Here is a 224,270-nt window from a genome sequence, read left to right on the forward strand (position 1 = left end):
AACGGCTTTGCGAACTACGGCGACTACAACGACGTCGTCGAAAACATCATGCTGGTGCTGGGTGGCTTCGATCCGCAGACCAAGAAATATGTCGGCCCCGAAGTGGTGTTCAAGCAGCAGATCGCGGCCGTGCAGGCCGACAAGAAGATGCCGGCCAAGGACAAGAAGGCCGCGCTCGCCGATCTCAACGCCGCGCTCAAATCGCCGCCGCCAGCAGTCGAGAACAAGGGCAATATCGATCTCGTCGGCAAATATTACGACAAGCTGGCCGCAGCGATGCAGAACGACGAGTAAGTCCTTCATTGCCATCGCACGGCCTGGACTTCTGAAGATCGGGGCCGCGGTACGGTCCCGATTGTCGTTGGAGGCAGGGCCAACGCTACGAAATAACGCCTTGGCGTGCTCCGAATTGTTGTCTAAGCCCTCGTTATTCCGGCTTTTACGAGCCTTTCACTGACGCGGGAGACCGACATGTCGAATCCGAAAGAAGTTCCCGCCCTCCCGCTAAAGGGCTACAGCCTGTTGGACTTCCAGCCCGATCCGACCGTGGTCGGTATCTCCTTCGACACCGAGGCGGGTGTGTTCATGTTCGTGGCTACCAAGGAAATCCTCGACATGCTTGGCCAGGCTTTCATCCACAAGGCCGCCACAATGCCGTCGCGCGAGCAGAGCTGAGACAAAGCTGTTTGCCGCTCCGGAATCGGGTGGCGAATGACTGAAGATCGTCGCAAACTCCGGACCTCACCACATCGGATGCTGATGCGATCGATGGAGGCTCATATGACCGACGTTCAGTTCACTCTCTTCGACACCGCCATCGGGCGTTGCGGCATCGCATGGGCCGATCGCGGCGTTGTCGCTGTGCAATTGCCGCAGCCAGACGAAAAACAGACCCGCGTGCGCATCAAGCAGCGCCATGCGGATATCGTTGAAGCCGCACCGCCGCCGGCGGTGCAGGCAGCCATCGACGGTATCGTCGAACTGATGACCGGCAAGCCGACTGATCTTTCGGAGATCAATCTCGATCTCACCGACGTTCCCGAATTCAACCGCAATGTCTATGCGATTGCCCGCCAGATCCCGCCGGGCGCAACGCTGACCTATGGCGATATCGCCAAAAAGCTTGGCGGCGTCGAACTGTCACGCAATGTCGGGCAGGCGATGGGGCAGAATCCGTGTCCGGTGATCGTGCCGTGTCACCGGGTGCTGGCTGCCGGCGGCAAGCCAGGCGGATTTTCGGCCAATGGCGGCGTCGAGACCAAGCTCAAGATGCTCGCCATCGAGGGCGCGTATGTGAATCACACGCCCTCGCTGTTCGATTGAGTTTGCCGCAGGCCTGACGCAGGATTTTCGCAAGCTGACGTGAAATCGCGTCAGGCCGCTTTTCGACCCTAACCCTTTGGCGGGACGGAGATCTTGACCGATTCCCGCTGCAGCATCTTGTTGTGGAAAGCGTCGAGTTTCGGAAACGCCTTGTGCCATCCGCAATCCGGGAAGCGGAAGTCGGCATAACCGAGCACACAGACGAGCGCGATCTGCGCCGCATCCATCGGACGGGTCAGGATGTCGGGATGATTTTCGAAACGCGTGAGGCCCTCCCATGCACGATCCCACTGATCGTCATACCAGGCCTGCCACAACAGTTCCTTCGGACGCACACCGACTTCGTAGCGGCACAGCAGCATCGCATCCGTCATGCCCTGCAGCATCGAATGTTCGCTCTTCACCTTCCAGCGCGCCGGACCCGAGGCCGGGATCAGCTTGTTGTCGCCGGCGAGCTCGTCGAGATATTCGGTGATGACATAGGAGTCGACGATGACATTGCCATCGTCGAGGATCAGCGCAGGCAGCTTCCTGACCGGGCTGATGTCATGCGAATAGGCTTCGTTTTTCTGGGTGGGGGCGACAGCGGCAGGCGTGAGTTCGATCTTGTCGATCAGCCCGAGTTCGATCGCGGCAATGCGAACCTTGCGTGCGAAAGGCGAACCCGGAGAAAACGTCAGCTTCATGTTCGATGTCTTTCATGAATGTAAAAAACGCGGACACGCCTTGCATGTCCGCGCGAAATGAAGGGCGCTTAAGCCGCAACCACTTTCTGCTTCTGCTCGCCGAGTTTCTCGATGCCGAGCGTCATGACGTCGCCGACTTCGAGGAATTTCGGCGGCTTCATGCCAAGGCCGACGCCGGGCGGCGTGCCTGTAGTGATGATGTCGCCGGGCATCAGCGTCATCATGCCGGACAGATAGGAGACGATCTGCGGCACATTGAAGATCATGGTCGCGGTCGAGCCGGTCTGGCAGCGCTTGCCGTTGACGTCGAGATACATGCTGAGCTTGTGCACGTCGCCGACTTCATCTGATGTGACCAGCCACGGGCCAAGCGGGCCGAAGGTGTCGTGCGACTTGCCCTTGGTCCACTGGCCGCCACGTTCGATCTGGAAGAAGCGTTCGGAGACGTCGTTGCAGACGCTGTAGCCGGCGACGTGCTTCAGCGCATCGCCTTCGGTCACATATTTGGCCCTGGTGCCGATGATGATGGCGAGCTCGACTTCCCAGTCGAGCTTGGTCGAGCCGCGGGGCTTTTCCACATCGTCATTGGGGCCGCACAGGCTGTTGAGCGCCTTCATGAAGACGATGGGCTCCGATGGAATCGGCATGCCGGATTCTGCAGCGTGGTCGGCATAGTTCAGGCCAATGGCGATGAATTTCGGCTTGCCGCCAACGGGCGAGCCGATGCGCGGCGAGCCGCTCACGGCAGGCAGCGACGCCGGGTCGAGCGCAGCGAGCTTGGCGAGATTGGCGGGAGCGAATGCGTCGTCAGCCAGATCCTTCACCTGGCCGGAGAGGTCGCGCAGCTTGCCGTCCTTGTCGATCAGTCCCGGCTTTTCGCTGCCGAACGCGCCGTATCTTACGAGCTTCATTGTCGTCTCCCTTGGGCTTTCCCGAAAGGTTGTGGAACAGGGCGCGGGGAAATTCAACCGCGGTCCTGAAAGGTCAGAGCCGCAAAACTAGTGCTGCAGCGCGGCAAATCTGAAAGCGTCACCCTCGCGCATGATGCGGCCGGCGCCGAAGTGACCGCCGATCACCAGCGTCGGTGTATCCGCGAAACGCGAGAACAATGCGCGCCGCGATACGGCGGATTGCAGGGGATCTGCATCCGCCGTGGACGACCAGTCCAGATGCGCCATCTGCACCGGATGATGCGCGGCGTCGCCGGTCAGCAGCGCTTCCTCGCCTGCGGATTTGATGTGCACGCTCATATGGCCGGGGCTGTGGCCCGGCGTCGGGATCAGCGTGACCTCGTCCGAGAGTTGCGTATCGCTGGCAACGAGATCCATCAGCCCAGCATCGGCGATCGGCTTTACGGAGTCGTTGAACACGGCGAGATGCGACGCCGTATCACCATGCGCCGCCCAGTAGTTGTATTCGTGCTGCCCGAACACATAGCGTGCATTCGCGAATGTCGGCACCCATCGGCCATCGACCAGTTTTGTATTCCAGCCGACATGATCGACATGCAGATGGGTGCACAGCACCGTGTCGATACCGTCCGGCGCGAAGCCTGCCGCCATCATGTTCTCGAGGAACGGCGTGTGCAGATTATTCCAGGTCGGGACCGAACGGCCCTGCTTGTCGTTGCCGAGACAGGTATCGACGATGATCCTTTGCGTCGGCGTTTCCACCACCAGCGCGTGGATCGACATTTTCAGCCGGCCTTCAGGAGTTGAAAATTTCGGCATCAGCCAGGGCAGCGCATGGACCTCATCGGGGCCGACCTGCGGGAGAATGAAGCGTGTGCTGCCAATCGTCTCGCCTTCGATGATCTGCGTGATCCTGACCTTACCGACCGTCCATTGCATCAGGCGTTCACCCCATTGTTCTTTTCAGGCTTGGAAAGATGCGGGTTTCCGGCGTGGCGCGCAATGGATCATCTCGCGGGGGTGCGCGTTGTCTGAGTGGAACACCAGGCCCTGCAGCGAGGAGCGTGCGATGCCAGAACTAGCGATTTCATCCGAGAAAGTGGGCTTTCTGATCGAGAAGGCGCGGCAGTTCGATGCCAAGGATATCGCTTCGGATCCCGATTCCGGCTCCAATGGCGCGGACGACGACATGATCGATGTGTTGGAGGACAATGGCGAGAATCCCGTGGCGCGGGAAATCGCGGGCTTCATCAGCGCACTCACCGAGGACGAGCAGATCGATCTCGTCGCCCTGATGCGGCTGGGACGCGGCGACGCCACCATCGACGAATGGAATGACTTGCGCCGCGAAGCCGCAGAAGGGCGCAACGGGCGCACAGCGCGCTATCTGCTCGGCGAACCGTTGCTCGGCGATCTCCTGGCCGAAGGCCTGGAAGAATTCGGCGTTGATTGGTCCAGCGAACGCACCACGCCTGTTCACTGATTGCGTAATCAAACCGCGTAACTCAAAAAGAAAAGGCGATCGGCCTGCCAGCCGATCGCCTTTTCGCGTCTTGAGATATCGCCGCTTACATCGTGCCGGGGAAAGCGCCGCCGTCGAGCACGATATTCTGGCCGGTGATGAAGCCGGACTTCGCGCTGCACAGCCAGGCGCAGGCCTGACCGAATTCATCGGCATCGCCGAAACGTCCCGCCGGATTTTCGGCCGCGCGCTTGGCCAGGATCTCGTCGACCGAAAGACCGGTCGCCTTGACCTGGCCGGCGGCAACGCCCTTCAGGCGATCGGTGTTGAACGGGCCGGGCAGCAGGCCGTTGATGGTAACATTCGCACGCACGGTCTTGCGCGACAGGCCGGCGATGAAGCCGGTGAGGCCGCTGCGTGCACCGTTGGAGAGACCGAGCACGTCGATCGGCGCCTTCACGGCGGCCGAGGTGATGTTGACGATGCGGCCGAACTTGCGCTCCATCATGCCGTCCACCGTCGCCTTGATCAGTTCGATCGGGGTCAGCATGTTGGCGTCGATGGCCTTGATCCAGTCGTCGCGAGTCCAGTTGCGGAAATCGCCGGGCGGCGGGCCGCCGGCATTGTTAATGAGGATGTCGATCTGGCCGGCTGCCTTCAGCGCAGCTTCGCGGCCTTCGACCGTGGTGATGTCACCGACGACTTCGGTGACCTCGACGCCCGGATAGGCCTTGCGGATATCGGCAGCGGCTGCCGCCAGCACGTCGCCGCCGCGTGCAGTCATTGTGACATGCACGCCTTCTGCGGCCAGCGCTTCGGCGCAGCCCCGGCCGAGGCCCTTGCTGGATGCGCAGACAAGCGCGCGGCGGCCTTTGATTCCAAGATCCACGATATCACTCCTGAAGTTCGATAATCCGAGGGCCGCGTTATAGCGGTTCCGGCGGGGTCTGATAAGGGCGCCGACGTCAGAGCCGGTGCGCGCGTTTCCATTGTTCGATGGTGGCAGTCACGTCCGCCGGCAGCGATTTGATGCCCTTCTGCCCGGCCAGCCACAGCAGGGGCCGCAGATGCGACCCGGTCATATAGGCCGGCTGCATATTGGCCGGCACCAGCTGGTCGAAGATCAGCACCAGCGTCACCGCGATCAGGCCGACGCGAATGGCGCCGAGCAAAGCGCCGCCGAGCCGGTCGCCGATGCCGATTTCGTGGCCGATCATGTCGTTGACCGCCATGCGCAGCAGCGAGCCGAGCACGATGCCTGACACGAGGAAGATCGCGAAGAACAGCAGTGAATTCTGCGTGGTCGAAGCGGCGGCGCTGCCGGACAGCTGTGGCGCGATCAGCCCGGTGATCCAGACGGAGATCGGCATGGCCAGCAGATAGCCCAGGATGGTCACGGCGCTACGCAAGAGGCCGGCGCGGAAGCCGATGACCATGGCGACGATCAGGCCGACATAAACGACGACATCGAAACTGTTCATCGCGGCTTCGTCCCCATGCGGCAATTCCGCGTCAAAGAAATCGGCGGAGCGCGGCGGTTTGCGATCGCGGCAAGGCCGGGTATCACTAGGGCAAAATCAAAGGGAAATGCCATGTCCGGGATATTCGACGTCAGTAAAGAAATCATCCTCATTACCGGAGCCTCGCAGGGCCTTGGCCGGCAATTTGCGCGCGTGTTGGCCGCGCATGGCGCCGCCGTGGCGCTGGCCGCGCGGCAGACCGACAAGCTGAAGAGCCTGCAGGACGAGATCACCGGCAAAGGCGGCCGCGCCGTCGCCGTGCAGATGGACGTCACCGACATGGCGTCGATCAGTGGGGCGTTCGACGCCGCGGAGGAAGCGCTCGGGCCGATCAGCGTGCTCATCAACAATGCCGGCATCGCCGTCGAGAAACTCGCCGTCGATCAGACCGAAGCCGATTGGGATTCCGTGATCGGTGCCAACCTCAAGGGCGCTTATTTTGCCGCAACCGAAATTGCCCGGCGCATGATCGCCAGGAAGGAGGAGGGCAATATTGTCAACATTGCCTCGGTGCTGGGTTTCGGGCTGACCAAGGCGGTGTCGCCCTATGCGATCTCGAAAGCCGGCATCGTGCAGGCGACCAAGGCACTGGCGCTGGAACTCGCCGGTCACCGTATCCGCGTCAATGCGCTGGCGCCGGGCTATATCGACACCGACATCAACCACGCCGTCTGGGACACGCCGGTCGGTGAGAAACTGATCAAGCGTATTCCGCAACGCCGGGTCGGCCATGAATCTGACCTTGACGGTGCCATCCTGCTGCTGGCCTCGCAGGCCTCGCGCTACATGACCGGCAGCACCGTGACCGTGGATGGTGGCTTTCTACTGAACTAGGCCGCCAGAGGGCGTCCAGCGGGTCTTTGAAGGCTGTTTGGCTCCGTGCGGTCCGTCACTGGGCCGGACTGTGCCGAAACAAGGCAGATTGGCGCGTTCCCGGACCGTCATAAAAGCGCAAAAAGATCGCCGCTGCCCCTTTCCAAAGCAGGCTGGCATTGGTACATACCCCTCGCACCGAGGGCTTTGCCCCGGTTGCCTTCTCAGGAAGCCTCCGGACTGGGATCGATCGGCGCCTTGGCGTTGGCCGACTTCGTTTCGTCTCTGGTTTTCCGAAAGGTTTGGCGCGGGGTGGAGCAGCCCGGTAGCTCGTCAGGCTCATAACCTGAAGGTCATAGGTTCAAATCCTATCCCCGCAACCAAACCATCAAACAAAGCCCAGCAATCTTAAAGGATTGCTGGGCTTTGTTTTTTGATGCTGGAATCGACACCAGTAACATCAATAATTTAGCCTGTGGGCTCAGGTCACCTCGCAACCAATTGCGGAATGCAAAGACGCAACGGCGATGATGGCGTAGTCCTGCGTGTCAGGGAGGCGGGCTCGAGAAATGCTTGGCCTTATGGATCGTTGACGCGCAATCCGATCATCCCTGGCGTCGAACAACAGAGGGTGGCCACCCTCTGCTGATTATCCTATGCGACTTGAATATGGTCCTATGACTTCGTCTTCCCCAACGGTAGCAATCGTGAAGGTCGGCAAGCAGCTAGATTTTGTGATCCCAGCGGTCGAGCTCCTCTATGTCGATGTCGGGCGGGCGGCCCATAATCGGAAAGTCGAAATTGTCGCTGCTGAGCGCGTCGCCGATTTCCTGCTGGTTGCTGGTTGCTGGTTGACAGCGTGACGCCGACGTTCGGGTTTCGCTTCGAAAATCCGGAGATCATGAACGGCACAAAATATTTCGACGCGTTGATGGCGCCGATCGAGGCCGGCCAGCGATCTTGCCCATCATCATTTTCAGCGAGGTTTCGCAGTCGCGATCCCGCTACTCTCGGAGAGCGACCAGCACCTCGCGCCCGGCTTCGGTCAGGAGCATGCCGTCGCTGCTGCGCTGAATCTGCGGCCCGCCAGTGTCTGCAGATTGCGAATCTGCAGCGTGACTACGGGCTGTCTCAGATGCGTTTTTTTGGCCGTAGCCGTGACCGAGCGATCTCGGTGAACGGCGGTCAGCGCGCACTGGCGAAGGGACAATTCCCGCAGAAACCGGCTCACCAGCGTCGCCGCCTCCATAAGGAAAACTTTGTCCCGGCCAAAGATAAGAATATTTTACTAGTTCTGCGAACTGGGGTGTTGTTGGTGCGCGGACGGCCGAACGGCACGACGCTGAAAATGCCCCCGCAGAGGGCAGCAATGAGGGAACGGCTATGGATGAACGCGTGACATTGCGTTCGCATCTCGATCGCGCGGGGGCGAAGACGCCGAACCGGCTTGCGATCGCCGCCGTGATCGAGGGAATCGCTGCCGCGTCCATCGACCTTGCCGATCTCATTGCCGACGGTCCGCTGGCCGGCATTACCGGTCGTCTCAGCGGCGTAAATTCCGACGGCGATGCGCAGAAGGACATCGATCTTGTCGCGGACAGGATGATGCGCCGCGCGCTGCTCGTGACCCCCGTCGCAGCCATTCTGTCCGAAGAGGCAGAATTGCCAGAAATCCTCGACGTCGCTGCGCCGCTCTGTGTCGCGATCGATCCGCTGGATGGCTCCGCCAATCTTGAGAACAACATTTCTGTTGGGACCATTTTCTCGATCCGTCCGCGCGGCAACGACGTGGTTTCCACCTTCTTCGAGCCCGGCACGGCCCAATGCGCTGCGGGCTTCGTGGTCTACGGTCCCCAGACCACGCTGGTACTGGCGCATAACGGGCGTGTCGATATCTTTATTCTTGACCGTCGCGCGCGTGAATTCCTGCTCGTCGCACAGGGCGTCAGGATTGCGCCCAGTACGCCGGAATTCGCCATCAACGCGTCGAACCGGCGGCACTGGCACGGTCCGGTGCGGGCCTATATCGACGAATGCCTGGCTGGCATGGGTGGCGACGGCGGTGCCGATTTCAACATGCGCTGGATCGGCTCGCTGGTCGCCGAGTCACTTCGCATTCTCGTCCGCGGCGGCGTGTTCCTTTATCCGGCCGACGCGCGCCCCGGATACCGCGAAGGGCGCCTACGCCTTTTATACGAAGCACACCCGATGGCGTTGGTTATGGAGTGGGCCGGAGGCTCCGCAACCACCGGCCGTCGCCGCATCCTCGAAGTCTCGGCGCGAACGCCGCACCAGCGCGTGCCGCTGATCATGGGCTCGATGCGCGGCGTTCGCGACGTCGCCGCCATTCACGAGGGGATCGAACCGATGTTCGACAATAGCGACGCGCCGCTGTTTGCGCGGCGCGGCCTGTTTCGCTGAGCCGGGGACAGAGCAAATGTCACGCAGCTATCCCATCATATCGATCACGGGTTCGTCGGGCGCCGGCACCACCTCGGTGAAAAGGACGTTCGAGAACATTTTCCGTCGCGAGAAGGTCGCCGCCGCCTACATCGAGGGCGATGCGTTTCATCGCTACAACCGCGTCGAGATGCGCACGAAGATCCTGGAGGAGGGCGAGAAGGGCAACAAGCACTTCAGCCACTTCAGCCCGGAAACTAACCTGTTCGAGGAGCTGGAGAAAGTCTTCCGCGACTACGGCGAGTCCGGCACCGGCACCGTCCGTCATTACGTGCATGACGAGGACGAAGCCAAATTATACGGGGCGGCACCGGGGACCTTTACCGAATGGAGCCCGCTGCCGGAAAAGTCCGACCTGCTATTTTACGAAGGCCTGCATGGCGCCGTGGTGACCGACAAAGTCAATATCGCCCAGCATGCCGACCTCAAGATCGGCGTCGTTCCCGTCATCAATCTGGAGTGGATCCAGAAGCTTCATCGCGACCGCAAGGATCGCGGTTACAGCCAGGAAGCCGTCACCGACACCATCCTGCGGCGGATGCCGGACTATGTGAACTACATCTGCCCGCAATTCACCGAGACTGACATCAACTTCCAGCGTGTGCCGACGGTCGATACCTCGAACCCTTTCATCGCGCGGTGGATCCCGACGCCGGATGAATCAATGGTGGTGATCCGGTTGAAGAATCCGCGCGGCATCGATTTCCCCTATCTGCTGTCGATGATCCCCAACAGCTTCATGTCGCGCGCCAACTCGATCGTGATCCACGGCTCGAAGCTGGATCTGGCGATGCAGCTCATCCTCACCCCGCTGATCCTGCAATTGATGGAACGCAAAAGGCGCACGGTATGAATATTCAGAGTCCCGCTCCCCAGATGGATCAAGCGACCGTTCCGCACGCGGATATGGCGAATGCGATTCGCTTTCTGGCGATCGACGCGGTGGAAAAGGCGAAGTCGGGCCATCCCGGCATGCCGATGGGTATGGCCGATGCGGCGACAGTGCTGTTCTCACGCTTCCTCAAATTCGATGCCGCCGATCCGTCTTGGCCAGACCGCGACCGCTTCATCTTGTCCGCCGGCCACGGCTCGATGCTGCTCTATGCGCTGCTGCATCTGACCGGATCGGCGGAGGTGACGCTCGATCAGTTGCAGTCGTTCCGGCAATGGGGCTCGAAGACACCCGGCCATCCGGAATACGGCCACACCGCCGGCGTCGAGACGACCACCGGCCCGCTCGGCCAGGGGATCGCCACGGCGGTCGGCATGGCCTTGGCCGAACGCCTGATGAATGCCCGCTTCGGGGACAGTCTCGTCGATCACTACACTTACGTGATCGCCGGCGACGGCTGCTTGATGGAGGGCCTCAGCCACGAGGCGATCTCGCTGGCAGGACATCTGCGGCTCAATCGTCTGATCGTGCTGTTCGACGATAACCAGATCTCGATTGACGGCGCGACCTCGCTGTCGTGTTCGGATGATCAGCTTGCGCGATTCACCGCATCGGGATGGTCGGCCTGCCGCGTCAACGGCCATGATCCCGAGGCCGTAGCCGCGGCCATTGCGCAGGCGCGCGACAACGACCGCCCGTCGCTGATCGCGTGCCGCACGGTGATCGGCTTCGGCGCGCCGAATCGGCAAGGCAGCGAGAAGGCGCATGGCGCGCCGCTGGGCCCGGACGAGATTGCGAAGACCCGAGACGCGCTGCACTGGCCGCATGCACCTTTCCACGTTCCCGATGCGGTGGCGCGACAATGGCGCGCGGTCGGCACGCGCGGACAGACGGCGCATGCGGAATGGGCCGGGCGCGTTGCGCGTCTCGATGGCGCTGTGCGGGACTACTTTCAGGCCGCGCTGGAGGGCCAGCTTTCCGGCGGATACGACGATGCGTTGGCCAAGATTCGCGCCCATTTCTTGAAGGACCGGCCGAAGATCGCTACCCGGCAGGCCTCGCAACTCGTCATCGATGTCATTGCCGGTGTCCTGCCGAATCTGCTCGGCGGATCGGCTGACCTCACCCATTCGAACCTCACGCGCGCCAGGATGCAGGCGCCGATCCAGCACGATGCCTTCGACGGCAGCTACGTCCATTATGGTGTGCGCGAGCACGCCATGGCGGCGGCGATGAACGGCGTCGCTTTGCATGGCGGCTTCATTCCCTATGGCGGCACCTTCCTGTGCTTTGCCGATTACAGCCGTCCCGCGATCCGGCTGGCCGCGTTGATGGGCATCCGCGTCATTCACGTGATGACGCATGACTCGATCGGGCTTGGTGAGGACGGCCCGACCCATCAGCCGGTCGAGCATCTGGCCTCCCTGCGCGCGATTCCAAATTTGCTGGTGTTCCGCCCCGGCGACGCCGTCGAGACCGCCGAGGCATGGGATTGCGCGCTGCGGACGCCGCATTCGCCGTCGGTGCTTTGCCTGTCGCGTCAGGCGCTGCCTGTGTTCCGCGATGGCATCGATTCCACCAACCGGGTCGCGCGCGGTGCCTATGTCGTCATCGAGCCGGAGGGCGCGCGCGACGTCACCTTGGTCGCAACCGGCTCTGAAGTGTCGATCGTGATTGTTGCGGCCAAGCTGCTCGCCGACGACGGCATTCGCGCCGCGGTGGTGTCGGCGCCGTGCTTCGATCTGTTCCGGCAGCAGACCAGCGAGTATCGGGCCGCAATTCTCGGCAGCGCTCCGCGCGTCGGTGTGGAGGCCGCGATCGAAGGCGATTGGGCGCGCTGGCTCGGCGATGGCGGTGAGTTCGTGGGCATGATCGGATTCGGGGCCTCGGCGCCTGCGGACGATCTGTATCGCGAATTCGGTATCACCGCCGCCGCGGTTGCAACGGCCGCGATGCGCTGCATCGCCCGCTCGCGCATCGCCGCCGTCGAATGAGCTGTTCGGGACAAGACAACGAAATGGAGGACCTATGGCACGCATTACACTGAGGCAACTGCTCGATCACGCCGCCGAACATGGCTACGGCGTGCCGGCCTTCAACATCAACAACATGGAGCAGGGCCTGGCGATCATGGAGGCCGCCGCCGAGGTTGACGCGCCGGTCATCATCCAGGCCTCGCGCGGCGCACGCTCCTACGCCAACGACATCATGCTGGCGAGGATGATCGACGCGCTGGAGGAGATGTATCCGCAGATACCGCTATGCCTGCACCAGGACCACGGCAACGAAGAGTCCACCTGCGCCACCGCGCTACAGCACGGCTTTACCTCGGTCATGATGGACGGCTCGCTGAAGGCCGACGCCAAGACTGCCGCTGACTACGATTACAATGTCGACATCACGCGCCGCGTGGTCGATATCGCGCACTGGATCGGCGCCTCCGTCGAAGGCGAACTCGGTGTGCTCGGTTCATTGGAGCATGGCGGCGGCGAGCAGGAGGACGGCCACGGTGTCGAGGGCCAGGTCAGCCACGATCAGTTGCTGACCGATCCGGATCAGGCCGTCGATTTCGTCCGCGCCACCAAGGTCGATGCGCTGGCGATCGCGATGGGAACTTCGCACGGCGCCTACAAATTCTCGCGCAAGCCGGACGGCGACATTCTCGCCATGACGGTCGTCGAAGAAATTCACCGCCGGCTCCCGCATACGCATCTGGTGATGCACGGATCGTCATCGGTGCCGCAGCCTCTGCAGGACATCTTCAATCAATTTGGTGGCGAGATGCCACAGACCTGGGGCGTGCCGGTCGAGGAAATCGTGCGCGGCATCAAACACGGCGTCCGCAAGGTCAATATCGACACCGACTGCCGCCTCGCGATGACCTCCGCCCTCCGGAAGGTTGCCGCGCAAACCAGAGGCGAATTCGACCCGCGAAAATTCCTGAGACCGGCGATGGACGCGATGCGCGACCTCTGTCGCGAACGCTTCGAACAATTCGGCACCGCGGGTCACGCCGCAAGGATCAAGGTGATTCCGCTGGCCGAAATGGCGAAGCGCTATCGCAGTGGCGCGCTCGACCCGAAGATCGGCAACATCGCGCAAGCTGCCGAGTGAACAGACCTTATTCCATCCGGTGACGCCGGATCCAAACGAGGAGGCCACCATGAATGAACATGCTTCGATCACGATCCGCGGCAAGGACCGCTACAAGTCCGGCGTCATGGAATACAAGAAGATGGGCTATTGGGAGCCCGATTATGTACCCAAGGACACCGACATCATCGCATTGTTCCGGGTGACGCCGCAGGATGGCGTCGATCCGATCGAGGCTTCTGCAGCAGTTGCCGGCGAATCCTCGACCGCGACCTGGACCGTGGTGTGGACCGACCGCCTCACGGCCGCTGAAAAATACCGCGCCAAGTGTTTTCGAGTCGATCCGGTGCCGAATTCGCCCGGCCAGTACTTTGCCTATATCGCCTACGATCTCGACCTGTTCGAGAACGGCTCGATCGCCAATCTTTCGGCTTCGATCATCGGCAACGTGTTCGGCTTCAAGCCGCTGAAGGCTTTGCGGCTGGAAGATATGCGGCTTCCGGTCGCTTATGTGAAGACGTTCCAGGGCCCGGCCACCGGTATCGTGGTCGAGCGAGAGCGGATGGACAAGTTCGGCCGCCCCCTGCTTGGCGCGACGGTGAAGCCGAAGTTGGGGCTGTCCGGTCGTAACTACGGCCGGGTCGTCTACGAGGCGCTGAAAGGCGGGCTCGACTTCACCAAGGACGACGAAAACATCAACTCACAGCCCTTCATGCATTGGCGCGAGCGCTTTCTCTATTGCATGGAGGCGGTCAACAAGGCGCAGGCGGCGTCCGGCGAGATCAAGGGCACCTACCTCAACGTCACCGCCGGTACCATGGAGGACATGTACGAACGCGCCGAATTCGCCAAGCAGCTTGGCTCCGTCATCATCATGATCGACCTCGTGATCGGCTACACTGCGATCCAGTCGATGGCGAAATGGGCACGCAAGAACGACATGATCCTGCATCTGCACCGCGCGGGACACTCGACCTATACGCGGCAGCGCAATCACGGCGTCTCGTTCCGCGTCATCGCCAAATGGATGCGGCTCGCCGGCGTCGATCACATCCATGCCGGGACAGTCGTCGGCAAGCTCGAAGGCGATCCCGCGACCACGCGCGGCTATTACGACATCTGCCGCGAAGACTACAATCCGGTGCAGCTCGAACACGGTGTGTTCTTCGAGCAGAACTGGGCCAGCCTCAACAAGATGATGCCGGTCGCATCGGGCGGCATCCATGCCGGCCAGATGCATCAGTTGCTCGATCACCTTGGCGAAGACGTCATCCTGCAGTTCGGCGGTGGCACCATCGGCCATCCGATGGGCATCCAGGCCGGCGCCACCGCCAACCGCGTTGCGTTGGAAGCGATGATCCTCGCTCGCAACGAGGGCCGCGACTACCTGCATGAGGGCGAGGAGATTCTTGCCAAGGCGGCGATGACCTGCACGCCGCTGAAGGCGGCGCTGGAGACGTGGAAGAACGTCACCTTCAACTACGAATCCACTGACATGCCCGACTACGCCCCCACCGCCAGCGTCTCGCTGTAAGGAGCACGATCATGCGCATTACCCAGGGCTGCTTCTCGTTCCTGCCCGATCTCACTGATGAACAGATTTCAAAACAGGTTCAGTATTGCCTCGCCAATGGCTGGGCCGTGAACATCGAATTCACTGACGATCCGCATCCCCGCAACAATTTCTGGGAAATGTGGGGGCTGCCGATGTTCGATCTGCGCGATGCCGCCGGCGTGCTGATGGAACTGACCGAATGCCGCAAGGTCTACGGCGACCGATACATCCGGCTGTCAGCTTTCGACTCCAGTCACGGCTGGGAATCGGTGCGGCTGTCGTTCATCGTCAACAGGCCGAAGGAAGAACCCGGCTTCCGGCTCGAGCGGCATGAGGTGGAAGGCCGCAACATCCGCTATACGACAAAATCCTATGCCGTCGATCGTCCCGAGGGCCAGCGCTATGGTGGATCATGAGTACGCTGACGGTGGTCGATAGCGCTGGCGACGCGTTGCCGGCGACGCAGGTCGATCTGCGCCGCGAGTTCGACGAGGTCGGCATCGGCGAGGTGCTCGATCAGCTCGATCGTGAATTGATCGGGCTGAAGCCGGTGAAAACGCGGATTCGCGAGATCGCTTCGCTACTGCTGATCGAGCGTATTCGCAAGCGCATGGACCTGGCGTCCGGCAACCCGACGCTGCACATGTCGTTCACCGGAAATCCCGGCACCGGTAAGACGACGGTGGCGCTGCGCATCGCCAGCATCCTTCATAAACTGGGTTTCGTGCGGCGAGGGCAGGTGGTGTCGGTGACGCGCGACGAACTGGTCGGGCAATATATCGGCCATACCGCGCCGAAGACGAAGGAGATCTTGAAGAAGGCGATGGGCGGCGTATTGTTCATCGACGAGGCCTACTACCTGCATCGGCCCGATAACGAGCGCGATTACGGCCAGGAGGCGATCGAGATCCTGCTGCAGGTGATGGAGTCGCAGCGGGAGGATTTGGTGGTGATCCTCGCCGGCTACGGCGACCGCATGGACAAGTTCTTCGGAAGCAATCCCGGTTTCCGTTCGCGCATCGCCCACCACATCGATTTCCCCGACTATGCCGACGACGAATTGCTCGCCATTTCCGAATTGATGCTTGGGGATATGAACTACAAATTCAGCGCCGATGCGCGTGTGGCGTTCGTCCGCTATATCGCACTGCGCAAGACCCAGCCGCTGTTCTCCAACGCTCGTTCGATCCGTAACGCGCTCGACCGCATGCGGCTGCGTCAGGCCAATCGGCTGGTCGCCAATCTCGACCGCGTGCTGAGCGTCGATGATATCATGTCACTGGAGGCTTCGGATGTGCTCGCGAGCCGGGTGTTCTCGAGCGGTCCTGGCGGGTAATGGTGCCCGACCGACACGCTGCCGATTGGTCGATGTCTATTTTTGTGAATCTCGGTCTTCCTAGAAGCGCGGCTCAAACGAAAACACCAACAGATTGCTGCGCTAATATCTTCCGCGTGGCACGGATCTGTCCCTGCATAGCCAGACTAAGCTCAGCGCAATAGCAACGCAGCTCATGAAACGCCGCGAAAGAGACATCGCTCTATCAAACCCAGCTGAGAAGTTTGCAGAATGTGTTGCAGCGATTTTCGAGGAAGGCAAATCGACCTTCCTAAGGGAGAGCCGGCGACATTCTGAGCGACACGGTGGTGGCATCGAGCATCTCGCTTCGTGAGACCAGATCGGGAGGGGCTTTCGCGCCCCACAATGCGCCGACGCGCAGTTGGTGATTACTGCGGTATGCTCGAATTCAATACGGCGACTGGCACGATCCTCACAATGATGACGGATAACGTCGTGGCCGCATCAACTATTCTCCTGCCCATGTCGGCAGGACTAATCGCACCGAAAATGCTTTTCGACGGGGCAGTCAGCATGTTGCTCAAGGAGAGAAGCGGCTGGTGATTACTGGCGCGATATCAACCGGATACTCATGTTGGCAGAGCGCTTTAGTGACGGATTCGGGCGTAAAGCGGACGCTTCGGTCATCGATGCATAATTTGTTTGAGGAATGCACGGGCTCGATCCTGTTTCGGATCCGAGAAGAAATCGGTCGGCGCGCCTTCCTCGATGATCCGGCCCGCGTCCATGAACACCACGCGGTCGGCGACCGTGCGTGCGAATCCCATCTCGTGGGTGACGCAGACCATGGTCATCCCTTCGCGGGCGAGGCCGACCATGACGTCCAGCACCTCCTGGATCATTTCCGGATCAAGCGCCGAGGTGGGTTCGTCGAATAGCATGACCTGTGGCTTCATGCACAGCGCACGCGCGATGGCGACGCGCTGCTGCTGGCCGCCGGAGAGCTGGTTCGGATATTTATCGGCCTGTTCGGAGATCCGTACGCGCTCAAGAAAATAGCGCGCGATCTCGTCGGCCTCCTGCCTCGTTGCACCGCGGATCTTGCGTGGCGCGATGGTGAGGTTCTGCAGCACGGTCAGATGCGGAAACAGGTTGAACTGCTGGAATACCATGCCGACATCGCGGCGGACCACGTCGACATTGCGCGTCGAGTGATCGAGCTCAACGCCATTCACCACGATGCGGCCGTCGCGATGTTCTTCCAGCCGATTAATACAACGGATCATCGTCGACTTGCCGGACCCCGAAGGCCCGCAGATCACGACGCGCTCGCCGCGCGCCACCGTGAAGTCGATGCCCTTGAGCACTTGGACGTCGCCATACCATTTGGTGACGCCGGACATCTGAATGATCGGCGCGGACGTCTCTGCAGGCGCTTGCACCATGGTGCTCTCCGAAACGTTGTTCATGACGCCATCCAGCCGCCATCGACGAGGATGTTTTCGCCCGTCATGAAAGTTGCCTCGTCGGAGGCCAGAAACAGCGCCGCATTGGCGACGTCGTCGGGACGGCCCAGCCGTGGCATCGGCGTGCGACTGCTAGAGTAATCCATCCAACGCGGCTCCGCGGCGCGGCCCGGTTTGCCGGTGACGATCTTGCCGGGCGCAACCGCGTTGCAGATGATGTGATCCTTCGCGTAGTCCGCCGCGATCTGCCGCGTCATGTAGACGACCCCGGATTTGGAGGTGCCATAGGCGATGTCTTCCGGGCAGGCGATCATGCCGTGTTGCGAGGAGATGTTGACGAGGCGGCCGCGGGCCTCGTTGCGGATATCCTGCGTCAGCATCTGGTTGACGGCGGCGCGCGACATCAGGAATACGCCGGTGAGATTGACCGCCAGCGTCCTGTCCCATTCGGCGAGGCTGGTATCGGTCAGACGTTTGCCGGTGCCGATGGCGGCGTCGTTGACGAGCACGTCGAGGCGGCCGTAGCGCGCAACGGTCTGTTGGACGGCGCGGACGGTGTCGTCCTCCGAGGCGACGTCAATCTGGATGAAATCGACCTCATAACCGTCGGCACGCAGCAGCTCCAATGTCGGAGTGCCGCCCTCGCGCACGTCCATGGTGAGATCCGCGAGCATGAGCCTCGCGTCCTCGGCAGCAAATCGGCGGGCGATGGCGCGGCCGATGCCCGAGGAGGCGCCGGTGATCAGAACGGACTTTCCAGCCAGACGCTTGCTCATGCGGGTTCTCCTGCCTGCGACAACCAGCCGAGATAGTCGCGCGCCGCGTCTTCCAGATGAAATTGAGGCTTGAAGCCGGCATCCGCGGCCAGTCGCGCAATGCTCAGCGGCGCACGGTCCTTCGGCAGGCCATAGATTACGTTGCCTTCCGCTTCGATCTCCGCCATCCGCCAGCGGAAGCCGGGCATGTGCGTCGCGATGATCTCGCACCATCGTGGCAGATCGGACAACACACCGCCGCTGACGTGATAGGTGCGGTGCTTCAGCGCGTCGGAGGCGCTCACCCTCGCGATGCCGAAGGCAGCGTCACGGGAATAGATCCAATCGCCGGCCATGCTGCGCGGGAGAATCGCTTCACGGCCGTCGAAGGCCATGCGGAGCACCTGATAGTGTGGGCTGAGCGCATCGCGGACACTGGTCTGCAATTCCCATGGGCCAAAGACCGGCCCGAGCCTAATCACGCGCACATCGAGCTTGTGAAGGTCGGCGATCCGCAGCGCCGCCTGTTCCGATGCGAGCTTTGTGATGCCATAGAGCGCGGCTGGCGCCGGCGGCGACAAATCCTCCTCGAACAGGCCCGACGTGGCCGGTTGCGAGAAGCCGTACACTGCGACCGAACTGAGCACGGTGACGCGTTTGATGGCGGGCCGCAATGTTACGCGTTCGAGCAGATTGACGGTGCCGCCGATATTGACGTCGACGATCTGGCGGGCAGCGTCATGCTCGCGCTGCGCATTCGGCGTCATCGCGGCGGTATGGATGACGCGGTCGATGCCGGCCGTGCTCAACGCGCGGTCAACGTCGTCGGCGCTTGTGACATCGCCGGTGACCAGCGTAGCGCCGGCGAGCTCGGCGCGCACCAGCATGTCGTAGCCGGGAGCTGAGAGGTCGAAAAGGATGACGGTCTCGCCGTCGGCGATCAGGCGTTCGGCGAGCGCGAGACCGATGAAACCGCTGCCGCCGGTGATCAGTGTGGCCATATCAGCGTGCTTTCAGTGCTTGCCGCTCCAGCCGCGCCACCCAGCGCGCGAACGGATACAGGATGACGAAGAAGATCACGGCGGCTGCCATCAACGGCGTCGGGTTGTAGGTCTGCTCCTGGGCGACGCGAGCTGAGCGTAGCAGTTCAGGCAGCGCGACCAAGGCGGCAATTGGTGTCGCCTTGACGAGTTCCAGCGAATTGCTGGCGAGCGGCGCCAGCACGTTGCGGATCGCCTGCGGCAGCACGATGGAGAACACCACATGCAGCGGCTTGAAACCGAGCGCCCGGGCAGCCTCGGTCTGGCCGTGGGGCACGGACAGGATACCGGCGCGGAAGATCTCGCCATAGTAGCCGGAATTGTTGAGCACGATGGCCAGCACGGCTGCGGCGAAGCTGCCGAGCGTCAGGCCCAGAAACGGCATGCCGTAGAAGATCAGGATCAGCAGCACCACCACGGGAAACGACCTGAACAGGTCGATATAAATCAGCAGCGCGATATTCACCCAGCGGTTCTTGAAGCTGTACAGCACGGCGATGGCGAGGCCGGCGAGAATGCCGAGCGGCAGCGCCACCACCGCGAGCCAGATGGTATAGATCAGCCCCTGCAGCAGCAGCGGATAGACCCGCAACAGCGACTCCCAGTTGGCGAAATTGTCCAGGAAATCCTGCATGCGATCCGCTCAACGCCCCGTGCTGTAGCGATATTCGACCCACCGGCTGGCGATCACCAGCGGCAGGAAGAAGGTGAGGTAGAACGCCGCGGCGAGCGTCAGTGGCGAGGGATTGGCAACCAGCGCCATCACGCTCTGCGCCTGTCCCAGCGTTTCCGGGAGCGACACGGCGGTGCCGAGCGCCGTGCCCTTGCTGATGGAGATGGCGCGGTTGGTCAGAAGCGGGATCGCGAGGCGAATGGCCTGCGGCAGGATGATGGTGACTAGCGTCCGCAGCCGGCTGAAACCGAGTGCGCTGGCGGCGTCCCATTGTCCGCGCGGCAGCGCCATGATTGCGGACCAGAAGATCTCGGTGGAAAAGGCCGACAGCACCATGCCGAGCGCCAGCACGGTGGTCGCGAAGGGGGACAGCGCCGGGCCCATATAAGGCAGGCCGAAATAGATGAAGACGATCACGACGAGCTGCGGCAGCGTGCGCAGCACGTCGACATAGGCGGTGATGATGAAATTGACCGGGCGCAGGCTGGCGCAGCGTAGCAGCGCCAGCGACAGGCCGAACAGTGTGCCGCAGACAATAATCAAAAGCGATACGATGACCGTCGTGCGAAAGCCCGCGAGCACCTGAGGGAAGGCGCCCGCGATGACTTCTGCATTGAAGTAGTATTCGACGATCCGGTCCATGGGGTGTCCGCCAACCGCAGTCGGACCGGCTCGGGCCGGTCCGGTGTTCACAGCTATCTTGTCAGAGCCAGCGTGCTACTTGCACGCCGGAACGTGCGAAGTGGGCTCGAAACCCTTGAAGCCGGGAGGGCCATAGCCGAAATACACAGTGTCGATGGCCGAGCCGGCATCGGGCGCTGCGCCATACCATTTCTCGTGCAGCTTGCGCAGGCGGCCGTCCAACTTCATGCATTCGATGACCGCCTCGACCTTGTTGCGATACTCAGTATCTTCCAGGCGGAATGCATAGGCGAAGTTGCGGCCGTTGAAGTCCTTGAAGCCGACCTTGATCGCCTTGTTCTGGCTGGCGGCATAGACGGTCGTCGGGATCTCATTTAGCGCTGTGAAGACGCGGCGCGTCAGCACGGCCTGCACCGTGTCGGGGAATACATCGTAGCGCTGCACTTCGAAGCCGTATTTCTCGGCATTGGCGGTGGCCCAGGTATCCGAGATGGTGCCGCGGTTGACGGCGACGGCCTTGCCCTTGAGATCCTCGAAGCTCTTCATCTCGTCGGCGGCGCGGACGATGAAGCCGTTGCCGGTGGAGAATAGCGGCTCGGTATAGAGCATGCGCTCGGAGCGTTCGGCGGTGAGGTTGAGCGGGTTGACGAGGAATTCGGCGCGCTTGGCGAACAGCGCCGCGAACAGGCCGGAGAAATTGATGTCGACGATCTCGACCTTCGGGCGGCCAAGATCTTTACCGATCTCGTTGATCAGATCCGCGCCGAAACCCTCGGGACCATTGGGGCCGCGCACCATCCACGGCGCGACGCCGAAATCGGACGCGACCACCATCGGCTTGTCGGACGGATGATCGGCTTCCTGCGCGCTGGCGGCGCCGGCGACTGCCGCAGTCGACAGCATCAGCGCGAACAGCCAATCCGTGGGTTTCAGTCTCATGGGGACGTCCTTTCGGGTGCGGGTGTGGTGGAGATCAGGGCGTGGGGGGATGAGTGGCCTGCCAGTGACGGGCGATGTCACCGCGCCGGCAGACCCAGGCGTTGTCGTGCTTGGCGACGTGATCGAGGAAGCGCTGCAGGCCGGCGGCGCGGCCGGGATGGCCGATCAGGCGGGTGTGCAGTCCGACCGACATCATCTTCGGCGCGGTGGCGCCTTCCGCGTAGAGCATGTCAAAGGCGTCGCGCAGATAGACGAAGAAATCATCTGCCGTTGCCATCGCGCCGCGGCTGAACTTGGCGTCGTTGTTGGCAAGACCGTAAGGCACCACGAGATGCGGCTTGCCGAGCACACGTGTCCAGTACGGCAATTCGTCGTTATAGGCGTCGGAGTCGTAGAGGAAGCCGCCTTCCTCGACCACGAGGCGCCGCGTGTTCACGCTCGGCCCATAGCGGCAATACCAGCCGAGCGGACGCTCGCCGGTGGTGCGCTTGAGGCTCTCGACGGTCTTGCGAATGCGCTCGCGTTCGTCGATCTCGGACAGCAACGGATGTCGCTCCCAGCGCCAGCCATGGGCGCAGACGTCGTAGCCATATTCCTGAATGGCAGCGCAGGCCTCGTCGTTGCGTTCCAGCGCCAGCGCGCAGCCCATGACGGTGGCGATCATGCCGCGCTCGGACAGAAGGCGCAGCACGCGCCAGAAACCTATGCGGCTGCCATATTCGAACATCGACTCGGCGGCGAGGTCGCGGCCCACGAAGCCGCCGCCGCCACCTTCGGTCAGGGCTGCTTCGGTGATGCCGTCGCCATCGGCGTAGGACGGCTCGGAGCCTTCTTCATAGTTGATGCAGAAGTTGAGTGCGATTCTTGCTGCGCCCGGCCATTGTGGATGCGGCGGGGTGCGGCCGTAGCCGACGAAGTCGCGGGTGAGGTGATCATCATGCGGCATCGTTGCGATCCCTATGCGCTATGCGGCATCACGGCACGAACGTCGCCAGCGATATCGACGAACACGTCGTCGTCCTGCCGGCCGGTAATGCCCATGGCGACGGCGAATTCCATGGCCGCGCCGAGAACGGTCATGGGATGATGCCAGATATTGCGGGCGAAGGTGATGCTTTGATGCGCTCCGGCGATGAAGCACCGCAGGGTGGCCACATCAGGCAGGCCATCCGGGCCGGCATTGCACACGATCGCGAGGTATTGGCTGCTGCCGAGCGGGATGAAAGTCTGGGCGGAGAACGGATGACGCTCCAGCGTCGTGATTGGCAGGGGCAGACTGCCGAGCCGAGCGGCGCTGCTGATCCAGAAGGAAAAGGTGGCGGCGTCCTCGGTGCGATCGTCCGATGTCGGAAGATACCGCCGGCGCACGTCGATCGGTCGCTCGGCTACATCGCCGAAGGCGGCAAAGGCGGCCGGGGACAGCGATTCGGCCGCGACGGTGTGGGAAGCAATGTGGTTTGGCGTCATTCAGGCGGGACATCTGGTTGGTCGGCGTTGCGGAGCGGCTTGATATTCCACTGGTATACCAGTGAACCGCCCATGCTGATTTCAGTCAAGCTGCGAAGCCCGGGAAGCTGCGTCAAATTTGGACGGAGTCCGACAAAATTGCGGGCAGCTGCAGAATTTTCGGACATGCACCCGCAGGGATTCTGCCTGATCTCGACCTAGCCGTGAGGCTCGGGCAGGAAGATCCCGAACCGTTCGAGCAATCCCTGCCGCACATTAGTGAGATGCAGGATCATCGCCTGACGGGCTGCGGCGGCATCACGATCGATGATGGCATCGATAATCGCCAGATGCTCGCGGGTGGCGGGCAGCAGCCGGCCTGGCTGGCGCTCTACATTGCACATCCGGATCTTCTGCCGGATTTCTCCAATCAGCTTCTCAAGCGAGCGATTGCCGCAATGCCGCGCGATCTGGTCATGGATTTCATCGTCGAGGGTCCAGTGAACCGTCCCGGACACTGTCGACGCAGCAATGATCTTCTCCAGCGCAGCCCTGATCGGTGCAAGGATATCCAGCGCGATGCGGGTCGCCGCAATGAACGTCGCTTCGCTCTCCAACACCATGCGGAGATGGATCAGTTCGAGCAATTCCGCCATCTCGATTGTGCGGACCACCACAGTGCCGTTGGACAATTGCTCGAGCCTGCCTTCGCCCAGCAACCGGCTGATGCCAGCCCGCAGCGGTGTCCGCGAAACTTTCAGCCGCAGTGCAAGCCGGCGCTCTTCAATCACCTCGCCGGGCTGCAGCTGTCGCGACTCGATCAGGTTGTGCAGCTTCAAATAGGTTGCGTCTGTTATGCTGCCATTGGTCCGTGCCGGGCGTTTGCTGGTTGATTTCTTTGCTTTGTGGACAGAAGGCACGGACGTTGCTTTCGACGATTGGATAGAAATGCCGCCATATCGGTAGACGTACGTTATGTTCTCACCGCTGGCCAAGCCGAAGCTCTGGATGAGCCATCCATTCTCAATTGGTGTCGCCTTTTATGCAAGACCTCGCGAAATTCCGCTGTCTTTGGATCTCCACATGACCGCCTCTGGCGCAAATCGGACGTCCGATTGCCGCTGCAATGTCTCACAGAGATGCAAAATCCGGAGGGGCGATCTCGTTGATCCGGTGGCACGCGACGAAGTGCTTGTCATGAGCCAGTCCTCATGGAGCCCGACGATCAGGTCGCGCATACGCGGCGACCGCGCACTGATGCGACCGTTGGCGCCGTAGGGCGCATTGTCGGATATCTGCTCCCGGATCGCGGCCATCACGGCGTCGATGCGGCGCCGGCTGGCCTCGATCGCTGCGCGCAGGCGAGTTACATTCTCGTCCATCGCGACGCTGAGCTGTTCGAGCCGGGTGAGTACCCGCCCCCTGCAACTGGCGATCGAAAATGCCGAGCAGCATGTTCTTGCGACCGACGGTGTTCCAGATATTTTGCAGGGAAAGAATGTGAGGCTTCCGCGAGAGGTGCGGGCCTGACTAGTGCCGCCACTAGCGCCTCGCCAGCAATACGATGACAGCTATAGCGAGCAGCAACGACAGGCCCTTCCAGACCATGTTCGGATTACGTTCCAGGAGCGGCACGGTCGGCGAATTGAGAAACTCCGCCTTCGGATTGCGCAGGTCGTAAATATACTCGGAGAGTTCCTCGTAGCGCTTCGCCGGGTCAGGGTGCACGGCCTTGCGCAACACACCGTCGATCCATTCAGGGATGTCGCTGGCGTCGTTGAGCAGCGATCGATAACGCAGTCTGCGGTGCTGCGCGGCGGTTGTCGCCTTCGCGACCTCAGCTCCGTAAGGCAGTGTCCCGGACAGCATCTGATAGGTGAGGGTCCCAAGCGCATAGAGGTCGGATTGCGATGTGGCGCGCTTGCCGAAAAACAACTCGGGTGCGGTGTATTGCGGCGTGCCGAGAATGTCGCTGTGCTTGCCGGGTGAATCAGCTTCGACGACGCCGTTGACACGGGTGGAGCCGAAATCGATGATCTTCACCGTGCCCGTCTTGTCGATCATGATGTTGTCTGGCCGGATGTCCTGATGGATCATTTCCATCCGATGAAATGCCTGCAAGCCGCGCGCGATCTGCTCGGTGATGCCGCGCACGGTTTCCAGACCCGGCTTCGGATTGTCGAGCATCCACTGCTTCAGCGTCTGGCCTTCGATGAATTCGGCGACGATGTAGAGGTGGTTGCGCTTGCGCGACTGTCGGCATGGTTTCAGCACATGCGCACTGTCGATACGCCGCGCCACCCATTCCTCGATCATGAACCGCTTGAGATAGACCGGGTCGTCGCGCAGATCGATTGATGGAATTTTGATGACGACCTGTTCGTCACTTTCGACATCGACCGCGAGATAGATGTGGCTACGGCTGCTGCCGTGCAGTTCACGTATGATCCTGTAGCCGTCGAACGCCATGCGCGCTTCGAGCAATGGCGGCAGCGGCAATTGCGACATCAGAATGTCGCTGGCCTCGCCGTCCGGCACCGCGTCGATTCGCACGATCTGCACGGTGAGGTTGTCCGGGCTGTTCTGCGCATAGGCCTCATCGACGATCAACTTCGCGGCGGTGTCGAGATCGCCGGCATGGTCGGCAATCGCCGAAGTAATGAAGCGCGCGCCGACGAAATCATAGACTCCGTCGGTGGCGAGGACGTAGACGTCGCCGGCGTCGATCTGCAGGGCTTGATAGTCGATCTCGATTTGCGGGTTCACGCCAAGCGCGCGGGCGAGGTAGCTCTGCTCGGATGAGATCACGACGCGGTGGTCGGTGGTGAGCTGCTCGAGCGCGCGGTCCGATACGCGATAGATGCGGGAATCGCCGACATGAAAGATATGCGCTGCGCGTGCGCGTATCACCATTGCACTCAGGGTGCAGACATAGCCGCGATCCTTGTCGTAATGGTAGCGGCCGCGCTGGGTCTGGGATTGCAGCCACGAATTGGTTGCAGCGATGACGCGTTGCGCCGACGTCTTCACGGACCAGGATTCGGATGTGCAGTAATAGTCGGTGAGAAACGATTTGACCGCAGATTCGCTGGCTTCGCCGCTGACAGCGCTGCTGCTGATGCCGTCGGCGATGACGACGGCAATGCCTTTGAGGCTCAACAGCGGCTGGGTCGGAATCAGGGCGCCGTGGAAATCCTGATTGGTGTCCTTGCGGCCCCTGTCCGAATACTGGCCGATCGAAATCGTCAATTCATGCGGCATGGGTCACGCTAATAAATGACGCCCCAGCTGGAGAACCGGGGCGTCGTGTTGCGAGGATTACGGATCGGCCTAGCGGGCGAGACTAGCAACGCGCTTCGGGCCTGTCTTGATGTGTGTGGCATACAGCGTCAGGCCGGTGAAGGTAAGACCGCCAATGAGGTTGCCAAGCACGGTCGGAATCTCGTTCCAGATGATGTAGTCCATGATCGTGAACTTGCCGCCGAGCATCAGGCCGGCAGGGAACAGGAACATGTTGACGATCGAATGCTCGAACGTCATCGCGAAGAAGACCATGACCGGCATCCACATCGCGATGACTTTGCCGCTGACGGTCGTTGAGATCATCGCGCCGACCACGCCGGTTGAGACCATCCAGTTGCAGAGCATGCCGCGGATGAACAGCGTCAGCATGCCGGCTGCGCCATACTGCGCATAGCCAAGCGTGCGGCCTTCGCCGATATGGCCGATCACCTGACCCACCTTGTCCGGGGGCGTCGAGAAACCGAAGGTGAACACGATTGACATCATGATGGCGACGATGATCGCGCCCATGAAATTGCCGACGAAGACGAGCCCCCAATTGCGCAGCACGCCGCCGACAGTGACGCCGGGGCGCTTGTCAAGCAATGCCAGGGGCGTCAGCACGAAGACGCCGGTGAGCAGGTCGAAGCCGAGCAGATAGAGCATGCAGAAACCGACCGGGAAGAGGATCGCGCCGATGATCGGATAGCCTGTTTGCACCGTAACGGTGACGGCGAACACCGCGGCGAGTGCCAGGATAGCGCCGGCCATGAAGGCGCGGATGATGGTGTCGCGCGTGGACATGAAGATCTTGGATTCGCCGGCATCCACCATCTTGGTCACGAATTCCGAAGGGACGAGATAGGCCATTACTTGAAAACTTTCTTTGCAGCGGGGTTGGTTGATGGGGCGTGCGCCTATGGGGCGGCGGCGACGCTCATGTTGAGATAGATGCGGCCGTTCTCGAGCTTGACCGGGAAGCTGCGCGCGCAGCCTTTGTCAGCGCCTGAGGCTTCGCCGTCATCGAGATTGATGATCCAGTTATGCAGCGGGCAGGCAACCTTGCGACCGTGCACGATGCCTTCACTAAGTGGACCGCCCTTGTGCGGGCAGCGATTTTCCAGCGCGAACACCTCGTCGCTGGCGGTGCGGAATACCGCGATCTCGCGCCGCGGAGTCTTCACCGTGCGCGCGCCGCGTTGCGGGATTGCGCGCAGCGGGCCGACGTCGAACCAGAAGTCGTTGGATGGAACCATTGTCATGTTCATTCTGCCGGGACGGCTATAATCGAGTTGAGTGTTGCGAGCGGCGTAAATTCATGCTGTTCGCGGCCGGCGGCGCGCTCTGCCCAGGGATCCCTGCGGACCGCGCGCTGTGATTTCTCGAAGCGCGCCAGCAGCGCGCGACGGTTGTCGGCATCATCCATGATCGCCGCGCGTACCTTGTCGAGGCCGGCATTTTCGACCCACTTCCAGACGCGTTCGAGATAGCCCGCTTCCTCACGGTACATCTGCATGAAGGCCGCGATGTATTCGATCGCCTCATCCTCCGTATCGACATGGCCAAGCAGATCGGTCTGGCGGACATGCAGGCCCGCCGCACCGGCGATGTGGATGTCGTAGCCGGACTCGACGCAGATCACGCCGATATCCTTCACCGTGGATTCCGCGCAGTTGCGCGGGCAGCCGGAGACGCCGAGCTTCACCTTCGCAGGTGCCCAGGAGCCGCACATGAAACGCTCGAGCTTGACGCCGAGACCGGTCGAATCCTGCGTGCCGAAGCGGCACCATTCGGAGCCGACGCAGGTCTTCACCGTGCGCAGGCCCTTGGCATAGGCCGCGCCGGAGACGAGGCCCGCACTGTTGAGCTGCGCCCACACCGCGGGCAGGTCTTCCTTGCGCACACCCAGCAGATCGATGCGTTGGCCGCCGGTGACTTTCACCGTCGGAATCTTGAAGCGGTCGGCGACGTCGGCGATGGCGCGCAATTCGTCAGGGGTGGTCAGGCCGCCCCACATGCGCGGCACAACGGAGAAGGTGCCGTCCTTCTGGATGTTGGCATGGACGCGCTCGTTGATGTAGCGCGACTGTGCATCGTCGGCATATTCGCCCGGCCACGCGCAGAGCAGGTAATAATTCAGCGCCGGGCGGCAGGACGGGCAGCCGCAGGAGGTCTTCCACGCCAGTTCCTGCATCACGGCAGGAACGGACTTCAGCTCCTTGGAGAGAATGAAGCCACGGACTTCGCTATGGGTGAGGTCAGTGCATTTGCACATCGGCTTGCGGCCGGCGGCGGAGTAGTTATCGCCGAGCGTGGCTGCGAGCAGCGATTCCACCTTCGCCGTGCACTGGCCGCAGGAGGCTGATGCCTTGGTGCGGGCGCGCACATCGTCGAGGGTGGTGAGGCCGTGCGCGGTGATCGCCTGCGTGATCGCGCCCTTGCACACGCCGTTGCAGCCGCAGATTTCGGCATCGTCGGACAGCGCTGCGACAGCAGCGATCGGATCGAGTGCAACGCCGCCCTGATAGGCCTGGCCGAGGATCAGCGCGTTGCGCATGGTGCCGATATCGACGTTCTTTTTAAGGAGGTCGAAATACCACGAGCCGTCGGCCGTATCGCCATAGAGCACCGCGCCGATGATGCGGTCGTCGCGCAGGACGACACGCTTGTAGATGCCGCGGGCAGGATCGCGAAGCACGATCTCATCCTTGACATCGCCTTCAGCGAAATCGCCAGCGGAGAACAGATCTACGCCGGTGACTTTCAGCTTGGTCGAGGTGGTCGAACCGATATAGCCGTCCACGCTCTCGCCGGCGAGGGTCGCCGCGAGGGTCTTCGCCATGTCATACAGGGGCGCGACAAGGCCGTAGCACTGGCCGCGATGCTCGACGCACTCGCCGACCGCATAGATGTTGTCGTCGCTGGTTCGCAGATGATCGTCCACGACGATGCCGCGCTTGACGTTGAGGTCGGCGAGCTTGGCGAGTGCGGTGTTCGGGCGGATGCCGACCGCCATCACGACGAGATCGGCCGGCAGGGTCCGACCATCGTCGAGCCGGACTGACTCGACGCATGTATCACCGAGGATCGCTGCTGTGTTGGCTCCGGTCAGCACCTCGATGCCGCGCGCCTCGACCGCCTTTTGCAACAGATAGGCGGCGTTGGGATCGAGTTGGCGCTCCATTAGTGTTGGCATCAGATGGACAACGGTTGTTGTCATGCCGCGCATGGCCAGGCCGGCTGCGGCCTCAAGGCCAAGCAAACCACCGCCGATGACGACAGCGTGGCCGCCCTTGCGGGCTGCATCGAGCATCAGGTTAACGTCGTCGAGATCGCGATAGGTGACGACGCCGGGCAGCTCTGCGCCGGGTACCGGAATGAGAATCGGCTTCGAGCCGGTTGCGATAATCAGCGTGTCATAAGCTTCGACCGCGCCGGATTGCGTGGTGACGGTTTTCGCAGCGCGATCGATCGCGACGACGAGTTCGCCGCGCCTGAGATCAACCTTGTTGGTCGCGTACCACTCATCGGTGTGGATCAGAATGTCGTCATATGCCTTCTCGCCGGAGAGCACCGGCGACAGCATAATGCGGTCGTAATTAACACGCGGCTCCGCGCCGAACACCACGACGTCGTAGCGGTCTGGTGCGCGCGCGAACAGCTCGTCCATGACGCGGCCGGCGGCCATGCCGTTGCCGAGGATGACGAGCTTCTGCTTCTTTGCGTTCGGTTGATCGAGCATGTGCAAACCTGTTTGGACCGCTGCCGATCGGAAACAGGGACTCGCTCACCAAGCCCGGTAGGGATGGAGTCACGATGACCGCTTCGCACCTGACAATCAGGAAGCGAGCTGTGTCCCTGCGCTTGAAACCAGCAGCGGTTTCAGTATCCGGCGGACGGCGGTCATCATTGACGTAGATATTATTAGCAAATGGCGTGCCAACGTATCTGTCGTCTAACGTTCTGATTTTTCGACTATTTCTAAATGAGCTCTGCTGCCGCAGATCAGTCGTGCCACTAAAACGAGCGGCATTACTGATTTCCTAGGCAGATGATTAAATCTTGTGCGGTGCGCTGCAGGTTCGAGATGGCTCCCGATCTGTGCAGACCACAGGCTCGACGGCCGACGCGCGCTTGGCGAAGATCTCGTCAATTTATCGGCGAATAGTTGCAATGGTGAGTTGGCCATCCTCGGTGCTCGGCCGGCCACGGCGACGCAGTACGTAAAGCGTGCCGAGGGCAGGGCGCCCTGCTTCGAGGCGCAGCTCGGAATTCTCCTTGCATACGATTTCGAAGTCCTTCGCGGCGCAGGTTTCGAAATATGTCTCGCTATGAGCGAACCTGCCTGACGAGAGCAACGTGAAGTCGCCGTGACCCGCGGCCTCGATGCTCGCTGCGAAGAGGCCGCCTGCAGGGAGCACGCGCGCAATCAGGCCGATGAGTTCTTCCAGCCGGCCAAGATAGATCAGAAGATCGGCAGCGAAGACGAGATCGAAGCTGCGCGGGCTGTCCGCGAGATAGCTCATGACATCGGCCTTGACGAGGTCGTCGTAGGCGTTCCGTCGGGCCGCGACGGCGAGCATCTTCTCCGACAGGTCGATGCCGGTCAGTCGTGCGCCGAACCGCCCGAGCGGCCCTGCAGCAAGACCCGTTCCGCAGCCGAGATCGAGGATGGTCGCCAGTGTCGGTCGGCGGGACGCAACCATGTCGGCGAGTTGCTGCGGCACCTTGTAGCCGAGAATGTCCACAAGCTTGCTGTCGAAGCCCTCGGCGAATTCGTCGAAATGCGCCTCGACATAGGCTGCCGGCGCGCGGTCGTGTGTCTGTCCACCGACGGCATCCAGCAAGTAGCGCTGCACGGGATCGTCCGGCTGGCCTTGCAGTCGCAGACGTCCAACCGCGGCAGCGGCTTCGCGCATGCCATAGGCGCTGAACAGCGCGAATGCGGTACGCAAGACCTCGTCCAGTGGTTCGGTCTCTTGGCCCGCAAGTGTCGGGTAGCGGGCGATGGCGCCGTGAATGTCGCCGTCCAGCATCGAAGCGAAGGTGCGCGCACGGGCGTAGAGACGCAGGGTCACGCTTTCCAGTGGCACAAAGCCGTTTGCGATTGCCAAGGCATCGGCGCTCTCGCCAAACCGGCCGGCCATATAAAAGGCCTGTCCGAGGCAAAGTTGCGTGACCGCGTCGATGCCGCCCCAGGATAGTGCGCGTTGCAGATGCACGATCGCTTGCTCGGGACGGCGGGAGCCGAGATACAGTACGCCCAGGCCGAGATGAGCGTCGCCAAGCGAGGCATCGCCCGACAGAGCGCGCAGATAGGCCGCTTCCGCATCGTCGATACGCTGCAGCCGGTAGGCGAGGCTCGCATATTGCAGCCATGTCGTCGCGTGGTCCGGGTCGATGGCGAGCGCCTGTCGCGCACATGCTTCAGCCAGTTCGTCGCGTCCGCTCAACTGGTAGTCCGAAGCAAGCGCGCGCCACGCGGCAACATCCGTCGGCATCAACGCAAGTGCAGTACGAAGCGCGTCGATAGCCGTATCGCTCTGACCACGATTGCGGCTGATCGATGCAAACTGCCACAGCGCCGAGCTTGCACCGTCGGCCTGTTCGATGAGCAGCGCAAAAGCGGCGTGCTCGCGCGTCCAGCGATCGATCTGATCGGCGACGTGTCGGGCGTCCGGAAGTGCGAGCGTAGTGGAATCCATCGAGTCAGTCAGGAAAGTCGAATCCGAAGTTGTGCACTATGCTGCTTCTGCCCAATGCGCGCCACGAAGGCAACGTATCGATAGTTCCGTAGAGGTTGTGTCGTGATCGAGAGGTTGTGTGCGAGTACTCGTCTAAGGTCGGATGATCTGATCTGTTGCCGCAGGTTTCAATCCGTATAAGCTGGCTGAAAAGAAACCGATCACTGGGTGGAAATGGAGAAGGCGCGGTGAAATCACCCGTCGTGAAACGATCGATCGTCGTCGCCGGACACAAGACGAGCGTCAGTCTTGAAGAGGCGTTCTGGACGGCGCTGAAGGAGATCGCCGGCATGCGCCGGATCACGATGTCGCAGCTCGTCGGCGAGATCGACAAGAATCGACAGCAGAACAACCTGTCCTCGGCGATCAGGCTTTACGCGCTGGCCCATTACCAGGCCCTCGTCCCGCAGCCCGCGGCGTCGTAGGCGTCCGGTAAGTCCTGCGGCGGACCGGCTGGCGGCAAGGCGCATCTGCGCCTACATTCGGTCCAGCCACTTCCACATCAGTCAGGGCCTCTGCATGACCGTTCACCAGCGCAATTTGTCCACCCCCATCGATCCCGTGAAGCTCGACCGTCTGGCCGAAGTCGCCGTGAAAGTTGGGCTGCAACTGGCGCCGGGGCAGGATCTGCTGCTGACCGGCCCCGCCGCGGCGCTGCCGCTGGTGCGCAAGATCGCTGAACATGCCTACAAGGCCGGCGCAGGCCTGGTGACACCGTTTTTCTCCGATGAAGAGATGACGTTGGCGCGCTATCGCTACGGTCACGATGTGAGCTTCGATCGCGCCGCCGGCTGGCTCTATGAGGGCATGGCCAAGGCGCTCGGCAGCAACACCGCGCGCCTCGCCATCGTCGGCGACAATCCGATGCTGCTGTCCAATGAAGATCCGGCCAAGGTGTCGCGCGCCAGCAAGGCGAATTCCATCGCCTATCAGCCAGCGCTGCAGAAGATCGCAGGCTTCGACATCAACTGGAACATCATTGCTTATCCGACGCTCTCATGGGCCAAGCAGGTGTTTCCCGGCGACGAGGACGACGTTGCCGTGCAAAAGCTTGCGGATGCGATCTTCGCGGCGTCGCGTGTCGATGGTGCCGATCCGATCGCGGCATGGGCCAAGCACAATGCTGCGTTGCGTAGCCGCACCGAATGGCTGAACGCGCAGCGCTTCCACGCGTTGCATTTCACCGGGCCGGGTACCGATCTCGTGGTGGGTCTTGCCGATGGCCATGAATGGGAAGGCGGCGCATCGACGGCCAAGAACGGCATCATCTGCAACGCCAATATCCCCACCGAGGAAGTCTTCACCACACCGCATGCCGCGCGTGTCAACGGCCATGTCCGCTCGACCAAGCCGCTATCCTATCAGGGCACGCTGATCGACGACATCGCAGTGCGCTTCGAGGGCGGCAAGATCGTCGAGGCCAAGGCCTCACGCGGCGAGGAAGTACTCAACAAGGTGCTCGACACCGACGAAGGCTCGCGTCGGCTCGGCGAAGTCGCGCTGGTGCCGCATTCGTCGCCGATCTCGGCCAGCGGGCTGTTGTTCTACAACACGCTGTTCGACGAGAATGCCGCCTGTCACATCGCGCTCGGCCAGTGCTATTCGAAGTGCTTCGTCAATGGCGGCGATCTCACGCCCGAACAGATCGCAGCGCAGGGCGGCAACAAGAGCTTCATCCATATCGACTGGATGATCGGCTCTGGCGAAGTCGATATCGATGGTGTCCACACCGACGGCCGCCGCGTGCCGGTGTTCCGTAAGGGCGAATGGGCGTAACGCCGCGACGTTCATGATCTGAACGGGCGCGGAAACTGAGTCTTCAAATCTATGGCCCAGCCCCACCGCGTCGGCTTTCTCCTGATCGACGGCTTCGCGCTCATGTCCTTCGCCTCGGCGATCGAACCGCTGCGCGCTGCCAATGTCCTGGCCGGCAAGAACCTGTATCAGTGGCTACAGATCTCGACCGGAGCCGACGCGATCCTGGCGTCGAACGGATTGTCGGTGGCGTCCGATCACACCATTGCCGACAGCGTGCGCTACGACACGGTGCTGGTTTGCGCCGGTGGCAATCCCGCTGGTTTCGATGATGCCAAGGCGCTGGCGTGGCTGCGCCGCCTCGCACGCTCGGGCTGCGCCATCGGCGGCGTCTCCGGCGGGCCGTTCATTCTGGCCAAGGCCGGCATCCTCGATGGCGTTCGCTGCACGATCCATTGGGAGCATCTCGATGCGTTCATCGAAGCCTTTCCCGAGATCGAGCCGACGCGTACGCTGTTCGAGATCGATGGCAATCGGCTCACCTGCGCCGGCGGTGTCGCCGCGCTCGACATGATGCATGCCATCATCCGCCGAGATCACGGCCAGGCACTTGCAGCGAAAGTCAGTGACTGGTTTCTGCAAACTGCCGTGCGCCTCGGCGACGACAGCCAGCGCATTTCATTGCGCGAGCGCCTCGGTACCAGCAATCGCGCCGTGCTCTCGGCGATCACCGTGATGGAACGGCGTCTGGCCAGCCCCGCGCCGCGCGACGAGCTGGCAAAAACGGCCGGCGTGTCCGTGCGTCAGCTCGAGCGGTTGTTCACCGCACATCTCGGCGTAACCATCGAGCAGCATTACCTGACCCTGCGTCTCGCCAAGGCCCGCGCGCTGTTGCAGCAGACCAGCATGCCGGTGGTCGAGGTCTCGGCCGAATGCGGCTTCGCCAGCGCCAGCCATTTCGCACGGATGTATCGGCGGGCCTTCGATGTGGCACCGTCGCAGGACCGGATGCCGGGGAAGAGCAAAGCGAAGTGAGGCCTAGCTCCGCCGCGGATAAATAATCACAGACAGATACGTCATCGGCGCCTTCACCAGTTCTTCCGGGCCGTGCCGCGCGGCTGCGTCGAAGAACAGCGTGTCGCCGGGCTCCATCAGATAGGTCTGATCGGCGTGGCGATAGCGCACCTTGCCTGATAGCATGAAGATCATCTCGACCCCGGCATGGCGGAAGTTGCTATAGGCCTCGGCATCCTCGTTCAGCGTGATCAGATAAGGCTCGACGCCGAGCTCGCCGTGAATCGACTGACCGAGCAGTTGATAGTGATGGCCGGACTTGGTGCCGCGTCGTTCGATCTTCACGCCGGCGCCCGCTTTCACAAAGGAGCAGTCGCGCTCCTCCTCGGTCTCGCGGAAGAAACGACTGATCGGCACGTTCAGTGCTTTCGATAGTGCATTGAGCGTGCCCAGCGACGCCGAGATGCTGCCGGTCTCGATCTTCGACAACATGCCGGTCGAGATGCCCGCCGATGTGCTGAGCTCGGCCACCGTCAGCTCCAGCTCCTTGCGGAGCTGCCGCACTTCATTGCCGATCTTGGATTCCAGCGAGCCGCCGACTTCCAGCGGCGCGTTCGAACCGGTGCGCAGCTCCTCCAGCTTTGAGCGCGCGGGCGATGATTTCGTTTTCTTCGGTTTCGCTTTCACGATGGCGTTTCCTACAGTGTTGATTTCCCGACAATAGCGATATTTCCTGTCAGGAAAACTATTTTCTCCCAGGTTGACACAGCGGTTTTGTTTCGGGCAAGGTCCACGGGCATTCAACGAGCGAGACGCGAGCCATGTGCGGCATTGCCGGTCTGTTTCTGAAAGATCAAAAGCTGGCCCCCGAATTAGGCGGGTTGCTCTCCGGCATGCTGGAAGCGCTGAGCGATCGCGGCCCCGACTCTGCAGGCTTTGCTGTTTATGGCGACGGCGATGCCGGACAGATCAAGCTGACGCTGCGTGCCGCGCCGTCGTTTGATTTCGCTGCATTGGTGGCGTCGCTCGGCAAGGTCGCCGGTGCGCCGATAGCGTATCAGGTGCATGATACTCACGCGGTCATCAGCATCCCCACCGATCGCGAGGCCGCTGTCGCATCTGCGCTCCTCGGCATGAAAGACGTAGACATGGTTGCACGGGGGCGGCGCATGGCCGTTTTCAAGGAAGTCGGTCAGCCCGCTGACGTGGCGAAGCGTTTCGGCCTGAACGCAATGACCGGCACCCATGCCGTCGGTCATACGCGCATGGCGACGGAGTCCGCCGTGACGACTAACGGCGCGCATCCCTTTACTACGGGCACGGACCAGTGCCTGGTGCATAACGGTTCACTGTCGAACCACAATGACGTGCGCCGCGAGCTGATTCGCCAGGGCATGACGTTCCGCACCGAAAACGATTCCGAAGTCGCCGCCGGCTATATCTCATCGCAAATGGCCGCCGGTGCTTCGTTGCAGGATGCGATGACGTCGTCGCTCGCCGCGCTCGACGGCTTTTACACATTCGTCATCGGCACCGAGACCGGCTTCGGCGTGCTGCGCGATCCCATTGCCTGCAAGCCAGCCGTGATGGCCGAGACCGATCGCTGGGTCGCCTTCGGCACCGAATATCGTGCGCTGGTCGATCTGCCGGGCATCGACGTCGCCAGGGTCTGGGAGCCCGAACCCGCCAAAGTCTATTTGTGGGAGCGTCACTGATGCCCACGGTCGATCTCGCTTTGTCACCGTTGCGCGAACTTAACGGCGCTCTGCACAGGCTAACTCCCAGCACCAACGAGACGCACTGGACCATCACCAATCCGCGCGGCCAGCACAATATCGCGGTCGGTCTCGATTTCCCGGTCGAGATCGAGATCGACGGACACGTCGGCTATTACTGCGCCGGTATGAACAAGCAAGCGCGCGTCACCGTGCGCGGTAATGCCGGGCAGGGCGTGGCCGAGAACATGATGTCGGGGCGCGTCCATGTCACCGGCGACGCTTCGCAGGCGGCCGGGGCCAGCGGCAATGGCGGGCTGCTGGTGATCGACGGTAATGCCTCGGCGCGCTGCGGCATTTCCATGAAGGGTATCGACATCGTCGTGAAAGGCTCGGTCGGCCATCTCTCCGCCTTCATGGCGCAGGCCGGCAAGCTCGTGGTGCTCGGCGACGCCGGCGAGGCCCTCGGCGATTCCATCTATGAGGCGCAGCTCTTCGTGCGCGGAACGGTCACGAGCCTCGGCGCCGATTGCATCGAGAAGCCGTTGAATGACGAACACAAAGTCGAGCTGAAGAAGCTGCTCGATGAGGCCGGCGTCGAAGGCGTCAGCCCGGACGAGTTCAAACGCTACGGCTCCGCGCGAAAACTCTATCACTTCCACATCGACAACGTCGGGTCCTACTGATGAGTGCGCAAGACCGCTGGATCCACACGCCGCCGCGCAAGTCGGCCACGTTCGATGACGCAGCCATCGCGGAAATCCGCCGTGCCGCCGCGACCGGCATCTATGACATTCGCGGTGCCGGCGCCAAGCGCAAGCTGCCGCATTTTGATGACCTGCTGTTTCTCGGCGCTTCCATCAGCCGCTATCCCCTCGAAGGCTACCGGGAGAAATGCGCCACCGATGTCGTCATCGGCGCGCGCTTCGCCAAGAAGCCGATCCATCTGAAGATTCCAATCACCATCGCCGGCATGAGCTTTGGTGCGCTGTCCGGCCCCGCCAAGGAAGCGCTCGGTCGCGGAGCGTCGGCGGTCGGCACATCCACCACCACAGGCGATGGCGGCATGACGCCGGAGGAGCGTGGTCATTCCGATCTGCTGGTCTATCAGGTGCTGCCGTCGCGCTATGGTATGAACCCGGACGATTTGCGCAAGGCCGACGCGATTGAAGTCGTGGTCGGGCAGGGCGCCAAGCCCGGTGGCGGCGGCATGCTGCTCGGCCAGAAGATCACCGAGCGCGTTGCCGGTATGCGCCGCTTGCCTGTGGGCATCGATCAGCGCTCGGCTTGTCGGCATCCGGACTGGACCGGGCCTGACGATCTTGAAATCAAGATACAGGAACTGCGTGAGATCACCGACTGGAACACGCCAATCTACGTGAAGGTCGGCGCGTCCCGCCCATATTACGACATCGCGCTCGCGGTGAAGTCCGGCGCCGATGCCATCGTGCTCGATGGCATGCAGGGCGGCACGGCTGCGACGCAGGACGTCTTCATCGAGAATGTCGGCCTGCCCACGATGTGCGCGATCCCGCCGGCGGTGAAGGCGCTGCAGGATCTCGGCATGCATCGCAAGGTGCAGCTGATCGTCTCCGGCGGCATCCGCAATGGCGCTGACGTCGCCAAGTGTCTCGCGCTTGGCGCGGACGCGGTGGCGATCGGCACGGCTGCATTGATCGCGCTCGGCGATAATGATCCCGCGCTGGAAGCTGAATATCAGAAGCTCGGCACCACGGCCGGCGCCTATGACGATTGGCATGAGGGCCGCGATCCCGCGGGCATCACTACGCAGGATCCGCTGCTGGCCGCGCGTCTCGATCCCGTCGTCGCTGGCCGCAAGCTCGCGAACTACCTGTCGGTGATGACGCTTGAGGCGCAGACCATCGCGCGCGCCTGCGGTAAGAGCCACGTCCACAATCTCGAACCGGAAGATCTGGTGGCGCTGACAATGGAGTCGGCAGCGATGGCGAGGGTCCCTCTCGCCGGTACGAACTGGATTCCCGGCAGCAATATCTAACAGGCCGTAACGGCTGGTTTACTTTCGGAGATGTCAATGACGACCTGGACCGAACTAGCCAAACAACACGACCTCAAATATTTTCTCATCGCCTTCGTCGATCTGTTCGGCGGCATGCGCGCCAAGCTGGTGCCGACCACTGCGATGGACAGCGTCGCCAAATCCGGCGCGGGCTTTGCTGGTTTCGCGGCATGGTTCGACATGACGCCAGCCGACCCCGATGTCCTCGTGATGCCGGACATGGATACGCTCACATTGCTGCCATGGAAGCCCGGCGTCGCCTGGGTCACCGGGGATCTCTATATGGGCGGGAAGCCCGTGGCCCAGAATCCGCGTCAGGTGCTGAAAGGCCTCATCGCCAAGGCTGCGGAGCAGGGCGTCGAGCTCAAGACCGGCGTCGAATGCGAATACTTCCTGATCTCGCCGGACGGTACCGCGATTTCCGATCCCGCCGATCAGCAGAGCAAACCGTGCTACGACCAGCAGGCGCTGATGCGGCGCTACGAGATCGTTGCCGAAATCTGCGATGCGATGATTGCGCTCGGCTGGAAGCCGTATCAAAACGACCATGAAGACGCCAACGGCCAGTTCGAGATGAACTGGGAGTTCGATACGGCGCTGAAGACTGCCGATCGCCATGCCTTCTTCAAGTTCATGGTAAAGTCGATTGCCGAGAAGCACGGGTTCAAGGCGACCTTCATGCCGAAGCCGTTTGTCAATCTTACTGGCAATGGCTGCCACGTCCATGCGTCGTTGTGGTCGACCAAAGACGGTTCGAACGTGTTCGAGGACGAAAGCGGTGAACTCGGTCTGTCGAAGACCGCCTATCACTTCATCGGCGGACTCGTGCATTCGGCCGAAGCGGTCTGCGCGATCACCAATCCCACGGTGAATTCCTACAAGCGCATCAATGCGCCGCGCACGCTCTCCGGCGCGACATGGTCGCCGAACACGGTGACCTACGGCGGCAACAATCGCACGCATATGATCCGCATTCCCGATGCGGGCCGGTTCGAATTCCGTTTGCCCGATGGCGCGGTGAATCCCTATCTGCTGCCGGCTACCTTGCTTGCCGCCGGCCTCGACGGCATGGCCAACAGCCGCGATCCCGGCCCGCGCCTCGACATCAACATGTATACCGAACGCGACTCGACCACGAAGGCAAAGCAGCTCCCGTTGAACCTGCTCGATGCATTGCGCGCGCTCGAAGCATCCGACGTGTTGAAGGCGCAGCTCGGCGAGGCCGTGGTCGGGTCGTACCTCAAGCTCAAACACAGCGATTGGAATGAGCACTGCCGTCAGCTCACTGAATGGGAGCGGCAGACGACTTTGGATTGCTGATACCGCACGTTCGTCGAAATTGCGTGCTATGAATCCTGACTCGGGGGCGTCATTGGGTTGACGCAACGTTGCCGCAGGATCATTTCGTATCATGACGACCGGCGTCAGCGCTTTTTACGACGGCATTTCAATATTTTACGGCTTCGACCGGGTGATGGACCCGGCGTTGTACAAGCCGCTGCCGGATGACTGGATCATCGGCGTCGCCGATATCGTCGAATCCACCAAGGCCATCGCCGAACAGCGCTACAAGGCCGTCAACATGGCCGGCGCTGCCGTCATCGCGGCCGTGACCAATGCGCTGGACGGCCGCGAATTCCCGTTCGTGTTCGGCGGCGATGGTGCAAGCTTCGCAGTCTCGCCGGACGATCTGGATCGCGCCCGCGGGGCATTGGCGGCGACGGCGACCTGGGTGAAGAGCGATCTCGATCTCGTGATGCGCGTGGCCCTGGTGCCGATCAAGGACATCCGCGCGCAGGGGCTGGATGTGCGCGTGGCGCGCTTCGGCCCGTCGAAGAACGTGTCCTATGCGATGTTTTCCGGTGGCGGATTGGGCTGGGCAGAGGCCGCGATGAAGCGCGGCGAATTCGCGGTGACGCCGGCACCTGTCGGGATCTATCCCGATCTCTCCGGGCTCTCATGTCGCTTCGAGGAAATTCCATCGGCACATGGTTTGATTCTGTCGGTGTTGGTGACGGCTGCAGCGGGAGCCGACCCATCCGCATTTCGTCGCGTTATCGAAGACATTATCGCGCTGGTCGAACGCAGTCCAAATGCGGGCCGTCCCGTACCCGCAGGCGGTCCCGCGATGACGTGGCCGCCCGCGGGTCTCGGCTACGAAATCCGGGCTGGCCGCGGCGCGAAATCGCTGTCGCGCTTTCGTATCTGGGTGATGGCGCGGACGCTGTTCGTTTTTGTGTTGATGCGTTTTGGTATCAGCGTCGGCGGCTTCGTGCCGAAGACCTACGTGCAGCAGCTGGTCGAGAACTCGGATTTCCGCAAGTATGACGATAGCTTGCGCATGATCCTGGATTGCACGCCAGATCTCGAATGCGCGCTGGAGCAGCGTCTTGTTGCGGCAGCCGCGGAAGGAACGGCGCGCTATGGCCTGCATCGGCAGGATGCGGCGATGATGACGTGCTTCACGCCGTCAGCCATCCGCAGCGATCACGTACATTTCATCGATGGAGCGCGCGGTGGCTACGCCTCGGCGGCCACCGCGTTGAAGGCCATGTCAGTCTGAAAGAAGCGAGCCGAGTTACCGGCCGACGCGGGTCCAGTTCTCGCCACCGCAGAATGCGCCGACGCAGCCCTCGACCTTCAGCGTGTTAGGGCCGACCAGTGCCACGTTGCTGGTATAGATCTTCCCGTCATCAGCATTGTAGATTCGGCCCGACCACGTGTTCGCTCCGGTTGGGCGCATATCGTAGAACAGGTGAATGCCGATCATCGAGCGCTTGGCCAGCGCGGGATCGGGATTCTTGTCGTCGATCGGCGGCTTGCCGGTCTGCGGATCGATCTTGTCGCGCAGCGAGACGACGGTGCCGCACAGAATGGTCCCGCATTTGCTGACCCGCACCTGTGCATCGCCGGCCTGGGTCTGCCAGACACCCGTTGCTTCGCCGCCCGATTGGGCTTGCGCAGCGGAGCCTGCGAACACTGCACCCAGCAATGCGATCATAACAGTGAATCTGGCGGCCATGCGTGTCTCCTCGGATCAGGCGGTCTGCATAACAAGAAATTGGATTTGTGCAATGCCGCGGCGATGCGTTTGAGACTACTCAGCGTCTCAAATGATCATGATCGATTCAATTTGACGCAGCTTGCTCAGGTCAACCGGTGGCGGTCACCACGGCAGCCCGCACAGGTCCATCTCGCCTTCATGCGGCGCTCGCTTCAGGTAGGACACCAGCGGGGTCATGACATCGAAGCGTACCCGCTCGCCATGCTGTTCGGCATAGACCTCGCCGATGAACGGCTTCCAGTTGCGGCGGGTGTAGAAATCCAGATTGTGCGGTTCACAGAATAGCAGCGCAAAATCGGTGGCGCGTTCGTCTTTCAGCGTATGGAGTGCGGCGGTGAGCGCCAGACTGGCCAGACCGCGACGACGATAGTCGGGATGCGTCACAACGCCGCCGATGCCGCCAATCCGCGTCTTGCGATCCTCCCATATGCCTTCGCGCCGATACAGGCCGACATGGCAGACCGGCTGTCCGTCGTCCTCCACGATGACCCGCAATTCGGGATAGGCGAAGACCACGTGTCCCCAGGGCAGTTTCTCGACCGCCTCGCGCGGCCAAACCAGGTCGAACAGCGGTTTGACGCTCGGCCATGAGGCATCGCCGGTCACAATCTCGATTTCGATGCTCATTTCGGTCGCCACCTCTGCGCTTTGTGCAGCCCTTATAGGTCGGTCCGAGGGTAGTAACCTGTCGAATCCAGTGCTTATCTGAGAATAATATTCTAGGGATCAAGGAAACGTTGGAATGACCGAGGCGGAGCTCTCCAAGTACCAGCGCTGGGCGATTTTGGCCGGCGCGGCGACGCTGCTCAGCCTGGCCATGGGCATGCGCCAGAGCTTCGGCCTGTTTCAACCCTCGATTCTGCGCGACACCGCAATCACCACGGCCGATTTCTCGCTGGCCACCGCTTTGCAGAACGTGATCTGGGGCATCTCGCAGCCCTTCGTCGGTGCCATCGCCGATCGTTTCGGTACCCGTCACGTGATGATCATCGGCGTTTTGATTTATGCGGCCGGCCTCGTCTTCATGATGGTCGCGACCACGCCGCTGGTTTTCACCCTGGGCGCCGGCCTGTGTGTCGGCCTCGCACTGTCTTGCACGGCGTCGAGCATGACCATGACGGTAGCTTCGCGCAGCGTCTCCGCCGCCAAGCGCAGCGTCACCATGGGCGCGGTGTCGGCTGCAGGTTCGCTCGGTCTCGTCATCGCGTCGCCGCTGGCGCAGACGCTGATCTCGACGGCGGGCTGGCAAGTGGCGCTGATCGGCTTTCTCGGCCTCGCTGCAGTGATGCTCCCCGCTGCGCTGTTTGCTGGCCAGTCCGACAAGATCGAACGTGCACCGGCGGATGAGCTGCAGCAATCTTTGGGAGAAGTGGTGCAGTCCGCACTCGGTCATTCCGGTTATATCGTGCTGGCGTTGTCGTTCTTTGTCTGCGGCCTGCAGCTCGTATTCATCACCACGCATCTGCCGAATTATCTGGCGATCTGCGGCCTCGACGCGTCGCTTGGCGCCACCGCGCTGGCAATAGTCGGTCTGTTCAATGTGTTTGGCTCCTATGCCTTTGGCTGGCTTGGCGGCCGTTATCCGAAGCAGATTTTGCTCGGCGGAATTTACATCGTTCGCTCGTTGGCGCTCGCCACTTATTTCTATTTTCCGGCGACGCCGACCACGACCATGGTCTTCGCAGCCGTGCTGGGATCGCTGTGGCTCGGCGTGGTCCCGCTGGTGAACGGCCTCGTCGCGCAGCTGTTCGGGTTGCGCTTCATGGCGACACTCACCGGCATCGCCTTCCTCAGCCATCAGGCAGGATCTTTCCTCGGCGCCTGGGGCGGTGGCATGATCTTCTCGCATCTCGGCAATTATGATCGCGCCTGGCAATTCGCCGTCGTGATCGGGATGATAGCCGGATGCTTCCAGATGCTGATGAATGTGAAGCCGCCAGTGCGGCGCGATGCCGTCTCCGCCGCAATGCCGAGCGCGGCCTGATCGCGAAGCGATCGGGATCGCAAAGATGGGAGTGTCGGAGCCGGGCGGAACCTTCTATAAGGGTTCCCGTTAAGCCAACTCTCCCATTATTGCGGATCTTGACCCATGACCTTCACGCTTCCCAATCTGCCTTACGCCTATGACGCGCTCGCGCCGCATATGTCGAAGGAAACGCTGGAATTCCATCACGATAAGCACCATCAGGCTTACGTGACCAACGGCAATAACCTGCTGAAGGGCACCGAATTCGAAGGCAAATCGCTTGAAGAAATCGTGAAGGGCTCGTTCGGCAAGAATGCCGCGCTCTTCAACAATGCCGGCCAGCACTACAACCATCTCCACTTCTGGAACTGGATGAAGCCGAACGGCGGTGGCGACAAGCTGCCTGGCCGTCTGGAGAAGAAGATCACCGAGGACCTCGGTGGTCTCGAGAAGTTCAAGACCGACTTCGCCGCCGCAGGCGTCGGCCAGTTCGGCTCCGGCTGGGCCTGGCTCTCGGTCAAGAACGGCAAGCTGGAAATCTCCAAGACCGCGAACGGCGAAAGCCCGTTGGTCCATGGTGCGACCCCGATCCTCGGCGTCGACGTCTGGGAGCACTCCTACTACATCGACTACCGCAACCGTCGTCCCGACTATCTCAAGGCGTTCGTCGATCATCTCGTGAACTGGGAATATGTCGACGAGCAGTTCGGCAAGGCGGTCTGATCGCTTTCGATTTGCGTTTAATGACGCGCGGGAAGGGCGGTGGCGCAAGCTGCCGCCCTTTTTCGTTGTCGTGACGTTTTCGTGTCTTGGTTGGCCTGCTGCGACTTGCCGCCGCAGGCACGCTGCGGCAGAACGGAACGATGCAAGCCACCAAGCGCAGCGGGTGTTCGATGAATTATATTTTGGTTTTCGTCGGCGGCGGGCTTGGCGCCACCTTGCGGTATGTCATCAACATGACATGCGCCCGCTGCATGGGGACGGCGTTCCCGTGGGGCACCTTCATCATCAATGTCACCGGCTCCGCGGTGATGGGCCTGATTGCCGGCTATCTCGCTTTCAAGGGTGAGGCCTCGCAGCCATGGCGCCTGTTCCTGATGACCGGCATCCTTGGCGGCTACACGACCTTTTCGGCCTTTTCACTGGATACGGCAGTGCTCTATGAGCGCGGCGAATTGGGCCTCGCCCTGGCCTATGTGCTGGGCTCGGTGGTGCTGTCGATTGCCGGGCTCTTTGCCGGCCTGGCGCTGGTCCGCCACTTCGCTTGAGCCCTCTCGGGCTTGCGGTATGTTATATTATAACATAAATGAGGGTCAGGCGCCTTGGCGCCGGATATTCATTGGCCAGGCCCGATTTCATGGCGCATTCCCATTCCCACGGTCATGACCATTCCGATGGTCACGCGCGCGGCCACGGTCATACCCACAGCCACGGCCCGGCAAGCCCGCATCCGGCCCAGCCAGCGCACTGGTCGATCCTGCGCATGACGTTGCCGGCACGCCTCGGGGCGGCACTGGTGGTCTCCTCAGCGCTCTGGGCGGTGGTTCTGCTGGCGATGAGGCCATCATGACGGCACAGCTCGCTTTCCAGAATGTCACACTGGGCTATGACCGGCATCCGGCGGTGCATCACCTCAATGGCGAGATCGCAGCTGGCAGTTTGCTCGCGGTGGTCGGGCCGAACGGCGCCGGCAAATCCACGCTGTTTCGCGGCATCGTCGGCATCCTGAAGCCGCTGACGGGCGCGATCACGCTTGGCGGACTGAAGGCACGCGACATCGCTTACCTGCCGCAGAGCGTCGATATCGACCGCACATTCCCTATCTCGGTGTTCGACTTCGTTGGCACCGGCCTGTGGCGCGCGACGGGCATATTCGGCGGCCTTGGCAAGACCGCGCGCGCGCAAATAGGACAGGCGCTCGCCTCCGTCGGCCTCAATGGATTCGAGAACCGCAATATCGGCACGCTGTCAGGCGGCCAGATGCAGCGGATGCTGTTTGCGCGGGTGTTGTTGCAGGACGCACGCGTCATCGTGCTCGATGAGCCGTTCAATGCCATCGACGCGAAGACTTCGGCCGACCTGATCGCGCTGGTGCGCCACTGGCACGCCGAAAAGCGCACGGTGCTGGCGGCGCTGCACGATATGGAGATGGTGCGCGCGCATTTCCCGGAGACGCTGCTGCTGGCGCGTGGCTCTGTCGCCTGGGGGCCAACCCAACAAGTGCTGACGGCGGATAACCTGCTCGAGGCGCGGCGCATGTGTGAAGCCTTCGATGACGGCGCGGGTACCTGCGTCGTCGATCCCGCACATTCACGCGCGGCCTGATCGACATGCTTTACGATGCGCTGATCGCGCCTTTCCTCGAATTTGAATTCATGCGTCGTGCATTGGCCGGCGTCATCGCGCTCGCGCTCGGCGGCGCGCCGATCGGCGTGTTCCTGATGCTGCGGCGGATGAGCCTCGTCGGCGACGCGATGGCACATGCGATCCTGCCAGGGGCGGCAATCGGCTTCCTGTTTTCGGGGCTCAACCTGTTTGCGATGACGTTTGGCGGCCTGATTGCAGGCTTTTCCGTCGCGCTGCTCGCGGGTCTCGTCTCGCGCGTGACCGTGATCAAGGAAGACGCATCGCTTGCGGCCTTCTATCTCGTATCACTGGCGGTCGGCGTCACCATCGTTTCGATGCGTGGCACCAATATCGATCTGCTGCATGTGCTGTTCGGCAACATTCTCGCGCTCGACGATCAGACGCTGTTGGTGATCGCCTTCAACGCGACGATCACGCTGTTGGTGATGGCGGTGATCTATCGCCCGCTGGTGATCGAATGCGTCGATCCGGTGTTTCTGCGCACGGTCTCGCGCGCCGGTGCACCCGCGCATCTGGCGTTTCTCGCGCTGGTCGTGGTCAATCTCGTCAACGGTTTTCACGCGCTCGGCACACTGCTCGCGGTGGGGCTGATGATCCTGCCGGCGGGCATCGCCCGGTTCTGGTCGCGCGATATCACGGGGATGATGATGATCTCCGTCGCGAGCGCGATGATCTCCGGTTACTTCGGTCTGGTGCTGTCGTTCCAGACCAAGGTGCCGTCCGGTCCTGCGATCATTCTGGTCGCCGCGGTGCTCTACGTGTTTTCGGTTTTGTTCGGCAATGTCAGTGGCTTGGTGAGGCAGTTGTTTCCCGGCCGGCATCTTGAGGCATAGGTGTGTCAGTCATGCGGAAGTCCAGCGTATTCGTCCTTTGTGCTGTCCTGTCGCTGGTCACCGCAATCCTTCCAGCTCGTGCGCAGAACAGGATCGACGTTGTCGCCAGCTTCTCCATCCTGGGTGACTTCGTGCGCAATGTCGGTGGCGAGCGGATAGCTGTTACGACCCTGGTCGGCCCGAATGGCGATGCGCATGTCTACACACCGACGCCGCGTGACGCGAAAAAGATCGCCGATGCGAAGCTCGTTGTCGTCAATGGTCTCGGCTTCGAGGGCTGGTTGCCGCGGCTGGTGAAATCATCCGGCGGCAAGGCTGTCATCGTCACTGCGACACAGGGCATTGCACCGCGCAAGCTCGACTCGCACGAGGATCCGCATGCCTGGCAATCGGTGGCCAATGCCAGGATCTACGTCGCAAACATTCGTGATGCGCTGGCCAAGGCCGATCCGGCCGGTGCGGACACCTACAAGGCGAATGCCGAGGCCTACCTTGCGAAACTGGCTGCCCTCGACAATGACGTGAAGGCGGCCATCGCCACCATTCCTGCGGTACACCGCAAGGTGATCTCGACCCATGACGCCTTCGGCTATTTCGCGGCGGCCTATGGCATCGAATTTATTGCGCCGCAGGGCGTTTCGACAGATTCCGAGCCTAGCGCCAAGGATATCGCGGTCATCATCACCCAGCTCAAGATCTCGAAAATTCCGGCGGTTTTTCTGGAAAATATCGCCGATCCCCGGCTGATGCGCCGGATTGCCGCCGAGACCGGGGCAAAAATCGGCGGAACGCTGTATTCCGATAGCCTGACGCCCGAAAACGGCGATGCACCCACTTACATTGATATGGTCAGGCACAATATAAAGGCGCTGACGAGCGCGCTGACCAGTTAGCGCAGGGGCACCCCTGCTGCCGGCGCTGCCCCTGAAAAGACCCGCCGGAGAAATCATGTCTGAAGCGACTGCCAACAAAATTCCCGTGACCGTGCTGACCGGCTATCTCGGCGCCGGCAAGACCACGCTGCTGAACCGCATCCTGTCGGAAAATCACGGCAAGAAATATGCTGTGATCGTCAACGAATTCGGCGAGATCGGCATCGACAACGACCTCATCATCGGCGCGGACGAAGAAGTGTTCGAGATGAACAACGGCTGTGTCTGCTGCACCGTGCGCGGCGACCTCGTGCGCATTCTCGACGGCCTGATGAAGCGCAAGGGCAAGTTCGACGCGATCATCGTCGAGACCACGGGTCTCGCCGATCCCGCGCCGGTCGCGCAGACCTTCTTCGTCGACGAGGATGTGCAGGCCCATGCGCGGCTCGATGCCGTCGTGACCGTAGCCGATGCCAAATGGCTGAGCGACCGCCTCAAGGACGCGCCGGAAGCCAAGAATCAGATCGCCTTTGCCGACGTCATCGTGCTGAACAAGATCGATCTGGTCTCGAAGGCTGAGCTCGCCGAAGTCGAAGCGCGCATCCGCGCGATCAATCCCTATGCCAAGCTGCACAAGACCGAACGCGCGCAGGTGAAGCTGTCCGACGTGCTGGAGCGCGGCGCGTTCGATCTCGATCGTATTCTGGAGATTGAACCGGAATTCCTCAACGCGGACGACGGTCACGATCATCATGACCACGATCACGGCCATCATCACCACGATCACGGTCATGGCGGGCTGAAGCACTATCACGACGAGGACATGCACTCGATGTCGCTGCGCACCGACAAGGCGCTCGATGCCTCGACCTTCATGCCGTGGCTGCAGGACCTGATGGCCAAGGAGGGCGGCAAGATTCTGCGCTCCAAGGGCATCCTGTCGTTCTCCGGCGACGATGACCGCTACGTGTTTCAGGGCGTGCACATGATGCTGGAAGGGGATCATCAGCGGCCGTGGAAGGACGGCGAGAAGCGCGAAAGCCGCCTCGTCTTTATCGGTCGCGATCTGCCCGAGCAGCTAATCCGCGACGGCTTCGAACGCTGCATCCCCGCCTGATGATGTCCGATTTCAATCCGCTGCAGGAGCAGGAATCCATCGTTTCAGTCACCGACCGCGTGTTGCCGGTGGCCATCGGTGCGTCGGTCACATCAGTGCATTTTCTCGGCGACAAGGCAGCCTTTGTCGGCGCCGAAGAGAAAGTTACGCTGGTCGATCCGGCAGGCGCGATGTCGCCGGTCGAGGTCGCCTTTGGAGGCATCCTGTGCTCGACCTCCGACGGCAAGCGGATCGTGATGGGCTGTGACGACGGCAAGGTCGCCGTGCTCGACCGCGACGGCGCAGTCTCGACCTTTGCGACCGACGCCAAGCGGCGCTGGATCGACAGCGTTGCGCTGCATCCTGACGGCGCAGTGGCGTGGTCGGCGGGCAAGACGGCCTTCGTGCAGGCGCCGAAGGGAGAGGTGAAATTCTTCGAGGTGCCATCGACCGTTGGCGGCCTTGCATTCGCGCCCAAAGGGCTACGGCTCGCGATAGCCCACTACAACGGCGTGACGCTGTGGTTTCCCAACATGGCCGGCAATGCCGAAGTGCTGGAGTGGGCCGGCTCGCATCTCGGTGTGACCTTCAGCCCGGACAACAAGTTTCTGGTCACCGCGATGCACGAGCCCGCGCTGCACGGCTGGCGTCTCGTCGACGGCAAGCATATGCGCATGACCGGCTATCCCGCACGCGTGCGCTCCATTGCCTGGAGCGCCGGCGGCAAGGGTCTCGCGACCTCGGGCGCCGATACGGTCATCATCTGGCCGTTCGGCAGCAAGGACGGCCCGATGGGCAAGGAGCCGGCGATGCTGGCGCCGCTCAAGGCCAAGGTCACCATGGTGGCCTGTCATCCCAAGCAGGACATCCTGGCCGCCGGTTACAGTGACGGCACCATCCTGATGGTCCGCATGACCGATGGCGCGGAAATTCTGGTGCGGGCCAACAAGGGGCAGCCCGTTAGCGCGCTGGCCTGGAATGCCAAGGGTACGCTGCTGGCTTTTGCCGATCAGGACGGCGACGCCGGGTTGCTGGAGCTGTAGCTCTTTCACCTCCCCTGTGGGGAGAGGGAGTTCACGACGGTTGGTGCGGGGCGGCATTGTCATCCGCCCGTCACTTCCTGTACGCATGCAGGCATCATGCGATTTTTGGCGACATTCCAGACTTACGACTTCCTCGATACGCTGCTCAGCCTGGCCACGGCCTTTGTGCTGGGCACGCTGATCGGTGCGGAGCGACAATATCGCCAGCGCACCGCGGGCCTGCGCACCAATGTGTTGGTGGCGCTCGGGGCGGCCGCTTTCGTCGATCTCGCAATGCAGCTGCACGGTGCCGATGGCGCGGTGCGCGTGATCGCCTATGTCGTCTCCGGCATCGGCTTTCTCGGCGCAGGCGTCATCATGAAGGAAGGCACCAATGTGCGTGGGCTCAACACAGCGGCCACGCTGTGGAGTTCGGCCGCGGTCGGCTCCTGCGCCGGCGCAGACATGATCGCACAGGCTATCGCGCTTACGTTTTTCGTGCTGGCCGGCAATACGCTGCTGCGGCCGCTGGTCAATGCGATCAACCGGGCGCCGCTGGACGCGAAGTCGTCGGAAGTGACCTACTACGTGCGGCTCACGGTCTCGCCCGAGGTGGTACCCGAGATGCGCGAGCGCCTGCAGGAGGCGCTGGAAGCCGCAAAATATCCGGTCGGGGATGTCGATGTGATCGAGCAGAGCGACACCCAGCAGGAGATCGTCGCCACGCTGGTCTCGACGGCCGTCGATCCCAAGGAGCTGGATGCTGTGGCCGCCCGGCTCGAGGCGTATGCCGGCGTACGCAACGCCACATGGGACGTCAGCACCAAGGACTAGTCGTCCGGAGAATGTCCAAGGCGCCATAGGCGATCTGCGACTTTCCGGCTCGGGAACTTTGGCGGCCGGCTCCCGTTGTCACCGCACATTAACTGCGGTGGATGCCATGATCCCGACGACCCAGACGCGCGTGTTCCGGACGTATTTCACGATCGCGATCTTGGCGACCGCAGCAGGATTGGGCGCATCGACGTCGGCAATGGCGCGGCTCACGCTGACGCCACCATCCGCGCGACTGGCGCAGGCGACGCCGCCGTTGCAGTCGACGCCGGGTGCCGAGAGCAAGCCGTCGGCCCCCGCAGAACCCGCGGCCACTGGCCAGCGCCCGCAGGAAACGCCGCCGCAGCCGGCGCGTCCGGATGCAGAAGCACGCGATGCCGGCGCCAAGCCGGCGTTGCCGCCGGCGCCTGCGGAGAAAACGGCGCCGCCGATCACGGCGAAGTAGTCATACGCTGAGCGAGCGATGCGTTCAGTCGGTGTTGGGATCCAGAAGCGCCAGCGTGATCCAGTACGCTTCTAAAGCCGGTTTGGTCACACCTTCCACTTCGATAACCGCATCCCAGGCCGATTGCAGCGAAACCACGCGTTCGGTCAGCTTGACCAAGCGAAACTTGCCGCGCACCCGCGTGCCGGATTTGACCGGACTGTTGAACCGCACGCGCTCGAAGCCATGGTTGACGCCCATCCGCGTTCGCTCGACGCCCGGCATCGCATCGAAAGCCAGCGTCGACAGCAATGACAACGTTAGAAATCCATGGGCGATCGTACCGCCAAACGGCGTCTCAGCCTTGGCGCGCTCGGGATCGGTGTGGATGAACTGATGATCGCGGGTGGCGTCTGCAAACGTATCGATCATCGTCTGATCGACCATCAGCCATTCCGACACGAGTTCGGGTCCGTTGAGTAGCTTGCGATATTGTTCCAGCGGAATCAGCTTGGCGCGGATCGCTTCCATTTCGGCTGCACGTCTCTCGTCTGACACTCCGGCTTCCCAATATTTGCGCCCGTCATGGACGGCGTTTCAAACGGCACTTTTTAAGCTCATATGTCATCGTGGTCTCGTGTTTTCACGTGTCCACGGCGGCTGGCTGGGTCAGATGCCCGCAATCTAGTCTCGCCAGCTTCACCGGTCGCCTCCATACTCCCTGCGCACGAGATCACAGGGGGGCTTCATGAAAATCGACGACGTCCGACGCAACGCCTATTCGATGCCGCTGACCAATCCGTCGTTTCCGCCCGGGCCCTACAAATTCTACGACCGCGAATATTTTATCATCAGCTATCGCACCGACATGGAAGCGCTGCAGGCCGTGGTGCCGGAGCCACTCGAAATCGTCGATAATATCGTGAAATACGAATTCATCCGCATGCCGGATTCCACCGGCTTCGGCGACTACACCGAAACCGGGCAGGCGATTCCGGTGCGCCTCAATGGCGTCGAGGGTGTCTATATCCACTCGATGTATCTCGACGACGATGCGCCGATTGCGGGCGGCCGCGAGCTTTGGGGCTTCCCGAAGAAGCGCGCGACGCCAAAGATCGCCGTGGAAAGCGACGTGCTGGTCGGCACGCTGCATTACGGTTCGGTGCTCTGTGCGTCCGGCACCATGGGCTACAAACATCGCCCGGTGGATCATGACACGGTGATGCATGCGCTGACGGTGCCGAACTTTATTCTCAAGATCATCCCGCATGTCGACGGCACACCGCGCATCTGCGAGCTGGTGCGCTATCACCTGGAAGAGATCAATCTGAAGGAAGCCTGGACCGGACCCGCGGCACTCGGGCTGTTCCCGCATGCGCTGGCGGATGTGGCGCGTTTGCCGGTGAAAGAGGTCGTGTCGGCGTTGCACTTCAAGTGCGACCTGACGTTGGGATTGGGCGAAGTGGCGTTTGATTATCTAGCGAAATAGGGAGCGGGCGCCTCTGTCCGACCCTCATGGTGAGGAGGCGCTTCTTCAGCGCTGTCTCGAACCATGAGGGCACGGAGCCCGCGGCCATCCTTCGAGACGCAAATGGCGGCTGCGAGATGCAGCCGCCATTTGCTCCTCAGGATGAGGGCGGAGTGTTCGCTAACGCACCAGCACGTTCTTGAACTGCCAGGGATCACTCGTGTCGATATCTTCCGGGAACAGGCCCGGGCGACCTTCGAGCGGCGTCCAGTCGGTGTAATAGCCCTTCACCGGGCCGAGATAGGGCGTCTGGATCTCCAGCAGACGCTCGAAGTCGATCTCGTCGGCCTCGACGATGCCTTCGTTCGGGTGCTCCAGCGCCCAGACCATGCCGCCGAGCACGGCCGAGGTCACCTGCAGGCCGGTGGCGTTCTGATAGGGCGCGAGTTCACGCGTCTCCTCGATGGAGAGCTGCGAGCCGAACCAGTAGGCATTGTTGCCGTGGCCGTAGAGCAGCACACCGAGTTCGTCGATGCCGTGGACGATTTCGTTTTCGTCGAGGATGTGGTGCTTCGTCTGCATCTTGCCGGAGCCGAACATCTCGTGCAGCGACAGCACGGCATCGTCCGCCGGATGATAGGCATAGTGGCAGGTAGGCCGGAAGACCGCGGTGCCCGAAGCGTCACGCACCGTGAAATAATCGGAGATCGAGATCGACTCGTTGTGGGTGACGAGGAAGCCGTATTGCGCGCCGCGCGTCGGGCACCAGGTGCGCACGCGCGTATTGGCTCCGGGCTGCATCAGGTAGATCGCAGCGCCGCAGCCGGCCTCATGCGTGTGTGCATTCTCCGGCATCCACTTTTCATGGGTGCCCCAGCCGAGTTCGGACGGCTGTACGCCTTCCGAGAGGAAGCCTTCGACCGACCAGGTGTTGACGAAGACCTCTGGCGGCTTCGGCGACTTGGAGCGTTGCGTGTCGCGCTCAGCGATGTGGACGCCCTTGATGCCGGCCTGCCGCATCAGGTCCGCCCATTCGGCCTTGGTCTTCGGCTGCGGGGCATTGAGCTTCAGGTCGGAAGCAACGTTCAGCAGCGCCTGCTTGACGAAAAAGGAGACCATGCCGGGGTTGGCGCCGCAGCAGGAGACGGCTGTGGTCGAGCCGGGCTTACGTGCCTTCTTGGCGGCCAGCGTCGTTTCGCGCAACGCGTAGTTGGAGCGCGCTTCGGCGCCCTTCGAGGCGTCGAAATAGAAGCCGAGCCAAGGCTCGTTGACCGTGTCGATGTAGAGCGCGCCAAGCTCGTTGCAGAGCTCCATGATATCGACCGAGCCGGTATCGACCGACAGGTTCACGCAGAAGCCCTGGCCGCCGCCTTCGGTGAGCAGCGGCGTTAGCAGTTCGCGATAATTCTCCCGGGTCAGCCCCTGCTGGATGAAGCGCAGGCCATGCTTGTCGCACAGCGCCTTGCGGCCCTCATCCTTGGGGTCGAGCACGGTGATGCGCGACTTGTCGTAGTCGAGATGCCGCTCAATCATTGGCACCATGCCTTTGCCGATCGAGCCGAAGCCGACGATCACGATGGGGCCAGTGATCTTCGCGTAGATCGGCGAGGCGGGGGATGAGGACATCAGCTTCTAACTCCAGACAGGATCAAGATGAACGCGCTGCGTCTTGCGCGGTTGGGAAAGGACAGTGACGATGTGACATCAGAATGAAATTTCGGGAATGAAATCTCGATGCCAGTATTAAATGCAGCTCAGCGCCGTGTGCCGACCGAGAGAACGGTCAGCGAACGTGGTTCCCCCGAGGGCGTCTCGAATGTAATGGACTGCCCCGCAGAAAGGCCGATAAGCGCGGCTCCGATCGGGGTCAATACCGAAATTCGCCCGGCGTCCACGTCGGCGGAGGTCGGATAGACCAGTGTGACGTGCTTTTCCTGCCCGCTGATATCGTCGCGGAACGTCACATCGGACTCCATGCCGACGATCCCGGGCAATGGATGAGCGTCAGGCACGATCGTCGCGCGCTCAACTTCGCCGGCCAGAAAGTCGGCGGTCACAGGGTATTTCTCTGCAGCGGCGTCAGCTAGCACGCCGAGACGCTCACGGTCGCTACGGCGGAGTGTGATGGGCGGCAGCTCAGTGCGAAGGGTATGGATCATGGGTTTCACAGCCAAATGACGCCCGGCGCGCAAAGCGCCCGAGCATGCCAAGAATGATGAGGATGCTGAAATCGAACAAGCCCGGACGGCACGCGCGCGTGCGCCCGGGTCACATTCCTGCTTGAAGGTGACCGGCGCGGAGCAGTAAGCGGTTGCGAGGCAGGTTCGTCATGATGGCCGAAACCTATGTATCCTGCACTGAAAGTCAACCGGCGATGGCGCCGTTGATAGTAGCGACGTCCAACGGGTGTGTCTGACGCGCGGTTGACGATCAGCTGTGGCGCTTGGCGGTGACTTCGATTTCGACTTTCATCTCGGGCTTGTAGAGTCCGGAGACCACGAGAAGCGTAGCAGCGGGCCTGATCTCGCCGAGATGGGCACCGGTCACCGCGAACACCTTGTCGGCGTCGCTGGCGTCGGTGATGTAGTAGATCGCGCGCACGATATCGGCCATGGCAAAGCCGGCCTCCTTCAGCGCGGCTTCAATGGTCTTGAAGCAGTTCTGTGTCTGTGCCGTGACATCGAACGGCAAGATCATGGTGGTGTAATCGTAGCCGGTGGTTCCGGACACGAAGCAGAAATCGCCGTCGACCACCGCACGGCTGTAGCCAGCGGTCTTTTCGAATGGCGATCCGGTGGAAATCAGTTTGCGCGTCATTACCGGGCTCTCCTGCGGAGGTGAGCTCCGCAATGCCGTTTCCTGGTGGTCAAATCAAGCTGCGTGGGCCAGATCGGCAGTCTCAGCAGCCTTGCGGACCCATTTACCGCTTCCGAAGATGATGCCGCGGGCGCCATCCAGCGCTCCGGGCTTCAGCTCGAGGCCGAGCAGGCGATCGCGCTCGAACGGCCCGGGCAGCGCCAGATCGGTCATTTTCTGGGGCATGAAGCCGAAGCGGGCGTAATAAGGCGCATCGCCGAGCAGCACGATGGCGCCATTGCCGCGCGCCGAGGCCTCGGCGATCGCGTGATTCATCAACGCGGCGCCAAGGCCAAGGTCGCGGGCACCCGGATCGACCGCTAGGGGGCCGAGCATCAACGCAGCTCGGCCCCCGGCGTCGACATGCCAAAGCCTGATCGTGCCGACCAGCCTGCCTTGCACCACCGCCGAGAAGGCCAGGCCTTCGGCGGGCAGTCGTCCGTCACGCAGTCGCTGGCAGGTGCGGGCATGGCGCGAAGCGCCGAAGCACACATCCAGCAGAGATTCACGGGCGGCGACGTCGGAGCCACGTTCCGCACGGATCTCGTACGAAGGGGCTGCGATGGGCAGGGCAACAGTGTTGTTAGTGGCGGTCTCGTGCAGATCGGTCATGGCATGTCGGTCCCCACTCCGTTTTTCACACGGAGTGTTGTCATCCAGAATTGGAAGGTGACGGGATGAGAGCCGGCGGGCCGGCTCTCCGATTAGTCATATCCGGGGTGGATGCCGGATATAGTGAGCGACGTCAGATTTGCAACGCTCAGATATGGTCAGATATGGAAGGTGCGCAGCGGCGGAAAGCCGTTGAACGCCACTGCCGAATAGGTCGACGTATAGGCGCCGGTGCCTTCGATCAGCAGCTTGTCGCCGATCTCGAGCGTCACGGGCAGTGGATACGGCAGCTTCTCATACATCACGTCGGCCGAATCGCAGGTCGGGCCGGCGAGCACGCAGGGTGTCATCTCGGCGCCGTCATGCGGCGTCTTGATGGCGTAGCGGATCGACTCGTCCATGGTCTCGGCGAGACCGCCGAACTTGCCGATGTCCAGATACACCCAGCGCACATCGTCCTCGTCGCTCTTCTTCGAGATCAGAACGACTTCGGCTTCGATGATGCCGGCATTGCCGACCATGCCGCGACCCGGCTCGATGATGGTCTCCGGAATCGCGTTGCCGAAGTGCTTGCGCAGCGCACGGAAGATCGAACGGCCGTACTGCACGACCGCCGGGACTTCCTTGAGGTACTTGGTCGGGAAGCCGCCACCCATATTGACCATGGACAGGTTGATCCCGCGCTCGGCGCAGTCACGGAACACCGACGAGGCCATCGCCAGCGCGCGGTCCCATGCCTTCACCTTGCGCTGCTGCGAGCCGACATGGAACGAAATGCCATAGGGCTCCAGGCCAAGACGCTTGGCGAGGTCCAGCACGTCGACAGCCATTTCCGGATCGCAGCCGAACTTGCGCGACAGCGGCCACTCGGCGCCGGCGCAATCGTAGAGGATGCGGCAGAACACGCGGGCGCCGGGAGCGGCGCGCGCGATCTTCTCAACTTCAGCGGCGCAGTCGACCGAGAATAGGCCGATGCCGAGCGCATGGGCGCGCGCGATGTCGCGTTCCTTCTTGATGGTGTTGCCGAAAGAGATGCGGTCCGGCGTGGCGCCAGCGTCGAGCGCCATCTGGATTTCCTGCACCGACGCGCAGTCGAAGCACGAGCCCATCGAGGCCAGCAGCGACAGCACTTCCGGCGCCGGGTTTGCCTTCACCGCGTAGAACACGCGGCTGTCGGGCAAAGCCTTCGCAAAGCTCTGGAAGTTGTCGCGCACGACTTCGAGGTCGACGACGAGGCACGGCTCGACATCGGTGCCCTCGTTGCGGCGGGCGCGGAGGAATTCCTGAATACGTTCGGTCATAGCACTCTCCCAAACGGCCCTGCGAAAGGGTCACGTTCAAAAAATGATGACGGTTCAGCGCTTTCGGACCCAGGCACGCGATGGAGGCGTGACAAAGCCAAAAGTACAGACCGTAAGTGCTGCCGTGGATTGGTTGGGGGTGACCCTACCGCACACCTGGCAATGAAGGACAAGCCTCTTCGGTATTCGCGCTGGCTGTTGGAAAGCCAGCAGAGACCAAAAAAGCCCGCTCCGTCGTTGCTTTAAGTCGCGTCCCCCGTTGAGAACGAGGTGCGCCGGTTCGCCTCCGGCTGCCAGTCACGGTTGCAAAGAACAAAGTCACCTTCAACGGCATCTCTGGAGAGAGATGCTGGCCTTTCGCAAAACTCCGCGAACGACCCTCGGCTTCTTCATCCCTTGGCGGCTGTCCGGCCTCTTGTCCGGATACCTACCGACTGACACACGACCACAGGCACGTGCGAAATTGGGCAAGACCGGAAATAGGTTCTTTGACCCTGCTACGCAACAATTTTTTTGGGCTGTGGGGCATTTTATTCAACGCCATCGCGCCGCGTTGCAAACGAGACGCACTCAGCGCGCTCAACATGAACGGATGTTAAGTTCGGTTAAGGAATTGGCGTAGTCTGAGGCTGGCGTGGAGTGCTGAACTACACCAGCGTCACGTTCCTGTAGTCGTCCTCTCGTGCGGCTGTGATCTCGCTCTCGGTGTCTTCCTCCGCAAGGGGGAGGATTCCGTAAACGCTACAGCCGGCGACGAATCACGAGCAGCCCGGGTGACTGGCGCTCGACTCAAGCACGCAATCGCGCGCCTGGCTGGGCAATGACGGTCGAGTGTGAGGAAGCCGGAGAGTGGAGCTGCGCGGGCGCGCAGCGATCAGCCGCGGCGGGTGAACGGCTCGATCCGCGCGGCGGTGCGCAGGAAGGCGACCATGATGGCGACGCCGCACAGGAACAGGCAGACTTGCAGGATGTGCTCGCCGGTGGTGGAGAGGCCGAACAGGATCGACAGCGCCCAGCCGCCCGCGAAGGCGGCGCCGAACACTTCCGCGCCGATCAGGATCGCCGCCGAGATGACGGTGATGACGCTGGGCCAGTAGATGCGGCGGGGGGCGGTGGAGGTGGTCATAATCTCAAGGTCCTGTTTCGGGCCGCAATCTCTCCGAAAAAGCCTGCTGCGGCAAGCACTAAAGGGCCCAAAAAAGCCCCATCGCGTGGTATAGATCGACGCATTCTCTGGGCTTCAAAGCAGGATTTCTTATGTCAGAAACGTCGGTCTCGCCGGTTGCGTCGAAAGGTCACGAAAATCCGCTTCTGAAAGCCTGGCAGACCCCGTTCGAGACCCCGCCATTCGACGAGATCAGGCCCGAGCACTTCATGCCGGCCTTCGAACAGGCGTTTTTCGACCATTCGGCCGAGATTGCCGCGATCGTGAACGATCCGGCCGCGCCTGACTTTGCCAATACGATCACGGCGCTGGAGCGCTCCGGCAAGTTGCTCAGCCGCGTGGCGTCGGTGTTCTACGATCTGGTGTCGGCGCATTCCAATCCGGCGATCCTGGAGATCGACAAGGACGTGTCGTCGCGGATGGCGCGGCACTGGAATCCGATCATGATGAATGCCGTGCTGTTCGGCCGCATCGTGGCGCTGCACGACAAGCGCGCCGAGCTCGGCCTCACCACAGAGCAGATGCGTCTCCTGGAGCGGACCTATACGCGCTTTCATCGTTCGGGCGCCGGCCTCGACGAGGCCGCCAAGGCGCGGATGGCCGAGATCAACGAGCGGCTGGCGCATCTCGGCACCAGCTTTAGCCATCATCTGCTGGGCGACGAGCAGGAGTGGTTCATGGAGCTCGGCGAAGGCGATCTCGATGGGCTCGCCGAGAGCTTCGTCGCCTCTGCCAGGGCCTCGGCCGACGAGCGCGGCATGACCGGCAAGGCGATCATCACCACGTCGCGCTCATCGATGGAGCCGTTCCTGAAGAGCTCAGCGCGGCGCGACCTGCGCGAGCGGGCCTACAAGGCCTTCATCCAGCGCGGCAACAACGGCAATGCCAACGACAACAACGACACCATCGTCGAAATCCTGAAGCTGCGCGAAGAGACCGCGAAGATCCTGGGCTTCCCGACCTTCGCCGCCTACCGCCTGGAAGACTCCATGGCAAAGACGCCGGAAGCCGTGCGCGGTCTGCTGGAGCGCGTCTGGAAGCCGGCCCGCGCCCGCGCACTGGCCGACCGCGATGCGCTGCAGGAGCTGATTGCGGAGGAGGGGGGCAACTTCAAGCTCGCCGCCTGGGATTGGCGCTATTACGCCGAAAAGCTGCGCCAGCGCCGCGCCAATTTCGATGATGCGGCGATCAAACCCTATCTCACGCTCGACCATATGATCGCGGCGCAATTCGACACCGCGACGCGCTTGTTCGGTATCACCTTCGCCGAGCGCAAGGACGTGCCGGTCTGGCATCCCGACGTTCGCGTCTGGGAGGTCAAAGATGCCAAGGGGGCGCTCAAGGCTATCTTCTATGGCGACTACTTCGCCCGGCCGTCGAAGCGCTCCGGCGCCTGGATGACCTCGCTGCGCGACCAGCAGAAGCTCGACGGCGACGTGGCGCCGCTGGTGCTGAACATCTGCAACTTCGCGAAGGGCACCGACGGCCAGCCATCGTTGCTGTCGCCGGACGATGCGCGCACGCTGTTCCATGAATTCGGCCATGGCCTGCACGGCATGCTGTCCAACGTCACCTATCCCTCGCTGTCGGGCACCTCGGTGTTCACCGACTTCGTCGAACTGCCGTCGCAGCTCTATGAACACTGGCAGGAGCAGCCGCAGGTGCTGCAGACCTTCGCCAAGCACTACCAGACCGGTGAGCCGCTGCCCGACGATCTGCTGAAGCGGTTCATCGCTGCCCGCAAGTTCAATCAGGGCTTTGCCACGGTGGAGTTCGTGTCATCCGCGCTGATCGATCTCGAATTCCACACCCAGCCGGCTTCGGCCTTCGCCGATGTCGCGGCCTTCGAGAAGAAGGAGCTGGAGAAAATCGGTATGCCCGAGGAAATCGCGCTGCGGCACCGCCCGACCCAGTTCGGACACATCTTCTCAGGCGATCATTATGCGTCTGGCTACTACAGCTACATGTGGTCCGAAGTGATGGATGCGGACGCCTTCGGCGCCTTCGAGGAAGCCGGCAATATCTTTGATCCCGTGGTGGCCAAGCGATTGCATGACGACATCTATTCGTCGGGCGGTTCTGTCGATCCGGAAGCGGCCTATATTGCATTCCGCGGTCGTGCCCCGGCACCGGATGCGCTGCTGCGGCGGCGTGGGTTGTTGGAAGAGCCTGAGGCGGCGTGAGGTGATGCTTCTGATGAACCGCTTTCTCGGTCTGATCGCGATCATGGCTGCGCTGGCCGGCGGCATCACCGCCGCCTCCGCCCACCCGCACGTCTTCGTCACGGCGTCGAGCGAACTGATCTACGCGCCGGACGGCACCATCACAGGTGTGCGTCATGCCTGGGTGTTCGACGACATGTTCTCGACCTATGCGCTGCAGGGCATCGAGAGCAAGACCAAGGGCGTCTATACCCGCGAGGAACTGGCGCCGCTGGCCCAGACCAATGTGGAGTCGCTGAAGGAATTCGCCTTCTTTACCTTCGCCAAGGTCGAGGGCAAGAAGCAGCGCTTCAACGATCCCGTCGACTATTATCTGGAGAAGCGCGACGCCGCGCTGGTGCTGCACTTCACGCTGCCGTTCAAGACGCCGTTCAAGGCCAAGAAGATGGAGCTGGAAATCTTCGATCCGAGCTTCTTCGTCGATTTCGGTCTGGAGAAGAAGGATCCGATCAAGCTGGCCGGTGCACCGGCCACCTGCACGATGGCGATCCAGCGCCCGTCGGACGGCGCCGCCAAGGCGCAGACCATGAATGAAGACACCTTCATGAATGGTGAGAACAGCAATTACGGCGCCATGTTCGCCAACAAGATCACGGTCGATTGCCCATGAGTGTAACTTCATCGACAGGTCTCTCCCCGCGTCATGCCCGGGCTTGTCCCGGGCATCCACGCCTAGACACCGGCATCCGGAAGACGTGGATGGCCGGGACAAGCCCGGCCACGACGAGCGGATGGAGTGTCGTTCTTGTTTGTGCGGCAGTGCTGGTCGTCGCCGCCATGACCGACGCTTCGCTGCATCACGCTCTCGCGCAAAATCCCTTCGGGGCGCCGAAAGGCGTGCCGGACTCACAGGTCGGCGGCATCATCGGCTGGCTGCTCACCAAGCAGTCCGAATTCTATCGCGCGATGTCGGCGACCATCCGTGCTGCGAAGTCCGACGGCAGCGCGGTGTGGACGCTGCTGGCGATCTCCTTTGCCTACGGCATCTTCCACGCCGCAGGCCCCGGCCACGGCAAGGCGGTGATCTCGTCCTATCTGGTCGCCAATGAAGAGACCGCCAGGCGCGGCATTGCGTTGTCCTTCGTCTCGGCGCTGATGCAGGCGCTGGTGGCGGTGCTGATTGTCGGCATTGGCGCGTGGCTGCTGAATGTCACCGCCAAGACCATGTGCAGCACCGAGCGCTGGGTGGAAATCGCCAGCTACGGCCTGATCGCGGCGTTCGGCGCGCGGCTGGTCTGGAGCAAGGGGCGCGGCTTTGTCCGTGCGTTGCGACCGTCGCTGCCGGCCGCCGGCCCGCAGCTCGCGATGGCGCATGCCAGCGCGTCCGCGCATACGCACGATCACGGCCATGACCACCATCACCACGAGCACGCTCATGGCCACGCGCATGCTCATGCGCACGCCCATACGGCGCATGCCGAGGCGACGGCTTCAGCACATGCGCACCATGACCACAGTCATCACGATCACGTTCATGACGAGCATTGCGGCCATTCCCACGGCCCGACGCCGGACCAGCTCGCAGGCCCCGGCGGCTGGGCGCGCGGACTGTCGGCCGTGTTCACGGTGGGCATCCGGCCGTGTTCCGGTGCGATCCTCGTGCTGGTCTTCGCGCTGGCGCAGGGCATGTTCTGGGCCGGCATCGCTGCTACTTTCGTGATGGGTCTGGGAACCGCGATTACCGTGGCGACCATTGCCGTCATCGCCGTCTCCGCCAAGGGCCTTGCCGGCCGTCTGGCCGGTGGCCGCGATGGCAGCGGCGCGCTGGTCATGCGGGGGATTGAGTTCGGCGCGGCGGCGCTCGTGATGCTGTTTGGCGTTGGCCTGCTGCTGGGCTATGTCGCGGCCGAACGCGTCACCTGTTTCTGATCGCTGTCCTGCCCTGATGGACAGTCCGTCGTCTTGACAAGGTCAAGCCAAAGCGCGAAGCCACCGGCATCATGACAAATGTCGTTTCCCTCGAGCAGCCACCGGCCTCCACCCTGGAGATACCGGAACGCGTCGGCGTCTTGCTGGTCAATCTCGGAACTCCCGACACCGCGGACACCCGCGGCGTACGCGTCTATCTCAGAGAGTTCCTGTCCGATCCGCGCGTGATCGAGAATCAGGGCCTGCTGTGGAAACTGATCCTCAACGGCATCATCCTGACCACGCGGCCGCGCCGCAAAGCCAAGGATTATCTGAAGATTTGGAACACGGAGAAGAACGAGTCTCCGCTGAAGACGATCACCCGTGCGCAGTCGGACAAGCTGGCTGCGTCGCTCGATAGTCATACCCATCTCGTGGTGGACTGGGCGATGCGCTACGGCAATCCATCGATCCGTTCCCGCATCGCTGAACTCACCGCAAAGGGCTGCAACCGCATTCTGGTGGTGCCGCTCTATCCGCAATATTCTGCCGCGACCTCTGCGACCGTCTGCGACGAAGTGTTCCGCGTGCTCGGTACCATGCGGGCGCAGCCGACGCTGCGGGTCACGCCGCCTTATTATGACGAGCCGGATTACATAGGCGCGCTGGCGACCTCAATCGAGAAGCATCTGGCGACGCTGTCCTTCGTGCCGGAAATGATCGTGGCGTCGTTCCACGGCATGCCGCAGAAATATATCGACAAGGGCGACCCCTATCAGGCGCAATGCGTGGCCACGACCGAAGCGCTGCGCAAGCGGCTCGGACCGGACGCGCCGAAGCTGCTGCTGACCTTCCAGTCGCGTTTTGGCTTTGACGAATGGTTGCAGCCCTATACTGACAAGACCATCGAGCAACTTGCCAAGGACGGTGTGCGTCGCATTGCCGTCGTAATGCCTGGCTTTTCGGCCGACTGTCTGGAAACGCTGGAAGAAATCGCGCAGGAGAATTGCGAGATCTTCATGCACAATGGCGGCGAGCAATTCTCCGCAATCCCCTGCCTCAACGACAGTGACGAGGGCATGGACACGATCCGCCAGCTCGTGCTGCGCGAGCTGCAGGGCTGGATCTAGAAGCCATCAAGCTCCGCGGTCCGCGGAGTTTCCTCGCGCAGACGTGACGGCGCTCGCTTTTCCCGGTCTCGAACCTTAAAATCCTCCACGCCGACAAAACAACGAGGCGCCATATGTTGCGCGTCCATTTTGCCGCAGGGAGACTTTGATGTCCGGTTACGACATTTTCGCCATCGCCGTTGTACTGCTGATCATCTTCACGCTGTTTGCCGGCGTGAAGACCGTGCCGCAGGGCTATGACTGGACCATCGAGCGCTTCGGAAAATTCACCCGCACGCTGTCGCCAGGTCTCAATCTCATCATCCCGTATTTCGACCGCGTCGGTCGCAAGATGAACATGATGGAGCAGGTGATCTCGATCCCCGAGCAGGAGGTGATCACCAAGGACAACGCCACGGTGACGGTGGACGGCGTCGCGTTCTTCCAGGTGTTCGATGCGGCCAAGGCAAGCTACGAAGTGTCCGACCTCAATCAGGCGATCATTGTGCTGACCATGACCAACATCCGTTCGGTGATGGGCTCGATGGATCTCGATCAGGTGCTGTCGCATCGCGACGAGATCAATGAGCGGCTGCTGCGCGTCGTCGATGCCGCGGTGTCGCCATGGGGCCTCAAGGTCAACCGTATCGAGATCAAGGACATCGTGCCGCCGGCCGATCTGGTCGAGGCGATGGGCCGCCAGATGAAGGCCGAGCGCGTCAAGCGCGCCGACATTCTGCAGGCCGAGGGTCAGCGCCAGTCGGAAATTCTCCGTGCCGAAGGCGCCAAGCAGGGCCAGATCCTTCAGGCGGAAGGGCGCCGCGAGGCTGCGTTCCGTGACGCCGAGGCACGCGAGCGGTCCGCAGAGGCCGAAGCCAACGCAACGCGGGTGGTGTCGGAGGCAATTTCGAAGGGCGACGTTGCGGCGCTGAACTACTTTATCGCCGATAAATACATCAAGGCGTTTGGCCAGCTTGCGGAATCGCCGAACCAGAAGGTCATCATGCTGCCGGTGGAAGCCATGAGCATGCTGGGCTCGCTGGCCGGTATCGGCGAGATCGCCAAGGCGACCTTCGGCGAGAACTCGACCTCGGCCCAGGCTGCCGCGCGCCGCAGCGGATCTGTGCCGCCGGCGGGTACAACGCCGCCGCGCAGCTAGGGATTTCGCAATGGCCGACATGTTCGTTACTTTGGGCACCTGGAACTGGCTGATCTTCGGCGTGCTGCTGATGGCGCTGGAGTTGCTGGCGCCCGGCGTCTTCATGTTCTGGCTCGGGCTATCTGCATTTCTCGTCGGCGTGCTGTCCTTCATCGTCACGCCGTCCTGGCAGGTGCAGATCCTGCTGTTTGGATTGTTCGCGCTCGCGGCCGTCCCGCTGTGGCGGCGCATCGCGCGTCAGAAGCCCGGCGCCAATCCCAACCCGTTCCTCAACAAGCGCTCCGATGCGCTGGTCGGCCGCGTCTGCACGCTTGATCGGCCGATCATTGACGGCGAGGGCATCGTGCGCATCGACGACACGGTCTGGCGCGTCAGCGGGCCCGATACGCCGGCGGGGACGAAGGTGAAGATCGTGAGGGCTGATGGGGCGAGTCTGACGGTAGACGTGGCCTGATCAGTCAGCCGCCAGCGATTTGCTCCACCGCTCTGCGAAACGGTGCAGCGGCAGAAACGTGCCCTGCAACTCTCGGCCCGTATCCGTCAGCCCATAGCCATCCGGCCGCAGCGCGATCAGACCCGCGTCCCTGAGATCGCTCAGGCGTGCTTGGAGAACGGTAGGGGACGCGTCGTCGCAGGCCTCGCGCAGCGCTCGTGAGGTCAGGGAGCGCTCACGCAACTCCCAAAGAATGCGCAGCGTCCAGCGCCGGCCTAGCAGGTCGAGCAGCGCCATGATCGGTCGGCCGGTCGTCGAGCCGCGCACAGCGCGTCTGGGCTGTTTGGAAACGGACTTTGCCATCACATTCTCTCTTGCAGGTCGCTACAGAATATGTAGCATATCGCTACGGTTATTGTAGCGCAGGAGTTGGCTATGTCACGCATCGCGCCGTTGCAGCCGCCCTATGATCCTGACATTCAGGCGCAATTCGACGCGATCATGCGCGGCGCGCCGCCGCTGATGCTGTTTCGCGTGATCGCCGGTCATCCGAGGGCATGGAGCAAATTTCGCGCAGCTGGCCTGCTTGATCGCGGACCGCTGTCGCTGCGGGAGCGCGAGATTGTCATAGATCGCACCTGCGCACTGACCGGTTGCGAATACGAATGGGGCGTCCATGTCGCGGCCTTCGCAGACGCAGCGAAATTGACGGATACGGAGGTGAGGGCGACCGTCGATGACGACGCACAGGCGACATGCTGGTCGTCAGCGGAACAAGCTCTGATTGCGGCAGTCGATGCGCTGCATCATCGCGCGACGCTCAGCGATGAGGAATTCAGGACGCTGGCCGCTCACTACGATGACGCGAAAATCTTCGAGATCATCCTGCTGTGCGGATTCTATCGCACGGTGTCGTACATCGCGAACGGCTTGGCATTGCCACTCGACGCAAATGCGGCAAGGTTCCCGCGAACTGCCAGCTGACGTGGCTTACGCCACGCCTGCCCGCAGCAGATCATGCAGATGCACGATGCCGACGGGCTTTCTGGCGTCCGTCACCAGCAGCGCGGTGATCTTCGACGAGTTGAGGATTTCCAGCGCCTCGCCGGCGAGCAGGTCGCGGCTGATGGTCTTGGGATTCTTGGTCATGACTTCATCGACCGAAACCGTCATCAGGTCGGCGCGCATGTGACGGCGGAGATCGCCGTCGGTGACGATGCCGACCACATGGCCGTTGCCGTCGGTGATGCCGACGCAGCCAAAGCCCTTCGAGGACATTTCCACCAGCGCATCGGACATCTTGGTGCCGAGCGGCTTGAGCGGCACGGCGTCGCCTGAATGCATGAGGTCGCGGGTGTATTTCAGCATTGCGCCGAGCTTGCCGCCGGGATGTAGCACGCTGAAATCCACCGACGTAAAGCCACGGCCTTCCAGCAGCGCGATCGCCAGCGCATCGCCCATCGCCAGCATCATCAGCGACGACGTCGTGGGCGCGAGATTATGCGGGCAGGCCTCGCGCGCCTTCGGCAGCGTCAGCGCGACATCGGCGGCCTCGGCCAGCGTCGAGGTGGCTTCGGAGGTGATCGCGACCACGCCGATCCTGAAACGCTTGGCATAGGTGATGAGGTTCTTCATCTCCGGCTGCTCGCCGGACCAGGACAGCGCCATGATGACGTCGTCGGGCGTGATCATGCCGAGATCGCCATGGCTGGCTTCGGCGGCGTGCACGAAAAAGGCGGGTGTACCGGTCGATGCGAAGGTCGCGGCGATCTTGCGGCCAATATGACCGGACTTGCCGAGGCCCGTGATGATCAGGCGGCCTTTGGCCTTGAGGATCAGGTCGGCGGCCGCGACGAAGGCCGGGCCGAGGTCGGATTGCAGCGCGGTTGCCAGCGCAGTGACGCCGCTGGCTTCGGCCTCCAGCGTACGCAGCGCCGAGTCAATCGCTTCAATGGCCTGATCGCTCATCGCTGCCGTCGTTTTCGTCGGAAGGCCGGGTGTCTTGGAGAGGGGCATCAATCGCATCCTGGGGCCGTAAATTGTCCGGCTGTGTCGCCCTCCTCTTAGCACGGCTGGGCCTGCCTGGCGAAACCCCGCCGATGCGATCTCAACGGGCCATTAACCATAAGCGTTTTAACTCCCTTAACCATGAGTTGTCGCGCGCGCCTCCGGCGTCGCTCTTGGTGGATTTTGTAAGCTTTTGATGGTGTTGGAGTTTTTCTGATCGTGAGGATGGGTCGAGTACGCGACCGCCGCAACCGCGCCTGGGCCAACGGCGCGGTTTCGGCATGTCTGTGTCTGAGCCTCCTCACGCCATCTCCGGCATTCTCGCAAGCATTGACGTCAGACCTGCTGGCGCCGGTCCCGGGCGGCTTCGTGTCGCCGCAGAACCTGCCGACGCGCCGGACGACGGATGCGCCGCTCCAGCCCACTGGAACGCTGCAGACCAGCCAGCTATCGCCGGATCGCCTGCCACAGTCGATCATCACACCGCCCATACCCGCTGCATCGGGCGCCGCCGGCACCGGCTTCGACGCGCTCAACCGCAAGCGCAAGCAAACCAAATATTATCCGGGCGCGAAGAAGCCGAAGCCGCCGGTGGGGCCTGGCAGTCCGCCGCCGCCGCTGGTGCCCGAAACCCGGCCGTCACCGCCATCGGCCAAGGCCGCCAAGCCTCCCGTTGCCCCATCGGTTGCCGGCACCGTGGTCGGTCAGCCGACGCGCAGGCGATTGCCGGTGGATCCAGATCCATATGCTCCAACCGGCGTTCGCGTCGGCAGCTTCCTCGTGAAGTCGGCCGTGGAAATCTATGGCGGTTACGACAACAACCCGGCGCGCTTTGTGCAGCCGAAGGGATCGTCGTTCTACAAGGTCGCGCCGGAATTGCTGGCCGCAACCGACTGGACGCGGCACTCGATCATCGTGGATCTGCGCGGATCCTTTACCGGTTACGAGAGGCGATTTCCCGCAGACTTCTCCCAGATTTCACCGTCGCCGGAGAATGTCGATCGCGCCGAACTCAACGGTAAGATCGCCGGTCGGCTCGATGTCGCACGCGACCTGCGGCTCAACAGCGAGGCGCGCATACGCGTGGGTTCTGACAACCCGGGCAGTCCAAACCTTCAGGCCGGGCTGAAGGATCTTCCGCTGTTCACCACCATCGGCGGTTCGTTGGGGGTCGAGAAAGACTTCAACCGTCTTCAGATCAAGGTCGATGGTCTCGTCGATCGCACCGTCTATCAGGATTCGAAACTGACCGACGGCACCCAGACCAACAACAACGACCGTAATTTCAATCAGTATGGCGGCGTCGGCCGCGCCACCTATGAAGTGCTGCCGGGTCTGAAGCCGTTCGCCGAAGTCCAGGGCGATGTCCGCGTGCACGACGATCGGGCGGATCGCTTTGGCTATCTCAGGGATTCCAGCGGCGGCTATATCAAGGCCGGCACCACCTTTGAATTCACGCGTCTGCTGACGGGCGAGGCCTCAATCGGTTATGCAGCGCGCAGCTATACGGATACGCGGCTGGAGGTTCTCAAGGGCCTGCTGACGTCAGCGTCGCTGATCTGGACGGCTACGCCGCTGACAACCGCGAAATTCGTCTCGACCACATCGATCGACGAGACCACCGTGCCCGGCGTTCCCGGCATTCTCACACGCACCTATACGGTTGAGGTCAATCACGACTTCCGGCGCTGGCTGACGGCCACGGGCAAATTCACTTACGTCACCCAGGATTATCAGGAAAACTTTCGCTTCGATAAGATCTACTCACTGCAGGGCGATCTCGTTTACAAGCTGAACCGTGAAATCCAGCTCAAGGCGCAGGTGCGCCGCGATATCCTGGATTCAAACATCCTTGGCGCGAGCACGGCCTCGACCGTGGTGATGCTGGGCGTGAGACTGCAGCGGTAGCCGTCAAAATCGCTGGGCGCCACGTCGCTCGTCCTAATTCCACTTCCGCATGAACTTGGCCGTCTTCCGGCGAAATTTCACACCGGAGCCATCGGGCAATCGGATGGCGATGAAGCCGGCTGCGATACAGGCCTCGCGCTGCGGCATGTGCTCATCGGGCGCGCGCTCGGTCTCCCACCACGAGGCCCGGTGCGACGCGCGCGGCAGCGCGTCGTCGATGATCTCCTCGATCGCATCCATGCTCAGCACGAATTCGTCCTTGGTCTGGCTGGCCAGGTAGGCGCGGAGCAGGTCGTAGTCAGGCACGGAATTGTCCTCGGTATAATCTCGCAAACGTCATACGCGCCCGCGCGATCAGGCGCTACAGCGCGATTTCGGTAAATCGACATCGGAAGTGCGTCATCCGAGCATTTTCCGCAACCGTTCGTTAACGCCGTGTGGAACCCAAAGCCGGTACTTAAGCGCTCGGCAAGCATTCGCGTGCGATCCGTGGGGTACGGAGCACATGATGAAGTCGGGGAACGCAAACACGGGAATTCGACGCTGGCCGTTATCGGCCAAGCTGTTGATTCTGTCGTCGCTGGTCACGATCATTGGCTTTTCGGCCGTTTGCGGCACTGTGATGCTCGATATGCGCCGCGGCGAGGAAGCGCTCGCGCGACAGACTGCCGAGAACCTCGCCACCTCCATCGATTCTGATATAGGTCGAACCGTTGAACAATACGATCTGTCGTTGCGCGCTGTCATTTCCGGCATCAATACGCCCGAGATCGACAAGCTCAGCAAGGAAATGCGCCAGCTGATCCTGTTCGACAATGCGGCATCAGCGCGCCAGTTTGCATCCATTCAGGTGTTCGATGCGCATGGCGATCTTATCATCGATGCGGCATCGCTCGATCCTGCCAAGCAGAGCAGTGCCGACGAAGAGTTCTTCAAGGTACACAAGTTCGACGGCGAGCGCGGGCTCTATGTCAGCAAACCGATGCTGCACCGGGGCGCGTATTCCGTCGTGCTGAGCCGCCGCATCACCGACGTCGATGGCAATTTTGCCGGCGTCGTCGCGGGTGCCATCCGGTTCGCCTACTTTCATGATCTGTTCGGCCGCTTGCGGCTGAACAAGGACGACAACATCACAGTGATCCGCCGCGACGGCGTCGTCATCATGCGTACGCCGTTCGATCTCGACGTGGTCGGCAGGGATCTGAGCAAGACCCCCGGCGTGATGCGGGCGCTGAGCCGGTCCAACGGGTCGTATTCGGGCGTCGGTGTCGTTGACCAGATCGAGCGCCTCTATGTGTGGCGCGACAGCGGTCGGCCGTTGCTCGTGATCGTCGGCCGGCCGTGGGCCGGCATCTACAGTCTGTGGTATCAGCAGGCGATCAAGATCGGCGGCATCATGCTGGCGCTGATTATCTTCATCACCGCGGTGGCACTGTTTCTAGCGCGCGAAATAGGCCGCCGCGCGCACGCAGAGCACAAGCTCGAAGAACTGGCCACGACCGATGGTCTCACTGGACTGCGCAATCGCCGCAAATTCGATGCGGCGATGGAGCTGGAATGGCGCCGTGCCATCAGGCATTCACGGCCGATGGCACTGCTGTTGATCGACGCCGACCATTTCAAGGTTTTCAACGACAGCTTCGGTCATCAATCCGGAGACACCGCCCTGATCGCGATCGCGAATTGCATCGCAGGAGCGGCGAAGCGCGCCGGCGACTGTGCCGCGCGCTATGGCGGGGAAGAGTTCGCCGTGCTGCTACCCGGTGCGACCGTGCAGGATGCCTATGAGGTTGCCGAAACCATTCGGCGCCGCGTCGAGCAGGTGCCGGCCGATCCTGCGATGCTCACGGTCAGTGTCGGCGTCGCCAGCGTGAAGCCGCTGGTGACGATGGAGTGGACGGGATTGGTGGAGGCCGCCGACAAGGCGCTCTATGCGGCGAAGGCCGCAGGCCGCAATCAGTGTGTCATCGCAGGCGATGCGCATCAGGCGATTGCGGCCTAGCGCTTACTCTCCGAGATAACGCAGCATTTCGGCACGCAGACCTTCGCGCAGATCAGGGCGTTGCAGGCCGAACGCGATATTGGCGCGCAGGAAGCCCGACTTCGAACCGCAATCATGCCGCTCGCCTTCGAATTCCACGCCGTAGAATGACTGGCTCTTGGCGAGGCCGATCATCGCATCGGTGAGCTGGATTTCGCCGCCCGCGCCGCGCTCCTGGGTCTCTAGGATTTTGAAGATTTCCGGCTGCAGGATGTAGCGGCCGGTAATCGACAGGTTGGACGGCGCGGTGCCCTTAGGGGGTTTCTCGACCATCCCGTCGATGGTGAAAGCGGCCTCGTGGGTTGGATGGCGCTCGCCGACACCGCAGATGCCGTATTGATGCGTCATGTCCAGCGGGACTTCCTCGACGGCAACAAGGTTGGATTTTTCGCCAAGTGCTCCCGCGATATCGACCATCTGCTTCAGGCAGCCCGGGGAATTCAGCACCAGCTCATCCGGCAGCACCACGGCGAAGGGCTCATTGCCAACGATATCGCGGGCACACCAGACAGCATGGCCAAGCCCCAGTGGGGCCTGCTGGCGCGTGAAGCTCATGGCGCCGGCAGCAGGCTGGGACAGCGCCAGCTGTTCGATCTCGGCAGACTTGTTGCGGCTTTTGAGTGTCTCGTCGAGCTCGAACATGCGGTCGAAGTGATCTTCGATGATGCCCTTGTTGCGGCCGGTAACGAAGATGAAATGTTCGATGCCGGCCTCGCGAGCTTCGTCGACTACATATTGGATCAACGGCCGATCGACGATGGTCAGCATTTCCTTCGGCATCGCCTTGGTGGCGGGAAGGACGCGGGTGCCGAGGCCGGCGACCGGGAAAACGGCTTTGCGAATTTTCATCAGGGGACTTTGCAATGACCTTGGAGGGGAGCGACGCAGGCAGGCCAACGAAGATTGCGCCTGCTGGTTCCGTTTGCAACCGGGAACAAAGGCGGATGTGTGGTGCCGGGCTACATGTCTGCAATTATCCTTTCTGCCGCGCGGCACGTTCGCCCAGCCGGGCAAAACTGGAATAGTGTTAAGCTGATGGAAACCCTCGCCGGGCCTCCTGTCATGCCACAGTCATGACCAAATTCCGGTCAGATTCCCAAGATGGATAGTGATGAAATCAGCGACGAAGATGGCGCGTAGCCTGACATGCGGTGTAGCTGCGCTCGGCGCAGTTTTGCTTGCGGCAGCCCTGCCCGTGGCGGCGCAGGCGCAGAGCAAGAGCGGCCCTTTCAGCTTGTTCGACAATATCTTTAGCGGATCGTCGCAGACCCAGGACCCGCCGCCGCAGGCGGCACTGCCCGGCGCGCCCGGAGCGCAGCCCTGGAGCGGCGAGGACGGCGCATCCGGCCATCCGCTGATGACCGCACAGGCGATCCGCGAGGCCGCTGGTAATTTCGACAATTGCATTGCCGGACTGTGGCCTGATGCCGCACGCCGCGGCATCTCGCAGGACAGCTATCAGCGTTTCACCGCCGGCCTGACGCCGGATCTGCGAATCATGGACCTAATGGATTCGCAGCCGGAATTCACCAAGGCGATCTGGGACTATCTCGACATCCTGGTCAACGACAACCGCATGGCCAAGGGCCGTGAGGTGCTGGCGCAGTACAAGACGATCTTTGACGCGGCCGAGAAGGCCTATGGTGTCGATCGCTACATTATCGCGTCGATCTGGGGCATCGAGTCGAACTACTCGACGATGATCGGCGATCGCAGCGTGCTGCGTTCGACGGCGACGCTGGCCTGCGTCGGCCGCCGTCAGGCCTATTTCAAGGATGAGTTTCTGGTTGCTCTGGAAATCCTGCATCGCGGCGATCTGAGGCCTGAACAGATGCGCGGCTCCTGGGCTGGCGCATTCGGTCCGACCCAGTTCATGCCGACCGCGTTCAAGCGCTTCGCGGTGGACGGTGATGGCGACGGCCGCCGCGACGTGGTGGACAATCCGACCGATCTGATCTTCTCGACGGCCAATAACCTGAAGAAGGATGGCTGGCAGAGCGGCCAGACCTGGGGCTACGAGGTCGTGGTACCGCAGGGCTTCAACTACATGCTGGCCGACAAGGCCAAGGCGATGACCCTGCCGCAATGGGAGCAGCTCGGCCTCAAGCGCGCCAACAACCAGCCGTTTCCGCGCATGACGGAAAAAGCCTATCTGCTCGCGCCCGCCGGTTCGCAGGGGCCGGGCTTCCTCATGATGACGAATTTTCGCGTCATCATGAAATACAATCCGGCTGAGGCCTATGCGATGGCCATCGGCCATTTCGCCGACCGGTTGCGCGGCGGTCCGCCCTTCGTGCAGCCATGGCCGCGTCAGGAGCGCGTGTTGTCCCGCGCCGAGCGGCTGGAGCTACAGCAGCTGCTGGCGCAGCGCGGCTTCTACAAGGGCACGCCGGACGGCCAATTCGGCGGTCAGACCCGTGAGGCTCTGCGCAACTACCAGGCCTCCATCGGCGCGCCTGCTGATGGGTTTGCATCATCGGAAATGCTGGACCGGCTCCGGGTGAGATAAGCGCTCTGCGCAGAGGCCCATAGCGCATAACATTATACCGCAGTGCAGCATGCGTGTTAGGCTGGTCTCCTTGATGTATTCTTGGGGACTAACGATGTTGAACAGGCGCGCGCTGCTGGCCGGATTGTCGGCAAGCCTTCTTCCATTTCAGGTCAAGGCGGCGTGGCCGGAACGGTCCATCACCCTGCTGCACGGTTTCGCACCGGGCGGCGGCACCGACGCAACCTCGCGTGTGCTTGCCGAAGGTCTGTCGAAAATCCTCGGCCAGACGGTGGTGGTCGAAACCAAGCCGGGCGCCGGCACGACGCTCGCCGGGGCGCAGCTCGCCCGCTCGGCGCCTGACGGCTACACGATCTCTCTGATCACGGCGACCTATGGTGCGTCGTCGGCCTTCTACAAGACCCTGCCTTACAAGCCGGTCGATGACCTCAAGGGCATCTGCCAGGTCTCCGAAGCGCCCTACATGTTCTCGTGCAATGCGGACGCGCCGTTCAGAAATCTCGCCGAGCTGATCGCTTCTGCCAAGAAACAGCCGGACAAGCCGCTGACTTACGGCACGCCCGGCGTCGGCTCCGGTCCGCATTTGATCGTCGAGCAGATAGGCCAGTTGGCCGGGGTTAAATTTCAGCACATTCCGTTCCGCGGCGGTGCGCAGGCCGTGGTCGAAGTGCTGGCCGGCCGCATCGATTTCATGGTCGACCCGCCGATCTCGATGATCGAGCAGATCAAGGCCGGCAAGTTCCGCGCACTGGCCGTGACGACGGCTGAACGCTTCCCGTCTTTCCCCGATATTCCCACCGTGGCCGAAGCGGGCTTTCCCGGCTACGCCGCGCCGGGCTGGTACAGCCTCGTTGGCCCGGTCGGCCTTCCCGACGACGTCGTGGCAAAACTGAACGCCGCGACGGTCACGCTGCTCAAGGATGAGAGCGTGAAAGAGCGCCTGCTGTCGCTCGGCAGTCAGGCGAAGGCCTCGCAGCCGAAGGAGGTCATTGACCTCCTGGCGTCCGATGTGAAGCGCTGGGGCGAGGTGCTGGAGAAGGCGAAGATCGAGCGCATCTAGCGGCTAGTGGCGCGCTGCATGGTGCGGCGCGCCTGTCTTTGAATGGCAGGTTATTCCGCCGCCTGCTGCGCCACCGTCGGCGCATTGCCGGCGACTGTGGCCCGGCGCATGTCGCGCGGCTGCGACTGGTCGTAGCGGCGGACGCGATGCATGGTCTGGCGATTGTCCCACATCACGAGGTCATGCAGCGTCCATTTGTGGACATAGACGAATTGCGGCTGCGTGGCGTGCTCGTTGAGATCGCGCAGCAGCACGCGGGCTTCAGGCACCGACATGCCCTGGATCGCACCGGCATGGGATGAGAGATAGAGTGATTTGCGGCCATGCACCGGGTGCGTACGCACAAGCCGCTGCAGTACCGGCTTGAACATTTCCTTCTCTTCGTCGGTGTAGTCGAGAAAGCCGAGCGCGCCGCGCGATGTCATCAGCGAATGTTCGCAGATCATGTCCTCGATCTCGATTTTGGTGTCGTTGTCGAGCGCATCATAGGCCGCGCGCATGTCGGCGAATTCGGTATTGCCGCCCTTCGGATTGACGACGCGCGCCGACAGCAGCGAGAATTTCGCCGGAATGGGCCGGAAGGAACTATCCGAGTGCCACAGGCAGTTGCCGAGATTGAACAGGTGCGCCCGGCTGTCTTTCGGCAGCGGTTTACCGTCCTTGCCGAGATTGGACACATCTGCAAGCCCCGATGTCAGCCGGTAATCTTCCTTCTTGGTGACGGAACCGCCTTTTCGATTTTCGCGCTCGCCGAAATTCTGTGCGAAAGCGAGTTGCTGTTCGTCGGTAATATCCTGCTTCGGGAATATTAAGACGGCGTAGTCATCCATGCCGCGCTCGATGGCAACGGCGTCATAAGGGCTGACCGGCTTGGTCAGATCGACGCCGGTCACTTCGCCGACGAACAAGGGATGCAGTTTGCGGATCGTCACGGGCATTGCAGATTTCCTCCGTGTGGAATGGTTGACCCATTCGATTGCGGCTTCCAGCGCTGCCGTGCCGCTTGAGAAAAATGCTACGCCCGCAAAGTGCGAAGTCAACCGGCGTGAATGCCGTCAGGCATTGCGTGCCATGAGGCCGCCGTCGACCGGGATCACCGCGCCTGTGATATAGGACGCGGCCGGCAGGCACAGGCTTAGCGTCATATGCGCGACTTCTTCCGGATCGCCGTAGCGGCGCAGCACGGTGCGGCGTTTGGCGAAGATCACTTTGTGTTCGTCGCTGATACGCTCGGTGATCCCGGTCGTGATCGGCCCGGGACAGATGCAATTCACCGTAATGCCGTCGCGGCCAAGCTCCACCGCGAGCGAGCGCGTGAGGCCGGTGACGCCGGCTTTCGCTGCGGAATAGGGACTGTGCAGTGCGGTGGCGCCGAGCGCTTCGGTGGACGCGATGTTGACGATCCGCGGCGAGGGTGATTTGCGCAGGTGCGGCAGCGCGGCGCGGATGATGCGCTGGTGCGAGGTCAGCATCACGGCGATGGCGCGATCCCACGCGGCGTCATAGCCGTCCTGATCAATCGCGGTGGAAACCGAGATGCCGGCATTGTTGACGATGATATCGAGACTGCCGAAATGTGCGGCGACGTCGCTCACCACCGTGCGGATACGATCGGGATCGGCGACATCGAGCGTCCAGGCGTGAGCGCTTCCACCGCCAGATGTGATCGCGTCAACGACGGCAGCAATGCCGTCTGCCGAAATATCCGTGACGGCGACATTGGCGCCTTCGTCGCCGAACACGCGTGCAGTCGCGCGGCCCATGCCGCTTGCGGCACCGGTGACGAGTACGGTGAGGCCGTGGACCGAGCGGCTGAGCTGTTTGAAATCCGACAAGGCTATCCTCCGAATTTGTACGCCTTCATGATGAGGCTTGATCGAAGGCTTGCACTGATCGACGACGCGGTCAAACATGCGCTGATAAAATCAAGAAGGACGATCAGGGATGAACGAACTCGATTTCAGCGGCCAGCAGGTGCTCATCGTCGGCGGATCAAGCGGTATCGGCAATGGTGTGGCGCAGGCATTTCGTGCGCGCGGCGCATGCGTGCATGTGTGCGGTACGCGCGCCAAGGCCAGCGACTATTCCATCGATGACGGCTCCAATCTCGACGGACTCGGCTACAGCCAGCTCGATGTGAGCAGCGCGTCGGCAATCGAGGCGTTCGATCCGAAGCTCGATCGGGTCGATGTGCTGATCCTCGCGCAGGGTGCGGTGATGTATCGCCGCGGCGAATTCGAGATGGATGGCTTCCGCAAGGTGATGGAAGTCAACCTGATGAGCCTGATGGGCTGCGCGACTAAGTTTCATGCACAGCTCAAGGCAAGCCAAGGGCGATTGATTATCGTCAGCTCTACCGCGGCCTATCATGCGACCAAAGGCAACCCGTCCTACAACGCGTCGAAGACCGGTGCGGTCGGTCTCACGCGCACATTGGCGCAGGCGTGGTCGGAAGACGGCATTCGCGTCAATGGTATTGCGCCGGGGCTCGTTGACACCAAGATGACAAAGGTCACGACAGCGAATCCGAAGCGGCTGGGAGGCGCGATTGCCAGGATCCCACTGCAGCGGCTCGGCACGCCTGCCGATATGGCCGGCGCCGCATTGTTCCTCGCGTCGCCGCTGTCATCCTATGTTTGCGGTCATACGCTGGTCGTCGATGGCGGTTTGATCCTTTAAATTCACGGCGCCCGCATCGCGACGGAACCAGTACTGGCCTCAGGCATTACACCGGCGAGAATTTCCTCACGGAGTAATGGACATGGACAAGGACCGTATTGCGGGCGCAGCCAAGGATGCGGCCGGCAAGGTTGAAGGTGTGATCGGCCGAGCCACGGGCGACGAGCGGACAGAAGCCTCGGGCCGCGCGCGCGAAGCGACGGGCACCGTGCAGAACCTGTACGGCCAGGCCAAGGATGCCGTGCGCGACGCGTCTGACGCGGCCACCAGCTATGCCAAGGATGCGCTCGACAGCGACGTCTATCGCGACGGCACGCAGGCGATCACCGACAAGGTCCGCGAGAATCCGCTGGGCTCGATGTTGATCGCAGGCGGGATTGGCTTTGCGCTGGCGATGTTGATGACGCGTCCGCCGCGCCGCCGTCCAAACCGTTTCGGTTATTGATAGCAGATCGCGGCTGACATAACGGACGCCGCAGAAGCGTCAGCAGCCGCATCTAAGAAAACGTCCAAGAAAATACCCAGAAGCAAAAATCCCTCAGCCTGCAAAGGCTGAGGGATTTTTTTGAATCTGAAATTTCGCGGCGGAATTTTTCGCGCGATTAGCGCGTGAAGAAACCAGAGGGGGCGGAGGCGGCGGGGCCGACATTGGCCGGCGGACGCGGGCCGGGTGCCTGGGCCGGGCGGGGGCGCTGGGGCGCCTGCTGGACGGGCGCGCGGCGCGGCGCGTCGTCGAAGCCAAAGAAACTACCAAAGGACGACGGCGCTTCGGTGGCGATGACGGGCTTCGGTTTTTTCTTCAGAGCCGCCGGCGGCGCCATCACGGGGACGATTCCATCCGGCCCTGTCGCTGCAGCGGTGCCGCTCGTGCCTGAGGTAGCAGGTGTGGCCGCAGCCACGGGAACGTCGCCCTTGGCTTGTTCGCGGCCGATCTCGCGGCGCGGCCAGGCGAAGTCGTCGGCGCGGCCGGCGGGCGCAGCGAGCGGCTCGCCCTTCACCAGCACGCGCGCCACCAATGCATCGACGCTCACCGGCTTCACGCCGGGGCCGCCGAGCAGTTGATCGGTGCCGACGGAGGAGGCGACCAATGGCACGATGGGGCCGGCAAGCGGACGCGGCGCCGGCGCGCCGGGCACGGCATTGAGGTCCGGCGTCGCAGGCTCGCTCGGCAGCGCGATCGGCGCGGAGCGGCCGGAGAGCAGGCGGGTGATCTCGCGCTCGACGTAATGCGCCATCTTGCGGGCGCCGGCCTTGGAGAAATAAACGCCGTCGGCCGAGCGCAGCCGGCGGATCTGGCCTTCGAAATCCGGGCCCTGCTGCAGGAAGCGGCCGGCCTCGTCGACGAAGCCGTCCCAGATATCGACATAGGTGATGCCGGCCTTGGTCGCGGCGTCGCGATAGAGATTGTCGAGATAGAGCATGTCGGCGGTCGCCTTGGTGCCGCGCACCGCCGGCAGGCCGACCCACAGCACGGGCACGCCCTTCGCCTTCACGACGTTGATCATCTCCTCGATCTTCTTCGAGTAGAGCTCGCCCCAGCGCTCGTCGCGGAAATAGACCATGCCGCCGGTGCGCGCACCGCGCTCGGTGACGATCGAACCGGGATCGGGAATATCCGCATCGTCGGCTTCGGGCTCGGCCGGCTTGTCGCCGGGCTTCACTTCCGCGGCGCTGTCTTTCTTCTCGTCCTTCTTGGCGCCCTTCTTTTCGGCCGCCTTGTCTGGTTCGCGGATCGCGACACGGTCATTGAGGCCGAGCATGATGACAATGGCATCGGGCTTCTCGGTGGCGAGAATGCCCTTGGCCGCCGCGGCCCAATCCGCGGGATCGCCCTTCGGCTGATAGCGCAGCAGGCCGGAGACGGTCTTGTGCTTGCGGATCACGCCCATGTCGGGCTGTTCGGCATAGGCGTCCTCGAGGCCGTAAGCGAGCCAGTCGGCCATGCTGTCGCCGAGCACCAGCACGTTGCGCTCGGCCGGGGCGTCGCGTTTTTCCGGCGATGGTGCGCGTGAATAGTCCTCGCGCGGAGCGGCCCGCTTCGGCGCCTGTTGTTGTTGGAACGGCGCGAAAAACGGACTGTCATTGCCGCCGCCGAACCAGCCGAAGCCGCCACCGCCGCCCTGCGGCACATTGCGCTGCGGACGCGGCGGAGGTTGCTGCGGACCGCCGAAACCGAAAAATTGCGCCGACGCGGGAGCCACGATGCCGATCAGCAGGCCCAATGCCACGGCAAGCACCATCAGCGTGCCCTTTTCGGCACGCCAGTGATCGATCCGCCATCTCGGCATATTGGGCTTCTGTGACATGCGCCTCGACCGCAATCGCAGGGTCCGCAGACCCGGGTTCCCGCTCGACATACTACCGGATTCGGGCCGCAAGCGGGCAGCCGCGATCCCGCCATCAAGCGCCGCCCGGCGTTAACGTCAAGCAAATCCCGGAACTTTTAGCGGCAGGGTGAACGGCGAGGCCTGGATTACTTCCAGAGCCCCAAAGACTGCCATTTGGCGGGCGGAATGACCGTTCCCGTCTTGTAGGTGAAATCCAGCACCGTCTTGTGGTCCGGCGTCGCCTTGCAGGTGAAGGCGACCTGCATCCATTTGCCGCCCGCACGATAGGCGCCGCCCTTGGCGATCAGCGTGTTGCCGAGATGCTGCGGCGGCACCAGCGCGTCGGATTTGGCGCGCTCGACGCGCGGGCCGCCCTTGCTGATCCGGCGCATCGCTTCGAAATCGCAGACCTGTTCCAGCCGGGTCTTTGGATCGAGCTTGCCGAGGGCAGCCATGAAGCGGGCATCGCTGGCATGCGCCTGTGTGACAAGCGCCACCAGGCCGAGCGGAATAAGCAGGAATTTCATGCGGGAAGGGACAACACGTTTGGAAGGACGAACCGGCGGGATGACATTCGCTTAGCGTGTCCGGAGGTTGCTGACTACCCACCCAGAGATGCGCCGCGCGCCCGGTCGCGCTGTGCGAGTCTTTGTACTGTTCTGGATGACGTCATGCTCCGGATGATGCGCGCACGCGCCGTCTGCCCCGCGCCGCCGCGCAAGTTGGCCTTTCGGTGGTCCCCCCTTTGATGTGAGGGGGATGAAGCGCCGAAAGGCGCAACTTTGTAGTCAGTGGCGCGTCCCGTCGGCTGCCTGCGACAGCGACCCTTGGTGGGCGCACGCCTTTCGGCGCTCCATCGCGGCTTTTCTGTTCCCGGGGCCGTGCTTCCGGGTACTGGGTACGGGCATCGTGCCCGTCATCCGGCCGACTTTCGCCAGCCTTCACCCGCACCCGTCCAGCCGCAAGCGGCAGAGCCCCGTAGTGGGCCCGGACGGCTACCCAGGACCTCCCGAGTCCGTGCTTGCGAGGCACGTCCGCGGGCGCCGCACCCTGTCCCACCTCCAAAGACGCCCTCGAGAAGCGCCCCTCGTTGGACAGGGTGAGGGGAATATAATCTTAGCCGATGAGGGAGTCAAGAAGGATTATGGGCTGGCAGCAATTAACGCGGCCTTCTTGAAGTCGACGAGCCGCTCGTCCTTTTGAAACGCCCGGGCTTCCTCTCCCTTCGATGAGGCAACAACAGAGAACAATACAAAGCCGCCCTTCTTTCGAGAGACAATGAAGTACTGAGACAATCGCACACCGTCAGAGTCTTCGCAGGATGAGAATCCCCGAAAAACGACTTCGCTGTCCACAAGTTCGCTAGTTCTTCCAGAAGCGAACTTTGCCTTACAATCCTTGGCGTCATTAGCAACGATGGTTGAGGCTACGTCCAATCCCCTGACGCCATCTTGTGCCGGTACGATTTTGACAAATCCTGCGGCCTCATCCGAACGCCAAGCTGCTCCATAGGAAGCCAATGAAACTGGTGTTTCTGACCTAGTAAGAACTTTTGGATTCCGGAGTGCGCTTTTCAATATGAAATTCGAGGCTAATTCTATGGCTTCGATCTGTATTTCTGGAGGTGTGCTTGTGCTCGTATCGACCCTCATACTTCCGCCTACTGACGGAGTTTGAGAAGTCGGCACAGAGGCTACTTTCGGGGGCAAGAAATCGATGGCTGCAGTAATGCCGCCTTTGTTGACTGTCGTTACGCAGTTTACGAGGGCAGGAAGTAAAGCCCCTGTCGATCTTAGATCAAATTGGAATAGCTGTCCCTGAGTGAACGCCGATAGTGTCTTAGACCTTCTGAATTGGGCGATTAGCGACGAGTTGTCCGGCATAGGCACAACAACAAGTGTGTCCGAGATTGCGGCGCCATTGACATTGAATGGCGAACGGCCGTCGAAGGTTAGGATGATAGGAAAAGCTTGTCCCGCGTTCAATCGCCACGAAGGGTGTATGAAAGCCAGATGCCAAGAAAACTTGGGATCCACCATAACGCCAAAGGTGATGCCACTCTTGTAAGGCGCGCTAGCTATGCAGCTACTAAATTGGCCAGTTTTGTCGTTAGTGAACGCCCCGCCGGTCCAGTTTCCAATCGAGATTGAACCATAGGGCCCACGCGCTTGTGCGGAGCTACAAACAAATGCTGCAAAGATGACAACCAATATCCGGAGCGAAGTGCTGTCTCCCTCAATAGGTCAAAGGTAGCGGTTTCCCTCGGGGTTGTCTTCCAAAAGCTACGCAACCTTGGAGGTAGCCGGGCACGCCCTTTGACTACTGTGCATGAGATGCAGCATTGGGGTGAGAAACACCGCTCCGTCTAATGTCAATTTAAATCCCGCAGTTCGAATGGGAGCACTCACATTGAAATGCGTCTTGATCGTCGGCTGTCCAGGCGCGGGAAAAAGCACGGCGGCTCGTGCGCTATCGGAGATCACAGGGCTGCCCGTGATCCATCTCGACCGCCACTACTGGCAGCCCGGTTGGCGCATGCCGGATGGCGATGTCTGGCGCGCGACGGTCGAGGCGTTGGCGGCTGAACCGCGCTGGATCATGGATGGCAACTACAGCGGCACACTCGTGTCGCGGCTGACGCAGGCGGACACGCTGATCCATCTGGATTATCCGACCGGGCTTTGCCTGTGGCGCGTTTTACGTCGGACGACGTTGGGATGGGGACGGGTGCGTGCGGATACGGGGCAGGGATGCCCGGAGCGTTTCAATGCAGAGTTTCTGCGTTTTGTCGTCAACTACAGACGTGACCAGCGGGCGCGTGACATGGCGCGGATGGCGGACTTTGCCGGCGAGGTGCATCGGTTTACAGGGCCGACAGAGTTGGCGGCGTTCATCGCGAGATGCCGGACTTTCACGGCAGCGAATGCGGCCGGTGAGTTTATTCTTGGGGCTGCTTGTTATGAGAAAATCGCTGCTGTCGAGGGCGTCGAACTGACGCTTGCGATGAAGCAGCGCTTCAGAGACGCAACGAAGACGAACGCTTCACCCGACGAGTACCGAAACACGATTATCGACGCTCATCGAAAGCCGTGATCTCGACCAATCCTGTGATCCTATTGTTGCGCTTGGTAAAATAAAAAGGGCTCCAACACTTACGTGCGGAGCCCCTATCATTCGATCTTGAGAGATCAATTACCTCGGCAGCGTCGTGGTCCCCATCAGCGCCTGATCGATCGCACGCGCGCACAAACGACCTTCGCGGATCGCCCAGACCACCAGTGACTGGCCGCGGCGCATGTCGCCGGCGGAGAACACCTTCGGCAGCGAGGTCGCGAAGTCCGTCGTTGCGGCGCGGACATTGCCGCGCTGGTCGAGATCGACGCCGAGGGTCTTCAGCATGCCTTCGTGGACGGGATGGACGAAGCCCATGGCCAGCAGCACGAGATCGGCCTGCAACGAAAATTCCGAGCCGGGGATCGGCTTGAACTTGTCGTCGACCTGCACGCAGTTCAGCTTGGTGACCTTGCCGTCCACACCTTCGAAGCTCTGGGTCAGCACGGCGAATTCGCGCTTGGCGCCTTCGGCCTGGCTCGATGAGGTCCGCATCTTCAGCGGCCAGTTCGGCCAGGTCAGGCCCTTGTTCTCATGCTCGGGCGGAGCCGGCATGATTTCGAGCTGGGTCACCGACAGCGCGCCTTGACGCAGGCTGGTGCCGATGCAGTCGGAACCGGTGTCGCCGCCGCCGATGACGACGACATGCTTGCCACCGGCCAGGATCTCCTTGACGTCGCCGAGCGGTTCGTTGCCGACGCGGCGATTCTGCTGCGGCAGGAAATCCATCGCAAAATGGATGCCGTCGAATTCGCGGCCGGGGATCGGCAGGTCGCGGCCGTGCTCGGCGCCGCCGGTCAGCGCGATGGCTTCATATTCCTTCAGGAGCTCGGCGGGGTCGATGGCGCCGGGCGACGTACCGCCAACAGCCTTGCCGTAATGGAAGGTGACACCTTCGCCTTCCATCTGCGCGACGCGGCGATCAATGATGTGCTTTTCCATCTTGAAGTCGGGAATGCCGTAACGCATCAAGCCGCCGGCCTTGGCGAACTTCTCATAGACATGGACGTCGTGTCCGGCGCGCGCGAGCTGCTGCGCGCAGGCCAGGCCGGCCGGGCCGGCACCGATCACGGCGACCTTGCGGCCGGTCTTCACGGCGGAGACCTGCGGCTTCAGCCAGCCATTGTCCCATGCCTTGTCGACGATGGCGCATTCGATGGTCTTGATGGTGACCGGGTTGTCATCGATGTTCAGCGTGCAGGACGCTTCGCACGGCGCCGGGCAGATGCGGCCGGTGAATTCCGGGAAGTTGTTGGTCGAGTGCAGGTTGCGCGAGGCTTCTTCCCAGTTGCCGGTGTAGACGAGGTCGTTCCAGTCCGGGATCTGGTTGTTGACCGGGCAGCCGGGCGTGCCGGGCTGAACCGAGCCGGTGCCGTGGCAATAGGGAATGCCGCAATTCATGCAGCGCGCGGCCTGATCGCGGGTGTCTTTCTCGCTGAGCGGAATGACGAACTCGTTATAGCCCTTCAGGCGCTCGGTAACCGGCGCGTACTTGCGGTCGTGACGATCGATTTCCAGAAAACCCGTGATCTTGCCCATTACAACTGACGCCTCTGCAGTCTGTCCCACCGTCATCCCGAGCGTTACGCATTGGCGCGCCTCGAAGGATGATTTGCTTGTTTCGATCTCAGTCCCGCCGCCTGATGAGGGCGGCGGTTCAGTCCGTGTCTTACGCGCCGATCGCTATCTGCGGTTCGGCCTCGGCGCTTTTTGCTTTCAACTCGCGCAGCGCGCGGCGGTACTCGACCGGCATCACCTTGCGGAATTTCGGCAGCCAGGTTTTCCAGTCCGCGAGGATCATCGCAGCCTTGGCCGAGCCGGCATATTTCGCGTGACGCGTGATCAGCACATGCAGGCGCTCGATATCGGAGTCGAGCAGATTGGCGAACACGTCAACCTTGCCATGGGCTTCGAGATCGCCGGAGTGGTGATAGGTGTTCTCGGCGATCATCTCTTCCGAGAGGACCGGTTCGAGTTCGACCATCGCCATGTTGCACAGCTTCGGGAAGTCGCCGGTTTCGTCGAGCACATAAGCCACGCCGCCGGACATGCCGGCTGCGAAGTTACGGCCGGTCTTGCCCAGCACCACGACGATGCCGCCGGTCATGTATTCGCAGCAATGATCGCCGGCGCCTTCGACGACGGCCACAGCGCCCGAGTTACGCACGGCGAAACGCTCGCCGGCGACGCCGCGGAAGTAGCACTCGCCCTCGATCGCGCCATACATCACGGTGTTGCCGACGATGATCGACTCTTCGGGCACGATGGCGGAGTGCGCCGGCGGACGGACGATGATCTTGCCACCCGAAAGGCCCTTGCCGACATAGTCGTTGCCTTCGCCTTCGAGATCGAAGGTGATGCCCTTGCACAGCCAGGCGCCGAAGGCCTGACCGGCGGTGCCCTTCAGCGACACCTTGATGGTGTCGTCGGGCAGGCCAGCATGGCCGTAGATCTTGGCTACCGAGCCCGCCAGCATGGCGCCGGCAGAACGGTTGGTGCTGTTGATCTTGGTGTCGATCTTCACCGGCGCGCCGCGGTCGAGCGCGGGCTGCGCCTGCTTGATCAACTCGCGATCAAGCACGGCTTCCAGGTGATGGTCCTGATCCTCGGTGTGATAGATCTTCTGGCCGGGCAGTTCGGGCTGGCGCACGAACAGCTTGGAGAAGTCGAGACCCTTGGCCTTCCAGTGCGACACGAGGGCCGACTGGTCGAGCATCTGCACCTGGCCGACCATCTCGTCGAAGTTGCGATAGCCGAGCTGGGCCATGATCTCGCGGACTTCCTCGGCGACGAAGAAGAAGTAGTTGATGACGTGCTCGGGCTGGCCGGTGAAGCGCTTGCGCAGCACCGGATCCTGGGTGGCGACGCCAACCGGGCAGGTGTTGAGATGGCACTTGCGCATCATGATGCAGCCGGCAGCAATCAAGGGCGCGGTGGCGAAGCCGAATTCGTCGGCGCCGAGGAGCGCGCCGATGACGACGTCGCGGCCGGTGCGGAAGCCGCCGTCAACCTGGACGATGATGCGGCTACGCAGCCGTTCACGCACGAGGGTCTGGTGGGTTTCGGCAAGACCGATTTCCCACGGCGAACCCGCATGCTTGATCGAGGTCAGCGGCGATGCGCCGGTGCCGCCTTCGAAGCCGGCGATGGTCACATGATCCGCGCGCGCCTTGGCGACGCCCGCGGCGACTGTACCGACGCCGATTTCCGACACCAGCTTGACCGAGACCTGGCCCGTCGGATTGACGTTCTTGAGGTCGTAGATCAGCTGCGCGATGTCTTCGATCGAATAGATGTCGTGATGCGGCGGCGGCGAAATGAGGCCGACGCCCGGGGTCGAGTGACGCACGGCAGCAATCGTCGCGTCGACCTTGTGGCCGGGCAGCTGACCGCCTTCGCCGGGCTTAGCGCCCTGCGCCATCTTGATCTGCATCATGTCGGAATTGACGAGATATTCCGTGGTGACGCCAAACCGTCCCGACGCGACCTGCTTGATCGCCGAACGCATGCTGTCGCCATTCGGCATCGGCTTGTAGCGATCCGACTCCTCGCCGCCTTCGCCGGTGTTCGACTTGCCGCCGATCCGGTTCATGGCAATGGCCAGCGTCGTATGCGCCTCGCGTGAGATCGAGCCGTAGGACATGGCGCCGGTGGCGAAGCGCTTGACGATGTCCGCGGCGGATTCGACTTCCTCGAGCGGCACAGGCTTGCGCTTCTCGTCTTCGGCCGTCTTGATCTTGAACAGGCCGCGCAGCGTCAGCAGACGCTCCGACTGTTCGTTGAGGATCTTGGCGAAGGCGCGATAACGCTCCTGCGAGTTGCCGCGCACGGCATGCTGCAGCAGCGATACCGACTCGGCGTTCCACGCATGATCTTCGCCGCGGCTGCGATAGGCGTATTCGCCGCCGACATCGAGCGCCGTCTTGTAGATCTCGATCTCGCCGAACGCCTCGTTATGGCGACGCACGGTCTCCTCGGCGATTTCGGCGAGGCCGACGCCTTCGATCTTGGTGTGGGTGCCCGTGAAGTACTTGGTGACGAATTCCTGACGCAGGCCGACGGCGTCGAAGATCTGCGCGCCGCAATAGGACTGGTAGGTCGAGATGCCCATCTTCGACATGACCTTGAGCAGGCCCTTGCCGATCGACTTGATGAAGCGCTTGACGATTTCGTAGTCGTCGAGCTGCACCGGCAGCCGGTCCTTCATGGCGATGATGGATTCGAACGCCAGGTACGGGTTGATCGCTTCGGCGCCATAACCGGCGAGGCAGGCGAAGTGATGCACTTCGCGCGGTTCGCCGGATTCGACGACCAGGCCGACCGAGGTGCGCAGGCCGGTACGGATCAGGTGGTGATGCACTGAGGCGCAAGCCAGCAGCGACGGGATCGGGATGCGATCCGAGCCGGCCATGCGGTCGGACAGGATGATGATGTTGACGCCTTCACGCACGGCGGCTTCGGCGCGGGCGCAGAGCTCATCCAGCACCTGCTCCATACCCGCCGCGCCGAAACCGGCATGGAAGGTGGTGTCGAGGGTGCGCGAGACAAAGTGCGACTCGGCGACATCGGTGATCGAGCGGATCTTCTCGAGGTCCTGGTCCGTCAGGATCGGCTGACGCACTTCGAGACGCTTGGTGGTGGCAACGCCCTGCAGGTCGAACAGGTTCGGCCGCGGTCCGATGATCGAGACGAGGCTCATGACGAGCTCTTCGCGGATCGGATCGATCGGCGGGTTGGTCACCTGCGCGAAGTTCTGCTTGAAATAGGTGAACAGCGGCTTCGGCTTGCTCGATAGCGCCGAGATCGGCGTGTCGGTGCCCATGGAGCCCGACGCTTCCTCGCCCTGCGACGCCATCGGCGTCAGCAGGATGGTGACGTCTTCCTGGGTGTAGCCAAAGGCCTGCTGGCGATCGAGCAGCGGCAGGTTGGAGCGCTGGCCCTTGGCCGCCGCGTCCGGGAGCTCTTCCAGAACGATCTGGGTGTGTTCGAGCCACTCGCTATAGGGATGACTTGCAGCCAGCGTCGCCTTGATCTCGTCGTCAGGGATCAGACGGCCCTGGACGAGGTCCACCAGCAGCATCTTGCCGGGCTGCAGGCGCCACTTGGTGATGATGTCTTCTTCCGGAATCGCCAGCACGCCCATTTCGGACGCCATCACGATGCGGTCGTCCTTGGTGACGAGATAACGTGCGGGGCGCAGACCGTTGCGGTCCAGCGTCGCGCCGATCTGGCGACCGTCGGTGAAAGCGAGCGCAGCAGGACCGTCCCACGGCTCCATCATCGCGGCGTGATATTCGTAGAAGGCGCGGCGCTGCTCATCCATCAAGGGATTGCCGGCCCAGGCTTCCGGAATCATCATCATCACGGCGTGGGGCAGCGAGTAGCCACCCTGCACCAGGAATTCGAGCGCGTTGTCGAAGCAGGCGGTGTCCGACTGACCTTCATAGGAGATCGGCCACAGACGGCTGATGTCCTTGCCATAGAGTTCGGACTCGATGGACGCCTGACGCGCCGCCATCCAGTTGACGTTGCCGCGCAGCGTGTTGATTTCGCCGTTATGCGCGACCATGCGGTACGGATGCGCCAGCGACCAGGTCGGGAAGGTGTTCGTCGAGAAGCGCTGATGCACCAGCGCCAGCGCGCTTTCGAAATCCTCTTCGTGCAGGTCGGCATAGTAGCTGCCGAGCTGATCGGCGAGGAACATGCCCTTGTAGATGATCGTGCGGCACGACATCGAGCAGGGGTAATAGCCGGCGAGGCCGCGCTCGCGGCGCTGATAGATCGCCTGCGAGATCGACTTGCGGAGAATGTAGAGCCGGCGCTCGAATTCGTCCTCGTCGGCGATCTTGGCTTTGCCGATGCCGATGAAGACCTGCATGTTGGCAGGCTCGGTCGGCTTCACGCTCTCACCGAGCGAGGCGTTGTCGGTGGGTACGTCGCGCCAGCCGAGCAGCTTCAGGCCTTCGGCCTTGATCTGGTCGCCGATGATGCCCTGAATGACTTTCCGCCACGCGGTATCACGCGGCATGAACAGCGCGCCGATGGCGTATTTGCCAGGCTCCGGCAGGCTGAAGCCGAGTTCCGCAGTCTTGCGGACGAAGAACTTGTGCGGGATCTGCACCAGAATACCGGCGCCGTCGCCAAAGCGTGGATCTGCGCCGGTGGCGCCGCGGTGCTCGAGGTTACAGAGGATGCTGATCGCGTCAGACACGATCTGATGCGACTTGCGGCCCTTGATGTTGGCAATGAAGCCGACGCCGCAGGCGTCCTTTTCCTGCGACGGGTCATAGAGACCCAGCGCCGGCGGACGGTAGGTATGGAGTTCCGGTTTGATGGCGGCGTCTTTCACGTGAGCCGATTTGATAGCCGGGGCCGCCGAATGCGTGCCGGTTTCGATCAATTGGCGCTCGTGCTCTGATCCGCTCATCTTCGTCCTCTCAACCCCCGTCGGGGTTCTGCCACCCTTGTCGGCGCACCTTTGACGCTCGCGGAACCCGTTCGGGCTACCGCTCGCGCGCCTTGCGAGCCTCGTTTTCAGAATTCAGACTGGTGGTGCCCATCGTCCCCGGCGGCCACCCCATGTCTTGCCTTAAAGGCATTTCGTCTCAGCAGGCGTGTTTTTTAGTCCCGACGCCTGCTTATGTTGCAAACCCTGTGCCGGATTTGCCACCAAAAATTGCGACAGTGATGCTGTCCTAACCAGGACTTTGCCAAATTTTTATCTAGCACACAAGCGCGCTTGAGTCCGTCGTCGCATAGCAACAACGCATGCCAAATTGTCCATGTCTCGAAGACACATTCAGCCCGGAGGTGCCGCGTTCCGGCCAAAGGCTGGCCCAAGGGCTGCCGGATTCAGCGGTGAGGTTGAGCACTGTCCGTTAACGCCTGTGGCAGCGGTGGTTGCTGCAGCGGGACGGATGAGAGCGAGAGGTTCAGGGAGCTGAACACACTCCGGGCGCGGGGGCGTCGAAGGAGCATGCAATGAAGGTACTTGTGGGATGTCTGGCCTCGGCCGGTCTGTTGCTGGCGAGTGGCGCTGCACAGGCGCAGGCGCTGCCGCCGATGCGCGGCGACGTTGCCGCTGTGGCGCAGGTATCGGATGTAGGCGGTCCCTATGCGGCCATGCCGCCCGTGGAATATGCGGAGCCGCGCCCCTACGGCGTTTTGCGCCGGGGCTATGATCTGGCTGTGCTGCCGCTGCGGGAGGTCTATTCGATCCTGCGCGAGGCCGGCTTCTCTGCCCTCGGCATGCCGCAGCAACGCGGCCTCATCTACACGGTCTCGGCGATCGACCTCAACGGCGAGGACGGCCGGTTGGTGATCGATGCGCGTAGCGGGCGGATCCTGCGCTTCATTCCCGCCTACCGCATGGGCGACCGGATGAGCGAGGAAATCGACACGCGCTACGGCCCGCAAGGCGCGGTGCCGACGCTGCCGCAATATCGCCGCCCGCCGTTTACAGCCGGGACGGCAACGCCCGCACCGAAAGTCGCAAGCCGTGCAACGACAGTGCCGCTGCCGAAGCGGCCACCGGTGCGCGCGGTTGCGGCACCGGCCAAGCCTGTCACTCCGGCCGAGACCAAGCCGGTCGCAGTCAAACCACCTGAAACGCCGCCGGCTGCGGCGCCCGTGCAGCAATCGGCTGTGACTGAGCAGAAGCCGGCTGAGACGAAACCGCCGGAGACGACGGGTGCTGCGCCGTCGACTTCTACTGCCTCGAAGCCGGAGGCCGCAGCACCGACGGTTCCGCCTCCCGCGACGGAAGCAAAGCCTGCAGAGTCCAGCAAGCCTGCGGACACTCCTCCGCCCGTTCAGGGCATGGAATAGTTTGTGCAGCGCTGCGCACAATAACAAAACGCCCCGGATTACTCCGGGGCGTTTCATTTACAGCTACACTTACTTTACTTCACAAAGTCGCGGTTACGCGGCGACTTTCTCGGCCGAGCCGTCGACCACCTGCGGCGCGCTCACGGCGCTGGTGGAAATCGGAATGCTGCGCGGTTTCTTGGCTTCCGGGATCTCGCGGACGAGGTCCACATGAAGCAGGCCGTTCTCGAGCGAGGCGTTCTTCACCTGCACGAAGTCGGCGAGCTGGAAGGCGCGTTCAAAGGCACGGGCGGCGATGCCGCGATAGAGCACTTCGGCCTTGCTGCCATTCTCGTTGGCAGCCTTCTCGCCCTTGATCGTCAGCGTGTTTTCCTTCGCGACGATGGAGAGCTCGTTCTGCGCAAAGCCGGAAACGGCGACACTGATACGGTACTCGTTCTCGCCGGTGCGCTCGATATTGTAGGGCGGATAGCCCGGCGCGGCGTCACCTGTGCTCTGATCGAGCAGATTGAACAGGCGGTCGAAACCGACGGTGGAACGATAAAACGGGGTGAGATCATAGCTACGCATTGGATAGTCCTCCATTGAGCGACTGTTGCAACAACCCGCCCGCCATAAGGGCCGGGCTTTCGTGTCATGCAGCCTAGAGAGGCCTGCACGAAGCTGATATGGGAGGGGTCTGGCGGCTCGCAAGGGGGGCCGAAAGATTCGCGCCGACCTGTCTCCCGCCCTTGAAATCCCGCGTTTTTCGCCTAACCGGTCCCCCGCCATGACGCTCGTCTCCATTCCCGCCAACCCCGTTCCCGAGGGTGCCGTGTCCGGCACCATCAAGACGCCGGACGGCGCTGAGCTACGTTTTGCGCGCTGGGCGCCGACGACCGGGCGCAAGGGCACGGTCTGCGTGTTCAGCGGGCGCGGCGAATATATCGAGAAGTATTTCGAGACCGTGCGCGACCTGCGCGACCGCGGCTTTGCCGTGGCCATGATCGACTGGCGTGGCCAGGGCCATTCGTCGCGGCAGTTGCGCGATGGCCGCAAGGGGTACGTGCGCAGCTTCTCGGATTTCGAGATCGACGTCGAAACTTTCGTGCAGCAGGTGGTGATGCCGGATTGCCCGCCGCCTTATTTCGCCCTGGCGCATTCCATGGGCGGCGCGGTGATGCTGCGTGTGGCGCATTCCGGCAAGCGCTGGTTCGATCGCATGGTACTGTCGGCGCCGATGATCGATCTGCCGGGCCGCTCGACCTCGCTGCCGGCGCGGTTGTTGTTGCGCGTCATGCGCTGGACCGGGCAGGGCGGCAACTACATTCCCGGCGGCAATGGCGAACTGGTCGGGACCTCGTCATTCCCCAATAACAAACTGACCAGCGATCCGGTGCGCTATGCGCGCAACGCGGCAATCCTCGAAGAGGACCCGACGCTCGGCATCGGCTCGCCGACGGTGGCCTGGGCCGATACGGCGATCCGTGGGATGCACGGCTTTCGCGAGGCCAGCTATCCCGTGAAGATCCGTCAGCCGATCCTGATGCTGGCGGCCAGCAACGACCAGGTGGTGTCGACGCCGGCCATCGAGGAATTCGCCTATCACCTGCGTGCCGGCTCTCATCTGGTAATCGCCGGCTCCCGTCACGAGATCCTGCAGGAACAGGATCGCTACCGGCAGCAATTCTGGGCGGCATTCGACGCATTCGTGCCGGGCACGCCGCTGTTCAAGTAACGAAAGCCACTCATGCTCGGTATCCACGGCCTCTGGCTCTTCATCCTCTCCGGCATCCTGCTCAACATCACGCCGGGACCGGACACGGCTTACATCGTCGGGCGCAGCGTCCAGATGGGCTGGCGCGGCGGCGTGGCGGCGGCGCTGGGGATCAGTGCGGGATGTCTGGTCCATGTGTTCGCCGCGGCGGTCGGATTGTCGGCGCTGCTAGCGGCCTCGTCCTATGCTTTCACCGCAGTGAAATGGATCGGCGCGGCCTATCTGCTTTACACCGGCGTGCAGATGCTGCGTGCGCGGGCATCGACAGTTGCGACGAACGACGCCGCGGAAAAGTCGCTGCTGTCGCTCCGGCAGGTGTTCTGGCAGGGCGTCTTCACGAACGCGCTGAACCCGAAGGTCGCGCTGTTCTTTCTCGCCTTCCTGCCGCAATTCGTCGACGTGGATGCGCCCAGCAAGGCGTTGGCTTTCATCGTACTTGGGCTGATCTTCATCAGCACGGGCACGATCTGGGGGCTCGGTACGGCCATTGTCGCTGCCAAAGCCGCCAGCCGCGTCCGACAATCCAGTCAGGCAATGGTGTGGATCAACCGCGCCCTCGGCGGCGTCTTCATCTATCTCGGCATCCGCGTGGCGATGCTGGAGACGCGTTAATTACTTCAGAATTTCCCACGTCTCGACGCCGGCCAGATAGACGCCGAGCAGCATCATCGCGATCAGGAACCAGCGGCGGAATTGGTCGGGATGCATCCGCATACGCACCATCTGGCCGATGAACATGCCGGCAAAGGCCATCACCATGGCAACGAGGCCCGACAGCGCTATGGAGGCATTCAGCAGACCGGCGCTGGAGAGGTTGAAGGCCTGTGCGAGAGTACAGACGGTGAAATAGACACCGAGCGCCTGGATCAGCTCGTCCTTTTCCATGCCGATCGACTGCATGAAGGGCATCGACGGGATCACCTGCACGCCGGTGGCGGCAGCGACGACACCGGTGATAAGGCCGACGACGCCGCCGACCCACCCTTCGTTCTGTTTTGCGACGCTTAGCTGGAATTTCACGAGGCTGATGGCACCATAGATCACCAGCAGGATGCCGAGCACGATGGTGCCGTAGCGTGCATAGGGGCCGGTCATCAGCCCGCCGCTGCTCCAAATACCGAAAGCGGTGCCGAGCATCAGCGGCCACAGCCGGCGGATGATGTCGCGCAGATAGCCGCCCACGAAGGTCTGCCAGATATTGGTGACGATCGCGGGGGCGATGACGATGGCCAGTGCCTGCACCGGGGGCATGGCGACGGCGAGCAGGCCCATCGAAACGGTCGGGAGGCCGAGGCCGATGACCCCTTTGACGAAGCCCGCAAGAGCGAAGACTGCGGCGATCAGAATGAGTGAGGAATCGAACATGATGCAGGCACATTGACCGATCGGATGGACAGGCACAATCTGGAGGTTACGGAGATTGCCTTCGTTTCTAACGAAGGCTGATGCGGAGAACGCCATGCATGCCGACCTTGTTGATCTCAGGCTGTTCGTCGCGGTGGCCGAGGCGCGCAGTATCACCGCGGGTGCTGCCGCTGCCAATCTGGCGCTGGCCTCGGCTAGTGCGAGGATCAAGGGACTGGAGGCGACAGTCGGCGTGCCGCTGTTGAAACGCGGGCGGCGCGGTGTCACGCTAACGGCGGCCGGCGAGAGCCTGCTCGGCCATGCCCGCATCGTCATGCAGAATGTCGAGACCATGCGCGGTGACATGGCGGCCTATGCCAATGGCATGAAGGCCAGCGTGTCGATGCTGGCCAATACAGTGGGGCTCTCCGAACATCTGCCGAAGGCGCTGGCGAGTTTCCTGCGCGAGCACCCCAATGTCAGCCTCGAGGTTGAGGAGCGCGAAAGCGCCGATATCGCGCAAGCGATTGCCGCCGGCATCGCCGATTTTGGCTTCGCGGCCGAACATACGCTGCCGGACAGTCTGGAACGTTTCACCTTCAACGAAGACCGGCTGATGTTGGTGACGGCGCCGCGCAGCGATCTCGCCAGCCGCCGTCACATCGATTTCCATCAGATCATCGACCGCGACTTTATCGGTCTCACCAATGCGACCGCGCTGCAGAACCACATCGGCAAATACGCAGCGAAGCTGGGCGCGCGACTGCGCTACCGGGCGCAGATGCGCGATTTCGATGCGATGTGCCAGATGGCGGCGGCGGGGGTCGGCATTGCGATTGTGCCGGAAGTTGCGGCACGGCGCTGCGCACGGTCGACGGCGCTGGCGCTGATCCGGATTCGCGATCCCTGGGCCAATCGAAGGCTGGCAATCTGCTTTCGCAGCCTGAAGACGTTATCCCGTCCCGCGCAGCAGATGATCGAGCATTTACGGGCTGCTGCGCGGGCGTAGCTGCGCCCGATCAGGCGTTGAGGATCTTCAGCGCGGCCTCATGCACGCGCGGATCGCCGGCGGCGACGATGCGGCCACCGTTCTGCGCGGGTTTGCCCTCCCATGTCGTTACGACGCCGCCAGCGCCGGTGATGATCGGGATCAGTGCTGCAATATCGTAGGCCTTCAGCTCGGTTTCGATGACGAGATCGAGATGGCCCGCGGCGAGCATGCAATAGGAATAGCAATCGCCGCCGTAGCGCGTCAGCCGCACACCTTTTTCGACGTCGTGAAATTTCGCGCGATCGGCGTCGTTCATTAGCCGCGGGCTGGTCGTGAACAAAGTCGCGTCTTTCAGCGATGCGCAACGGCGCACGGCAAGCTTGCGGGTGGTGTTGTTGGCGCCCTGGTAGCGCGCCGAACCGCTGTCGCCGCTGAAGCGCTCGCCGATATAGGGCTGGTGCATCATGCCATAGACCGGTGTGCCCCGATGCAGCAGCGCGATCAGCGTGCCCCAGATCGGGAAGCCGGAGATGAAGGATTTGGTGCCGTCGATCGGGTCGAGCACCCAGACATATTCGGCGTCTTCGCGTTCGGTACCGAATTCCTCGCCAACAATGCCGTGCTGGGGGAAGTTGGCCTTGATCAGCCGGCGCATCACCGCCTCGGCAGCTCGGTCGGCTTCCGTGACCGGGTCGAAATCGGTGCTGTTCTTGTTGTCGATACTCAGCGAGGTGCGAAAGAACGGCAGGATGGTCTCGCCCGACGAGGTCGCAAGACGACCAATGAAGGCGTTGAAGTCGATGACCGTCACGGAGAGGTCCTTTGTTGCGGCTGCTGGATGGGGGCGCGTCGCTTCCTATACAGCGCAGGGCAACGACTCGCATCTGCGGTGATCGAAATCTCTCTGCGATTCCCCTAAGCCACAGCGCTGAATCGGATTGCGATTTCCCTAAGATTTCTGATGCCCGACATCAGAAATTGGCCAAGGAAATGAATATATGATCATTTCTTAAATAGGTCAAAGCTACTGTCGTTTCTATATCGCATTGATTTTGCTCATAGAAATTATGACGCCTATGCCTGAATGGTGCGATCACTATGCGAAATTTGCATGGAAATTTGCCCGAAAACTCTTGCACTTGGTGCGTCGCGGCTGCATATTGTTGCGGTGCGGTAGCGCTTGCGCTATCGCTGCCCTCCTTGGGCGTTTCCTCCCTAGACTTGGACCGCTTGCTATCGCAAGCGGTCCTTTTTTCTTTTCGGAGGAGTTTTGCATCACGGCGTGCCGACGTGGCTGCCGGCGATTGTCTTTATGTCGCCTGGCCTGTTCGTCGCTTGGCACCCCGACAGCCTCGGGCCCATTGCGACGTCAGTCATCAAGCAAGACTTATTCGGCTGAGAACCTCAAGCCGGTGTCCACGTCGCAGAGGCTACTTCAGCGACCCGTTGATTTCGCTGAACTTGCCATTGAGGTTGGTGCCGAGTCCGTTGACGACTGCGATAATGGCCAGCGAGATGCCGGCGGCGATCAGCCCGTATTCGATTGCAGTCGCTCCCGATTCGTCCGACCAGAATTTCTTGATCATGTTCTTCATGTTCTCTCCTGCCCATTGTTGTGCGGTTCCAATCCGCGGAACCACGCTGGTGGGAAGAACCTAAGGTTGCATGAATCCCGATGGTAAAACTCTGCCCCATCTCTAAATCCAGCGAAAATTGACAATTTGTCGCAGGAAATAAGCACCTATTATGATCCGGCGGTCACGGTTCCAAATACCACATCTGATTGAGTGACGGTTCGAACCCCGGCGAGATGTTTGGCCCGGCCTATTCGGCGGCGGCCTGGAACGGGCCGAGGCTGTCCAGCGGGATCTTCGCCAGCGCGTCGGCCAGAACGGTAAAATCGGCAGCAATTTGGTCGAAGCGCGCCGTCCTCTCGCGGCGGCGTTCGTCCATATAGATCGCCCGGTTCAGCTCGATCTGGATGGCGTGCAGCCCGCTGGCCGGGTTGCCGTAATGCTCGGTAATGAAACCGCCGGCATAGGGCTTGTTACGGCCCAGGGAATAGCCGAGGCCGCCGAATGTGTGTTCGACCACCTCGGCCAGGATAGTGGCGCAGCTGGTGCCATAGCGGTCACCGACGACCACGTCCGGGCGGCGCGGCTCCTCACGGGAAATTCCGATCGAGGGCATCGAGTGGCAATCCACCAGGATCACCGTGCCGAATGTCTGGTGCGCCTTGTTGATCAGGCGGCGCAGGGCGCGGTGGTAGGGCTTGTACAGCGCCTCGATCCGGGTGAGGGCGTCATCGACGTCGAGCCGCTCGCGGTAAATCTCCTGGCCGTCGCCGACCACCCGGGGAATCGTGCCGAGGCCGCCCGCGACCCGCATCGAGCGGGTATTGGCAAAACTGGGCAGCCGGCCGTTGAACATCCGTGGATCGAGCTCATAGGGCTCGCGGTTGACGTCCACATAGGAGCGCGGGAAGTGCACCCGGACCACCGGGAAGCCGCGATCGCTTAATCCCGCGATCAATTCGTCCATGAACGAATCTTCCGAGCGGCGCAGTGCCGTCACGTCGATGCGGGACGCACTGAGGAATTCCGCTGGATAGACCGAGCCCGAATGCGGGGAATTGAAAATGATCGGGGCGCGCCAGTTGGCCGGCTCGACGATCTCGAAGGGAGGCGACAGCTCACCGTCAAACTGGGTCATCGTCGCGCATCGTCCCTGCAGCCGCGTTCTTCGGTTTGCCCAGTCTGGTAGAAAACCGGCGCTTTGTGAGGCTGCATTGTCGATAACCGAAACAAGTCTGCCAAGTTAAAAACTTCCGTAGGCGCCGCGATCGCAAGAAATGCGCTCATTTGTTGTGTTTCACGGCGTTCTGGCGCACCATCTTGAGACGCTTATGCACATTCTGCGCTGATCACCTTCACCCGAAATTTACCAGACCTCGGGCTTAGTGGGCGAACAGGTCCTCTCATTCGGGTTCGACATCCAACCGCCATGCACAAAATCCTTCTCGCAGAAGACGACAACGACATGCGCCGCTTCCTGGTGAAGGCGTTGGAAAACGCCGGTTTTCAGGTGTCGCACCACGATAACGGGATGTCAGCCTATCAGAGACTCCGCGAGGAACCCTTTGAAATGCTTCTAACGGACATCGTGATGCCGGAGATGGACGGGATCGAACTGGCGCGCCGCGCCAGCGAACTCGACCCCGACATCAAGATCATGTTCATCACCGGTTTCGCCGCCGTGGCGCTGAATTCCGACTCGGAAGCGCCGAAAAACGCCAAGGTGCTGTCCAAGCCGGTCCACCTGCGCGAATTGGTCAGCGAAGTGAACAAGATGCTGGCCGCCTGAGGGCAGCCGGCTTTCTTGCCGAGTTTCTTGGATTTTCCTGCAAATCAGGCAAGGATTGGCCCTTCGGCATCCTTGCTTGTCCGGGTTTGACCCGTTATAGACCCCACACCCGTAACGACCGGTTCTTAGGGCGCGTAGCTCAGCGGGAGAGCACTTCCTTGACATGGAAGGGGTCACAGGTTCGATCCCTGTCGCGCCCACCATCCAAAACTATCGGCTAAATCCTCCGAACAATGCCAGATTGGTCCTTTTCAGGCATCCGGAGACGTTTCTTTCCCGAATGCTCCAGTTAGTGACAGTTTTGTTTCGGAACCAGTCGTTTTCGCGTGGTGACTCGGCTATAGCTCAATGGGCCAGGACTTTTCGACCGGAAGCTGATGCCAACGAAGACCCGGCCGGTAATCGGCGTGATCGGCAACGCGTATCGCATTGAGAACAGGTTCTCCGTCCAGGCGGTCGGAGAAAACAACCTTCGTGCGGTCGCGGAAGTGGCCAATGCCCTGCCGATGATGTTTGCCGGCACCCCCGACATTACCGATATCGGCCAGGTGCTCGATCTAGTCGATGGCATCCTCCTCACCGGCGCTCGGGCTAATGTCCACCCGACCCGGTTCGGCATGGAAGCCCATGCCCGTCACGAGCCCTATGACAATGGCCGCGATGCGGTCGCTCTCTCCATGATCGAGGCTTGTGTCGCGCGCGGGGTGCCGATCTTCGGCATCTGTCGCGGATTGCAAGAGATGAACGTCGCGTTCGGCGGTTCGCTGCATCCCGAGATCCGCGAGATTCCCGGCCGCATCAATCATCGCATGCCGCGGCTCGAGAATGGCGAGATTCATCCCGACCCTGCCGTGGTGTTCGCCGATCGCCACGACGTACATCTGACCAGCAACGGCACCTTCGCCAGCCTGCTGGGGCGCGAGACTATCACGGTCAATTCCCTGCATGGTCAGGGCATCGACATCCCCGGCGAGCGGGTGGTGATCGAGGGTATTGCCGAGGACGGCACGATCGAGGCCATCCGCATTGCCGATGCGCCGAGCTTCGCGCTCGGTGTGCAATGGCACGCCGAATATGATCCGCAGATCAATCCGATCAACCGCACGCTCTTTCAGGCCTTCGGCGAAGCGGTGGCCGCTCGTAGGCAGCGTGGGGCCTTCACGGCTGCGGCCGCGCCGCTATCAGCAGGAATGCGCTGAGCGCGGCTGCGACACAAAGCACGGCACCTGCGACCGTCGCTGCTGCAAATGCGGTGATCAGCGCCGGCCCCTTTGCCGCCATGACCGATCCGATCAGCGCCGTGACCACAAGGCCGCCCGTGCGTGCGACCGCGCTGTTGAAGCCCGATGCTGACCCGGTGTGACGCGCATCGACGGACATCAGCACGGCCGTCGTCAGAGGTGCGACAGCGCCGGCCATGCCGATGGCGATGACGACCATGGCGGGGAAGACGCTGGTCCAGTAGCTGGTGTCGGGAGCGATCCGGAGCACCAGCAGAAAACCCATCGCCACAATCACCGGTCCCAGCGTCAGCATGATCCTCGGGCCGGTTCTGGCTGCGAGCGAGCCAGCGAGCGGTGATGTAAAGGAGATGACAAGCGGCAAGGGCAGCAGCGCGGCACCGGCTTGTGTCGCCGTGTAGCCGGCGGCTTCGATCAGGAGAAAAGGCATCAGGACGAACAGCCCACCGAGTGCGCCGTACAACAAGAATGTCAGCAGCGTCAGGCCGACGAAGCTGGCGGACCCGAATAGTGCGAGCGGCATCATCGCGCGTTCGCCTTTGCGGCCTTCGATCCACACGAAAACGAGCAACAGTAGGAGGCCTGCGACGAGCGCGCCAAGCGTGAAACCCGACCAACCATGTGACGTAGCTTCGGTCAGACTCCAGGTGGTCAGGCCAAGTCCCGCAGTCGCGAGGATGGCGCCGAGACTATCGAGCGGATCGTCGCCGTCGTGTCGGTCGCGGGGGATACCAAGCCAGGCAAGCGCCATCGCCGCCAATGCGATCGGCACATTGATGAGAAAGATGAGATGCCAGCTGCCGATGTCGATCAGCCATCCGCCCAGCACCGGACCGAGCGCGCCCGCCGCAGCGCCGCTGGCAGCCCAGATGCCGATGGCGCGGCCCTTGGCTTCGCCGGAAAACGTCTGGCCGAGGATCGCCAGGCTGTTCGGCATCAGCATCGCCGCGCTGACACCCTGCAGAAAACGGGCGGCCAACAGCAAACGCAGGCTGGGCGCCATAGCGCAGGCCAGCGAGGCCAGCGCAAACAGGCCAACGCCCCAGATAAGAAGTCTGCGGCGGCCGAAGCGGTCGCCTGCTGCACCGCCGAGCAAAAGAAGTGCACTGAGCGGCAACAGATAGGCATTGATCACCCATTGCAGGTCGGTGGCATCGGCCTGAAAACTCGCTGCAATGGCAGGAAGTCCAACATTCACCACCGATCCGTCGATGAAGGCCAGGCTGGAGGCCAGAATCGTGGTGGTGATCACCAGGCCGGGATGGCTGATATCATCGATCTTTTCTGTGGCGCCGGCGGCGCCTGCGTCACAAAGCGCATGCAGGGCGTTACTCATGACCGGGTTGTAGGGGGAACGGGAGCTCAGAACAAACCGTTGTCCTCCGATCGGGCAATTCCGTTTTGGCCCCGATTGTGCAAGCATCCCGGGCGGTCGTGCCGGGGTGCTCGGTAAGAGAGTCGTCGGCGTGAGATCGGACTTTGTTGAGGAGAGGGACTATGAAACGATTTTTTCTGTTGGGGACCATGATCGCCGCGGCGGTCTGCACGACGCAGGCGGGCGCTCAGGAGCTCACCGGCACGCTCAAGAAGATCAAGGACACCGGCGCCATCACCATCGGCTTCCGCGATTCCTCGGTGCCGTTCTCTTATCTGGATGACAATCAGAAGCCCGTCGGTTTCGCCATGGACATCTGCTACAAGATCGTCGATGCGGTGAAGAAAGAGCTGAAGAACGACAAGATCGAGGTCAAGCTCAATCCGGTCACCTCGGCGACACGTATTCCGCTGATTGCCAACGGCACCGTCGACCTCGAATGCGGCTCGACCACCAACAATGCCGATCGCCAGAAGCAGGTTGCCTTCACCAATACGCACTTCCTGACGGCCAGCCGCTTCGTCTCGAAGAAGGCTGCCAAGCTCGACAAGATCGACGATCTGAAGGGCAAGTCGGTGGTCTCGACCTCCGGCACCACCAACATCAAGCAGCTCACCGAAGCCAATGCCGCCCGCAATCTTGGCATCAACGTCATTCCCGCCAAGGATCACGCTGAAGCATTCCTGATGGTCGAGACCGACCGCGCTGTAGCCTTCGTGATGGATGACATTCTGCTTGCCAGCCTTGCTGCCGGTGCGCGCGATCCGAGCGCCTATGTGATCTCGAAGGACGCATTCTCCAAGGCCGAGCCGTACGGCATCATGCTGCGCAAGGACGATGCGCCGTTCAAGAAGGTTGTCGATGCGGCCACTGCCGAGCTCTACAAGAGCCCGGAAGGCGCCAAGATCTATGACAAGTGGTTCACGCAGAAGATCCCGCCCAAGGGTCTCAATCTGAACGTTCCGATGGGAGCCGAGCAGAAGAAGGCGTTCGCCAGCCCGTCGGATTCGCCTGATCCCGACGCCTACGCAGCCAATTAACTCTTGCTTACCTCTCCCCGCTTGCGGGGAGAGGTCGTCTTACATGCGCGTAGCGCGTGTAAGACGGGTGAGGGGGAGGCAGCGAGTAAAACACTGGCTCCCCCTCACCCGTCTCGAACGACCTTGGTCGTTCGATCCACCCTCTCCCCGCAGGCGGGGCGAGGGAAGAAGCAATGGCCCGGCCATTGCATGGGTTTCTGCCTGAGGTTGCCGGGTTTTCGCGTGGACGGCGCGTGGGGGTGAATGCGTGAACTATAACTGGAATTGGGGAATCTTCTGGGATCAGACGCCTGATGCGACGGGGACCTATTTTGGCTCGCTGATGAGCGGCCTTCAGGTCACGATCCTGCTCGCGCTCTGCGCCTGGTTCATCGCGTTCGTGATGGGCTCGCTGATCGGCATCATGCGGACCCTGCCTGCGCGCTGGGCGGTGTTTGTCGGCAATGCCTATATCGAGATGTTCCGCAACATTCCGCTGCTGGTGCAGCTGTTCATCTGGTTCTTCGTCATTCCCGAACTTTTGCCCGGCGATCTCGGCATCTGGATCAAGCAACTGCGCAATGGGCCGTTCATCGCCGCGATGCTCGGGCTTGGCTTCTATATGTCCTCGCGTGTCGCCGCACAGATCACCGCCGGCATCAATGCGCTGCCAAAGGGCCAGCGCATGGCCGGCACGGCAATCGGCCTCACCACCTGGCAGACCTATCGCTACATCTTGCTTCCGTTGGCCTATCGCATCATCTTTCCGCCGCTGACCTCCGAATTTCTCAACACCATCAAGAACACGGCGCCCGCACTCACCATCGGTGTGCTTGAACTGACGGCACGGGCGCGGTCCATGCAGGAGTTCTCGTTCCAGGTGTTCGAGGCCTTCTCGGCTGCGGCCGCCATCTACCTCGTCCTCAGCGCCGTCGTGACGATCGGAATGCGCATCCTCGAAAAGCGCCTGGCGATCCCCGGCTTCAACGAGGGGAAATAAGCGATGTTCAGCAATTTCGATTATGACGTCATCTGGCGCAGCCTGCCCTACCTGTTTCAGCAGGGCATGGCGTTCACCCTCACGCTGACGGCAATTGCGACGGTCTTCGGTCTCATCCTCGGCACCTTGATCGCGATGATGCGGCTGTCGTCCAGTGCCGTGCTGTCGGGCTTTGCGGTGAGCTACGTCAATCTGATGCGCTCGCTGCCGCTCGTGCTGGTGATCTTCCTGTTCTACTTTCTGATGCCCTATGTCGGACAGTGGATCATCCGCTCCGATCAGCCCGTGCAGGTCGGCGCCTACGCCTCGACCATCGTGACCTTCACGCTGTTCGAGGCAGCTTACTTCTCGGAGATCATGCGCGCCGGTATCCAGTCGGTGCCGCGGGGGCAGGTGATGGCGGGCTACGCTATCGGGCTCAACTATCGCGAGGTGATGCGCCATGTCGTGCTGCCGCAGGCATTCCGCAACATGCTGCCGGTGATCTTCACCCAGACCATCGTGCTGTTCCAGGACACATCGCTGGTCTATGTGCTGTCGATCACGGACTTTCTCGGCGCAGCCTCGAAGGTTGCGCAGCGCGACGGTCGTCTCACCGAAATGTATCTGTTCGCGGCGCTGGTCTACTTTCTGATCTGCTTCACCGCGTCATTCTTTGTGAAGCGCTTGCAGAAGCGCATCAGCATCATCCGCTAGCCACTTTCGCTTTCAGTCTTTGCCTCCAACTATCGGTCGCTCATCATGCCCATGATCACCATCGAAAAAGTCAGCAAGTGGTACAATTCGCAGTTCCAGGTGCTGAAGAACTGCACGACGGCCGTTGAGAAAGGCGAGGTGGTCGTCGTCTGCGGTCCCTCGGGATCTGGCAAGTCGACGCTGATCAAGACGGTGAATGCGCTGGAGCCCGTGCAGCAGGGCACCATCATGGTCGATGGACTGAATGTGACGACGATGAAGAAGGACCTGCCGAAGTTGCGCTCACGCGTCGGCATGGTGTTTCAGCACTTCGAGCTGTTTCCGCATCTGAAGATCGTCGAGAACCTGTGTCTCGGCCAGACCATCGTGCTCGGCCGCTCCGAAGATGCGGCGAAGGCCAAGGCCATGAAGATGCTGGAGCGCGTCGGCCTCACGGCGCATGCGCAGAAATATCCCGGCCAGCTCTCCGGCGGTCAGCAGCAGCGCGTCGCCATTGCGCGCGCGCTGGTGATGGATCCGATCTGCATGCTGTTCGACGAACCGACCTCGGCGCTCGATCCCGAAATGATCAACGAGGTGCTCGATGTCATGGTCGAACTCGCCAAGGAAGGCATGACCATGATGGTGGTGACCCACGAAATGGGCTTCGCCAAGAAGGTCGCCAACCGCGTCATCTTCATGGATGCCGGTGAGATCGTCGAAGACGCGCAGAAGGATGACTTTTTCGGTCATCCGCGCAGCGATCGCGCGCAGCACTTCCTGTCGAAGATCCTCGCGCACTGACGCAAGAGCGGGCGCATACAGCATCGCGCAAGTGCCTCAAGTTTATGCAGATTCTTGAATGCTGCATGACGGGGCAATTAACGAATGTGTCAGAAATGGAGTGGTATCCTTCAACCGTGAGGGCGAGGGCCTGTTGGTCCGCTGATTGAACTCCACCGGAGCGATCGGGTCTTTGTCCTCACGGACAATTCCACGACGCCACGTTCTCAGCCTCTGCCCAATGCTTCTCTGACCGTCTTCCAACGACCCGAGCCGAGGCTGCGCGAGCCATGCTTGCGCGCGTCCTGACCTGACCCTTCTCCGGAAAGCGCATCGCATGATCAAGATCAACAGTGTCGGCAACAAATTGGGTCTTGCCGGTCTCGTTGGCATCTTGCTCTCGGCGGGCGTCGTGGCGAACCAGATGAGAACCGAGACCGCGATCTCGGAGGTCAACCGTCTGGCCGATGTGCAGCAGAAAATCGCCGATAGCGCGATGGAGGCCGACGGCCAGATGCGCGCCATGCAGGTGGCCAGCCAGGGCCTGCGCATGGCCATCACGACACCCGAGATTGACAAGAACGCTGCCGAGATCAGGGCCGCCAAGGCTGCGCAGGACCGCATCATCGATGCCGCGTCCGCCCTGGCGACCAGGCAGGAATACAAAGACAATTTCGCGAAGATCAAGGCGTTCACCGCGACCTATGTCGGTGCTGCCGACGAGATCGTCGGTCTGCAGAAGAAACTGCTCGAACTCTATCGCAACCGCAACGTCGCCGTGATCGACTGGAACCGGCATCTCGACCAGCTGCGCCTCACCACTGCCGTGACCGAAGCAACGAACTGGCCTGAAGTCGATGGACAGCTCAAGATCGCGGACAATGCCATCAACGCTGTGCAGGCCGCCGCATGGCGTTATGCGTCGATGAATGAAGTCACGCAGAAGGGCCAGATCATCACCAAGGCTAAGATCCTCACCGATGCGCTGGCCAAGGCCAGCGTGTTCGAAGACAGCGAGCTCGTGCAGAGCGGCCTGATCCAGCTCGGCACCGACATGAAGAAGTTCATGACGGCCACCGATGAAGCGATCGGCAGTAACGACCAGAAGACCGATATCGTCCGCACCAAAATCACGCCCGCCGCTGCGGCGGCCTCTCAACTGGTCGCGCAATCGGTCTCGTCGGCCAAGGCTGCGGTTGGAGAGGCGCGGGCGCAGGCCGCCGAGGAAATGACACGTTCCGGTCAGGTCAATCTCGCCCTTGGACTAGCGGTCGTGCTGGTCCTGATCTGCACCATGGTGTTCTCCTTTGTCGGTGTTGCCCGGCCGATGACGCGTCTGAATAGCGCCATGGGCAAGATGGCGGCCGGCGATCTCGATGTCGTGATCCCCGGCGCTAAGCGCGGCGACGAAATCGGCGATATCGCCAAGACAGTTACGGTCATTCGTGCAAACGCCGAACAGAAGGCGCGCGATGAGGCTGCGGCGCGCCTCGACCAGGACAATCTGGCCGCGGCGTCGCGCAAGCGCGAAATGGTCGAGCTCGCCGGGACGTTCGAACGTGCCGTCGGCAATATCGTCGACAATGTCTCCTCGGCGTCGAGCAGACTCGAGGAGTCCGCGGGCGCGCTGACGGCAACGGCTGAGCAGGCCAAGGAGCTGACCGCTGCAGTCGTTGCTGCGTCGGACGAAGCATCCACCAATGTGCAGGCGGTGGCGTCGTCCACCGAAGAGATGTCATCCTCGGTCAACGAGATCAGCCGGCAGGTCCAGGAATCGGCTAACATCGCTAACTCCGCCGTGGCGCAGGCGCGCAAGACCAATGACCGCGTGGCGGAGCTTGCCAAGGCCGCGGCCCGGATCGGCGATGTCGTCGAGCTCATCAACACCATTGCTGGCCAAACCAACCTGCTGGCGCTCAACGCCACCATCGAAGCGGCACGCGCCGGCGATGCGGGCCGCGGTTTTGCAGTGGTGGCGTCCGAGGTGAAGGCGCTGGCCGAACAGACCGCCAAGGCGACGGGCGACATCAGCCAGCAGATCAACGGCATTCAGGCGGCGACCCAGGAATCCGTCGGCGCCATCAAGGAGATCGGTGACACCATCGGCCGTATGTCCGAGATTGCTTCGACCATCGCCTCTGCCGTCGAACAGCAGGGCGCAGCGACCCAGGAAATCTCCCGCAACGTTCAGCAGGCCGCGCAGGGCACGATGCAGGTCACGTCGAACATCACCGATGTACAGCGCGGCGCCAGCGCGACCGGATCAGCGTCGACGCAAGTGCTGTCAGCGGCACAGTCGCTGTCCGGCGAAAGCGCGCGTCTCAAGCTCGAAGTCGGCAAGTTCCTGGACTCTGTCCGGGCCGCTTAAATTCATGCTTCTCCCATGATGGGAGAAGCAGCAACGAAGACGGCGCCCGGCGCCGAAGCCAGATCAAGTCCTACCTAGGAAGCCAATGATGTCGCTGCTCAATCTCCGTATCCGCGGTCGCCTCTATGGTGGCTTCGGCGCGCTGGTCCTGTTCGGACTCGCCAGCTCCGGCTTTGCCGTCTGGCAGATGACGGAAGTTGGAACGCAGGTCGACTCCCTGAACATCCTTTCGGCCAACACGATCCGGGCCTCGGAGATCGCCTCCGAACTGCACGCGATCCGCGGTGCTGTGTTGCGCTATTCCTTCGATCAGGATGAAGCGGCGCTTGCCGATGCCGACAAGCGTCTCGCCGGGGTCACCGCCAGCCTGGATACGGTGATCAAGACCAGTCGTTCGGAAGAGCGCCGCGCCGCCTACCGCACCATCGAGAAGGACGTTGCCGACGTGAAGGCACAGCGTCAGGCGCTCGGCGATGCGATCAAGCAGATGGTCGCCGGCCGGGAAGTGCTGCAGGAAGCCGGCGACAAGCTGTCATCCAGCCTGCGCAAGCTGGTGATCAGCACGCGCAACACTATGTATGGCCAGGGTTCGACCAAGCTCGAATCCGATACGCTCATGGTGCAGATTGCGAATTGGCGCTTCTTCGTCAGCCGCGACGAGAAACATATCGAATCCTTCAAGGATCACGTCCGCATCGCGGAGCAGCAGATCGGCGAAATGGAGAAGATGCAGATGCCGCCGACGCTCAGCGCGTTGTTCGGCACCATTCGCAGCAACCTGAAGAGCTACGCATCCCAGTTCGAGAAGGCTGCCGCCAGCCTGCAGACGGCAGACGGTATCTTCAATAAGTCGATCAGCCCAACCGTCGTGAAAGCGATCGGCAAGGTCGAGACCATCAAGTCCGACATCCAGCAGGTTCAGTCGCAGACCGTCGCCGCAACCAGCAATCGCATGTCGACGACGAGCATGCTGCAGAAGATCGTGGCCGGTGTCGCTACTGTGGTCGGTCTAGCGATCGCCTTCCTGATCGCGCGCGGCATTATTGGCCCTCTGTCGGGCCTGACGGCCGGCATGAAGCGGCTCGCCGACGGCGATTTCAGCGTGGTGTTGCCGGGTCTCGCCCGCAAGGACGAGGTCGGCGACATGGCGCGTGCGGTCGAGACCTTCAAGGTGCGGGCCGAGGAAAAGGCGCGCGCCGAGGCCGAGGCCAAACTGACGCAAGACCAGCAGGCAGCGATCCAGCGCCGCCGGGACATGATCCGTCTCGCGGACGATTTCGAGGGCGCCGTTGGCAGCATCGTCGAGAACGTGTCATCGGCTTCGAGCCAGCTTGAAGAGTCGGCGGGCGGACTGACCGCGACCGCCGAACAATCCCGCCAGCTCACCGCCATGGTGGCCGCAGCCTCCGACGAGGCGTCGACCAATGTGCAGGCGGTGGCGTCGTCCACCGAAGAGATGTCGTCCTCGGTCAACGAGATCAGCCGCCAGGTTCAGGAGTCGGCCAACATCGCCAACTCCGCGGTGGCACAGGCCCGCAAGACCAATGATCGCGTGGCTGAGCTTGCCAAGGCGGCCGCGCGGATCGGCGATGTTGTTGAGCTAATCAACACGATTGCCGGCCAGACCAATCTGCTGGCGCTCAACGCCACCATCGAAGCGGCGCGCGCCGGCGATGCTGGTCGCGGCTTCGCGGTCGTTGCATCGGAAGTAAAGGCACTCGCCGAACAGACGGCCAGGGCAACCGGCGACATCAGTCACCAGATCTCCGGCATCCAGGCGGCGACCGAAGAGTCGGTCGGCGCTATCAAGGAAATCGGCGACACTATCGGCCGCATGTCGGAAATCGCATCGACCATCGCATCTGCCGTCGAGCAGCAGGGTGCGGCGACGCAGGAGATCTCGCGCAACGTTCAGCAGGCGGCGCAAGGCACGATGCAGGTGAGCTCGAACATTCTGGATGTGCAGCGTGGCGCGAGCAACACGGGCTCGGCGTCGTCGCAAGTTCTATCCGCTGCGCAATCGCTGTCCGGCGAAAGCGCGCGGTTGAAGCGCGAGGTCGGCAAGTTCCTGGATTCCGTTCGCGCGGCATAGGACAAAACGTCACACGATCACGCGCGTTCGCCTGACGAATAAGATACAAATAGCAAACAGCCCGGATGCGTCATCGCATCCGGGCTGTTTGTTTAGTGAGTCAAACGATGAAAGCGCGACAAAAAGTCATTCTACTTTAAAGCGTTTGCGCGGCCGAAATTAACCTGAAGTTCTCGCAACCTGACGATGATCGGATTCGAGATTGCCTCTTGCGTTGCAGCGCGATTCGCGACGTGCAAGATCGGCTCTCAGTGGTTCTCCCAAGAAGGGCACGTCGCATGTCGCTACTCACTCTCCGCATCCGTGGCAGGCTGTATGGGGGCTTCGGTGCGCTCGTGCTGTTCGGGTTGGGCATGGCGGGCTTCGCCGTATGGAAGCTCACGGAAATTCGTGACGACGTCTCGGCGATGAATGCCCAGTCAGCCAATGCGATGCGCTCGATGGAGATTTCGGCAGAACTCCAGGCGCTTCGCCGCGCGATGCTGCGCTACACGTTCGATCAGGATGAAGCGTCATTCGCTGAATCCGAGAAGCTGCTGGCGCAGGTTGTTGGCGTGTTGGAGGAGACGATCAAGGTGAGCTCGGAGGAGCGCCGCACGATCTACCGCGAAGTCGAGAAGACAATCGCCGATTTGAAGAGCAGGCGCGTCGATCTCGGCAACACCGTCAAGGAGATGCTCGCCAACCGCAAGGCGCTGCTTGCTGAAGGTGAAAAGCTTCAGGCCGACCTGAAGAAACTCGTGCTCGCGACGCGTAGTTCGCCATTCGCACAAGGGGCGACGACGCTGCAATCCGAAACTCTGTTGGTTCAGATGGCGAACTGGCGGTTCTTTGCAGGTCGCGACCAGGACAATGTGACGTTGTTTGCCAACAGCGTGAAGAACGCCCAGCAACAGATCGCGGAGATGGAAAAATTTGATATGGCGCCGAGTCTTTCAGCGCTGTTCGAATCGATCAAGAAAGGCCTGGTCAGCTATTCCAGCGGGTTCGATAAGGCGTCGGCCAATCTGCTGAAGATGGATCAGCTCTATTACAATACGATCACGCCGATGGTGGTCAGCGCCATCCGCAAGACCGACGGCATCAAGGCAGCGATTCAGCAGGAGGTCGTGAATGTGACGACAGCCAATGAGCAGCGCATTTCTGGCACGATCACGCTGCAGCAGATCGTGGCCGGTGGGGCGACCATCACCGGTCTGCTGATTGCGTTCTTGATCGCGCGCGGAATCATCGGGCCACTGTCGGGTCTGACGGCGGGCATGAAGCAGCTCGCCGAGGGTAATTTCGGCGTGGTACTGCCGGGGCTCGGCCGCAAGGACGAGGTCGGCGACATGGCGCAGGCCGTCGAGACCTTCAAGGTCAAGGCGGAAGAGAAAGCCCGGGCGGAAGCCGAGGCACGGATCACGCAGGATCAGGCGGCGGCCTTGCAACGCAAACAGGACATGATCCGGCTCGCTGACGATTTCGAAGGTACGGTCGGTGAAATCGTCGAGGCGGTGTCGTCCGCGTCGACCGAATTGGAAGCCTCGGCCAGCACGCTGACGTCGACAGCGGACCGGTCGCAGCAGCTCACCACGGTCGTCGCGACGGCGTCGGAAGAAGCCTCCACCAACGTGCAGTCGGTGGCGTCCGCCACTGAGGAAATGGCCTCGTCGATCACCGAGATCGGCCGTCAGGTCCAGGAATCCGCGCGTATTGCCAATGAGGCTGTGGACCAAGCTCAGAAGACCAATGATCGCGTCGGCGAACTGTCGAAAGCTGCCGGCCGCATCGGCGCGGTGGTCGAATTGATCAACACCATTGCGGGGCAGACCAACCTGCTGGCGCTCAACGCCACCATCGAGGCTGCGCGTGCAGGAGACGCCGGCCGCGGCTTCGCAGTGGTCGCGTCCGAGGTGAAGGCGCTGGCCGAGCAGACCGCCAAGGCCACCGGCGAGATCAGCCAGCAGATAGCGAGCATCCAGACCGCGACCGATGATTCCGTCTCGGCGATCCGCGAGATCGGCGCGACCATCGGCAAGATGTCGGAGATTGCGTCCACGATCGCTTCGGCTGTCGAAGAGCAGGGCGCAGCGACGCAGGAGATCTCCCGCAACGTGCAGCAGGCCGCGCAGGGTACGATGCAGGTCTCGTCCAACATCATCGACGTGCAGCGCGGCGCGAGCGAGACCGGCGGTGCGTCGTCTCAGGTGCTGTCCGCAGCGCAGTCGCTCTCGTCAGACAGCAGCCGTCTGAAGACTGAAGTCAGCCGCTTCCTGAACTCGGTGCGAGCGGCCTGAGTTCTCCAACATCGCAATTCACCGGCTTGAGTAACGGTGCGTTCTCCGTGCACTGCCATTCAAGCTGCTATACGCTCCGAGAGAACTCTGGATCTCGAAATATCCCGTGCAGGGCATCGCATGATGAGATTGCAATTTTAGATCGTTAATTTAGAACCTCTGATGCCTGAACTCGAACTCCATCATTGTCTGAAGAGTCCGAATTGCTGGACGATCATTGCGGTACCGGCTCAATTTGAGTGATGGCATCATCGGCGCGTTAACGTTTGTGTCAGAAGCGCGGTGGTAGGTTCCTGCCCATGAGCAGGTGATTTGACCGATCATCGAACGTATCGCCCGCTCATATGAGCCGATGATGCTTCTCGTTCAGGATCGGCTCACGCCAAGCTTCGCGTGCCCGTCGGATTGCCGCCGGCTGCGCCAAAAATGACAACCGCTTAGCATTCGACCATTTCACGCGACGCCGGACTCCGTCCGGCGAAGGACGACCCGACTCATTTTTCTGCCACTTCATTCCCAGGGACTGTCATGGCCTTCGTCCAGAATCTGCGCATCGGCACCAAGCTCGCGATTGCGTCCGGGCTCGGCATTCTTCTCCTCGGTGTCATGATCTATATGCAGACGATGGGAAGCGCAGGCGTTCGCCAGTCATATCAGACGGCCGGCGTCTATCAGGGCATTGCGCAGAACGCTGCCGAGGCCAAGGCCTCGTTTCGCGGCATGCAGATCGGCGTGCGGGACTTCCTCGGGGCAACGAAAGTGGCCGATGTCCAGAAGGCCGCCGACTATTTCACGGCGCGTACGACCGCCGGCCTTAAATTTTCGGCTCAGATGCTCAAGCTTGCGACCGCACCGGACGAGCGCGAGCGCATCGGCAAATTCCTCGACATGATGACGACCCTCGGTAAGGGCGGCGACAAGATCGGTGCAATCCGCACAGATATCTTGAATCTGCAGGCGACGCGCAACGAAGCTGGCGAATTGTCTGCGGATGCCTCCGCGCGCATCACCACACTGGGCGCGGAGATCGTGAAGCTCCGCACCGACGTGCTGCTACCCATGAGTGCAGAACTCGACAAGCTGGCCGATACGATCGTCAATCTGGCTAAGGAGAAGGTCGAGCAGCAGACGACCGCCGCGGCGAACGAGGCCGCTGCGACCGAGCGAGACTCGCTGATTCTCGGTGGTGTGGTCGCCCTGATGCTGATCGGGACCTGCCTGTTCTCGGTGTTCACCATCGGGCGTCCGATGCGCGCGCTGAGCCGTTCGATGGAAGATCTCGCCGAGGGTAATTTCGGCGTGGTGTTGCCGGGCTTGGGCCGCAAGGACGAGATCGGCGACGTCGCTGGCGCCGTGGAGAAGTTCAAGGTCAAGGCACAGGAGCGCGCCCGCGCCGAAGCCGACGCTCAAAAGCAGCAGGAGCAGATCGCCGCCGAGCAGCGCAAGCGCGAGATGATCAAGCTGGCGAACGATTTTGAGGGTGCGGTCGGCGAGATCGTCGAAACAGTGTCGTCGGCATCGACCGAACTCGAAGCGTCGGCGGGCACGCTGACGTCGTCTGCCGAGCGTTCGCAGCATTTGACCACCATGGTGGCAGCCGCTTCGGAAGAGGCCTCGACGAACGTCCAATCCGTGGCATCGGCGACCGAGGAAATGGCATCATCGGTGAACGAGATTAGCCGCCAGGTTCAGGAATCTGCGCGCATCGCCAGCGAGGCCGTGCAGCAGGCCCAGAAGACCAACGACCGTGTCGGCGAGCTATCCAAGGCGGCCAGCCGTATCGGCGACGTGGTCGAGCTGATCAATAGCATCGCCGGGCAGACCAACCTTCTGGCGCTCAACGCGACCATCGAAGCCGCCCGCGCCGGTGAAGCTGGCCGCGGCTTCGCCGTGGTGGCGGCCGAGGTGAAGATGCTCGCGGAACAGACCGCCAAGGCGACCGGCGAGATCAGCATGCAGATAGGCAGCATCCAGTCCGCCACCGACGAATCGGTCAGTGCCATCCGCGAGATCGGCGTCACCATCGGCCGGATGTCGGAAATTTCGTCCACGATTGCTTCGGCCGTCGAAGAGCAGGGTGCCGCCACCCAGGAGATTTCTCGCAACGTGCAGCAAGCCGCGCATGGCACCCAGCAGGTCTCGTCCAACATTACAGATGTGCAGCGCGGCGCCGGCGAGACCGGGTCGGCCTCGTCGCAGGTTCTTTCGGCAGCACAGTCGCTGTCGTCGGACGGCGCGCGGCTAAAGGTCGAAGTCGCGCGGTTCCTCAACTCTGTTCGCGCGGCCTAGGCCATGCGGGATCAGAACTGATCATTCTATCGAGCGATAACAGGACGTCAGCCATGCTCTCGAACATCTCTATCAAAGCCAAGATCACCATCGTTATCGCTTTTCTGTTAATCGCGATGACGGGCATGGGGGCGCTTGCTGTCAGCAAGATGCAGACAATTAACGCCAATGCGTCGGACATCCAGAAGAACTGGCTTCCAAGCGTCCGTGTTCTCGGCGGGCTACGGGCGACGACCATCGATTATCGCAATCTGGTGCGCGCACACATCCTCGCAGCCAATGCTGACCAGATGCAGAAGGCCGAGGCTGGTATCGACACCATCGTCAAGCGGGCCGCCGATGAGCGAACTGCCTATGACAAGTTGGTATCGAGCCCCGAAGAGCGCGCAATCTTCAACGACTGGAGCAAGGAGTGGGACAACTACGTATCACGCAGCCAGGAAATCTTTGTGCTCGATCGCAAGAATCTCGGCAAAGGCAGTCAGGAAGCTCATGAGCTCAATCTGAATATGATCAACCCGCTGGGATCCAAAGCCGATTTTGCCCTGCGCAAGGCCATCGAATTTAACGACAAGGGTGCGGCAGCATCGGGACAGAAGGCCGATGACAGCTATGGTTCGGCGCTGATGACGGTCATCGTGATCATTGCAGCGACGGCGGTCATCGGCATCGGCATCGGCATTTATCTGGTCAAGGACGTGTCGTCGGGTATCGCTTCGATCGTGCAGCCGATGCAGGCGCTGAGCGCAGGCGATCTCACGGCGCATGTGGCGCATCAGGGCGAAAAGACCGAGATCGGCGCGATGGCCGACACGCTTCAGGTGTTCAAGCAGGCGCTGATCGACAAACGCGCGGCAGATGAAGCTGCCTCTGCCGACGCCGAAGCCAAGATCGAGCGCGGTCGCCGCGTTGACAACATCACCCGCGAATTCGAATCGATGATCGGCGAGATCGTGGAGACCGTATCGTCGGCATCGACCGAACTCGAAGCTTCCGCAAGCACGCTGACCGCGACAGCCGAACGTTCCCAGGACCTGGCCACCACAGTGGCGGCAGCGTCCGAAGAAGCTTCCACCAACGTCCAGTCGGTGGCATCGGCCACTGAAGAAATGGCCTCGTCGGTTAACGAGATCAGCCGACAGGTGCAGGAATCGGCGAGTATCGCCAATCAGGCGGTCGATCAGGCGCGCCATACCAACGATCGCGTCAGCGAACTCGCCAGCGCTGCGTCCCGCATTGGGGACGTCGTCGAGCTCATCAACAATATCGCCGGCCAGACAAACCTGCTGGCGCTCAACGCAACCATCGAGGCGGCGCGTGCTGGCGAAGCGGGCCGGGGCTTCGCGGTCGTGGCTTCCGAAGTGAAGGCCCTCGCTGAGCAGACTGCCAAGGCGACTGGCGAGATTTCGACGCAGATCTCCGGTATCCAGGCGGCGACGCAGGAATCGGTTGGAGCCATCAAGGAGATCGGCGACACCATCGGCCGGATGTCCGAGATTGCCTCGACGATCGCGTCGGCGGTGGAAGAGCAGGGCGCCGCGACGCAGGAGATTTCGCGTAACGTTCAGCAGGCGGCACAGGGTACCATGCAGGTCTCGTCGAACATCACCGATGTGCAGCGCGGAGCGTCCGAGACCGGCTCTGCGTCGTCGCAGGTGCTTTCGGCCGCGCGGTCACTGTCATCGGACAGCACACGTCTCAAGAACGAAGTGGGCAAGTTTCTGAACTCAGTGCGCGCTGCCTAACGGGCCCAAACATACGTGTACAACGCAAAAGCCGGCGCGTGAGCGTCGGCTTTCTTGCGCGATGGTGTTGTTATGCGCGTGCGCTACGTTCGCTCAAGAAGCCATGCACAAGAAGCAGTCATGATGCACCGCTCCTTAACTTTATCCGGACAATCTCGATCACGAGATCGTTGATCGCTATCGACGCTCGGCCGGCAGCTCCAATGCATGCCGTGTCTTCAAACCCAGAAAATACCATTCGTGCAGTTGCGCGCCAACGGTCAAAAACCGAGGGACCATCACCTATGTTTGCCAGCCTGTCCATCCGCACCAAGATCACTCTTGTCGTCTCGTTCCTGCTGCTCGCAATGTCTGCAATGGGCGCGCTGGCCATCAAGCAGATGTACACCATCAACGGAGCTACGTCCGATATCGTCACAAGCTGGCTGCCGAGTGTGCGCTCTTTGGGTGAAGTCCGCGCTGCAACGATCAGCTACCGCTCTGTGGTTCGCGGACATCTGCTTGCAACGGATGCCGCAGATACGAAGGTCCAGGACGACACGCTGGTGCGTTACGCCGAGATGCTCGACAAGGCGCGCAAAACGTATGAGCCGATGATTTCGTCGCCCGAGGAACGCGCGATGTACAATGAATTCAGCAAGCTCTGGAGCGAATATATCGTCGCATTGCAGCCGGTTCTTGCATTGTCGCGCAAGAACGCTCGTGATGAAGCGCGAGATATGAACGTGAAGGTCAACCAGATTGGCTTCAAGGCGGACGAAGCCCTGCAGAAGGATGTCGAGCTCAACAACAAGGGAGCTTTGGCGGCCGGAGAACTGGCGACGGACAGCTTTGGAGTCGCCATCAAGATGGTGATCGGTTCGCTCTTGTTTGCGGTTGTTGTCGGCGTCGGTGCGGCTATCCTGCTTGTGCGCGATGTCTCCGCCGGTATTGCGTCGATCGTGTTGCCGATGCAGGCGCTCGGTACGGGTGACCTGACTGCAAATGTTCCGCATCAGGGCGAGAAGACCGAAATCGGAACGATGGCGGACTCCCTGCAGGTGTTCAAACAGGCGCTGATCGACAAGCGCGCGGCAGACGAAGCCGCAGCGGCCGATGCCGAAGCCAAGATCGAGCGTGGCCGCCGCGTCGACAGCATCACCCGCAACTTCGAATCGATGATCGGCGAGATCGTCGAGACGGTGTCGTCGGCATCGACCGAACTGGAAGCCTCGGCGGGTACGCTGACCGCCACGGCGGAGCGCTCGCAGGAATTGACCACGACGGTGGCGGCCGCCTCCGAAGAAGCATCGACCAATGTGCAGTCAGTGGCATCGGCCACTGAAGAAATGGCCTCGTCGGTCAACGAGATCAGCCGTCAGGTGCAGGAGTCGGCTGCGATCGCAGGGCAGGCGGTGGATCAGGCACGCAAGACCAATGATCGCGTCGGCGAGCTCGCCAGCGCTGCAGCGCGTATCGGCGATGTGGTCGAGCTGATCAACAACATCGCAGGCCAGACAAACCTGCTGGCGCTCAACGCCACCATCGAAGCGGCCCGTGCCGGCGAAGCTGGCCGCGGTTTCGCTGTCGTGGCCTCTGAAGTGAAGGCACTCGCTGAGCAGACTGCCAAGGCGACCGGCGAGATCTCGACGCAGATATCCGGCATCCAGGCGGCGACGCAGGAATCGGTCGGTGCCATCAAGGAGATTGGCGACACTATCGGCCGCATGTCGGAGATCGCTTCGACCATCGCGTCGGCGGTGGAAGAGCAGGGCGCCGCGACGCAGGAGATTTCGCGCAATGTCCAGCAGGCGGCGCAGGGCACGATGCAGGTCTCGTCGAACATCGTTGATGTGCAGCGTGGTGCAACAGAGACTGGATCTGCCTCGACTCAGGTTCTCGCTGCGGCGCAATCACTGTCCTCGGACAGCACGCGACTGAAGGATGAAGTCAGCAAGTTCCTCAGCGCGGTACGCGCGGCCTGACATTCAACACAGCACAATCATGAAAGCCAGCGCGTAAGCGTCGGCTTTCATATGTATTGGATGATCTGATGAAGGCAACGTTGTCACATGGGGAGCATGCGATAACGCAGTTCGTGTTGCACTGCTTTTTAACTTTATCTCGCCACTCTCTTTCACGCGGGCTCAGACCATTGTTTTCAATCTGTGCTCGACTGGTAATTGCCGCCAAACGTCGCGCAGGCCGCGATCATAAATTGAAGCTCTGCCATTGCTGACCAACGGTAGAATACCGAGGGAACACGGACTCATGCTCGCCAACCTTTCCATTCGCGCGAAGATCACCATTGTCATTTCCTTCTTGTTGATAGCCATGGGTGGCATGGGTGCTCTGGCTGTCACCAAGATGCGTGCCATCTACGGCGAAGCGTCGGAAATCCAGAAAAGCTGGTTGCCGAGCGTCCGCTCGCTGGGCGAGCTTCGCGCCGGTGTGAACGTCTATCGGAATATCGTGCGTCTCCATATGCTGGCGGCAACGCCGGAAGCGAAGGCATCGGCCGAGAAACGACTGATCAATACTGATGCGGACAACATGAAGATCCGCGCGACCTATGAGACGCTGATTTCATCGCCCGAGGAGCGCGCCCTATATACGCAATGGGCGCAGCAGTGGGGCCTTTACATGACTGGCGTCCAGGAAGTTCTGGCACTTTCGCGCGCCAGCGTCGGCAAAATTCCCAACGAACCGCAGGATCTGAACGAGAGCAAGGTGCTGCCCATCGGTAAGAAGGCGGATGATCTGCTCGACAAGGATATTGCGCTGAACAAGATCGGCGCGGATGCGGCCGGCAAGAGCGCCGAAGACAATTACAATACAGCCTTCATGCTGCTCGCCATCATGCTCGGCACATCGGCGATTCTTGGCATCGGTATCGGCATCTATCTGGTAAAGGACGTCTCTAGCGGCATCGCGTCGATCGTCAAGCCGATGCAAGCCCTCGGCGCCGGCGATCTCTCGGCGATGGTGCCCCATCAGGGCATGAAGACCGAGATCGGAACCATGGGCGACGCCCTGCAGGTGTTCAAGCAGGCGCTGATCGACAAGCGCGCGGTGGATGAAGCTGCGGCGGCCGACGCAGAAGCCAAAATCGAACGCGGCCGCCGCGTCGATAATATCACCCGCCAGTTTGAAACCATGATCGGCGAAATCGTCGAGACGGTTTCATCGGCATCGACCGAGCTGGAAGCCTCGGCTGGTACGCTGACGGCGACCGCAGAGCGCGCGCAGGAACTGACCACGACGGTTGCGGCAGCTTCGGAAGAAGCGTCGACCAATGTGCAGTCAGTGGCATCGGCGACCGAGGAAATGGCCTCGTCGGTCAACGAGATCAGCCGCCAGGTGCAGGAGTCAGCCAATATCGCCAATCAGGCGGTCGATCAGGCGCGCAAGACCAATGATCGCGTCAGCGATCTCGCTCAGGCTGCTGGCCGCATCGGCGACGTGGTTGAGCTGATCAACAACATTGCCGGCCAGACCAACCTGCTGGCATTGAATGCGACCATCGAAGCGGCGCGGGCCGGTGAAGCCGGGCGCGGCTTTGCGGTCGTTGCGGCCGAAGTGAAAGCACTGGCTGAGCAGACCGCCAAGGCGACCGGTGAAATCTCCACGCAGATTTCTGGTATTCAGGCGGCGACGCAGGAATCGGTCGGAGCCATCAAGGAGATCGGAGACACAATCGGTCGCATGTCCGAGATTGCATCGACGATCGCCTCGGCGGTGGAAGAGCAGGGCGCTGCGACGCAGGAGATCTCGCGCAACGTCCAGCAGGCCGCGCAGGGCACGATGCAGGTCTCATCCAATATTACCGATGTACAGCGCGGCGCCAGCGAAACCGGCTCGGCATCGTCGCAGGTGCTGTCAGCCGCGCAGTCGCTGTCGTCGGACAGCACGCGATTGAAGGATGAAGTGAGCAGGTTCCTCAGCGCGGTGCGGGCGGCTTAGTCTGTTCGCTCTCCCGCATGCGGGAGAGCGCTACTTCACATTCGACATGACCAGTCCAACGATGTCCATGTAAGTGCGCACCATCGGGGCGACGAAACGATGCGCTGAGGTCTTCGACACCACCGTGTCGTGCAGGATCAAATGATCGATGCCGGTGTTGATAAAACATGCCATGGCATCGCGCGGCGTCTCGACGATCGGTTCGCCCTTCACGTTGAACGACGTGTTCAGCAGCACCGGTACGCCGGTGAGCGCATCGAATTCCTTCAGCAGCCGATAGAGCACCGGATTGGTATCTTCCGTGACCGTCTGGATGCGCGCCGTTCCATCGATGTGCACGATGGCCGGAATCTTCTCGCGCCATTCGGGTCGCACCGGGGCCGCGATCAGCATAAACGGCGAATCCTGATCGCCTTCGAAAATCTCTCTGGCACGCTCGGCGAGCACAATCGGCGCGAACGGACGGAACGGCTGACGGTGCTTCACGCGTGAGTTGAGGATGTCCTTCATCTCCGGCCGGCGCGGATCGGCGATGATGCTGCGATTGCCGAGCGCGCGTGGGCCGTATTCCGAGCGACCCTGAAACCAGCCGATTACTTTCTGGTCCGCGAGTAACTTTGCCGTGTCGCGGCAGATATTGTCGCTGCGCGCCGCGCTGGTCTGCGCCTTGACGAGTGTGCGCTGGGTCGCCGCCGTGATGTCCCGATCGGCGTATGTCTTTCCCGTGTAGGAATGCGTCATCACATAGGAGCGCGGCTGCTTCTGTACCTCCAGCAGGCCGTAATAGGCGCAGCCGATGGCGATGCCGTTGTCGCCGGCGGCGGGCTGGATCCAGACATTCTCAAAGCCGGCTTCGCGGGCGATGCGGCCATTGGCAACGCAGTTCAGTGCGACGCCGCCGGCAATGCAGAGGTTCTTCGCGCCGGTCGTCTCGCGCAGCCAGCGGGCGCGGGCGAGCAGCACCTTCTCGGTGTCGTCCTGAACGCGCCAGGCGATATCCTCCCAATGCCGCATCGACGGATGGGTGTCCCACTTGCCATCGCTGTCGGCGATATAGGGCTGGTTGTATTCGGGGGTCCAGCGCGGCACGCTGAGGACATTGTCGGTAATATCCATCAGCGGCTTGACCTGGTCGCGGCGGCCGTAGGGGGCCAGCCCCATCAGCTCGCCGCATTTGTTCCAGTCGCCGAACACATAGGTTGAGGCCCGGCTGTAGAGCGCCCCAAGACCCGGCATGTTGTAGAATTCGTCGCTGAGAAAGCCGCGATCCGGCTCCATCCAGACTTTCTTCAGGCAGTCGAGCTGCGTGCCCTTGAACGTGTAATAGCTCTCCGATTCCCGGGCGAGCTTCGAGCCCGGCTCGTCGCCGGGATAAGCCTCGATGACGTCGGAGCGATAGCTGCCGACGCCATCGACGATCATGATCGCCCCCTCTTCGAAAGGGCAAACGGCGAATGCGCTATAGGCATGCGCCAGATGATGCGAGATCGTTTTGACCTTGCCGGTGCGGGAACGGAATAGCGGATGGACGCTGGCGTCCTGCCGTTCATATTCGGGCAGGAAGCCCGGCATGTCCTGATAGATCAGGCGGTCTTCCATCTCCGGAACCGGCAGGATGTAGCAATTGCTCACCACCAGCTCGACGTCGTCCAGCGTGATGCCTTCGGCATCGAGGACGTAGTCGATCACTTCCTTGTAGAATCCGGTCGCGTGCTTGTCCCGGGTAATCCGCTCTTTTTCGATCGCATAGGCCAGCGCACCGTCACGCAGCAGGCAGGCGCTGACGTCGTGATCGTAGGTGTTGAGACCGAGGATGTAGCTTGGTTTGGGCATGAATCAGCTTCTGACAATTCGCGGGAAGGGACGAACGATGGGATCGAGCTGCTGACGCAGGCGCGGTCGGTGGGACGGATCGCATATTCGCAGGTGCGAGTGCAGCGATCAGCATAGTGCGAGGCAATATGAAGAGAAGATGAACGCAGGAGGTCAAAAGCGAGGTGACGCGTGAAGGTGCGCATTCGTTCGTAGTGACAGCGTTGCCGGCAACTTGACCGACGTTCGAGCTTGACCCTATTGTAAAGCCGTTCGTACGTGCACGCCTTGTGATGGCCATATTACTATTCTGGTTTCAGCACCTGTGTGAATCAAGAATTGCTCACTGAACGATTCGAGGCCGGAAGCATTCTAAAGCCGTGCTTCTGCAGAATGGGAGATCTTAAGAATGGCTCAAACCAAAACGACACGCCATAATATCGTGACCCGCTGCCTGGCAGCGATGGCGCTTGTGTCTGTCTACTGTGTTGGTCTGATCGGCGCGTCCACGGTGTTGCTCACCACGAGCAGCACCTCGGCCGAGGCCCGTGGTGGTGGTCGTGGTCGTGGCGGCGGCGGTTGGGGCCGTGGACGTGGCGGCGGGTTCTACCGTGGCGGCGGTCGTGGCTATGGTCGCGGCTATGGCTTCTACGGTGGACCGCGCTTCGTGGCGCCGGGCTGCTATTTCAGCCGTCGCTGGGGCCGAGTGGTCTGCCCGTACTAAGTCATCGGCGCTACGGCGCTGAATGAACGAGATAGAGAGGCGCGCCGGGTAACCGGGGCGCCCTTTGCTTTCCAGGCTCGCCTTTCTCCAAGAAACGGGCCTCTCCTTCGGGAATGATGTGTCGAAAGCTACCCTCCTTGCACAATGCTGAGGTCGCTTTTGGCATGCCATCTTGTGTTTTCTCATCCAAATTCCAATGTCGGCATGGCAACCTTGCGCGCCCGCGCATGGCAATTCGGTCCTCCCACCCTGGAACCTTCATGAGCGCCCTGTTCTCTCCCTTCAAGCTGCGCGACCTCACGCTGCCGAACCGCATCGTCATTGCGCCGATGTGCCAGTATTCTGCCGAAGATGGCTGCGCCACCGATTGGCACATGATCCATCTCGGCAATATGGCCCTGTCGGGCGCCGCCATGCTGGTGATCGAAGCGACCGCCGTGGAAGCCATCGGCCGCATCACACCCGGCGATCTCGGCCTTTATAATGACGCGACCGAAGCCGCGTTGAAGCCTGTGCTGGCGGCGATACGCAAACATTCGAACATTGCCGTTGGCATGCAGATCGCTCATGCGGGCCGCAAGGCGTCGAGTCACGCCCCATGGGATGGCGGCCAGCAGGTCCCGCTCGACAAAGGCGGCTGGGTCGCCCACGCCCCGTCCGCCATTCCGCAGAAACCCGGCGAGTTGCCACCGCAGGAGATCGATGCCGCGGGCCTCATGCGCATCCGCGACGCCTTTGTCGCGACAGCGAAGCGGGCTGAACGGCTTGGTATCGATGCGCTTGAGATCCACGCGGCGCACGGCTATCTGCTGCACGAATTCCTGTCGCCGATCTCTAACCAGCGCACCGACAATTATGGCGGCTCCCTGGAGAACCGGATCCGGTTTCCACTCGAAGTGTTCGACGCGGTACGTGCGGCTTTTCCCGCGCACAAGCCTGTGGGCGTCCGCGTATCGGCCTCGGACTGGGTCGAGGGCGGCTGGGATATCGAGCAGACCATCGTGTTCGCCAATGAGTTGAAGAAGCGCGGCGTCGATTGGATGGATGTTTCGTCCGGCGGTGTCTCGCCGCAGCAGAAGATCGCGCTCGGGCCGGGTTATCAGGTGCCGTTCGCTGAAGCCGTGAAAGCGGCGACGGGACTGCCGACGATTGCGGTGGGGTTGATCACCGAAGTGCAACAGGCTGAAGACGTCGTGGCCTCCGGCAAGGCCGATCTGGTCGCCATCGCACGTGGCATTCTCTACGACCCGCGCTGGCCGTGGCACGCGGCGGCGCAGCTCGGCGGCCAGGTGCAGGCGCCGCCGCAATACTGGCGCTCGCAGCCATCGACCCAAAAGGCGCTGTTCGGCGATACGACGTTCGGCGGCCGCTAAACCACTTCAAGACGCCTCACTTTCAACACCCACACATTGTCCCGCAAGGCCGGTGCGATGTGTGGGTGTTTGTCGTTGCGGCGCGTCCACTCCGCGAATGGCAGCCCTGCGGCAGCATCGTGTTTACATGACAGAATGTCGCACCTACACAGCGCGAAATTCTGCGCCGTAAAATAATCGTGGCATCCGGCGCTGCCCGCCTATCGAGAGGAGCCCCGCCATGGCCCGCCATTTGTTATGGCTTCTGCTGATCCCCTTCGTCGGCCTGCTCTGGGTCCCGTTCTACAATTTTCATGATCCGGTGCTGTTCGGCTTTCCATTCTTCTACTGGTACCAGCTCGCCTGGGTGCCGATGACCGCCTTTCTGACCTGGCTCGCTTACCGGACCTACCCCAATGAAGACTGAGCTCGATATTCCCGCCGTTGCGGTCTTTCTGTTTTTCTTCGCGCTCGTCACCGCGATGGGCTTCGTCGCCTCGAAGTGGCGCCGCCCGAAAACGCTGGCCAGTCTCGACGAATGGGGCCTTGGTGGCCGCCAGTTCGGCACCTGGATCACCTGGTTTCTGGTCGGCGGCGATTTCTATACTGCCTATACGGTGATCGCCGTGCCGGCACTGGTTTATTCGGTCGGTGCTTATGGCTTCTTCGCGCTGCCTTACACGATCCTGGTCTATCCCATCGTGTTCATGGTGATGCCAAGGCTGTGGCAGGTCGCCAAGGACAACGGCTATGTCACTGCCGCCGACGTTGTGCATGGCCGCTATAGTTCGCGCATGCTGGAAGCAGCAGTTGCCATCACCGGTGTCGTCGCCACCATGCCCTATATAGCGCTGCAGCTGATCGGTATGGCCACGGCCGTGAAGGCGCTTGGTTTCGAGGGCGAATTGCCGCTGATCGCGGCCTTTGTCGTGCTGGCGCTCTACACCTACTCGTCGGGCCTGCGTGCCCCAGCGCTGATCGCCTTCGTCAAGGATATCATGATCTATATCGCCGTCATCGCGGCAGTGTCGGTGATCCCCGGCAAGCTCGGCGGCTATGCCGCAGTGTTCGACGCCGCCGATCAGGCATTCAAGGCCAAGGGCTCGGGCAGTATCCTGCTGCAGCCCAGCCAGTACGTCGCCTATGCCACCCTGGCACTCGGTTCGGCGCTTGCGGCCTTCATGTATCCGCATACGCTCACGGGCATTTTTGCCAGCAAAAGTGCCACGACCATCCGCAAGAATGCGGTGCTGTTGCCGGCCTATACGCTGATGCTCGGCTTGTTGGCGCTGCTCGGCTATATGGGCCACGCTGCCAAGTTGAAGCTCGCCAGCAACAATGACGTGGTGCCGGCGCTGTTCCAGACGCTGTTTCCGAGCTGGTTCGCTGGCTTCGCCTTTGCGGCGATCGCCATCGGCGCGCTGGTCCCTGCGGCTGTGATGAGCATTGGTGCTGCCAATCTCTTCACCCGCAATTTCTGGAAGGCCTATGTCAATCCGCAGGTCGATTCAGCGGGCGAAGCCGCGGTGGCGAAGATCGCGTCGCTGGTGGTGAAGGTCGGTGCGCTGCTGGTGATCATCTATCTGCCGACACAGTTCGCGCTCGACCTGCAGCTTCTCGGAGGCCTGTGGATTCTGCAGACACTGCCGGCCTTGATCTTCGGCCTGTTCACCCGCTGGTTCACCGCGCCGGCATTGCTGGCCGGATGGGTGGTCGGCCTGTTCGGCGGTACTTATCTGGCATGGACGGACGGCCTGAAGCCGCTGCACATGCTGTCGATCGGCAGCTTCCAGGCGACGGTTTATGTCGGCCTGATTGCCCTCGTCGCGAATATCGTGGTCGCGATGCTGGTCAATCTTGTGGTGCCGAAGCCGGTCGTAACGGCCGAGGCGGCGAGCACTTAAAGGCCTCGTTGTAAAGCCCGCGCGCGCATTGTTTCCGGCGCGCGCGGGCTTTATTGTCCGCGCGAATGCCCGCCATCCCTGTGCGGGACCGCTGGATGGAGCTTGCCTGAGTGACTGAATCGATGCGCATCGGCACGCGCAAAAGCACCATGGCGCTGGCCCAGACCGAAGAGATTGCGCGCCGGTTGGCAGTGGTCGCGCCGGAACTGGCCGTCGAGATCGTGAAATTCGAGCCGGTCGGCGACCGCGACCAGACCAGCAATCTCCTGAAGCATGGCGGCAAGGGCGGGGCTTTCGTCGGCGAGATTCGCGCGGCTGTGCTCAAGGGCACGCTGCATGCGGCGATGCATTCGCTGAAGGACATGCCGGGCAACGAGGATACGCCGGGTCTCGTGATCGCCGCCACGCTGGTGCGCGACCCGCCGACGGATGCGCTGGTGCTGCGCGAGGGTGTCAGCCTCGATGATCTCAAGCGCACCCATGGCAAGGGCTTCAAGATCGGCACCAATGCGGTACGCCGTGCCGCCTATATCCGCCGGCTGTTTCCCGAGATTGAGGTGATCCACTTTCGCGGGGCCGCCGATACGCGCGTGCGCAAACTCGACAATGGTGAGATGCAGCGGCTGCCTGATGGCGGCGAGGTCGGCCCCGCCGATGCGCTGATCATGGCGCGCTCGGGGCTGGAGCGCGTTGGACTGGCCAATCGCATTGCCCGTGATTTCACGCCGCACGAGATGCTGCCGGCCGTGGGGCAGGGCATCGTCGCTGTCGAATGCGCGGCGCATGACTGGGTCTCGCGGCGTTATCTGTCGCTGATCGACGACCCCGCCGCGCATCTGTCCTGCGATGCCGAGCGCGAGGTGCTTTGGGTGCTGAACGGCCACTGCAATTCGCCGATCGCCGGTTATTCGGTGATCTCAGGACACGAGATGTCGCTGACCGCATCGGTGCTGGATGAAGCCGGCGGGCAGTTCATCGAAGTGACGCGCGTCGGGCCGGCAGATCGGCCGCGCGAGCTGGGGCGCGCTGTCGGGCTGGAGCTGCTCGACAAGGGCGCCGGCGCGCTGATCGAGGCCAATCGGCCGGAGCACTAGACCATTCGATACGACACTTTGCCCTCTCCACGTCATGCCCGGGCTTGACCCGGGCATCCATCTTTGGATGTACGACAGTGAAGTTGGATGGCCGCGTCAGGCCCGGTCATGACGGAGTGTGTGGCAACTACCCCTCCGCCATCCCCACCGACCATAGTGCGAACGCATAGACGATCGCGATTTCATCCAGTCGGTTGAATCGTCCGGACGCGCCGCCATGGCCGGCACCCATGTTGGTGCGTAACAGCACCGGGCCTCCACCCGTCATCGTCGCGCGCAGCCGTGCGATCCATTTCGCCGGCTCCCAATAGGTGACACGCGGATCGGTGAGGCCGCCCATCGCGAGGATCTTCGGATAGTTCCTGGCGGCGACCTGATCGTAAGGCGAATAGGACAGGATGGTCTTGAAATCCGCGGCGCTTTCAATCGGATTGCCCCATTCCGGCCATTCGGGCGGCGTCAACGGCAGCGTGTCGTCGAGCATGGTGTTGAGCACATCGACGAATGGCACTTCGGCAACGATGCCCGAGAACAATTCCCCAGAGCGGTTGGCGACCGCGCCCATCAACATGCCGCCGGCGCTGCCACCGTGGCCGACGATGTTTTTCTCCGAGGTATATTTCGCGGCGATCAGCGCCCGGGCACTCGCGGCAAAGTCGTCGAATGAGTTGGTCTTCTTGTCGCGCTTGCCGTCGAGATACCAGCCCCAGCCCTTGTCGGCGCCGCCGCGGATATGCGCGATGGCATAGACGAAGCCGCGATCGACCAGTGACAGCCGGTTCGCAGAGAACGACGCAGGCATCGCCATCCCATAGGAGCCGTAGCCATAGAGCAGCAGCGGCGCCTTGCCGTCCTGTTTGAGATCTTTGCGATGCAGGATCGACACCGGCACTTCGGCGCCGTCATGGGCCTTGGCCATGATGCGCGTGGTGACATAGTCGGCGGGGTTGTGGCCGGACGGGATCTCCTGACGCTTGCGCAAGGTCCGCTCGCGCGTCGCCATGTCGTAATCATAGACTTCCGACGGCGTCGTCATCGAGGAATAGGCGAAGCGAAGCGTGGTCGTGTCGAATTCGTAGCCGCCCATGGTGTCGAGCGAATAGGCGGCTTCGTCGAAGGCGATGGCGTGTTCTTCCCTGTTGGTGAGATCGCGGATGATGATCGAGGGCAGCGCGTTGGCGCGTTCCAGACGGACGAGGTGACCGGCCGTGAGGTCCATGTCGATGACATAGATACCCTCGCGATAGGGGATCAGGTCGGTCCAGTTGGCGCGCTCAGGCGCGGCCAGCGGCGCGGTGACGATCTTGAAGTCGATGGCGCGGTCGGCATTGGTCAGGATGAACAATTCATCGCCGCGATCGGCCAGCGAATACTGCACACCGTTTTCACGCCTTGCCACCAGGCGAGGCGGCGCGTCTGGCGTGGCGAGGTCGATCAACTGCTGTTCGGAGGTCTCATGATCGCCGCCGGCGATGACGCAGAAGCGGCCGCTGGCGCTTTCATGGATATGGGTGAACCAGCCGGAATCCTGCTCCTCGAAGATCAACCTGTCGTCGGCCTGCTTGCTGCCGAGCCTGTGTAGCCAGACCTGCATCGGGCGATGGTTGTCGTCGAGCTTCACATAGAAGAAGGCCTTGCAGTCGAGCGTCCACACCACGCCGCCATCGGTCTCCTCGACCACGTCGTCGAGATCGTTGCCGGTGGCCCAGTCACGCACACGAATGGTGAAATATTCCGAACCCTTGACGTCGGCGCTCCAGGCTTCCAGCGCGTGATCGGGCGAGTGGCGGGCGCCGCCAAATTTGAAATATTTGTGATCGGCGGCGAGCTTGTCGCCGTCGAGAATGATGGTGGCCTCGCCGCCGTCCCGCGGCATGCGGCCGAACAATTCGTGCTGGCCGCCCTCGCGGAATTTCCGCAAGTAAGCATAGGGACCGTCCGGCGACGGCACGCTGGAATCGTCTTCCTTGATGCGACCGCGCATTTCCGCAACCAGCTTGGTTTGCAGCGCCGCCGTTCCGCCAAGCAGGCTCTCGGTATAGGCGTTCTCGGCCTCGAGATAGGTGCGGATCTCCGGCTCCAGCACGCTCGGGTCGCGCAGCACCTCCTGCCATTTGGCGTCTTTCAACCAGGCGTAATCATCTGACACGGTGATGCCGTGGGTCGTGAAGGAATGCGGATGACGCGGCGCAACCGGCGCGGGCATGGAGGATGTCTGCTTTGTCATGAACGCTCTTTTCGCGGAAGCCTGATCGGATATGATTGCGTTACACGCGCGTATCGGCGCCCGCCCCGCATATTGGATATTCCATGGATATAGAGATTATCGACCGCCTTGCCATCCGCGATCTCATTGAAAACTGGGTAGTCTGGCGCGATGCTGGCGATTGGGACCGCTTCCGTACCGTCTGGTTCGACGATGGCCGCATGGTGGCGACCTGGACCCAGGGCACCGCGGACGAATTCATCGCCATGAGCAAGGCCGGCTGGGCCAAGGGCGTCTCGATCATGCATTTCCTCGGCGCGCAGTCGATCGATCTCGCAGGCACCCGCGCAATTTCGCAGACCAAGATGACCATCGCCCAGCGCGCGCTGGTGCACGGCGTCAATGTCGACGTAATGCTGACCGGGCGGTTCTATGATTTCCTCGAAAAGCGCGACGGAAAATGGGGCATGGTCCTGCGCCAGCCGATCTACGAGAAGGATCGCATGGATCCCGTGGTGCCCGGCGCGCCGCTGAAGCTTGACGCGGATCTGCTCGCCAGCTTCCCGGAAGGCTATCGCCATCTTGCTTATCTGCAGAGCCAGATCGGCTATCAGATCAAGCCCGATATGCCGGGGTTGCGCGGCGATGCGGTGGAGGCGCTTTATGCCAGCGGCAAGAAGTGGCTGAACGGCGAAGAGCTGGACCGGTAGCTCTCTGACCTCCCCTGAAGAGGGGAGGTCAAGCAAAGATAATCAAGTAAGAACAAAAAGAGGAAACGCATGCCCGACTTCATCACCCTCGATGCTTTGGTCCATAACACGGCCGTGTCGAAGCCTGACAAGATCGCCGTGATCGATGCCGATCGCCAGATCGACTACGCCGCCTTCGACGCACTGATCGACCGTATCGCCGCGTCATTGCAGGCCAGCGGTCTCAAGCCGCGCGATGCGATTTCGATCTGCGCGCTGTCGTCGATCGAATATGCCGCCGTGTTTCTCGGTGCGCTGCGCGTCGGCGTGGCGGTGGCGCCGCTGGCGCCGTCATCGACGCCGACGGATTTCGCCGCAATGGTGAAGGATGCAGCGGCAAAAATCCTGTTCATGGATGATGCGACGGCGGCCTCCTTTGCGGATGCTGCGATCGATCCCTCGGTCCAGCGCATTGCGCTCGATGGCGGCAAGGCCGGGAAACCGTTTGCGCAATGGCTGGCGCCGGAAGGCGTGAAGCCCACGCCGGTGGCAATCGATCCGGAATGGGTCTTCAACATTATCTATTCCTCGGGAACGACCGGTACGCCGAAAGGCATCATCCACACCTGCTGGATGCGCTGGCGGCAATATGGTCAGCTCGATCCGCTCGGCTACGGGCCGGACGCCATCACCGTGCTGTCGACGCCGCTTTATTCCAACACCACGCTGGTCTGTTTCAATCCGACCCTCGCCGGCGGTGGCACGCTGGTGCTGATGAAGAAGTTCGATGCGCGAGGATTTCTTGAACTGAGCGCAAAGCATCGTGCGACCCACGCGATGCTGGTGCCGGTGCAGTATCGTCGCATTATGGCCGTTGAGGATTTCGACAGTTTCGATCTCAGGTCTTTCGTGATGAAGTTCTCGACCTCGGCGCCATTCGGCGGCGCGCTGAAGGCCGATGTGTTGAAACGCTGGCCGGGCGGGCTGACCGAATATTACGGGATGACCGAGGGTGGCGGCACCTGCGTGTTGCTTGCGCATGAACACCCGACCAAGCTGCACACGGTCGGCCAGCCGGCGCCGGATCACGACATTCGCCTGATCGACGAGGATGGCAATTTCGTAGCTCAGGGCGAAATCGGCGAAGTGGTCGGGCATTCGCCCGTCATCATGCAGGGCTATCTCAATCAACCCGGCAAGACCGCGGAGACGTTCTGGCACGACGCTTCCGGAAAGCGCTATGTCCGGACCGGCGATGTCGGGCGCTTCGACGAAGACGGCTTTCTGCAGCTGATGGACCGCAAGAAGGACATGATCATTTCCGGCGGTTTCAACATCTATCCGAGCGATCTGGAAGCGGTGCTGACGAAACACGACGACGTGCTTGAAGCCGCTGTCGTGGCCATGCCGTCGGAAGAGTGGGGTGAGACACCGGTTGCCTTCGTGGTGATGAAAGCGGGTGCCTCAGTCGATGCGCCGGGGCTGAAGGCCTGGACGAATGAGCGTGTCGGCAAGTTCCAGCGACTTAATGATGTCGTGCTGGTCGATGTGTTGCCGCGTAGCGCCATCGGCAAGGTGCTGAAGCGCGAGTTGCGAGACCGGAAATTGGCGGCGGATTTGTCGGCTTAGGCTGCTTGTGTTCCCCTCTCCCCTTGTGGGAGAGGGTGGATCGACCGCGGAGCGGTCGAGACGGGTGAGGGGTACCGCAAGCTCCGAGCCCGCTGTACCCCTCATCCGGCTTCGCTGCGCGAAGCCACCTTCTCCCACAAGGGGAGAAGGAAGAATGCCCTCAATAATGCGGCGGAGGTTCATTCCGTGGCGCACCGCTGTTGCTTTCGGCTTCCTGCAGCCGCTCGCCGAGCGTGGCGACCTGCCGCGTCAGCATGTCGATCTGTTTCCACTGGGCGGTGATCGTCGCATTCAGCGTCTCGATCGTGTCGTCCTGATAGGCGACGCGAGTTTCGAGCGCGTCGATACGTTCGCGCAAGCCTGTCAGGTCTTTTGCAGTCTCACTCATCGGATGCGCTCTCCCGCAGCATCGCAAAATCTTCCGAATTGATCGGCAAGTCAGGCTTGATCGACTGGCTTTCGACGAGGCCATGGCCGAGCGCGACGCGCTGGTCGAACACGAAGCATTCGCCGCGCCAGCGGCTCTCGGCCTCGGGGATCTCCTCGAGATATTTCAGGATGCCCCCCTTGAGGTGATAGACGTCGGCGAAGCCGCGCGACAACAGATACGAACTCGCCTTTTCGCAGCGGATTCCGCCGGTGCAGAACATCGCAATCTTCTTGTGCTTCTCGGGATCGAGCGTGCGTGCGACGAAATCCTTGAACTGGCCGAAGCTTGCGATCTCCGGATCGACCGCGCCCTCGAACGTGCCCATCGCCACTTCGAAAGCATTGCGCGTGTCGAGCACCAGCGTGGTCTCGTCGGAGATCAGCTCGTTCCAGTCGGCGGCGTCGACATAGGTGCCGACGGTCTTGGTCGGATCGGTCCGGGGATCGCCGAGGGTGACGATCTCCTTCTTCAGCCGCACCTTCATGTGCAGGAACGGCATCAGGCTGGCGCGGGAAAATTTCAACTCGAGATGGTTCAGCCGGTCGCTGAACATCACGCCGGTTTCAAGTTCGCGCACCAGCGTGTCGATGGCAGCGTCGGTGCCTGCCACGGTTCCGTTGATGCCTTCCTCGGCGAGCAGGATCGAGCCTTTGATGCCGAGATTGACGCAGAATGAGCGCAGCGGCTCGCGCAATTGCCGGAAATCCGGCAGCGCGGCGAATTGATAGAGGGCGGCGACCTTGAACATCGCGGGGGTTTACCAGCCGGACCAGCCAGGGGGAAGTCCGGGAACTCGCCGAAATATCGTGCCCTCAGGGCTTGCGGCCGGATGCTCGCCTGCGCAGGTATTGACCTATGTCATTACCGGGCCTGTTGGCGTAACGAGCCGACGGACAGCAAAAAACCGGCCCCTCTTGGGACCGGCTTCTTTTGCAGCGTCACCTGCGACCGACGGAGGAGTCAAAACTCCGCCGGTTGGAATTGGTTAAAGTTTGCGGTGTGCTAAGTCCGAAGCCTTATCGGCGGCGTCTTTGGCGGCCTGCTTGACATCGCCGACGGCCTTCTGCGCGTGGCCCTTGCCTTCCTGGATCAGACCTTCGCCCTGCAGGCGCTCGGAGCCGGTCGCTTCACCGATGCCCTGCTTGGCCTTGCCGATGGCTTCGTTCGCGGTTCCCTTGATCTTGTCTGCGGTGGCACCCATGGGATACTCCTGTCATGTTGCAGACGCAGTTCCGAGACCATTCTCGATATGCGCTGCTTGAGCTTCGCAGGGATAATTGCCAGCTCAATTGAATGTTCCTCACTCCCGGGGGCGTGATGCCGCATGCGGTGGCAGCATTTCTTCGGAACCCAAGAAGGCATTGAAATGTCCGGTCACGGCCACGATCACACTCATCCGCACGATCATCCGCATGATCATTCTCACGATCATGATCCAGATCGCTGGAAGCACGACGGCATTCGCGTCATTCCCGCCGACAACCTCGATACCAACGTGCCATCGACCAAAGGCATGGACCGCGCGGCGGCCATCAATTTCGCGCGCGTGGGTGCGCAGAAACTTTGGGCTGGCACCGTGTCGATCCAGCCGGATGCCAAGACCGGTGCGCATCATCACGGCCATCTCGAAAGCGTCATCTATGTGGTGAAGGGCAAGGCTCGGATGCGCTGGGGCGATCGCCTGCAATTTACCGCGGAGGCCGGTCCTGGCGATTTCATCTTCGTGCCGCCTTACGTGCCTCATCAGGAGATCAACGCCAGCGCTGACGAAGTGCTCGAATGCGTGCTGGTGCGCAGCGACGGCGAAGCGGTCGCTATCAATATCGATATCGAACCGGTGGAGAAGCCGGAGACGGTGCTGTGGGTCGATCCCACACATCCTGATGGCGCGGTGAAGAAGTAAACATCAAGCTGAGGCCCTCGCCCGAGATTGGACGAGGGCCTTTTGCTATTTGATCTCGGGCAGTCCCGGCGAGAACGCCAGCGCGCTCTCGATCCACTTCGCAACACGCAGTGTACGCAAGTCGTTCAGATAGGGCCCGACCACCTGCAGGCCGAGCGGTAGATGGTTCTTGCCGAACCCGGCGGGCAGCGACAGCGCGGGCACGCCGATCAGAGTCCATGGCGCGCAATATTCGGCGTCGCCCGTGTAGCTTAGCCCTTCCGGTGCTTCGCCATAGGCCGGCAGTGTCAGCACAGCGTCGTAGTTCGTCATCTGCGCGGTGAAGTCCGCGCGCAGCTTCGTCTGCAACGCCTTGGCTTTGAGATAGGCAGTGGCGCTGATGGCGCTGCCGGTTTCCACCAGCTTCTTCAGGTGATCGCTGGTCTTGTCCGGATAGCGCGCGACGAGATCGACGAAGATCACCGCGCCTTCGGCCGCGAGAATCGTATTGATCGCGTCCCAGTTGCTGCGATCCAGTTCGGGCAGTTCAAGTTCCTCGATCGACGCGCCGGCGCTGCGAAGTCGCGCGACAGAGGCCTCGAACACCTGTTGCTGTTCGCTCTCGGCCTTGGCGAATTTGGCAAAGCGCACCACCGCAAGACGCGGCGACGGCAGCGGTGGCACGCCGCGCTCAACGGAGATTTCAAAGGCCGGCACCGGCGCGCCATGCGGATCGCTGTTGCTGGTGCCGGCAATGAGTGACAGCGCATAGGCCACGTCGTCGACCTTGCGCGCGAAGAAGCCGATGTGGTCGAGCGACTGGCTGAGATGATGCGCGCCGCTGCGAGGGATAGCGCCGAAGCTCGGCTTGAATCCGACGACGCCGTTGAAGGCGGCGGGACGGATGATCGAACCCAGCGTCTGCGTTCCCAGCGCCAGCGGTACGATGCCGGCGGCCACGGACGCCGCCGAGCCGGAAGACGAGCCGCCCGGTGTGTGCTTGCTATTCCATGGATTGGTGGTCGGGCCGGGATGCCGCCAGGCGAATTCGGTGGAGACCGTCTTGCCGAAAATGGTGGCGCCGAGATTGCGCAACCGTTCTACGACCCATGCATCGGCCGATGGCACGTGATCGGCATAGACGGCCGAGCCGTTGGTAGTCGGCATGTCGGTGGTGGCGATGATGTCCTTGACGGCGACGGGAATGCCGGAGAGCGGCCCCGGCTTGCGCACGGTGTCGGTGGGGAGGACCTCAAAGGCCCTCAGTATGGGCTCGGCAGCCTTGGCTTGTGCGAGCCGCTCCGATGCGTAGTGATCTGCCGCAGATGTGTTGCCCTTGAACAGCCGCAGCAGGTCCAGAACCCCCGCGCCAGATGTTGCAGTGCGCGCGGTTGCATTCGTCATGTCGTGTCGTCCTGAACGTTTCTTCTGGGATTAAGAGAGGTGCGCAGCCGCGTGGCTGCGCACCTTTTCTATATTACTTCATCGCCAATGCGGGCTCGATATATTTCTTCACGACAAACTTGTCATAGTCGGGTTGGGCCGCGAGATTGCCGAGCGCGATCTGGGTGTCCATGGAGATTTTCAGCGAGGGCGCAGAAATATCGACGCTGTCGGGATAGACGCCGTCGGCCAGCATACGCTTGACGGCGGACTCGATCACCGCGGGATCCAGCGTTGGAAATTCCTTCTGCGCAATGGCCACGGTCTTGGCAGGATCTTTCTTCATGAACCGCATGGCCATTTCCATACCGTTGGTGACGCGCTGCGCCAGATCCGGATTGACGTCATTGCGCGCCGTCACCGACGAGAATGCATAGGCGCCGTAGCTCTTCGGGAAGCCGTAGACCACCTTCATGCCCTTGGCGACGACCTGATCCAGGCCAGGTTCATACATCACGGCGACGTCAGCCTGCTTGGCGAGGAACGGACCCGGTTCGCTGCCGATCGCGACGGGGATCATCTCCACATCGGTCTTGCCGTCCATGCCGTTCTCTTTCAAGAGCTTCAGGAACAGCGAGGTGCTGGTGGTCGGCATGGTGCCAACGACCACTTTCTGGCCCTTCAGGCTCTTGACGTCGGTGAACTTGAAATCCGGCGCGGTGGCGATCCACACCGCAGCGCCGTTGACCACATTGGCGATGATGCCGACCGGCGCGCCCTTGGAGGCCGCAATGGCAGTCCATTCCGGGCCATGGATCGAGAACTGTGCGCTGCCGGAGATCACCGCCGAGAGTGCGACCGTGGGCGAGCCTGCGGTTTCCTTGGTAAGGTCGAGGCCCTGCGCGGTGAAAAAGCCCTCGTTAATGGCGACATAGAGCGGCAGGTACAGCATCGACTGGAAGGCCTGCGACAACACCACCTTCTTGTTCTGCGCCATCGCTGGCGTGGCGAGCAGGATTCCAGCCAGCGCGACCGCACCGGTGATACGCTTCAACAACGACATAGAACGTCTCCGTTATGGTGGAAAGAGAGGGATTAAACCTGGACCTGATGCGAGGTGGTGGCCTGCTTCCATGGCAGCGAAGTGCGCTCGATGATGTCGATGACGTAATAGAGCACGAAGCCGAGGATCATCAGCGTGAACAACCCGACCCAGACCGAGTTGAGGTCGTACAGGCTGGAGGCGAGGAAGATCATGTGGCCGAGGCCGCGCTGCGACGAGATGAATTCGCCGACCACCGCGCCGACCAGGCCGAAGCCGATATTGATGCGGAAGGTGGCGATAATCGACGGCAGTGTGGATGGCACTACGGCCTTCCAGAACACCTGATGCTTGTCGGCACCCATGGAGATCATCAGCGACTGCAAATCGACGTCGGCATCCTTGGCCGCCTGATAAGCGGCGATCAGCGCTACCAGTGCAGTGAGCGAAACGGCGAGTGCGACCTTCGATATCAGGCCGGTGCCGAACCACAGCACCACGATGGGCGCGAGCGCGATCTTCGGCACGGAATTGATGGCAACGATGAAGGGCTCCACCAGCTTCGCGACGAACACCGAATACCACAGCGCCAGACCGAACAGCGATCCGAAGATGGTGCCGATGATGAAGCCCAAAATGGCCTCGAACAGCGTGTACCAGGAATCCGACAGCAGTTCGCCGCTCAGGACCAGCTTGTAGAACGTGGCGAAGATGCCAGATGGCGACCCCATCAAAAATGCCGAGATATAGCCGGCATGGACGCCGAGCTCCCATAGCGCGAAGAACACTGCGACGGCGAGCAATTGCAGCACGGCGCGGCCGAGCGTGGTGTCGAAGGTCGATCGCTTTTTGCGGGACTTGCGCGGTGCGGTCTTCTTGCGCGCGGATGTGCCGGACATCACGAGGCTCATGACGTTGTCTCCGTCTGGATATCGAGTTCGGCGCAAAGCGTCTTGAAATAGGTGGAGAATTTCACGTCGTTACGTGCGGTGATGGGTGAGGTTGCCTCGATGTCGATCTCATGCACGACCTTCACCCGTGCCGGGCGGCCGGACAGCACGACGACGCGCTTCGACAGCGCCACGGCTTCGTCGATATCGTGGGTCACGAGGATAACGGTCTTGTTGAATTTCTGGACGGCGTCCTTCAGCACGCCTTCGAGATAGAGCCGTGTCTGGTAATCAAGCGCCGAGAACGGCTCGTCGAGCAGCAGGATGTCAGGATCCATGATCAGCGTACGGATCAGCGCCACGCGCTGGCGCATGCCGCCGGACAGGGTCTTGGGATAGGCATTCTCGAAGCCGGCGAGACCGAACTGCTTGAGATATTCGCGCGCCTTCTCCTCGGCCTCCTTCTGGTCGACGCCGCGCGTCTCCAGCCCGAGCAACACATTGCCCATCACCGTGCGCCACGGAAACAGCAGGTCTTTCTGCATCATGTAACCGACGCGGCCGCGCAGGCTTTCGATTTCCTTGCCGCGATAGGTGATCGTGCCGCCATCGGGCTCCAGCAGGCCGGCGATGATGTTGAAGATGGTCGTCTTGCCGCAGCCGCTGGGGCCAATAATGCTGACGAAATCGCGCTCGTTGATGGTGAAGGAGAGGTCGTCGAGCACATTGACGTCGCCGCCCTTGCCGGCAAACGACTTGCTGATGTTCTGGACGGTGAGCTGAACTTGTTTCGGCGGCATGATGCGGTTTCCTGGGTACCGCACATACGCAAGCTGCGTGCCACCTTGAGCGCGAAAAAGCCTCAAGCAATCGCGCAGGTTTTCTGCGGATAGCTTGAGGCTTGAAGTGTTTTGCCCCGGCTTTGGGCAGGCTGGATTATTCTCGGCGAGAAATTGAGCAGAGCCGCGGAAGTGTATTTTTACCGAACACTTTGTGCCTCAGCCCGTGACGGCCATCACCGCTTCCCTGATCTTCGCCAGCGCGTAGTTGCCAACCATGGCGGCGTCGATATGCGGCAGGTTCGGGATCTCGTCAGCGGCGACCACGCAATCGACAATTGCCGGCCCGTCGCAGGCCAGTGCATCGGCGATGGCCTTTTCGAGGTCACCCGGCTGCTTGGCCGTGAAGCCCTGCGCGCCGCAGGCGCGCGCCAGCGCGGCGAAATCCGGATTGGGAAATTCGATGGCCTCGCGGAACGGCGCCAAGCCGATGCTTTCTGCTTCCAGCGTGATCAGGCCCAGGGCCGAATTGTTGTAGACGATCACCTTGATGGGCAGTTTGTGCTGCACGGCCGTCATGAACTCGCCCATCAGCATGTTGAAGCCGCCATCGCCGGTCAGCACGATGACCTGCTTGCTGCGATCGAGGATCTGCACGCCGTTGCCCTGGCCGACGGACGTGCCGACCGCGGCATTGTTGAACGAGCCGATGATGCGCTGGGTGCCGTTCTGGCGGATCCAGTTGGCCGACCACAGCGTGTTCAGACCGGTGTCGAACACGAAGATTGCATCGGGACGTGCGAGGTCGCTGGCGATGCGTGCGACGGCCTGCGGGTGGATCTTGTTCTTGCTGCGGGCCGGGTCGGCCTGCTTGTCGAGCATCTCGTCCCACTTCTTGCGGGCATGGCTGGTTGTCTCGAAGAACTTGCCGTCGGTCTTGGTCTGCACTTTGTCGAGCAGCATCTTCAGAGCGGGGCGTGCCGAGCCGATCACACCAAGGCTCGTCGGCGTGCGCCGTCCGAGCGCTTCGGCGCGCACATCGATCTGGATGACATTGCCCTTGCGTGGCAGAAAGTTCGAATAGGGATAGTCGGTGCCGACCATCACCAGAAGGTCGCAATCATGCACGGCATTGTAGACGGCCTTGGTGCCGATCATGCCGAGACCGCCCATCCAGCGTGGATCGTCGAATGCCATGATTTCCTTGCCGCGCACCGAATGCATGAGCGGTGCTTTCAGCTTGTCGCTCAAGGCTCGTAGCAATTCGGCGGTGCCGATGGCGCCATGGCCGCACATGATGACAACGCTGCCGGCTTCGTCGATGCGGCGGGCGGCTTCCTGTATGGCGGCATCATTCGGCAGAATCTCGCCGCGCGGCACCAGCGTGGCAAGGCTCGCCGTCGCCCCTTCGGCTTTCGACGACAGCACGTCGACAGGCAGCGTCAGATGCGCGACGCCAGGGCCGGCATAGGCGGTGGAGATCGCCTGATGGATCACACCGGGCGCCTGCGCGGCGGTGGTGATGGTCTGGGTGTAGAGCGCGACGTCGCGAAACAGCAGGTCCGGTTCGGTGGTCTGGAAGAAGTCGACGCCTTTCGCTGCTCGCGCCATTTCGCCCGAGAGTGCCAGCACCGGGGCGTGATCGCGCGCCGCTTCATAGAGGCCGGCGACGAGATGCGTGCTGCCGGGCCCGGTGGAGCCGGCACATACGCCGAGCTTGCCGGTGAGCTTGGCCTGGCCAGCGGCAGCGAGTGCCGCGCCTTCCTCATGGCGGACCCCAACCCATTCGATCTTGCTGCGCCGGACCGAGTCCGCCAAGGGATTAAGCGAGTCGGCGATCAGGCCGAAAATCTGCTGTACGCCAATCGTCTCAAGCACATGGACAATCTCATCCGCGACAGTTTTCGACATGGGAGCTCCGATTTCTAGAATTGGCTCTCCGCCGGGAGGCGGGCTGATGCAGCGATGCTTTCGGTCCAACTGTGATTGGAACCGAATGGTCGCACTGCAGCAATAGCTGAACCGCGAAACGGTTTCATGATGGTCAATTATGTTTGCGCAATGCTTGGAGAAATGCGCGATGTGTTGAACGTTTGTTACCTGTATCGGAAGATCGGATCGCCATAGTCGATGGCCGGAAATACGTCCTTGTCGCTCCAGTAGTCCTGGTTGTGCTGCCACTCCTGCTTGTCGCCGCGCTTTGGCAATAGGTGCATGCCGCGCATGATGTAGCCGGGGTTGAAATCCTCGGGGTCGATCCACGGTAGCAACGGCATGTCGAGGTCTTCCGGCCGCAGTTGTGGCGTGACGGTCGCGGCGCCGGTCGCTTCCATATGCTTCAACAGCCCGCAGACGAAGTCGGCGACGAGGTCGACGCGCAATGTCCAGCTGGCACGGAGATAGCCGAAGATCCACACCATGTTCGGCACGCCGGTGAACATCATGCCGCGATAGGTCACGGTATCCGAGAAATTCAGCGGTGCGTCATCGATGGAGAACGTGATATCGCCGAGCACATTGAGATTGAAGCCGGTGGCGGTGACGACGACGTCGGCGTCGATCGTCCTGCCTGATTTCAGCGTGATCCCGCCCTCGGTAAAAGTCTCGATCTCGTCGGTGACCACGGTCGCCCTGCCGGCCTTGATACTCTGGAACAGGTCGCCATCGGGAATGAAGGCGATGCGCTGCCGCCACGGCCGGTAGCGGGGCGTGAAATGTGTGGCGATGTCGTAGTCCTTGCCGAGATAGGCCTGGACGCCCTTCAGCAGTTCCTCTTTCACCACCTCCGGCTCGCTATTGGTGCGTTTGGTGAAGGCCTGCTGATCGAACAGGATCTTGCGGCGGACGATCTCGTGGACCCATTCTTCGTCGACGTCCAGCTGGCGCAGCGTCTCTGCCAGTGCGTTGGCATTGCGGCCGGTGATGAAGAAGGTCGGCGAGCGCTGCAGCATGGTGACTTCAGCACATTTATCGGCAATGGCCGGCACCAAGGTCGCTGCGGTGGCGCCGGAGCCGATCACGACGACCTTCTTGCAAGTGACGTCGAGATTCTCCGGCCAGGTCTGCGGATGCACCATGCGGCCCTTGAACCGGGCCATGCCCGGCCATTGCGGCGTGTAGCCCTGATTGTGATTATAGTACCCCTGACACATCCAGAGAAAGCGCGTGGTGAAGAACAGCGTTTCGCCGGTGTCGTGGCGGATGACAGTGAGCGTCCAGAGCTTGTCGGCGTTCGACCAGTTGGCGGACAGGATCTTGTGCCGATAGCGGATATGCGCGCCGAGGCCGTTCTCGGCGATCACATCGCCCATATAGCGCAGGATTTCCACAGCGGTGGCAATGGGCGCTGAGGTCCAGGGTTTGAAGCGATAGCCGAAGGTGTGCAGGTCGCTGTCGGAGCGGATGCCGGGATAACGATGGGTATGCCACGTGCCGCCGAAACTGTCCTGGGTTTCCAGAACCAGAAAACGCATATCCGGATTCTGCTTTGTCAAATGATAGGCGGCGCCGATGCCGGAGATGCCGGCGCCGACGACGATCACATCGACATGTTCGGCGGCGTTTTCGACGGATGGATCTGTGGCGATCTTTCCCTGGACGTTCATGGGCTCCCGATCTTTTTGGGCTCTCGCGCTTGCTGCGCGGATGCTTTTATACGGCGATCCCCGGTTTAGGGCCGGGGATCGCCGAGATCGGTATCATTGACGATCACAGGGAATGCGCAAGCGAGAATTGCGCCGGGGAGGCATCAGGTTTCCGTTGCAGGGGCCGCAGCGGGGGGCTGTGTGCGTCTCGAGAATAGGATGCGCTGATACAGCCAGCCGATGGCCACCAGCACGAGGCCGAGGCACATGAAGGACAGTGCGCGGTAGACGCCCGTCAGCGACGACATATCGACCAGGAACGCCTTGAGGATCGTCAATGCGATGACCACGGCGGAGGCGAGCCGCGCGCGCTGCGAGTTGAACAGGATGCCGATGCCGAGCAGCACGACGCCAAAGCCCAGCCACGCGATCGACAGCGTATATTGCTCGGCATCGGTGATCGAGGCGTTGTAGAAAATCGGGCCGTGATAGATGCGGCGGATTTCCAGCGTCACATACATCAGGGCTAGCACCAGCGCACCACCAGCGATGGTATTGCCATAGGCCGGCTTGCGACGGCCGGCGACGGCATAGGACAGCAGCAGAGCGAGCACCGCGGGCAGGGCATAGCCGAGCAGCAGCAGGTTGAAGATCACGCCGCCGACATCGATACGCCAGATGCCGGGATTGGTGATGAACAGCAATCCGCCGAGCGTCGCAATGCCTGCGAACAGCGTGAGGAGCACCGCACTGACATTATGCACGATACTGCCGCTGCGGATGCGCAGCCGTTCCAGCCCAATGGCCATGGCGAGCGCGACGCAGACCTGCAATGCGACTTCTGTGAGGTCCGACGACGACCGATAGACGTTGCCGCCATTGACGAGATGGCGAATTTCCATGAAGGCCAGCAGCACGGTGAACAGGATCGCGGCGGATTCCACCATGCGCAGCGGCGCATCATCGCCGCGGCGGCGCATCAGGATGCTGGCGGCCCAGAACGAGGCAGCCGGCACGCCATAGCCCCACAGCAGCCAGTTGAAGATCGGCGTGGTGCCGACGAGATCGCCGACCACGCGGGGCTCCCACCCCATGCGGGCGACGACGATGCCGGCAAGGATCGCTGCGAGCCAGCGCAGGAATGGGATCGGCCGCTGCATGGAGATCCAGGCTGTGCCCAGCGCCATCAGCGACAGCGCGATGGTGAGCCAGCCTTTCTCCAGTGCAAAGGTCAGCCCCAGTGCCAGCGCGCCGAGCGTCCCGGTAGCGAACAGCGCGGTGGAGATCGCGAGGCCCGGGCGTGGCTCGCGCTTGCCGAGCAGTTCGGTGGCTGCGGCAAAAGCGGCGCCGATGATGACGGCGAGAATGGCGAAGGGGATCGAGCGATCGAGATGCGCGATGCGGGCATAGAGCGCGATCAACAGCGCCAGCGGCGTGAACACCGCGGCGCCCGACCAGATCACCGGAATGACGGCACTGACGGAGCGGCCCTGGGCGAGGAAGCCGAGCGCGCCGAAGCCGACCGCGAAGAGCGCGGCAGATGCCAGATGCAGCGACACCGAGCTCTCCACCGGGCTGGCGCCGATGCCCGCCAGCGGCCCGCCGGGCAGCACCAGCATGTCGAGATTGCCCTGGATGGCCCATTCCAGAAATACGACGGCGACGAAGCCTGCGGCCACGGCAACAGCCGCGGTGGCGGCCTGAGCGTACCAGGCGACGAACAGCGTGCCGGCGACGACGAGCGCGAATGTCACCATGGTCATGTCGGCATGAAAACTGGAAAGTACGACCAGCGTCGCGCTGAGCAAGCTCGCACTGAGTGCGCCCGATGAGATGCCTTCGATGCGGCCTTCTTCAGCCGGCGGGCCGTACAGGAAGCCGCATACGACCAGCAGCGAGGCAAGCAGGAAGCCGGCGAGGACGTGGAATGTATGCGGTGCTAGGGATGGCGTGCCAGCGTCGAGGCCCGGCAGGGTCCATAGCGTGGCGAAGGCGATGGTGGTCAGCGCCAGCCAGCGCCACAGCCGGATACGCGCGAGGCTGAAGGCGGCAGCCATGACGATGGCGAGATAGATATACAGCGCCCAGTAATCCGGCCTGCCGGACGACACCAGCACCGGCGTGACGAAAGCGGCGGCGATGCCGAGGCCCGCGAGCGCCGGGCCGTGCAGCAATGCCGCGGCCATGGTGCACATGGCGACGATGCCGAGCAGGGCGAAGGCCGTGCCGGGGACGAGGAAGTTATATAGCGCATAGGCCGCATAGACTGTCGCAAAGGCGACGGCAGTGCCGGCCGCTGTGAGGATCGCCGGAATATTGGCGATGGGCAGCGGTGCAATCGCAGACAGACTTTCCTTGCGGCGCGCAAATTCGCCGACGGCGAGCAGTGCCAGCGCGAACAACCCGCCGAGCAGCACGCGCACTTCGGGGCCGAGCAGGCCGGCCTCGATGGAATAGCGCACCATGAAGAAGCCGCCGAGTGCCAGCGTGAGGCCGCCGACCCAGACGACCCAGCGCGTGCCGATGCGTTCCTCAAAGCCGGGGCCGGCCGCAGGGGCTTCCACAGGCGCGGCGGGTTCGGGCGTAGCGTGAGCAGGGACATCCGGCTGGATCGAGGGTGCGGCTTCGCGGATTACCTCGGTCGATGTCTCTGAGAGAGCAGGCGTGGGTGCAATGTCCGGTGCGGTCGCTGTGCGGTCCGGAGTTGCTGCGGCGGTCGTGGTCACCACACGCGGTGTCGTATCAAAGGCATCGAGCCGGGCGCGCAGCACCTTCACCTCATTGCGCGCCTTGCGCGCGAAGATGAAGGCAACGATAGCAATCACCAGCGTTACGAAACCGAAATCATCGAACATCGACTATCAAACCCTCAGAGAGCAGGACGCGCGCCAATCATGCCCCGGAACGACGTCCGGGGACATGGCAACTCTATGTGTTGTCGTGGAGAACTTTAGTTCACGCGATCCGTGTATTTGGCGCGCAATTGCTGGAATTAATCCAGATCGAGGCGAAACGGCTTGCCGATCACGGTCAGATTGCCGGGGCCCATCTCGTCGAGCGCGCGGACCATGCGGCCGCCGCGGCCCAGCGCCTTGTCGGCGAGGGTCACGAGCAGGCGGTTGGGGGATGCGATCGGCGAGGCCGCGCGGATTCGTAGCGCAATGTCGCGCTCGTCGCGGTCCGGATTGAGCATGCAGGCGGCGGCAAAGGCGCTGGCGGTGGACCGGGAGATGCCGGCATAGCAATGGATCACCAGCGGCGAGGCCCGGTCCCAGCCGCGAACGAAGTCCAGCACCTGGGCGATATGGCCTTCGTTCGGTGCGACAAAGCCGTCCATCGCCTCGGTGATGTCGTCGACCTGCACCCTGAGATGATTGGCCTCCGAAATAGACGGCGGTCGCTGCACCTGCGCGACATTGGCCATGATGGTGAGCACGTGGCTCGCGGCCGTGTCCTTCACGGTGGGATGCAGATCGGCCAGCGAGCAGACGTGTATCATCGGGGAACCTTTTGTTGAGCGTCGTTATAACGCCCCGTTCTCTCCACGTCATGCCCGGGCATGACGGAGTTTAAATTACGCCAGCAGCGCCTCAAACCTTGCCAGAAACCGCTTCTCAGCCTTCCCCGCCGACCACGGCGTCAGGTAATCTTCCACCATGGCTTCCGAGAGGCCGGGATCCTTGCCGAACAGACGCTTTGCTTCGGCTTCCTTGAAGCCTGCAAGGCGTGTGGCTTCCAGATACGCGGCGCCCATATCGGCGGCCTTGATCTGCTTGGTGATCCCGGGCTCCAGCACCGGCGGCAGGCCGAAGCGGATGTGGATGGCGCCGAGCAGGCGATTTTCGATTACCTTGTAGTCGCCGCCGATCACCGCCTTGAAAGGCGAGATCATGTCGCCGATGACATATTCCGGCGCGTCATGCAGCAGGGCCGCGAGCCGTACGCGCTCATCAGCGCGCGGCATTTGCTCGCGCAGCACGGCTTCCACGAGAAGCGTGTGCTGTGCCACCGAGAAAATATGAGCGCCGTGGGTCTGCCCGTTCCAGCGCGCGACGCGCGCGAGCCCGTGGGCAATATCGGCAATTTCGATATCCAGCGGCGAGGGATCGAGCAGATCAAGCCGCCGGCCCGACAGCATGCGTTGCCAGGCGCGGGTGGCGACGTCAGTGGAGAATTTCGATTTGGCCATCGGTTCTTGTTCTTGAGTTTCTTGCTGCTACTTCGCCTTGAGGCGCGGCTTGCGCTTCAGGCCCATGCAGGCCTCGTGGCAAAAGCAGGTCACGAGATGATCGTTGACCATGCCTGTGGCCTCCATAAAGGCATAGACGATGGTCGGGCCGACGAATTTGAAGCCGCGCCTCTGCAGATCCTTGGAGATCTTGGCCGATAGCGGTGTCGAGGCCGGCACGCTGCCATGGGTCTTGAAATTATTGACCAGTGGCTTGCCGTCCACGAAGTCCCACAGATATTTCGAGAAGCCGGCGCCTTCTTCCATGATTTTCAGATAGCCTTTGGCGCTGAGGATCGCGCCTTCGATCTTGGCGCGGTTGCGCACGATGCCGGCATCGTTCATCAGCGCGTGAACTTTTTTCTCGCTGTAGCGCGCGATTTTTTCCGGCTGAAAGTTATCGAATGCTTTGCGGAAATTGTCGCGCTTGCGCAGGATGGTGATCCAGGAGAGGCCGGCCTGGAAGCCATCGAGGATCAGCTTCTCGTAGAGCGCGCGGTCGTCATATTCCGGAACGCCCCATTCGGTGTCGTGATAGGCGACATAGAATGGATCTTCGCCCGGCCACGGGCAGCGCGTCCTGCCGTCGGCATGCGTGATCGCGGGCTTGGTCATGCGGGGGTCTTCTTCGTGGCCAGCGCGCGTACGGCAGCGGCGTCGGCGAGATGAATGGCGATGTCGCCGGCCAGGAAAGCGGCATCGGCATCGAGCGCATCACTGGCGCGGTCGGTGCGGATCATGGCGAGGCCACGGCCATCGGCAGACGAGCCCATGGTGCCGATCGGCTTGTCCGCAGCGCGGATTTCGGTGCCGGCAGCCGGCGCCGCGCCATCCAGCGTGATGCCGACGATGCGCGTGCGCGCCGTACCGCGATGCTGCATGCGGGAGACGACCTCCTGGCCGATGTAACAACCCTTGTCGAAATCGACGCCGGAGAGTTTGTCCATATTGGCTTCGTGCGGGAACGCATCGCCATAGGCGAAATCAGCTCCGCCGCGTGGCACGCCGAGCCTGATGCGGTACGCTTCATAGGTTGATGCATCGACCAGTTCGGCACCGACCAGCGCGGCCGTCTTCGGGACCAGATCGGGCGGCACGAGGATGCGATAGCCGAGCGCGCCGTCGCGCGGGTCGGCAAAAGTCAGGTCCGGCTTCATGCCGGGCTCGCCGTCCCACACCGCGAGTACGCCGAGCGCATCGGAGAGATTTTCCACCGTCACCTTGGCGCGCAGCTTGTAGAAGCCGAGCTTGGTGGCCAGCGGTTGTGCCAGTTCGCGCGGGCAGTCGATCAGGAGCCCGCCGCCATGGCCGGCCGGTGCTTCGGTGATGAGGAAGTCGGCGATGATCTTGCCCTGGGGCGTCAGCAGCGCGCCGAACCGCGCGGTGCCCGGCGTCACCACCTCGATCTCGGAGGTCACGAGGTTGTTGAGGAAACCGCGGGCGTCGTCGCCGGCGATTTTCACCACACCCCGATCGGGGAGAAACGCTGCTTTCATTTGGAAAATCTCGAAAAATCCAATAAACGAGCCGGGAAACGGGGGTGAATCACGGCTGGCGGATATGACAGCTAAAGTTAAGCCGCTAAGATGCCGACAACAAGGCCCGCGCTCATCCTGCGCGGCATTCACAGGCTGTGACGAGACCAGATGACCCAGACATTCGACACCATTTTGAAGAACGGCACCGTCGTCAATCAGGACGGCGAGGGTGCGCGCGATATCGGCATTCGCAATGGCCGAATCGCGGCGATCGGATCGCTCGGTGCGGCCTCGACCGCTGAAGTGATCGACTGCAAGGGGCTGCACATCCTTCCGGGCGTGATCGACACCCAGGTGCATTTCCGCGAGCCGGGCCTCGAGCAGAAGGAAGACCTGGAGACTGGATCACGCAGCGCCGTGATGGGCGGCGTCACCGGCGTGTTCGAAATGCCGAATACCAATCCGCTGACCATTGACGAAGCCACTTTCACCGACAAGGTGAAGCGCGGCCATCATCGCATGCATTGCGATTACGCCTTCTTTATCGGTGGTACCCGCGAGAACGTGCAGGATCTGCCGGAGCTCGAACGCGCGCCCGGCTGCGCCGGCGTGAAGGTGTTCATCGGCTCATCCACCGGCGCGCTGCTGGTCGAGGACGACGACAGCCTCCGCCGCATCTTCCAGGTCATCAAGCGCCGCGCCGCCTTCCATGCGGAAGACGAATATCGCCTCAACGAGCGCAAGAACCTGCGCATCGAAGGCGACACCCGTTCGCACCCGGTTTGGCGCGACGAGACTGCGGCGCTGATGGCGACGCAGCGGTTGGTCAACCTTGCGCGCGAGACCGGCAAGCGCATCCATGTGCTGCATATCTCGACGAAAGAAGAGATCGAATATTTGCGCGACCACAAGGACGTCGCGTCCTGCGAGGCGACGCCGCATCACCTGACCATGGCGGCGCCGGAATGCTATGAGCGCCTCGGCACGCTGGCGCAGATGAATCCGCCGGTGCGCGATGCCAGCCATCGCGACGGCATCTGGAACGGCATCAGTCAGGGCATCATTGATGTGCTCGGCTCCGACCACGCGCCGCACACGCTCGAGGAAAAGAAGAAAATCTATCCGGCGTCGCCCTCGGGAATGACCGGCGTGCAAACGCTGGTGCCGATCATGCTGGATCACGTCAATGCCGGCCGCCTGTCGCTGGCACGCTTCGTCGATCTGTCGAGTGCAGGTCCCGCGCGGCTCTACAACATCGCCATGAAGGGCCGCATCGCGGCGGGCTATGACGCCGACTTCACCATCGTGGATCTGAAACGCACCGAAACCATCACCAATGACTGGGTAGCCTCGAAGGCCGGCTGGACGCCCTATGACGGTGTAAAGGTCACCGGCTGGCCCGTCGGCACCTTCGTGCGCGGCCGCCGCGTGATGTGGCAGGGCGAACTGGTCACGCCGTCGCAGGGCGAGACGGTGAAATTCCTGGAAACGCTGAAGGCATAAGGTATCTCAGGCTGGATCGCCCGCGAAAGCGGGCGACGACAGTCAGAGCTATATGACTACTGCCGTGCCAGTGTCAGCGAGAATTCGCCATTGCGCACGCGGCCCGGAAGACCCTCGACAAACTTCGCCACGGCGTCCTCGCCATAGGTGCCGACGAGTTCGGCAAAGGCCGCGAACAGGCTGGCCTGCGCGAGGCAGTCGCCATCGACGCCGTCATGTCGTGCTTCCGCCCAGGCTTCGTTGAGATAGCTCAGCGCGGCCTGCTTCTGTTCCTGATCCGGTAGCGGATCGCGGGCGGGGCGGTACGACAATGATTCGCTCATGAAATTCCCAAAACGGTCTTCGGCGCTCATCAAAGCGAAGCGCGCCTCGCAAGTTCGAATCGAGATTTACCACGCGGAGCAGGTTCCGCGAGCGACATCTTTAAGAAAGGTTAACGACAGTGACTCACATTGTCCGACATTATGTTAACAGCGGGAACCGGCCATCTTGACCGGTTGAGGAAGCCTATGGACGCAAACAGTTTTTCGTCTTTCGCGAGTCCCGGCGACGCTGCGCGCGCAGCAGAGTTGCGACGCGTGAAGGCGATCGCCGCACTGGTGCTGGCGAGCTGTCTGGTGGTGTTCATAACGGCAAAAATCCTGCTGCCGATTCATCCCGCGTTCGGATTCGTTGCGGCCTTCGCGGAAGCGGCCACCATTGGCGGATTGGCGGACTGGTACGCCGTTGTCGCGCTGTTCCGTCGGCCGATGGGTCTGCCGATTCCGCACACCGCGATCATCCAGGCGAATCAAGATCGCATTGCCGACAAGCTGGGTGAATTCATCGAGGTGCATTTCCTCGAAGCCGGGCCGGTCGAGGCCAAATTACGTGAGGTGGATTTTGCGAGTTTCGTTGCAGACTGGCTGAGGGACAAGAAGCGTAGCGCCGATCTCGCGCGTTTCTTGCTGCGGCTGTTGCCGGAGGCGATGTCGGCGACGGAAACGTCTGGTCTCAAAACCTTCATCACACGCCGTGTGATGACCCAGCTGCAGTCGGTTGATCTCGCGCCCATCGCTGCCGGCACCATGCGGGGCTTCATCAGGGATGGTCGCCATCAGGGCCTGCTCGACAATCTGCTCGGCGCCATGCATGGCGCGCTGACCGAGCCGGACACGCTAGCCGTCATCAAGAACAAGATTCGCGACGAGCTGCCGACGTTGCTCAAACTCTACCGCGCCGATGCGTTCCTGCTGAAGCGCATCGTCGCGTCGGCCACGACCTTCTTCGACGATGTACGCAAGGATCCTGCGCATCCGTTCCGTGGCGAGTTCGACCGCATGCTGCTGTCCTTCGTCGATCGGCTGGAGACCGAGCCCGGCTTCACCGGCCGTATCGATGGGTTGAAGCGCGATCTGCTGGCGCGCTCCGAGCTTGCCGAACTAGGACGTAATCTCTGGAACAATGCGCGCAGCTTCATCGAGCGCAGTGCATCAGGTGAAAGCAATGTACTGGCACATCATCTGGCCAATGTATTCGTCGAGGCCGGCGCAGCGCTGCGCGCGGATGCCGAGATGCGCGGCGAGATCAACCAGGGCATCGTCGTGGTGTTGCGCACGTTCATCGCCGATCAGAAAAGCGGCGTGTCGAGTTTTATCGCCGACCAGGTGAAGGGCTGGGACATGCAGCAGCTGATCGGTGTCATCGAAGTCAATATAGGCCGCGATCTGCAATATATCCGCTTCAACGGTTCGCTGATCGGCGGGCTCGCCGGGCTGGCGCTCTACACGATCGAATATCTGTTGCGACTGCTGTGAGAGCAGTTCCGCATTGCGGAAAAGTGAGGCGCCGGGGGTATCGGGATGCGCTTGAACTGCCACAAACCCGACCTTAACTTGAGTGAACTGATAGTTGCTTCGGTGCGTTGTGTGATTCCCTCCCTGTGAGGCTGCTTTCAAATCAATCGATATGACCGGCCAACGCGCCGGCGAGAGGAAATCAGATGTCGGCTACGGCCCAGGCGCAGCGTCCCCCATCGAAAACCCTGATGTTTCTTGAAGGCCGTGCGGTCCACGAATTCGGCGCGTTTCTGGGTGCGCTGCCGCTGCTGAATCTCGCGCCGCGTGGCGATGGTCATCCGGTACTGGTACTGCCGGGCCTTGTGGCCTCTGATGTTTCGACAGGTCCGCTCCGCACCTTCCTCAAGGGCCGCGGCTATGCCGTCAGCGGCTGGAAGCAGGGCCGCAATCTCGGTTTGCGCGACGGTGTGCAGGGCAGCATGGTCGAATTGCTGAAAGAGATGAACGAGACCCACGGCCGCAAGGTGAGTCTGGTCGGCTGGAGTCTCGGCGGCCTTTACGCACGCCAGCTCGCCAAGATGATGCCGGACCGCGTCCGTTCGGTGATCACGCTGGGCAGCCCGTTTGCCGGCCATCCGAAATCCACCAATGCCTGGCGTGTCTATGAATTCGCCAGCGGCAAACGCGCCGACGACACCGACGACGATTTCGGTGGCTCGCTCGCCGATACGCCGCCGGTCCCGACCACCGCGATCTACAGCCGCACCGACGGCGTCTGTGCCTGGCAGGGCTGCGTAGAGAAGCCGTCGGCGATGTCGGAGAGCATCGAGGTCGAGAGCAGCCATTGCGGGATGGGGCATCACCCCGCTGTCGTCTATGCAGTGGCGGAGCGTCTCGCGCAGAAGGAAGGCGCGTGGGCGCCGTTCGATCGCTCTGGCTGGCGCAGCTTGGTCTATCCGGACCCTAATAGGTAAAGGCGCGTCAGCGACACGCTTACTCTGCTGCTGTCGTCACGATCCTGATCTCAGATGTTAGTGTCCGGTGTACCGGGCACTTGTCAGCGATCTCCATGAGCTTTGCGCGCTGCTCGGCGTTGAGTTTGCCGTCGATCGTGATGACGCGCTCGATCTGATCGAGCATGCCGTCCTTGGTCTCGCATTCCTCGCAATCCCTGGCGTAGATCTTCTTGTGGTTCAGCGTCACCGTGACGTGGTCCATCGGTAATGTCTTGCGTTCGGCATAGAGCCGCATGGTCATCGCGGTGCAGGCGCCGAGCGCGCTGAGCAGCAGATCATATGGACCGGGTCCGGTGTCCTCGCCTCCGGCGGCGATCGGCTCGTCGGCGAGTATCTGATGCGGGCCGACAGTGATGACCTGCTGGAATTTGCTGGCGCGCGTCTCGCTCACCACCACCTTGCGCGGCTCATCGGGCAGGCTCGCTACGGGCGCGATGGCGACCGCATTGAGATAGCGCCCGGCCCAGGCCGCGATGACATCGGCGACATAGATCGCGTCATGCTTTTGCGTGAGCAGGTGATCGGCACCGGCCAGCGAGACGAAGCTCTTGGGATGTTTGGCAGCGACGAAAATCCTTGTGGCGTTGTCAATGCCCACTGTGTCGTCGGTGGGCGCATGCATGATCAGCAGCGCCTTGTGGAGCCTGGTCACCTTGGCCATCAGATTGTGCTCGGCGATATCGTCGAGGAACTCACGCTTGATGCTGAATGGCCGACCGGCGAGCTTGACCTCGACCTCGCCTTTTTCGCGGATCGCGTCGACATGTTCGGAGAACATGTCGGTGACATGCGCGGGATCGGAGGGCGCCGCGATGGTGACAACGGCCTTGGCTTCCGGCACCTGTTCAGCGGCGGAGAGGATCGCTGCGCCGCCGAGGCTGTGGCCGATCAGGATTGCCGGTGCCTGGCGTATTTCCCGCAAATGGTCGGCGGCTTTTACGAGATCGGCGACATTCGACGAGAAGGTGCTATTGGCGAAATCGCCCTCGCTGGAGCCGAGGCCAGTGAAGTCGAAGCGCAGAACGGCGATGCCCTTGAGCGTCAGCGCCGCGGAGATACGCCGCGCCGCGAGCACATCCTTGCCGCAAGTGAAGCAATGCGCGAACAGCGCGTACGCGTGGACATCGCCATCGGGCAGGTCGAGCGCCGCCGCCAGCATATGGCCGGCCGCGCCGGGGAATTGAAAGCGTTCAGTTGGCACGGTGGGCTCCTGTCGTGACAGATGTCTCTCTCTACACCGATTCCAACCAATCAATCAGCGGGTACCCAACACCCCTGCGAAAATGAGGCCGAGATGCCGCTCTCTTCGCGCTGCACCTCGGGTTGAACTTTAGTTCTGCGCGGCCGCTCGAGCACGCGCTTGCCGGCCTCCGATGTCGGTGCTAGATGTCGGGTCATCGTACAACTTTTGGGGTGCGCTGCCGATACAAGCTGATGGACGGCGGGCCGGCACGCTTCTAGAATTGTGACAAGATCGACCCCGCAAAGGGGCGAACCAGAATAATGGCCAACGCGCCGCATCGGGAAATTCACAGGGAGGATTTCGTCCATGAAGAGAAGAGATGTCGTCAAAGGCGGACTGGCCGCGCTCGCGGTTGGCGCTACCGGTCTCGGGCGGTTCACGCCTGCGCAGGCGCAGGCCAAGATGGTCCTCAAGGCCTCTGACGTCCACCCGCTCGGCTACCCCACGGTCGAATCCGTGGTCCGCATGGGCAAGAAGCTGGATGCCGCCACAAGCGGCCGGCTCACCATCCAGATGTTTCCCTCCATGCAGCTTGGCGGCGAGAAGGAAGCCATCGAGCAGGCCCAGGTCGGCGCTCTGCAGATCGCCCGTATCTCTGTCGGTGCGGTCGGCCCCGTGGTCGATGACGTCAACGTCTTCAACATGCCGTTCGTGTTTCGCGATTCCAAGCACATGGAAGCGGTCCTCGATGGCGAGATCGGCACCGAGCTGCTGAACAAGATCACGACTAATGAAAAAACCGGTCTGGTCGCGCTTGGCTGGATGAATGCCGGCTCGCGCAACATCTACAACAGCAAACGCCCGATCAAGACGCTCGCCGATCTCAAGGGTCTCAAGATCCGGATGATCGGTAATCCCTTGTTTATCGACACCATGAATGCGCTAGGTGGCAACGGCGTCGCCATGGGCTTCGATCAGGTGTTTAGTGCCATGCAGACCGGCGTCGTCGATGGGGCCGAGAACAATCTGCCATCCTTCGTGGCGCAGAACCATTTCCAGGTCGCCAAGTATTTCTCGATGACTGAGCATCTGATCATTCCGGAATTGCTGGTGTTCTCGAAAGCGTCATGGGCGAAGCTCACGCCGGACGATCAGGCGCTGCTGAAGAAATCTGGCCGCGAAGCGCAGCTCGAACAGCGCGTGCTCTGGTATGAGGCGGAGAAGACCGCGCTGGACAAGATGAAGGAAGTCGGCACCGACATCGTCACGTCCATCGACAAGCAGCCGTTCCGCGATGCCGTGAAGCCGGTGTGGGACAAATATGGCGCGAAATACGCCGAGATGACCAAGCGCATTGCTGCGGTGAGCTAGCGGCATGTTCTCAATGTGTCGTCCCCGCCTTCGCGGGGACGACAGGATAGGCCTGCGCTTCCGTCGCGTTACCTGAGGTCTTCATGTCTGACGTTGTTTCCAAACTGCCGGCTGCATCCAGTCATCATGCCGATACGGCCAGCCATGGTGTGGCTTACGCGTTCCGCCGCGCCATGAACGCACTGTACTGGTCCGGTGCCGTGTTTTCTTGCCTGGCGCTTGTGCTGATCTCCGCGATTATCCCTTGGGCTGTTTACACCCGCTACATTTTGAACAGCGCGGCGTCGTGGCCGGAGCCTCTGGCGGTGTTGCTGACGATAGCGGTGACTTTCATTGGCGCTGCCAACTGCTATCGCCAGCGCATCCACATGAACATGACCGTAGGTACCAACCTGCTGCCGCCTCACGCGCGTGTCGTAGCTGCTTTCATCAGCGAGTTGCTGATGGCTGCGGTGGCACTGTTCATGGTGATCTGGGGCATGAAGCTGGTGATGACCACCTGGGGCAATTCGGTGGATGAATTTCCCTGGTTGTCGGTCGGGATCACCTACATGCCGATCCCCGTTTCCGGCGCAATGATGTTTCTCTTTGTCGTCGAACGCCTGACCATCGGTCCGCCGCCGCAGGATGGCAGCGACGCACACATACCTCTCGACTAGCTTCGCCGATCAGCTCCAGCCATAACAAAGAAAATCCGACATGGACATCGCCGTTCTTCTGCTCAGCATGTGTCTGTTCTTCGCCGTCGGCATGCCGATCGCCTTCGCGCTGGCGCTTTCGGCGCTGGTCGGTGCGCTGTGGATCGATCTGCCCGTTGCAGCCGTGATGCAGCAACTCTCCAGCGGCGTCGGCAAGGTGTCGATGCTGACCGTGCCGTTCTTTGTGCTGGCCGGCGCCATCATGGCAGAAGGCGGCATGGCCCGAAGGCTGGTGGATTTTGCAGCCGTCGTGGTCGGCTTCACGCGCATCCGCGGCGGCCTCTCCCAGGTCAATATTCTGGCTACAACCATTATGAGCGGTATCTCCGGCTCGTCGGTCGCGGATACGTCGGCGATTGGCTCGGTGATGATCCCGCAGATGGCTGCGAAAGGCTATCCACGGGTGTTCGCCACCAATGTGACGATCTCCGCTTCGGTCCAGGCGATCCTGGTGCCGCCGAGCCACAATGCGGTGATCTATTCGCTGGCGACCGGCGGCGTAGTCTCGATCACCAGCCTGTTCCTGGCAGGTATCGTGCCCGGGCTGCTGCTTGGCTTCGCGATCATGCTGTTGTGTCTCTACTTTGCCTATCGCGATGGTCATCCGAAGGGCGAGCCGGTGCCAGTGAAGCAGGCGCTGAAGATGCTGGGGGATGCCACCTGGGGCATCGTCACGCTGGTGATCGTGCTCGGTGGCATTCTTACAGGCGTGTTCACGCCGATCGAGGCTGGCGCTGTGGCGTGCGTCTGGGCCTTCTTCGTCACGATGTTTATCTATCGCGATTACAAATGGTCCGAGCTGCCGATGCTGACCTACCGGACGCTCCAGACGGTAGCGATGGTGCTGACGCTGGTCGCGACCGCGTCGTGCTTCGGCTATGTCGCTGCGATGATGCGGATGCCGGCGCATATGACCGAGTTCTTCGTCGCCATCTCGTCGAACAAATACGTGCTGCTGATGTGGCTCAACATCATGCTGCTGATCCTCGGCACTGCGCTCGATCTCGCGCCGCTGCTGCTGATCTGCACACCGATCCTGCTGCCGGTGGTGAAGAGTTTCGGGATCGACCCCGTGCATTTTGGCATCGTGATGCTGCTCAATCTCGGCATCGGCCTGCTGACGCCGCCGGTCGGTACCACGCTGTTCGTCGGCTGTGCCATCGGCAAGGTCTCGGTGGACGAGGTGATGCGCGGGATCTGGCCGTTTTACTGGGTGATGTTCGCGGTGTTGATGCTGGTGACTTACGTGCCGTGGTTCTCGATGGCGTTGCCGCACGCATTCGGCTTCAGGTGAGCTACTGGACCGGATCGACTGACAACTGCTTGTAGCGTTCCTTGCCGTTCAACAGATGCCGGCGCATCGCATCGCGAGCCTTGCGCGGCGAACGGGCGCTGATCGCATTGACGATGACTTGGTGCTCCTTCTCGATGCTCTCGAGATAGCGCTTCTGCAATTCGACCTTGCCATCGAAGGTGCGGATGCTCTGGCGCGGGATGATGAGGCCGCCGAGGAACTCCAGAAAGCCGACGAAGCGCGCATTCTGCGTCGCCACGGCAATGGCGAAGTGGAAGTCGAAATCCTCCTTCACCGCACGGTCGCCATTGGCGATGGCGCGGCTGAAGGTAGCCGCCGCCTTGGCAATGGCTCTGATCTGGGCAGCCGTGGCGCGCTCGCTGGCTATGGCCGCGGCCTCCATCTCGACGGCCGTGCGCAGTTCAAGAATTTCGATCACGCTGCCAATTGAGCCCAGACCATCGGGGTCGATGGCATAAGGCTGCTGATCGGGCTCGTTGTTGACGAAGGCACCGGCGCCTTGCCGGGTGGTTACAAGACCCCGGGCGCGGAGTGCGGCAATCGCCTCGCGAACGACCGTGCGGCTGACGCCCATGGCCGCCATCATGGCTTGCTCGGTCGGCAGGCGCGCGCCCGCTGGCAAGCGACCTTCGGTGATCTGGGCGGCGATACGCTCGACCACCTCCTCGGTGCGGCGGCGCACGGGATTGAGCGGTCGCAGCAAAGGCGTGCCTGCGGCCCCATTGGTTGTCTTGCGCCTGGTGCGCGGCTTAGCTTGTCCGGTCATCGTACAACCGGGCTATCATCGCCGATGTCGCTACGCAAGTTTGTTGCGCGCGGCATATCGCGGCGGTGCGTGCTTACATGGTTTCGAGTTCGGGCAGCTTGAGGTCGCATTCGACCCAGGCGCCGTTAATGGCGAAGCGCTGGAACGGCGAGTCGGGCACTGGAGCCTGCAAAGGCGCGAGGAATTGCGCGTCCGCGGGGCTGCGCAGGTGAAATTGGATATGGCTGGCGGAGAGGGCATTGCGCGACAGCCAGACCATGCCGGAAAACAGTTCGATCAGCAGTTGTCCGTATTTATCGAGACCGGCGTTCCCGAAGTCGTAGGTCGGCGACACGGTCATGAAGCGGCAACGCAGCACCGGACCTTCGAATTTGGGCATCAGAAGTTTGCCGACCTGACAGAACGCCTGCGGAACGGTGCCGTCGTAGAGGCCGTACAACCCACCCTTGCCGCCCTGCATGACTGGGTCCAAAGCCGCGAAAATGCCCTGGGTGTAAGTGGAGAAGTCTTCCTCGGCTGCCTCGGCAGCCTTCCGCCACTGCGACTTCAGTGAAGCCCAGCTTCTGTCGGCGTCGGTGATCGGCGCGAGCCGCATCTCGAGTCCCCCCGCCGATTTACACACGGCCGGATGCAACCATAGCTATATACCCTCAAGATTTTGATAACGCGGGAACTTGGCCCCAGCGGTTACTGCGTAACCCGACGTCTATAGGGCGCGTTCAGGCGCCAGCGGACTGCAGTCCGGCTGCTGCTGCGGCCACGATCGACACTACCACCTGCTTCCAGGTCTTCGACGACTGCGGGCGATGAGACGGGGCTTTGAAGCGCATGGTCATTGTCCGGTTGGGCTGCATATATTGCTGTGCAGCCGAGCGTCCTCGGGGACGACATCCGGAAAATCGTGCCTTGCGCGGGGGAAGTCGATCCCCCGACAAAAATAGCAATACCCGCACTGCTCTCGCGCCGGATGGCGGTTGGCTTGTTCTCTGCCGGCAATGAATGGAAGTGAATTATTCTCGCTGCCTCAACCCGTCGCGCAAGCTTGCTCCTGCACTGCCGCCGGTTCCTGGCAAACATCGACCCAGCTGGCCCCGGTCAGTTCGGCCATCCGTGCCGGGGACATACGCACCGAACTGTTGACCGAGCCCGCCGCCGGCCACACCTCGGCGAATTCCTTCAGCGACACGTCGCAGTAGACTTGTAGTGGCGTTGCCAGGCCGAACGGGCAGACACCGCCGACCGGATGGCCGGTGAGGGCTACGACCTCGTCGGCCCCCAGCATGCGGGGCTTGCCGCCAAGTGCATCGCGTGCCTTCTTATTGTCGAGCCGTGCTGTTCCCTTGGTCACCACCAGCACCACCCGGTCGCCGACCCGCACCGACAGCGTCTTGGCGATTTGGCCGGGTTCGACGCCCAACGCCTCGGCGGCGAGAAGGACCGTGGCCGAGCTTTTGTCAGTGACGGTGACGGATAATTCGGGGGCGTTGGCGGTGAGAAAGGCGCGGACGGACTCAAGGCTCATGATGCGGTCTCGGTGACATACCGCCACGCCCTCTCACATGTCGCCGACAAAGTGAAATCACATCCGTGCATTGGGGAACCGGGGCGGCGTTGCCCCGCCATTCCCTCACGCCGGTTTTGACCTTATACGGGCTCTTGTCCGGCTGACCGTGCCGGGCGATGCTCTGGAGCTTACCTCTCGATGCTGCCGGCCTATGTGATCCATGCCAAATCGTTGCCCGAGCGCACGGAGCATATCCAGTGCGAGCTCGACCGTGCGGGCATCGAGTTCGAGTGGGTGCTGGATTTCGATGCCGAGGAGATCACCTCCGATGTCGATCGGGCTTATTTCGCCGAAGGCGCCGACCTCACGCTGAGGCAGAAATCCTGCGCGCTGAAACATGTGGTCGCCATGCAGCGCATTCGCGAGCGCGGCCAGGATCTGGCGCTGATCTTCGAGGATGACGCACTGCTGGTGTCGGATTTCTGCGACCAGTTGAAGCGCGTGCTCGACGAAGCCGAAAAGTGGCCGCGGCCACGAATTCTGCATCTTGGCGCCGCGACCAATTTTTACACCCCGGCGTCGGAGTTGCGCCCGGGCCAGATCGTCTATCCCGGCAATCGCGTGCGCAATATGGAAGCCTATGTGTTGGGTGCGCCCGAAGCCTCGGCGCGACTTGACTGGATCGCGCGGCATCCGATGCATGAGCCTATCGACATCGCCTTCAACACCGGCGATCCCGCCATGGGCATCCCGTTCCTGTGGCCGGAACCGCCGCTGGCGGAGCAAGGCTCGCTCAACGGCGTGTTCAAGAGCTCACTCGATCGCAAAGGGCATGCGCAATTGCAGCTGCGCATACAGTTTGCCGTGCAGAAGTTCAGGCGGCGTTATTTGAAGCGGTGGCTGAAGCTGAAGTAGTTATCGCTTTCCGGCCGTCCATTCCGAATGCGCATTGCGCACGAGCGCGCCGAGCAATCCCACTGCCAGACAGTACAACATCCCTTGCGTCACCGCCGAGATGTGGCTGTTGAATAGAGAGCCAATCACGTTCTGCAACACGACCGCCTGGCCGAGGATGCTTGCATAATCGCGCGCGAAAAAAAGTCGTGCATGCGCGATCCACATGGCCCACAGCAGCAGCCCGCCGATCAGGCCGACCTGCAGCACCGTATGAAGCGTTTGATTGTGCGGATCGGGCGTCGCCTGGCCATAGGGCGACGGCTTCGTCGCCTCCATGCTCTGATACAGCGGCTTGATGCTCCCGGTGCCGTGGCCGACGATGGGCGAGGCCTTCACGAAGCCGACTGCCTTGCTCCAGAAATCCAGCCGCGATGCAGTCGAGATCGTTTCGCCCCCGGCGGTCTGGCCGCTATTGGCGTTGATGTCCGAGTTGATTTCCGCGATCCGGCGCTGGGCTTGTGGCGAGGTCAGCAGTGCGATGCCGATCACGATCATGGCTGCGACCGCGACAATGGCAGAGCGCCGCCAGCCGCCGGCATGGATGACGAACAGACCGAGCAATGCGGTGGCCATGATTGCGCCGGTCTTCGACACATAGATCAGGAAAATGTCGGCAAAGAACAGAAGCCCGAGCACGATCATCGCAATGGCGCGGCGGGTGTCCTGCACCCAGATACGCATCGCGCCGATCGCCAGAGCAAAGGCACAAAGTGCGAAGCAGCCGGATTGAACCGCGTTGTCCTTGAAGGGCACGCCGGGCGCCTTGAACCAGCCCCACGGTCCTGTGGGCCACAAGAACGCAGCCCATGACAGGGCGAGAAGACATATGCAGGCGGCAAGAAAGCCATAAGCGATTTGTAGCGCTTGTTTCGGTGTAAATGCCGTCGCCATCACCAACGGGATCAGCAGCAGCTTGGCGTAGGGACCAACCCATCTGATCGCGCCGCTAAGCGGCTGCATCGACCAGAGCACGCCGACCAGGATCAGCGCGAACAGCGCGACTGGCAAATAGGCCGCAGGCTTCCGCAAGGTGGCGATGAAACGATCGCGGTCGAGTGTCAGCAGCGCGAGCACTGCAAAGATCGACACCGCGATAGCCTGACCGCTGGTGGAGAACGGCAGCGAGAAGCCGGTGGCAATGGCAGCGATCTGCCGGGCATCCGCAAGTTTGCGCGGCAGATCGTTGTTCGTCATATGCCCAGGAGTTTCCGTGCGTTGTTTTTCAGGACCTTCGGACGCACCTCGTCGCGAATGTCGAGCTTGGCGAAGTCGGCCATCCAGCGATCCGGCATGATCACCGGCCAGTCGGAGCCGAACAGCATCTTATCCTGCAGGATCGAATTAATGTAGCGCACCAAGATCGGCGGGAAGTATTTCGGCGACCAGCCGGACAGGTCGATGTAGACGTTGGGCTTGTGGGTCGCGACCGACAGCGCCTCTTCCTGCCAGGGGAAGGAGGGATGCGCCAGAATGATCTTCATGTCGGGAAAGTCGACCGCAACGTCGTCCATATACATCGGGTTGGAATATTTCAGCCGCATTCCCATGCCGCCGGGCATGCCGGAGCCGACGCCGGTCTGGCCGGTGTGGAACAACGCGATAGCGCCGCCTTCCTGGATCGCCTCATAGAGCGGATAGGCCATGCGGTCGTTGGCGTAGAAGCCCTGCATGGTCGGGTGGAACTTGAAACCCTTGACGCCGTATTCGGAGATTAGCTTGCGTGCCTCGCGCACGCCGAGCTTGCCCTTGTGCGGATCGATCGACGCGAACGGGATCAGTACGTCGGCGTTTTCTTTGGCGATCTCCAGCATCTCGTAGTTGTTGTAGCGGCGGAATCCGGTTTCGCGCTCGGCGTCGACCGGGAAGATCACCGCGGCGATCTTCTTGTCACGGTAATAGGCAGCGGTTTCCTCGACGGTCGGCGGATGCTTGTGTGGCGACTTGAAATACTCGGCCATGCGGGCCTGGAAATCGTCATAGCCGTCGTCGGCGTGGCAGCCGCATGGCTCTTCCGCATGGGTGTGGATGTCGATGGCGACCAAGTCGTCCGGATTGAGCAATTTCATGTCCCGCGTCTCCCGCACTGTCATCATTATCGTTGGCGGTTGCTCTAGCAAACCGGCCTGCTGAATGAAAGGCGGGGAACGCTGCCGACCTAGCCGGTGGAGAAGGACTGTGTCCGGATATCCTGCGCGGTGCGGCGGAGCGGGATCAGGTATTTCTTCTTTGCCGTCGCCTCGTCCATGGTGCCTGAGATGGCATTTATGCTGATCGCCGCCACGACCCGGCCGCCGTGGTCGCGGACAGGGACGGCGATGCCGCAGATCGCGGGATCGAGTTCGCCGTCGATCCAGCCATAGCCTTCGGCTTCGACGCGTTCGAGCTCCCGTTCCAGCAGTACGGGATCCGTGATGGTGCGTGGGGTGATCTGCTTGAATTCGGTAGTGGTGAGATAGTGCGCACGCTGGTCCGGCGGCAGGGCCGCCAGCAGGACACGGCCGAGCGACACCACGTGGGCGGGCAGGCGGCTGCCGACGGCGAGATTGGCTGAGAGAATGCGCTGCGCCGGCAATCGCAGCGCATAGACGATCTCGGTCTCGTCCAGCACAGCCAGCGAGCAGGATTCGCCGATTTCGTTGCGCAGGTCTTCCAAAGCGCGTTGCGCATAGCCCCAGTAAGGCAGTGCATTGAGGTAGGAAAGGCCAAGCCCCAGCGCCCGCGGGCGCAGGCTGAAATAGCGGCCATCGGCTTCGCAATATTTCATCACGATCAGTGTCGCCAGCATTCGGCGCGCCGTCGCGCGGCTGAGGCCCGCGATCGCGGCGACTTCCGAGAGCGTGTGCCGACCCGGTGGGCGACCCAGCGCTTCGACGGCCGCAAAACCACGGGCGATTGCCCGAACGAAGCCGTCACTCTCTTTGGCCATGCACCATCCTACCGGTTCGGACTTGTCAGTCCCGGGAAACCGCGTCTATAGTTGTTCGTAAGGCGGTCATAAAGTTCGCCTGGTGAACGATAGTGGAGAAAGCGCTATGGCGCAAGCGAAAGCTTTTGAAACCGATTTCTGGAAGGACGCGAACCTGCGCAAGGTCTGGGATGAGATCGTCCCGGGCGAGCCACGGAAGACGCTGCCTTATGTTCTGACCAGGGAGGCGATCCAGCTTTATTGCCGCTCGGTTGGCGAGAACCACCCATTGTATTTCGACGAGGCTTACGCGAAGGCGTCGCCTTATGGCGGTCTGATCGCGCCGCCATCGATCCACATCCTGCTGATGTTCTCCTGCACGCCGGCCGACGACTGGATGCGCACACCTGGCACCGTCAATGCTGGCCAGTCCTGGAGCTACAACATCCCGGCACGGCCCGGAGACACCATCACCCTGCAGGCCCGCGCGCTCGACAAGTTCATCAAGCGCGAGCGGCTGTTCGTGGTCCACGACAACGTGTTCTTCAACCAGCGTGGCGACGTCATCTGTTCTGGCCGCGGCCAGACCATCCGCCCGATGTGAGTGTGGCAAGGAGATCAATCATGACAACCAGCTTTGACAAACTCTCCACCGGCGACACCATCGACGGTCCGAGCTTCGCAGTGTCGCGCGAGTCGATCCGGCTCTTCTGCGACGGATCGCTCGACTACAATCCGCTGCATCTCGACGACAACTACATGAAGAACTCATTCGGCAAGACCAATTTCGGCGGCATCATCATGCATGGCATGAATAATTTCGGGCTGATCACCCGCATGCTGACTGACTGGGCCTATCCTGCCGGCGCCATCCATCGCCGTCTCGAAACGCGCTGGGTCAAGCCGGTGAAGCCCGGCGACACGATCCAGCCTGTTGGCATCATCAAGGCCAAGCAGACCACCGAGAAGTCGCGCTGGGTGCTGATCGACGTGCTGGTGAAGAACCAGAACGACGAGAAGGTCGCGACCGGTGAGGCGATGGTCGAATTTCCGCTGACAGCCTAGTGGCTCAATGCAACGGCGTGCGGCATAGTCCGCACGCCGGACAAGAACAGGCAAGGGATCGAAATGAAGAAGCTCACGAGGCTCGCCCTGTCGTGTCTGGCGATGACTTTTGTCATGTTGTCGGGCGCGCTGGCGCAGAATTTTCCAGTCAGTCAGATCAAGATCATCGTGCCGTTTCCAGCGGGGGGCACGACGGACATCCTCGCGCGGTTCGTTGCGCAATATCTCGGCGAGAAGCTCGGCGTCACCACGATCGTTGAGAATCGGCCCGGCGCATCGGGCACGATCGGTTCGGAAGTTGTCGTGAAGTCGCCCGCCGATGGTAGCGTGTTGTTGGTCACGGCCACGCATCACGTGATCAATCCGAGCCTGCGCAAGAGTCTGCCTTACGAGACACAGAAGGACTTCTCGCCGATCGCCCTGATCGCGACGGCGCCAAATGCGCTTGTTGTGACCAGGGACTTTCCGGCGAAGTCGGTCGCCGAGTTGATCGATCTGGCGAAGAAGCAGCCCGGCAAGCTGTCCTTCGGATCGGCCGGCGTCGGCGGCGCCAATCATTTGTCGGGCGAATTGTTCAAGCAGATGGCTGGAATCAATATCGAGCACATCCCTTACAAGGGCGCCGCGCCGGCGATGAACGACCTGATCGGCGGCCATATTCCGATCATGTTCGATACGTTGCCGACTGTTTTGCCTGCTGCGGAGGCGGGCAACATCCGTGTGCTCGCGGTCACCAGTCTGACCCGAGCGCCCTCGCTCCCCAACGCCCCGACCCTCGATGAGGCCGGCGTAAAGGGGTTCGAGGCGACCGCCTGGTTCGGCATGTATATGCCGCAGGCCAATGGCAGCCCGGCCTATACGAAGCTGGTCGCGGCCATGAAGGAGATCCTAGCGGCACCCGCGACCCGCGAGAAATTCGCCACTCAGGGCGTCGAGCCGGGCAAGCTGACGGGAGCTGAATTCACGGCTTTCGTCGATTCGGAGATCAAGAAGTGGGGCGCAGTGGTGAAAACCGCGAATGTTCCGCAAGAGTGATCCGCACGGGTTTGAGGGTCCGGTGACTGTTCCCGGACTCTCAAACCACCAAAATACCTGCAAATATTGATCCGGTGGTCGCCAGATGCCTGGATCGGATTGACAGTCCGCCGCCCGATGGCTTAGAAACCGCGGGTCCCGGGCGACTTGGTCGCCAGCGGGTTCAAGCTCATTTTCGCTGATTTCGGCCTGCTGCGCACGGCCTTTGACGTCAGTATCGCAAGCTATCAGGATTGACCGATGAAAGTCCGTAACTCGTTGAAATCGCTGCGTGGTCGTCACCGCGACAACCGCCTGGTCCGCCGCAAGGGCCGCGTCTACGTGATCAACAAGACCCAGCGCCGTTTCAAGGCTCGCCAGGGTTGAGTTGCTGCTCGGCCGGCATTTTGCCGGCTGGCTCTCGACATCACAGGTGTTTGACGCGCTGCTGCTTTGCAGCGCGTTTTTTCGTGTCTAGACTTGCGGCATGGCATTGAGAATCCCTGCCGCAGGTTTTGGAATTCTGCTGAGCGCATTTCTGGGCGCAGCACCCGTTTGCGCGCAGGTCAAAGATCCGCAGATCGTGACCCCGGATGCGCCGAAGAAGATTCCCGAGCCACCTGCCAAACTGCCGAAGGTCAACGCCGACAAGACGCGCGGCCTCGATTTCCTGTTTGGTGCATTGAAAGCGGCACCGGACGAAGCCAGCGCCAAACACGTCGAAGGCCGGATCTGGGCCCTGTGGTCTCAGACCACGAGCGACACAACCGCCCTGCTGATGACCCGTGCCAAGACGGCGCTGGACGCCAAGCAGGTTGATCTGTCGCTGCAATTGTTGAGCGCGGTGGTGAAGCTGCGCCCGGATTACGTCGAGGGCTGGAATCGGCGCGCCACGCTGTATTACCTGCAGAACGATTACACCCGGTCGCTGCAGGATATCGAGCAGGTGCTGATACGCGAACCCCGGCATTTCGGTGCTCTGGCAGGGCTTGGCATGATCATGCAGGAGCTGGGCGACGACAAGCGTGCGCTTGATGCGTTCCGCAAGGCACTTGCGGTCAATCCGCATCTCGAAAAGGTGCCGGAGCTGGTCAAGACCCTGACCGAGAAGGTCGAAGGCCGCGATATCTGAAATCCCTTGAAAGTCGGGGCGCTCGCGGGACATCGCGGGAACATGGCCCCGCTTTGACGCATCCCTGCTGCCCGCGATGGAAAAACAAGACATCGTCGCCGGGGAATCAAACTTCTGACACAGGAAACGGGCGAAAAGGGCGTTTTCCAAGCCTCGGGAAGGGACACCTTTTGGCGCCGAAGTCATTTCCGCTATTCGCTTTGCTATGTGTGTTGATGGCCGCACCGATGGCTGCTGTGACCAGCCCTGCGCTGGCGCAGAAAGCTGATGCGCCGTCGGCGCCTGCAGCTTCGACGCTGTCCCCCGATCAGGCCAAGGCTGCGCTCGACACATTGCAGGACGACGTCAAGCGCAAGGAGATGATCGATACGTTGCGGGCGATCGCCGCGGCGACACCCGCATCGCCGGAGAAGAAGCCGGCCATTCCGCTCGACGCCGACAGTCTGGGTGCGCAATTGCTGGTGACGATTTCCGATCAGCTCGGCGATATCACGCACGAGGTCTCGGCAGCCGTGCAATCGGTCACGCGCTTTCCGGCCCTGTGGTACTGGCTGCAGCGCAGCGCCAACGATCCCGCCACCTATCATCTCCTATTCGACATCGCCTGGAAGCTTGTTGTCGTATTCGGCGGTGCGCTGGCGGCGGAATGGCTCATGGTCTGGCTGCTGCGCAAGCCGCAGGCGGCGCTCGAGGCGCGCATTCCTTTCGTCGCCCGTGCGCCATCCTCGCTCGTCGAACGTGCTGATCCACCGTCGTCCACGGCCGACTTCACCGAGGCGCCCGATCTCAACAAACGGCGGCGCAGCCTGACTCGGGCGTGGCAATCGCTGCTGCGGCTTCCCTATGTGGTCGGGCGGCTTCTCCTCGAATTGTTTCCGATTTTCGTCTTTACCGGCACAGTATCGCTGCTGCTCGGCACCCAGATCGGCGATGCCGGGATCACGCGCCTCGCGATCCTTGCGATCGTAAACAGCTATGTGGTGGCGCGCGCCATCATCTGTGCGATGCGCGCGTTGTTCGGGCCGCTCGCTCTGTTCAGGGTGAAGGAGGAGACCGCAGCCTATCTCGAAATCTGGACGCGTCGTATCGTCGGCGTCGGCGCCACCGGCATCGCAATCGCCAATGTTGCCCTGATGATGGGCCTCTATCGCTCGGCGCATTTCGCGCTGATCAAGCTCGTAATGCTGGTCGTGCATCTGTTTGTCGTCGTCATCGTGCTGCAGTGCCGGAAGCCCGTTGCCGATGCACTCCGCGCGCCGATCGGCGCCACGGGCTTCCTGAGCGCGATGCGCAATCGCCTCGCCAGCCTCTGGCATGTGCTGGCGATCGTCGTCGTGATGGCGGCTTGGACCATCTGGGCGCTCAATATCCAGAACGGCTATGCATTGCTGCTGCGATACATTGTCGGCACGATCATTGTCGCGCTGGTGGCCCGGCTCGTCTCGATGATTGCGCTGAGTCTCATCGATCGCGGTTTCCGAATCAAACCGGAAATCCTGCAGCGCTTTCCGGGTCTTGAGACGCGTGCCAATCGTTATCTGCCGCTGTTGCGCAAGGTCGTCGCAACGATCATCGCCGTGATCGGCCTGGTTGCCTTGCTGGAAGTGTGGGGCGTCAATGCCGTTGTCTGGTTCTATGGCGGCCAGATCGGCAGTCGGGTCGTCTCGGCTGTCATCACCGTCGGCATCGCTGCCATTGTCGCTGCGGTTGTGTGGGAAGGTAGCAATGCGCTGATGGAGCGTCAGCTCGCGGCGCTGACGCGCGATGCTCATTTCGCCCGCGCGGCGCGTCTGCGCACGTTCCAGCCGATGCTGCGCACGACATTGCTCGGTGTAATCATCGCGGTGGTTGCGCTCACCGCGCTGAGCGAGATCGGTGTCAATGTTGCGCCGCTGCTCGCCGGTGCCGGCATCCTCGGTATCGCTATCGGCTTCGGTTCGCAGAAGCTGGTGCAGGACGTGATTACCGGCCTGTTTCTGCTGCTGGAAAGCACTGTGCAGGTTGGAGACAACGTCACGGTGTCGGGCCTGTCGGGTGTGGTGGAGAACGTCTCGATCCGTACCATCCGGCTGCGTGCCGGCGATGGTTCGGTTCACATCATTCCCTTCAGCGCGGTGACCACCATCACCAATGCCAGCCGCGGTGCAGGCAACGCGGCCGTCAGCGTCAGCGTGGCTTACAAGGAAGATACCGACCGCGCCGGCCAGTTGCTGAAGGACATCGTCGAGCAGATGCGCAATGAGGCAGCTTTCAAGCCGCTGATCCGTAGCGATCTCGAATTGTGGGGCGTCGACAAGGTCGATGGTTCGATGGCGACGATCGTCGGGCAGATCCGGTGTACCGATTCCGGCCGCTGGGCGGTGCAGCGCGAATTCAATCGCCGCATGAAAATCCGCTTCCAGGAAGAAGGTATCGAGATCGCATCACCCGGACAGACCGTCCTGGTGCAGTTGCCTCCGCCGACCACTGAAGCTGCAGAGGACAATGACGCAGATATCCAGCAGAGCAAGTCAGCGCAGCGCCGCGCCGGCTAGTCACTATCGCTGCCTTTCGACGATGCGGCAGCTCCTTAGCCAAAGTTACGGCTACGCGGGGCGCAATGGCGCGAGTTCAATACGCGCACGCGTTCCACCATTCCACAATGTCCGAAAGTGGAAGACAAAGACGAGCCGTAAGAGAAGGACGATCCAGAATAGGTGCGTCTGTCGATCTAGTGCAGGACGTTATTGCCGGGCCGGATAGCACCGAACTGGGGTGAAGCGGCATAGAGTTGCTGCAATTCCGCTTCCAGTTGCTCATTGACCATCAGCAAAGCCTTAAGCGCGCCGCGCAAGTCGCCATTACAGGTAGAAATGATTTCATCGATCACAGCATCGGTGGGGCGGGGCGTCATGGAACTATCTCCAGTTCAGATCATGGCGTCAGTCCGCCGCCTGATCATGGCGATAACCGGGCGGGAACGAATGCGTTCCTGTGGATAGCGTGGACAGTTCTTGCTGGCCATTCGTCGCGGCCGCCGTGGCAAAGCGGCAAACTGCCCCCATATCCACAACATTAACTCCCTCCACGGGCCTTTCCTCGGTGAGAAAATTTGTGATTGTCCTGCTCGCGCTTCTCGTCGCTCCCATCGTTGTGTCGGCAGCCAGATACTGGATGGGTGATCGCTCGGTAGACTGGCAGAGCGCGGATCGTTCAAGCGCCGGCCTGTTGCCGCCGCCCGCCGCGCATCCCGAGGCACTGGTGCGCGTCTTCGCGGCGCGGACCGTGCGCTGGCGCGGTATCTTTGCGGTCCATAGCTGGATCGTATTCAAGGAACAGGGCGCGTCGCGTTATACCCGCTATGATTATACGGCATGGGGCGAGCCGATCCGCCTGAATGGTTTTGCCGCTGACGGCCGCTGGTTCGGTGACGTGCCGAGCGCCATCGCATCCGCCGATGGTGACGCGGCCACGGCGATGATCCCGAAGATTCAGGCGGCGATCGCCGGCTACTCCTGGCGCTCTTACGGCGACTATCGGGCATGGCCGGGGCCGAACTCCAACACATTCGTCGCGGCCGTTCTGGCCGCCGTGCCCGAATTGCAGGTGGCATTGCCGCCCACCGCCATCGGCAAGGATTTTCCCTATGCGGGCAATGCCTTTGGCTGGACACCCTCGGGCACCGGCGTACGCGCCACGCTGGGCGGCTATTTCGGTGTTACCGCAGGCTGGGTCGAAGGGATCGAGCTCAATCTGCTCGGTGCCGTATTCGGCCTCGACATCCGCCGGCCCGCGATCAAACTGCCGGGCATTGGTCGTCTTGGCGTTAGCGCGTAAGTGGCGCGAAACCCTCAGGGTGCCGTCGCGTAGCTGGATCGTGCACAAAAATCCCCGGATATTGGCGATGATCTCAGTCACTGTGATGGTCGCGCTATGCCTACTGGCCGTGGCCACACAGGTTGGCGTGCTCGTATTCGAGCGAAAATATCCGCCAACGGGTGAGCTTGTCGACGTCACGGGCGGCCGTCTGCATGTGGTGCAGATCGGACCACGCGATGCATCAGGCCCGCCGATTGTCCTCATCCATGGCGCCACGTCGAATATGGAAACCATGCGGCTGCCGCTCGGCAATATGCTGGCAGAAAAACACCGCGTCATCCTGATTGACCGTCCCGGCTTTGGCTGGAGCTTGCGTGACGATCTGTCGAACTCTTCTCCGGCGATGCAGGCGAGGATGATCGACGAAGCGCTCGGAAAACTCGGTGTTGATCAGGCGATCGTCGTGGTGCATTCGCTTGCCGGCGCATTGGGCGCGCTGATGGCGCTGGACTATCCTAAGCGTGTCGCGGGACTGGTCATGCTGGCGGGTGTCACTCATCCTTGGCCCGGTGGCGTTGGCATCTATAACGAGGTCGTCACCACACCGGTGATCGGCAAGCTGCTGGCCTATACGATCACGCTGCCGCTTGGCTATTTCCTGACGGACATGGGCGGACGTGCAGTGTTCGCACCGGAGATCATGCCCGAAGGCTACATCTCGCAGACTGCGACGCAGTTGGTGTTGCGACCGCGCAACTTCCTCGCCAATGCCTGGGATCTGGTAACGTTGAAATCCGCCGTCGTGGCGCAGGCATCGCGCTATGCCGATATTAAAGCCCCGACCGTGGTGATCGCAGGCTCAGCCGACACCATCGTATCGCCGGAGATTCATTCACGTCATTTTGCGAAAACTGTGCCAGGCGCCAAACTAATCGTGCTGCCGAGCGTTGGTCACATGGTGCAAAACGCTGCACCTGATCTTATCATGGGGGAGATCGAGGGCATGATCTCGGCCGCTGACACAAAAGCGAAGGCCGCCTTGCGCTAATCTCCCGTTCGATCGACTTCAACCCAAATTGAGGAGAATTGCATGACCACGACTTTCGGTTCGGCCAAATGGCAGGGTGGCATCAAGGACGGCAAGGGATCGATTTCCACCAAGAGCGGCGCGCTCAGCGACTATCCGTATGGTTTCGCCAGCCGCTTCGAAGGCAAGCCGGGCTCCAATCCTGAAGAGCTGATCGGCGCGGCCCATGCCGCCTGTTTTACCATGGCGCTGTCGCTGATCCTTGGCGAAGCAGGGTTCAAAGCCGACAACATGGAAACCAAGGCCGACGTGACGCTGGAGAAGCAGGGCGATGGTTTCGCCATCACCAAAGTGCACCTGACACTCTCGGCCTCTATTCCTGGCGCCGACAAGGCGAAGTTCGACGAACTCACCGCCATGGCCAAGGCTGGCTGCCCGGTGTCGAAGGTGTTGAACGCGGAAATCACGCTCGACGCGACGCTGCTGGGTTAAGCCTCAGGCGGCGGATACAATCTCTCCCCGCCAATCGTGGGGAGAGGTTGTGTCAGTGAACTACATATCTGGGTCGTTTGGCCCGACATAAGCGATGCGAACCATGTTGGTCGCACCTGGTGTGCCGAGCGGCACGCCAGCGACAATGATGACCCGCTGGCCGGCTTTGGCGAAGCCGTCACGGAAAGCGATGCGTCCGGCGCGATCGACCATGTCGTCGAGGTCCTTCGCATCCTCCGCCACCACGCAGTGTACGCCCCACACGACCGAGAGCTTGCGACCGGCGGCGAGGTTCGGCGTGATCGCTACCACCGGCGGCTTCGGCCGTTCACGGGCGACGCGGACGGCGGTGGATCCTGAGCTGGTCCAGCAAATGATCGCAGACAGGTCCAGCGTTTCTGCGATCTGTCGTGCGGCGTCAGCAATGGCGTCACCGACGGTCGGCTCAGGTTCGGGGCGCTGGGCCATCAGTACGGTGCGATAGGTCGGATCGCGCTCTACTTCCTCGCCGATGCGGTTCATCGTCGAGACGGCTTCGACCGGGAATTTGCCGGCGGCGGATTCGGCCGACAGCATGACGGCGTCCGCGCCTTCATAGATGGCCGTCGCCACGTCGGAGACTTCGGCACGAGTCGGCACCGGGCTCTGGATCATCGACTCCAGCATCTGCGTAGCGACCACCACCGGTTTGCCGGCGCGGCGCGCCATGCGCGTCATGCGCTTTTGTAGACTTGGTACCCGTTCCAGCGGCAGTTCGACGCCGAGATCGCCGCGCGCCACCATCAGCGCGTCGGACGCTTCCAGAATAGTATCGAGACGGTCGATCGCCTGCGGCTTCTCGATCTTCGACATGATGGATGCGCGGCCGCGCACCAGTCGCTTGGCTTCATGAACGTCCTCGGCGCGCTGCACGAAGGACAAGGCGACCCAGTCGATGCCGGTTTCCAGCGCGGCCTCGAGATCGGCGCGGTCCTTCGGCGTCATGGCCGAGACCGGCAGGTCGGTGTCGGGCAGGCTGACGCCCTTGCGGTCCGAAATGCGGCCACCGACCACGACGCGGGTCAATGCGCGCTCGCTGGTGGTTTCCTCGGCAATCAGCCGCAGCTTGCCGTCGTCGATCAGCAGCGCATGGCCCGGGCGAAGTGCTGCGAGAATTTCCGGATGCGGCAGGTGCACGCGGGTGGCGTCGCCCGGCGCGGGATCGGAATCCAGCACGAAGCTCTCGCCGTTCTTGAGCTGTACGCCGCCTTCGGCAAAGGCGCCGACGCGCAGCTTCGGGCCCTGCAGATCGACCAGAATGCCGATCGGGCGGCCGTAGCTGCTCTCGACATTGCGGATGGTCTTCACCAGCTCGCGCATCTTGTCATGCGACGTGTGGCTCATATTGATCCGGAACACGTCGGCACCAGCCTCGAACAGCTTGCGGATCATCGCGCTGTCGGAGGAGGCAGGGCCGAGCGTGGCCAGAATCTTGATGCGGCGTTGACGTCTCATTGTTTGCCTCCCGGCGGTACTGATGGCGGCAGGGTCGTTGACCCGCCCGGGGGCGCGCCACCTGGCGTGTTGGGCAGACCGGGGAAGCCCGCGCCGGGGGCACCTGGTGGTGGTCCGGTCGGCCCCGGAATGCCCGGCAGCTTCGGCGGTTGTTCGTTGGTTTCGGTCAGTTGCACCGTCCAGGCACGCTGTTCGCCGGTGTCGACCTCAAAAAAACCGGTCCGGTCAAAGCCGCGCGCGAGGCAGTTTTCGGTGCCCTTGATAGTGAATTCCTTGTCGCGGGAGCACATGAAGGCCTGACCCGACCACTCACCACCCCGGTCGTAATCGAGTGCGTAGATATAATAATACCGGGCAACCAGGGTTCCGCGTAGCAAGGTCTCGCAGGCTCGCGATGAGACGTTCCACCAGCCCTCGGTGGTCCAGCCTTCGGCATCCTTGTAGCCCAGCGCGATCCCGACCCGGCTCGAGGTGTTGTTGCACAGCCGGAAATCAGCCGCCGCGGGGCTCGCCCACAGGCACGACAGGGCCAGCGCCAGCACCGGCAACAGGCCGGCGAGGGGGACGCGTCGAAATGATCGGGAATGGGAATCTCTTGCGGTCATGCGGCGAAGCTATCTCAATTCGTTGACGATTTCGCGTGACCGGGCGGGCCTGTCAACGGTCGCGGAACCAATTCTGCCCCGCCAGGCGGTTTGCGGTATGATATGGCAAAATCTGTGACAGCGCCCATGTTACACGAAGACGACAGGCCGGTATCGGGTGCAACAGCGAGACCATTTCATGGCGATTGACGACAAGATCCAGACCGAACTCGAGGCCGCCGCCTTTCGCCGGCTGGTTGACCATTTGCGTGGTCGCACCGATGTGCAGAATATCGACCTGATGAATCTGGCCGGCTTCTGCCGGAACTGCCTGTCAAATTGGCTGAAGGACGCTGCCGACGCCAAGGGCGTGGCGATGACCAAGGATGAGAGCCGCGAAGCGGTTTACGGCATGCCTTACGAGACCTGGAAATCGCTGCATCAGGCCGAGGCCAACCCCGAACAAATTGAGGCCATGAAGAAAGCGCACAGCGGGCACTGACAATTTCTAGTCTTTTTGAGGCATGAAATCAAAGCTGTGGGGGCGCTGTGGATGACCGCGAAGGCGCCTTGACGCAGGGCGTCGTGGTCTTGAGTGTCATTTCCTTAAGATTAATGCGCGCATAACGCTGCGCACTCAAACCCACCCATATCCGCTTCAAGCAACATCAGTTCACTAGGAGTTTTCGATGGCCACCTCCGCTGCGTCCGTGCTGGACGATCAGGCGACACATTCTTTCGCCAAGGACCAGCTCAAGGCTATCGTCGAGCGTATCGAGCGCCTTGAAGAAGAAAAGAAGACGATCTCCGACGACATCAAGGACGTCTATGGCGAGGCCAAAGGCAACGGCTACGACGTGAAGGCGCTGCGCACCATCATCCGCATGCGCAAACAGGACGCCAACGAGCGTGCCGAGCAGGAGACCATCCTCGAGACCTATCTGCAGGCCTTGGGAATGCTGTAAGGCGCTTAGCGCGCCAATACTCAGCCAAACACTCAGGTGTCATGCGCGGGCAAAAGCGCGAAGCGCGTCTTCGCGCTAGACGACCCGCGTATTCATCTAGCCACAAAGAATAGCGATGGATGGCCGGGTCAAGCCCGGCCATGACACCATTATAGTCTGAGAAATTCGCGCTCTTAACGCAGCGCCGCCGTGCGCAGCACGAATGCTGTCGTCGCAAGCGAGGCCGTTGCCGAGCCGGTGAAGCGCTCGCAGACCAGACCGAGCTGCGGATCATCCGAGAAAGTCATCGCTACCACCGCCTGCGGTTTGACGAAGTGTGCGCGCAGGATGGTCATGTCGCCGTCGCCCATCACCGAGGCCGACATCGACGTGGTCGCGCTCGGCGCCAGGATCATCGCGCGCATCCAGACGTGGTTGTCAGGAATTGCAGCGGCGGTGAGGCGGGTCGCGACTGCAATAGTGCTGGTCTGGCCCTGTGCGCCCTTCGCAACCACGGTGGTGATGTTGTTCACAGCCATCGGGTTCTTGGCCACGGAGGCCGGACGCATGCTACGTGGGATCGGCGCACTGGCGGCGACGACATTGGCGCGGTCAACTGGCGAGTTGGCCGGTGGCGCATAGGCCATCGCCTTGGCGAAGCTGGACTCGGTGGCGGTCGGCTGCGGATCGACCACATTGGCCAAGGCCTGCCGTGCGGTGATCGCGGCGACCTGCTGCGGCGTGGCCTGTTTCGGCGCCGGCATATCATCCCAGAAGCCGCGGGCATTGATAATATCGGCCGGAGTCTGCGGCCGGTTGTCGGTCTTGGCTGCGGGCGCCGGAATCGGTGCCTTCGGGCGCGGTACCGGAACGGTCTCGGTGTCAGCCGACGCGAGCTGATAGGTCGCCGCTGCGGCCGGCTTGGAGCGCGGCATCGGGACGGGGTCCGAGGACTTCGTTTCAGCCAGCTTCGTTTCGGCCTGTTTCGTATCGATCGGTTTCGCAGGCATCGCGGCGGCCATCATGCCCACAGGCGATGGCTTGGCGGGGGCGATCGCGGCTGCTGCGCTCTCGTCTTCGTCGTCATTCGACTTGCCGCCACGGAACAGTGAGGCGAACAGGCCCGGCTTGCTCTTGGCAAAAGCTGCACTATCGCCATCGCCGCGCTTCTCGATCTCAGCCATCGCCAGCTGATAGCCAGCCAATGGACGGCCGTCGGTGGGGAGATGCACGGTGCGGCCGTCGGGGAAGACGCGCGCCAGCTGGTCATGCGTCATGCGCGGCCAGTGACGGATGCTGCCGGTGTCGAGATGTACGAAAGGCGAGCCGGAAGTCGGATAGAAGCCGACGCCGCCGCGCTGCAGGCGCAGGCCGGCGAAGCGGATCTTTTCCAGCGCCACGCCGGGAATGAAGAAGTCCATCGCGTGGCCGAGCATATGCTGGCTTGCGCGAGCGACGCCGGACGAGCGGCGACGGAGCATGGCGTTGGTGGTGGGAGAGCGATAGGCGGAGATAATTTGGATCGGCGCCTTGCCGTCGACGTCGCGGTAGACCTCCCAGAGGATGTCGAACAGGCGACGATCCATGTTGGTCTGGTCCTGGCTGCGCCAGTCGCGGAGGAAGTAGTTGATCTTCTTCATCGCGTCGTCGTCATAGCGGCCGTTGCGCTTGAACGTGACGGTGAGGTCTTCGCCGGAATGAGTGTGGTGGAAAGAGAGGGTGCGGGTTTCGTCGAGAGCGGTGGCGTTATGGACGGAGCTGGCGCCTGCCATCAGCAGAACAGAAGCGAGGCCGGCATGAAAGCCAGCGCGCGATGTCCGCAATCTCGTTTTGCGTGCGAAACCGCTCAGCACGTATGAACCCACCCAAGTCGACAACTCTCTCGCTACCCCATGCGGCGACAGAGAGTGAACGTACTCTTAAAACGGGAGGGTTAACCGAGATTTACAACCCATCCCCCCAAGCGGGCTTTTCAGCCAGCCATTAAACTTAACCCATTGAGTATGGCGAAAAATAGCCCGCTGCCGGGTTCCAGATGGACGATGGTTAATCTGAATAAAGAACGAAACGTAAAAAGGGCTCCACCGGAAGGTAAAGCCCTTGATAAGTCTTCAGATTTTTAATGCCGACGTCGCAGTTTAGCGGGTCACCGTGCGGCGCGGCCGTTGGCCGGGTGCAACCGGCTGTGGTGTCGGCGCACCGCCGCCGAACAGGCGCTCGAAGAAGGACAGGCCGCCATTGCTGGCCATGCGCGAGCCGTTGTCGTTAAAGGCCACGCCCTGCGGGATATCCGCGCGCGGGCGCGAATAGCTCGGCTGGGCCCGGGCGACTACCTGTTCCAGATCCTTGTTCTTGCCGCCACGGAGCAACTGCATCATCTGCGCGTCACGGCCGTAGATGTCCTTGCGCAGCTGCAGCTTGCCAGCGTCATCGACGAAAGCAGTCTGGTACGTGATGTTCACCGGGATCGGCGTCGGGAATTTCAGGTCGATCTCGCTGCGGCCATACATGCCGCGAACCTTCTCCGGCGTGTAGTGCTCGTTCGGCATCGTGATGTTCAGCAGCGTCGCGGCGTATTGATCCGGATTCTGCACGCGCATGCAGCCGTGGCTGAAGGCCCGCTCGTCGCGGCCGAACAGGTTCTTGTCCGGCGTATCGTGCTGATAGACGAGGAACTTGTTCGGGAAGTTGAAGCGGATGCGGCCCAGCGCGTTGGCTTCACCGGGCGGCTGCGCAATGTGGATGCTGCCGTCGGAATTGCGCGTCAGCTTGAGGCCCATGCGGTCAAGCACCGTTGGGTCCTGCTGCAAAGCGGGCAGGTATTCGTTGTAGATGATCGATGGCGGCACGTTCCAGGTCGGGTTGACCGTGATGTACTTCATCGTCTCGGTCATCAGCGGCGTGGCGTGATTGCCCGGCTTGCCGACGACGACGCGTGTGGTCCAGACCTGCGCGCCGTTCTGCATCACTTTCAGCGTATAGTCCGGGATGTTCAGCATCACGTAGGCATTGCCGACTGCGGACGCGCCGAGCTGGCGTGGCAGCCAGCGCCAGCGCTCCATGTTGACCAGCACCGTATCGATGTGGCGATCGCGCTTCGGCGAATTCATCGCGCGCACGGTCGCCTCGTCTAGTACGCCGGTGGCCTTCAGATCGTTGCTGGCCTGATACTTGCGAACGGCCTCGGCGACGGCAGCGTCGTATTTGGTCTCGGCCGGACTCTCGACATTGAGGCGAGCGCGCAGTAACGGCACGCGCGGGTCGTCCATCACGGTCGGGTTCGGATTTTTCTTCGTGGCCTTGGCGAAACGCAGAGCCGGGCCTTCGCCGATCGGCTGTACCGGCGTTGCGGTTTCGCCGCGCAGTTCAGCGAGCTTCTTCTTCAGCTCCTGATAGCCCTTGTGCGGCGGGTTGTAGGCGTCGAGGGCTGCCGAAGCGTTCTTCGCCGTCGAGATATTGGCGAGCACTTCTGCCGGATCGGTCGGATGTTCCGGATACATGATGTCGCCGGTCACCTGCGACCAGTGCATGCGGCCGCTCTGCGCCTGGCGGGCATAGTCGAGCATGCTGGCGGTGAGCTTCAGTTCCGCCTCGGCGAGCGCATCGGGCGTATTCGCCACGGTGAAATCCGGCACCGGATAATCGGCAGCGTCGAGGCCGTCAGAAGCGGCGTCCTTGAGGCGCGCAATGACGCCCTTGGCGGCAGGAGTCGCCGCGCCAGCCTGCGTCCAGATCGGAGCGAAGTCACGTGCGGTGTAGAACTTCTCGACCGCGGCGCGCTCGCCCTTGCGGTCGAAATAGCGCGTGGACTTGGCGCCGAACATATCGCGCAGTTTCTCGGCGACCGGCTGATCGCTGGACGCAACGGTGGTCGCGGGCTTGGCGATGTCCTTGGCGACATCCTTCGGCGGCTCGGCTGCGGGCGCAGGAGGTGCCACAGCAGTCGCGGCCGGCGGTGTCGCAGCGGCGGGCGCGGTTACAGCCTCGCTCGGCTTCACATCCGCAGGCGCTTGCGCGGCCTCGGTTGCCTTTGGCGTATCGGTCGAGGTCGAGCCGATGGTTTTCTCGGACGTCCGGGTCGCGTCCGGCACGGACGCGGTGGTCTCGGCCTTCGGTGCATCGGCCTTGAAGTCGGCAGCGGTCGGCGGGGCTACGTTGGCGGGTTCCGGGCGCGGCACCGCCGCATCGATGGCGAGTTCGGAGACACTGTCGCGGGGCGCTGCGCTCTGGGCAGCAGCTGCGGCACCAGCGGAAACCGTCAGGAACGTAGCGGCCACGGCCATCAGCACGCGGTCGAATCCCGAGCGGCCCTTGGAATAGTCTCGCATTCTCGCACCTCGTTAGGTGAGCTGTTCCGGCATGGAACAGTTCTAGTCTGACTTCATCAGCTTCGGTTGAAGCAGTCGCGCTGTTTTGCCTGCTCGCTCCGATTCAGAGCGCTTCCTGTGCAGACGATACACGCGCCCGGCACAAGCGCTAGCGCTTGTCGGACAAGTCACAACAAACTGACCTCAACCTCCCCGGTTTGCAACGCATACTGAGGTTTCACCGATGCTTTTGACTTTGTGTGTCACCAGACCGCAACGGTTCAAGTTCCATAACGATCGCAACAACATGTTCAATCGCGTGGGAGGCGAGAAGTTCAGTTCGACGGTGCGGAATCCGCAATCGATGAATCTTTCTCCGCTGCCTCATCGAGCTTGCGGTAGAGCGTCGACCGGCCGATTTTGAGGCGCCGTGCGACTTCCGACATCTGGCCGCGATAATGCGCAATGGCAAAGCGGATGATCTCGGATTCGAGCTCTTCCAGTGCCCTTACCTCGTTCTCTGCTGTCAACATGGACAGGCTTCCGGCGGCGAGCGATATCGGGGCTGCGTCGATGCCGGGTACCATGGTCGGCGCCATCGTGTGGAAGACGGAGTCTACAATCAGTGGCGCGACCGCCGATGCCACGATCGATGGAGTGTGCGCGGTCGTTTGCGGGAAGTCGGCCAGTCCGAGTTGATCGCCTTCGCTCATCACCACGGCGCGGTAGACGGCATTTTCCAGCTGCCGGATATTGCCTGGCCAGTCGAGCTGCGTGAGCATCGTCATGGCGTCGCCGGCGATGCTGGTAATCGGTTTGTTCTCCTCGGCGCAGAAACGCGCCAGGAAATGTCGCAGCAGATACGGGATGTCCTCGCGGCGCGCCCGCAGCGGCGGCACCGTTAGCGGCAGCACATGCAGGCGATAGAACAGGTCTTCGCGGAATTGCCCGGCTTTTACGAGATCGAGCAGCTTGCGGTTGGTGGCCGAGATGATGCGGACGTCGACCTTGACCGGCTTGCGCCCGCCCACGGCCTCGACCGAACCTTCCTGAAGCGCGCGCAGCAGCTTCACTTGTGCCGATAGCGGTAGCTCGCCGACTTCGTCGAGAAACAGCGTGCCGCCGTGAGCCTCGACAAACTTGCCAAGATGCCGGTCGGTGGCGCCGGTAAAGGCGCCCTTCTCGTGGCCGAACAGGATCGACTCCACGAGGTTGTCGGGAATGGCGCCGCAATTCACGGCCACGAACGGCTTGCTGCTGCGTTCGCCCGAGCCGTGGATGGCGCGCGCAATCAATTCCTTGCCGACACCGGACTCGCCTTCGATCAGCACGGGGATCGTGGAGGTCGCCGCCTTGCGTGCGGTGCGCAGCACGGCGTCCATGCCGGCATTGCGGGTGACGATGTCGGCAAAAGTGAGCTTGCCTTCGCGGCTGTGCCTGATGCGCTGCAATTCGCCTTTCAACGCACTGGTATTGAGCGCATTGCGCAGGCTCACCTGCAGACGTTCGACGCCGACAGGTTTGACGACGAAATCATGTGCGCCGGCACGCATGGCGGACACAACATTCTCGATACCGCCATGGGCGGTCTGGACGATGACGGGGACGGTGAGGCCGGTGTCGCGGATTTTGTCGAGCACGCCCATGCCGTCGAGGCCGGGCATCATCAGGTCGAGGACTAGGGCATCGATGGCGGCTGCTTCGGGATCGGTCAGCCGGGCGATGGCGGCATCGCCGCTATCGACCGTGATGGCCTCATAGCCGCAACGCTGCACCATGTTCTCGAGGAGGCGGCGCTGGACGGCGTCGTCATCTGCGATGAGGATTCGTTCGGCCATGGCAACTCCAGAGCGGGTATGTCCCGATTTGAGCCACCATGGCGATCAAAGCCTTAATGCTTTCATAACACCGGGGCGAGGTAAGCCGTCGCATAGGGCCAGACTTCGCGGGCGCCGCGATAGATCATGTCACCCGCCACGTAGAGAATGATGGCGAGGCCGACATAGGCGATCCAGCGGTGCTTCTGCAGCAGCTTGGCGATGAAGGAGGCGGCGAGACCCATCAGCGCGATCGACAGCACGAGGCCGAAGATCAGGATGCTCGGGTGTTCACGCGCCGCGCCCGCGACCGCGAGCACGTTGTCCAGCGACATCGACACATCGGCGACGGTGATCTGCCAGATCGCCTGGCCGAGCGTCTTGCGCGGGCCGTTGGCCGTGCCGTCGGCGTTGAGCTTTTCGAGCTCGTCGAGATCGTGCTCATGCCCAGCGCGCAATTCGCGCCACATCTTCCAGCACACCCACAGCAAGAGGATGCCGCCGGCCAGAAGCAAACCGATGATCTGCAGCAGTTGAACGGTGATGCTGGCGAAGCCGATGCGCAGGATGGTGGCGGCGACGATACCGATCAGGATGGCCTTGCCGCGCTGTTCCTTGGGAAGGCCGGCGGCCGCAAGGCCAATCACGATGGCGTTGTCGCCGGCGAGAACCAGATCGATCATCACGACCTGGAAAAGTGCAGTCATAGCTTCAGCGGTGAAGAACTCAGTCATGTGGGCCACTCCGTATGAACGTCCAGTCCGACATCACAGTTCGGGTGAACTGCCAGAGGGGCCCGGGCCAGGACGTGCTTGTTAAAAGTCGTGCTTTGCAAAACATGCGGGTTTGATCCCGCGGTTGATCCGATCCGTTACTCGGGTTGATCCGAGAGGGTGACAAGCCGAACCATCTGGTCGGGCTCGATGAGAATGGTGATGCCGACCCCGATGAAGGTCAGGACGCCGGCGACATCGAACCAGGTCGCGCGCCGCGCGAAGTTCCGCGGAAGCAGCGCGCCACCGGCCATCAATGCTGCAAGTGCGAATAGCAGGGTGGCGACCATCGGCGCCAGCGCATCGAGCGAGACAAATGCGCGCAAGGCCAGTGCTGCGGTCAGCGCCAGCAGAAGGCTTGCGGCAAACAGCTCCTTGACCCGGTGAGGGGCAGGAGGCGCATACTTGCAGCCGATGCTGTTGCGATCCGTAAAGGCCATCGTTGTCCCGTCGGGTATCGTTTCATCCCGTCCGCAACGTTCTTGCAGCTTGATAGTCGTGCTACAGGAAGTCGTCAGATCTTTAATTCATATTGGATAGTTTCGTAATCATGAAACGTGGCGAAAATCAAGAGGATTTCGCTGGAGTGCAGCGCGGCAAAGCCTTGCCGGAAGCGCGGCAGTTGCGAAAACAGGCTGGGGATTGGCTAAAAGCGCGACGCGCGGAAGCCGGGTTGTCGCAGGTCGATCTCGCCGCAAAACTTGGTCTCAAATATTACACGTTCATCTCGCAGGTTGAGAACGGCTTCAGTCGGGTGCCCACCGAAACGATGGAAGCATGGGCCATTCAGCTCGGTCTGGAGCCGGCCGCCTTCGCAAAACATTTGCTGGTCTATTACGAGCCGGAATTGCACCGGCTGCTGTTTGGAGCACCCAAATGAACGTCATCGCATTTCAGCGCAAACCGCTGCAGGGCGCGTGGAGCGAGACCGAGCTCGCCACGCTTGCCGACACGATCAATCTCGGGCATCGCGGCCGCGAATGGGAGACAGGCATCACTGAGAACGGCGATGCGCAGCTCTATCTGCTGGGACCGCAGCCGGAGCAGGCCTGCGAATTGTGCGTATCGCGCGTGGACGGCCGGTACATTCTCGAAGACGGCACCGGGCGCCTGTTGTTCGAGCATCGCAGCCTGCCGCTGGTGGCGGCGCATGCCCGCACTGCGCTGCGCGGGACGCGATGGTGGCTTGTCGCACGGATTGTCATGGTGTGGTGTACGATTCGCCATATGCTTCATGACGAGATCGAACCCTTGATGATCGAGGGCGAAGAACTGCTTGTCCATTTCGCTCCGCAGCTCGCTGCTTTCGTGTGACGGCTGCATCCAACCGAAAGTATTCATGACGAAATCTGCGACTGCCCGGACCGCCAAGCCTTCTCGAAAGACCGCTTTCCGCAAAACTGTTTCGCGCAAATCCGCTCCGGTCAAAAAAGCGGTGAGCAAGGTGGTGTCGAAATCATCGGCCAAATCGCCGGGGGGCAAGCTGCCGGAATGGAATCTCGCGGATCTCTACACGGCGATCGACGCGCCGGAGATTGCCGGGGATCTCGACAAGATCGATGTCGAATGCGCGGCATTCGAAGCGGACTACAAGGGCAAGCTCGCGGAAGAGACCGCCAAGCCGGGCGGGGGCGTTTGGCTCGCTGGTGCAGTGAAACGCTATGAGGCGATCGACGATCTCGCCGGCCGGCTTGGCTCCTATGCCGGCCTCGTCCATGCCGGTGATAGCGTCGATCCCGCGATTTCGAAATTCTACGGCGACGTGTCCGAGCGCATCACCGCAGCGTCGGTGCATCTCCTCTTCTTTGGCCTCGAACTCAATCGTGTCGACGATGCCGTGATCGAGCAGGCGATGCAGACGCCCGAGCTTGGCCACTACCGGCCGTGGATCGAAGACAGCCGCAAGGACAAGCCCTATCAGCTCGAAGACCGCGTCGAGCAGCTGTTTCACGAGAAGTCCCAGACCGGCTATGGTGCCTTCAACCGCCTGTTCGACCAGACCATCGCGGGGCTTCGCTTCAAGCTCGGTGGCAAGGAGCTGGCGATCGAGCCGACGCTGACCATGCTGCAGGACCGCGCGCCCGCCAAGCGCAAGGCGGCGGGGCAGGCGCTGGCGAAGACCTTCAAGGCCAATGAGCGCACCTTTGCGCTGATCACCAACACGCTGGCCAAGGACAAGGAAATCTCCGACCGCTGGCGCGGTTTCCAGGACATTGCGGATTCCCGCCATCTCAACAATCGCGTCGAGCGCGAAGTCGTCGATGCACTGGTGTCGTCGGTACGATCAGCCTATCCCCGGCTGTCGCATCGCTACTATCAGTTGAAGGCACGCTGGTTCGGCAAGAAGAAGCTCGCCCATTGGGACCGCAACGCGCCGCTGCCATTCGCACCGACCGGCACGATTCCATGGTCGGACGCGCAGGACATGGTGCTGACCGCCTATGGCGCGTTTTCACCCGACATGGCCAATATCGCCAAGCGCTTCTTCACCGATCGCTGGATCGATGCGCCGGTGCGCCCGGGCAAGGCGCCCGGAGCGTTCTCGCATCCGACCACGCCGTCGGCGCATCCCTATGTGCTGATGAATTATCAGGGCAAGCCGCGTGACGTGATGACGCTCGCCCATGAACTCGGCCATGGTGTGCATCAGGTGCTCGCTGCCCGCAACGGTGCGCTGATGGCGCCGACACCGCTGACGCTGGCCGAAACCGCCAGCGTGTTCGGTGAAATGCTGACCTTCAAGCGGCTGCTGTCACAGACCAAGAGTGCCAAGCAGCGCCAGGCATTGCTCGCGGGCAAGGTCGAGGACATGATCAACACGGTGGTGCGGCAGATCGCGTTCTATTCATTCGAGCGCGCTGTTCACACCGAGCGTCGCCACGGCGAACTCACCGCGCAGCGGCTCGGCGAACTCTGGCTCAGCGTGCAGACCGAAAGTCTCGGGCCGGCGATCGAGATCAAGCCGGGTTACGAGAACTTCTGGATGTACATTCCGCACTTCATCCATTCGCCGTTCTACGTCTATGCCTATGCCTTCGGCGATTGTCTCGTGAACTCGCTCTATGCGGTCTACGAGAACGCCCAGGAAGGTTTTGCGGATCGCTACCTCGCGATGCTCGCCGCCGGCGGCACCAAGCACTATTCCGAACTGCTGAAACCGTTCGGGCTGGATGCCAAGGATCCGACTTTTTGGGATGGCGGGTTGTCGGTCATCGCCGGGATGATCGATGAGCTGGAGGCGATGGGGTAGGGTGCCGTAAAACGTTGTTGAACGAGCCCAAAGGGTGCGTTATACACCTGTATAACGCGCCCTTTGGCGTTTCAGGGGATGAGGTCGAACTAGACGGCAACCCGGCCGATTGTGGCCACGCATCAGGAGACTGAACATGAAACTTGAGATCAAGAAAATCGGCAATTCCGATGGCCTCTTGTTGCCGAAGGAATTGATGCAGCGGCTCGACCTAAAGCGGGGTCAGGAATTGCACGTGACAGAGTTGGCTGGAGGTGGAGTCCAACTCACGCCCTACGATCCAGATTTCGAAGAGACGATCGAGATCGCCGATCGCATCATGGAAAAATACAAGGACACACTCGCCGCATTGGCCAAATGACGAAAGCATAAATGACCGTCCCGATCGAGCCGCGCTGGATCACCTATGAGCAAGCTATTGCCATCCACAGCCGCCAGTTGCGCCGCTTTGGTGGGGCAGCAGGCTTACGCGACGAGGGGATCTTGCGATCGGCGCTGGAGCGTCCGATCAACAAATGGCGTTACGAGCAATCGGAGCTAGCCGAACTGGCTGCGGCTTATGCGTATGGGCTCGCGAAGAACCATGCGTTCGTGGACGGCAACAAGCGTATCGCGTTCATGAGCATGATGATCTTCTTGGACAAGAATCGTGTCGCCTTCAGTCCCGATCCCGCGCAATCGACCTCGATCATCCTCTCCCTCGCTGCCGGCGAAGTCAGCGAGCAATCGCTCACGCGCTGGATTCGCGACAACTGGCCCGCCTGACGCACTGCGGTATGCAAAGATTGCCGTGGTATGCCACGAACCGTTGCTCTCCATATCCAATTGCGCTAATTCCGTGGCAACATACGAAATACGAGGCGGGAGACCCTGATGTCCGATCACAGCGAAGTCGCTTACACCACGGCCGATGGCAACGACTATCCGGCGCATGAGCAGACCTATGAGGGCTTTCTCGTGCTGGTGAAGTGGGGCACTATCGGCGTCGTCGCCATCGTGGCCCTGATGGGCATCTTCCTCACCTGATCTATCGCCGATTGCGCCGTCCGATTCGGGTGGCGTCCTGTCCTATTTGCTCACGCGCGTGCCTTGCGCCGCCGGAGGCCCCATGAAGATTGCCGTTGCCAAGGAAATCGATCCGTCCGAACCGCGCGTGGCGATCTCGCCCGACACGGTGAAGAAGTTCAAGGCGCTCGGCGTCGATGTGGCGATTGAGCCTGGCGCCGGCATCAAGTCCGGCTTGCCGGATTCGGAATACACGGCCGTGGGCGCCACCATCAGCGCCGATGCGGTGAAGGATGCCGACATCGTCATCAAGGTGAAGCGTCCCGAGGTGTCCGAACTCGCCGGTTACAAGCGCGGTGCGCTGGTGATCGCGATCATGGATCCCTATGGCAACGACGCGGCGCTGAAGGCGATGGCCGATGCCGGCGTGTCGGCCTTCGCGATGGAGCTGATGCCGCGCATCACCCGCGCGCAGGTGATGGACGTGCTGTCGAGCCAAGCCAATCTCGCCGGCTACCGCGCCGTCATCGAGGCCGCCGAGAGCTTCGGCCGCGCCTTCCCGATGATGATGACCGCCGCTGGCACTATTCCGGCCGCCAAGGTGTTCGTCATGGGCGTCGGCGTGGCCGGCCTGCAGGCGATCGCGACCGCGCGCCGCTTGGGCGCGGTGGTCACCGCGACGGACGTGCGCCCTGCGACGAAAGAGCAGGTCGAGAGTCTCGGCGCGAAATTCCTCGCGGTGGAAGACGACGAGTTCAAGAACGCGCAGACTGCTGGCGGCTACGCCAAGGAAATGTCCAAGGAATATCAGGCCAAGCAGGCCGCGCTGACCGCCGAGCACATCAAGAAGCAGGACATCATCATCACCACGGCGCTGATCCCGGGTCGTCCGGCGCCGCGTCTGGTCACCGCCGAGATGGTGGCGTCCATGAAGCCCGGTTCGGTGCTGGTCGACCTCGCTGTCGAACGCGGTGGCAATGTCGAAGGCGCCAAGCCCGGCGAAGTCGCTGACGTCAACGGCATCAAGATCGTTGGTTATACCAATGTCGCCGGCCGCGTCGCCGCCTCGGCGTCGAGCCTCTATGCGCGCAATCTGTTCTCGTTCATCGAAACGCTGGTCAACAAAGAGACCAAGGCACTCGCGGTGAACTGGGACGACGAACTGGTCAAGGCAACGGCCTTGACCAAGGACGGCGCCGTCATTCATCCGAATTTCCAGCCGAAGACCGCTTAAGGAGCGCTGCCATGGATCATGCCTCACTGGTCAGCCCGTTCGTCTTTCAGCTCTCGATCTTCGTGCTCGCCGTGTTTGTCGGCTATTTCGTGGTGTGGTCGGTGACCCCTGCGCTGCATACGCCGCTGATGTCGGTGACCAACGCGATCTCCTCGGTGATCGTGGTCGGCGCACTGCTCGCGGTCGGCGTCAACATGGTCGGCAGTGGCGGCGCCTTGGCGCGCGGCTTCGGCTTCGTCGCGCTGATCTTTGCATGCGTCAATATTTTCGGCGGCTTCCTGGTCACGCAGCGCATGCTTGCGATGTACCAGAAGAAAAAGAAGTAAGGGCAGCCCGATGAACGCCAATCTCGCCGCACTGCTCTATCTCGTCGCGGGCATCCTCTTCATCCTGTCGCTGCGCGGGCTGTCCAGCCCGGCGTCCAGCCGCCAGGGCAATTTCCTCGGTATGGCCGGCATGGTCATCGCCGTGGGCACCACGCTGGCCGCGCATCCGCCGGCCGACGCACTCGGCTGGGTCCTGGTGATCCTCGGTATCGCCATCGGTGGCAGCATCGGTGCCGTCATCGCCAAGCGCGTGCCGATGACCTCGATGCCCGAACTGGTCGCCGCGTTCCACTCGCTGGTCGGCATGGCCGCGGTGCTAGTCGCCGCGGGTGCGTTCTATGCGCCGGAAGCCTTTGGCATTCTCGATCCGGTGACCAAGAAGATCGTCGGCGCGAGCCTCGTTGAAATGTCGCTCGGCGTCGCCATTGGCGCGCTGACCTTCACCGGCTCGGTGATCGCGTTCGCCAAGCTCTCTGGCCGGATGAGCGGCGCGCCGATCATCCTTCCGGCACGTCACATCATCAATATCGCGCTCGGCCTGGCGCTGGTGTTCTTCATCTTCGGTCTGGTCCGTTCGGGCAGTGCGGTCGACTTCTGGCTCATCACCGTCATCGCGCTGGTGCTCGGCGCCCTGCTGATCATCCCGATCGGCGGCGCCGACATGCCGGTCGTGATTTCGATGCTGAACTCCTATTCGGGCTGGGCAGCCGCCGGCATCGGCTTCACGCTGGGCAATTCGGCGCTGATCATCACCGGCGCGCTGGTTGGCTCGTCGGGCGCGATCCTGTCCTACATCATGTGCCACGCGATGAACCGCTCCTTCATCTCGGTGATCCTCGGCGGCTTCGGCGGCGAGACCGCTGCAGCCGGTGGCGGCTCGGGCGAACAGAAGCCGGCCAAGCTCGGCTCGGCCGATGATGCGGCCTTCATCATGAAGAACGCGCAGAAGGTCATCATCGTGCCCGGCTACGGCATGGCGGTGGCACAGGCCCAGCACGCGCTGCGCGAAATGGCCGACACGCTGAAGAAGGAAGGCGTCGAGGTGAAATACGCCATTCATCCGGTGGCAGGCCGTATGCCCGGCCACATGAACGTGCTGCTGGCGGAAGCCAACGTGCCTTATGATGAGGTGTTCGAACTCGAGGACATCAATTCGGAATTCGCGCAGGCTGACATCGCCTTCGTGATCGGCGCCAACGACGTCACCAATCCGGCGGCGGAAGACGACAAGACCTCGCCGATCTACGGCATGCCGGTGCTGCAGGTCTGGAAGGCCGGCACGGTCATGTTCATCAAGCGCTCGCTGGCGTCCGGCTATGCCGGCATCGACAACCCGCTGTTCTATCGCGACAACACGATGATGCTGCTCGGGGACGCGAAGAAGGTGACGGAGAACATCGTCAAGGCGATGTAACTGGCCCGCATGGATTTCATTAAACGCCCGGCTGAAAAGCCGGGCGTTTTTCGTTTGGAAGGTCAGCTCGCAACGTCCTCTTTCGGCAAGCGATATAGCGCGCACAGCTTGTTGCCGTCGGGATCCCTGAGATAGGCGAGATAGAGCTTCACGCCACCTTCGCGGATGCCCGGCGGCTCTTCGCATGTGGTGGCGCCATTGGCGATGCCGGCGGCGTGCCAGGCATCGGCCTCCTCCTGTGACTTGGCGAGAAAGCCGATGGTGCCGCCATTGGCAGCGCAAGCAGGCTCGCCATTGATCGGCTTCGACACCGAGAAAGTACCGGTCTTGGTCCGCCAGAATACCCGGTGGCGATCGACGGCGCCGGGCGGGACGCCCAGCGTGCCGAGCAGCTTGTCATAAAACGACTTTGCGGCTTCGAGGTCGTTGGTGCCGATCATGACATGTGAAAACATCTCGCTTCCTCTCCCACTTTCTTGCAAACTCACCTTCAGGTGATACGCAACTATACGCATCATCTGCAGTTTGGCGAGACGGCATGACCCTGCGTCGCAATCGGTCTTGTGGGTCTGCAATGGCGGCGTGTCGCTTGCTGCCGAACCCGTTTTCAATCAGGACACTTGCTTGATGTCAGCACATCCCATGCCCAGATCGTCCTGGATTTTCCCCACGTTGGCCGTTCTGCTTTTTATCGCGACGTCGATTTCTTCGCTCGGGATCGGATTCACGGAGACGCCTGCTGGCATTGTGTTCGCGGTTGTTCTGCTGGTCATCCTGTTCGGCACGGTGTTCGCCGCCGTGCATCATGCCGAAGTCATCGCACACAAGATCGGCGAACCGTTCGGCACGCTGTTGCTGACACTGGCCGTGACCATCATCGAGGTGGCGCTGATCGCCAGCATCATGCTGGGCGATAAATCCGTCCCGACGCTGGCGCGCGATACTGTCTTCGCGGTGGTGATGATCGTTTGCAACGGTCTGGTTGGCATCTGCATCCTCGTCGGAGGGTTGCGCTACCGCGAGCAGGATTTTCAGGTCACGGGGTCGAATATTTATCTCAGCGTGCTGATTGTGATGGCGACGATCACGCTCATCCTGCCGAATTATACCCTGACCACTCCGGGACCTTTCTATTCGAACGCACAGCTCGCTTTTGTCAGCGTCGCCACCATCATGCTCTATGCAGTATTTCTCTACACACAGACCATCCGACATCAGGATTACTTCGTTGCAGACGGAAGTAGCGAAGGTGCCGCAGGCGGGCATGTTTCCAACCGTGTTCTGGCCGTCAGCGCCGTTTTGCTGCTGGTCTCGTTGCTGGCGGTGGTGCTGCTGGCGAAGAAATTCTCGCTGGTGGTGGACGCCGGCATTGAACGGATCGGCGCGCCGGAAGCCTTTGCCGGTATCCTCGTGGCGCTGCTGATCCTGCTGCCGGAAAGCGTCGCCGCCATTTCTGCCGCGCGTGGCAACGATCTGCAGAAGAGCATAAACCTTGCACTCGGTTCATCGCTCGCCACCATCGGACTGACGATACCTGCGGTTGCGGTGGCGGCCTATGCGTTAAACAAGGAACTGGTCCTCGGTCTCAGTGCGCAGAAGATGGTGCTGCTGGTGATGACCTTCGTGCTGAGCATGCTGACCTTTGGCACCGGGCGCACGAACATCCTGTTCGGGCTGGTCCATTTGGTGGTGTTTGCGGTATTCATCTTCATGGTGTTTGTGCCGTGACCACTTTGGAGAATGAGACGATGCTCGCTGCCCAGTCCGACGTTCAGCAGGACACGCCCGAAGTTCGCGTCACCGAATGGCGGCTCGCGCCTGGCGCGGCGACTGGTCACCACACCCATGGGATGGACTATGTGATCGTTCCGATCACCACGAGCGTGATGACAATCGTTGCGCCGGACGGCACCCGCTCGCAGGCACCGATCACGACCGGCAAGTCCTATTTCCGCAAGGCAGGCGTCGAGCATGACGTTCTGAATGAAACCGACAAGGAAATCGTGTTTCTCGAGGTCGAGGTTAAGAAAGCTTAACCTTGTCTGCCTCCAGCGGCTGGCGGTTCATTGTGTTTAGCCTGCTGAGGATCACCTGAAACAATTCAATGCAACGGATTGGAACTTTGCCTTCGATCCGTCGCGATTGATCCCTGAATCAGCCTCAAATTCCTAGCATGAAGCAGCTTGGGGAAGAGGCCGGTTCATGCTGCACAAGTATCTCTCGAAGTTCACCATCGATATCTTGCCGTCGATTCTGGCGACGATCGTGGGTGCCTATATCGTCAATCACTACATCATCCCGAAGGCGAGCCCGGATCGCCCCGCTGCGGCTGTCGCATCGACGCCTGCGGAGCCGAAGCCTGACACCAAGGCAGCGACAGCCAAGCCCGCCGAGAATTCTGCCGACCTCGCCAATCTGCCCGAATCGGCCCCGGCCAAGGCCGGCGACAAGCCGGTGGTCGAGAAGGCCAGCATCGAAAAGCCCGAGGCGGCCACGACGACACCCGAGCCGCGCCGCCATCAGCCGGCATTGCGCGAGAAGGCAGCTGCCAAACCCGCGCCGGCTCCGGCCGCGCCTGCGCCCGTCCTTGCCACCGTGGGCACCGCGCCGGCGGCGAATGCCAGCGCTGATGAACGCCGCGACGCCAACGATCTCGCCCGTGCTGCCATCGAGCGCCTGAACCGCAGTGAGCCGCGCCCCCAGGAAGCTGCACGTACACCTGAGACCCCGCGCGCTACGGAGGCGCCGCGGGTGCAGGAAGCTGCACGGACTGTTTCCCCTCCGTCGATGCAGCAGTTGCCGCCGCCGATCGTGGTGGCGACGCCAAGCGTCGAGAAGTTCGATCCTATGCCTTCCCCGCAGTCTGAGCGTTCCGAAGCGCGGCGCATGCGTCCGCCCGGCGAGATCCCGGCACCGCAGCCGATGGACCTGCAGGCGGATGCTGTCGGCGGACCGCGCTCGGAGCGCACCAACGTGGCCGAAGACGTGCTGTCTGCAGCGAAGTCGGTGTTCAATTCGGTGATCCCGCGCCCGTTCGAGCGGTAAAGGAAACGGCGGATTCTCCGCGCGCCGCTCTCGCGCATGCAGGGCGACGCCGTATTGCTATCAGCCTGACTCCAGCCAGCTTTAGCTAGCCCGCCCTTCCACCCATCCGCGCGAGGCCGCTCCGCGCTGCATCGTCCTTCGGGCGCAGCGCGACAGCGCGGCTGTAGGAGTCTGCGGCCTTGGCCCTGTCGCCAAGCTTCTCATAGGTCGCGCCGCGGGTCAGCCAGACCTGGGCATTGCCCGGTGCCACCTGCGAAGCCTCGTCGAGATCCGCTGCGGCTTCCTGGTGTTTGCCGAGGGCGAGATAGCATTGCGCGCGGCCGAGCAGGGGATCCGCCTGCTGCGGCGTCAGGCCGTTGGCTGACGTAAAATCTGCAATGGCGAATTCATACTTCTTCTCGGACTGATAGAGCAGCCCGCGTTGGTAGAAGATCTGCGCACTGTGTGGATCGAGGTCGATTGCCTGATTCAAGGCCAGCAGCGCGTCATCGGGTTTGCCGGACTGTACGAGCGCCTGCGCGCGTGCAGCGTGGATCTGCGCATCCTGCGGATTGGTCTTGCCGGAATTCGCGGGCGACGGGGGCGCCAGAGCCGTCGTCTTCGGTTCGTCCTTGTCAGAACCCGGTGTTAGTGACGACAGGTTGAATGAGCATCCGTTGCTGCACAGACCCGCAACGACAAGGGCAATCGCGGTAAGGCCGCGGGCGCCGAAGCGGGACGGGGACTCGCGGACGGGACATTCCATGCAGGGCCAATCTCACGGAGCGACCAATGACCTATTGGTAGCGCGACATCGGGCAAAATGCACCCGATCAAGACCAGCGCGCCAAGGAAGTAGTTCGCGCAAAAAGCAATTGCGCAAAAAAATAACGCGGGCTTTGGCCCGCGTTATCCAACTCGGTGGATGAAGTGCGCTTAGCGCGCCGGACGCGGAGCGCCCGCGCCGCCAGCGCCAGGACGGCCGCCACGATCGGCGCCAGGACCCGCGCCGAACACCGGCTTCGGCTTCATCGGCAGCAGGCCTTCGCGCTGCAGCTTCTTGCGAGCAAGCTTGCGTGCGCGACGCACGGCCTCTGCCTTCTCGCGAGCCTTCTTCTCAGAGGGCTTTTCGTAGTGACCGCGGAGCTTCATCTCGCGGAAAATACCCTCGCGCTGCATCTTCTTCTTCAGCGCCTTGAGAGCCTGATCGACGTTATTATCGCGAACGAGAACCTGCACGCGGCATCCTCTTTTCAATTGATCGGATTTGAATTTCGGTAAAGTGAAGGGCCGACAAAGGCCATGCCCTTAACCTCAAGGGCGCCGATGTACCAGATGAAATGGCGAATGTCCACCTTGCGGCGCCGTCATTTTAACCTTCTGGGCTGGGAAATAACGTGTTTTTTCCGAATTTTCCCGGGTGGGGATAGGGCAGGTTCCCTGTCTCGACAGGTATTGGAGCACGGACGCATAATTCCCGCGGCGACTCAGCCGGGACGCCGATTACGACCGGAGAGCATCATGAATGGGAAAAAATACGCGGCCGAGCTGATCGGCACCTTTTGGCTCACATTTGCAGGCTGCGGCAGTGCTGTAATTGCGGCAGCCTTTCCGCAGGTCGGTATCGGTCTCGTCGGCGTCTCGCTGGCCTTCGGCCTCAGCGTCGTGACCATGGCCTATGCCATCGGCCACATTTCGGGCTGCCATCTCAATCCTGCGGTCACCGTGGGCCTTGCGGCGAGTGGACGTTTCCCCGCCGGCCAGATTCTTCCTTATGTGATCGCGCAGGTCGTCGGTGCGATAGCGGGGGCGGCCGTGTTGTATGTCATCGCCAGCGGCGCTGCCGGTTTCGACCTTGCCAAGGGCTTTGCCTCGAACGGCTTCGGCGATCATTCGCCCGGCAAATACAGCATGGTGGCGGGCTTCATCATGGAAGTGGTGATGACCATGATGTTCCTGTTCATCATCATGGGCTCCACACACGGCAAGGTGCCTGCGGGCTTCGCGCCGCTGGCAATCGGGCTTGCGCTGGTGATGATCCACCTTGTCAGCATTCCAGTCACCAACACGTCGGTGAATCCGGCGCGCAGCACTGGGCCGGCATTGTTTGTCGGCGGCTGGGCACTGCAGCAGTTGTGGCTGTTCTGGGTGGCACCGCTGGTTGGTGGTGTTCTCGGCGGCGCGATCTATCGCTGGCTGAGTGACGAGCCCGCTGGTGTGGTGGAAGGCAAAGCGGCTAGCTGACGAATGAGGCGGTGAAGCCGGCGTCGTTACGTCGCCGGCTTCACTTCAACCACATGACCCATCTTGCGGCCAGGCTTCGGCGCACCCTTGCCATAGAGATGCACGGTGGCGCCGGGGGCGGTAAGCCACTTGCCGTAGTCGAGAATGTCGTCGCCGATCAGGTTGATCATGGTGACTTGGCCGTGGCGGACGGGTTTGGCGAGCGGCCAGCCGGCGATGGCGCGGATGTGCTGTTCGAATTGCGACACCGAGGCGCCGTCGAGCGTCCAGTGGCCGGAATTGTGCACGCGCGGCGCAATTTCGTTCACGACAAGCGTCGCACCGTCAATTGCGTCCTTTTGGCCCGGCACGACAAACAATTCGACGGCAAAGACGCCGACATAGCCCAGCGCAGTGCCGATCTTCTCGGCGATCTCGCGTGCCTTTGCGGCAAGCGTGTCCGAGATGCGTGCGGGCGCATAGGAGAATTTCAGGATGTGATCGCGATGCTCGTTTTCGGTGACGTCGAAACATTCGACTTGACCGTCGGCGCCGCGTGCAGCGATGACCGAGACCTCGCGTTCGAACGGCACGAAGGCTTCAAGGATCGCGGAATTGGTGCCGAGATCCTTCCAGACCTGATCGAGATCGTCACCCTCGCGGATGATTGCCTGACCTTTGCCGTCATAACCGAAGCGACGCGTCTTGATGACAGCTGGCAGACCGATCTTCTTGACCGCTGCATGAAGCTCGCCAGCATTCGCAACGCCTGCGTAAGCGGCGGTGCCGATACCCAGCGACGTTACAAAATCCTTCTCGGCCAGACGATCCTGCGTGGTCTGCAGGATGGCCTGTGCCGGCAGCACCGGGCGCCGCGCGTCGAGGATCATCGCGGTGGCGGCCGGCACGTTCTCGAATTCGTAGGTGATGACGTCGCAGTCACTGGCGAACAGTTCGAGCGCCTCGACATCCGCATATTCAGCACATGTCGCGTTCTGCACCACGTCGAAAGCCGGCGAATCCGGATCCGGTGAAAAAACCTGACAGCGGAGGCCGAGGCGTGCTGCGGACATCGCCAACATGCGACCGAGCTGGCCGCCACCGAGAATGCCGATCGTATCGCCTGGCTTAAGAACCTTCGTCACCACAGCGCTCACGCCGCACCTTCACCTTCCGGCTTTTCAGCCACGGCATCGGTCTGCGCCTTGCGCCAGGCGGCGAGCTTTGTCGCCAGTGCCGTGTCGTGCAGCGCCAGCACGCTCGCCGCGAGCAGTGCCGCATTGATCGCGCCGGGTTTGCCGATGGCCAGCGTGCCGACGGGCACGCCGCCCGGCATCTGTACGATCGAATAAAGCGAGTCGACGCCGGACAGCGCCTTGGATTCCACGGGCACGCCGAATACCGGGAGTTCCGTCAGCGCCGCGGCCATGCCGGGCAAATGCGCAGCGCCGCCGGCACCGGCGATGATGATCTGGAAGCCCGCTGCCTTGGCGCCCTTGGCGAATGCGACCAGCCGGTCCGGCGTGCGGTGGGCCGAGACGATGCGCGCCTCATGGGATACGCCGAGCGCGGTCAGCGTTTCGGCGGCATGGCGCATGGTTTCCCAGTCCGACTGGCTTCCCATAATAATGGCGACGGGCGCGGTCATTCCGTATTTTCTTTCGCGAATCCAGAAAGATAGGCTGGAAATACAATGTCGTCCCCTTGCGTGGCAAGGAGCGTGGCAAACATGATCTCGTCTTGGTGAAGACTGGCAAGCCTTGTAACAAATCCCATGCAAAAGAAAACCCGAACGCCTGCTGCAAAGTCGGTCAAACGCTCGATGAAGCCGGCGTTGCGCGGTTCCAAGGCGTTGGTGTCGCTGCCGAAAAGCCGCGGGCCGGCGGCCGCCTGACGCCGTGACCTGCGAAAGTGTAGTTAGCCGATCGCCGGCGTTGGGGCCTTTACAACGCGCTGAGGTCGCTTGGCACTTCGCCAAAGGCGCGGATCACCTGGGCGTCGCCGAACTCGCCGATCATCGGATCGCCGGTACGGCTGAAGGCCAGTGCGCCGATCGAGCCTGGCGCACGGGACAAGAGTTCGGCGCGGCGGATGGCGCCGGACGCGCTCTGACATTCCTCGGCCGCACCGGCGGCTGGCGAACCGGAGTCGTCGTCCAGGAAGGGCAGTGCGACGTAATAGGTGATGTCGGCCATGGTGCCCCCACGAGTTGATTGATCCAGTAATTTTGTTCTTATTTTGTTCTTTTGTCAAGTTCGGTGCCCTGTGAACGATCTTCTCGTTGCGCCAGCGCGTCATCGCGATCAGTTCCCGCAGCCATCCGGGTAAAGACGTCGGTGAACAATACAAACAACAGGCGTGCAATGATGTGCCGCCTAGGCGCGCAAACTTCCGCCGCGCCACATCGCGATGCAGCCAGTCGCGAAGCAGGATTTTGATGATGGTCGGTTCAGCGCCGAGCCGACCGCAGTCACCGTGACGCAAAGAAAACTGATCCATCGATCATTGCGCGTTGGGTTGCAGTCATGGCTACTCTTTAGCCCGTGGCCACAGCGTGACGTGTTGTCTCACGCAATAATGTCTGGAGTGATCTGATCTTCGATGAAGGAGATGCGGTCTTTCAGCTGAAGCTTCCTCTTCTTCAACCGTTGCAGTCGCAAGAGATCGGGTGCCGGTGAATGCTGCAAGGCATCGATGGCGGCGTCGAGGTCGCGATGTTCCTGCTGCAATCGGGCGAGTTCTAACGGGAGTTCGCGATCTTCGTCGTCGTTCATGTTTCTAGCTGACTGGATTCGCAAATCATTTGCGAGAGATTTCTAGAATGACTATCGCCGGTGCAGGCGCACCACGCAAGCCGTCCGGTTCCAGGTTTTTGCGGCGCAATCCGGTCACGATTCGTTTCAGACGATACCCGAAACTCAAAATACACTTTTCAATACCCATCGACAGATGTCCACTGTCATGTAGAATTCATCGTCCAACCGAACGTATCCTGAGGTTCAATCCTACCGAGGAGTTTTCGAATGGCACTACAGGCGCATCTCGTCGAACTGGAACGTAAGCACAAAGTTCTCGAAAGCGAATTGCACGAAGCGCTCGTGCACCTGTCTACCGACGATCTTCGCATCGTCGAACTCAAGCGTCGAAAACTGATGGTCAGGGACGAAATCCAGCGTCTCAAAAACGGGGCCAGCGACACGGTGCACTGATCAACGGCTGCACTGATCAGCGAAGAATAAATCACAGCATCGACATCGCCGTTTACGTCACTGCTTTGGCGTAGGTGCGATGACGTGTTGTCCTCATCCCGCGATAGGTTTGCGACGAAGCTCCAGTTATTCGGTTGGCCTGGATAGCTTCGCCTGCAACCCTTCGCGTTTAATTTCCCGCCATGTCAGCTACGTAGTCCGCGATGGCCAGGGATGATGTCAGCCCCGGTGACTCGATGCCGAACAGGTTGATAAGGCCCGGCACGCCATGGGTCTGGGCACCCTGGATCATGAAGTCCTGCACCGCGACTGCGGGCGGCACGATCTTCGGCCGCATTCCGGAATAGCTCGGCATTAATGCGCCGTCCGGCAGGTCCGGCCAGTAGCGCCTGATGGCCGGATAGAACCTCTCTCCGCGTGCCGGATCGACCGTGTAGTCGATGTGATCCACCCACTCGATGTCAGGGCCGAAACGCGCCTGGCCGGCCAGATCGAGCGTCAGATGCACGCCGAGGCCGCCCGGTTCCGGCACGGGATAGATCAGCCGCGAGAACGGCGCTTTCGCATTGCAGCTGAAGTAGCAGCCCTTCGCCAGATAAGCGGGGGGGATCAGGTCGAGCGGCATGCCGTCGAGCATGCGAGCGATCGCGGTTGCGGACAGGCCTGCTGAATTGATCAGCATGTCGCAGGCGAGTGTCATCGGAGCCTCGCCGCCCACATCCAGTTCGAAACCGTCGGCGGTGACCCGGCCACGTTCCAGCGGCGCGAGGAACGCGAACGCCGCGCCAGCGGCTTCCGCTTCACCGCGCAGCGACAACATGTAGCTGTGGCTGTCGACAATTCCGGTGGAGGGGGACAACAGCGCGGCTTCGCAAGCCAGTGCCGGCTCCAGCGCCCGTGCCTCTGTCCCGGATAATTGCTGGAGGTCAGCGACGCCATTGGCTTCGGCATGCGCTTTGATCGAAGCCAGTTTGGCGATCTCCTCCGGACGTGTGGCGACGATCAGTTTCCCGGAGTTGCGATGTGGGATGCCGCGATCGCGGCAATAATCATAGAGCGCCTGTTTTCCAGCGACGCAAAGCCGCGCCATCAGGCTGCCGGCCGGATAATAGATGCCGGCATGGATGACCTCGCTGTTGCGCGACGAGGTCACGGTACCAATCGCGTCCGCGGCCTCCAGCACGATGACCTCGCGTCCCGCTTCCGCCAGTCGCCGGGCGATCGCAAGACCCACGACGCCGGCGCCTACCACCACGCATTCAACCTTGTCCATGTCGCGTCCGATAGTTTGTTGCGCTGATCATCCGCGGTTCGACCTTGCGCATGTGGCGCATTAGTAAAACATTAAGCATCACAGATAATTACCACCAAATTTCGCCGCATTCTGCAGGTGCGACGATACGCATTTACCTGATCCACATACCTGTAACCAAACACTCACGCTGCGAATACGCGGGTGTGTAATGACTGGCAAGATCGGGCGATCAGACAGCAAGGCGGCAGTGTCCGTCATCGCGGTCGCGTGCCTTCTTGGCAGCATTACCGGAGCCCACGCAGAATCCCCGGCAGTTCATTATATCAGTGAACTCGACCCGCAAATGATCTGGCAGCTTCTCATCGGTGGGTTTGTCGCGCTGGCATTTCTCGCCGCCATTGTGCTGTGGGTCGCCTCGGTACTGCGCAATGTGCGTCGCGAGCAGCAGCGTCGCAATGCGTTTGTCGGTTCTGCCCTCAATCATCTCGGCCAAGGCATCGTGATGCTCGACGACCAGAAGCGGGTCGTGTTTTGCAATGATCGCTATCTCGAGATCTACGACCTGACGCGCGCCGACATCACCAAGGATATTACCGGCCCAGGATTGCGCGAGTTACGCCGCCAGCGTGGCAAGCTCGATCTGGCCACCCAGAGCTTCTACGAGCAGACTGTTTCCGCCGGCGAGTACATTGCCGAAATGCCCGGTGGGCAATCCGTTCACGTCAAGTTCAGCCGGCTTCCCAATGGCGGCGCCATCGGCATTCATGAGGACTGCACCGAGCAGCGTTTCCTGCAGCGCGAGCTTGCGACCACCAAGCAGTTCCTCGAATCTGTCCTTGATCACGTCCCGATCTGCGTCGCGGCCAAGACCATTGATGATGGCCGCTATATCTTCGCCAACCGGGCTTTCGAAACCTTCTCTCGGCTTTCGCGCGACCAGATCGTCGGCAAGCGACCGGATCAGATATTCTCCCCACAGTCTGCGAAAGCGATTGCCGAGGCCGATGCCCTGGCCGTGGAAACACGCAGTCAGTGTCGCAGCGAGTTCAATGTGGAGGTCGGTTCAGACGTCCGCACGCTGGATAGCAATCGCGTGATTGCCTTTAACGAGCACAATGAGCCGGCATTCCTGATTGCGCTGTTCGAGGACGTGACCGACCGCAAGTCGCTATCCAAGGAACTGGAGAACGCCAAGAAATTCCTTGAGACCGTACTCGACAACATTCCTGTGTCGCTGATGGTGCAGCAGATCAGCACCGGTCGTTATCTGTTCGCCAACCGCGGCGCAGAGGTCATTCTCGGTCGCAAACGCGAAGACGCTATCGGTCTGACCGTTCCCGAAATGCTTCGCCCGGAAGAAGCGAAGCTGATCGTCAGCCGGGATCAGGCAGCGATCAGGGGCCGAACACCGATTGCGGAAGAGCATCCGATCAGCACGCGCGACGGATTGCGGCTGTTCCTGACCCGCCGGGTTACCGTCCTCGACGAAGCAGGCGAGCCGCAATATCTGATCAAGACCCACGAAGATGTCACCGACCGCCGCCAGACCGAGGCGCGGATGGCGCATATGGCCTATCACGACGGCCTGACCGATCTGCCGAACCGCCCGGCCTTTTTGCAGGCTCTGTCGCAGATGATCGATGCCTGCGGCGAGACCTCCGAGGAATTCGCGGTGCTGTCGATCGATCTCGACGGCCTGAAGGAGGTCAACGATGTCTTCGGTCACGCCATCGGCGACAAGCTGCTGATCGAGGTGTCGCGTCGTGTCGATGCAGCCGTGGGCGGCGGAGTTGTGGCGCGGCTCGGCGGTGACGAGTTCGGCGTGATCATCGACGGCGCGCAGCCCGCGGCCGGGCTGTTGATCGCAGAGCGGATCTCCGCGGCCCTTGCGGAGGAATTCCCGATCGAGGGCAAATCGGTGCGGACAGGCGTCACCACGGGCATCTCGCTGTTCCCGCGCGACGGCCATGACCCAGCCGCTCTGCTGGCGAATTCCGGCGCGGCGCTGTTCCGTGCCAAGTCGCAGTCGCGCGGTTCGATCAGCATCTTCGAGCCGCAAATGGACCAGCAACTGCGCGATCGCCGCGTGCTGCATCAGGACCTCTCGGCCGCGATCCGCAATGGCGAATTGTCGCTGCACTACCAGCCGCAGGCACGCGCTGGCCAGACCGTGGTCGATGCCGACATTACGGGCTTTGAGGCGCTGGCCCGCTGGATCCATCCGACCCGCGGCTTCGTGCCGCCCGGAGACTTCATTCCGCTGGCCGAAGAAAGTGGTCTGATCGTCGAGATGGGCGAGTGGATCCTGCGCCAGGCCTGCCTCGAGGCTGCCTCCTGGCCGGTACCGCTGCAGATCGCGGTCAACCTGTCGCCCGCGCAGTTCATGCATGGTGATCTCGTCGGCCTCGTGCATTCGATCCTGCTCGAAACCGGCCTGCAGCCCGGTCGACTTGAGCTGGAAATCACCGAAGGTGTGCTGATCGAGGATTTCGACCGCGGCGTCGCGTTGCTGCGGCGGTTGAAGGCGCTCGGTGTGCGCATCTCGATGGACGACTTCGGCTCCGGCTATTCCTCGCTGACCTATCTGCAGGCATTCCCGTTCGACAAGATCAAGATCGACCGCGCTTTCGTGATCAATCTGGGCCTCAATCCGCAGTCCGCCGCCATCGTGCGCGCGGTCATCGGGCTTGGCCATGGCCTCGACGTCGCGATCGTTGCGGAAGGCGTCGAGACCCACGAGCAGCTCTGCTTCCTCGCCAGCGAAGGCTGCGACGGCGTACAAGGCTACTTCATCGGGCGTCCTGCCCCGATTGCGCAATATGCTGCGCTGGTCGGACGGATTGCCGCCGCTACGCCCGCCGCGCGCATGGTCGGTTGAGCGACAGACCGTTGCGAAGTGCCGATGCTGTTGAGCCCGCGGCGTTCCGCGGCTAGCTTGCGGTTATGACGAATCTCACTGCGACAGTTGCGGATCCGGCGGCCAGCGATGCGCCGGTCGTCGCCTATCCCACGCCCTTGCTGCGGATCGACGGCGTCACCAAAAAATTCGGCGCGCATAGCGCAGTGGACAATCTCTCTTTAGACATCAAGGCCGGTGAATTCTTCGCGCTGCTCGGCCCGAGCGGCTGTGGCAAGACCACGTTACTGCGCATGCTGGCTGGTTTCGAGGCACCGGACACGGGCAAGATCGAGTTGAATGGCGAGGATATCGCTGCGGTATTGCCGCATCAGCGGCCCGTCAACATGATGTTCCAGAACTACGCGCTGTTTCCGCATCTCAACGTGCGCGACAATATCGGTTTCGGTCTCAAGAGCGCTGGCTTGACGCGTCTCGGCATCGATACGCGGGTTGCCGAGATGGTGGCGCTGGTCAAGCTCCAGGGACTGGAGAAACACCGACCGGATCAATTGTCGGGTGGCCAGAAACAACGCGTGGCGCTCGCCCGGGCGCTGGCGCGGCATCCGCAATTGTTGCTGCTCGATGAGCCGCTGGCAGCTCTCGACAAGAAACTGCGCGAAGAGACCCAGGTAGAGTTGATGGCGCTGCAGCGCCAGCTCGGCACCACCTTCGTGATCGTCACCCACGATCAGGAGGAGGCGATGACCATGGCCGACCGCATCGGCGTCATGAATGACGGACGTCTGCAACAGGTAGCGACACCGCGACAGCTTTATGAGGCGCCCGCATCGCGCTGGGTCGCGGAGTTCGTCGGCGACATCAACATCGTCGAGGGCGGTATCACGCACCGTGACAGTCATCGCCTGACCATTGCAGGCCGCGACGTAGGAACCTTGTTTGCGATCGAGCCGCGACAGCCTGTCGGCGATGCGGTCATCTGCGTTGCGATCCGCCCGGAGAAGATCCGGTTGTCGCGTCGCGGGCCGGCGACGGACCTCATCAATAGCGGTGCCATGAACAGCCTTGAGGGTGTCATTTCCGACGTCGGCTATCTCGGCGGTCGCTCGCTCTACAAGGTGAAGCTCGACCGTGGAGCCACATTGCGGGTCGCTCTCGCCAATACCGCGCGGCTCGATGTCGATGCCTATTCGATCGGCGAGCGCGTTGCGGCATGGTTCGCCCCCGATGATTGCGTGGTACTGGTTCAATGAGCCGCAATCGCATCTTTACGGCGCCGGCGCGGCTCGCTGCCATCCCGCCCTATGTCTGGATGGTGCTGTTCTTTCTGGTGCCCTTCGGCTTCGTGCTGAAGATCAGCCTGTCGCAGACAGCGATTGCGCAGCCGCCTTATCTGCCGGTGTTCGGTCTGTCCGAAGGAATCGCCGGGCTCAAGGCCTCGTTTGCCGCGCTGTCGCTGGATAATTTCCGGTTGCTCGTTTCCGACAATCTCTATCTCGCATCCTATCTGCGCAGCGTCCTCGTCGCCGTCGTATCGACCCTGATCTTGCTCGCGGTCGGTTATCCCATCGCCTATGGCATGGCGCGTCTGCCACGGCGCTGGCAGGGCATCGCGATGATGCTGGTCATCGTGCCGTTCTGGACCTCGTTCCTGATCCGCATCTATGCCTGGATCAACATCCTGCAGCATGACGGCTTGCTCAATAAGGTCCTGCTCGCGCTGCACGTTGTATCGGCGCCAATCGTGTGGCTGTCCACCGACAGTGCGATGTATCTCGGCATCGTCTATTCCTATCTGCCTTTCATGATCCTGCCGCTCTATGCCACGCTCGCGAAGCAGGACCCCTCGCTGATCGAGGCCGCCGCCGATCTCGGCGTCTCGCGCGTCGACGCCTTCTGGCTGGTGACAGTTCCCTTGTCCCTGCGCGGCGTCGGCGCCGGGGCACTGCTGTGCTTCATCCCGATCATGGGCGAATTCGTCATTCCCGATCTGCTCGCCGGATCGAATTCGCTGATGATCGGCCAGACGCTGTGGCTCGAGTTCTTCACGAACAAGGATTGGCCGGTCGCATCGGCTACCGCCATCGTGTTGCTCGGACTGCTGTTGATCCCCCTGCTGGTCTATGACCGGCTGCAGCGCCGGCAGCTGGAGGCGCGCTGATGGCCGTGCATCCGCTCCGCCTGTCGCGCTTTAACGTCACGTCGCTGGTGCTTGGCCTGGCGTTTCTATATCTGCCGATCGTCATTCTGGTCATCTATTCGTTCAACGCTTCGCGGCTGGTGACCGTGTGGGGCGGCTGGTCGACGCGCTGGTACACCGAATTCTTCAACGACCGTGCGATGCTCGATGCTGCCTGGATGAGCCTTCGCGTGGGGGTCGTGTCGGCGACGCTGGCAACGCTGCTCGGCACTTTGGCCGCGATAGCGTTGACGCGTGGTGCGGGATTTCGCGGCCGGATGCTGATGTCCGGGATGCTCTATGCGCCGCTGGTGATGCCCGAGGTGATCACCGGCCTGTCGCTGCTGCTGCTGTTCGTGGCGCTGGACGCCGGGCGCGGCTTTGTCACGGTGACCATCGCCCACACCACACTCACCATGTGCTTTGTTGCTGTCGTGGTGCAGTCACGTCTCGCGGGGATTGATCGCAGCCTCGAGGAAGCGGCGATGGATCTTGGCCGCGATCCGCTCCGCGCATTTATAGCCGTTACGTTGCCGCTGATCTGGCCGGCCATTGCCGCGGGCTGGATGCTGGCCTTCACGCTGTCGCTCGACGACCTCGTCATCGCGAGTTTTACGACCGGTCCAGGTTCGGCGACGCTACCGATCCGGATCTATTCGGAAGTGCGTCTCGGCGTGAAGCCGGAGATCAACGCCATCTGCACGCTGATCGTCGGTTTCATCGCCGTCGTTATCGTACTGGCATCGCTGGTGTCGAAACTGTCGAGCGCTCGCGGCGAAAGCGCCGCGCCGTTGTAAGGCAAAAAGTTAGTTCGCCTTTGGTGCTGCATCCGCAGGTGCTGCCGCCGCAGGCGCATCGGCGGGCTTATCCGGCTCTGCTACCGGCGCCTGCTTTGGCACGCCCGTAAAGCGCTCGATCACCGAGCGTACGGCGTCGCGGGTCTTGCGATCCTTCACCGCATCCAGCAAAGGCGCCGCGCCCGGCGAACGACGGATCAGGCTTTCTGGATCTGGGAAGATCAGCGGATCGTCCCACGGGCCCTGGATCACGAAAGGCAGTTCGAAGCCACCGGTGCCGTTGGTTGCCGGATTGAGACTGGCGATGCCTTTGAAGTCGTATTCACGCGAGGGCACCGACGCGGTACCGGTCAGCGTCAGTTTCGCAGCGGGACCATCGATACGGATGTCCTGTGCGGTGGCGATACCGTCGTTGAACTTCACGGACATGTTGAGCGTGTTGAACGGCGTCGAACCCGAGCGGAAATTGCCGGCGCCGGACAGCGGACGTCGCTCCAGCCGCTTCAGCAACTGTTCGACGTTGAAGCCACTGATGGCGCCGTCATGACCGGTCAGCGTCGCAGTGCCGTCAAGTGATTGCGCGAGACCGAAGGGCGATGAGCCCGAGGCCTCCAGCATCATGCTGAGATTGCCGCGGCCGGTGAGCTTGTTGACGCCGAACAGATCGCTGGCACAGGCCTGCAGGTCGACGTCGCTGAACTGGAACTGGGCTTTCACATCGGCCACGGCGTCGGAATGGGCGATGTTGAACGAACCGCGGACGATGCCGCCATACATCTGCGCTTCACCCACCGACAGCGCCAGTGTGCCGCCGCGCAGATTGGCGCCGAGCGCGGTGCGGCCGAGCACTGAGGAACCCACTGTGACCTTGGCGGCCGACAGGCGCATATCGAGATCCGTGGTGGACAGCGCGTTTAAGTCGAACAGCTGCCGATTCCAGTCACGCGCCCCGGAGGCCAGAAGTCGCACCGTCGAAACATAGGGCGTGAAGTCGAGCGCACCGGCAGCCAGCGTCGCCTGTAGCGTCTGGCGGCCGGTGTTGCTGTAGGTCATGACGCCCTCGGCACTGTTGCCGTCGAGTTCGACATTGACGTTGGTCAGTGCAATGGACGGGCCCACCAGGCTGGCACGCGCCTTCAGGGCAAAGCGGCCGAAACCGCCGGAGCCGGGCGGTGCCTGACCGACCCAGCGCAGCGCATTGCGCAGCGACAGGCTGTCGGCAGTCAGCGTGCCTTCCATGACCAGACTGGCCTTGTTGGCGACGGTGCCGTCGAATGCCAGCTTGATCGGCGCACCGGCTATGCGGGCCTTCACGCCGGAGCGCTCACCGGACAGTGCGGCGATGAAGTCGCTGACGCTGAGGCTGCCGTCGATGCGTTCGCCGCGCCAGTCGAACTGGCCGGTTGCAGCGAATGAGCGCGAGATCGATGGCCAGGCCAGTGAGAGGTCGATGTCGCCGAGACGCTCGGTGTTGTGCGGGTCCTGATAGTGCAGCACGCCGTCCTGGATGCGGATCTCGGAGAAGGATAGTGGCTGTTCAGCGCCCGGCCTCATGGTGCGGGCGATGGACTCGATGAATGGCGTCCAGTTGCTTTCGCCGGAGGCCTCGCGGATCACGCGGATGCGTGGCCGCAGCATCATCATGTCGGCGATCTCGAAACGCTGCAGCAGCAGCGGCAACAGCCGCAGATTGGCCGTCAGCACATCGACCGTCAAAGCGGGATCGATCGAACCGCCGCCTTTCAGGCCGACATCGTGAAACGAGACATAGCTGCCCGGAAAGACCGAGACATCCACCGCGCCGTTGACGACGAAATCCAGCCCGGTCACGGCGCGGATCTGGGCCTCCACGGCATGGCGCAACGTATCGCGGTTGAGCAACCACGACATGGCAAACAGCCCGATCACTGCAACACCCAGGAGCGCCGCAATCGGCATCCCCAGGCGTCTTATTCCTTGGGCACTCGTCAATGAACTATCCGGGTTGGTTGGTGGTCACACATAGCGGGGCGGCATCCATGTGCGCCCACGTCCAAGGTCCTCAATTTGAAGGGTTTTCTTGACGCTTTCAAGGCCATAGCGGGGGGTGATGGGGTCGCAGTCCCCCGCGATTGACCTGCCGCGGAGTTTCCGCCTAATAATCCACGACATAGCCGCCCGCGCCCGCTGGGTTCTCAGCGCATTCCTGCATCAGGTCGATTCCCATGAACAAGGTCTACCCCGACGCCAAATCGGCACTCGACGGCATTCTCAAGGACGGCATGATGATCATGTCCGGCGGCTTCGGCCTCTGCGGCATTGCCGAAGACCTGTCGGACGCCTTGCGCGATTCCGGGGTCAAGGACCTCACCGTGGTGTCCAATAACGCCGGCGTTGACGGTATCGGCCTCAGCCGCCTGCTGGAAACCCGCCAGATCAAGAAGATGATCTCGTCCTATGTCGGCGAGAACAAGCTGTTCGCCCAACAGTATCTGGCCGGCGAACTGGAACTCGAATTCTCCCCGCAGGGCACGCTGGCCGAGCGCATCCGTGCCGGCGGCGCCGGCATCCCGGGCTTCTACACCAAGACCGGCGTGGGCACGCTGATCTCGGAAGGCAAGCCGACCATGGAATTCAACGGCGAGACCTACATGCTCGAGCGTGGTCTGTTTGCCGACATTGCCATCGTGCACGCCTGGAAGGGCGATACCGCAGGCAACCTCGTCTATCGCAAAACCGCCCGCAACTTTAACCCGATGATGGCGACCGCCGCCAAGATCACCATTGCCGAAGTCGAGCATCTGGTGCCGGCTGGCGAGATCGATCCGGATCACATTCACACCCCCGGCATTTTTGTGAAGCGCATTGTCGAGGTCGGTACCGGCAAGAAGCGGATCGAAAAAGTTACCTCGCGTCAGCGTCCCGCGTAACCGCCAAAAGCAAAAACAGGAGAGAACGATGGCTTGGACCCGTGATCAAATGGCAGCGCGCGCGGCTAAAGAACTGCGCGACGGATATTACGTCAATCTCGGCATCGGTATTCCGACGCTGGTGTCAAACTACATTCCCGAAGGCGTGGACGTTCAGTTGCAGAGCGAGAACGGCATGCTCGGCATGGGTCCTTTCCCCTATGAGGGCGACGAAGATCCGGATCTCATCAATGCCGGCAAGCAGACCGTCACCGAACTGCCGGAGACCAGCTATTTCTCGTCGGCGGATTCGTTCGGCATGGTCCGTGGCGGCCATATCGATCTGTCGATCCTCGGCGCCATGCAGGTCGCCCAGAACGGCGATCTCGCCAACTGGATGATCCCCGGCAAGATGGTGAAGGGCATGGGCGGCGCGATGGATCTCGTCGCCGGCGTCAAGCGCGTCGTCGTCGTGATGGAGCATTCGGCCAAGGACGGCGCCAAGTTGCTGAAGAGCTGCAATCTGCCGCTCACCGGTGAGCGCGTCGTCGACATGGTCGTCACCGATCTCGCGGTGTTCACCATCGACAAGCACGGCAATGACGGCATGGCCCTGATCGAACTCGCCGATGGCGTGACGCTCGATGAGGTGAAGGCCAATACCGAAGCTGAATTCCGGGTCGCGCTGACCAACACCTGAACGATTGCGCGTTCCGAACGTTGACATGATGCCCGGCCTCGTGCCGGGCATTCGTGTTAGTATCTGCCTTCTCATCTCTTTAGTTGAGCATGATCTTTCGGAAAGCCGGTTTCCACTTTTCCGGATCATACTCTAGGAAGCCGACATGCGCGCCAGTCTCGAAGACCGTTTCTTCCTGCTTCTGATCGTCGTGGTCACGTTGGCCTTCGGCTGGATCATGAGCTCGTTCTACAGCGCGATCCTGTGGGGCGTGGTCATCGCGATCATGTTCGCGCCGATGCATCGGCGGCTGGAGCGCCGGATGCCAAAGCATCCAAACTCGGCCGCCTTGCTCACCGTGGGATTGATCGTGCTGATCGTGATCCTGCCGCTGACATTGGTTGGCGCATCGCTGGCGCAGGAAGCGGCCGTCGTCGTCGGAAAGATGAAATCTGGCCAATTCAATCTTGGCACGTTTCTGCAGCAGATACTCGATGCCGTCCCGCAATGGGCGAAGGGACTGCTGGATCGCTTCGGCATCGCCAATCTCGGCGGCATGCAGGACAAGCTGACTGAGGGCCTCGTCAAAGGCAGTCAGTACTTTGCATCGCAGGCGCTGAACATCGGTCAGAGCACGTTCGACTTCATCATCAATCTCGGCATCATGCTCTATCTGCTGTTCTTCCTGTTCAAGGACGGCGAAGCGCTGTCGCAGCGTGTGAAGAATGCCATTCCGCTGCGGCCGGAGCTGCGTGACGATCTGATGGAGAAGTTCACGGTGGTGATCCGCGCCACGGTAAAGGGCGGCATTCTGGTGGCGCTGGCACAGGGCGCGCTCGGCGGGCTGATCTTCTCGATCCTTGGCATCAACGCCGCGCTGCTCTGGGCCGTGTTGATGGCGTTCCTGTCGCTGTTGCCGGCGGTGGGCGCTGGCCTCGTCTGGATGCCGGTCGCGCTTTATCTGCTTGCGACGGGCTCCGTCGTTCAGGGCGTGATCCTGATCGCCTATGGATTTCTCGTCATTGGTTTGGTCGACAACATCCTGCGCCCGATGCTGGTCGGCAAGGACACCAAGCTGCCGGATTATCTGGTGCTGATCGCGACGCTCGGCGGCATCGATGCGCTGGGCCTCAATGGCTTCGTCGTCGGTCCCGTCATTGCTGCGATGTTCGTGGCGGCCTGGGCGATCTTTGCGGAGTCACGCAAAAGCGGTCAGGTCCCGATCGCGTAAGCGCGTTACACCGGCCCCTGCGGCACATCTGCAAAGCGTGTCAGCCAGACCACCGGACCGATGCTCGCAGCGACGATCAGCAGTGCGGCGAGTGCGCCTTCTTCAAAGCTGCCACGGCTCGCATATTGATAGATCGAAGTTGCCAGCGTTTCGATATTGAGCGGTCGCAGCAGCAACGTGGCCGGCAGTTCCTTCAGACAATCGACAAAGACCACGATGACGGCGCCGAACAATGCCGGACGCAATAGCGGCAGTTGAATCACGCGCAGCGTGGTGATCGCCGGTGCGCCGGCGGCGCGGGCGCTGTCGTCGTAATCGACGGGAATGTGCTCGAAGCCGGCCTTGATGAAACCGGTCGGCACCGCCAGAAACCGGATCACATAGGCGATCACCACGGCGGCGCCGGAGCCGACCATGACAAGCCCGGGCGATGCGAGACTGAGCCACCCTGCGAGCGTGCTGAATCCATTGTCGATGAACAGCACCGGCGTCAGCAGGCCCAGCGCCAGCACCGTTCCGGGGAGCGCATAGCCGGTCTGGGTGACAGCGAGCGACAGGTTGGTCAGCCGCGAAGCACGCCAGCGCTGAGCGACGATTACCACAAGCCCCAGAAGCAGCGCGGCCCCCGTGGCAATTGCAGCCAGTACAATGGTGTGGCCGGCATCGCGCCAGACCGTCGTATCCATCGATAGCAGACCGCGGCGCAGGCTTTCGCGCAGCAGGTAGAGCAAGGGCACGGCGAAGCCGAGCAGGGCAGGGAGAAGACAGGCGGTAAAAGCAAGCCATCCGCGTAGGCCTGTCAAAGGCGTGCGCGGTGCCAATCGCGGATTCTCCGAAGAGAATTCCACGCTGCCTTCGCGGCGGCCAAAACGCTCGATGGCGATCAGCACCCCGACGATGGCGAGCATGAACAATGACAGTTGCGCCGCACCTGCAAGGCTGCCGCGGTTGAGCCAGGTCGTGAAAACCGAGACGGTGAGTGTACGAATGCCCAGATATTCGCTGGCACCGATATCGTTCAGTGTTTCCAGCGATACCAATGCGAGGCCCACAGCGAGGGCGGGGCGCGCCATCGGTAGCGACACACGGCGGAACGTCGTCCAGCGATCGGCACCGAGTATCTTCGCGGCTTCAGCAAAATCGGCGCTGCGATGCTGAAACATCGCGCGGGCAGAGAGATAGACGTAAGGATACAACACGATGCTGATCACGAAGATGGCGCCGGGCAACGAACGCAGGCTCGGCAGCCACCCGATCGCAGCGGGCAACGACATTGCCGTTGCCAATGCGCGATGGACGAGACCCAGTGGCTCGAACAGGTCCACATAGACGTAAGCGGCGAGATAGGTCGGAATCGCCAGCGGCAGCGGCAAGAGCCAGACCATGAGCGCGCGGCCGGGGAAGTCGTGCGCCGAGATCAGCCATGCGGTGCCGGCACCGACTGCGAGCGTGACGATACCGACGCCGATCAGGAGGGCTGCGGTGTCGCGCAGCGCCTGCGGCAACACATAGGCGATCAGATGCTGCCAAAGCTCAGGCTCCGGCTGCAGCGCCAATAGCGCGATGCTGATGACAGGCGCAGCCACAAGGAGTGCGGTGGCAACTGCGACGAAAATCGCGAGCGCTTCGGTGCGCGAAGGCCTCACGGGTGTGCATGCCCGCGTGGGCACTCTCCACATGTCATCCCCGCGAAGGAGGGGATCCATACCGCCAGGAGAAGTAAGTCAGAAATTGCCGTAGCCACAGCGTCCTACCGAAAGTTCGGTGCGTATGGGTCCCCGTCCTGTGTGCGCTGCAGGCACACAGGACGGGGACAACATACTGATAGGCTGTGCATCATCGCAGCCTACGGAGCAATAGCCGGGCTCAATTATCAAACCCGACCTTGTCCACCAGCGTCGACGCGGCCTTGCGGTTGGCTGCAATCTTGGCGATGGGCATCGGATCGGCATTGAGCTTGCCATAGCCCGCGATGGTCGGATTGATCGTGATGCCGGCGCGCACGGGATATTCGTAATTGGCGTCGGCATAGACCTGCTGGGCATGCTCGCCGGCGAGCCATTCGATCAGCTTCATGGCATTGGCCTTGTTCGGCGCATGTTTGGCCAGCAGCACGCCGGACAGGTTCACATGGGTGCCACCGCCTTCGAAGGTCGGCAGGATCACCTTGGTGGCTTCCGCCCATGGCTTCTTGTCGGGATCGGCATTCATCATCAGCGCCCAGTAATAGGTGTTGCCGATGCCGAGATCGCATTTGCCGGCCGCGACGTCGCGGGCGGTCTCGCGGTCGCCGCCAGACGGCTTCTGCGCCAGATTGGCCTTGACGCCGCGTAGCCATTCTTCGGCCTTGGCCTCGCCGTGCTTGGCGACATAAGCGGCGAACAGGCCGTTATTGTAGATGTGCTGGCCGGAGCGAATGCAGATCTTGCCCTTCCACTTCGGATCGGCCAGTTCCTCATAGGTGATGGCGTCCTGCTTGACGCGATCCTTCGACGCATAGACCACGCGGGCGCGCATGGAGATGCCAGCCCAGTGGCCGTCGGGATCGCGATATTGTGCCGGCACGACCTTCTCGATCACCTCGGATTTCATCGGCTGCGTCACGCCCGCCTGTACGGCCTCGTCGATGCGGCCGATATCCACCGTCAGCAGCACGTCCGCCGGGCTGTTGGCGCCTTCGGCCTTCATGCGTTGCTCGAGGCCCGAGCTTGCCGAGATCACATTGACCTTCACGCCAGTGTCCTTGGTGAAGGCCTCGAAGATCGGCTGCACGAGCTTGGTCTCGCGATAGGTATAGACATTGACCTCTTCGGCCGCCTGCAGCGCGGATGAGCCAAGAGCGGCGAAGAGGACGGCGGTGGCAAGGGCGTGATGCTTGATCATGAAATGGCTCCGGCAAGGGGCATATCGACAATGTCAGGTGGAGTAGCGCAGTGGGCGTTCGAATGTCAGTGACTGAACGTCGCGTGACAAAAGATTAGATTGATTCCAAATTTGTAAGTGGGCCGCAGATAAGCAACTGCTTACCTGCGGCCCGAGATGCTTAGTCTCAGAAATTGGCAGTTGCCGACAGTCTGAACACGCGCGGCGAGCCGGGCGTGATGTTATTGTTGCCGTCAGCCGTGGCGAAATAACCACGATCGAACAGGTTCTCGATGTTCAGCTGTGCGCGCCACATCTCGTTCAGCTTGAAGAACACGGCCATGTCGACACGGGTCCATTCTGGAAGCAGGACGGTGTTGTCGGATGACGCATAGAAATTGGTGTAGTGGATCACACCGACGGCCGCGGCCCATTGCGGGGTGAATTGGTACTTGTTCCACAGCGAGAAGGTATTGAGCGGCACGAGCCCAACGCGGTTGCCGGGCAGTACTGTCGTCGAGTTCGCACCTGTGATCTGGGCGTCGGTATAGGCATAGCCACCCGTCACCTGCCACGCATCGGTGATGTAACCGGCCAATGACGCTTCGAAGCCGCGCGTCTTGGTCGCGCCACTGGTGATGAAGAAGCCTGCATTGTTGGGGTCGGCCAGACGCTGGTTGGTCCGGTTCAGGTCGTAGACCGCAGTGGCGAATTGCAGGCGCGGATGGATATCCCACTTCAGTCCGACTTCGTTGTTCACGAACTTCTCAGGCTCGGCGATGACGAGTCCCGGTGACAGCGTGCTGAACTGGTCACCAGAGCTTGGGAGATAGGAAACGCTATAGCTGTAATAGACCGAGACATTATCGACCGGCTTCACGATCACGCCGGCGCGCGGCGACACGAGGTCGTCGGTGCGGGTCTGGATCACGCCGGTACGACGATCCCGTGACGACAGATCGAAGTGGTCGAAGCGCAGGCCGCCGATCAGCTGCAGATAGCGGGTAATCTCGACCTGGTCCTGAACATAGAGGGCGCCGAGATTCAGATTGTAGGTGTTGTTGGCGTCCGTCGCGGTGTTCCGGAACGCGACCGGATCAAGGCGCGTCGGGCTCCGGGGATCCACAGATAGGCTGGTCTGCGCCGTGTTGCCGTTGAAATAGCCGCTTTGCCGGAAGGCAAGGCCGCTCTGGTTGCCGACTTCGCCCCCGAACACGACGGTGTGGCGGACCGGGCCGGTGTTCACGCGGTAGGTGAAGTCCGTCTGGTTAAACAGATTCTGGCGATCAGTCTCGTTGTTATAGGCGCTGAGATTGACCGAATCCCCGACGAGGTTCACCGCGCCGCCCGGATAGACGTTTTGATAGAACTTCCGGTAATCCGCGAATTGCGACGAGTTCTTCACGGTCAGTCCGTTCTCGAAATCATGCTCGATCACGGCATTGGCGATGTTGACGTCGGCGATCGCGTAGCTCGCATTCGGATTGCCGAAATAGGTCGAGGGCGCGGTATTGTAGGCATATTGCGGCAGCAGGCCGCCCGGACGGACCTGCGAGGGGATGCCGCGATCGACCGTGCGGTTGTCGTGCAGATATTCGTAGCTGAGCTTGACCTTCGTGGTGTCGTTCGGCGCAAAGGTGACCGTCGGATTGAACCCGTAACGTTCGAGATTGACGAAGTCGCGATAGCTGTTGGTGTTCTCGTAGAAGGCGTTGAAGCGAACCGCGAGGTCCTGGTTCACGGCCTGACCGACATCGACCGAGGTGCGGCCACCTGGATAGGAGCTGCCACCCACGGTCACTTCGCGGACGGTCGTGCCATCGGCTTCCTTGAGAACGCGATTGACCACGCCGCCGCCGCCGCCGCGGCCGAAGATCATCGCATTCGGTCCCTTGAGTACCTCGAGGCGCTGGAGGTTATAGAAGTCGCGGAAATACTGCACGTCGTCGCGAATGCCGTTGGTGTAGAAGTCGGCATTGCTGCGCTGACCGCGGATCACAAGGTCGTCGCGATGCGACTCGCCCTGATGATAGATGACGCCGGGGACATAACGGACGGCCTCGCCGATCGATGTGAAAGCCTGATCCTTGATGAAATCCTTGGTCAGCACCGATACCGACTGCGGCACATTGATGAGCGGTGTGTTGGTCTTGGTACCGCTCGAAATGTTCTGGGTGATATAGCCGACCTGGCCGGTGCGGGCGTCCTGATTGTTAACGACCAGCGGCTGGCGAACCGGCTGCGGCGCAACAGCGCGTGTCCGGGCGACGCGGCCGGATGCGGCGCGCTGCGGCTGGGCGCGGCGTACGCGCGGCGCGCTGGGAGCGTCGACCTGCACCGGCGGCAATGTCGATGCGCCGGAATTCGCATTCTGCGCAATCGCCGGCTCTGCGATGCAAAATCCCGCCGCGATGATGGCCGCCGCGCTCGTCGAAATCAGAAAAGCTTTGCGCGCCGCCGTGCCGCGCCCCCCGATAGAAGTCCTGGAAGTCATTACTACGCCCCTGAAATATTCTCCGCTCATGCAAATGCCGGCGGTCCTTGTGCCTCCTCGGAAACACTTGGACACATCTGCAATTCGGAGTATTAGGCGCGAATTAGATGGCGTTTAGAATAAATCGAACTTCGAGGGATATGCCCAGGGTGTGTGATCCGTGCACCAATGGGCGTCGAGCTGATTTGTAATCGTTCTAAACGAGGAGCGGCGGCTAGCCCGCGCCAAACGATTGGTCACTGGACAAGCGCTGCAATGCGCGTAAGCGCCGCAGTCACCGACACCTGGGATAAGGGAATATCGGGATGCCTCCGATGTTGTCTGACTGACGGGCCTTCCGAATGTCCCGCAGGCACGAGATTGAATGATGCGCGTTCTACTGATTGAAGACGATGCCATGTTCGGCAAGGCGCTGGTGCGCGGCCTGAGCGAGAATGGCATGAGCGTCGACTGGGCGCGCAATGGCCGCGATGGCTTCGCCGCGATGGACCGGTCGGAATATGCGGTCGCACTGATCGATATCGGTCTTCCCAAGATGTCCGGTCTCGACGTGCTCAAGGCGAAGCGGCAAGCAGGTATGACGACGCCGGCCCTTATCATCACCGCACGGGATGGCGTGTCCGACATGGTGGCGGGCCTCGATCTCGGCGCAGACGATTACATCGTCAAGCCGTTTGAACTGCCGGTACTGCTCGCGCGAATCCGCGCAGTGACGCGCCGCGCCAATGGTCGCGTGGTATCGCTCATGACGTCTGCGGAGATCACGCTGGATCCATCGACGCAGGTGGCGACGTTCCGCGATATCAAGCATCTGCTGTCGGTGCGCGAATTTGCGGTACTGCAGGCCTTGATGGAGCGGCCTGGGCAGATTCTGTCGCGTAGCCAGATCGAGAGCCGGATCTACGGTTGGGGCGAGGAAGTCCAGAGCAACGCAGTCGACGTGCTGATCCACGGACTGCGCAAGAAATTTGACAAGGATATCGTCCGCAATGTCCGTGGTGCGGGCTGGATGGTCACCAAGGAGGGCGCATGACGTCGTTGCGAAAGACGGTGATGACTTACGTCACGGGACTGCTGATCTTGGTCGGCGTTGCTGCGGCCGTCACGTCCTATTATTTCGTCAAGTACGAGGTGAACAGCTTTCAGGACAACGCTCTTCACGAGGTTGCGCTTACGGCGGGCATGGTGTTCCGACATGATATCGAGCCGCGGATCGATGCCGAACTGGAAGACCAGCTAGTGATCCAGATCTGGGATCAATCGAAACAGCCCATTCACCGTTCAGGCCCTTCGGTCGATATCCCGTTTCAGTCGGAACTCGGCTATGCCGACGTGACCGCGGGTGGAGAGCGCTGGCGCGTGTTCAGGTCGCGCGACGCGACGCATGCGATCCAGGTCGCGCAGCGCTGGAGTGCGCGCGAGGAAGTTGCTGCCTATGCGGCCGCGGGCGCGGCGGTGCCGTTGATCGTTGCCATCCCGATTGCGTGGCTGATGATCTGGTGGGCCGTGAAGCGTGTGTTGTCCGGGCTTGGAACACTGTCGGCTGATATAGGCCAGCGTAGCGCCGATGCGAAGGATGCGCTCAGCCTGACAGGCGTTCCGGTCGAAGTCGCTCCGCTTGTGACAGCCATGAATTCCCTGATCGAGCGACATCAGACCGCGCTGGAGACCCAGCGTCGCTTCGTGTCCGACGCGGCACATGAATTGCGGACTCCGCTCGCGGCGCTTCAGATCCAGATCGATAATCTGCGGGCACGGGAGCTCAATGGGCCTGAGCGTGAAATAGCGCAGGATCTGCTCGACGGGATTCGAAGAGCCTCTTATTCGGTCAACCAGTTGATGACCATGGTTCGCGCCGATGCCGGCATCGAAAGCGAAGCCGAAGTCGTCGATGCGGAGGCCTTCGTGCGGCTGGTGGTGTCCGGCTTCGTGTCCGTCGCCGAGGCCAAGGGCGTCTCACTCGCCATCGTACCGGGGACGCGTGATGAATTGAATGTCCGTGCCGCCGATCTCCGGCTGATCGTCTCGAACCTGCTCGACAATGCGGTGCGTTACACGCGCGCCGGCGGCGCGGTCAGCATCAAGGCTGCACGCCGGGGTAGGGATTTCGTCATCGAGGTAATCGACAGCGGATGCGGAATACCGGAATCCGCCGTGCCGTATCTCTACGACCGCTTCTTCCGTGCGGCGCCGATGGATATCGATGGCACCGGGCTCGGATTGGCGATTGCCCGGACGGCGGCGGATCGTAACGGTTTCGGTCTCGATATCGCAAACCGCGGCGATGCTCAGGGCGTCAGGGCTGCCGTCTCGATCCCACTCGGAGAAGTATCGAACGAAGTCAGGCAGTCCAAAGCGGCGTAACTGCGCTACGCGTCGTCACCGGGAATAGCGTCGGCGAGCGCCCGCAATGCCTCGGGTTCACGCAGCACGATGCGCTGCCGGCTGCTTTCGATCAGCCCGCGCTGTTCCCAGGTGCTGAGCGTGCGGCTCACGGTGAAGACCGTGGCGCCGGTCATTTCAGCGATATCCTGCCGGCTCAACTGGAAATCGATCTCGACGCCTTGCGCGGTCTTGCGGCCTGACTGGTTGACCAGCCGCAGCAGAGCGTGGGCGACGCGCTGCTCGACCTGCTGGGTCGACATCTCGACCACACGCGTATGAGCCTCCTGTAACCGGCTGCCGACGGTCTTGAGCGTATTGGCGGCGAGGGCGGGATAGTCGGCAACCAGCCGCGTCCAGATCGTGGTGGGCCACACCAGAACCACGCTGTCATCGACGGCGGTTGCGGTCGCCGGATAGGTAGTCAGCCCCATCGCCTGACCGATCCCGAAGATCTCGCCCGTCGCGACATAGCGCACGATCACCTGTTCGCCGGCGGGCGTCATCTTGGTCGCGCGGATATGGCCATGGAGCAGCAGATAGAACGAATGGACGTCCTCGCCCTGCTCGAAAATCACCTTGTTCTTCGGGACGCGGATCGAATGCGCCTCGCGCAGGATCGCCTCGCAGGCTGCGGTGTCGAGACTCTCGAACAGCGGCAGATGCGCGACCATGGAGCTGTCGACCGCCGACATGTGTTCTCCGTCAAATTCCCGTTCCGGGCACTTCTAGACCGTGATTGCGGGCGTCGATCAAGCGGAAGTTTGCGCTGGCGCAATGTCGAGGCCGGGCGGCAGGCCTAATTTGGCGCATCCGGCTGAAATGACCGGAGTTTACGGAGAAATACGATGCGCAAGGCTCTTATGCTTGCAACCGCCGCCGTCCTTTTCGCTCTGACAGGCGCCGCTGGCGCTGCGGAGGTCGAGGTCAAAATGCTCAACAAGGGCGCCGACGGGACCGCAATGGTGTTCGAGCCCGCACTGGTCAATGTGCAGCCCGGCGATACCGTGAAATTCGTGTCGACCGACAAGGCACACAGCGTTGAATCGGTCAAAGGCATGTTGCCCGCCGATGCGTCCCCGTTCGTCGGCAAGATGAGCCAGGACCTCGTGGTGACCTTCGACAAGCCCGGCGTCTACGGCGTGAAATGCGCGCCGCATTACGGCATGGGCATGGTGGGACTGGTGGTGGTCGGTACGCCAACCAATGCGGCCGAAGCCAAGGCAGTGACCCATCCCGGCAAGGCCAAGACAGTGTTCGCGACGTTATTCGAGAAAGTTGCTGCGAAGTAACACGCCCCAAACGGGAGAGTAACGATGACGCTTCTTCGTGTTCGCTCCATCGCCGATTGGCCGTTGCTCTCGGCCGGCTTCCGCCCGTTTTTCCTGCTCGGGGCGTGTTATGCCGGCTTGGGAATTCTGATCTGGATGCCGGCCTTCCATGGCCGGCTGGCGTTGGCCACCGGTTTTGCGCCGCGCGACTGGCACATTCACGAGATGCTGTTCGGTTTCATGTCGGCCGTCGTCACCGGCTTTCTGTTCACGGCCATTCCGAACTGGACCGGTCGACTGCCGATCCGCGGCTTGCCGTTGCTCGGGCTGGTCGCGCTCTGGATCGCGGGACGGATTTGCTTGACGTTTTCGGCCTATACGGGCTGGCTCACGGCGATGCTGGTCGATGTGAGTTTCCTGACTCTGGTCGCTGCGGCTGCAACCCGCGAGATCGCGGCGGGCCGCAACTGGCGTAATCTACCAGTGGTCGGCATCGTCGCCTTCCTGCTGGTCGGCAACATCGCCTTTCATGTTGAGGCTCATCTTGCTGGCGTCGCAGACGTCAGCATCCGGATCGGTGCCGCGGTCGTGGTGTTGCTGATCTCGCTGATCGGCGGGCGGATCATTCCGAGCTTCACCCGCAACTGGCTGGTGCGCGAGAATCCCGGTCGACTGCCAGTGCCGTTCGCGCGTTTCGATATGGTTGTCATTGCCGTCAGCGCCGCCGCGCTGTTGTTGTGGATCGCACGGCCCTTGGGCGAGCTAACGGGAGTGGCACTTGTGCTGGTCGGCTTGCTACATATCGTGCGTCTTGCGCGCTGGGCCGGCGATCGCACCTCGCGCGAGGGTCTGCTGCTGATCCTGCATATTGGTTACGCTTTCGTGCCGCTGGGCTTCCTGCTGAATGCCGCAGCGGCAGCAGGATGGGTCGCGTCGAGCGCCGGCCTGCATGCATGGATGGCAGGCGGGGCAGGCGTGATGACGCTGGCTGTCATGAGCCGGGCAACACTGGGCCATACCGGCCAGGCACTGCATGCCTCACGCACGACGCTGATGATCTATGCTGCCATCATCGTGGCGGCACTGGCGCGGATCGGCGCCGTGATCGAGCCAGCTTACAGTCCGCCGCTGCTCCATGTTGCAGCATTGACGTGGGTCGCGGCCTTTATCGGCTTCGCCGTCTCATTCGGTCCGCTGCTGATCGGCTATCGCAAGCCGCGCCGTTCCGACGCGGCGATGGCGCTCAATCGCTAAAGCGGAGAAGACCACTCAGGCCTTCACCGCTGCATTCGAAAATGCCACCTCGATCAGCGTGCCCGAGCTTGGCGCGGTCTTGATCTGGAAGCGCGCGTTGTTGGCCTCGACGAGGGCCTTGGTCAGCGACAGGCTGACACCCGAACTCTCCGAAGAGTCAGCCGGCGTCGAACTACGGAACGGCTCCATCGCGGCGGCGAGTTCGTTGTCGTTAAGGCCGTGACCGGTGTCGCGGACGCGCAGTACGATCTCACCGAAGTCCGACAATGCGGTGGAGACGATCACCTGACCGCCGGCATTGGCGAGATGGATTGAGTTGCCGATCAGATTCAGCGTGATCTGTCGTAGCGCGCGGGCGTCGGCAACGACCGTGGGAAGCAGATGCGCCAGCGAGGTGCGGATGATGATGCGGCCGCGATTGGCCTGCGGCTGCATCACCGCAACGCATTGCTCCACCATTTCGTTGAGGTTCTGCGTGGTGAAGGCGAGGTCGATCTTGCCGGTCTCGATGCGTGACAGATCGAGCAGATCGTTGACGATCGCGATGACGCGTTCACCCGAGGCGCGAATGTCTTTCATGTATTCGACATAGCGCTCGTTGCCGAGTGGGCCGAAGCGCTGGTCGACCATCACTTCCGCGAAGCCGATGATGGCATTCAGCGGTGTGCGGACTTCATGACTGATCCGCGCCAGCACATCCGCCTTGGCCGTTGCCGCACGATCGGCCTGGCGGCGTGCATTCAGCAGTTCGGTTTCGGTCTTCTTCGTCTGCGTCAGGTCACGGAACACGGCAAAGAAGTTCGGTCCATCCGTGCGCGTGCGGCCGATGGTCATCGACAGCGGCACGAGGCCGCCGGCGCGCACCTGGCCCAGGGCCTCACGGCCATGATCCATCAGGCTGGCCGCGCCGGATTCCTTGACGCTTGCGAGATAGTCCTGCACCACGCGGCGGCTTTCTGCTGCGAACAGGTCGGTTAGATTCCGCTGCGTCAGTAATTCGCCGCTATAGCCGAACAGCGTCTCGGCGCTGCGGTTGCAGGAATTGATGTTGCCTTCGGCATCGAACATGATGACGCCTTCGGCCGTGGTATCGAGGATCGTGGCCAGATCTTCGGCATCGATATGGCCGGGGGGCAAGGGCGCGTCCGCAACGGGTGCAGCGATCGTAACAGGGGTGACGATAGGCTCTGCCTTGGGCGGAGAGAAAATCAGCGCATGCGCCGGCTCGTCGTCCCATGAAATCGTATACAGGCGCGCTTCGGCGGGCTCTGTGTTGCCGGACTGGTCACCGCCTGAAATCGTGACGGCGGTGCCGTCATCGGAGGTGCTGGCCGCAGAAGAGACATCAGCTCCGACATAGAGCGCATCGAGGCCACCCGCCTCTTCCAGTGCGTTCAGGCTTGGATAGTTCATCCGGGCGAGAAAGGCGGGATTGGCGAACAGCAGGCGATCGAGGCGATAGATCAGGACGCCGACCGGCATCAGGTCGAGCAGCACCTTGTCGCGCATCATCTGGCCGCGTGGCGCAGCCGGTGGCGTTGTCAGCCAGGCAGCCTGTGACACCGCCTCAGTTGGCTGAGACAAGGTCTGGGCAGCCGTCGGTGCATCGTCCGTCTCGCTGTCCGCTTCGGGTGTGTTCGTGCTTGTGATCAGTCCCGTTTCCGACTCAAGCCGTGCCGACAATTGCCGCGCAAGCTCGTTGAAGGCGCTGTTCTCGACAGGCGTCAGTGCCGGCGATCTGGGATCGCCTGGTCGAAATGGCACGACGTTCTCGGGTGGTTGCACGGTGCTGTCCGGTGTGGTTGGCGGTGGTGTCTGTTCTGGTATCGGGTTGGTGGTGAGGGCAATCGGTTCATCGAGACTGTCGCCGACAGGGCCGGCCTGCGCGACATCGGCGGATAATGGTCGGGGCGGTGGATCGCCGATGTGATCATGCCGACGCTGCTCGGCGAGCCGCGTCATTCCATCGAGGTCGCGGCAAACACCGAAACCGCGATAGCCGGTGAAATTGCGCTCGCGATCGAACAGCGGCAGGCCAGAGAGTTCGACAGGCAGGCGGCCACCGCCATCCACCGGCCAGAGCAGTGTGATGCCACTCCATGTTTGCTGCGTGGCCATCGCCTTGACGACGTGGCTGTCGGGATCGAGGTTGAATTCGGCTGTCAGATCGTTCCACTTGTGGCCAAAGCTTGCCGCTGTGCGTGGGCCGATCAGGTGGATGAACTCGTCGGAGTTCAGTGTGAAATGCTTCTCCGCATCGATCTGCCATACGAAACGGAGCGGCGTCGTGCGCGACTCGATCTCTGGCAGCGCAACGGACGCAGGTTGGTCGGCAACGGCTTCGACGGCGGGCGACTGCGCATCAGTCTCAGTCGGTGCGTCGGCATGTGCGATGGTTTCGGCGATCACCTCTTCGAGATGTACGTCGCGATCGATCTCGGTTTTTTCCGGCTCGATCGGAGCGTCGATGTCGATGGCGTCTTCGCTTGGGTCTTTTGCCCCGGTGGCCTGATCGAATTCGACAAACAGCTCGCTCGGCTCTGCAAGGGCGCTCTGTGGTTCAATGCTGGCTTCCAGTTCTGCCGGAGCCTCGAGTTCTTCTTCGCTCGGTGCCGGATGCACAGCGCCCGGCGCGATCAACGCCACCAGTCCGACATCGGCGCCACTGCCCACGCGCTGCAGTACCATGCGGCCAAAGCCGATAGGCGTTTCGATGCGGCCGTCCTTCAGCGCGCCGTCGCGCGCATGATCGAGGCCGGCATCGGAGAGATTGCGAAAACCAAGCAGCGCCCGAGCCATTTCGTTGGCGCCGACGAACAGGCCGTCGCGTGCAAAGGCGGCGATCGGAGTGTCGATCCCCTCGACCAGATTTTGCAGCCGTTCGACCAGCGGCATGCCGCGGCCACCGAGCGGCTCCGCTGCGACAACGAGAATGCCGCTGCCGCCATCGGGAAATTCAAGCTGCGAGCAGGCGCACGTCATCAAGCTCCCCAGCGCCGCGCCGAAGCCGCGCAGGCGTTCCAGCCGCATCGCGCCACTGGCCGGCAGCCGTGAGCCGAGCTGGGCTATCTGGCGGCGATGGGTATCGGCGGGCCCGAAAGTCCTGGCAAACAGGTCCGCTGCATTACGGGCGCCGAACAGTCGCGCGCCGACCGGATTGGCCCACAGCACACGGGTGCCATCGCGCGACCACAGCCAGACCGGCTGGTTGCTGGTGGCGTGTACGGCCAGCCGTGCATCGCCAACGCCCCGCAACTGAAAATCCGCATTGTTCATCGGCACTTCATGACTGACTCGTTGGGCGTCCGTCCGGTATCCGCGTCACAGATTGCGGGCCAAACGATGACATCCTTAATAATTCGTTAGTATCGCCCGCGCAGACGCGCAGGTCCACGTCCCCCGCCCATTCCAGCAGGCCAAAGCAGCAATAACGTTAATCCGCTCCGAGGGTTCGGCATTCTGCCGAACGGAGGGGCTGGGCCATGCGTTGGCAGTTGCAAAACAAAAACAAAGGTCCACGATGGGATCGGACGAGGACGGGACGCCGCGTCACATCGGCGATGCCAAGCTCGGCTAGATTGCAGTGGGCGACACGGGAGACGGGGCCGTGGATGGCTTCGTCAATGCAAAATGGAGCGGGACATGACCGACCAATTCGAAATTCCGAAGGAAATGCGCGCAATGGCCGAAGCCAGCTTTGACCAGGCCAAGCAGGCATTCGAGAAGTTTCTGGCCAGCGCCCAGAGCACGGCGTCGTCGATCGAAAACCGCGGTGAGACCGTGCGCGCCGGCGCCAAGGATGTCAGCACCAAGGCGATCGCTTATGCCGAGAAGAACGTCGCCGCGTCGCTGGATTATGCCCAGCAGCTGCTGCACGCCAAGGATCTGGGCGACGTCATGCGGCTCCACAGCGAATACGTGCAATCGCAGATGAAGTCGCTGGCAGAGCAGGCCAGCGAAATGGGCCAGATCATGAGCCGCGCTGCCATGGACGCCGCCAAGCCCAAGAGCTGACCGACCTCTGCGCTCTCCGTTCTGCAATCAATGGTTGATATTTGGCGAGTTCCATGACGTGGGCGCGCATTCGATCCGGGTCTCATGCGATTCTGCGGTGCAATATTCTGTTGCGTCGCACAATTCCGACATGATATTGCGGTAACCACAATGACGCATCGCTGATGGCGATGCCGCTCTGTTTCCCGCCAGCTGATGAAAGGCACCGGTGCCTTCCGCAGCCTCCACGGGTTTATTGATTTCACCCCCACCACGAAGGATGCACGCTATGGCCGAATCGACCGATCCGTTCTCATCTTCCGTTATCCCGTTCCAGGTGCCGGAGCAGGTCCGCGCGTTCGCCGAAAAGGGCGTCTCGCAGGCGCGCGAGGGTTATGCCAAGTTCAAGGACGCTGCCGAGACCCATAACAGCACGGTTGAAGCTGTGTTCGGCACGGCCACCAAGGGCGCTGCCGAATATTCGGCCAAGCTGCTCGACATTGCCAAGACCAATACCAATGCGGGCTTCGACTTCGCCCAGTCGCTGATCGGCGTGAAGTCGCCATCGCAGGCGATGGAGCTGTGGACCGCTTTTGCGCGCAGCCAGGTTGAAACCTTCACCGGTCAGACCAAGCAGCTGGCCGAACTCGGCCAGAAGATCGCCTCCGAGACCGCCGAACCGATCAAGACCGGCGCTTCGAAGCTGTTCCAGCCGGCTGCCTGAGCCGATCGCACCGCCAAATAATCGAAAGCCCGGGCCGCAAGCCCGGGCTTCTGTTTGCGCCAAAAATCATCATCGCGGCCTTGCCAAAGTGATGCGTTGCACCTAGTTTCCCGCCTGTTCGGGACCCCTGATTTTGGGGCCGGTCAGGATGCAGTTGTAGCTCAGTTGGTTAGAGCGCCTGTTTGTGGAGCAGGAGGTCGGTGGTTCGAGACCACCCAACTGTACCATACAAATCAATCATTTAGCCGATTCGAACGTGGCCGTTGCTTTGGGCTGCGGCAATGTCTGACCGCGTGGGTCGGGCCGGTAACGCCGGCGCGCCGGTCAGATCATTCAGCGTGCCCACGATCTGCTCGGGGCTGTAAGGTTTCCGCACAAACAGCCCGCCTTCGGGCAACTCGACGTCCCAAATGCCCGCGTGCTTCCGCTAGGCCGGTCGTGGAACTCGATTGCCATCGTTCCGTTGGCTTCCCAACGACCGGGAGGCAATCATGATCGACGCTGATATCAGCAATACCGCTATTGCGATGATGTGCGACATCGCGCGTGCCTCCGGGCTCGATCTCAATGCCGAAAAACGTGCCGTGCTTGACGGGCTGATTGCCCAAGGGCTTGTCGAGGTGATCGATCAAGCCAAGCCGGCAGCGGGGCCGAAATTTGCGATCACGTTGAAAGGGCAGCAGCTCCTTGACGAGCGCGGCGTTGGCGTGAACGAGGCCTGATGCGGCTTTCTGCGTTGATCGCTTGCGCTGCTACTTGCCTTTGCAGAGGACCTCGCTGACCCCGCCGAGCACCGCCTTGGTCCAGATCGCATAGCCGGCATCATTCAGATGAACGCCGTCGGTTGTGTATTTCGCCGGCATGGACGGGATGGTGACAAGGCTCGCGCCAGCATCGCCGGCGATGGTTGGCAGCAACGCGTTGTAGTTGTCGATCGCCCGGTCGTTGATGCGCGCGTTATCGGATTTGCCAGCTTCAGCAGGCGTCACGGTCGCGATGGCCATTCGTGGAGCCGTGGATTTCAGCGCCGCGAGCAAAGCGAGATAGTTGGTCCTGTATGAGTCCACGTTCACAGGGACCGCAGCATCGTTGAGTCCGAGGGAGACGACGACCATGGCGGCCTGCTTCCCGCCAAGTGCTTTTGTCAGCATGGCATCGAGACCGCTCGATGTCGTCGATCCGTCGATTCCGGCATTGACGATGGGCCGACCGCAGACGGCACGGGGGAAGGTTGCGCGTTTGACGATGCTGTCGCCGAGGATGATGACGGGATCATCGACCTGTTTCAATGCTGCCCTGATCAGAAGCGGGCGCGGCGGCGTCGCGTCATTTCCTTTGGGCCATGCTGCCCAGCCGCACAATCCCACGAAGCCGATAATGCCAATACGGGTCCAGTTCATGATCGTGAACCGCCCGCGCAGGTTCGGAGTATCGTTTTTGTCTCACTGTTCATCTTGGACTGTCTCTCGCACGAGGTTGCGACGGGGCAACGGCGCCGCGATGTTCGGGAGAAACTACAGGGCCGGCGCGAAGGCAAGCCCGATCCCTGTCACGTCCGCCTTGCCAAGCTGGCAATCGTCTCCGACACTCCCACGATAACGTGCAACCAGGGGGAGACTATGCCGGTACGTCCAGGGATTTTGAGCGGGTCGCTTGCCATGTCACTCATGATCGGCGCGTCGTTCTTGGCGACGCCGTCACAAGCCTATACCGAGGATCAGCAACAGCTTTGTACCGGCGATGCCTTTCGGCTCTGTAGCTCAGCCATTCCCGATGTGGATCGCGTGACGGCCTGCATGGTTCAGAAGCGGGCGCAATTGAGCCCGGGCTGCGCGCAATTCTTTCGGGCAACGCCGGCCAGCACGCGTAAACCCGCGGGCAAGTCGCGAAGGACGAAAAAACCGACTCGTCCGAGCTGATCAGGCTTCGCTTTCACGTGAACGGACGTTTAGTCAGCGTGCAGAACGGCGAGATCTCGCCGAGCCGCTGCACCGTGACGCCGTCGATCGTGGCAAAAAAATGAACCCGTGACAAACTGACACGTTGGTATCACGCCACGAAGCAACATCTCCGGACGATGAGGAGCGTCATTTTGAGCAGCAAAGCCACTATCGACTACAAGGCCGAACTCAATCGGCATCTTGCCTGGTTCGAAACCAAACTTCCGCCCGGACCCGCCAGATTTGTGGGCTGGTTGCGCAAGCCCTCATCGAAGCTCGTTCGATTCCCGCTTGGAATTTTGCTCATTATCGGGGGCATTTTCAGCA

General features: G+C 61.8%; 216 protein-coding genes and 3 tRNA genes (2 of these 219 only partly in view). 124 read left to right on the forward strand and 95 right to left on the reverse strand.

Annotated features, from left to right (window positions below):
• The 3 genes from AB8A38_RS22950 to AB8A38_RS22960 all read left to right on the forward strand — a co-directional run.
• A protein-coding gene (locus tag AB8A38_RS22950; RefSeq protein ID WP_315843983.1) for a hypothetical protein crosses the window boundary here: on the forward strand, positions 1–294 show its 3' portion. 315 nt of this gene lie to the left of the window's left edge; only the last 294 of its 609 coding nucleotides appear in the window; its start codon lies beyond the left edge, outside the window; its stop codon occupies positions 292–294.
• Positions 295–471: 177 nt separating this feature from the next.
• Positions 472–675 carry a hypothetical protein gene (locus tag AB8A38_RS22955; protein WP_315843982.1) on the forward strand — a complete coding sequence of 68 codons (204 nt, stop codon included), beginning with the start codon at positions 472–474 and terminating at the stop codon, positions 673–675.
• A 105-nt stretch (positions 676–780) separates the two neighbouring features.
• Positions 781–1,323 carry a methylated-DNA--[protein]-cysteine S-methyltransferase gene (locus AB8A38_RS22960; RefSeq protein WP_315843981.1) on the forward strand — a complete coding sequence of 181 codons (543 nt, stop codon included), beginning with the start codon at positions 781–783 and terminating at the stop codon, positions 1,321–1,323.
• A gap of 68 nt (positions 1,324–1,391) precedes the next feature.
• On the opposite strand, the gene AB8A38_RS22965 is transcribed toward AB8A38_RS22960, so the two are convergent.
• From AB8A38_RS22965 to AB8A38_RS22975, 3 genes are all read right to left on the reverse strand, one after another.
• Entirely contained in the window at positions 1,392–2,009 is a 618-nt protein-coding gene (locus AB8A38_RS22965) for a glutathione S-transferase family protein (RefSeq protein ID WP_439087525.1), read from the reverse strand.
• A 68-nt stretch (positions 2,010–2,077) separates the two neighbouring features.
• Positions 2,078–2,920, reverse strand: a complete 843-nt coding sequence (locus AB8A38_RS22970; RefSeq protein WP_315843979.1) for a fumarylacetoacetate hydrolase family protein — start codon at positions 2,918–2,920, stop codon at positions 2,078–2,080.
• Between the two features lie 87 nt (positions 2,921–3,007).
• The gene (locus AB8A38_RS22975; RefSeq protein WP_315843978.1) at positions 3,008–3,859 is read right to left on the reverse strand and encodes an MBL fold metallo-hydrolase; all 852 of its coding nucleotides are present in this window, start codon (positions 3,857–3,859) and stop codon (positions 3,008–3,010) included.
• Positions 3,860–3,989: 130 nt separating this feature from the next.
• Between AB8A38_RS22975 and AB8A38_RS22980 the strand changes: the two genes are divergently transcribed.
• Positions 3,990–4,403 carry a DUF3775 domain-containing protein gene (locus AB8A38_RS22980; protein WP_439087526.1) on the forward strand — a complete coding sequence of 138 codons (414 nt, stop codon included), beginning with the start codon at positions 3,990–3,992 and terminating at the stop codon, positions 4,401–4,403.
• Positions 4,404–4,488: 85 nt separating this feature from the next.
• Here AB8A38_RS22980 and AB8A38_RS22985 read toward each other — a convergent pair whose 3' ends face one another.
• Together AB8A38_RS22985 and AB8A38_RS22990 are read right to left on the reverse strand one after the other, a co-directional pair.
• Positions 4,489–5,271: an SDR family oxidoreductase gene (locus AB8A38_RS22985; protein ID WP_439087528.1), complete on the reverse strand. Its 783-nt coding sequence runs from the start codon at positions 5,269–5,271 to the stop codon at positions 4,489–4,491.
• A 76-nt stretch (positions 5,272–5,347) separates the two neighbouring features.
• Entirely contained in the window at positions 5,348–5,863 is a 516-nt protein-coding gene (locus AB8A38_RS22990) for a CvpA family protein (RefSeq protein WP_315843976.1), read from the reverse strand.
• Positions 5,864–5,974: 111 nt separating this feature from the next.
• Between AB8A38_RS22990 and AB8A38_RS22995 the strand changes: the two genes are divergently transcribed.
• From AB8A38_RS22995 to AB8A38_RS23045, 11 genes are all read left to right on the forward strand, one after another.
• The gene (locus AB8A38_RS22995; RefSeq protein WP_315843975.1) at positions 5,975–6,736 is read left to right on the forward strand and encodes an SDR family oxidoreductase; all 762 of its coding nucleotides are present in this window, start codon (positions 5,975–5,977) and stop codon (positions 6,734–6,736) included.
• A gap of 285 nt (positions 6,737–7,021) precedes the next feature.
• Positions 7,022–7,098, forward strand: a tRNA-Met gene (locus AB8A38_RS23000).
• A gap of 294 nt (positions 7,099–7,392) precedes the next feature.
• On the forward strand, positions 7,393–7,578 hold the full coding sequence (locus AB8A38_RS23005) for a hypothetical protein (RefSeq protein ID WP_439087530.1): 186 nt from the start codon (positions 7,393–7,395) through the stop codon (positions 7,576–7,578).
• A 520-nt stretch (positions 7,579–8,098) separates the two neighbouring features.
• A complete protein-coding gene (locus AB8A38_RS23010; RefSeq protein ID WP_439087531.1) occupies positions 8,099–9,136 on the forward strand; it encodes a class 1 fructose-bisphosphatase in 1,038 nt (345 codons plus the stop codon).
• A 16-nt stretch (positions 9,137–9,152) separates the two neighbouring features.
• Positions 9,153–10,028, forward strand: coding sequence for a phosphoribulokinase (locus AB8A38_RS23015; protein WP_439087533.1), 876 nt, complete (start codon positions 9,153–9,155; stop codon positions 10,026–10,028).
• Positions 10,029–10,081: 53 nt separating this feature from the next.
• Positions 10,082–12,061, forward strand: a complete 1,980-nt coding sequence (tkt, locus tag AB8A38_RS23020) for a transketolase (RefSeq protein ID WP_439087535.1) — start codon at positions 10,082–10,084, stop codon at positions 12,059–12,061.
• A 34-nt stretch (positions 12,062–12,095) separates the two neighbouring features.
• A complete protein-coding gene (gene fba / locus AB8A38_RS23025) occupies positions 12,096–13,181 on the forward strand; it encodes a class II fructose-bisphosphate aldolase (protein WP_439087536.1) in 1,086 nt (361 codons plus the stop codon).
• Between the two features lie 49 nt (positions 13,182–13,230).
• A complete protein-coding gene (locus AB8A38_RS23030) occupies positions 13,231–14,694 on the forward strand; it encodes a form I ribulose bisphosphate carboxylase large subunit (RefSeq protein ID WP_439087538.1) in 1,464 nt (487 codons plus the stop codon).
• 11 nt (positions 14,695–14,705) lie between these two features.
• A complete protein-coding gene (locus AB8A38_RS23035) occupies positions 14,706–15,131 on the forward strand; it encodes a ribulose bisphosphate carboxylase small subunit (protein ID WP_068729086.1) in 426 nt (141 codons plus the stop codon).
• Entirely contained in the window at positions 15,128–16,051 is a 924-nt protein-coding gene (gene cbbX, locus AB8A38_RS23040) for a CbbX protein (protein ID WP_439087540.1), read from the forward strand. Before AB8A38_RS23035 ends, cbbX begins: the two co-directional genes overlap by 4 nt.
• 399 nt (positions 16,052–16,450) lie before the next feature.
• A complete protein-coding gene (locus AB8A38_RS23045; protein ID WP_315843968.1) occupies positions 16,451–16,615 on the forward strand; it encodes a hypothetical protein in 165 nt (54 codons plus the stop codon).
• A gap of 80 nt (positions 16,616–16,695) precedes the next feature.
• Here AB8A38_RS23045 and AB8A38_RS23050 read toward each other — a convergent pair whose 3' ends face one another.
• From AB8A38_RS23050 to AB8A38_RS23115, 14 genes are all read right to left on the reverse strand, one after another.
• Positions 16,696–17,481, reverse strand: a complete 786-nt coding sequence (locus AB8A38_RS23050; protein WP_439087542.1) for an amino acid ABC transporter ATP-binding protein — start codon at positions 17,479–17,481, stop codon at positions 16,696–16,698.
• Complete coding sequence (locus AB8A38_RS23055; protein WP_439087544.1) at positions 17,478–18,254, reverse strand: SDR family NAD(P)-dependent oxidoreductase; 777 nt, start codon at positions 18,252–18,254, stop codon at positions 17,478–17,480. Before AB8A38_RS23055 ends, AB8A38_RS23050 begins: the two co-directional genes overlap by 4 nt.
• Positions 18,251–19,234, reverse strand: a complete 984-nt coding sequence (locus AB8A38_RS23060; protein ID WP_439087545.1) for an NAD-dependent epimerase/dehydratase family protein — start codon at positions 19,232–19,234, stop codon at positions 18,251–18,253. The genes AB8A38_RS23055 and AB8A38_RS23060 overlap by 4 nt, the downstream gene beginning before the upstream one ends.
• A 1-nt stretch (position 19,235) precedes the next feature.
• Positions 19,236–19,907 carry an amino acid ABC transporter permease gene (locus AB8A38_RS23065; RefSeq protein WP_315843964.1) on the reverse strand — a complete coding sequence of 224 codons (672 nt, stop codon included), beginning with the start codon at positions 19,905–19,907 and terminating at the stop codon, positions 19,236–19,238.
• 9 nt (positions 19,908–19,916) lie between these two features.
• Positions 19,917–20,588 (reverse strand): amino acid ABC transporter permease, encoded by a 672-nt coding sequence (locus AB8A38_RS23070; RefSeq protein WP_315843963.1) that lies wholly within the window; start codon positions 20,586–20,588, stop codon positions 19,917–19,919.
• Between the two features lie 75 nt (positions 20,589–20,663).
• The gene (locus AB8A38_RS23075) at positions 20,664–21,527 is read right to left on the reverse strand and encodes a substrate-binding periplasmic protein (RefSeq protein WP_439087548.1); all 864 of its coding nucleotides are present in this window, start codon (positions 21,525–21,527) and stop codon (positions 20,664–20,666) included.
• 34 nt (positions 21,528–21,561) lie between these two features.
• Entirely contained in the window at positions 21,562–22,473 is a 912-nt protein-coding gene (locus AB8A38_RS23080; RefSeq protein ID WP_439087550.1) for an allantoinase PuuE, read from the reverse strand.
• Positions 22,474–22,484: 11 nt separating this feature from the next.
• The gene (locus AB8A38_RS23085; protein WP_315843960.1) at positions 22,485–22,994 is read right to left on the reverse strand and encodes an ureidoglycolate lyase; all 510 of its coding nucleotides are present in this window, start codon (positions 22,992–22,994) and stop codon (positions 22,485–22,487) included.
• 197 nt (positions 22,995–23,191) lie between these two features.
• Positions 23,192–23,812, reverse strand: coding sequence for a GntR family transcriptional regulator (locus tag AB8A38_RS23090; protein WP_315843959.1), 621 nt, complete (start codon positions 23,810–23,812; stop codon positions 23,192–23,194).
• Positions 23,813–24,515: 703 nt separating this feature from the next.
• Positions 24,516–26,234 carry a protein kinase domain-containing protein gene (locus AB8A38_RS23095; RefSeq protein WP_439087553.1) on the reverse strand — a complete coding sequence of 573 codons (1,719 nt, stop codon included), beginning with the start codon at positions 26,232–26,234 and terminating at the stop codon, positions 24,516–24,518.
• Positions 26,235–26,303: 69 nt separating this feature from the next.
• Complete coding sequence (locus AB8A38_RS23100; protein ID WP_439087555.1) at positions 26,304–27,125, reverse strand: formate/nitrite transporter family protein; 822 nt, start codon at positions 27,123–27,125, stop codon at positions 26,304–26,306.
• A 47-nt stretch (positions 27,126–27,172) separates the two neighbouring features.
• Positions 27,173–27,517, reverse strand: a complete 345-nt coding sequence (gene nirD / locus AB8A38_RS23105) for a nitrite reductase small subunit NirD (RefSeq protein WP_374725601.1) — start codon at positions 27,515–27,517, stop codon at positions 27,173–27,175.
• Positions 27,518–27,519: 2 nt separating this feature from the next.
• Positions 27,520–29,997, reverse strand: coding sequence for a nitrite reductase large subunit NirB (gene nirB, locus AB8A38_RS23110; RefSeq protein ID WP_439087557.1), 2,478 nt, complete (start codon positions 29,995–29,997; stop codon positions 27,520–27,522).
• A 412-nt stretch (positions 29,998–30,409) separates the two neighbouring features.
• Entirely contained in the window at positions 30,410–31,960 is a 1,551-nt protein-coding gene (locus AB8A38_RS23115) for a methyltransferase domain-containing protein (protein ID WP_439087558.1), read from the reverse strand.
• A gap of 227 nt (positions 31,961–32,187) precedes the next feature.
• Between AB8A38_RS23115 and AB8A38_RS23120 the strand changes: the two genes are divergently transcribed.
• The 3 genes from AB8A38_RS23120 (at position 32,188) to AB8A38_RS23130 (ending at position 34,789) form a co-directional block, all read left to right on the forward strand.
• Positions 32,188–32,424, forward strand: coding sequence for a ribbon-helix-helix domain-containing protein (locus AB8A38_RS23120; protein WP_315843954.1), 237 nt, complete (start codon positions 32,188–32,190; stop codon positions 32,422–32,424).
• Positions 32,425–32,518: 94 nt separating this feature from the next.
• Positions 32,519–33,775, forward strand: a complete 1,257-nt coding sequence (locus AB8A38_RS23125) for an aminopeptidase (protein WP_439087559.1) — start codon at positions 32,519–32,521, stop codon at positions 33,773–33,775.
• Between the two features lie 51 nt (positions 33,776–33,826).
• Entirely contained in the window at positions 33,827–34,789 is a 963-nt protein-coding gene (locus AB8A38_RS23130; RefSeq protein ID WP_439087560.1) for a GlxA family transcriptional regulator, read from the forward strand.
• Positions 34,790–34,792: 3 nt separating this feature from the next.
• Here AB8A38_RS23130 and AB8A38_RS23135 read toward each other — a convergent pair whose 3' ends face one another.
• The gene (locus tag AB8A38_RS23135) at positions 34,793–35,455 is read right to left on the reverse strand and encodes a helix-turn-helix domain-containing protein (protein ID WP_439087561.1); all 663 of its coding nucleotides are present in this window, start codon (positions 35,453–35,455) and stop codon (positions 34,793–34,795) included.
• A 134-nt stretch (positions 35,456–35,589) separates the two neighbouring features.
• Between AB8A38_RS23135 and AB8A38_RS23140 the strand changes: the two genes are divergently transcribed.
• The 5 genes from AB8A38_RS23140 (at position 35,590) to AB8A38_RS23160 (ending at position 41,084) form a co-directional block, all read left to right on the forward strand.
• Positions 35,590–36,483, forward strand: coding sequence for a class II glutamine amidotransferase (locus AB8A38_RS23140; RefSeq protein ID WP_439087562.1), 894 nt, complete (start codon positions 35,590–35,592; stop codon positions 36,481–36,483).
• Entirely contained in the window at positions 36,483–37,169 is a 687-nt protein-coding gene (locus AB8A38_RS23145; protein ID WP_439087563.1) for a protein glxC, read from the forward strand. The genes AB8A38_RS23140 and AB8A38_RS23145 overlap by 1 nt, the downstream gene beginning before the upstream one ends.
• Entirely contained in the window at positions 37,169–38,500 is a 1,332-nt protein-coding gene (locus tag AB8A38_RS23150) for an FMN-binding glutamate synthase family protein (protein WP_439087564.1), read from the forward strand. The genes AB8A38_RS23145 and AB8A38_RS23150 overlap by 1 nt, the downstream gene beginning before the upstream one ends.
• A 36-nt stretch (positions 38,501–38,536) precedes the next feature.
• Positions 38,537–39,841, forward strand: a complete 1,305-nt coding sequence (glnT, locus tag AB8A38_RS23155) for a type III glutamate--ammonia ligase (protein WP_439087565.1) — start codon at positions 38,537–38,539, stop codon at positions 39,839–39,841.
• A gap of 91 nt (positions 39,842–39,932) precedes the next feature.
• Positions 39,933–41,084: a DUF3095 domain-containing protein gene (locus AB8A38_RS23160; protein WP_439087566.1), complete on the forward strand. Its 1,152-nt coding sequence runs from the start codon at positions 39,933–39,935 to the stop codon at positions 41,082–41,084.
• A gap of 15 nt (positions 41,085–41,099) precedes the next feature.
• On the opposite strand, the gene AB8A38_RS23165 is transcribed toward AB8A38_RS23160, so the two are convergent.
• Both AB8A38_RS23165 and AB8A38_RS23170 read right to left on the reverse strand, forming a co-directional pair.
• Complete coding sequence (locus AB8A38_RS23165) at positions 41,100–41,543, reverse strand: DUF2147 domain-containing protein (protein ID WP_092145969.1); 444 nt, start codon at positions 41,541–41,543, stop codon at positions 41,100–41,102.
• Between the two features lie 144 nt (positions 41,544–41,687).
• On the reverse strand, positions 41,688–42,212 hold the full coding sequence (locus AB8A38_RS23170) for a GNAT family N-acetyltransferase (protein WP_439087567.1): 525 nt from the start codon (positions 42,210–42,212) through the stop codon (positions 41,688–41,690).
• A 115-nt stretch (positions 42,213–42,327) separates the two neighbouring features.
• Here AB8A38_RS23170 and AB8A38_RS23175 point away from each other — a divergent pair, with 115 nt between their 5' ends.
• The 11 genes from AB8A38_RS23175 to AB8A38_RS23225 all read left to right on the forward strand — a co-directional run bounded on the left by AB8A38_RS23175 (position 42,328) and on the right by AB8A38_RS23225 (position 51,020).
• Positions 42,328–43,569 (forward strand): MFS transporter, encoded by a 1,242-nt coding sequence (locus tag AB8A38_RS23175; protein WP_439087568.1) that lies wholly within the window; start codon positions 42,328–42,330, stop codon positions 43,567–43,569.
• Positions 43,570–43,674: 105 nt separating this feature from the next.
• Positions 43,675–44,274, forward strand: coding sequence for a superoxide dismutase (locus tag AB8A38_RS23180; protein WP_093757222.1), 600 nt, complete (start codon positions 43,675–43,677; stop codon positions 44,272–44,274).
• Between the two features lie 170 nt (positions 44,275–44,444).
• On the forward strand, positions 44,445–44,819 hold the full coding sequence (gene crcB, locus AB8A38_RS23185; protein WP_439087569.1) for a fluoride efflux transporter CrcB: 375 nt from the start codon (positions 44,445–44,447) through the stop codon (positions 44,817–44,819).
• An 89-nt stretch (positions 44,820–44,908) separates the two neighbouring features.
• On the forward strand, positions 44,909–45,121 hold the full coding sequence (locus AB8A38_RS23190; protein WP_439087570.1) for a hypothetical protein: 213 nt from the start codon (positions 44,909–44,911) through the stop codon (positions 45,119–45,121).
• On the forward strand, positions 45,118–45,876 hold the full coding sequence (locus AB8A38_RS23195; RefSeq protein WP_439087571.1) for a metal ABC transporter ATP-binding protein: 759 nt from the start codon (positions 45,118–45,120) through the stop codon (positions 45,874–45,876). The genes AB8A38_RS23190 and AB8A38_RS23195 overlap by 4 nt, the downstream gene beginning before the upstream one ends.
• A gap of 5 nt (positions 45,877–45,881) precedes the next feature.
• A complete protein-coding gene (locus tag AB8A38_RS23200; protein ID WP_439087572.1) occupies positions 45,882–46,751 on the forward strand; it encodes a metal ABC transporter permease in 870 nt (289 codons plus the stop codon).
• 11 nt (positions 46,752–46,762) lie between these two features.
• Complete coding sequence (locus AB8A38_RS23205) at positions 46,763–47,644, forward strand: metal ABC transporter substrate-binding protein (protein ID WP_439087573.1); 882 nt, start codon at positions 46,763–46,765, stop codon at positions 47,642–47,644.
• A gap of 55 nt (positions 47,645–47,699) precedes the next feature.
• Positions 47,700–48,740: a CobW family GTP-binding protein gene (locus tag AB8A38_RS23210; RefSeq protein ID WP_231079121.1), complete on the forward strand. Its 1,041-nt coding sequence runs from the start codon at positions 47,700–47,702 to the stop codon at positions 48,738–48,740.
• Complete coding sequence (locus AB8A38_RS23215; RefSeq protein WP_439087574.1) at positions 48,740–49,762, forward strand: WD40 repeat domain-containing protein; 1,023 nt, start codon at positions 48,740–48,742, stop codon at positions 49,760–49,762. The genes AB8A38_RS23210 and AB8A38_RS23215 overlap by 1 nt, the downstream gene beginning before the upstream one ends.
• 96 nt (positions 49,763–49,858) lie before the next feature.
• Positions 49,859–50,575, forward strand: coding sequence for an MgtC/SapB family protein (locus AB8A38_RS23220; protein WP_089265780.1), 717 nt, complete (start codon positions 49,859–49,861; stop codon positions 50,573–50,575).
• Between the two features lie 106 nt (positions 50,576–50,681).
• On the forward strand, positions 50,682–51,020 hold the full coding sequence (locus AB8A38_RS23225) for a hypothetical protein (RefSeq protein ID WP_439087575.1): 339 nt from the start codon (positions 50,682–50,684) through the stop codon (positions 51,018–51,020).
• 24 nt (positions 51,021–51,044) lie between these two features.
• Here the strand turns inward: AB8A38_RS23225 and AB8A38_RS23230 are convergent, their stop codons facing one another.
• On the reverse strand, positions 51,045–51,530 hold the full coding sequence (locus AB8A38_RS23230; RefSeq protein ID WP_410001888.1) for a MaoC family dehydratase: 486 nt from the start codon (positions 51,528–51,530) through the stop codon (positions 51,045–51,047).
• 217 nt (positions 51,531–51,747) lie between these two features.
• Here AB8A38_RS23230 and AB8A38_RS23235 point away from each other — a divergent pair, with 217 nt between their 5' ends.
• Positions 51,748–52,488, forward strand: coding sequence for an acetoacetate decarboxylase (locus AB8A38_RS23235; RefSeq protein ID WP_315843935.1), 741 nt, complete (start codon positions 51,748–51,750; stop codon positions 52,486–52,488).
• Positions 52,489–52,647: 159 nt separating this feature from the next.
• Here AB8A38_RS23235 and AB8A38_RS23240 read toward each other — a convergent pair whose 3' ends face one another.
• The 6 genes from AB8A38_RS23240 to AB8A38_RS23265 all read right to left on the reverse strand — a co-directional run bounded on the left by AB8A38_RS23240 (position 52,648) and on the right by AB8A38_RS23265 (position 58,362).
• On the reverse strand, positions 52,648–54,093 hold the full coding sequence (locus AB8A38_RS23240) for a homospermidine synthase (protein WP_439087576.1): 1,446 nt from the start codon (positions 54,091–54,093) through the stop codon (positions 52,648–52,650).
• 128 nt (positions 54,094–54,221) lie between these two features.
• Positions 54,222–54,626, reverse strand: coding sequence for a nucleoside diphosphate kinase regulator (gene rnk / locus AB8A38_RS23245; RefSeq protein ID WP_315843933.1), 405 nt, complete (start codon positions 54,624–54,626; stop codon positions 54,222–54,224).
• A gap of 271 nt (positions 54,627–54,897) precedes the next feature.
• Positions 54,898–55,284 (reverse strand): RidA family protein, encoded by a 387-nt coding sequence (locus AB8A38_RS23250; protein WP_439087577.1) that lies wholly within the window; start codon positions 55,282–55,284, stop codon positions 54,898–54,900.
• A 54-nt stretch (positions 55,285–55,338) separates the two neighbouring features.
• A complete protein-coding gene (locus tag AB8A38_RS23255) occupies positions 55,339–55,935 on the reverse strand; it encodes a GNAT family N-acetyltransferase (protein WP_439087578.1) in 597 nt (198 codons plus the stop codon).
• 158 nt (positions 55,936–56,093) lie between these two features.
• On the reverse strand, positions 56,094–57,236 hold the full coding sequence (locus AB8A38_RS23260; protein WP_068728986.1) for a type III PLP-dependent enzyme: 1,143 nt from the start codon (positions 57,234–57,236) through the stop codon (positions 56,094–56,096).
• Positions 57,237–58,110: 874 nt separating this feature from the next.
• Positions 58,111–58,362, reverse strand: coding sequence for a hypothetical protein (locus AB8A38_RS23265; RefSeq protein ID WP_068728984.1), 252 nt, complete (start codon positions 58,360–58,362; stop codon positions 58,111–58,113).
• Between the two features lie 131 nt (positions 58,363–58,493).
• Between AB8A38_RS23265 and AB8A38_RS23270 the strand changes: the two genes are divergently transcribed.
• The 6 genes from AB8A38_RS23270 to AB8A38_RS23295 all read left to right on the forward strand — a co-directional run bounded on the left by AB8A38_RS23270 (position 58,494) and on the right by AB8A38_RS23295 (position 65,193).
• Entirely contained in the window at positions 58,494–60,584 is a 2,091-nt protein-coding gene (locus AB8A38_RS23270) for a M3 family metallopeptidase (RefSeq protein ID WP_315843931.1), read from the forward strand.
• A 13-nt stretch (positions 60,585–60,597) separates the two neighbouring features.
• Positions 60,598–61,233, forward strand: a complete 636-nt coding sequence (locus tag AB8A38_RS23275; RefSeq protein WP_439087579.1) for a DUF1007 family protein — start codon at positions 60,598–60,600, stop codon at positions 61,231–61,233.
• A gap of 167 nt (positions 61,234–61,400) precedes the next feature.
• Positions 61,401–62,492, forward strand: a complete 1,092-nt coding sequence (locus AB8A38_RS23280; RefSeq protein WP_439088589.1) for a nickel/cobalt transporter — start codon at positions 61,401–61,403, stop codon at positions 62,490–62,492.
• 71 nt (positions 62,493–62,563) lie between these two features.
• The gene (hemH, locus tag AB8A38_RS23285) at positions 62,564–63,601 is read left to right on the forward strand and encodes a ferrochelatase (protein ID WP_439087580.1); all 1,038 of its coding nucleotides are present in this window, start codon (positions 62,564–62,566) and stop codon (positions 63,599–63,601) included.
• A 148-nt stretch (positions 63,602–63,749) separates the two neighbouring features.
• Positions 63,750–64,739, forward strand: a complete 990-nt coding sequence (locus AB8A38_RS23290) for an SPFH domain-containing protein (protein WP_089265787.1) — start codon at positions 63,750–63,752, stop codon at positions 64,737–64,739.
• A gap of 10 nt (positions 64,740–64,749) precedes the next feature.
• A complete protein-coding gene (locus tag AB8A38_RS23295) occupies positions 64,750–65,193 on the forward strand; it encodes an NfeD family protein (protein ID WP_439087581.1) in 444 nt (147 codons plus the stop codon).
• Here AB8A38_RS23295 and AB8A38_RS23300 read toward each other — a convergent pair whose 3' ends face one another.
• Positions 65,194–65,535 (reverse strand): winged helix-turn-helix transcriptional regulator, encoded by a 342-nt coding sequence (locus AB8A38_RS23300; protein WP_439087582.1) that lies wholly within the window; start codon positions 65,533–65,535, stop codon positions 65,194–65,196.
• Between the two features lie 72 nt (positions 65,536–65,607).
• Between AB8A38_RS23300 and AB8A38_RS23305 the strand changes: the two genes are divergently transcribed.
• Positions 65,608–66,156 (forward strand): carboxymuconolactone decarboxylase family protein, encoded by a 549-nt coding sequence (locus AB8A38_RS23305; RefSeq protein WP_439087583.1) that lies wholly within the window; start codon positions 65,608–65,610, stop codon positions 66,154–66,156.
• Positions 66,157–66,162: 6 nt separating this feature from the next.
• On the opposite strand, the gene AB8A38_RS23310 is transcribed toward AB8A38_RS23305, so the two are convergent.
• Positions 66,163–67,140: a KpsF/GutQ family sugar-phosphate isomerase gene (locus AB8A38_RS23310; protein ID WP_439088590.1), complete on the reverse strand. Its 978-nt coding sequence runs from the start codon at positions 67,138–67,140 to the stop codon at positions 66,163–66,165.
• 264 nt (positions 67,141–67,404) lie between these two features.
• Here AB8A38_RS23310 and AB8A38_RS23315 point away from each other — a divergent pair, with 264 nt between their 5' ends.
• Positions 67,405–69,087 (forward strand): outer membrane beta-barrel protein, encoded by a 1,683-nt coding sequence (locus AB8A38_RS23315; RefSeq protein WP_439088591.1) that lies wholly within the window; start codon positions 67,405–67,407, stop codon positions 69,085–69,087.
• A gap of 33 nt (positions 69,088–69,120) precedes the next feature.
• On the opposite strand, the gene AB8A38_RS23320 is transcribed toward AB8A38_RS23315, so the two are convergent.
• Positions 69,121–69,393 (reverse strand): hypothetical protein, encoded by a 273-nt coding sequence (locus tag AB8A38_RS23320; protein WP_089266229.1) that lies wholly within the window; start codon positions 69,391–69,393, stop codon positions 69,121–69,123.
• Positions 69,394–69,592: 199 nt separating this feature from the next.
• Here AB8A38_RS23320 and AB8A38_RS23325 point away from each other — a divergent pair, with 199 nt between their 5' ends.
• Positions 69,593–71,089: a sensor domain-containing diguanylate cyclase gene (locus tag AB8A38_RS23325; RefSeq protein ID WP_439087584.1), complete on the forward strand. Its 1,497-nt coding sequence runs from the start codon at positions 69,593–69,595 to the stop codon at positions 71,087–71,089.
• A gap of 3 nt (positions 71,090–71,092) precedes the next feature.
• Here AB8A38_RS23325 and AB8A38_RS23330 read toward each other — a convergent pair whose 3' ends face one another.
• Positions 71,093–71,977 (reverse strand): UTP--glucose-1-phosphate uridylyltransferase, encoded by an 885-nt coding sequence (locus AB8A38_RS23330; RefSeq protein WP_439087585.1) that lies wholly within the window; start codon positions 71,975–71,977, stop codon positions 71,093–71,095.
• 262 nt (positions 71,978–72,239) lie between these two features.
• Here AB8A38_RS23330 and AB8A38_RS23335 point away from each other — a divergent pair, with 262 nt between their 5' ends.
• Positions 72,240–73,637 (forward strand): lytic murein transglycosylase, encoded by a 1,398-nt coding sequence (locus tag AB8A38_RS23335; protein WP_439087586.1) that lies wholly within the window; start codon positions 72,240–72,242, stop codon positions 73,635–73,637.
• 94 nt (positions 73,638–73,731) lie between these two features.
• Entirely contained in the window at positions 73,732–74,697 is a 966-nt protein-coding gene (locus AB8A38_RS23340) for a Bug family tripartite tricarboxylate transporter substrate binding protein (RefSeq protein ID WP_439087587.1), read from the forward strand.
• Positions 74,698–74,747: 50 nt separating this feature from the next.
• Here AB8A38_RS23340 and AB8A38_RS23345 read toward each other — a convergent pair whose 3' ends face one another.
• Complete coding sequence (locus tag AB8A38_RS23345; RefSeq protein ID WP_439087588.1) at positions 74,748–75,635, reverse strand: TauD/TfdA dioxygenase family protein; 888 nt, start codon at positions 75,633–75,635, stop codon at positions 74,748–74,750.
• Between the two features lie 117 nt (positions 75,636–75,752).
• Positions 75,753–76,532, reverse strand: coding sequence for an SDR family NAD(P)-dependent oxidoreductase (locus AB8A38_RS23350; RefSeq protein ID WP_439087589.1), 780 nt, complete (start codon positions 76,530–76,532; stop codon positions 75,753–75,755).
• Between the two features lie 109 nt (positions 76,533–76,641).
• On the opposite strand from AB8A38_RS23350, the gene AB8A38_RS23355 reads away from it, so the two are divergent.
• Positions 76,642–77,376: an SDR family NAD(P)-dependent oxidoreductase gene (locus AB8A38_RS23355; RefSeq protein ID WP_439087590.1), complete on the forward strand. Its 735-nt coding sequence runs from the start codon at positions 76,642–76,644 to the stop codon at positions 77,374–77,376.
• Between the two features lie 82 nt (positions 77,377–77,458).
• Positions 77,459–77,821, forward strand: coding sequence for a CsbD family protein (locus tag AB8A38_RS23360; RefSeq protein ID WP_439087591.1), 363 nt, complete (start codon positions 77,459–77,461; stop codon positions 77,819–77,821).
• A gap of 157 nt (positions 77,822–77,978) precedes the next feature.
• Here AB8A38_RS23360 and AB8A38_RS23365 read toward each other — a convergent pair whose 3' ends face one another.
• From AB8A38_RS23365 to AB8A38_RS23375, 3 genes are all read right to left on the reverse strand, one after another.
• Positions 77,979–79,664, reverse strand: a complete 1,686-nt coding sequence (locus AB8A38_RS23365; protein WP_439087592.1) for an SGNH/GDSL hydrolase family protein — start codon at positions 79,662–79,664, stop codon at positions 77,979–77,981.
• Positions 79,665–79,849: 185 nt separating this feature from the next.
• Entirely contained in the window at positions 79,850–80,230 is a 381-nt protein-coding gene (locus tag AB8A38_RS23370; protein WP_093757198.1) for a DUF930 domain-containing protein, read from the reverse strand.
• 615 nt (positions 80,231–80,845) lie between these two features.
• Positions 80,846–81,355 (reverse strand): hypothetical protein, encoded by a 510-nt coding sequence (locus tag AB8A38_RS23375; RefSeq protein WP_439087593.1) that lies wholly within the window; start codon positions 81,353–81,355, stop codon positions 80,846–80,848.
• A gap of 742 nt (positions 81,356–82,097) precedes the next feature.
• Here AB8A38_RS23375 and AB8A38_RS23380 point away from each other — a divergent pair.
• Entirely contained in the window at positions 82,098–82,796 is a 699-nt protein-coding gene (locus tag AB8A38_RS23380; protein WP_439087594.1) for a DNA topology modulation protein FlaR, read from the forward strand.
• Positions 82,797–82,895: 99 nt separating this feature from the next.
• Here the strand turns inward: AB8A38_RS23380 and AB8A38_RS23385 are convergent, their stop codons facing one another.
• Complete coding sequence (locus tag AB8A38_RS23385; protein ID WP_439087595.1) at positions 82,896–84,353, reverse strand: glutamate synthase subunit beta; 1,458 nt, start codon at positions 84,351–84,353, stop codon at positions 82,896–82,898.
• Positions 84,354–84,483: 130 nt separating this feature from the next.
• On the reverse strand, positions 84,484–89,241 hold the full coding sequence (gene gltB, locus AB8A38_RS23390) for a glutamate synthase large subunit (protein ID WP_439087596.1): 4,758 nt from the start codon (positions 89,239–89,241) through the stop codon (positions 84,484–84,486).
• 554 nt (positions 89,242–89,795) lie between these two features.
• Here gltB and AB8A38_RS23395 point away from each other — a divergent pair.
• Positions 89,796–90,641 carry a hypothetical protein gene (locus AB8A38_RS23395; RefSeq protein ID WP_439087597.1) on the forward strand — a complete coding sequence of 282 codons (846 nt, stop codon included), beginning with the start codon at positions 89,796–89,798 and terminating at the stop codon, positions 90,639–90,641.
• 93 nt (positions 90,642–90,734) lie between these two features.
• Here the strand turns inward: AB8A38_RS23395 and AB8A38_RS23400 are convergent, their stop codons facing one another.
• Positions 90,735–91,211, reverse strand: a complete 477-nt coding sequence (locus AB8A38_RS23400) for an Hsp20 family protein (protein ID WP_068730352.1) — start codon at positions 91,209–91,211, stop codon at positions 90,735–90,737.
• 199 nt (positions 91,212–91,410) lie between these two features.
• Here AB8A38_RS23400 and AB8A38_RS23405 point away from each other — a divergent pair, with 199 nt between their 5' ends.
• Both AB8A38_RS23405 and AB8A38_RS23410 read left to right on the forward strand, forming a co-directional pair.
• Entirely contained in the window at positions 91,411–92,358 is a 948-nt protein-coding gene (locus AB8A38_RS23405; protein WP_439087598.1) for an alpha/beta fold hydrolase, read from the forward strand.
• Positions 92,359–92,370: 12 nt separating this feature from the next.
• Positions 92,371–93,009, forward strand: coding sequence for a LysE family translocator (locus AB8A38_RS23410; protein WP_439087599.1), 639 nt, complete (start codon positions 92,371–92,373; stop codon positions 93,007–93,009).
• On the opposite strand, the gene AB8A38_RS23415 is transcribed toward AB8A38_RS23410, so the two are convergent.
• A complete protein-coding gene (locus tag AB8A38_RS23415) occupies positions 93,010–93,762 on the reverse strand; it encodes a sulfite exporter TauE/SafE family protein (RefSeq protein WP_315843911.1) in 753 nt (250 codons plus the stop codon).
• 94 nt (positions 93,763–93,856) lie between these two features.
• Here AB8A38_RS23415 and AB8A38_RS23420 point away from each other — a divergent pair, with 94 nt between their 5' ends.
• The gene (locus AB8A38_RS23420) at positions 93,857–94,750 is read left to right on the forward strand and encodes a LysR substrate-binding domain-containing protein (protein WP_439087600.1); all 894 of its coding nucleotides are present in this window, start codon (positions 93,857–93,859) and stop codon (positions 94,748–94,750) included.
• 10 nt (positions 94,751–94,760) lie between these two features.
• Here AB8A38_RS23420 and hisN read toward each other — a convergent pair whose 3' ends face one another.
• The 3 genes from hisN to AB8A38_RS23435 form a co-directional block, all read right to left on the reverse strand.
• On the reverse strand, positions 94,761–95,543 hold the full coding sequence (gene hisN / locus AB8A38_RS23425; RefSeq protein WP_439087601.1) for a histidinol-phosphatase: 783 nt from the start codon (positions 95,541–95,543) through the stop codon (positions 94,761–94,763).
• A gap of 619 nt (positions 95,544–96,162) precedes the next feature.
• A complete protein-coding gene (locus AB8A38_RS23430; RefSeq protein ID WP_439087602.1) occupies positions 96,163–96,327 on the reverse strand; it encodes a Flp family type IVb pilin in 165 nt (54 codons plus the stop codon).
• Between the two features lie 229 nt (positions 96,328–96,556).
• Positions 96,557–97,444, reverse strand: a complete 888-nt coding sequence (locus AB8A38_RS23435; protein WP_315843907.1) for an N-formylglutamate amidohydrolase — start codon at positions 97,442–97,444, stop codon at positions 96,557–96,559.
• Between the two features lie 291 nt (positions 97,445–97,735).
• Between AB8A38_RS23435 and cpdR the strand changes: the two genes are divergently transcribed.
• From cpdR to AB8A38_RS23450, 3 genes are all read left to right on the forward strand, one after another.
• Positions 97,736–98,095, forward strand: a complete 360-nt coding sequence (gene cpdR, locus AB8A38_RS23440) for a cell cycle two-component system response regulator CpdR (RefSeq protein WP_015669438.1) — start codon at positions 97,736–97,738, stop codon at positions 98,093–98,095.
• Between the two features lie 128 nt (positions 98,096–98,223).
• A tRNA-Val gene (locus tag AB8A38_RS23445) sits at positions 98,224–98,298 on the forward strand.
• A gap of 174 nt (positions 98,299–98,472) precedes the next feature.
• Positions 98,473–99,294 (forward strand): gamma-glutamyl-gamma-aminobutyrate hydrolase family protein, encoded by an 822-nt coding sequence (locus AB8A38_RS23450; protein WP_439087603.1) that lies wholly within the window; start codon positions 98,473–98,475, stop codon positions 99,292–99,294.
• Here AB8A38_RS23450 and AB8A38_RS23455 read toward each other — a convergent pair.
• Positions 99,254–100,672 carry a DHA2 family efflux MFS transporter permease subunit gene (locus AB8A38_RS23455; RefSeq protein WP_439087604.1) on the reverse strand — a complete coding sequence of 473 codons (1,419 nt, stop codon included), beginning with the start codon at positions 100,670–100,672 and terminating at the stop codon, positions 99,254–99,256. The genes AB8A38_RS23450 and AB8A38_RS23455 overlap by 41 nt on opposite strands.
• 161 nt (positions 100,673–100,833) lie before the next feature.
• Between AB8A38_RS23455 and AB8A38_RS23460 the strand changes: the two genes are divergently transcribed.
• The 11 genes from AB8A38_RS23460 to AB8A38_RS23510 all read left to right on the forward strand — a co-directional run bounded on the left by AB8A38_RS23460 (position 100,834) and on the right by AB8A38_RS23510 (position 118,903).
• Positions 100,834–101,751, forward strand: coding sequence for an amino acid ABC transporter substrate-binding protein (locus AB8A38_RS23460; protein ID WP_089265826.1), 918 nt, complete (start codon positions 100,834–100,836; stop codon positions 101,749–101,751).
• 247 nt (positions 101,752–101,998) lie between these two features.
• Positions 101,999–102,730, forward strand: coding sequence for an amino acid ABC transporter permease (locus AB8A38_RS23465; RefSeq protein WP_089265827.1), 732 nt, complete (start codon positions 101,999–102,001; stop codon positions 102,728–102,730).
• A 3-nt stretch (positions 102,731–102,733) separates the two neighbouring features.
• Positions 102,734–103,426 carry an amino acid ABC transporter permease gene (locus AB8A38_RS23470; protein WP_068728918.1) on the forward strand — a complete coding sequence of 231 codons (693 nt, stop codon included), beginning with the start codon at positions 102,734–102,736 and terminating at the stop codon, positions 103,424–103,426.
• Between the two features lie 51 nt (positions 103,427–103,477).
• On the forward strand, positions 103,478–104,209 hold the full coding sequence (locus AB8A38_RS23475) for an amino acid ABC transporter ATP-binding protein (RefSeq protein WP_439088592.1): 732 nt from the start codon (positions 103,478–103,480) through the stop codon (positions 104,207–104,209).
• Between the two features lie 316 nt (positions 104,210–104,525).
• Positions 104,526–106,556, forward strand: a complete 2,031-nt coding sequence (locus AB8A38_RS23480) for a methyl-accepting chemotaxis protein (RefSeq protein ID WP_439087605.1) — start codon at positions 104,526–104,528, stop codon at positions 106,554–106,556.
• A gap of 88 nt (positions 106,557–106,644) precedes the next feature.
• Positions 106,645–108,648 carry a HAMP domain-containing methyl-accepting chemotaxis protein gene (locus AB8A38_RS23485; RefSeq protein ID WP_439087606.1) on the forward strand — a complete coding sequence of 668 codons (2,004 nt, stop codon included), beginning with the start codon at positions 106,645–106,647 and terminating at the stop codon, positions 108,646–108,648.
• A gap of 278 nt (positions 108,649–108,926) precedes the next feature.
• Positions 108,927–110,927 carry a methyl-accepting chemotaxis protein gene (locus AB8A38_RS23490; RefSeq protein ID WP_439087607.1) on the forward strand — a complete coding sequence of 667 codons (2,001 nt, stop codon included), beginning with the start codon at positions 108,927–108,929 and terminating at the stop codon, positions 110,925–110,927.
• Between the two features lie 528 nt (positions 110,928–111,455).
• The gene (locus AB8A38_RS23495; RefSeq protein WP_439087608.1) at positions 111,456–113,216 is read left to right on the forward strand and encodes a methyl-accepting chemotaxis protein; all 1,761 of its coding nucleotides are present in this window, start codon (positions 111,456–111,458) and stop codon (positions 113,214–113,216) included.
• Positions 113,217–113,269: 53 nt separating this feature from the next.
• Positions 113,270–114,961: a methyl-accepting chemotaxis protein gene (locus AB8A38_RS23500; protein WP_439087609.1), complete on the forward strand. Its 1,692-nt coding sequence runs from the start codon at positions 113,270–113,272 to the stop codon at positions 114,959–114,961.
• A 284-nt stretch (positions 114,962–115,245) separates the two neighbouring features.
• Positions 115,246–116,925: a methyl-accepting chemotaxis protein gene (locus AB8A38_RS23505; protein WP_439087610.1), complete on the forward strand. Its 1,680-nt coding sequence runs from the start codon at positions 115,246–115,248 to the stop codon at positions 116,923–116,925.
• Positions 116,926–117,211: 286 nt separating this feature from the next.
• Positions 117,212–118,903: a methyl-accepting chemotaxis protein gene (locus AB8A38_RS23510; RefSeq protein WP_439087611.1), complete on the forward strand. Its 1,692-nt coding sequence runs from the start codon at positions 117,212–117,214 to the stop codon at positions 118,901–118,903.
• A 30-nt stretch (positions 118,904–118,933) separates the two neighbouring features.
• On the opposite strand, the gene AB8A38_RS23515 is transcribed toward AB8A38_RS23510, so the two are convergent.
• Positions 118,934–120,736 carry a carbamoyltransferase family protein gene (locus tag AB8A38_RS23515; RefSeq protein ID WP_439087612.1) on the reverse strand — a complete coding sequence of 601 codons (1,803 nt, stop codon included), beginning with the start codon at positions 120,734–120,736 and terminating at the stop codon, positions 118,934–118,936.
• A gap of 388 nt (positions 120,737–121,124) precedes the next feature.
• On the opposite strand from AB8A38_RS23515, the gene AB8A38_RS23520 reads away from it, so the two are divergent.
• From AB8A38_RS23520 to hemC, 5 genes are all read left to right on the forward strand, one after another.
• A complete protein-coding gene (locus AB8A38_RS23520; RefSeq protein WP_089265834.1) occupies positions 121,125–121,439 on the forward strand; it encodes a hypothetical protein in 315 nt (104 codons plus the stop codon).
• A 260-nt stretch (positions 121,440–121,699) separates the two neighbouring features.
• Positions 121,700–122,812: an NADH:flavin oxidoreductase/NADH oxidase gene (locus AB8A38_RS23525; RefSeq protein WP_439087613.1), complete on the forward strand. Its 1,113-nt coding sequence runs from the start codon at positions 121,700–121,702 to the stop codon at positions 122,810–122,812.
• Positions 122,813–123,032: 220 nt separating this feature from the next.
• Positions 123,033–123,218, forward strand: coding sequence for a DUF3311 domain-containing protein (locus tag AB8A38_RS23530; RefSeq protein WP_439087614.1), 186 nt, complete (start codon positions 123,033–123,035; stop codon positions 123,216–123,218).
• Entirely contained in the window at positions 123,208–124,695 is a 1,488-nt protein-coding gene (mctP, locus tag AB8A38_RS23535) for a monocarboxylate uptake permease MctP (protein ID WP_439087615.1), read from the forward strand. Before AB8A38_RS23530 ends, mctP begins: the two co-directional genes overlap by 11 nt.
• 110 nt (positions 124,696–124,805) lie before the next feature.
• Complete coding sequence (gene hemC / locus AB8A38_RS23540; RefSeq protein ID WP_315843895.1) at positions 124,806–125,789, forward strand: hydroxymethylbilane synthase; 984 nt, start codon at positions 124,806–124,808, stop codon at positions 125,787–125,789.
• Between the two features lie 127 nt (positions 125,790–125,916).
• Here the strand turns inward: hemC and AB8A38_RS23545 are convergent, their stop codons facing one another.
• Positions 125,917–128,016 carry a S9 family peptidase gene (locus AB8A38_RS23545; RefSeq protein WP_439087616.1) on the reverse strand — a complete coding sequence of 700 codons (2,100 nt, stop codon included), beginning with the start codon at positions 128,014–128,016 and terminating at the stop codon, positions 125,917–125,919.
• Between the two features lie 83 nt (positions 128,017–128,099).
• Between AB8A38_RS23545 and AB8A38_RS23550 the strand changes: the two genes are divergently transcribed.
• Together AB8A38_RS23550 and AB8A38_RS23555 are read left to right on the forward strand one after the other, a co-directional pair.
• Positions 128,100–128,705: a nuclear transport factor 2 family protein gene (locus AB8A38_RS23550; protein WP_315843893.1), complete on the forward strand. Its 606-nt coding sequence runs from the start codon at positions 128,100–128,102 to the stop codon at positions 128,703–128,705.
• A gap of 69 nt (positions 128,706–128,774) precedes the next feature.
• On the forward strand, positions 128,775–130,313 hold the full coding sequence (locus tag AB8A38_RS23555) for a class I adenylate-forming enzyme family protein (protein ID WP_315843892.1): 1,539 nt from the start codon (positions 128,775–128,777) through the stop codon (positions 130,311–130,313).
• A gap of 160 nt (positions 130,314–130,473) precedes the next feature.
• Here AB8A38_RS23555 and AB8A38_RS23560 read toward each other — a convergent pair whose 3' ends face one another.
• The 3 genes from AB8A38_RS23560 to AB8A38_RS23570 form a co-directional block, all read right to left on the reverse strand.
• Entirely contained in the window at positions 130,474–130,701 is a 228-nt protein-coding gene (locus AB8A38_RS23560; protein WP_068728893.1) for a SlyX family protein, read from the reverse strand.
• On the reverse strand, positions 130,694–131,491 hold the full coding sequence (gene trhO, locus AB8A38_RS23565; protein WP_439087617.1) for an oxygen-dependent tRNA uridine(34) hydroxylase TrhO: 798 nt from the start codon (positions 131,489–131,491) through the stop codon (positions 130,694–130,696). The genes AB8A38_RS23560 and trhO overlap by 8 nt, the downstream gene beginning before the upstream one ends.
• 237 nt (positions 131,492–131,728) lie before the next feature.
• On the reverse strand, positions 131,729–131,944 hold the full coding sequence (locus tag AB8A38_RS23570) for a CsbD family protein (RefSeq protein ID WP_439087618.1): 216 nt from the start codon (positions 131,942–131,944) through the stop codon (positions 131,729–131,731).
• Between the two features lie 165 nt (positions 131,945–132,109).
• Between AB8A38_RS23570 and AB8A38_RS23575 the strand changes: the two genes are divergently transcribed.
• Positions 132,110–132,646: a cupin domain-containing protein gene (locus tag AB8A38_RS23575; protein WP_439087619.1), complete on the forward strand. Its 537-nt coding sequence runs from the start codon at positions 132,110–132,112 to the stop codon at positions 132,644–132,646.
• 45 nt (positions 132,647–132,691) lie between these two features.
• Here AB8A38_RS23575 and AB8A38_RS23580 read toward each other — a convergent pair whose 3' ends face one another.
• The 11 genes from AB8A38_RS23580 to ygfZ all read right to left on the reverse strand — a co-directional run bounded on the left by AB8A38_RS23580 (position 132,692) and on the right by ygfZ (position 146,027).
• Positions 132,692–134,029, reverse strand: a complete 1,338-nt coding sequence (locus tag AB8A38_RS23580) for an amidase (protein ID WP_439087620.1) — start codon at positions 134,027–134,029, stop codon at positions 132,692–132,694.
• Positions 134,030–134,102: 73 nt separating this feature from the next.
• Positions 134,103–135,071, reverse strand: coding sequence for an ABC transporter substrate-binding protein (locus AB8A38_RS23585; protein WP_439065052.1), 969 nt, complete (start codon positions 135,069–135,071; stop codon positions 134,103–134,105).
• Between the two features lie 32 nt (positions 135,072–135,103).
• A complete protein-coding gene (locus AB8A38_RS23590; protein WP_439087621.1) occupies positions 135,104–135,961 on the reverse strand; it encodes an ABC transporter permease in 858 nt (285 codons plus the stop codon).
• Entirely contained in the window at positions 135,958–136,740 is a 783-nt protein-coding gene (locus AB8A38_RS23595; protein WP_089265846.1) for an ABC transporter ATP-binding protein, read from the reverse strand. Before AB8A38_RS23595 ends, AB8A38_RS23590 begins: the two co-directional genes overlap by 4 nt.
• A 198-nt stretch (positions 136,741–136,938) precedes the next feature.
• A complete protein-coding gene (locus AB8A38_RS23600) occupies positions 136,939–138,630 on the reverse strand; it encodes a thiamine pyrophosphate-dependent enzyme (RefSeq protein WP_315843885.1) in 1,692 nt (563 codons plus the stop codon).
• A gap of 185 nt (positions 138,631–138,815) precedes the next feature.
• Positions 138,816–140,324, reverse strand: a complete 1,509-nt coding sequence (locus AB8A38_RS23605) for a flavin-containing monooxygenase (protein WP_439087622.1) — start codon at positions 140,322–140,324, stop codon at positions 138,816–138,818.
• A gap of 143 nt (positions 140,325–140,467) precedes the next feature.
• On the reverse strand, positions 140,468–143,158 hold the full coding sequence (locus tag AB8A38_RS23610) for a DUF2339 domain-containing protein (RefSeq protein ID WP_439087623.1): 2,691 nt from the start codon (positions 143,156–143,158) through the stop codon (positions 140,468–140,470).
• A 137-nt stretch (positions 143,159–143,295) separates the two neighbouring features.
• A complete protein-coding gene (locus tag AB8A38_RS23615) occupies positions 143,296–143,802 on the reverse strand; it encodes a tyrosine phosphatase family protein (protein ID WP_439087624.1) in 507 nt (168 codons plus the stop codon).
• A 75-nt stretch (positions 143,803–143,877) separates the two neighbouring features.
• Positions 143,878–144,492, reverse strand: coding sequence for a hydrolase (locus AB8A38_RS23620; protein WP_439087625.1), 615 nt, complete (start codon positions 144,490–144,492; stop codon positions 143,878–143,880).
• Positions 144,493–144,519: 27 nt separating this feature from the next.
• The gene (locus AB8A38_RS23625; RefSeq protein WP_439087626.1) at positions 144,520–145,146 is read right to left on the reverse strand and encodes a DNA-3-methyladenine glycosylase I; all 627 of its coding nucleotides are present in this window, start codon (positions 145,144–145,146) and stop codon (positions 144,520–144,522) included.
• Positions 145,143–146,027 carry a CAF17-like 4Fe-4S cluster assembly/insertion protein YgfZ gene (gene ygfZ / locus AB8A38_RS23630; protein WP_439087627.1) on the reverse strand — a complete coding sequence of 295 codons (885 nt, stop codon included), beginning with the start codon at positions 146,025–146,027 and terminating at the stop codon, positions 145,143–145,145. The genes AB8A38_RS23625 and ygfZ overlap by 4 nt, the downstream gene beginning before the upstream one ends.
• Before the next feature lie 150 nt (positions 146,028–146,177).
• On the opposite strand from ygfZ, the gene AB8A38_RS23635 reads away from it, so the two are divergent.
• Complete coding sequence (locus tag AB8A38_RS23635) at positions 146,178–147,512, forward strand: dihydroorotase (RefSeq protein WP_439087628.1); 1,335 nt, start codon at positions 146,178–146,180, stop codon at positions 147,510–147,512.
• 56 nt (positions 147,513–147,568) lie between these two features.
• Here AB8A38_RS23635 and AB8A38_RS23640 read toward each other — a convergent pair whose 3' ends face one another.
• Positions 147,569–147,835: a hypothetical protein gene (locus AB8A38_RS23640; protein WP_068730348.1), complete on the reverse strand. Its 267-nt coding sequence runs from the start codon at positions 147,833–147,835 to the stop codon at positions 147,569–147,571.
• 186 nt (positions 147,836–148,021) lie between these two features.
• Here AB8A38_RS23640 and AB8A38_RS23645 point away from each other — a divergent pair, with 186 nt between their 5' ends.
• Both AB8A38_RS23645 and AB8A38_RS23650 read left to right on the forward strand, forming a co-directional pair.
• Positions 148,022–149,308: a DUF445 domain-containing protein gene (locus tag AB8A38_RS23645; RefSeq protein ID WP_439087629.1), complete on the forward strand. Its 1,287-nt coding sequence runs from the start codon at positions 148,022–148,024 to the stop codon at positions 149,306–149,308.
• Between the two features lie 185 nt (positions 149,309–149,493).
• Positions 149,494–150,264 carry an esterase/lipase family protein gene (locus AB8A38_RS23650; protein WP_315843876.1) on the forward strand — a complete coding sequence of 257 codons (771 nt, stop codon included), beginning with the start codon at positions 149,494–149,496 and terminating at the stop codon, positions 150,262–150,264.
• Between the two features lie 19 nt (positions 150,265–150,283).
• Here the strand turns inward: AB8A38_RS23650 and AB8A38_RS23655 are convergent, their stop codons facing one another.
• A complete protein-coding gene (locus tag AB8A38_RS23655) occupies positions 150,284–151,507 on the reverse strand; it encodes a bifunctional alpha/beta hydrolase/OsmC family protein (RefSeq protein WP_315843875.1) in 1,224 nt (407 codons plus the stop codon).
• A gap of 348 nt (positions 151,508–151,855) precedes the next feature.
• Here AB8A38_RS23655 and AB8A38_RS23660 point away from each other — a divergent pair, with 348 nt between their 5' ends.
• From AB8A38_RS23660 to AB8A38_RS23670, 3 genes are all read left to right on the forward strand, one after another.
• Positions 151,856–152,860 carry a TRAP transporter substrate-binding protein gene (locus AB8A38_RS23660; RefSeq protein ID WP_439087630.1) on the forward strand — a complete coding sequence of 335 codons (1,005 nt, stop codon included), beginning with the start codon at positions 151,856–151,858 and terminating at the stop codon, positions 152,858–152,860.
• 83 nt (positions 152,861–152,943) lie between these two features.
• Positions 152,944–153,519 carry a TRAP transporter small permease gene (locus AB8A38_RS23665; protein ID WP_439087631.1) on the forward strand — a complete coding sequence of 192 codons (576 nt, stop codon included), beginning with the start codon at positions 152,944–152,946 and terminating at the stop codon, positions 153,517–153,519.
• 40 nt (positions 153,520–153,559) lie between these two features.
• Positions 153,560–154,852, forward strand: coding sequence for a TRAP transporter large permease (locus tag AB8A38_RS23670; protein WP_089265860.1), 1,293 nt, complete (start codon positions 153,560–153,562; stop codon positions 154,850–154,852).
• A gap of 1 nt (position 154,853) precedes the next feature.
• Here the strand turns inward: AB8A38_RS23670 and AB8A38_RS23675 are convergent, their stop codons facing one another.
• From AB8A38_RS23675 to AB8A38_RS23685, 3 genes are all read right to left on the reverse strand, one after another.
• A complete protein-coding gene (locus AB8A38_RS23675; protein ID WP_439087632.1) occupies positions 154,854–155,639 on the reverse strand; it encodes a FadR/GntR family transcriptional regulator in 786 nt (261 codons plus the stop codon).
• Between the two features lie 73 nt (positions 155,640–155,712).
• Positions 155,713–156,234 carry a hypothetical protein gene (locus AB8A38_RS23680; RefSeq protein ID WP_439087633.1) on the reverse strand — a complete coding sequence of 174 codons (522 nt, stop codon included), beginning with the start codon at positions 156,232–156,234 and terminating at the stop codon, positions 155,713–155,715.
• A gap of 429 nt (positions 156,235–156,663) precedes the next feature.
• Positions 156,664–157,161, reverse strand: a complete 498-nt coding sequence (locus AB8A38_RS23685; protein ID WP_439087634.1) for a YbaK/EbsC family protein — start codon at positions 157,159–157,161, stop codon at positions 156,664–156,666.
• 180 nt (positions 157,162–157,341) lie between these two features.
• On the opposite strand from AB8A38_RS23685, the gene AB8A38_RS23690 reads away from it, so the two are divergent.
• Positions 157,342–158,058 carry a glycosyltransferase family 25 protein gene (locus tag AB8A38_RS23690; protein ID WP_439087635.1) on the forward strand — a complete coding sequence of 239 codons (717 nt, stop codon included), beginning with the start codon at positions 157,342–157,344 and terminating at the stop codon, positions 158,056–158,058.
• Here the strand turns inward: AB8A38_RS23690 and AB8A38_RS23695 are convergent, their stop codons facing one another.
• The 3 genes from AB8A38_RS23695 to AB8A38_RS23705 all read right to left on the reverse strand — a co-directional run bounded on the left by AB8A38_RS23695 (position 158,059) and on the right by AB8A38_RS23705 (position 161,026).
• Positions 158,059–159,294: an O-antigen ligase family protein gene (locus tag AB8A38_RS23695; RefSeq protein ID WP_439087636.1), complete on the reverse strand. Its 1,236-nt coding sequence runs from the start codon at positions 159,292–159,294 to the stop codon at positions 158,059–158,061.
• A complete protein-coding gene (locus AB8A38_RS23700; RefSeq protein ID WP_093757365.1) occupies positions 159,291–160,166 on the reverse strand; it encodes an amidohydrolase family protein in 876 nt (291 codons plus the stop codon). Before AB8A38_RS23700 ends, AB8A38_RS23695 begins: the two co-directional genes overlap by 4 nt.
• 89 nt (positions 160,167–160,255) lie before the next feature.
• Entirely contained in the window at positions 160,256–161,026 is a 771-nt protein-coding gene (locus AB8A38_RS23705) for an IclR family transcriptional regulator domain-containing protein (protein WP_439087637.1), read from the reverse strand.
• Positions 161,027–161,132: 106 nt separating this feature from the next.
• On the opposite strand from AB8A38_RS23705, the gene AB8A38_RS23710 reads away from it, so the two are divergent.
• The 6 genes from AB8A38_RS23710 to AB8A38_RS23735 all read left to right on the forward strand — a co-directional run bounded on the left by AB8A38_RS23710 (position 161,133) and on the right by AB8A38_RS23735 (position 166,750).
• Positions 161,133–161,609, forward strand: a complete 477-nt coding sequence (locus tag AB8A38_RS23710; protein WP_439087638.1) for a MaoC family dehydratase — start codon at positions 161,133–161,135, stop codon at positions 161,607–161,609.
• A 20-nt stretch (positions 161,610–161,629) separates the two neighbouring features.
• Entirely contained in the window at positions 161,630–162,070 is a 441-nt protein-coding gene (locus AB8A38_RS23715; protein ID WP_320445514.1) for a MaoC family dehydratase, read from the forward strand.
• 63 nt (positions 162,071–162,133) lie between these two features.
• Complete coding sequence (locus AB8A38_RS23720) at positions 162,134–163,105, forward strand: Bug family tripartite tricarboxylate transporter substrate binding protein (RefSeq protein ID WP_439087639.1); 972 nt, start codon at positions 162,134–162,136, stop codon at positions 163,103–163,105.
• 240 nt (positions 163,106–163,345) lie between these two features.
• Positions 163,346–163,471, forward strand: a complete 126-nt coding sequence (ykgO, locus tag AB8A38_RS23725; RefSeq protein ID WP_055038661.1) for a type B 50S ribosomal protein L36 — start codon at positions 163,346–163,348, stop codon at positions 163,469–163,471.
• Positions 163,472–163,571: 100 nt separating this feature from the next.
• Positions 163,572–164,216, forward strand: coding sequence for a tetratricopeptide repeat protein (locus AB8A38_RS23730; RefSeq protein WP_439087640.1), 645 nt, complete (start codon positions 163,572–163,574; stop codon positions 164,214–164,216).
• Positions 164,217–164,431: 215 nt separating this feature from the next.
• The gene (locus AB8A38_RS23735; protein ID WP_439087641.1) at positions 164,432–166,750 is read left to right on the forward strand and encodes a mechanosensitive ion channel domain-containing protein; all 2,319 of its coding nucleotides are present in this window, start codon (positions 164,432–164,434) and stop codon (positions 166,748–166,750) included.
• A gap of 176 nt (positions 166,751–166,926) precedes the next feature.
• On the opposite strand, the gene AB8A38_RS23740 is transcribed toward AB8A38_RS23735, so the two are convergent.
• A complete protein-coding gene (locus AB8A38_RS23740; protein WP_231079223.1) occupies positions 166,927–167,109 on the reverse strand; it encodes a hypothetical protein in 183 nt (60 codons plus the stop codon).
• Between the two features lie 200 nt (positions 167,110–167,309).
• On the opposite strand from AB8A38_RS23740, the gene AB8A38_RS23745 reads away from it, so the two are divergent.
• The 3 genes from AB8A38_RS23745 to AB8A38_RS23755 all read left to right on the forward strand — a co-directional run bounded on the left by AB8A38_RS23745 (position 167,310) and on the right by AB8A38_RS23755 (position 169,533).
• Entirely contained in the window at positions 167,310–168,032 is a 723-nt protein-coding gene (locus AB8A38_RS23745; protein ID WP_439087642.1) for a DUF3750 domain-containing protein, read from the forward strand.
• Between the two features lie 67 nt (positions 168,033–168,099).
• Positions 168,100–169,062 (forward strand): alpha/beta fold hydrolase, encoded by a 963-nt coding sequence (locus tag AB8A38_RS23750; RefSeq protein WP_439087643.1) that lies wholly within the window; start codon positions 168,100–168,102, stop codon positions 169,060–169,062.
• Positions 169,063–169,104: 42 nt separating this feature from the next.
• Positions 169,105–169,533 carry an OsmC family protein gene (locus AB8A38_RS23755; protein ID WP_439087644.1) on the forward strand — a complete coding sequence of 143 codons (429 nt, stop codon included), beginning with the start codon at positions 169,105–169,107 and terminating at the stop codon, positions 169,531–169,533.
• A gap of 60 nt (positions 169,534–169,593) precedes the next feature.
• Here AB8A38_RS23755 and pyk read toward each other — a convergent pair whose 3' ends face one another.
• Positions 169,594–171,027: a pyruvate kinase gene (gene pyk, locus AB8A38_RS23760; RefSeq protein ID WP_439087645.1), complete on the reverse strand. Its 1,434-nt coding sequence runs from the start codon at positions 171,025–171,027 to the stop codon at positions 169,594–169,596.
• On the reverse strand, positions 171,024–171,632 hold the full coding sequence (locus AB8A38_RS23765; protein ID WP_068728834.1) for a DUF1036 domain-containing protein: 609 nt from the start codon (positions 171,630–171,632) through the stop codon (positions 171,024–171,026). The genes pyk and AB8A38_RS23765 overlap by 4 nt, the downstream gene beginning before the upstream one ends.
• 178 nt (positions 171,633–171,810) lie before the next feature.
• Between AB8A38_RS23765 and AB8A38_RS23770 the strand changes: the two genes are divergently transcribed.
• Both AB8A38_RS23770 and AB8A38_RS23775 read left to right on the forward strand, forming a co-directional pair.
• Positions 171,811–172,113: a DUF1244 domain-containing protein gene (locus AB8A38_RS23770; protein WP_439087646.1), complete on the forward strand. Its 303-nt coding sequence runs from the start codon at positions 171,811–171,813 to the stop codon at positions 172,111–172,113.
• Between the two features lie 187 nt (positions 172,114–172,300).
• Positions 172,301–172,576, forward strand: coding sequence for a DUF2312 domain-containing protein (locus AB8A38_RS23775; RefSeq protein WP_068728829.1), 276 nt, complete (start codon positions 172,301–172,303; stop codon positions 172,574–172,576).
• A 173-nt stretch (positions 172,577–172,749) separates the two neighbouring features.
• On the opposite strand, the gene AB8A38_RS23780 is transcribed toward AB8A38_RS23775, so the two are convergent.
• From AB8A38_RS23780 to AB8A38_RS23800, 5 genes are all read right to left on the reverse strand, one after another.
• Positions 172,750–174,408: a DUF882 domain-containing protein gene (locus AB8A38_RS23780; protein ID WP_439087647.1), complete on the reverse strand. Its 1,659-nt coding sequence runs from the start codon at positions 174,406–174,408 to the stop codon at positions 172,750–172,752.
• Between the two features lie 285 nt (positions 174,409–174,693).
• Entirely contained in the window at positions 174,694–176,883 is a 2,190-nt protein-coding gene (locus AB8A38_RS23785) for a L,D-transpeptidase family protein (RefSeq protein WP_439087648.1), read from the reverse strand.
• Between the two features lie 314 nt (positions 176,884–177,197).
• Positions 177,198–178,700 carry a sigma-54-dependent transcriptional regulator gene (locus AB8A38_RS23790; RefSeq protein WP_439087649.1) on the reverse strand — a complete coding sequence of 501 codons (1,503 nt, stop codon included), beginning with the start codon at positions 178,698–178,700 and terminating at the stop codon, positions 177,198–177,200.
• A 62-nt stretch (positions 178,701–178,762) separates the two neighbouring features.
• Complete coding sequence (locus tag AB8A38_RS23795; protein ID WP_439087650.1) at positions 178,763–179,413, reverse strand: TerC family protein; 651 nt, start codon at positions 179,411–179,413, stop codon at positions 178,763–178,765.
• Positions 179,414–179,550: 137 nt separating this feature from the next.
• The gene (locus AB8A38_RS23800) at positions 179,551–179,892 is read right to left on the reverse strand and encodes a hypothetical protein (protein WP_315843855.1); all 342 of its coding nucleotides are present in this window, start codon (positions 179,890–179,892) and stop codon (positions 179,551–179,553) included.
• Positions 179,893–180,002: 110 nt separating this feature from the next.
• Here AB8A38_RS23800 and AB8A38_RS23805 point away from each other — a divergent pair, with 110 nt between their 5' ends.
• From AB8A38_RS23805 to AB8A38_RS23845, 9 genes are all read left to right on the forward strand, one after another.
• Positions 180,003–180,332, forward strand: coding sequence for a helix-turn-helix domain-containing protein (locus AB8A38_RS23805; RefSeq protein WP_089265882.1), 330 nt, complete (start codon positions 180,003–180,005; stop codon positions 180,330–180,332).
• A complete protein-coding gene (locus AB8A38_RS23810; RefSeq protein WP_439087651.1) occupies positions 180,329–180,766 on the forward strand; it encodes a hypothetical protein in 438 nt (145 codons plus the stop codon). Before AB8A38_RS23805 ends, AB8A38_RS23810 begins: the two co-directional genes overlap by 4 nt.
• Positions 180,767–180,791: 25 nt before the next feature.
• On the forward strand, positions 180,792–182,702 hold the full coding sequence (locus tag AB8A38_RS23815; protein WP_439087652.1) for a M3 family oligoendopeptidase: 1,911 nt from the start codon (positions 180,792–180,794) through the stop codon (positions 182,700–182,702).
• 136 nt (positions 182,703–182,838) lie between these two features.
• Entirely contained in the window at positions 182,839–183,063 is a 225-nt protein-coding gene (locus AB8A38_RS23820; RefSeq protein ID WP_315843852.1) for an AbrB/MazE/SpoVT family DNA-binding domain-containing protein, read from the forward strand.
• Positions 183,064–183,074: 11 nt separating this feature from the next.
• Positions 183,075–183,467 (forward strand): type II toxin-antitoxin system death-on-curing family toxin, encoded by a 393-nt coding sequence (locus AB8A38_RS23825; protein WP_439087653.1) that lies wholly within the window; start codon positions 183,075–183,077, stop codon positions 183,465–183,467.
• Between the two features lie 108 nt (positions 183,468–183,575).
• Positions 183,576–183,728 carry an aa3-type cytochrome c oxidase subunit IV gene (locus tag AB8A38_RS23830; protein ID WP_068728814.1) on the forward strand — a complete coding sequence of 51 codons (153 nt, stop codon included), beginning with the start codon at positions 183,576–183,578 and terminating at the stop codon, positions 183,726–183,728.
• Positions 183,729–183,810: 82 nt separating this feature from the next.
• Positions 183,811–184,941 carry a Re/Si-specific NAD(P)(+) transhydrogenase subunit alpha gene (locus AB8A38_RS23835; protein WP_120287134.1) on the forward strand — a complete coding sequence of 377 codons (1,131 nt, stop codon included), beginning with the start codon at positions 183,811–183,813 and terminating at the stop codon, positions 184,939–184,941.
• An 11-nt stretch (positions 184,942–184,952) separates the two neighbouring features.
• Positions 184,953–185,267, forward strand: a complete 315-nt coding sequence (locus AB8A38_RS23840) for a proton-translocating transhydrogenase family protein (RefSeq protein WP_089265888.1) — start codon at positions 184,953–184,955, stop codon at positions 185,265–185,267.
• 10 nt (positions 185,268–185,277) lie between these two features.
• Positions 185,278–186,681 carry an NAD(P)(+) transhydrogenase (Re/Si-specific) subunit beta gene (locus AB8A38_RS23845; protein WP_439087654.1) on the forward strand — a complete coding sequence of 468 codons (1,404 nt, stop codon included), beginning with the start codon at positions 185,278–185,280 and terminating at the stop codon, positions 186,679–186,681.
• A gap of 62 nt (positions 186,682–186,743) precedes the next feature.
• Here the strand turns inward: AB8A38_RS23845 and AB8A38_RS23850 are convergent, their stop codons facing one another.
• Positions 186,744–187,136, reverse strand: coding sequence for a VOC family protein (locus tag AB8A38_RS23850; protein WP_315843848.1), 393 nt, complete (start codon positions 187,134–187,136; stop codon positions 186,744–186,746).
• A gap of 172 nt (positions 187,137–187,308) precedes the next feature.
• Between AB8A38_RS23850 and AB8A38_RS23855 the strand changes: the two genes are divergently transcribed.
• The 3 genes from AB8A38_RS23855 (at position 187,309) to AB8A38_RS23865 (ending at position 189,726) form a co-directional block, all read left to right on the forward strand.
• Positions 187,309–188,409, forward strand: a complete 1,101-nt coding sequence (locus AB8A38_RS23855; protein WP_439087655.1) for a calcium:proton antiporter — start codon at positions 187,309–187,311, stop codon at positions 188,407–188,409.
• A 20-nt stretch (positions 188,410–188,429) separates the two neighbouring features.
• Positions 188,430–188,717 carry a cupin domain-containing protein gene (locus AB8A38_RS23860; protein WP_068730343.1) on the forward strand — a complete coding sequence of 96 codons (288 nt, stop codon included), beginning with the start codon at positions 188,430–188,432 and terminating at the stop codon, positions 188,715–188,717.
• Between the two features lie 166 nt (positions 188,718–188,883).
• Positions 188,884–189,726, forward strand: a complete 843-nt coding sequence (locus tag AB8A38_RS23865) for a hypothetical protein (RefSeq protein WP_439087656.1) — start codon at positions 188,884–188,886, stop codon at positions 189,724–189,726.
• 85 nt (positions 189,727–189,811) lie between these two features.
• On the opposite strand, the gene AB8A38_RS23870 is transcribed toward AB8A38_RS23865, so the two are convergent.
• The gene (locus tag AB8A38_RS23870; protein WP_439087657.1) at positions 189,812–190,471 is read right to left on the reverse strand and encodes a tetratricopeptide repeat protein; all 660 of its coding nucleotides are present in this window, start codon (positions 190,469–190,471) and stop codon (positions 189,812–189,814) included.
• A gap of 170 nt (positions 190,472–190,641) precedes the next feature.
• Complete coding sequence (gene rpsU / locus AB8A38_RS23875; RefSeq protein WP_089265892.1) at positions 190,642–190,944, reverse strand: 30S ribosomal protein S21; 303 nt, start codon at positions 190,942–190,944, stop codon at positions 190,642–190,644.
• A 282-nt stretch (positions 190,945–191,226) separates the two neighbouring features.
• On the opposite strand from rpsU, the gene aqpZ reads away from it, so the two are divergent.
• Complete coding sequence (gene aqpZ / locus AB8A38_RS23880) at positions 191,227–191,949, forward strand: aquaporin Z (RefSeq protein ID WP_439087658.1); 723 nt, start codon at positions 191,227–191,229, stop codon at positions 191,947–191,949.
• Between the two features lie 26 nt (positions 191,950–191,975).
• Here the strand turns inward: aqpZ and AB8A38_RS23885 are convergent, their stop codons facing one another.
• The 6 genes from AB8A38_RS23885 to AB8A38_RS23910 form a co-directional block, all read right to left on the reverse strand.
• Entirely contained in the window at positions 191,976–193,073 is a 1,098-nt protein-coding gene (locus AB8A38_RS23885) for a 5-(carboxyamino)imidazole ribonucleotide synthase (protein ID WP_439087659.1), read from the reverse strand.
• Between the two features lie 8 nt (positions 193,074–193,081).
• On the reverse strand, positions 193,082–193,576 hold the full coding sequence (purE, locus tag AB8A38_RS23890) for a 5-(carboxyamino)imidazole ribonucleotide mutase (protein WP_439087660.1): 495 nt from the start codon (positions 193,574–193,576) through the stop codon (positions 193,082–193,084).
• Positions 193,573–193,776 (reverse strand): hypothetical protein, encoded by a 204-nt coding sequence (locus tag AB8A38_RS23895; RefSeq protein ID WP_439087661.1) that lies wholly within the window; start codon positions 193,774–193,776, stop codon positions 193,573–193,575. The genes purE and AB8A38_RS23895 overlap by 4 nt, the downstream gene beginning before the upstream one ends.
• Before the next feature lie 95 nt (positions 193,777–193,871).
• Positions 193,872–194,123 carry a hypothetical protein gene (locus AB8A38_RS23900; RefSeq protein WP_439087662.1) on the reverse strand — a complete coding sequence of 84 codons (252 nt, stop codon included), beginning with the start codon at positions 194,121–194,123 and terminating at the stop codon, positions 193,872–193,874.
• Positions 194,124–194,495: 372 nt separating this feature from the next.
• On the reverse strand, positions 194,496–194,702 hold the full coding sequence (locus AB8A38_RS23905) for a YdcH family protein (RefSeq protein WP_068728782.1): 207 nt from the start codon (positions 194,700–194,702) through the stop codon (positions 194,496–194,498).
• A gap of 25 nt (positions 194,703–194,727) precedes the next feature.
• Positions 194,728–194,871, reverse strand: a complete 144-nt coding sequence (locus tag AB8A38_RS23910; protein ID WP_439087663.1) for a hypothetical protein — start codon at positions 194,869–194,871, stop codon at positions 194,728–194,730.
• A gap of 80 nt (positions 194,872–194,951) precedes the next feature.
• Here AB8A38_RS23910 and AB8A38_RS23915 point away from each other — a divergent pair, with 80 nt between their 5' ends.
• Positions 194,952–195,137, forward strand: coding sequence for a YdcH family protein (locus tag AB8A38_RS23915; RefSeq protein WP_092145731.1), 186 nt, complete (start codon positions 194,952–194,954; stop codon positions 195,135–195,137).
• A 169-nt stretch (positions 195,138–195,306) separates the two neighbouring features.
• On the opposite strand, the gene AB8A38_RS23920 is transcribed toward AB8A38_RS23915, so the two are convergent.
• The gene (locus tag AB8A38_RS23920) at positions 195,307–196,410 is read right to left on the reverse strand and encodes an NAD(P)/FAD-dependent oxidoreductase (RefSeq protein WP_439087664.1); all 1,104 of its coding nucleotides are present in this window, start codon (positions 196,408–196,410) and stop codon (positions 195,307–195,309) included.
• 190 nt (positions 196,411–196,600) lie between these two features.
• Between AB8A38_RS23920 and AB8A38_RS23925 the strand changes: the two genes are divergently transcribed.
• The 4 genes from AB8A38_RS23925 (at position 196,601) to AB8A38_RS23940 (ending at position 202,225) form a co-directional block, all read left to right on the forward strand.
• A complete protein-coding gene (locus AB8A38_RS23925) occupies positions 196,601–199,270 on the forward strand; it encodes a sensor domain-containing protein (RefSeq protein ID WP_439087665.1) in 2,670 nt (889 codons plus the stop codon).
• Between the two features lie 65 nt (positions 199,271–199,335).
• Complete coding sequence (locus AB8A38_RS23930; RefSeq protein ID WP_439087666.1) at positions 199,336–200,502, forward strand: ABC transporter ATP-binding protein; 1,167 nt, start codon at positions 199,336–199,338, stop codon at positions 200,500–200,502.
• A complete protein-coding gene (locus tag AB8A38_RS23935) occupies positions 200,499–201,410 on the forward strand; it encodes an ABC transporter permease (RefSeq protein ID WP_315843836.1) in 912 nt (303 codons plus the stop codon). The genes AB8A38_RS23930 and AB8A38_RS23935 overlap by 4 nt, the downstream gene beginning before the upstream one ends.
• Positions 201,410–202,225, forward strand: a complete 816-nt coding sequence (locus AB8A38_RS23940) for an ABC transporter permease (RefSeq protein ID WP_175367826.1) — start codon at positions 201,410–201,412, stop codon at positions 202,223–202,225. The genes AB8A38_RS23935 and AB8A38_RS23940 overlap by 1 nt, the downstream gene beginning before the upstream one ends.
• A gap of 9 nt (positions 202,226–202,234) precedes the next feature.
• Here the strand turns inward: AB8A38_RS23940 and AB8A38_RS23945 are convergent, their stop codons facing one another.
• Positions 202,235–204,163 (reverse strand): AsmA family protein, encoded by a 1,929-nt coding sequence (locus AB8A38_RS23945; RefSeq protein ID WP_439087667.1) that lies wholly within the window; start codon positions 204,161–204,163, stop codon positions 202,235–202,237.
• Between the two features lie 266 nt (positions 204,164–204,429).
• Between AB8A38_RS23945 and AB8A38_RS23950 the strand changes: the two genes are divergently transcribed.
• The 3 genes from AB8A38_RS23950 (at position 204,430) to AB8A38_RS23960 (ending at position 207,023) form a co-directional block, all read left to right on the forward strand.
• The gene (locus AB8A38_RS23950; RefSeq protein ID WP_068728766.1) at positions 204,430–205,134 is read left to right on the forward strand and encodes a CoA transferase subunit A; all 705 of its coding nucleotides are present in this window, start codon (positions 204,430–204,432) and stop codon (positions 205,132–205,134) included.
• A 28-nt stretch (positions 205,135–205,162) separates the two neighbouring features.
• Positions 205,163–205,813, forward strand: coding sequence for a 3-oxoacid CoA-transferase subunit B (locus AB8A38_RS23955; protein WP_068728764.1), 651 nt, complete (start codon positions 205,163–205,165; stop codon positions 205,811–205,813).
• 145 nt (positions 205,814–205,958) lie between these two features.
• Positions 205,959–207,023, forward strand: a complete 1,065-nt coding sequence (locus AB8A38_RS23960; protein WP_439087668.1) for an AI-2E family transporter — start codon at positions 205,959–205,961, stop codon at positions 207,021–207,023.
• Positions 207,024–207,028: 5 nt separating this feature from the next.
• Here AB8A38_RS23960 and AB8A38_RS23965 read toward each other — a convergent pair whose 3' ends face one another.
• From AB8A38_RS23965 to AB8A38_RS23975, 3 genes are all read right to left on the reverse strand, one after another.
• Positions 207,029–208,702, reverse strand: coding sequence for an ABC transporter permease (locus AB8A38_RS23965; protein ID WP_439087669.1), 1,674 nt, complete (start codon positions 208,700–208,702; stop codon positions 207,029–207,031).
• Between the two features lie 187 nt (positions 208,703–208,889).
• On the reverse strand, positions 208,890–209,906 hold the full coding sequence (locus tag AB8A38_RS23970; protein WP_231079250.1) for a Fe(3+) ABC transporter substrate-binding protein: 1,017 nt from the start codon (positions 209,904–209,906) through the stop codon (positions 208,890–208,892).
• A gap of 166 nt (positions 209,907–210,072) precedes the next feature.
• Positions 210,073–212,379 (reverse strand): TonB-dependent receptor, encoded by a 2,307-nt coding sequence (locus AB8A38_RS23975; protein ID WP_439087670.1) that lies wholly within the window; start codon positions 212,377–212,379, stop codon positions 210,073–210,075.
• A 367-nt stretch (positions 212,380–212,746) separates the two neighbouring features.
• On the opposite strand from AB8A38_RS23975, the gene AB8A38_RS23980 reads away from it, so the two are divergent.
• Complete coding sequence (locus tag AB8A38_RS23980; protein ID WP_439088593.1) at positions 212,747–213,412, forward strand: response regulator transcription factor; 666 nt, start codon at positions 212,747–212,749, stop codon at positions 213,410–213,412.
• Entirely contained in the window at positions 213,409–214,743 is a 1,335-nt protein-coding gene (locus tag AB8A38_RS23985; protein WP_439087671.1) for an ATP-binding protein, read from the forward strand. The genes AB8A38_RS23980 and AB8A38_RS23985 overlap by 4 nt, the downstream gene beginning before the upstream one ends.
• A 5-nt stretch (positions 214,744–214,748) precedes the next feature.
• On the opposite strand, the gene AB8A38_RS23990 is transcribed toward AB8A38_RS23985, so the two are convergent.
• Positions 214,749–215,456, reverse strand: a complete 708-nt coding sequence (locus AB8A38_RS23990; RefSeq protein WP_439087672.1) for a Crp/Fnr family transcriptional regulator — start codon at positions 215,454–215,456, stop codon at positions 214,749–214,751.
• Positions 215,457–215,609: 153 nt separating this feature from the next.
• On the opposite strand from AB8A38_RS23990, the gene AB8A38_RS23995 reads away from it, so the two are divergent.
• Both AB8A38_RS23995 and AB8A38_RS24000 read left to right on the forward strand, forming a co-directional pair.
• The gene (locus tag AB8A38_RS23995; RefSeq protein WP_439087673.1) at positions 215,610–216,053 is read left to right on the forward strand and encodes a pseudoazurin; all 444 of its coding nucleotides are present in this window, start codon (positions 215,610–215,612) and stop codon (positions 216,051–216,053) included.
• Positions 216,054–216,077: 24 nt separating this feature from the next.
• Entirely contained in the window at positions 216,078–217,286 is a 1,209-nt protein-coding gene (locus tag AB8A38_RS24000; RefSeq protein ID WP_439087674.1) for an NnrS family protein, read from the forward strand.
• 15 nt (positions 217,287–217,301) lie between these two features.
• Here AB8A38_RS24000 and AB8A38_RS24005 read toward each other — a convergent pair whose 3' ends face one another.
• Positions 217,302–220,562 (reverse strand): PAS domain-containing protein, encoded by a 3,261-nt coding sequence (locus AB8A38_RS24005; protein WP_439087675.1) that lies wholly within the window; start codon positions 220,560–220,562, stop codon positions 217,302–217,304.
• A 366-nt stretch (positions 220,563–220,928) separates the two neighbouring features.
• Between AB8A38_RS24005 and AB8A38_RS24010 the strand changes: the two genes are divergently transcribed.
• The 4 genes from AB8A38_RS24010 (at position 220,929) to AB8A38_RS24025 (ending at position 222,725) form a co-directional block, all read left to right on the forward strand.
• Positions 220,929–221,300, forward strand: a complete 372-nt coding sequence (locus tag AB8A38_RS24010) for a phasin (RefSeq protein WP_115033036.1) — start codon at positions 220,929–220,931, stop codon at positions 221,298–221,300.
• 268 nt (positions 221,301–221,568) lie between these two features.
• Positions 221,569–222,003 (forward strand): phasin, encoded by a 435-nt coding sequence (locus tag AB8A38_RS24015; protein ID WP_116663246.1) that lies wholly within the window; start codon positions 221,569–221,571, stop codon positions 222,001–222,003.
• Between the two features lie 150 nt (positions 222,004–222,153).
• Positions 222,154–222,230: transfer RNA gene (locus AB8A38_RS24020), tRNA-His, on the forward strand.
• 264 nt (positions 222,231–222,494) lie between these two features.
• A complete protein-coding gene (locus tag AB8A38_RS24025) occupies positions 222,495–222,725 on the forward strand; it encodes a hypothetical protein (RefSeq protein WP_439087676.1) in 231 nt (76 codons plus the stop codon).
• Positions 222,726–222,755: 30 nt separating this feature from the next.
• Here the strand turns inward: AB8A38_RS24025 and AB8A38_RS24030 are convergent, their stop codons facing one another.
• On the reverse strand, positions 222,756–223,403 hold the full coding sequence (locus AB8A38_RS24030; RefSeq protein ID WP_439087677.1) for an SGNH/GDSL hydrolase family protein: 648 nt from the start codon (positions 223,401–223,403) through the stop codon (positions 222,756–222,758).
• A gap of 258 nt (positions 223,404–223,661) precedes the next feature.
• Between AB8A38_RS24030 and AB8A38_RS24035 the strand changes: the two genes are divergently transcribed.
• Positions 223,662–223,922, forward strand: coding sequence for a hypothetical protein (locus AB8A38_RS24035; protein ID WP_439087678.1), 261 nt, complete (start codon positions 223,662–223,664; stop codon positions 223,920–223,922).
• A gap of 173 nt (positions 223,923–224,095) precedes the next feature.
• Positions 224,096–224,270, forward strand: the start of a protein-coding gene (locus AB8A38_RS24040; RefSeq protein ID WP_439087679.1) for a hypothetical protein. The gene runs 197 nt beyond the window's last position; only the first 175 of its 372 coding nucleotides appear in the window; it begins with the start codon at positions 224,096–224,098; its stop codon lies beyond the right edge, outside the window.

Origin of the sequence: Tardiphaga sp. 839_C3_N1_4, from assembly GCF_051811045.1 — a bacterium.
Lineage (GTDB): Bacteria > Pseudomonadota > Alphaproteobacteria > Rhizobiales > Xanthobacteraceae > Tardiphaga.

What these genes read in the sequence shown, in the direction of transcription:
- AB8A38_RS22955 (WP_315843982.1), top strand. Translation starts at nt 472, where the DNA reads ATGTCGAATCCGAAAGAAGTTCCCGCCCTCCCGCTAAAGGGCTACAGC.
- AB8A38_RS22960 (WP_315843981.1), top strand. Translation starts at nt 781, where the DNA reads ATGACCGACGTTCAGTTCACTCTCTTCGACACCGCCATCGGGCGTTGC.
- AB8A38_RS22965 (WP_439087525.1), bottom strand. Translation starts at nt 2,009, where the DNA reads ATGAAGCTGACGTTTTCTCCGGGTTCGCCTTTCGCACGCAAGGTTCGC.
- AB8A38_RS22970 (WP_315843979.1), bottom strand. Translation starts at nt 2,920, where the DNA reads ATGAAGCTCGTAAGATACGGCGCGTTCGGCAGCGAAAAGCCGGGACTG.
- AB8A38_RS22975 (WP_315843978.1), bottom strand. Translation starts at nt 3,859, where the DNA reads ATGCAATGGACGGTCGGTAAGGTCAGGATCACGCAGATCATCGAAGGC.
- AB8A38_RS22980 (WP_439087526.1), top strand. Translation starts at nt 3,990, where the DNA reads ATGCCAGAACTAGCGATTTCATCCGAGAAAGTGGGCTTTCTGATCGAG.
- AB8A38_RS22990 (WP_315843976.1), bottom strand. Translation starts at nt 5,863, where the DNA reads ATGAACAGTTTCGATGTCGTCGTTTATGTCGGCCTGATCGTCGCCATG.
- AB8A38_RS22995 (WP_315843975.1), top strand. Translation starts at nt 5,975, where the DNA reads ATGTCCGGGATATTCGACGTCAGTAAAGAAATCATCCTCATTACCGGA.
- AB8A38_RS23005 (WP_439087530.1), top strand. Translation starts at nt 7,393, where the DNA reads ATGACTTCGTCTTCCCCAACGGTAGCAATCGTGAAGGTCGGCAAGCAG.
- AB8A38_RS23010 (WP_439087531.1), top strand. Translation starts at nt 8,099, where the DNA reads ATGGATGAACGCGTGACATTGCGTTCGCATCTCGATCGCGCGGGGGCG.
- AB8A38_RS23015 (WP_439087533.1), top strand. Translation starts at nt 9,153, where the DNA reads ATGTCACGCAGCTATCCCATCATATCGATCACGGGTTCGTCGGGCGCC.
- tkt (WP_439087535.1), top strand. Translation starts at nt 10,082, where the DNA reads ATGGCGAATGCGATTCGCTTTCTGGCGATCGACGCGGTGGAAAAGGCG.
- fba (WP_439087536.1), top strand. Translation starts at nt 12,096, where the DNA reads ATGGCACGCATTACACTGAGGCAACTGCTCGATCACGCCGCCGAACAT.
- AB8A38_RS23030 (WP_439087538.1), top strand. Translation starts at nt 13,231, where the DNA reads ATGAATGAACATGCTTCGATCACGATCCGCGGCAAGGACCGCTACAAG.
- AB8A38_RS23035 (WP_068729086.1), top strand. Translation starts at nt 14,706, where the DNA reads ATGCGCATTACCCAGGGCTGCTTCTCGTTCCTGCCCGATCTCACTGAT.
- cbbX (WP_439087540.1), top strand. Translation starts at nt 15,128, where the DNA reads ATGAGTACGCTGACGGTGGTCGATAGCGCTGGCGACGCGTTGCCGGCG.
- AB8A38_RS23045 (WP_315843968.1), top strand. Translation starts at nt 16,451, where the DNA reads ATGCTCGAATTCAATACGGCGACTGGCACGATCCTCACAATGATGACG.
- AB8A38_RS23050 (WP_439087542.1), bottom strand. Translation starts at nt 17,481, where the DNA reads ATGAACAACGTTTCGGAGAGCACCATGGTGCAAGCGCCTGCAGAGACG.
- AB8A38_RS23055 (WP_439087544.1), bottom strand. Translation starts at nt 18,254, where the DNA reads ATGAGCAAGCGTCTGGCTGGAAAGTCCGTTCTGATCACCGGCGCCTCC.
- AB8A38_RS23060 (WP_439087545.1), bottom strand. Translation starts at nt 19,234, where the DNA reads ATGGCCACACTGATCACCGGCGGCAGCGGTTTCATCGGTCTCGCGCTC.
- AB8A38_RS23065 (WP_315843964.1), bottom strand. Translation starts at nt 19,907, where the DNA reads ATGCAGGATTTCCTGGACAATTTCGCCAACTGGGAGTCGCTGTTGCGG.
- AB8A38_RS23070 (WP_315843963.1), bottom strand. Translation starts at nt 20,588, where the DNA reads ATGGACCGGATCGTCGAATACTACTTCAATGCAGAAGTCATCGCGGGC.
- AB8A38_RS23075 (WP_439087548.1), bottom strand. Translation starts at nt 21,527, where the DNA reads ATGAGACTGAAACCCACGGATTGGCTGTTCGCGCTGATGCTGTCGACT.
- AB8A38_RS23080 (WP_439087550.1), bottom strand. Translation starts at nt 22,473, where the DNA reads ATGCCGCATGATGATCACCTCACCCGCGACTTCGTCGGCTACGGCCGC.
- AB8A38_RS23085 (WP_315843960.1), bottom strand. Translation starts at nt 22,994, where the DNA reads ATGACGCCAAACCACATTGCTTCCCACACCGTCGCGGCCGAATCGCTG.
- AB8A38_RS23095 (WP_439087553.1), bottom strand. Translation starts at nt 26,234, where the DNA reads ATGCCGCATGAATTGACGATTTCGATCGGCCAGTATTCGGACAGGGGC.
- AB8A38_RS23100 (WP_439087555.1), bottom strand. Translation starts at nt 27,125, where the DNA reads ATGGCCTATCTCGTCCCTTCGGAATTCGTGACCAAGATGGTGGATGCC.
- nirD (WP_374725601.1), bottom strand. Translation starts at nt 27,517, where the DNA reads ATGACAATGGTTCCATCCAACGACTTCTGGTTCGACGTCGGCCCGCTG.
- nirB (WP_439087557.1), bottom strand. Translation starts at nt 29,997, where the DNA reads ATGCTCGATCAACCGAACGCAAAGAAGCAGAAGCTCGTCATCCTCGGC.
- AB8A38_RS23115 (WP_439087558.1), bottom strand. Translation starts at nt 31,960, where the DNA reads ATGGATTCCACTACGCTCGCACTTCCGGACGCCCGACACGTCGCCGAT.
- AB8A38_RS23125 (WP_439087559.1), top strand. Translation starts at nt 32,519, where the DNA reads ATGACCGTTCACCAGCGCAATTTGTCCACCCCCATCGATCCCGTGAAG.
- AB8A38_RS23130 (WP_439087560.1), top strand. Translation starts at nt 33,827, where the DNA reads ATGGCCCAGCCCCACCGCGTCGGCTTTCTCCTGATCGACGGCTTCGCG.
- AB8A38_RS23140 (WP_439087562.1), top strand. Translation starts at nt 35,590, where the DNA reads ATGTGCGGCATTGCCGGTCTGTTTCTGAAAGATCAAAAGCTGGCCCCC.
- AB8A38_RS23145 (WP_439087563.1), top strand. Translation starts at nt 36,483, where the DNA reads ATGCCCACGGTCGATCTCGCTTTGTCACCGTTGCGCGAACTTAACGGC.
- AB8A38_RS23150 (WP_439087564.1), top strand. Translation starts at nt 37,169, where the DNA reads ATGAGTGCGCAAGACCGCTGGATCCACACGCCGCCGCGCAAGTCGGCC.
- glnT (WP_439087565.1), top strand. Translation starts at nt 38,537, where the DNA reads ATGACGACCTGGACCGAACTAGCCAAACAACACGACCTCAAATATTTT.
- AB8A38_RS23160 (WP_439087566.1), top strand. Translation starts at nt 39,933, where the DNA reads ATGACGACCGGCGTCAGCGCTTTTTACGACGGCATTTCAATATTTTAC.
- AB8A38_RS23165 (WP_092145969.1), bottom strand. Translation starts at nt 41,543, where the DNA reads ATGGCCGCCAGATTCACTGTTATGATCGCATTGCTGGGTGCAGTGTTC.
- AB8A38_RS23170 (WP_439087567.1), bottom strand. Translation starts at nt 42,212, where the DNA reads ATGAGCATCGAAATCGAGATTGTGACCGGCGATGCCTCATGGCCGAGC.
- AB8A38_RS23175 (WP_439087568.1), top strand. Translation starts at nt 42,328, where the DNA reads ATGACCGAGGCGGAGCTCTCCAAGTACCAGCGCTGGGCGATTTTGGCC.
- AB8A38_RS23180 (WP_093757222.1), top strand. Translation starts at nt 43,675, where the DNA reads ATGACCTTCACGCTTCCCAATCTGCCTTACGCCTATGACGCGCTCGCG.
- crcB (WP_439087569.1), top strand. Translation starts at nt 44,445, where the DNA reads ATGAATTATATTTTGGTTTTCGTCGGCGGCGGGCTTGGCGCCACCTTG.
- AB8A38_RS23190 (WP_439087570.1), top strand. Translation starts at nt 44,909, where the DNA reads ATGGCGCATTCCCATTCCCACGGTCATGACCATTCCGATGGTCACGCG.
- AB8A38_RS23195 (WP_439087571.1), top strand. Translation starts at nt 45,118, where the DNA reads ATGACGGCACAGCTCGCTTTCCAGAATGTCACACTGGGCTATGACCGG.
- AB8A38_RS23200 (WP_439087572.1), top strand. Translation starts at nt 45,882, where the DNA reads ATGCTTTACGATGCGCTGATCGCGCCTTTCCTCGAATTTGAATTCATG.
- AB8A38_RS23205 (WP_439087573.1), top strand. Translation starts at nt 46,763, where the DNA reads ATGCGGAAGTCCAGCGTATTCGTCCTTTGTGCTGTCCTGTCGCTGGTC.
- AB8A38_RS23210 (WP_231079121.1), top strand. Translation starts at nt 47,700, where the DNA reads ATGTCTGAAGCGACTGCCAACAAAATTCCCGTGACCGTGCTGACCGGC.
- AB8A38_RS23215 (WP_439087574.1), top strand. Translation starts at nt 48,740, where the DNA reads ATGATGTCCGATTTCAATCCGCTGCAGGAGCAGGAATCCATCGTTTCA.
- AB8A38_RS23220 (WP_089265780.1), top strand. Translation starts at nt 49,859, where the DNA reads ATGCGATTTTTGGCGACATTCCAGACTTACGACTTCCTCGATACGCTG.
- AB8A38_RS23225 (WP_439087575.1), top strand. Translation starts at nt 50,682, where the DNA reads ATGATCCCGACGACCCAGACGCGCGTGTTCCGGACGTATTTCACGATC.
- AB8A38_RS23230 (WP_410001888.1), bottom strand. Translation starts at nt 51,530, where the DNA reads ATGGAAGCGATCCGCGCCAAGCTGATTCCGCTGGAACAATATCGCAAG.
- AB8A38_RS23235 (WP_315843935.1), top strand. Translation starts at nt 51,748, where the DNA reads ATGAAAATCGACGACGTCCGACGCAACGCCTATTCGATGCCGCTGACC.
- AB8A38_RS23240 (WP_439087576.1), bottom strand. Translation starts at nt 54,093, where the DNA reads ATGTCCTCATCCCCCGCCTCGCCGATCTACGCGAAGATCACTGGCCCC.
- rnk (WP_315843933.1), bottom strand. Translation starts at nt 54,626, where the DNA reads ATGATCCATACCCTTCGCACTGAGCTGCCGCCCATCACACTCCGCCGT.
- AB8A38_RS23250 (WP_439087577.1), bottom strand. Translation starts at nt 55,284, where the DNA reads ATGACGCGCAAACTGATTTCCACCGGATCGCCATTCGAAAAGACCGCT.
- AB8A38_RS23255 (WP_439087578.1), bottom strand. Translation starts at nt 55,935, where the DNA reads ATGACCGATCTGCACGAGACCGCCACTAACAACACTGTTGCCCTGCCC.
- AB8A38_RS23260 (WP_068728986.1), bottom strand. Translation starts at nt 57,236, where the DNA reads ATGACCGAACGTATTCAGGAATTCCTCCGCGCCCGCCGCAACGAGGGC.
- AB8A38_RS23265 (WP_068728984.1), bottom strand. Translation starts at nt 58,362, where the DNA reads ATGACCACCTCCACCGCCCCCCGCCGCATCTACTGGCCCAGCGTCATC.
- AB8A38_RS23270 (WP_315843931.1), top strand. Translation starts at nt 58,494, where the DNA reads ATGTCAGAAACGTCGGTCTCGCCGGTTGCGTCGAAAGGTCACGAAAAT.
- AB8A38_RS23275 (WP_439087579.1), top strand. Translation starts at nt 60,598, where the DNA reads ATGAACCGCTTTCTCGGTCTGATCGCGATCATGGCTGCGCTGGCCGGC.
- AB8A38_RS23280 (WP_439088589.1), top strand. Translation starts at nt 61,401, where the DNA reads ATGACCGACGCTTCGCTGCATCACGCTCTCGCGCAAAATCCCTTCGGG.
- hemH (WP_439087580.1), top strand. Translation starts at nt 62,564, where the DNA reads ATGACAAATGTCGTTTCCCTCGAGCAGCCACCGGCCTCCACCCTGGAG.
- AB8A38_RS23290 (WP_089265787.1), top strand. Translation starts at nt 63,750, where the DNA reads ATGTCCGGTTACGACATTTTCGCCATCGCCGTTGTACTGCTGATCATC.
- AB8A38_RS23295 (WP_439087581.1), top strand. Translation starts at nt 64,750, where the DNA reads ATGGCCGACATGTTCGTTACTTTGGGCACCTGGAACTGGCTGATCTTC.
- AB8A38_RS23300 (WP_439087582.1), bottom strand. Translation starts at nt 65,535, where the DNA reads ATGGCAAAGTCCGTTTCCAAACAGCCCAGACGCGCTGTGCGCGGCTCG.
- AB8A38_RS23305 (WP_439087583.1), top strand. Translation starts at nt 65,608, where the DNA reads ATGTCACGCATCGCGCCGTTGCAGCCGCCCTATGATCCTGACATTCAG.
- AB8A38_RS23310 (WP_439088590.1), bottom strand. Translation starts at nt 67,140, where the DNA reads ATGAGCGATCAGGCCATTGAAGCGATTGACTCGGCGCTGCGTACGCTG.
- AB8A38_RS23315 (WP_439088591.1), top strand. Translation starts at nt 67,405, where the DNA reads ATGGGTCGAGTACGCGACCGCCGCAACCGCGCCTGGGCCAACGGCGCG.
- AB8A38_RS23325 (WP_439087584.1), top strand. Translation starts at nt 69,593, where the DNA reads ATGATGAAGTCGGGGAACGCAAACACGGGAATTCGACGCTGGCCGTTA.
- AB8A38_RS23330 (WP_439087585.1), bottom strand. Translation starts at nt 71,977, where the DNA reads ATGAAAATTCGCAAAGCCGTTTTCCCGGTCGCCGGCCTCGGCACCCGC.
- AB8A38_RS23335 (WP_439087586.1), top strand. Translation starts at nt 72,240, where the DNA reads ATGAAATCAGCGACGAAGATGGCGCGTAGCCTGACATGCGGTGTAGCT.
- AB8A38_RS23340 (WP_439087587.1), top strand. Translation starts at nt 73,732, where the DNA reads ATGTTGAACAGGCGCGCGCTGCTGGCCGGATTGTCGGCAAGCCTTCTT.
- AB8A38_RS23345 (WP_439087588.1), bottom strand. Translation starts at nt 75,635, where the DNA reads ATGCCCGTGACGATCCGCAAACTGCATCCCTTGTTCGTCGGCGAAGTG.
- AB8A38_RS23355 (WP_439087590.1), top strand. Translation starts at nt 76,642, where the DNA reads ATGAACGAACTCGATTTCAGCGGCCAGCAGGTGCTCATCGTCGGCGGA.
- AB8A38_RS23360 (WP_439087591.1), top strand. Translation starts at nt 77,459, where the DNA reads ATGGACAAGGACCGTATTGCGGGCGCAGCCAAGGATGCGGCCGGCAAG.
- AB8A38_RS23365 (WP_439087592.1), bottom strand. Translation starts at nt 79,664, where the DNA reads ATGCCGAGATGGCGGATCGATCACTGGCGTGCCGAAAAGGGCACGCTG.
- AB8A38_RS23370 (WP_093757198.1), bottom strand. Translation starts at nt 80,230, where the DNA reads ATGAAATTCCTGCTTATTCCGCTCGGCCTGGTGGCGCTTGTCACACAG.
- AB8A38_RS23375 (WP_439087593.1), bottom strand. Translation starts at nt 81,355, where the DNA reads ATGAGGGTCGATACGAGCACAAGCACACCTCCAGAAATACAGATCGAA.
- AB8A38_RS23380 (WP_439087594.1), top strand. Translation starts at nt 82,098, where the DNA reads ATGGGAGCACTCACATTGAAATGCGTCTTGATCGTCGGCTGTCCAGGC.
- AB8A38_RS23385 (WP_439087595.1), bottom strand. Translation starts at nt 84,353, where the DNA reads ATGGGCAAGATCACGGGTTTTCTGGAAATCGATCGTCACGACCGCAAG.
- gltB (WP_439087596.1), bottom strand. Translation starts at nt 89,241, where the DNA reads ATGAGCGGATCAGAGCACGAGCGCCAATTGATCGAAACCGGCACGCAT.
- AB8A38_RS23395 (WP_439087597.1), top strand. Translation starts at nt 89,796, where the DNA reads ATGAAGGTACTTGTGGGATGTCTGGCCTCGGCCGGTCTGTTGCTGGCG.
- AB8A38_RS23400 (WP_068730352.1), bottom strand. Translation starts at nt 91,211, where the DNA reads ATGCGTAGCTATGATCTCACCCCGTTTTATCGTTCCACCGTCGGTTTC.
- AB8A38_RS23405 (WP_439087598.1), top strand. Translation starts at nt 91,411, where the DNA reads ATGACGCTCGTCTCCATTCCCGCCAACCCCGTTCCCGAGGGTGCCGTG.
- AB8A38_RS23410 (WP_439087599.1), top strand. Translation starts at nt 92,371, where the DNA reads ATGCTCGGTATCCACGGCCTCTGGCTCTTCATCCTCTCCGGCATCCTG.
- AB8A38_RS23415 (WP_315843911.1), bottom strand. Translation starts at nt 93,762, where the DNA reads ATGTTCGATTCCTCACTCATTCTGATCGCCGCAGTCTTCGCTCTTGCG.
- AB8A38_RS23420 (WP_439087600.1), top strand. Translation starts at nt 93,857, where the DNA reads ATGCATGCCGACCTTGTTGATCTCAGGCTGTTCGTCGCGGTGGCCGAG.
- AB8A38_RS23430 (WP_439087602.1), bottom strand. Translation starts at nt 96,327, where the DNA reads ATGAAGAACATGATCAAGAAATTCTGGTCGGACGAATCGGGAGCGACT.
- AB8A38_RS23435 (WP_315843907.1), bottom strand. Translation starts at nt 97,444, where the DNA reads ATGACCCAGTTTGACGGTGAGCTGTCGCCTCCCTTCGAGATCGTCGAG.
- cpdR (WP_015669438.1), top strand. Translation starts at nt 97,736, where the DNA reads ATGCACAAAATCCTTCTCGCAGAAGACGACAACGACATGCGCCGCTTC.
- AB8A38_RS23450 (WP_439087603.1), top strand. Translation starts at nt 98,473, where the DNA reads ATGCCAACGAAGACCCGGCCGGTAATCGGCGTGATCGGCAACGCGTAT.
- AB8A38_RS23455 (WP_439087604.1), bottom strand. Translation starts at nt 100,672, where the DNA reads ATGAGTAACGCCCTGCATGCGCTTTGTGACGCAGGCGCCGCCGGCGCC.
- AB8A38_RS23460 (WP_089265826.1), top strand. Translation starts at nt 100,834, where the DNA reads ATGAAACGATTTTTTCTGTTGGGGACCATGATCGCCGCGGCGGTCTGC.
- AB8A38_RS23470 (WP_068728918.1), top strand. Translation starts at nt 102,734, where the DNA reads ATGTTCAGCAATTTCGATTATGACGTCATCTGGCGCAGCCTGCCCTAC.
- AB8A38_RS23475 (WP_439088592.1), top strand. Translation starts at nt 103,478, where the DNA reads ATGATCACCATCGAAAAAGTCAGCAAGTGGTACAATTCGCAGTTCCAG.
- AB8A38_RS23480 (WP_439087605.1), top strand. Translation starts at nt 104,526, where the DNA reads ATGATCAAGATCAACAGTGTCGGCAACAAATTGGGTCTTGCCGGTCTC.
- AB8A38_RS23485 (WP_439087606.1), top strand. Translation starts at nt 106,645, where the DNA reads ATGTCGCTGCTCAATCTCCGTATCCGCGGTCGCCTCTATGGTGGCTTC.
- AB8A38_RS23490 (WP_439087607.1), top strand. Translation starts at nt 108,927, where the DNA reads ATGTCGCTACTCACTCTCCGCATCCGTGGCAGGCTGTATGGGGGCTTC.
- AB8A38_RS23495 (WP_439087608.1), top strand. Translation starts at nt 111,456, where the DNA reads ATGGCCTTCGTCCAGAATCTGCGCATCGGCACCAAGCTCGCGATTGCG.
- AB8A38_RS23500 (WP_439087609.1), top strand. Translation starts at nt 113,270, where the DNA reads ATGCTCTCGAACATCTCTATCAAAGCCAAGATCACCATCGTTATCGCT.
- AB8A38_RS23505 (WP_439087610.1), top strand. Translation starts at nt 115,246, where the DNA reads ATGTTTGCCAGCCTGTCCATCCGCACCAAGATCACTCTTGTCGTCTCG.
- AB8A38_RS23510 (WP_439087611.1), top strand. Translation starts at nt 117,212, where the DNA reads ATGCTCGCCAACCTTTCCATTCGCGCGAAGATCACCATTGTCATTTCC.
- AB8A38_RS23515 (WP_439087612.1), bottom strand. Translation starts at nt 120,736, where the DNA reads ATGCCCAAACCAAGCTACATCCTCGGTCTCAACACCTACGATCACGAC.
- AB8A38_RS23520 (WP_089265834.1), top strand. Translation starts at nt 121,125, where the DNA reads ATGGCTCAAACCAAAACGACACGCCATAATATCGTGACCCGCTGCCTG.
- AB8A38_RS23525 (WP_439087613.1), top strand. Translation starts at nt 121,700, where the DNA reads ATGAGCGCCCTGTTCTCTCCCTTCAAGCTGCGCGACCTCACGCTGCCG.
- AB8A38_RS23530 (WP_439087614.1), top strand. Translation starts at nt 123,033, where the DNA reads ATGGCCCGCCATTTGTTATGGCTTCTGCTGATCCCCTTCGTCGGCCTG.
- mctP (WP_439087615.1), top strand. Translation starts at nt 123,208, where the DNA reads ATGAAGACTGAGCTCGATATTCCCGCCGTTGCGGTCTTTCTGTTTTTC.
- AB8A38_RS23545 (WP_439087616.1), bottom strand. Translation starts at nt 128,016, where the DNA reads ATGACAAAGCAGACATCCTCCATGCCCGCGCCGGTTGCGCCGCGTCAT.
- AB8A38_RS23550 (WP_315843893.1), top strand. Translation starts at nt 128,100, where the DNA reads ATGGATATAGAGATTATCGACCGCCTTGCCATCCGCGATCTCATTGAA.
- AB8A38_RS23555 (WP_315843892.1), top strand. Translation starts at nt 128,775, where the DNA reads ATGCCCGACTTCATCACCCTCGATGCTTTGGTCCATAACACGGCCGTG.
- AB8A38_RS23560 (WP_068728893.1), bottom strand. Translation starts at nt 130,701, where the DNA reads ATGAGTGAGACTGCAAAAGACCTGACAGGCTTGCGCGAACGTATCGAC.
- trhO (WP_439087617.1), bottom strand. Translation starts at nt 131,491, where the DNA reads ATGTTCAAGGTCGCCGCCCTCTATCAATTCGCCGCGCTGCCGGATTTC.
- AB8A38_RS23570 (WP_439087618.1), bottom strand. Translation starts at nt 131,944, where the DNA reads ATGGGTGCCACCGCAGACAAGATCAAGGGAACCGCGAACGAAGCCATC.
- AB8A38_RS23575 (WP_439087619.1), top strand. Translation starts at nt 132,110, where the DNA reads ATGTCCGGTCACGGCCACGATCACACTCATCCGCACGATCATCCGCAT.
- AB8A38_RS23580 (WP_439087620.1), bottom strand. Translation starts at nt 134,029, where the DNA reads ATGACGAATGCAACCGCGCGCACTGCAACATCTGGCGCGGGGGTTCTG.
- AB8A38_RS23585 (WP_439065052.1), bottom strand. Translation starts at nt 135,071, where the DNA reads ATGTCGTTGTTGAAGCGTATCACCGGTGCGGTCGCGCTGGCTGGAATC.
- AB8A38_RS23590 (WP_439087621.1), bottom strand. Translation starts at nt 135,961, where the DNA reads ATGAGCCTCGTGATGTCCGGCACATCCGCGCGCAAGAAGACCGCACCG.
- AB8A38_RS23595 (WP_089265846.1), bottom strand. Translation starts at nt 136,740, where the DNA reads ATGCCGCCGAAACAAGTTCAGCTCACCGTCCAGAACATCAGCAAGTCG.
- AB8A38_RS23600 (WP_315843885.1), bottom strand. Translation starts at nt 138,630, where the DNA reads ATGTCGAAAACTGTCGCGGATGAGATTGTCCATGTGCTTGAGACGATT.
- AB8A38_RS23605 (WP_439087622.1), bottom strand. Translation starts at nt 140,324, where the DNA reads ATGAACGTCCAGGGAAAGATCGCCACAGATCCATCCGTCGAAAACGCC.
- AB8A38_RS23610 (WP_439087623.1), bottom strand. Translation starts at nt 143,158, where the DNA reads ATGTTCGATGATTTCGGTTTCGTAACGCTGGTGATTGCTATCGTTGCC.
- AB8A38_RS23615 (WP_439087624.1), bottom strand. Translation starts at nt 143,802, where the DNA reads ATGATACACGTCTGCTCGCTGGCCGATCTGCATCCCACCGTGAAGGAC.
- AB8A38_RS23620 (WP_439087625.1), bottom strand. Translation starts at nt 144,492, where the DNA reads ATGGCCAAATCGAAATTCTCCACTGACGTCGCCACCCGCGCCTGGCAA.
- AB8A38_RS23625 (WP_439087626.1), bottom strand. Translation starts at nt 145,146, where the DNA reads ATGACCAAGCCCGCGATCACGCATGCCGACGGCAGGACGCGCTGCCCG.
- ygfZ (WP_439087627.1), bottom strand. Translation starts at nt 146,027, where the DNA reads ATGAAAGCAGCGTTTCTCCCCGATCGGGGTGTGGTGAAAATCGCCGGC.
- AB8A38_RS23635 (WP_439087628.1), top strand. Translation starts at nt 146,178, where the DNA reads ATGACCCAGACATTCGACACCATTTTGAAGAACGGCACCGTCGTCAAT.
- AB8A38_RS23640 (WP_068730348.1), bottom strand. Translation starts at nt 147,835, where the DNA reads ATGAGCGAATCATTGTCGTACCGCCCCGCCCGCGATCCGCTACCGGAT.
- AB8A38_RS23645 (WP_439087629.1), top strand. Translation starts at nt 148,022, where the DNA reads ATGGACGCAAACAGTTTTTCGTCTTTCGCGAGTCCCGGCGACGCTGCG.
- AB8A38_RS23650 (WP_315843876.1), top strand. Translation starts at nt 149,494, where the DNA reads ATGTCGGCTACGGCCCAGGCGCAGCGTCCCCCATCGAAAACCCTGATG.
- AB8A38_RS23660 (WP_439087630.1), top strand. Translation starts at nt 151,856, where the DNA reads ATGAAGAGAAGAGATGTCGTCAAAGGCGGACTGGCCGCGCTCGCGGTT.
- AB8A38_RS23665 (WP_439087631.1), top strand. Translation starts at nt 152,944, where the DNA reads ATGTCTGACGTTGTTTCCAAACTGCCGGCTGCATCCAGTCATCATGCC.
- AB8A38_RS23670 (WP_089265860.1), top strand. Translation starts at nt 153,560, where the DNA reads ATGGACATCGCCGTTCTTCTGCTCAGCATGTGTCTGTTCTTCGCCGTC.
- AB8A38_RS23675 (WP_439087632.1), bottom strand. Translation starts at nt 155,639, where the DNA reads ATGACCGGACAAGCTAAGCCGCGCACCAGGCGCAAGACAACCAATGGG.
- AB8A38_RS23680 (WP_439087633.1), bottom strand. Translation starts at nt 156,234, where the DNA reads ATGCGGCTCGCGCCGATCACCGACGCCGACAGAAGCTGGGCTTCACTG.
- AB8A38_RS23685 (WP_439087634.1), bottom strand. Translation starts at nt 157,161, where the DNA reads ATGAGCCTTGAGTCCGTCCGCGCCTTTCTCACCGCCAACGCCCCCGAA.
- AB8A38_RS23690 (WP_439087635.1), top strand. Translation starts at nt 157,342, where the DNA reads ATGCTGCCGGCCTATGTGATCCATGCCAAATCGTTGCCCGAGCGCACG.
- AB8A38_RS23695 (WP_439087636.1), bottom strand. Translation starts at nt 159,294, where the DNA reads ATGACGAACAACGATCTGCCGCGCAAACTTGCGGATGCCCGGCAGATC.
- AB8A38_RS23700 (WP_093757365.1), bottom strand. Translation starts at nt 160,166, where the DNA reads ATGAAATTGCTCAATCCGGACGACTTGGTCGCCATCGACATCCACACC.
- AB8A38_RS23705 (WP_439087637.1), bottom strand. Translation starts at nt 161,026, where the DNA reads ATGGCCAAAGAGAGTGACGGCTTCGTTCGGGCAATCGCCCGTGGTTTT.
- AB8A38_RS23710 (WP_439087638.1), top strand. Translation starts at nt 161,133, where the DNA reads ATGGCGCAAGCGAAAGCTTTTGAAACCGATTTCTGGAAGGACGCGAAC.
- AB8A38_RS23715 (WP_320445514.1), top strand. Translation starts at nt 161,630, where the DNA reads ATGACAACCAGCTTTGACAAACTCTCCACCGGCGACACCATCGACGGT.
- AB8A38_RS23720 (WP_439087639.1), top strand. Translation starts at nt 162,134, where the DNA reads ATGAAGAAGCTCACGAGGCTCGCCCTGTCGTGTCTGGCGATGACTTTT.
- ykgO (WP_055038661.1), top strand. Translation starts at nt 163,346, where the DNA reads ATGAAAGTCCGTAACTCGTTGAAATCGCTGCGTGGTCGTCACCGCGAC.
- AB8A38_RS23730 (WP_439087640.1), top strand. Translation starts at nt 163,572, where the DNA reads ATGGCATTGAGAATCCCTGCCGCAGGTTTTGGAATTCTGCTGAGCGCA.
- AB8A38_RS23735 (WP_439087641.1), top strand. Translation starts at nt 164,432, where the DNA reads ATGGCCGCACCGATGGCTGCTGTGACCAGCCCTGCGCTGGCGCAGAAA.
- AB8A38_RS23740 (WP_231079223.1), bottom strand. Translation starts at nt 167,109, where the DNA reads ATGACGCCCCGCCCCACCGATGCTGTGATCGATGAAATCATTTCTACC.
- AB8A38_RS23750 (WP_439087643.1), top strand. Translation starts at nt 168,100, where the DNA reads ATGATCTCAGTCACTGTGATGGTCGCGCTATGCCTACTGGCCGTGGCC.
- AB8A38_RS23755 (WP_439087644.1), top strand. Translation starts at nt 169,105, where the DNA reads ATGACCACGACTTTCGGTTCGGCCAAATGGCAGGGTGGCATCAAGGAC.
- pyk (WP_439087645.1), bottom strand. Translation starts at nt 171,027, where the DNA reads ATGAGACGTCAACGCCGCATCAAGATTCTGGCCACGCTCGGCCCTGCC.
- AB8A38_RS23765 (WP_068728834.1), bottom strand. Translation starts at nt 171,632, where the DNA reads ATGACCGCAAGAGATTCCCATTCCCGATCATTTCGACGCGTCCCCCTC.
- AB8A38_RS23770 (WP_439087646.1), top strand. Translation starts at nt 171,811, where the DNA reads ATGGCGATTGACGACAAGATCCAGACCGAACTCGAGGCCGCCGCCTTT.
- AB8A38_RS23775 (WP_068728829.1), top strand. Translation starts at nt 172,301, where the DNA reads ATGGCCACCTCCGCTGCGTCCGTGCTGGACGATCAGGCGACACATTCT.
- AB8A38_RS23785 (WP_439087648.1), bottom strand. Translation starts at nt 176,883, where the DNA reads ATGCGAGACTATTCCAAGGGCCGCTCGGGATTCGACCGCGTGCTGATG.
- AB8A38_RS23790 (WP_439087649.1), bottom strand. Translation starts at nt 178,700, where the DNA reads ATGGCCGAACGAATCCTCATCGCAGATGACGACGCCGTCCAGCGCCGC.
- AB8A38_RS23795 (WP_439087650.1), bottom strand. Translation starts at nt 179,413, where the DNA reads ATGACTGAGTTCTTCACCGCTGAAGCTATGACTGCACTTTTCCAGGTC.
- AB8A38_RS23800 (WP_315843855.1), bottom strand. Translation starts at nt 179,892, where the DNA reads ATGGCCTTTACGGATCGCAACAGCATCGGCTGCAAGTATGCGCCTCCT.
- AB8A38_RS23805 (WP_089265882.1), top strand. Translation starts at nt 180,003, where the DNA reads ATGAAACGTGGCGAAAATCAAGAGGATTTCGCTGGAGTGCAGCGCGGC.
- AB8A38_RS23810 (WP_439087651.1), top strand. Translation starts at nt 180,329, where the DNA reads ATGAACGTCATCGCATTTCAGCGCAAACCGCTGCAGGGCGCGTGGAGC.
- AB8A38_RS23815 (WP_439087652.1), top strand. Translation starts at nt 180,792, where the DNA reads ATGACGAAATCTGCGACTGCCCGGACCGCCAAGCCTTCTCGAAAGACC.
- AB8A38_RS23820 (WP_315843852.1), top strand. Translation starts at nt 182,839, where the DNA reads ATGAAACTTGAGATCAAGAAAATCGGCAATTCCGATGGCCTCTTGTTG.
- AB8A38_RS23825 (WP_439087653.1), top strand. Translation starts at nt 183,075, where the DNA reads ATGACCGTCCCGATCGAGCCGCGCTGGATCACCTATGAGCAAGCTATT.
- AB8A38_RS23830 (WP_068728814.1), top strand. Translation starts at nt 183,576, where the DNA reads ATGTCCGATCACAGCGAAGTCGCTTACACCACGGCCGATGGCAACGAC.
- AB8A38_RS23835 (WP_120287134.1), top strand. Translation starts at nt 183,811, where the DNA reads ATGAAGATTGCCGTTGCCAAGGAAATCGATCCGTCCGAACCGCGCGTG.
- AB8A38_RS23840 (WP_089265888.1), top strand. Translation starts at nt 184,953, where the DNA reads ATGGATCATGCCTCACTGGTCAGCCCGTTCGTCTTTCAGCTCTCGATC.
- AB8A38_RS23845 (WP_439087654.1), top strand. Translation starts at nt 185,278, where the DNA reads ATGAACGCCAATCTCGCCGCACTGCTCTATCTCGTCGCGGGCATCCTC.
- AB8A38_RS23850 (WP_315843848.1), bottom strand. Translation starts at nt 187,136, where the DNA reads ATGTTTTCACATGTCATGATCGGCACCAACGACCTCGAAGCCGCAAAG.
- AB8A38_RS23855 (WP_439087655.1), top strand. Translation starts at nt 187,309, where the DNA reads ATGTCAGCACATCCCATGCCCAGATCGTCCTGGATTTTCCCCACGTTG.
- AB8A38_RS23860 (WP_068730343.1), top strand. Translation starts at nt 188,430, where the DNA reads ATGCTCGCTGCCCAGTCCGACGTTCAGCAGGACACGCCCGAAGTTCGC.
- AB8A38_RS23865 (WP_439087656.1), top strand. Translation starts at nt 188,884, where the DNA reads ATGCTGCACAAGTATCTCTCGAAGTTCACCATCGATATCTTGCCGTCG.
- AB8A38_RS23870 (WP_439087657.1), bottom strand. Translation starts at nt 190,471, where the DNA reads ATGGAATGTCCCGTCCGCGAGTCCCCGTCCCGCTTCGGCGCCCGCGGC.
- aqpZ (WP_439087658.1), top strand. Translation starts at nt 191,227, where the DNA reads ATGAATGGGAAAAAATACGCGGCCGAGCTGATCGGCACCTTTTGGCTC.
- purE (WP_439087660.1), bottom strand. Translation starts at nt 193,576, where the DNA reads ATGACCGCGCCCGTCGCCATTATTATGGGAAGCCAGTCGGACTGGGAA.
- AB8A38_RS23900 (WP_439087662.1), bottom strand. Translation starts at nt 194,123, where the DNA reads ATGGCCGACATCACCTATTACGTCGCACTGCCCTTCCTGGACGACGAC.
- AB8A38_RS23905 (WP_068728782.1), bottom strand. Translation starts at nt 194,702, where the DNA reads ATGAACGACGACGAAGATCGCGAACTCCCGTTAGAACTCGCCCGATTG.
- AB8A38_RS23910 (WP_439087663.1), bottom strand. Translation starts at nt 194,871, where the DNA reads ATGGGTATTGAAAAGTGTATTTTGAGTTTCGGGTATCGTCTGAAACGA.
- AB8A38_RS23915 (WP_092145731.1), top strand. Translation starts at nt 194,952, where the DNA reads ATGGCACTACAGGCGCATCTCGTCGAACTGGAACGTAAGCACAAAGTT.
- AB8A38_RS23920 (WP_439087664.1), bottom strand. Translation starts at nt 196,410, where the DNA reads ATGGACAAGGTTGAATGCGTGGTGGTAGGCGCCGGCGTCGTGGGTCTT.
- AB8A38_RS23925 (WP_439087665.1), top strand. Translation starts at nt 196,601, where the DNA reads ATGACTGGCAAGATCGGGCGATCAGACAGCAAGGCGGCAGTGTCCGTC.
- AB8A38_RS23930 (WP_439087666.1), top strand. Translation starts at nt 199,336, where the DNA reads ATGACGAATCTCACTGCGACAGTTGCGGATCCGGCGGCCAGCGATGCG.
- AB8A38_RS23935 (WP_315843836.1), top strand. Translation starts at nt 200,499, where the DNA reads ATGAGCCGCAATCGCATCTTTACGGCGCCGGCGCGGCTCGCTGCCATC.
- AB8A38_RS23940 (WP_175367826.1), top strand. Translation starts at nt 201,410, where the DNA reads ATGGCCGTGCATCCGCTCCGCCTGTCGCGCTTTAACGTCACGTCGCTG.
- AB8A38_RS23945 (WP_439087667.1), bottom strand. Translation starts at nt 204,163, where the DNA reads ATGCCGATTGCGGCGCTCCTGGGTGTTGCAGTGATCGGGCTGTTTGCC.
- AB8A38_RS23950 (WP_068728766.1), top strand. Translation starts at nt 204,430, where the DNA reads ATGAACAAGGTCTACCCCGACGCCAAATCGGCACTCGACGGCATTCTC.
- AB8A38_RS23955 (WP_068728764.1), top strand. Translation starts at nt 205,163, where the DNA reads ATGGCTTGGACCCGTGATCAAATGGCAGCGCGCGCGGCTAAAGAACTG.
- AB8A38_RS23960 (WP_439087668.1), top strand. Translation starts at nt 205,959, where the DNA reads ATGCGCGCCAGTCTCGAAGACCGTTTCTTCCTGCTTCTGATCGTCGTG.
- AB8A38_RS23965 (WP_439087669.1), bottom strand. Translation starts at nt 208,702, where the DNA reads ATGTGGAGAGTGCCCACGCGGGCATGCACACCCGTGAGGCCTTCGCGC.
- AB8A38_RS23970 (WP_231079250.1), bottom strand. Translation starts at nt 209,906, where the DNA reads ATGATCAAGCATCACGCCCTTGCCACCGCCGTCCTCTTCGCCGCTCTT.
- AB8A38_RS23975 (WP_439087670.1), bottom strand. Translation starts at nt 212,379, where the DNA reads ATGACTTCCAGGACTTCTATCGGGGGGCGCGGCACGGCGGCGCGCAAA.
- AB8A38_RS23980 (WP_439088593.1), top strand. Translation starts at nt 212,747, where the DNA reads ATGCGCGTTCTACTGATTGAAGACGATGCCATGTTCGGCAAGGCGCTG.
- AB8A38_RS23985 (WP_439087671.1), top strand. Translation starts at nt 213,409, where the DNA reads ATGACGTCGTTGCGAAAGACGGTGATGACTTACGTCACGGGACTGCTG.
- AB8A38_RS23990 (WP_439087672.1), bottom strand. Translation starts at nt 215,456, where the DNA reads ATGTCGGCGGTCGACAGCTCCATGGTCGCGCATCTGCCGCTGTTCGAG.
- AB8A38_RS23995 (WP_439087673.1), top strand. Translation starts at nt 215,610, where the DNA reads ATGCGCAAGGCTCTTATGCTTGCAACCGCCGCCGTCCTTTTCGCTCTG.
- AB8A38_RS24000 (WP_439087674.1), top strand. Translation starts at nt 216,078, where the DNA reads ATGACGCTTCTTCGTGTTCGCTCCATCGCCGATTGGCCGTTGCTCTCG.
- AB8A38_RS24005 (WP_439087675.1), bottom strand. Translation starts at nt 220,562, where the DNA reads ATGAACAATGCGGATTTTCAGTTGCGGGGCGTTGGCGATGCACGGCTG.
- AB8A38_RS24010 (WP_115033036.1), top strand. Translation starts at nt 220,929, where the DNA reads ATGACCGACCAATTCGAAATTCCGAAGGAAATGCGCGCAATGGCCGAA.
- AB8A38_RS24015 (WP_116663246.1), top strand. Translation starts at nt 221,569, where the DNA reads ATGGCCGAATCGACCGATCCGTTCTCATCTTCCGTTATCCCGTTCCAG.
- AB8A38_RS24025 (WP_439087676.1), top strand. Translation starts at nt 222,495, where the DNA reads ATGATCGACGCTGATATCAGCAATACCGCTATTGCGATGATGTGCGAC.
- AB8A38_RS24030 (WP_439087677.1), bottom strand. Translation starts at nt 223,403, where the DNA reads ATGAACTGGACCCGTATTGGCATTATCGGCTTCGTGGGATTGTGCGGC.
- AB8A38_RS24035 (WP_439087678.1), top strand. Translation starts at nt 223,662, where the DNA reads ATGTCACTCATGATCGGCGCGTCGTTCTTGGCGACGCCGTCACAAGCC.